This is a genomic window from Streptomyces clavuligerus (assembly GCF_005519465.1).
Taxonomy (GTDB): domain Bacteria; phylum Actinomycetota; class Actinomycetes; order Streptomycetales; family Streptomycetaceae; genus Streptomyces; species Streptomyces clavuligerus.
This window is the reverse complement of the sequence record NZ_CP027858.1, coordinates 6305958-6536643: the sequence shown is the minus strand read 5'-3', so window position 1 is coordinate 6536643 and position 230686 is coordinate 6305958. Positions and strand designations below refer to the sequence as shown.

The 230686-nt window shown below is 74.1% G+C and carries 179 protein-coding genes and 3 pseudogenes; 90 read left to right on the top strand and 92 right to left on the bottom strand.

All coding sequences use genetic code 11. The features are described 5' to 3' along the window. Positions 1-211: 211 nt before the first annotated feature. From CRV15_RS27440 to CRV15_RS27430, 3 genes are all read right to left on the bottom strand, one after another. Entirely contained in the window at positions 212-1039 is an 828-nt protein-coding gene (locus tag CRV15_RS27440; protein ID WP_009995122.1) for an amino acid ABC transporter ATP-binding protein, read from the bottom strand. A gap of 64 nt (positions 1040-1103) precedes the next feature. Further along, positions 1104-1943: an amino acid ABC transporter permease gene (locus CRV15_RS27435; protein WP_003959290.1), complete on the bottom strand. Its 840-nt coding sequence runs from the start codon at positions 1941-1943 to the stop codon at positions 1104-1106. Further along, positions 1940-2791 (bottom strand): ABC transporter substrate-binding protein, encoded by an 852-nt coding sequence (locus CRV15_RS27430; protein ID WP_009995124.1) that lies wholly within the window; start codon positions 2789-2791, stop codon positions 1940-1942. The genes CRV15_RS27435 and CRV15_RS27430 overlap by 4 nt, the downstream gene beginning before the upstream one ends. A gap of 305 nt (positions 2792-3096) precedes the next feature. On the opposite strand from CRV15_RS27430, the gene CRV15_RS27425 reads away from it, so the two are divergent. Beyond that, positions 3097-3519 carry a hypothetical protein gene (locus CRV15_RS27425; protein WP_009995125.1) on the top strand — a complete coding sequence of 141 codons (423 nt, stop codon included), beginning with the start codon at positions 3097-3099 and terminating at the stop codon, positions 3517-3519. Positions 3520-3742: 223 nt separating this feature from the next. Then, positions 3743-6034, top strand: a complete 2292-nt coding sequence (gene secD, locus CRV15_RS27420) for a protein translocase subunit SecD (protein ID WP_003959292.1) — start codon at positions 3743-3745, stop codon at positions 6032-6034. 54 nt (positions 6035-6088) lie between these two features. Here the strand turns inward: secD and CRV15_RS27415 are convergent, their stop codons facing one another. The 3 genes from CRV15_RS27415 to CRV15_RS27405 all read right to left on the bottom strand — a co-directional run bounded on the left by CRV15_RS27415 (position 6089) and on the right by CRV15_RS27405 (position 7945). Further along, on the bottom strand, positions 6089-6547 hold the full coding sequence (locus CRV15_RS27415; RefSeq protein WP_003959110.1) for a GNAT family N-acetyltransferase: 459 nt from the start codon (positions 6545-6547) through the stop codon (positions 6089-6091). A gap of 119 nt (positions 6548-6666) precedes the next feature. Further along, positions 6667-7092, bottom strand: coding sequence for a VOC family protein (locus tag CRV15_RS27410; RefSeq protein WP_003959111.1), 426 nt, complete (start codon positions 7090-7092; stop codon positions 6667-6669). Positions 7093-7219: 127 nt separating this feature from the next. Continuing rightward, the gene (locus CRV15_RS27405; protein WP_003959112.1) at positions 7220-7945 is read right to left on the bottom strand and encodes a siderophore-interacting protein; all 726 of its coding nucleotides are present in this window, start codon (positions 7943-7945) and stop codon (positions 7220-7222) included. Positions 7946-8144: 199 nt separating this feature from the next. On the opposite strand from CRV15_RS27405, the gene CRV15_RS27400 reads away from it, so the two are divergent. The 3 genes from CRV15_RS27400 (at position 8145) to CRV15_RS27390 (ending at position 13474) form a co-directional block, all read left to right on the top strand. Then, positions 8145-10235, top strand: a complete 2091-nt coding sequence (locus tag CRV15_RS27400; protein WP_003959294.1) for a penicillin acylase family protein — start codon at positions 8145-8147, stop codon at positions 10233-10235. Next, the gene (locus CRV15_RS27395) at positions 10225-10818 is read left to right on the top strand and encodes a GNAT family N-acetyltransferase (protein ID WP_003959295.1); all 594 of its coding nucleotides are present in this window, start codon (positions 10225-10227) and stop codon (positions 10816-10818) included. Before CRV15_RS27400 ends, CRV15_RS27395 begins: the two co-directional genes overlap by 11 nt. 1039 nt (positions 10819-11857) lie before the next feature. Further along, the gene (locus CRV15_RS27390; RefSeq protein ID WP_003959296.1) at positions 11858-13474 is read left to right on the top strand and encodes a PP2C family protein-serine/threonine phosphatase; all 1617 of its coding nucleotides are present in this window, start codon (positions 11858-11860) and stop codon (positions 13472-13474) included. A 52-nt stretch (positions 13475-13526) separates the two neighbouring features. On the opposite strand, the gene CRV15_RS27385 is transcribed toward CRV15_RS27390, so the two are convergent. After that, positions 13527-15020 carry a DNA-binding protein NsdB gene (locus tag CRV15_RS27385; protein WP_003959297.1) on the bottom strand — a complete coding sequence of 498 codons (1494 nt, stop codon included), beginning with the start codon at positions 15018-15020 and terminating at the stop codon, positions 13527-13529. A 232-nt stretch (positions 15021-15252) separates the two neighbouring features. Here CRV15_RS27385 and CRV15_RS27380 point away from each other — a divergent pair, with 232 nt between their 5' ends. The 3 genes from CRV15_RS27380 to CRV15_RS27370 all read left to right on the top strand — a co-directional run bounded on the left by CRV15_RS27380 (position 15253) and on the right by CRV15_RS27370 (position 21780). Then, the gene (locus CRV15_RS27380; protein ID WP_009995128.1) at positions 15253-16371 is read left to right on the top strand and encodes an aminoglycoside phosphotransferase family protein; all 1119 of its coding nucleotides are present in this window, start codon (positions 15253-15255) and stop codon (positions 16369-16371) included. A 1038-nt stretch (positions 16372-17409) separates the two neighbouring features. Further along, positions 17410-19452: an N-acetylmuramoyl-L-alanine amidase gene (locus tag CRV15_RS27375; RefSeq protein WP_009995129.1), complete on the top strand. Its 2043-nt coding sequence runs from the start codon at positions 17410-17412 to the stop codon at positions 19450-19452. Positions 19453-19605: 153 nt separating this feature from the next. Then, entirely contained in the window at positions 19606-21780 is a 2175-nt protein-coding gene (locus CRV15_RS27370) for a terpene synthase family protein (protein ID WP_003959302.1), read from the top strand. A gap of 75 nt (positions 21781-21855) precedes the next feature. On the opposite strand, the gene CRV15_RS27365 is transcribed toward CRV15_RS27370, so the two are convergent. From CRV15_RS27365 to CRV15_RS27345, 5 genes are all read right to left on the bottom strand, one after another. Continuing rightward, complete coding sequence (locus CRV15_RS27365; RefSeq protein WP_009995131.1) at positions 21856-22356, bottom strand: hypothetical protein; 501 nt, start codon at positions 22354-22356, stop codon at positions 21856-21858. Between the two features lie 173 nt (positions 22357-22529). Then, positions 22530-23696, bottom strand: a complete 1167-nt coding sequence (locus tag CRV15_RS27360) for a thiolase domain-containing protein (protein ID WP_009995133.1) — start codon at positions 23694-23696, stop codon at positions 22530-22532. Beyond that, a complete protein-coding gene (locus CRV15_RS27355; RefSeq protein ID WP_003959305.1) occupies positions 23686-24750 on the bottom strand; it encodes a thiolase domain-containing protein in 1065 nt (354 codons plus the stop codon). The genes CRV15_RS27360 and CRV15_RS27355 overlap by 11 nt, the downstream gene beginning before the upstream one ends. After that, the gene (locus tag CRV15_RS27350) at positions 24747-25766 is read right to left on the bottom strand and encodes a Zn-ribbon domain-containing OB-fold protein (protein ID WP_003959306.1); all 1020 of its coding nucleotides are present in this window, start codon (positions 25764-25766) and stop codon (positions 24747-24749) included. Before CRV15_RS27350 ends, CRV15_RS27355 begins: the two co-directional genes overlap by 4 nt. A gap of 15 nt (positions 25767-25781) precedes the next feature. Further along, complete coding sequence (locus CRV15_RS27345; protein ID WP_003959307.1) at positions 25782-26762, bottom strand: crotonase/enoyl-CoA hydratase family protein; 981 nt, start codon at positions 26760-26762, stop codon at positions 25782-25784. 183 nt (positions 26763-26945) lie between these two features. Here CRV15_RS27345 and CRV15_RS27340 point away from each other — a divergent pair, with 183 nt between their 5' ends. Beyond that, complete coding sequence (locus CRV15_RS27340) at positions 26946-28583, top strand: acyl-CoA synthetase (protein ID WP_009995138.1); 1638 nt, start codon at positions 26946-26948, stop codon at positions 28581-28583. A gap of 55 nt (positions 28584-28638) precedes the next feature. Here the strand turns inward: CRV15_RS27340 and CRV15_RS27335 are convergent, their stop codons facing one another. The 4 genes from CRV15_RS27335 to CRV15_RS27315 all read right to left on the bottom strand — a co-directional run bounded on the left by CRV15_RS27335 (position 28639) and on the right by CRV15_RS27315 (position 34197). Beyond that, positions 28639-29946 carry an alpha/beta fold hydrolase gene (locus CRV15_RS27335; protein WP_003959309.1) on the bottom strand — a complete coding sequence of 436 codons (1308 nt, stop codon included), beginning with the start codon at positions 29944-29946 and terminating at the stop codon, positions 28639-28641. A gap of 389 nt (positions 29947-30335) precedes the next feature. After that, positions 30336-31451, bottom strand: coding sequence for a calcium:cation antiporter (locus CRV15_RS27325; RefSeq protein ID WP_003959310.1), 1116 nt, complete (start codon positions 31449-31451; stop codon positions 30336-30338). Positions 31452-31539: 88 nt separating this feature from the next. Next, positions 31540-33090, bottom strand: coding sequence for an acyl-CoA synthetase (locus tag CRV15_RS27320; RefSeq protein WP_003959311.1), 1551 nt, complete (start codon positions 33088-33090; stop codon positions 31540-31542). 3 nt (positions 33091-33093) lie between these two features. Further along, the gene (locus CRV15_RS27315) at positions 33094-34197 is read right to left on the bottom strand and encodes an NAD(P)H-dependent flavin oxidoreductase (protein WP_003959312.1); all 1104 of its coding nucleotides are present in this window, start codon (positions 34195-34197) and stop codon (positions 33094-33096) included. A 178-nt stretch (positions 34198-34375) separates the two neighbouring features. Here CRV15_RS27315 and CRV15_RS27310 point away from each other — a divergent pair, with 178 nt between their 5' ends. Next, the gene (locus CRV15_RS27310) at positions 34376-36343 is read left to right on the top strand and encodes a serine hydrolase domain-containing protein (RefSeq protein WP_003959314.1); all 1968 of its coding nucleotides are present in this window, start codon (positions 34376-34378) and stop codon (positions 36341-36343) included. Between the two features lie 616 nt (positions 36344-36959). On the opposite strand, the gene CRV15_RS27305 is transcribed toward CRV15_RS27310, so the two are convergent. From CRV15_RS27305 to CRV15_RS27290, 4 genes are all read right to left on the bottom strand, one after another. Then, complete coding sequence (locus CRV15_RS27305; RefSeq protein WP_003959315.1) at positions 36960-37385, bottom strand: RidA family protein; 426 nt, start codon at positions 37383-37385, stop codon at positions 36960-36962. A gap of 52 nt (positions 37386-37437) precedes the next feature. After that, positions 37438-39711 carry a serine/threonine-protein kinase gene (locus tag CRV15_RS27300; RefSeq protein ID WP_003959316.1) on the bottom strand — a complete coding sequence of 758 codons (2274 nt, stop codon included), beginning with the start codon at positions 39709-39711 and terminating at the stop codon, positions 37438-37440. Next, a complete protein-coding gene (locus tag CRV15_RS27295; RefSeq protein WP_009995143.1) occupies positions 39681-40670 on the bottom strand; it encodes an oxygenase MpaB family protein in 990 nt (329 codons plus the stop codon). The genes CRV15_RS27300 and CRV15_RS27295 overlap by 31 nt, the downstream gene beginning before the upstream one ends. Positions 40671-40787: 117 nt before the next feature. Further along, a complete protein-coding gene (locus CRV15_RS27290) occupies positions 40788-42029 on the bottom strand; it encodes a permease (RefSeq protein WP_009995144.1) in 1242 nt (413 codons plus the stop codon). A gap of 315 nt (positions 42030-42344) precedes the next feature. On the opposite strand from CRV15_RS27290, the gene CRV15_RS27285 reads away from it, so the two are divergent. Further along, entirely contained in the window at positions 42345-44318 is a 1974-nt protein-coding gene (locus CRV15_RS27285; protein ID WP_003959319.1) for a type VII secretion protein EccE, read from the top strand. An 872-nt stretch (positions 44319-45190) separates the two neighbouring features. On the opposite strand, the gene CRV15_RS37490 is transcribed toward CRV15_RS27285, so the two are convergent. The 10 genes from CRV15_RS37490 to CRV15_RS27235 form a co-directional block, all read right to left on the bottom strand. Beyond that, on the bottom strand, positions 45191-45460 hold the full coding sequence (locus tag CRV15_RS37490) for a zf-HC2 domain-containing protein (RefSeq protein ID WP_044972136.1): 270 nt from the start codon (positions 45458-45460) through the stop codon (positions 45191-45193). A gap of 139 nt (positions 45461-45599) precedes the next feature. Beyond that, on the bottom strand, positions 45600-45770 hold the full coding sequence (locus CRV15_RS36060) for a hypothetical protein (protein WP_162925201.1): 171 nt from the start codon (positions 45768-45770) through the stop codon (positions 45600-45602). 144 nt (positions 45771-45914) lie between these two features. After that, on the bottom strand, positions 45915-48872 hold the full coding sequence (locus CRV15_RS37485; protein ID WP_129555070.1) for a helix-turn-helix transcriptional regulator: 2958 nt from the start codon (positions 48870-48872) through the stop codon (positions 45915-45917). Continuing rightward, positions 48766-51939, bottom strand: a complete 3174-nt coding sequence (locus CRV15_RS37480; protein ID WP_078564384.1) for an AAA family ATPase — start codon at positions 51937-51939, stop codon at positions 48766-48768. The genes CRV15_RS37485 and CRV15_RS37480 overlap by 107 nt, the downstream gene beginning before the upstream one ends. A 191-nt stretch (positions 51940-52130) precedes the next feature. Continuing rightward, positions 52131-52685, bottom strand: coding sequence for a sigma-70 family RNA polymerase sigma factor (locus tag CRV15_RS27260; RefSeq protein WP_003958500.1), 555 nt, complete (start codon positions 52683-52685; stop codon positions 52131-52133). A gap of 536 nt (positions 52686-53221) precedes the next feature. Then, positions 53222-54229 carry a LacI family DNA-binding transcriptional regulator gene (locus tag CRV15_RS27255; protein WP_003958501.1) on the bottom strand — a complete coding sequence of 336 codons (1008 nt, stop codon included), beginning with the start codon at positions 54227-54229 and terminating at the stop codon, positions 53222-53224. Positions 54230-54414: 185 nt separating this feature from the next. Continuing rightward, entirely contained in the window at positions 54415-55734 is a 1320-nt protein-coding gene (locus CRV15_RS27250; protein WP_003959323.1) for an MFS transporter, read from the bottom strand. A 55-nt stretch (positions 55735-55789) separates the two neighbouring features. Next, positions 55790-57097, bottom strand: coding sequence for an ATP-grasp domain-containing protein (locus CRV15_RS27245; protein ID WP_003959325.1), 1308 nt, complete (start codon positions 57095-57097; stop codon positions 55790-55792). Between the two features lie 46 nt (positions 57098-57143). Then, positions 57144-58058 (bottom strand): arginase family protein, encoded by a 915-nt coding sequence (locus tag CRV15_RS27240; protein WP_003959326.1) that lies wholly within the window; start codon positions 58056-58058, stop codon positions 57144-57146. Between the two features lie 32 nt (positions 58059-58090). Beyond that, entirely contained in the window at positions 58091-58675 is a 585-nt protein-coding gene (locus CRV15_RS27235) for a cysteine hydrolase family protein (protein WP_003958505.1), read from the bottom strand. Positions 58676-58942: 267 nt separating this feature from the next. Here CRV15_RS27235 and CRV15_RS27230 point away from each other — a divergent pair, with 267 nt between their 5' ends. The 4 genes from CRV15_RS27230 (at position 58943) to CRV15_RS27215 (ending at position 64564) form a co-directional block, all read left to right on the top strand. Beyond that, entirely contained in the window at positions 58943-59659 is a 717-nt protein-coding gene (locus tag CRV15_RS27230) for a DUF3865 domain-containing protein (RefSeq protein ID WP_003958506.1), read from the top strand. A 78-nt stretch (positions 59660-59737) separates the two neighbouring features. Next, a complete protein-coding gene (gene hypE, locus CRV15_RS27225; RefSeq protein WP_003959328.1) occupies positions 59738-60718 on the top strand; it encodes a hydrogenase expression/formation protein HypE in 981 nt (326 codons plus the stop codon). Continuing rightward, a complete protein-coding gene (gene hypF / locus CRV15_RS27220; RefSeq protein WP_003959329.1) occupies positions 60718-63027 on the top strand; it encodes a carbamoyltransferase HypF in 2310 nt (769 codons plus the stop codon). The genes hypE and hypF overlap by 1 nt, the downstream gene beginning before the upstream one ends. A gap of 64 nt (positions 63028-63091) precedes the next feature. Continuing rightward, positions 63092-64564 carry a hypothetical protein gene (locus tag CRV15_RS27215; RefSeq protein WP_003958509.1) on the top strand — a complete coding sequence of 491 codons (1473 nt, stop codon included), beginning with the start codon at positions 63092-63094 and terminating at the stop codon, positions 64562-64564. Between the two features lie 57 nt (positions 64565-64621). On the opposite strand, the gene CRV15_RS27210 is transcribed toward CRV15_RS27215, so the two are convergent. The 5 genes from CRV15_RS27210 to CRV15_RS27190 form a co-directional block, all read right to left on the bottom strand. Then, complete coding sequence (locus CRV15_RS27210; RefSeq protein WP_003958510.1) at positions 64622-65812, bottom strand: acyl-CoA dehydrogenase family protein; 1191 nt, start codon at positions 65810-65812, stop codon at positions 64622-64624. A 161-nt stretch (positions 65813-65973) separates the two neighbouring features. Next, positions 65974-67959 (bottom strand): SpoIIE family protein phosphatase, encoded by a 1986-nt coding sequence (locus CRV15_RS27205; RefSeq protein ID WP_086012158.1) that lies wholly within the window; start codon positions 67957-67959, stop codon positions 65974-65976. A gap of 1137 nt (positions 67960-69096) precedes the next feature. Then, entirely contained in the window at positions 69097-72726 is a 3630-nt protein-coding gene (locus CRV15_RS27200; protein ID WP_003959332.1) for a phosphodiester glycosidase family protein, read from the bottom strand. A gap of 653 nt (positions 72727-73379) precedes the next feature. Continuing rightward, positions 73380-74213, bottom strand: a complete 834-nt coding sequence (locus CRV15_RS27195; protein ID WP_003959333.1) for a SigB/SigF/SigG family RNA polymerase sigma factor — start codon at positions 74211-74213, stop codon at positions 73380-73382. A gap of 474 nt (positions 74214-74687) precedes the next feature. Beyond that, positions 74688-74939: a DUF6158 family protein gene (locus CRV15_RS27190; protein ID WP_003959335.1), complete on the bottom strand. Its 252-nt coding sequence runs from the start codon at positions 74937-74939 to the stop codon at positions 74688-74690. 296 nt (positions 74940-75235) lie between these two features. Between CRV15_RS27190 and CRV15_RS27185 the strand changes: the two genes are divergently transcribed. Then, positions 75236-76042 carry a VOC family protein gene (locus CRV15_RS27185; RefSeq protein ID WP_003959336.1) on the top strand — a complete coding sequence of 269 codons (807 nt, stop codon included), beginning with the start codon at positions 75236-75238 and terminating at the stop codon, positions 76040-76042. A gap of 64 nt (positions 76043-76106) precedes the next feature. Continuing rightward, the gene (locus CRV15_RS27180) at positions 76107-76646 is read left to right on the top strand and encodes a hypothetical protein (protein ID WP_003959337.1); all 540 of its coding nucleotides are present in this window, start codon (positions 76107-76109) and stop codon (positions 76644-76646) included. Between the two features lie 109 nt (positions 76647-76755). Here CRV15_RS27180 and CRV15_RS27175 read toward each other — a convergent pair whose 3' ends face one another. The 3 genes from CRV15_RS27175 to CRV15_RS27165 all read right to left on the bottom strand — a co-directional run bounded on the left by CRV15_RS27175 (position 76756) and on the right by CRV15_RS27165 (position 80761). Continuing rightward, positions 76756-77196 (bottom strand): ATP-binding protein, encoded by a 441-nt coding sequence (locus CRV15_RS27175; protein ID WP_003959338.1) that lies wholly within the window; start codon positions 77194-77196, stop codon positions 76756-76758. A gap of 267 nt (positions 77197-77463) precedes the next feature. Further along, a complete protein-coding gene (locus CRV15_RS27170) occupies positions 77464-79050 on the bottom strand; it encodes an MFS transporter (protein ID WP_003959339.1) in 1587 nt (528 codons plus the stop codon). Positions 79051-79504: 454 nt separating this feature from the next. Next, entirely contained in the window at positions 79505-80761 is a 1257-nt protein-coding gene (locus CRV15_RS27165) for an FUSC family protein (protein ID WP_009995161.1), read from the bottom strand. Positions 80762-81069: 308 nt separating this feature from the next. On the opposite strand from CRV15_RS27165, the gene CRV15_RS27160 reads away from it, so the two are divergent. The 3 genes from CRV15_RS27160 to CRV15_RS27150 all read left to right on the top strand — a co-directional run bounded on the left by CRV15_RS27160 (position 81070) and on the right by CRV15_RS27150 (position 86099). Next, complete coding sequence (locus CRV15_RS27160; RefSeq protein WP_003958667.1) at positions 81070-82140, top strand: PHP domain-containing protein; 1071 nt, start codon at positions 81070-81072, stop codon at positions 82138-82140. Between the two features lie 823 nt (positions 82141-82963). Then, on the top strand, positions 82964-83797 hold the full coding sequence (locus tag CRV15_RS27155; protein ID WP_009995164.1) for a helix-turn-helix transcriptional regulator: 834 nt from the start codon (positions 82964-82966) through the stop codon (positions 83795-83797). Between the two features lie 247 nt (positions 83798-84044). Next, positions 84045-86099, top strand: coding sequence for a phosphocholine-specific phospholipase C (locus tag CRV15_RS27150; RefSeq protein WP_003958669.1), 2055 nt, complete (start codon positions 84045-84047; stop codon positions 86097-86099). A gap of 88 nt (positions 86100-86187) precedes the next feature. Here the strand turns inward: CRV15_RS27150 and CRV15_RS27145 are convergent, their stop codons facing one another. Continuing rightward, positions 86188-88005 carry a sensor histidine kinase gene (locus tag CRV15_RS27145; RefSeq protein WP_003959343.1) on the bottom strand — a complete coding sequence of 606 codons (1818 nt, stop codon included), beginning with the start codon at positions 88003-88005 and terminating at the stop codon, positions 86188-86190. 198 nt (positions 88006-88203) lie between these two features. Here CRV15_RS27145 and CRV15_RS27140 point away from each other — a divergent pair, with 198 nt between their 5' ends. Together CRV15_RS27140 and CRV15_RS27135 are read left to right on the top strand one after the other, a co-directional pair. Further along, positions 88204-88650 (top strand): Crp/Fnr family transcriptional regulator, encoded by a 447-nt coding sequence (locus tag CRV15_RS27140; RefSeq protein WP_003959344.1) that lies wholly within the window; start codon positions 88204-88206, stop codon positions 88648-88650. Between the two features lie 203 nt (positions 88651-88853). After that, a complete protein-coding gene (locus CRV15_RS27135; RefSeq protein WP_003958673.1) occupies positions 88854-89531 on the top strand; it encodes a response regulator in 678 nt (225 codons plus the stop codon). Between the two features lie 136 nt (positions 89532-89667). Here CRV15_RS27135 and CRV15_RS27130 read toward each other — a convergent pair whose 3' ends face one another. Both CRV15_RS27130 and CRV15_RS27125 read right to left on the bottom strand, forming a co-directional pair. Beyond that, positions 89668-90870, bottom strand: coding sequence for a globin domain-containing protein (locus tag CRV15_RS27130; protein WP_003958674.1), 1203 nt, complete (start codon positions 90868-90870; stop codon positions 89668-89670). Positions 90871-91020: 150 nt separating this feature from the next. Then, positions 91021-91473, bottom strand: a complete 453-nt coding sequence (locus CRV15_RS27125) for an RrF2 family transcriptional regulator (RefSeq protein ID WP_003958675.1) — start codon at positions 91471-91473, stop codon at positions 91021-91023. 187 nt (positions 91474-91660) lie between these two features. On the opposite strand from CRV15_RS27125, the gene CRV15_RS27120 reads away from it, so the two are divergent. Then, the gene (locus CRV15_RS27120; RefSeq protein ID WP_003958676.1) at positions 91661-92785 is read left to right on the top strand and encodes a 2-oxoglutarate and iron-dependent oxygenase domain-containing protein; all 1125 of its coding nucleotides are present in this window, start codon (positions 91661-91663) and stop codon (positions 92783-92785) included. A 154-nt stretch (positions 92786-92939) separates the two neighbouring features. On the opposite strand, the gene CRV15_RS27115 is transcribed toward CRV15_RS27120, so the two are convergent. Beyond that, complete coding sequence (locus tag CRV15_RS27115; protein WP_003959346.1) at positions 92940-93728, bottom strand: DUF6328 family protein; 789 nt, start codon at positions 93726-93728, stop codon at positions 92940-92942. A gap of 283 nt (positions 93729-94011) precedes the next feature. Then, positions 94012-94962, bottom strand: coding sequence for a universal stress protein (locus CRV15_RS27110; RefSeq protein ID WP_009995170.1), 951 nt, complete (start codon positions 94960-94962; stop codon positions 94012-94014). Between the two features lie 416 nt (positions 94963-95378). Between CRV15_RS27110 and CRV15_RS27105 the strand changes: the two genes are divergently transcribed. Together CRV15_RS27105 and CRV15_RS27100 are read left to right on the top strand one after the other, a co-directional pair. Beyond that, positions 95379-95594, top strand: coding sequence for a hypothetical protein (locus CRV15_RS27105; protein ID WP_009995171.1), 216 nt, complete (start codon positions 95379-95381; stop codon positions 95592-95594). Between the two features lie 87 nt (positions 95595-95681). Beyond that, positions 95682-96893 carry a macrolide family glycosyltransferase gene (locus CRV15_RS27100; RefSeq protein ID WP_003959348.1) on the top strand — a complete coding sequence of 404 codons (1212 nt, stop codon included), beginning with the start codon at positions 95682-95684 and terminating at the stop codon, positions 96891-96893. Between the two features lie 79 nt (positions 96894-96972). Here the strand turns inward: CRV15_RS27100 and CRV15_RS27095 are convergent, their stop codons facing one another. After that, the gene (locus CRV15_RS27095; protein ID WP_003959349.1) at positions 96973-97479 is read right to left on the bottom strand and encodes an FBP domain-containing protein; all 507 of its coding nucleotides are present in this window, start codon (positions 97477-97479) and stop codon (positions 96973-96975) included. 116 nt (positions 97480-97595) lie between these two features. Next, entirely contained in the window at positions 97596-98327 is a 732-nt protein-coding gene (locus tag CRV15_RS27090) for a helix-turn-helix transcriptional regulator (protein ID WP_003959350.1), read from the bottom strand. Between the two features lie 549 nt (positions 98328-98876). Here CRV15_RS27090 and CRV15_RS27085 point away from each other — a divergent pair. Continuing rightward, entirely contained in the window at positions 98877-99452 is a 576-nt protein-coding gene (locus CRV15_RS27085; protein ID WP_003959351.1) for a MarR family winged helix-turn-helix transcriptional regulator, read from the top strand. A 135-nt stretch (positions 99453-99587) separates the two neighbouring features. Further along, positions 99588-99989 (top strand): hypothetical protein, encoded by a 402-nt coding sequence (locus tag CRV15_RS27080; RefSeq protein WP_003959352.1) that lies wholly within the window; start codon positions 99588-99590, stop codon positions 99987-99989. Between the two features lie 90 nt (positions 99990-100079). Here CRV15_RS27080 and CRV15_RS27075 read toward each other — a convergent pair whose 3' ends face one another. From CRV15_RS27075 to CRV15_RS27060, 4 genes are all read right to left on the bottom strand, one after another. After that, on the bottom strand, positions 100080-101132 hold the full coding sequence (locus tag CRV15_RS27075; protein WP_003959353.1) for a phosphoenolpyruvate carboxykinase (ATP): 1053 nt from the start codon (positions 101130-101132) through the stop codon (positions 100080-100082). Beyond that, on the bottom strand, positions 101129-102193 hold the full coding sequence (locus CRV15_RS27070) for a phosphotransferase family protein (protein ID WP_009995181.1): 1065 nt from the start codon (positions 102191-102193) through the stop codon (positions 101129-101131). The genes CRV15_RS27075 and CRV15_RS27070 overlap by 4 nt, the downstream gene beginning before the upstream one ends. Continuing rightward, on the bottom strand, positions 102190-103452 hold the full coding sequence (locus CRV15_RS27065; protein ID WP_003959355.1) for a radical SAM/SPASM domain-containing protein: 1263 nt from the start codon (positions 103450-103452) through the stop codon (positions 102190-102192). The genes CRV15_RS27070 and CRV15_RS27065 overlap by 4 nt, the downstream gene beginning before the upstream one ends. Before the next feature lie 116 nt (positions 103453-103568). Then, positions 103569-105173 carry a B12-binding domain-containing radical SAM protein gene (locus CRV15_RS27060; protein WP_230864085.1) on the bottom strand — a complete coding sequence of 535 codons (1605 nt, stop codon included), beginning with the start codon at positions 105171-105173 and terminating at the stop codon, positions 103569-103571. Positions 105174-105517: 344 nt separating this feature from the next. Between CRV15_RS27060 and CRV15_RS27055 the strand changes: the two genes are divergently transcribed. Beyond that, positions 105518-106240: a helix-turn-helix domain-containing protein gene (locus CRV15_RS27055; RefSeq protein WP_129555069.1), complete on the top strand. Its 723-nt coding sequence runs from the start codon at positions 105518-105520 to the stop codon at positions 106238-106240. Positions 106241-106474: 234 nt separating this feature from the next. Here the strand turns inward: CRV15_RS27055 and CRV15_RS27050 are convergent, their stop codons facing one another. After that, positions 106475-107545 carry a class I SAM-dependent methyltransferase gene (locus CRV15_RS27050; RefSeq protein ID WP_106431988.1) on the bottom strand — a complete coding sequence of 357 codons (1071 nt, stop codon included), beginning with the start codon at positions 107543-107545 and terminating at the stop codon, positions 106475-106477. Positions 107546-107876: 331 nt separating this feature from the next. After that, positions 107877-109148 (bottom strand): aspartate aminotransferase family protein, encoded by a 1272-nt coding sequence (locus CRV15_RS27045; protein WP_003959359.1) that lies wholly within the window; start codon positions 109146-109148, stop codon positions 107877-107879. 482 nt (positions 109149-109630) lie between these two features. Here CRV15_RS27045 and CRV15_RS27040 point away from each other — a divergent pair, with 482 nt between their 5' ends. From CRV15_RS27040 to CRV15_RS27005, 8 genes are all read left to right on the top strand, one after another. After that, complete coding sequence (locus CRV15_RS27040) at positions 109631-110674, top strand: nucleotidyltransferase family protein (RefSeq protein ID WP_003959360.1); 1044 nt, start codon at positions 109631-109633, stop codon at positions 110672-110674. Further along, positions 110671-111330: a hypothetical protein gene (locus CRV15_RS27035; RefSeq protein WP_003959361.1), complete on the top strand. Its 660-nt coding sequence runs from the start codon at positions 110671-110673 to the stop codon at positions 111328-111330. Before CRV15_RS27040 ends, CRV15_RS27035 begins: the two co-directional genes overlap by 4 nt. Continuing rightward, complete coding sequence (locus CRV15_RS27030) at positions 111320-112330, top strand: ABC transporter ATP-binding protein (protein ID WP_009995187.1); 1011 nt, start codon at positions 111320-111322, stop codon at positions 112328-112330. The genes CRV15_RS27035 and CRV15_RS27030 overlap by 11 nt, the downstream gene beginning before the upstream one ends. Further along, positions 112323-113105, top strand: a complete 783-nt coding sequence (locus tag CRV15_RS27025) for an ABC transporter permease (RefSeq protein ID WP_003959363.1) — start codon at positions 112323-112325, stop codon at positions 113103-113105. The genes CRV15_RS27030 and CRV15_RS27025 overlap by 8 nt, the downstream gene beginning before the upstream one ends. Positions 113106-113346: 241 nt before the next feature. Then, a complete protein-coding gene (locus tag CRV15_RS27020) occupies positions 113347-114000 on the top strand; it encodes an HAD family hydrolase (protein WP_009995188.1) in 654 nt (217 codons plus the stop codon). A gap of 184 nt (positions 114001-114184) precedes the next feature. Continuing rightward, positions 114185-115360, top strand: a complete 1176-nt coding sequence (locus CRV15_RS27015; protein WP_003959365.1) for an acyl-CoA dehydrogenase family protein — start codon at positions 114185-114187, stop codon at positions 115358-115360. 71 nt (positions 115361-115431) lie between these two features. Next, the gene (locus CRV15_RS27010; protein ID WP_009995190.1) at positions 115432-115878 is read left to right on the top strand and encodes a type II toxin-antitoxin system RatA family toxin; all 447 of its coding nucleotides are present in this window, start codon (positions 115432-115434) and stop codon (positions 115876-115878) included. After that, positions 115875-116927, top strand: coding sequence for an NAD-dependent epimerase/dehydratase family protein (locus tag CRV15_RS27005; protein ID WP_003959367.1), 1053 nt, complete (start codon positions 115875-115877; stop codon positions 116925-116927). Before CRV15_RS27010 ends, CRV15_RS27005 begins: the two co-directional genes overlap by 4 nt. 173 nt (positions 116928-117100) lie before the next feature. On the opposite strand, the gene CRV15_RS27000 is transcribed toward CRV15_RS27005, so the two are convergent. After that, positions 117101-118084 (bottom strand): DUF1702 family protein, encoded by a 984-nt coding sequence (locus tag CRV15_RS27000; protein ID WP_009995193.1) that lies wholly within the window; start codon positions 118082-118084, stop codon positions 117101-117103. 396 nt (positions 118085-118480) lie between these two features. On the opposite strand from CRV15_RS27000, the gene dhaK reads away from it, so the two are divergent. From dhaK to nagB, 7 genes are all read left to right on the top strand, one after another. Next, positions 118481-119473 (top strand): dihydroxyacetone kinase subunit DhaK, encoded by a 993-nt coding sequence (gene dhaK, locus CRV15_RS26995; RefSeq protein ID WP_029182814.1) that lies wholly within the window; start codon positions 118481-118483, stop codon positions 119471-119473. A 32-nt stretch (positions 119474-119505) separates the two neighbouring features. Beyond that, positions 119506-120129 (top strand): dihydroxyacetone kinase subunit DhaL, encoded by a 624-nt coding sequence (gene dhaL / locus CRV15_RS26990; protein ID WP_003959370.1) that lies wholly within the window; start codon positions 119506-119508, stop codon positions 120127-120129. Positions 120130-120170: 41 nt separating this feature from the next. Beyond that, positions 120171-120590, top strand: a complete 420-nt coding sequence (locus CRV15_RS26985; RefSeq protein ID WP_009995197.1) for a PTS-dependent dihydroxyacetone kinase phosphotransferase subunit DhaM — start codon at positions 120171-120173, stop codon at positions 120588-120590. A gap of 212 nt (positions 120591-120802) precedes the next feature. After that, positions 120803-121720 (top strand): hypothetical protein, encoded by a 918-nt coding sequence (locus CRV15_RS26980; RefSeq protein WP_003959372.1) that lies wholly within the window; start codon positions 120803-120805, stop codon positions 121718-121720. Between the two features lie 5 nt (positions 121721-121725). After that, complete coding sequence (locus CRV15_RS26975) at positions 121726-122367, top strand: class F sortase (RefSeq protein ID WP_003959373.1); 642 nt, start codon at positions 121726-121728, stop codon at positions 122365-122367. Between the two features lie 73 nt (positions 122368-122440). Next, complete coding sequence (locus CRV15_RS26970; protein ID WP_003959374.1) at positions 122441-122659, top strand: hypothetical protein; 219 nt, start codon at positions 122441-122443, stop codon at positions 122657-122659. 140 nt (positions 122660-122799) lie between these two features. Then, positions 122800-123582, top strand: a complete 783-nt coding sequence (gene nagB, locus CRV15_RS26965) for a glucosamine-6-phosphate deaminase (RefSeq protein ID WP_009995200.1) — start codon at positions 122800-122802, stop codon at positions 123580-123582. Between the two features lie 93 nt (positions 123583-123675). Here nagB and CRV15_RS26960 read toward each other — a convergent pair whose 3' ends face one another. From CRV15_RS26960 to CRV15_RS37475, 3 genes are all read right to left on the bottom strand, one after another. Next, positions 123676-125079: an NADP-dependent succinic semialdehyde dehydrogenase gene (locus CRV15_RS26960; protein ID WP_009995201.1), complete on the bottom strand. Its 1404-nt coding sequence runs from the start codon at positions 125077-125079 to the stop codon at positions 123676-123678. Between the two features lie 174 nt (positions 125080-125253). After that, entirely contained in the window at positions 125254-125640 is a 387-nt protein-coding gene (locus CRV15_RS26955) for a hypothetical protein (RefSeq protein ID WP_009995202.1), read from the bottom strand. 164 nt (positions 125641-125804) lie between these two features. Continuing rightward, the gene (locus CRV15_RS37475) at positions 125805-126056 is read right to left on the bottom strand and encodes a WhiB family transcriptional regulator (RefSeq protein WP_003959378.1); all 252 of its coding nucleotides are present in this window, start codon (positions 126054-126056) and stop codon (positions 125805-125807) included. 252 nt (positions 126057-126308) lie between these two features. On the opposite strand from CRV15_RS37475, the gene CRV15_RS26945 reads away from it, so the two are divergent. After that, a complete protein-coding gene (locus CRV15_RS26945) occupies positions 126309-126605 on the top strand; it encodes an MFS transporter (protein WP_009995206.1) in 297 nt (98 codons plus the stop codon). Positions 126606-127156: 551 nt separating this feature from the next. On the opposite strand, the gene CRV15_RS26940 is transcribed toward CRV15_RS26945, so the two are convergent. Further along, positions 127157-127948, bottom strand: a complete 792-nt coding sequence (locus CRV15_RS26940; protein ID WP_009995208.1) for a carbon-nitrogen hydrolase family protein — start codon at positions 127946-127948, stop codon at positions 127157-127159. 290 nt (positions 127949-128238) lie between these two features. Here CRV15_RS26940 and CRV15_RS26930 point away from each other — a divergent pair, with 290 nt between their 5' ends. From CRV15_RS26930 to CRV15_RS26900, 8 genes and pseudogenes are all read left to right on the top strand, one after another. After that, positions 128239-130110, top strand: coding sequence for a methylmalonyl-CoA mutase subunit beta (locus CRV15_RS26930; protein WP_003959381.1), 1872 nt, complete (start codon positions 128239-128241; stop codon positions 130108-130110). Continuing rightward, positions 130107-132506, top strand: a complete 2400-nt coding sequence (gene scpA, locus CRV15_RS26925) for a methylmalonyl-CoA mutase (protein ID WP_003959382.1) — start codon at positions 130107-130109, stop codon at positions 132504-132506. Before CRV15_RS26930 ends, scpA begins: the two co-directional genes overlap by 4 nt. Before the next feature lie 3 nt (positions 132507-132509). After that, positions 132510-133544: a methylmalonyl Co-A mutase-associated GTPase MeaB gene (gene meaB, locus CRV15_RS26920; protein ID WP_003959383.1), complete on the top strand. Its 1035-nt coding sequence runs from the start codon at positions 132510-132512 to the stop codon at positions 133542-133544. A 9-nt stretch (positions 133545-133553) separates the two neighbouring features. Further along, positions 133554-133880, top strand: coding sequence for a putative glycolipid-binding domain-containing protein (locus tag CRV15_RS36900; RefSeq protein ID WP_165364530.1), 327 nt, complete (start codon positions 133554-133556; stop codon positions 133878-133880). Further along, on the top strand, positions 133775-134077 hold the full coding sequence (locus tag CRV15_RS36895) for a putative glycolipid-binding domain-containing protein (RefSeq protein ID WP_230864203.1): 303 nt from the start codon (positions 133775-133777) through the stop codon (positions 134075-134077). The genes CRV15_RS36900 and CRV15_RS36895 overlap by 106 nt, the downstream gene beginning before the upstream one ends. Before the next feature lie 140 nt (positions 134078-134217). Next, positions 134218-135558: a 6-phospho-beta-glucosidase gene (locus CRV15_RS26910; RefSeq protein ID WP_009995212.1), complete on the top strand. Its 1341-nt coding sequence runs from the start codon at positions 134218-134220 to the stop codon at positions 135556-135558. Between the two features lie 108 nt (positions 135559-135666). After that, a complete protein-coding gene (locus CRV15_RS26905) occupies positions 135667-138723 on the top strand; it encodes an alpha-mannosidase (RefSeq protein WP_009995213.1) in 3057 nt (1018 codons plus the stop codon). 245 nt (positions 138724-138968) lie between these two features. Beyond that, a pseudogene (locus CRV15_RS26900) lies at positions 138969-139676 on the top strand (protein kinase domain-containing protein); the annotation flags it as partial. On the opposite strand, the gene CRV15_RS26895 reads toward CRV15_RS26900, so the two are convergent. Next, a complete protein-coding gene (locus tag CRV15_RS26895) occupies positions 139579-140883 on the bottom strand; it encodes a streptophobe family protein (protein WP_222644911.1) in 1305 nt (434 codons plus the stop codon). The pseudogene CRV15_RS26900 and the gene CRV15_RS26895 overlap by 98 nt on opposite strands. Before the next feature lie 201 nt (positions 140884-141084). Here CRV15_RS26895 and CRV15_RS26890 point away from each other — a divergent pair, with 201 nt between their 5' ends. Beyond that, positions 141085-142215 (top strand): DUF6777 domain-containing protein, encoded by a 1131-nt coding sequence (locus CRV15_RS26890; protein ID WP_009995218.1) that lies wholly within the window; start codon positions 141085-141087, stop codon positions 142213-142215. A gap of 59 nt (positions 142216-142274) precedes the next feature. On the opposite strand, the gene CRV15_RS26885 is transcribed toward CRV15_RS26890, so the two are convergent. The 3 genes from CRV15_RS26885 to CRV15_RS26875 form a co-directional block, all read right to left on the bottom strand. Then, positions 142275-143144, bottom strand: coding sequence for a GNAT family N-acetyltransferase (locus CRV15_RS26885; RefSeq protein ID WP_003959391.1), 870 nt, complete (start codon positions 143142-143144; stop codon positions 142275-142277). Between the two features lie 188 nt (positions 143145-143332). After that, the gene (locus CRV15_RS26880) at positions 143333-144787 is read right to left on the bottom strand and encodes an amino acid permease (protein ID WP_106432008.1); all 1455 of its coding nucleotides are present in this window, start codon (positions 144785-144787) and stop codon (positions 143333-143335) included. Between the two features lie 149 nt (positions 144788-144936). Next, positions 144937-145893 carry a hypothetical protein gene (locus CRV15_RS26875; RefSeq protein WP_009995224.1) on the bottom strand — a complete coding sequence of 319 codons (957 nt, stop codon included), beginning with the start codon at positions 145891-145893 and terminating at the stop codon, positions 144937-144939. Positions 145894-146208: 315 nt separating this feature from the next. On the opposite strand from CRV15_RS26875, the gene CRV15_RS26870 reads away from it, so the two are divergent. Beyond that, entirely contained in the window at positions 146209-146646 is a 438-nt protein-coding gene (locus CRV15_RS26870) for a DUF6299 family protein (RefSeq protein WP_129555068.1), read from the top strand. Between the two features lie 113 nt (positions 146647-146759). Here the strand turns inward: CRV15_RS26870 and CRV15_RS26865 are convergent, their stop codons facing one another. Together CRV15_RS26865 and CRV15_RS26860 are read right to left on the bottom strand one after the other, a co-directional pair. Then, positions 146760-149336 carry a SpoIIE family protein phosphatase gene (locus tag CRV15_RS26865; protein ID WP_003959395.1) on the bottom strand — a complete coding sequence of 859 codons (2577 nt, stop codon included), beginning with the start codon at positions 149334-149336 and terminating at the stop codon, positions 146760-146762. Between the two features lie 88 nt (positions 149337-149424). Beyond that, positions 149425-149892 (bottom strand): nuclear transport factor 2 family protein, encoded by a 468-nt coding sequence (locus tag CRV15_RS26860; protein ID WP_003959147.1) that lies wholly within the window; start codon positions 149890-149892, stop codon positions 149425-149427. A gap of 320 nt (positions 149893-150212) precedes the next feature. Between CRV15_RS26860 and CRV15_RS26855 the strand changes: the two genes are divergently transcribed. Next, on the top strand, positions 150213-151136 hold the full coding sequence (locus CRV15_RS26855) for a MurR/RpiR family transcriptional regulator (RefSeq protein WP_003959146.1): 924 nt from the start codon (positions 150213-150215) through the stop codon (positions 151134-151136). Between the two features lie 630 nt (positions 151137-151766). Then, positions 151767-153104, top strand: a complete 1338-nt coding sequence (locus CRV15_RS26850; protein WP_003959399.1) for a hypothetical protein — start codon at positions 151767-151769, stop codon at positions 153102-153104. 403 nt (positions 153105-153507) lie between these two features. On the opposite strand, the gene CRV15_RS26845 is transcribed toward CRV15_RS26850, so the two are convergent. From CRV15_RS26845 to CRV15_RS26825, 5 genes are all read right to left on the bottom strand, one after another. After that, positions 153508-155820, bottom strand: coding sequence for an ATP-binding protein (locus CRV15_RS26845; RefSeq protein ID WP_003959400.1), 2313 nt, complete (start codon positions 155818-155820; stop codon positions 153508-153510). Between the two features lie 233 nt (positions 155821-156053). Then, complete coding sequence (locus CRV15_RS26840) at positions 156054-156542, bottom strand: NUDIX hydrolase (protein ID WP_003959401.1); 489 nt, start codon at positions 156540-156542, stop codon at positions 156054-156056. Between the two features lie 136 nt (positions 156543-156678). Continuing rightward, entirely contained in the window at positions 156679-158289 is a 1611-nt protein-coding gene (lnt, locus tag CRV15_RS26835) for an apolipoprotein N-acyltransferase (protein WP_003959402.1), read from the bottom strand. A 155-nt stretch (positions 158290-158444) separates the two neighbouring features. Next, the gene (locus tag CRV15_RS26830; RefSeq protein ID WP_003959403.1) at positions 158445-159005 is read right to left on the bottom strand and encodes a hypothetical protein; all 561 of its coding nucleotides are present in this window, start codon (positions 159003-159005) and stop codon (positions 158445-158447) included. A gap of 205 nt (positions 159006-159210) precedes the next feature. Beyond that, on the bottom strand, positions 159211-160056 hold the full coding sequence (locus tag CRV15_RS26825) for a glutamate racemase (protein ID WP_009995237.1): 846 nt from the start codon (positions 160054-160056) through the stop codon (positions 159211-159213). Here CRV15_RS26825 and CRV15_RS36890 point away from each other — a divergent pair. The 4 genes and pseudogenes from CRV15_RS36890 to CRV15_RS26810 form a co-directional block, all read left to right on the top strand. Beyond that, positions 160055-160456 (top strand): annotated as a pseudogene (locus CRV15_RS36890) (glycosyltransferase); the annotation flags it as partial. The gene CRV15_RS26825 and the pseudogene CRV15_RS36890 overlap by 2 nt on opposite strands. 445 nt (positions 160457-160901) lie before the next feature. Continuing rightward, positions 160902-161770 (top strand): annotated as a pseudogene (locus tag CRV15_RS36885) (glycosyltransferase); the annotation flags it as partial. A gap of 215 nt (positions 161771-161985) precedes the next feature. Next, positions 161986-162441, top strand: coding sequence for a DUF6643 family protein (locus CRV15_RS26815; RefSeq protein WP_003959406.1), 456 nt, complete (start codon positions 161986-161988; stop codon positions 162439-162441). A gap of 487 nt (positions 162442-162928) precedes the next feature. Then, complete coding sequence (locus CRV15_RS26810; RefSeq protein ID WP_009995238.1) at positions 162929-165490, top strand: right-handed parallel beta-helix repeat-containing protein; 2562 nt, start codon at positions 162929-162931, stop codon at positions 165488-165490. Here the strand turns inward: CRV15_RS26810 and CRV15_RS26805 are convergent. Then, complete coding sequence (locus CRV15_RS26805) at positions 165385-167979, bottom strand: hypothetical protein (protein WP_003959408.1); 2595 nt, start codon at positions 167977-167979, stop codon at positions 165385-165387. The genes CRV15_RS26810 and CRV15_RS26805 overlap by 106 nt on opposite strands. Before the next feature lie 420 nt (positions 167980-168399). On the opposite strand from CRV15_RS26805, the gene CRV15_RS26800 reads away from it, so the two are divergent. Next, positions 168400-169227, top strand: a complete 828-nt coding sequence (locus CRV15_RS26800; RefSeq protein WP_003958469.1) for a DeoR/GlpR family DNA-binding transcription regulator — start codon at positions 168400-168402, stop codon at positions 169225-169227. Positions 169228-169231: 4 nt separating this feature from the next. After that, positions 169232-169750, top strand: a complete 519-nt coding sequence (locus tag CRV15_RS26795) for a hypothetical protein (RefSeq protein ID WP_003958468.1) — start codon at positions 169232-169234, stop codon at positions 169748-169750. Between the two features lie 46 nt (positions 169751-169796). Here CRV15_RS26795 and cds1 read toward each other — a convergent pair whose 3' ends face one another. Then, the gene (gene cds1 / locus CRV15_RS26790) at positions 169797-170981 is read right to left on the bottom strand and encodes an L-cysteine desulfhydrase Cds1 (RefSeq protein ID WP_003958467.1); all 1185 of its coding nucleotides are present in this window, start codon (positions 170979-170981) and stop codon (positions 169797-169799) included. Positions 170982-171321: 340 nt separating this feature from the next. Here cds1 and CRV15_RS26785 point away from each other — a divergent pair, with 340 nt between their 5' ends. Beyond that, entirely contained in the window at positions 171322-171645 is a 324-nt protein-coding gene (locus CRV15_RS26785; protein WP_003958466.1) for a hypothetical protein, read from the top strand. 301 nt (positions 171646-171946) lie between these two features. Next, positions 171947-172507, top strand: coding sequence for an ATP-binding protein (locus CRV15_RS26780; RefSeq protein ID WP_009995241.1), 561 nt, complete (start codon positions 171947-171949; stop codon positions 172505-172507). A 105-nt stretch (positions 172508-172612) separates the two neighbouring features. Here the strand turns inward: CRV15_RS26780 and CRV15_RS26775 are convergent, their stop codons facing one another. The 3 genes from CRV15_RS26775 to CRV15_RS26765 all read right to left on the bottom strand — a co-directional run bounded on the left by CRV15_RS26775 (position 172613) and on the right by CRV15_RS26765 (position 176412). Then, positions 172613-173467 (bottom strand): YhjD/YihY/BrkB family envelope integrity protein, encoded by an 855-nt coding sequence (locus CRV15_RS26775; RefSeq protein ID WP_003959413.1) that lies wholly within the window; start codon positions 173465-173467, stop codon positions 172613-172615. 926 nt (positions 173468-174393) lie between these two features. Continuing rightward, complete coding sequence (locus CRV15_RS26770) at positions 174394-175605, bottom strand: ROK family protein (RefSeq protein WP_003959414.1); 1212 nt, start codon at positions 175603-175605, stop codon at positions 174394-174396. A gap of 66 nt (positions 175606-175671) precedes the next feature. Beyond that, the gene (locus CRV15_RS26765) at positions 175672-176412 is read right to left on the bottom strand and encodes a TetR/AcrR family transcriptional regulator (protein ID WP_003958462.1); all 741 of its coding nucleotides are present in this window, start codon (positions 176410-176412) and stop codon (positions 175672-175674) included. A gap of 190 nt (positions 176413-176602) precedes the next feature. On the opposite strand from CRV15_RS26765, the gene CRV15_RS26760 reads away from it, so the two are divergent. Beyond that, entirely contained in the window at positions 176603-177058 is a 456-nt protein-coding gene (locus CRV15_RS26760) for a nitroreductase family deazaflavin-dependent oxidoreductase (protein ID WP_009995248.1), read from the top strand. A gap of 119 nt (positions 177059-177177) precedes the next feature. Here the strand turns inward: CRV15_RS26760 and CRV15_RS26755 are convergent, their stop codons facing one another. After that, positions 177178-178452 (bottom strand): geranylgeranyl reductase family protein, encoded by a 1275-nt coding sequence (locus CRV15_RS26755; RefSeq protein WP_003958460.1) that lies wholly within the window; start codon positions 178450-178452, stop codon positions 177178-177180. 109 nt (positions 178453-178561) lie between these two features. Here CRV15_RS26755 and CRV15_RS26750 point away from each other — a divergent pair, with 109 nt between their 5' ends. After that, entirely contained in the window at positions 178562-179932 is a 1371-nt protein-coding gene (locus CRV15_RS26750; protein WP_003958459.1) for a dipeptidase, read from the top strand. 121 nt (positions 179933-180053) lie between these two features. After that, positions 180054-180782, top strand: coding sequence for an MBL fold metallo-hydrolase (locus CRV15_RS26745; protein ID WP_003958458.1), 729 nt, complete (start codon positions 180054-180056; stop codon positions 180780-180782). 82 nt (positions 180783-180864) lie between these two features. On the opposite strand, the gene CRV15_RS26735 is transcribed toward CRV15_RS26745, so the two are convergent. The 4 genes from CRV15_RS26735 to CRV15_RS26720 all read right to left on the bottom strand — a co-directional run bounded on the left by CRV15_RS26735 (position 180865) and on the right by CRV15_RS26720 (position 185425). After that, the gene (locus CRV15_RS26735) at positions 180865-182076 is read right to left on the bottom strand and encodes an NUDIX hydrolase (RefSeq protein WP_003958457.1); all 1212 of its coding nucleotides are present in this window, start codon (positions 182074-182076) and stop codon (positions 180865-180867) included. A gap of 101 nt (positions 182077-182177) precedes the next feature. Beyond that, the gene (locus CRV15_RS26730) at positions 182178-183080 is read right to left on the bottom strand and encodes a carbohydrate ABC transporter permease (protein ID WP_003958456.1); all 903 of its coding nucleotides are present in this window, start codon (positions 183078-183080) and stop codon (positions 182178-182180) included. Next, the gene (locus tag CRV15_RS26725; RefSeq protein ID WP_003959417.1) at positions 183077-184075 is read right to left on the bottom strand and encodes a carbohydrate ABC transporter permease; all 999 of its coding nucleotides are present in this window, start codon (positions 184073-184075) and stop codon (positions 183077-183079) included. Before CRV15_RS26725 ends, CRV15_RS26730 begins: the two co-directional genes overlap by 4 nt. Before the next feature lie 54 nt (positions 184076-184129). Continuing rightward, positions 184130-185425 (bottom strand): ABC transporter substrate-binding protein, encoded by a 1296-nt coding sequence (locus tag CRV15_RS26720; RefSeq protein ID WP_003959418.1) that lies wholly within the window; start codon positions 185423-185425, stop codon positions 184130-184132. 268 nt (positions 185426-185693) lie between these two features. On the opposite strand from CRV15_RS26720, the gene CRV15_RS26715 reads away from it, so the two are divergent. Next, positions 185694-187775, top strand: a complete 2082-nt coding sequence (locus CRV15_RS26715; protein WP_003959419.1) for an NPCBM/NEW2 domain-containing protein — start codon at positions 185694-185696, stop codon at positions 187773-187775. A 197-nt stretch (positions 187776-187972) separates the two neighbouring features. Here the strand turns inward: CRV15_RS26715 and CRV15_RS26710 are convergent, their stop codons facing one another. Next, on the bottom strand, positions 187973-188941 hold the full coding sequence (locus CRV15_RS26710) for an ROK family protein (RefSeq protein WP_003959420.1): 969 nt from the start codon (positions 188939-188941) through the stop codon (positions 187973-187975). Between the two features lie 389 nt (positions 188942-189330). Here CRV15_RS26710 and CRV15_RS26705 point away from each other — a divergent pair, with 389 nt between their 5' ends. After that, positions 189331-190344 (top strand): LacI family DNA-binding transcriptional regulator, encoded by a 1014-nt coding sequence (locus CRV15_RS26705; protein WP_063646033.1) that lies wholly within the window; start codon positions 189331-189333, stop codon positions 190342-190344. A gap of 36 nt (positions 190345-190380) precedes the next feature. Here the strand turns inward: CRV15_RS26705 and CRV15_RS26700 are convergent, their stop codons facing one another. From CRV15_RS26700 to CRV15_RS26685, 3 genes are all read right to left on the bottom strand, one after another. Further along, positions 190381-191616 carry a DUF6986 family protein gene (locus CRV15_RS26700; RefSeq protein WP_044972305.1) on the bottom strand — a complete coding sequence of 412 codons (1236 nt, stop codon included), beginning with the start codon at positions 191614-191616 and terminating at the stop codon, positions 190381-190383. A 321-nt stretch (positions 191617-191937) separates the two neighbouring features. Then, on the bottom strand, positions 191938-192906 hold the full coding sequence (locus CRV15_RS26695) for an electron transfer flavoprotein subunit alpha/FixB family protein (RefSeq protein ID WP_003958548.1): 969 nt from the start codon (positions 192904-192906) through the stop codon (positions 191938-191940). Positions 192907-193146: 240 nt separating this feature from the next. Continuing rightward, positions 193147-193935, bottom strand: coding sequence for an electron transfer flavoprotein subunit beta/FixA family protein (locus tag CRV15_RS26685; RefSeq protein ID WP_003958546.1), 789 nt, complete (start codon positions 193933-193935; stop codon positions 193147-193149). Positions 193936-194362: 427 nt separating this feature from the next. On the opposite strand from CRV15_RS26685, the gene CRV15_RS26680 reads away from it, so the two are divergent. After that, a complete protein-coding gene (locus CRV15_RS26680) occupies positions 194363-195085 on the top strand; it encodes a lysophospholipid acyltransferase family protein (protein WP_003958545.1) in 723 nt (240 codons plus the stop codon). A 122-nt stretch (positions 195086-195207) separates the two neighbouring features. On the opposite strand, the gene CRV15_RS26675 is transcribed toward CRV15_RS26680, so the two are convergent. The 3 genes from CRV15_RS26675 to CRV15_RS26665 are packed head-to-tail and all read right to left on the bottom strand — an operon-like array spanning position 195208 to position 198484. After that, positions 195208-196299 (bottom strand): threonine aldolase family protein, encoded by a 1092-nt coding sequence (locus CRV15_RS26675; RefSeq protein WP_009995256.1) that lies wholly within the window; start codon positions 196297-196299, stop codon positions 195208-195210. Beyond that, positions 196278-197030 carry an SDR family NAD(P)-dependent oxidoreductase gene (locus CRV15_RS26670; protein WP_003959425.1) on the bottom strand — a complete coding sequence of 251 codons (753 nt, stop codon included), beginning with the start codon at positions 197028-197030 and terminating at the stop codon, positions 196278-196280. Before CRV15_RS26670 ends, CRV15_RS26675 begins: the two co-directional genes overlap by 22 nt. Before the next feature lie 26 nt (positions 197031-197056). Further along, positions 197057-198484: a DUF6421 family protein gene (locus CRV15_RS26665; protein WP_003958542.1), complete on the bottom strand. Its 1428-nt coding sequence runs from the start codon at positions 198482-198484 to the stop codon at positions 197057-197059. Between the two features lie 441 nt (positions 198485-198925). Here CRV15_RS26665 and CRV15_RS26660 point away from each other — a divergent pair, with 441 nt between their 5' ends. Further along, positions 198926-199609, top strand: a complete 684-nt coding sequence (locus CRV15_RS26660; protein WP_003958541.1) for a glycerophosphodiester phosphodiesterase — start codon at positions 198926-198928, stop codon at positions 199607-199609. Between the two features lie 66 nt (positions 199610-199675). Here the strand turns inward: CRV15_RS26660 and CRV15_RS26655 are convergent, their stop codons facing one another. After that, positions 199676-200263, bottom strand: a complete 588-nt coding sequence (locus CRV15_RS26655) for a GNAT family N-acetyltransferase (RefSeq protein ID WP_003958540.1) — start codon at positions 200261-200263, stop codon at positions 199676-199678. Positions 200264-200382: 119 nt separating this feature from the next. On the opposite strand from CRV15_RS26655, the gene CRV15_RS26650 reads away from it, so the two are divergent. The 5 genes from CRV15_RS26650 to CRV15_RS26630 all read left to right on the top strand — a co-directional run bounded on the left by CRV15_RS26650 (position 200383) and on the right by CRV15_RS26630 (position 204738). Continuing rightward, a complete protein-coding gene (locus CRV15_RS26650) occupies positions 200383-200772 on the top strand; it encodes a VOC family protein (RefSeq protein ID WP_003958539.1) in 390 nt (129 codons plus the stop codon). Between the two features lie 583 nt (positions 200773-201355). Then, positions 201356-201922, top strand: coding sequence for a DUF5134 domain-containing protein (locus CRV15_RS26645; protein ID WP_003958538.1), 567 nt, complete (start codon positions 201356-201358; stop codon positions 201920-201922). Between the two features lie 141 nt (positions 201923-202063). Beyond that, a complete protein-coding gene (locus CRV15_RS26640) occupies positions 202064-202999 on the top strand; it encodes a M56 family metallopeptidase (protein ID WP_003958537.1) in 936 nt (311 codons plus the stop codon). A 270-nt stretch (positions 203000-203269) separates the two neighbouring features. After that, complete coding sequence (locus tag CRV15_RS26635) at positions 203270-203986, top strand: phosphatase PAP2 family protein (protein ID WP_003958536.1); 717 nt, start codon at positions 203270-203272, stop codon at positions 203984-203986. A 38-nt stretch (positions 203987-204024) separates the two neighbouring features. Next, positions 204025-204738 (top strand): TetR/AcrR family transcriptional regulator, encoded by a 714-nt coding sequence (locus CRV15_RS26630; RefSeq protein ID WP_003958535.1) that lies wholly within the window; start codon positions 204025-204027, stop codon positions 204736-204738. 113 nt (positions 204739-204851) lie between these two features. Here CRV15_RS26630 and CRV15_RS26625 read toward each other — a convergent pair whose 3' ends face one another. Then, positions 204852-206369, bottom strand: coding sequence for an LVIVD repeat-containing protein (locus CRV15_RS26625; protein ID WP_009995263.1), 1518 nt, complete (start codon positions 206367-206369; stop codon positions 204852-204854). Between the two features lie 189 nt (positions 206370-206558). On the opposite strand from CRV15_RS26625, the gene CRV15_RS26620 reads away from it, so the two are divergent. After that, a complete protein-coding gene (locus CRV15_RS26620) occupies positions 206559-207266 on the top strand; it encodes a DUF305 domain-containing protein (RefSeq protein WP_003959430.1) in 708 nt (235 codons plus the stop codon). A gap of 231 nt (positions 207267-207497) precedes the next feature. Here CRV15_RS26620 and CRV15_RS26610 read toward each other — a convergent pair whose 3' ends face one another. Further along, positions 207498-208427, bottom strand: coding sequence for a DUF6214 family protein (locus CRV15_RS26610; protein WP_009995264.1), 930 nt, complete (start codon positions 208425-208427; stop codon positions 207498-207500). 191 nt (positions 208428-208618) lie between these two features. On the opposite strand from CRV15_RS26610, the gene CRV15_RS26605 reads away from it, so the two are divergent. From CRV15_RS26605 to CRV15_RS26590, 4 genes are all read left to right on the top strand, one after another. Then, positions 208619-209983, top strand: a complete 1365-nt coding sequence (locus CRV15_RS26605) for an FAD-dependent oxidoreductase (protein ID WP_009995265.1) — start codon at positions 208619-208621, stop codon at positions 209981-209983. 89 nt (positions 209984-210072) lie between these two features. Beyond that, positions 210073-210753, top strand: coding sequence for a uracil-DNA glycosylase (locus tag CRV15_RS26600; protein WP_003959433.1), 681 nt, complete (start codon positions 210073-210075; stop codon positions 210751-210753). After that, positions 210750-211847 (top strand): N-acetylglucosamine kinase, encoded by a 1098-nt coding sequence (locus CRV15_RS26595; RefSeq protein ID WP_003959434.1) that lies wholly within the window; start codon positions 210750-210752, stop codon positions 211845-211847. Before CRV15_RS26600 ends, CRV15_RS26595 begins: the two co-directional genes overlap by 4 nt. A 151-nt stretch (positions 211848-211998) precedes the next feature. Continuing rightward, positions 211999-212919 (top strand): sirohydrochlorin chelatase, encoded by a 921-nt coding sequence (locus tag CRV15_RS26590; protein ID WP_078564392.1) that lies wholly within the window; start codon positions 211999-212001, stop codon positions 212917-212919. A gap of 117 nt (positions 212920-213036) precedes the next feature. Here CRV15_RS26590 and CRV15_RS26585 read toward each other — a convergent pair whose 3' ends face one another. The 5 genes from CRV15_RS26585 to CRV15_RS26565 all read right to left on the bottom strand — a co-directional run bounded on the left by CRV15_RS26585 (position 213037) and on the right by CRV15_RS26565 (position 219640). Next, entirely contained in the window at positions 213037-214089 is a 1053-nt protein-coding gene (locus tag CRV15_RS26585) for a lactonase family protein (RefSeq protein WP_003959436.1), read from the bottom strand. Between the two features lie 111 nt (positions 214090-214200). Then, the gene (locus CRV15_RS26580; protein WP_009995271.1) at positions 214201-215718 is read right to left on the bottom strand and encodes an FUSC family protein; all 1518 of its coding nucleotides are present in this window, start codon (positions 215716-215718) and stop codon (positions 214201-214203) included. Positions 215719-216035: 317 nt separating this feature from the next. Further along, positions 216036-216764: a 3-keto-alpha-glucoside-1,2-lyase-like domain-containing protein gene (locus tag CRV15_RS26575; RefSeq protein ID WP_003959438.1), complete on the bottom strand. Its 729-nt coding sequence runs from the start codon at positions 216762-216764 to the stop codon at positions 216036-216038. Then, a complete protein-coding gene (gene wecB, locus CRV15_RS26570; protein WP_009995272.1) occupies positions 216761-218119 on the bottom strand; it encodes a non-hydrolyzing UDP-N-acetylglucosamine 2-epimerase in 1359 nt (452 codons plus the stop codon). The genes CRV15_RS26575 and wecB overlap by 4 nt, the downstream gene beginning before the upstream one ends. A 279-nt stretch (positions 218120-218398) precedes the next feature. After that, entirely contained in the window at positions 218399-219640 is a 1242-nt protein-coding gene (locus CRV15_RS26565; protein WP_003959440.1) for a glycosyltransferase family 2 protein, read from the bottom strand. Between the two features lie 631 nt (positions 219641-220271). Between CRV15_RS26565 and CRV15_RS26560 the strand changes: the two genes are divergently transcribed. The 9 genes from CRV15_RS26560 to CRV15_RS26520 all read left to right on the top strand — a co-directional run bounded on the left by CRV15_RS26560 (position 220272) and on the right by CRV15_RS26520 (position 230167). Continuing rightward, positions 220272-222152 (top strand): DUF2334 domain-containing protein, encoded by a 1881-nt coding sequence (locus CRV15_RS26560; protein ID WP_003959441.1) that lies wholly within the window; start codon positions 220272-220274, stop codon positions 222150-222152. Between the two features lie 217 nt (positions 222153-222369). Further along, positions 222370-223398: a glycoside hydrolase family 113 gene (locus CRV15_RS26555; RefSeq protein ID WP_003957677.1), complete on the top strand. Its 1029-nt coding sequence runs from the start codon at positions 222370-222372 to the stop codon at positions 223396-223398. 191 nt (positions 223399-223589) lie between these two features. Then, entirely contained in the window at positions 223590-224258 is a 669-nt protein-coding gene (locus CRV15_RS26550; RefSeq protein ID WP_003957676.1) for a helix-turn-helix transcriptional regulator, read from the top strand. Continuing rightward, entirely contained in the window at positions 224255-225388 is a 1134-nt protein-coding gene (locus CRV15_RS26545) for an aminotransferase class I/II-fold pyridoxal phosphate-dependent enzyme (protein ID WP_003957675.1), read from the top strand. The genes CRV15_RS26550 and CRV15_RS26545 overlap by 4 nt, the downstream gene beginning before the upstream one ends. 118 nt (positions 225389-225506) lie before the next feature. After that, the gene (locus tag CRV15_RS26540; RefSeq protein WP_003957674.1) at positions 225507-226502 is read left to right on the top strand and encodes an ArsR/SmtB family transcription factor; all 996 of its coding nucleotides are present in this window, start codon (positions 225507-225509) and stop codon (positions 226500-226502) included. A 442-nt stretch (positions 226503-226944) separates the two neighbouring features. Beyond that, on the top strand, positions 226945-227628 hold the full coding sequence (locus tag CRV15_RS26535) for an HAD family hydrolase (protein ID WP_003957673.1): 684 nt from the start codon (positions 226945-226947) through the stop codon (positions 227626-227628). Positions 227629-227755: 127 nt separating this feature from the next. Continuing rightward, on the top strand, positions 227756-228325 hold the full coding sequence (locus tag CRV15_RS26530) for a hypothetical protein (RefSeq protein ID WP_003957672.1): 570 nt from the start codon (positions 227756-227758) through the stop codon (positions 228323-228325). 92 nt (positions 228326-228417) lie between these two features. Next, a complete protein-coding gene (locus CRV15_RS26525) occupies positions 228418-229110 on the top strand; it encodes a DUF305 domain-containing protein (RefSeq protein ID WP_003959442.1) in 693 nt (230 codons plus the stop codon). 193 nt (positions 229111-229303) lie between these two features. After that, a complete protein-coding gene (locus CRV15_RS26520) occupies positions 229304-230167 on the top strand; it encodes a F510_1955 family glycosylhydrolase (protein WP_003957670.1) in 864 nt (287 codons plus the stop codon). Positions 230168-230686: the final 519 nt, after the last annotated feature.

Here is a 230686-nt window from a genome sequence, read left to right as displayed (position 1 = left end):
CGCGGCGCCCGGGTGGTGAGCGGTCCGAGCGCCGCCGTCCGGCCGAACGCGGGTGTCCGCCGCCGTGGTCTCCCGTTCCTGTCCGCCGGGGCCCTCCGACGGGCCCCGTCCGCCGGGTCCAGCGCGGCCGGGGTGTCCGGGGGTGCGGCCGGGCGCGGCCGGGGGACGTATCCGGCGTGCCGGCCCCGGGCGTACTCCGCGCAGGGGGTGTTCAGCCCGGGGAGGAGCCGGGGGTCCGTCCGGAACCGGAGCCTTCAGCGGCTTCGGCGGCGGTCGTCGCGGCGACCGGGTCCAGGACCCGCCGGAGGAAGGCGCGGGTGCGTTCGTGCCGGGGCTCCCCCACCACCCGTGCCGCCGGGCCCTGTTCCACGATCTCCCCGCCGTCCAGGAAGACGACCCGGTCGGCGGCCTCGCGCGCGAAGCCCATCTCATGGGTGACGACCATCATCGTCATCCCGTCACCGGCCAGTTCCCGCATGACCGCCAGCACCTCGCCGACGAGTTCGGGGTCGAGCGCCGAGGTCGGCTCGTCGAAGAGCATCACTTCCGGGTCCATCGCCAGCGCGCGGGCGATGGCCACGCGCTGCTGCTGACCGCCGGAGAGCCGGCCGGGGTAGGCGTGTGCCTTGTCGGCGAGGCCGACCCGCTCCAGCCGCTCCCGGGCCACGGCGGCGGCGTGCGCCCTGTCCCGGCCGAGCACCCGCCGCTGCGGCAGCGTGAGATTGGCGGTGACGTCGAGGTGGGGGAAGAGATGGAAGTGCTGGAAGACCATGCCGATCCGGCGGCGGGCCGCGTCGATGTCGACGTCGGGGTCCGTGATCTCGGTACCGCCGACGACGACCTCGCCCGTGTCGGGCTCCTCCAGCAGATTCACGCAGCGCAGCAGGGTGGACTTGCCGGAGCCGGAGGGGCCGATCACACAGACCACCTCCCCCTCCGCGACCTCCAGGTCGATGCCGCGCAGCACGGGCTCGTTCCCGAAGGACTTGTGCAGCCCTCTGATCCGGATCGCCGCTCCGCGTACCGTGCTCGACGCCATCGGGCGCCCTCCCCTCGTCCTCTGTGTCATCGGCGGGCCGGATGGGCCACGGCCGTGGCCCCGTTCAGCGGGCGCGGGCGGCGCGGCGCTCCAGTCGGCGCACCACCAGGCCCAGCGGCACCGTCACCAGCAGATAGCAGACCCCGGCGACCAGGATCGGCGTCGAGTTGGCGCTCTGGCTGGCGAGATCCCGGCCGAACTTGGTCAGTTCGCGCTCCTCCAGCGTGACGCCCAGGAAGAGCACCAGGGAGGAGTCCTTGAAGAGCAGCACCAGTTCATTGGTGAGCGGCGGTACGACGATCCGGAACGCCTGCGGGATGATCACGGACACCATGGCGCGCGCGTGGGAGAAGCCCAGTGAGCGGGCCGCCTCCAGCTGTCCCCGGGGCACGGCCTGGATGCCCGCCCTGATCGTCTCCGCGATATAGGCGGCGGCCACCAGACCGAGGCCGAGCGCGACCTTGCCGTAGGTGCCCCCGGGTATCTCGGTCCCCGGGAACGCCAGCGGGACCGCCACCCCGACGAAGATGAAGATCAGCAGGGCGGGCAGCCCCCGGAAGAACTCGATGTAGACGGTCGCCGCCCAGCGGTAGGGGGCCACGGACGAGAGCCGCATCAGGGCGACGACCAGCCCGAGGACCAGGCCGAGCGCGAACCCGGAGAGGGTGTAGAGGACCGTGTTCCGCAGGGCGACGGTGAGGATCTCCGGGAACAGCTCCCCGGCGAGGTCCCCCTGGGCGAACTGCTCGGCCAGCCGCTCCCAGTCGGCGAGCGCGCCCACCGTGAGCAGCACCCCGGCGAACAGGACGTACTGCGCCCCCCGGAGAATCCGCCGGCGCTGCCGCCGGGTCGGCCGCCGCGGCGGGCGGGCGGCCCGCGCGGCCCCGTCGGTCCGCTCCGTCATGAGGTGCCGCCGGTCCGCGCCCGCGGCAGCGGACCGATCCACTCCTCGTGCAGCCGCTCGTAGTCGCCGTCGGCCCGGGACTCCCTGATCACCTTGTCGATCGCGGCCCGGAGCGCGTCGTTCCCCTTCTTGACGGAGAATCCGTACTGCTCCCCGGTCTCGATGCTCTGCCCGAGGCGGAACGCGCGTGCGTTCGCGGGGTCCTTCAGCCAGCCCTGGACGACGGGGTAGTCGATGACGACCGCGTCGACCTGCCCCGTCCGCAGCCCGTTCAGGACCGCGTCGGAACTCTCGAAGGCGACCGGGTCGAAACCCTGCTCCTGGACATGGCTCTCCCCGGTGGTGCCGCTCTGCGCGCCCAGCTTCCGCTTCTCCGCCTCGACCTCGGCGAGGGAGCGTATTCCGCTGCCGGCGGTGGCGAGCAGCGCCTGGGTGGCGTCGAAGTAGGGCACGGAGAAGTCGACGTTCTTCTTCCGTTCCTCGGTGATCGTCATTCCGGCGGCGGCGAGGTCGCACTCGCCGGAGTTGAGGAACGCTCCCGTCTTGAAGTTCTCGAACGGGGTGTCGAGGATCTCCTGCCGGACGCCGAGGTCCTTGGCGACCCGGTCGATCAGGGCGACGTCGAAGCCCACGACCTCGCCGTCCCGCTCGAACTGGAACGGCGGGTACGGCAGATGCGTGCAGGTGGTGAGCTTGCCCTTGGCCACGAGCGGCACCCCGTCCGCCGTGGTGGCGCCCTGGTCGCCCGTGCCGCACGCCGTGGTGATCAGCACCCCCGTCACGGCCGCGGCGAGAGCCCCCGCCCGCGTACGAGGGCGGTATCCGGTGCCGCCGTTCCGTCTGGACACTGCTGGGGCCTTCCCGAACACGAGTACCTCCGTCGAAGGGGGGAGCGCGGGCAGGCGGTCACCGGTGCGAGACCGTCCGACCGAGATCGTAGGCATCGGCGCACCACCCCAACAGGCTGTTCACACGCCGTTCACAAGCGGGGTCCCGGGGCGGGGGCGGCGGGCCGTCGGCGGTCGCCTAGGCTGGCAGGGCCGGAACAGACCCGGCGGGCCGCGGACGGCGCGTCAGAACACGTGCCGACCGGCCACGACACCGGTGAACGGCACCGGACACGGCGACGGGGACGACAGGGGCAGGGGGGCGGATGCGACAGCGCGTACGTCCGCTGCTCACAACCGTGCTGCCGGCGCTGCTGCTGGGCGTCTGGACCGTCCTCGCCGCCGTCACGGCGCCGGGCCCCGGTCCGGCCGGAGGGGCCCGCGTGGCCGCGCCGGTCTCGGCCGCACCGGCCCTTCCCGCGCGCACGGACCCGGCGCAGCGCGGTGTCTCCGCACGGCCCGAGACCCGGCGGGCCGCGGTCGCCGCCGTGCCCGACGCGGCGGCGCAGCGGGACCCGGGCGGGCACCCGCCCCCGGCCCCCGCGGACGCGGCGGCACCGGCGGCGCTGTCCGCCCCGCCCGCGCCCGGCGGCCGGGTGGCGGCGGAGCCCGGACGGGAGCGCGCGCCGCCCCGTCCCCCGCACGGCCCGCGACAGACCCGGGCACCCCCCTTCTCCACGAGCGGCTGACGTCTCTTCCGCGTCCGCCGCCCGGTCCTGCGGCATGCCCGCGGCCGGGCGGGCGGGACGCGCTGTCGTCCTTTTCCCGGTGCGGGCCGTCCGTGAGGCGGTCCGCACGGCTGCCCTGGAGTGGTCCATGTCCTCACCGTCCTCACCAACTTCACCGCCTCCACCGTCCTCATCGTCTTCATGCGGCTCACGCACCTCACGTGGATCGCGTGGATCGCGTGCCATGCGCTGGCGGGCGCTGTTCGCGTTCGCCGTCGTCGCCCTCTCCGTCGCTGTCGCCGTGCTCGTACCGCCCCGGCTGGGGCTCGATCTGCGCGGCGGCACCCGTATCGTCCTGGAGACCCGGGACTCCCCCACCGTCCGGGCCGACGCCGACGCCACCGACCGGACCCTGGAGGTACTGCGGCAGCGCGTCGACGCGCTGGGGGTCGCCGAGCCCTCGCTCGCCCGTTCCGGGGAGCGCCGTATCGTCGTCGAGCTGCCCGGGGTGCGCGACCCCGCCGAGGCCGCGGAGGTGATCGGCCGGACCGCCCAGCTCTCGTTCCACCCGGTCGTGGAGGCGGCCCCGGGGCCCGCGTCGGGTCCGGGCGCGGACGGCTCCCGGGTCCTGCCCGACCCCGAGACCCCCACCGGGTTCCTCCGGCTCGGGCCCACCGCGCTGACCGGCGACGGGGTACGGGACGCCGAGGCCGTCCTCGACACCGCCTCGGGCCGGGGGTGGACCGTCGGCCTCTCCTTCCGGGGCGACGGGGCGGAGTGGGCGCGGCTCACCGGTGAGGCGGCCTGCGCCGCGCCCGGCTCCCCCGCCCGCCGGGTGGCGATCGTGCTCGACGACGCGATCGTCTCCGCCCCCGCGATGGAACGTTCCGTCCCCTGCGGTACGGGCATCCCCAGCGGCTCCGCGCAGATCACCGGCGGTTTCGGCGCGGACGGCGCCCGCGATCTCGCCGCGCTGGTCAAGGGCGGCGCGCTGCCGGTGCCGGTGACCGCCGTCGAACAGTCCGTCGTGGGGCCGACGCTGGGCGCCGAGGCGATCCGGGCCAGCGCCTGGGCCGCCGTGATCGGGCTGGTCTGCACCGGCGCGTTCATCATCGCCGTCTACCGGCTCGTCGGAGCCCTCGCCGCGCTGGCGCTCGTGCTGTACGGGGTGATCTCGTACGCCGCTGTCGTGGCCCTGGGGGCGACGCTGACCCTGCCGGGGCTCGCCGGGTTCGTGCTGGCGATCGGGATCGCCGTCGACGCGAACGTCCTCGCCTTCGAGCGCGCCCGCGAGGAGTACGCGCGCGCCCGGCGCGGACGGACTGCCTCCACCGATCTGCGGCGCCCCCTGCGGGTCGGTTTCGACCAGGCGTGGAGCGCGGTCACCGACTCACATGTGACCACGTTGCTCGCGGCGGGGCTGCTGTTCGTGTTCGCGACCGGGCCGGTCAAGGGCTTCGGCGTGACCCTCGCCATCGGGGTGCTGGCCTCGCTGGTCTCGGCGATGGTGATCACCCGGCTGTTCGCCGACTGGGCGGTGCGCCGGGGCCCGGTGCGGCGACGGCCCGCGTGGACGGGGCTGACCGTACGGGGCCGGGTGCGCACCCTGCTGGAGCGCAGGCCGCCGCGGCTGATGCGGTACCGCCGCCGCTGGCTCGGCGGCTGTCTGGGGCTGCTGCTGTGCGCGCTGGCCGGGATCGGCGTGCGCGGGCTGGAGTTCGGGGTGGAGTTCACCGGTGGGCGGCAGATCCAGTACACGGCGGGGCAGCCCGTGGACGCGGACCGGGCCCGGCAGGCGGTCGCCGACGCCGGGTTCCCCCGGGCCGTCGTCCAGAAGACCGGCGAACGGGGCATCACGGTCCGCACGGGCGAGCTGGACAACCGCGGGCAGGAGACGATCCGGGCGGCCCTCGGAACGGTCGCGGGCGAGGTCACGGTGGAGCGGGACGAGACGATCGGTCCGAGCCTCGGCTCCGAGCTGCGCCGCCACGCCCTGATCGCGCTGGGGGTCGCGGTCGCCGCGCAGCTCCTCTATCTGACGGCGCGGTTCCGGTGGACCTTCGCCGTGGCCGCCGTCGCCGCGATGGCGCAGGACGTGCTGCTGGTGGTGGGGCTCTTCGCCTGGCTCGGCAAGCCCGTCGACAGCGTCTTCCTGGCGGCGCTGCTGACGGTGGTCGGCTACTCGGTCAACGACACCGTCGTCGTCCTGGACCGGCTGCGGGAGCTGCGCCGGTCCGCGCCGCGCGGGACCTGGCCGGAGCTGGCGGACCGGGCCGTGGCGCAGACCCTGCCGCGTACGGTGAACACGGGCATGGGCGCGCTGTTCGTCCTGGTCTCCCTCGCCGTCCTGGGCGGTGACTCGCTGGCCGACTTCTCGGTGGCGCTGCTGGCGGGGGTGGTCCTGGGGACGGCGTCGACGGTCTTCACGGCGATGCCGCTGGTCGTCGAGGGTCAGCTCCGGTATCCGGACCGGCCCCGGCCACAGCGGGAACGGGAACGGGCCGGGCGCCGCGCCGGCACGGGAGCGGTGGTCTGATCCGGCGGGGCGCCGGGGTCCGCCCAGCAGGACCGGACCCCGGCGTTCCGCGGGTCAGCCCGGTGCGGGGACGGGGAAGACCAGCTCGGGCCGTTCCCAGGTGACCTTGGGGGGCTGGGCCGGGGAGACACCGACGCGCTCGGCGCCCACACTGCGGTAGAAGCCCTCGGACGGCGGGTGCGAGACCACGCGCACGGAGGTGAGGCCCGCCGCGCGCGCCTCACCGAGCATATGGACGATCAGCCGACGGCCGATGCCGAGCCCCTGGGCCCCGTCGGCGACGAACATCAGATCCAGCTCGGCGCCGCCGAGCAGCAGGGAGTAGAAGCCCAGCAGGGTGCCGCGCCCGTCCACGGCGAGGAAGACGGGGTGGGCCTCGATGTACGCGGGTTCCACCAGGTACCCGGCCACCATGGCGGCGTACTCCCCCTCGTAGGCGCGGGCGCCCCGGACCATGGCGGTGAGCCGGTCGCTGTCCGCCGCCGTCGCCCGGACCACGCGCAGGGCGTCCATGGGGAGCGCACTCACCCCATCTGTCATATGCGAACTCATGGAGGGAGTATTACATTCGCAGGTCAGATGGTCATGGGGTGATTCATTACCGTCTCAATACATGGATGTGCAGCCTTATTTCATGACACAACATGAAGAAACAGACAGAAGGGGTGGCCGGCGGGGTCGAGCAGGACCCGCAGATCGCCGGATCCCTCAGGACCGCCGGGCCCGGAGGACCCGGTGCACCCGGAGGGCTCGGCGGGCTCGGTCGCGCCGAGCCGGAGCGCGTGCCGGACCGCCGCGTCGAGATCGTCGACCTGGATGTCCAGATGCAGCATCTTCTGCTGCCGCCCCGGCCGTTCGGGCCAGCTCGGCGGCGCGTACTCCGCCTCGGTCTGGAACGACAGACCGAGGGAGCCGTCGGGCGAACGGAGCTGGACCCAGTCGGGCTCGCTCGCCCGGACCGTCCAGCCGAGGAGATCGGCCCAGAACGCGGCGAGACGGTGGGCGTCGGCACAGTCGATCACCAGACTGCGCAGGACGAAACGGGGGGCGGAGGACATCGGGGGCTCCCTTGACGGACGGCGGGACCGCAGGCCGCGCCGCCGGGTCCCGGCCACCGGGTCCCGGGGGCCCGGCACCCTCCGATACCTGCCCCGCCGGGCCGCCCGCACCCGTGTCACCGGCCGGTCAGGCGGCCCGCCAGTAACCGAGCGCGTCGACACGCTCCTTGGGGAGCCCCAGCTCCTTGCGGGCGTACCCGGCCAGGGCACGGGTCGTCGCCGTGTCGCAGGCGATCCAGAGATAGGGGTCCGCGCAGCCGTCCAGCAGGGCGGGGAGGGCGGAGACGACCTCGTCCACCAGTCGGCGGCCGCCGTCCTCGCGCGGGACGCGGCGCACGTCGTGGACGGTGTCGTCGAGCCGGATCGGCAGCCGTTCGTCCGAGCGGTGCGAGGTCTCGAACCAGAGGGTCGCGGGCACCCCCGGGAAGGCGTCCAGCAGGGAGTTGACCGCCGGGAGCGAGGCCGGGTCGCCGACGACGAGGAGCCGTCCGGGCGGTGGCGCGGGGGCGGTGAACCCGGTGCCCTGGAGGGTGGCCTCCACCGTGTCGCCGGGCCGCGCGGCGCGGGCCCAGTCGCTGGCGCACCCGTCGTGCAGGGCGAACTCCAGGCTGAAGGTCCCCGCGACGGGGTCCGGGTCGACGAGGGTGTAGGCGCGCTGATGGGGCCTGCCCCCGTTGTCGAACCAGATCCGGACCCACATGGTGGGGTGGACCCCGGTCCTCGCCAGCATCCCGCCGTCGGTCAGACGCACCCGCCGGAAGCGGTCCGTGACCTGCTCGGCCCCGGTCACCGTGAAGGTGAAGTCCTTGCCGCGCAGCAGTTTGAGTACCACGCCCTCCCAGCCATGCCCCATCGCGCCGCCACTCCCTTCCCTTGAGTCCCGCCGCGTCTTCCTTGAGTCCCGTTACATCCCGGGAGCCCCCGGTTTGTCGACCGAACACCCGTGCATTAAGTTAGGCCAGCCTAACCTAAATCGACGTTGGCGCGTTTCACATTGTTGACACGAGTCAACAAGGCGCGATCCAAGCAGCAGGGAACGGGAAGCAGTGAGCATGAAGGTGTACCGCGACGACTGGGGCATCCCGCATCTCCGGGCCGACGGCGCGGACGAACTCGCGTTCGCCCAGGGGTACGCCACCGCCGTCGACCGGGCCTGGCAGATCGAGGTCGACCGGCGCCGCGCCGAGGGCACGTCGGCCGCCTTCCTGGGCACCTCCGCCGTCGGCTGGGACCGCTTCGCCCGCCGGGCCCGCATCGACGACACGGCCCGGCGCTGCTTCGAGGGCCTGGAGCCCGCCACGGCGGCGTGGGTCACCCGTTACACGGACGGGGTCAACGCCGGACTGGCCCGGGGCGCCCGGCGCGCCCCGCAGTTCGCCGCGAGCGGGCTCGTCCCCGGCCGCTGGCGGCCCTGGCACCCGCTGGGCATCTGGCTCTCGGCCCATGTCCTGTTCGCGGGCTTCCCCGCCAAGTTCTGGCGCGAGGAGGTGGCACGGACGCTCGGCGAGGAGTCGATCGACCTCTTCGCCACCGACGCGCGCGGCTCGGGCAGCAACGGCTGGCTCGTGACCGGCGAGCGCACCGCGAGCGGCGCCGCCCTGATCGCCGGTGACCCGCACCGGATCATCGAGGATCTGGGCGTCTATCAGCAGATCCATCTGGCCTGCGACGAGTTCGACGTGGTGGGCCTGGCGGTGCCGGGCGTCCCCGGGATCGCCCATTTCGGGCACACCGGATCGGTGGCCTGGGCGATCACCAACGCCATGGCGGACTACCAGGACCTGTACCGGGAGCGGCTGCGCACCGGGGCGGACGGGGTGGAGGCGCTGGGCCCCGACGGCTGGCGGCCCGCGGCGGTCCACACCGGGACCATCGAGGTCGCGGGCGGCGAGCCGGTGCCGGTCGAGGTGATCGAGACCGAGCGCGGCCCCCTTGTCATGGGCGGCCCCGGCGACCCGGAGAGCTACAGCCTGCGCACCCCTTCCCGGGTCACCGGGGACATCGGCTTCGACGCCCTGCCCGCGCTGCTGCGGGCCAGGACCGTGGACGATGTCGACCGGGCGTTCGGCCGCTGGGCGGAGCCGGTCAACGTGGTCCAGGCGGCGGACACCTCGGGCGGGCTGCTGCACCGGGTCGCCGGGCGGGTCCCGGTGCGCCACCCCGGGAACCGGCGGCGGCCCGTCCCGGCCTGGGAGGCGGCCCATGTCTGGCAGGGCTGGGACCGGATGCCGCGCCGCGCCGTCGACCGGGCCGGGGCCGGGGCCGGGGCCGGGATCGCCGTCATGGCCAACGCGCGGGGCATCGCGACACCTCTCGGCGTCGAGTTCGCGCCGCCGCACCGGGCCGACCGCATCCGCTCCCTGCTCGGCGCGCGCACGGGCTGGACCGCCGGGGACATGGCCCCCATCCACATGGACACCCTGCTGGAGTCCGCCCGGCCGCTGCTCGCCCTGCTGGCCCCGCTGGACGGGTTGAGCGAGCGGGCGGCCCGGCTGCGGGACCGGCTCACCGGCTGGGACCGCCGGATGGACGCCGACAGCGCGGACGCCGCCCGCTACGCGGAGCTGCGCTCGGCCGTGGTGCGGCGGATCGCGGCGGACCCCGCGCTCGCGCCCCTGGCCGCCCGGGTCGCGGACTCGCCCCACCCGGACGAACTGCGGCCCTGGCTCGCCTTCGTCCCCCGGGTGGCCTTCGCCCTGGAGGGGTTGCTGACCTCCACCGCGCTGCCGGAGCTGGACCGCCCGGCGGCGGTCCGGGCCGCGCTCGAAGAGGTCGCGCTCGAAGAGGTCACGGCCGGGGACGGCCCGGGGGCCACCTGGGGCGAGCGGCACCGGCTCGCCCCCTGGCAGGCCCTGCCCGCCGAGCCGGACGGGGGCTGGCCCGGACTCTCCGGCGACCACGACTGCGTGCTCTCCACCATCAGCCTCCCAGGCGTGGTGGACCACAGCTGGCGCGGTCCCGCCGCCCGCTATGTCTGGGATCTGGCGGACCGTGACAACAGCCTCTGGGTGGTGCCGTTCGGCGCCTCCGGAGTGGACGGCGACCCGCACCGGCGCGATCAGCTCCCGCTGTGGCTGACGGGCGGGCTCGTCCCCGTCATCACCGACTGGAACCGACTCACCGAGGAGAACCGTGTCCATTGAATCCCCTGAATCCCCCGCGCACGCCCGCGCGGCCGTGTACGAGCGGACCGTCGACGGCTTCGGCGCCGTCCGGCTCGTCCGGCTGGTCCCGGACACCGACGCCGACCTGGTCCACGGCTGGGTCTCCGAAGAGCGCGCCCGCTACTGGGGCATGGTCGGCCACACCCGCGAACAGGTGCGGGACATCTACGCGTACGTCGACTCCCTCGCCACCCACCACGCCTTTCTCGCCCTGCGGGACGGGGAGCCGGTGGCCCTCTTCCAGACCTACGACCCGGCGGCCGACCCGGTCGGCGAGTGCTACGAGGTCCTGCCCGGCGACTTCGGGGTGCATCTGCTGGTCGGCGGTGCCACCGGGGGGCAGCAGCGGGGCTTCACGGGCGCGCTGCTCCGGGCGTTCACGGGCTTCGCCTTCAGCGACCCCGCGACGCTGCGCATCGTGGTGGAGCCGGACGTCCGCAACGAGAAGGCCCTCGCCCGGCTGGTCCGGGCGGGCTTCGAGCTGGGGCCGGAGATCGACAAGCCGGAGAAGCGGGCCCGGCTGGCCTTCCTGAGCCGGGAGGCGGCCGCCGGGCAGGGCTGAACGGCCCGTTCGGACGCCCGCCCGGCACCCGGCGGGCCCCGATCGGGACGCGGCCCGGCACCTCCGGACGGAACGCGGCGCCCGCCCGGGGCAGGGCGGTCGGCGCGGGCCGGGGGCCGGTGCCGACCGCCGGTGCCGGCGGCGACCGCGCCGGGTGGGGGGCCGTGGCCGGGAGACGCCGCCGCGGCCCCCCGGCTCCCGGCGCGCCGACCGCCGTCGACCGCCGTCGACTGGCTCAGACACCGGATTCTTCAGGCCCGGGGCATATGCCATGGGCGCGTCGCCCGAGCCCCCTCGCCGGGCCGGACGCCCGGGGCCGATTCCCCGGGGGCCACAGTGCCCCGAGAGACGGCCGTCACCCCGCGCCACCCGGCGTGTCGTACCGCAAAAGGCCGCACAGGGTGCGCCGGGCGTGCTTCTCCCACTCCGCCGCCGACCGCACCACCCCGGCGGATCGACTGCTTTCCCCGGGGGTCCCCCTCCGTCCGGGGGGTCGATTCCACGCCATTTGACCGCCCCTTAGGGGGGTGATCCCGCCAAGGCGTGTCCTGGCTGATTCTTTATGGTCCCTGAGAGGGCCGACACCCGGGCGCCGTTCGGGCGCGCGGTTTCCGCCACGGGGCCGACGCGCCGGGGCGACCGGGGCCCGCCGTCCGGGGGAATCCGCCGCACCCCTCACCCCAACTCCCCCGCGCCACCCTCAGAACTCCAGTTCACCGGGGTCGGCCGGGCCCGGAGCGCCACACCCCGGCCAAGGCCGGCCCCCGGGGGCCCGCAGGCCGCCCGCTCCACCCCGCCCGGGCGTGTCCGCAGTGTCCCGGACCGCCGCGCCGAGGCGTATCCTGTACCCAACAGCCCGTCACATGGCCTGAATTCAGCGCATCAGAATGCGCGCCGAAGACATATGACTCGGGCACCACCGTATCGAGTGTCGCCGAATCGCTTACAGCCCATCGCTCCCTGTGCAAGAGTCGTAACGGCCCCTTGCTCAGACCGTGTCTCAGACCTGGCCTCGGCCACGCCTGTATCGGAGTACGACATGCCGTCCCATGTGTTCGCGGACCCCTCCGCCTCACAGCCTCCCGAGCGCGGCACCGTCGACGCTCTCATCAGCCGGACCCGCCGCCTGCGCGGCGATGTGGACGCCGTACGCCGGGACACCGTGCTGGACGAGGACGATCCGCACGGCCGCTGGCAGCGGGCCCTGTGCGATCTGGCCGTCCACCAGCTCGACGACCTCGGCACCCATCTCGGCCAGCTCAAGGAAGGGCTGGCGGACCCGGCCGACGGCTCCGGGGAGACCGGCGCGTTCGGGAGCCGCGGGACCGGGAGCCACGACGGACTCCCCGATGGACTCCACGACGCGTTCCCCGGCGGGGGGCCCGCGGACGGCCCGGCGCACCCGGGACACCACCCGGCGGCCATGGCGCACCCGGGACATCCAGGACACCCGGAGCGCTCGGCGGGATCGGCGTACGAGGACCCGCTCGCCGGATACGAGGCGGACCGGGCCCAGCGCACCGGATCGCTGATCGGCCGGGTCGGCAGCGCCGAGTGGAATCTCCTCACCGACGAAGTGCGCTGGTCCGAGGAGCTGTTCCGGATTCTCGGGCGCTCCCCGCTGAGCGGGCCCATGACCCTGGACGAGCTGCCGTCGGTCGTCTTCGCCGAGGATCAGCCCCTGCTCACCGCCCTGGTGACCGGCTGTCTGGTCGACGGCAGGCCCATCGACGGCGAGTTCCGGATGGTCCGGGCCGACGGCCGGGTGCGCACCGTGCACATGACGGGTGAGCCGGTCCTCGACTCCGACGGGTCCACCGCCTCCATGTGGGCGGTGTTCCGCGATGTGAGCGAGTTGCGCCGCAGCGAGCGGGCGGTGCGCGAAAGCCGGGACTCGCTCCACCGCCGTCAATACGCCGAGCGCACCGAGCGGCGGCTGGCGGTGGAACTCCAGGAGGCCGTACTCCCGTTCGGCCAGGGCTCACTGCCCTTCCCCGACGACGGCAGCGGCGCCCTCGACATCGCCGCCCACTACTTCCCCTCCGGGAACAGCGCGCTCATCGGCGGCGACTGGTACGACGCGTTCCCCCTGCCGGACGGCGGTTCGCTGCTCGGTGTCGGCGATCTCACCGGACACGGGCCGGCCGCCACGTCCGCCATGGCGATGCTGCTGGGCGCGGTCCGGGGCATGAGTCTCGCGGGGGTGGCGCCCGGGCCGCTGCTGGGCCATCTCAACCATCTGCTGGACACCTCGGCCCAGCCCTCGCTGGGCAGTGTGGTGTGCTGCCGTTTCGACCCGGCGAGCCGCGTCCTGTCCTGGGCGCAGGCGGGTCACCCCGCCCCGCTGCTGTTCCGCAGGGGGACGGGGCGTCCGCTGACACCGCCCGAGGGGATGCTGCTCGGCGCGGCCCCGGGCACCCGGTACGAGCAGGCGGAACTGCGGCTGCTGCCGGGCGATCTGCTGGTGCTGCACACCGACGCCCTGATGCGCACCGGCGCCACGGTGGGCTCCGGTGCCGAGCGGCTGCTCGCCCTCGCGCCGCGGTTCGAGGAGGCGCGGGACGCGCAGGGCTGTCTGCGTGCGCTGGTGGAGGCGTTCGGCTGGGAGAACCGCGAGGACGACGCCTGTGTCCTGGTGGCACGCGTCACGTCCTAGCCGGATACGGGCCCGCGCGGACCGCGTCCCGGGATCTCCGTGCCGGGGTGGTTCAGACCTCCGCGTTCCTGGCCTTGAGGGAAGGGCTGTTGGGCAGGGCGAGCCGGATCTCCCGGCGCAGTTCCTCGATCCGGTGGTAGCCCGCGTACTGCCCGGTCAGCCGGTACATCTCACGGAGGCGGTCCCAGGTCCGGTGCGAGGAGGTCTCCCCCATGGAGACCAGGGCCAGCCGGGCGTAGCGGTCGGCCTGTTCGGGCTCGTCGGCGATGAAGCTGGCCGACGCCATGGAGATGTAGTCGAAGATCTGTGACCGCTGGTGTCCGCTGGCGCGCAGTTCCAGGGCCTTGCGGGCGTGTCCCTGGGCGATGGTCGCGGCGGTGGGGTCGTGGTCGGCGAGGGTGCGGTAGGCCAGGGCCTCCATGCCGTGCAGATCGGCCTCGTCGAACATCTGCATCCAACTGGGCGGGGGCACATCGCCCTTGTCGGAGACGAACAGCTCCTCCGCCTTGCCGAGGGTTCTGCGGACGGCCTGTCCCTGGCCCATGGACGCCTGGGCCCATGCCTCGATGGTGTAGAGCATGGCGCGGGTGCGGGGCAGGGTCTCGTCGCCGGAGCCCGACTGGGCGAGTTTCATCAGATCGAGTGCGTCGTCGGGGCGGCCCAGGTGCACCATCTGCCGGGCGGCCCGGGAGAGCGCCTCTCCGGCGCGCGGCCGGTCGCCGCCCTCGCGTGCGGCGTGGGCGGCGATGATGAAGTACTTCTGTGCCGTGGGCTCCAGGCCGATGTCGTGGGACATCCAGCCCGCGAGCACGGCGAGGTTGGCGGCGACGCCCCACAGGCGCCGCTGGAGGTGTTCGGGGTGGCGGTAGGAGAGCATGCCGCCCACCTCGTTGAGCTGGCCCACCACGGCCTTGCGCTGGAGGCCGCCGCCGCGGGCGGCGTCCCAGGCGCGGAAGACCTCGACGGAGCGTTCCAGCGCCTCGATCTCCTGGGAGCCGATGGGCGCCGCCTCATAGCGGTCGTATCCGGCCGGGTCGGCGTGGAGGGGATTCTCGGAGTAGGGGGCGTCCTGGGCGAGTGCCGGATCGGAGTTCAGCCAGTCGCGCATGGCACTGCTGAGCGACGATCCCGCGGCGAGCGCGGCGCCCGCGCCCACCAAGCCGCGTCGGTTGAGCATGAGGTCCATTCCCGTGAATTCGGTGAGGACCGCAGCCGTCCGGCCGGGTGACATCGGCAGGCCGTCAGGGTCGCCGGCGTCCTGCGCCGCCTTGCGTCTGCCCGCTCGCCCGTTCCGTACAAACCCGAGATCCTCGATGGTCACGACACGGCCGAGCCGCTCGGTGAACAGGGCGGCCAGCACCCGGGGCACCGGATCGCGCGGGGTCTCCCCCATGTCGATCCAGCGCCTGACCCGCGAGGTGTCCGTGGCGAGCTGGGGGTGGCCCATGGCCGCCGCCTGCCGGTTCACGAGTCTCGCGAGTTCGCCCTTGGACCAGCCGGCCAGGCCGAACAGGTCGCACAGGCGGGTGTTGGGTACTCCGCTCACGTCAAGCCCCCAGGTTCTCGGCTGAGTTGACAGTAACCCCCCGTCAGGGGGGTGGCGACTATTCGCCAGGGTTCGCCAGGGTTCGCCAGATGGTGTGCCACCCGTTCCGTGGTGTGAGTTAGGAACGCGTCATCCACGGCCCGGCGGCCACGCATTCCCCAGGGTGCGGACGGCCGTCCGGCCGGGGTGGCGCACGCACATCCGTCGGCGCACGAAGGGATCTGTCACCCCCATGTACACAGCATCGTCCTCCGTGTCCGCCCCGTACCGGCCGCGGCGCCCGGCCGCCGCGGCGGGTGCTGGACCGTACGCGGACCCGGTGGGCGCCGCCCGGTCGCGCAGGGCGGCCACGGTCGCCGGCGCGCCCGTCGGCGGAAGAATCGACCTGTCGGGCGCGCAGGGCACACAGCTGCGCATGGCGGTCGCCTCGGTGCACCGGATCTGCCCGGAGTTCCACCCGGTGCAGGTCCTGCGCCGGAGCGGGCGGTCCGTGCTGATCGTCGGGACGACGGGCCGGTCGACCGCGGTCGCCAAGTGCCTGCTGGACCGCTCGTCCGTCTGGGTGGAGCGATTCCGCCATGAAATAGCTGTCTACCGGACCTTCGTCCGGCAGCGGCCCCCGGTGCGCGCGCCCCGGCTGGTCGCCGCCGACCCCGAGAACTGCACCCTGGTGATCGAGCGGATGCCGGGCCGTCCGGCGGCGCTCTCGCGGCATCCGTCGGAGGCCCCGCCCCGGGCCGACTCCGCCGCCGTGCTCGCCGCGATCACCCGTCTCAACAGCTGGCGGCCACCGGCCGAGCTGTTCGACCGGCCGCTGGACTACGCCTCGCGGATCACGCGCTACCACGAGCTGGGGCTGTTCACCGACCGCGATCTCGGGGACCTCCAGAAGCTGCTGCACGGTCTGGCGCAGTCCGGCGGGCGGCAGGGCATCAGCCAGTTCTGCCATGGGGACGCCCTGCTCTCCAACGTCCTGCTGTCCCCGGCGGGTCCGGTGCTGGTCGACTGGGAGCACGCCGGGTGGTATCTGCCGGGGTACGACCTGGCCACGCTCTGGGCGGTGCTCGGCGACGCCCCGGCGGCGCGGCGGCGGGTGAGCCAGGCGGCCCAGCTCGCGGGGCCGGACGCCCGTGACGCCTTTCTGGTGAATCTGATGCTGGTGCTGACGCGTGAGATCCGCACCTATGAGACGGCCGTGCAGCGCACGATGCGGGAGGCGACTCCGGGTCCGGCCGTCATCTCGCCGAACGGGCTGTCCGCGGGTGAGGAGCAGCGGCTGCTGCTGCGGCGGCTGCACGACGACTGCGCCCTGGCGCGCAGGGCCGTACGGGCGGCGGTCGGCACCCGCTGAGGGCCGCTCCGGAGGGGAGCCGCGCCGCGTGTCCGGAGGTGCACCGGGCGCGCGGCGCGGCCGTGTCCGGGCAGCCGGTGGCCGACACGCCGCGGCCCCGGCCCGGCCGTCTCAGCGGGTCCGGGCCGCGGTGGAGCGGGCGATGGGCTCGCGGAGCGGGAAGCCGGGCGGCAGGACCACCGGGATGCCGCCGACCGGGTCCGGGCGGGCCGTCACGGCCGGGGAGCGGACGGTGCGGATCTCCTGCCGAGGGAGCCGGTGCTCCGGGTCGCCGTGCGGTGGACGCGTTCGATCGTGTTGTGGGCGGGTGCTGTCGCCTTCCGCGCCCCTGCCAGGCGTGCACCGGAGCGTCCTCGGAGACGCTGATCCACTGGGCGGGCGGGGTGGGTCCCGGCCGCTGGGAGACGGCGGCCCGGAGCATCAGCGGGGCGGAGAGGGAGAGCAGACCGATCCCGACGGTCAGCATGGTGTCCCGTTCGTCCTGGACGGTGACGAGGGCCCGGGTCGCCGGGCGGCGGTGGCGAGGCCGGAGCCGCCGGGGGACGCCGCCGGGGGCCGTCGCGCTGCCGGGCGCCGGACGTTGAGCGGGCCGGGCGCGGCCCCGGTCGAGTGCCGCGTTCTCGAACGGGGAGGTCACCTCACGGGGGAATCCGACCCTCCGCACGTCCGCCGTCACTCCTCGGCCACGCGGTCGAACCGCTTCCGGCCGGCCCGGCCGATCACACTGATCCGTTCCGGTGTTCGACAGGGTCATGTCGGTGAACTCCTGTTCCTGAAGGGGCATTTGGGACGCGACCGAAAGGGTGTGGACGGCCGTCCGGCACGGCGCGGGGTGATTGACGGATCGGGCCGGGGTGGATATGCGTGGTGTCTCGCTCCCGGTTCGCGCCCCGCGCGTCCGCCCCGCGCGTGCCCTGTCCCTCCCAGGAGGCCGCCTTGCCCGTGTCCGACGCCGTATCAGGTCCTGTACCCGACCCTGTATCCAGCCCCGGCCCCGTGCCGGGCCCCCTGTCCGCTTCCGGTCCCCGGTCCGGTCCGGTGGCCGGTTCCGCGCCGGGCCGCGGTCACAGACCGGCCCCGGTCGCGCGCCGCCTCCGCGGCGCGGGTGTGCAGGCGGCGTCCGTGGCGCTGCTGCTGCCGCTGCTGTCGGCGGGGCTCATGGGCCAGGGAGGGGCGGCTGCCGCTCCCCGGCCGTCGGCCCCGGCGGCGGCGCCCGGCTCGCTCATGGAGGCGTTCACCTCCGCCGCCGCCGCGTACCGGGTGCCCCGTGAGGTGCTGCTCGGTGTCGCGTATCTCCAGTCCCGCTGGGACGGGCACGGCGGCGCGCCGAGTGTCAGCGGCGGTTACGGCCCGATGCATCTGACCGATGCGCGGACCGCGCTCCGCGAGGCGGCGGGTCCGGCCGGCGCTCCTCACCGCCACCCCGGGGGCGAGGAGGACCGGCGCGGCGACGACCGCCGTCCGCCGGTGGTGTCCGCGACCGGGGCCGCCCTTCCCCCGGGGCTCGCGGCGGGCACCCCGCCCGAGCGGCTGCGCACCCTGGAACGGGCGGCGCGGCTCTCGGGCATCGACGCCGGACGGCTGCGTTCCGACCCGGTCGCCAATGTGCGCGGCGGCGCGGCGCTGCTGGCCGATGCGCAGCGGCGGCTGGACCGTCCGGCGGGCGGTTCGGCTGCCGACTGGTACGGCGCGGTGGCGCTGTTCTCGGGCGCCGACGACACGGCGACCGCGCGCGCCTACGCGGACGACGTCTTCTCGGTGATCCGCTCGGGCGCGGCCCGGACGACGGACAGCGGGGCGCGGGTCGTGCTCGCGGCCGATCCGTCGGCCGTCCCCGCTCCGGGCCGGCTCTCCGGGCTCGGGCTGCGGGAGGCGCGCGCGCAGGGGACGGAGTGTCCGCGGACGGTGTCCTGCGAGTGGCTCCCGGCGCCGTACCAGGAGCTGCCCGGCGGCGGGTACGGCAACCACGACCGGTCGGAGCGGCCCCGCTCGCAGAAGATCCGCTACATCGTGGTGCACGACACGGAGGCCACCTGGGACACCACCCTGCGGCTGGTGCAGAACCCGGCGTATGTGTCGTGGCAGTACAGTCTGCGCGCGTCCGACGGGCACATCGCGCAGCATGTCCCGTTGCGGGATGTCGCCTGGCACGCGGGCAACTGGTTCGTCAACGCCCACTCCATCGGGCTGGAGCACGAGGGTTTCCTGACGGCGCCGGACACCTGGTACACGGAGGCGATGTACCGGTCGTCGGCACGGCTGGTGCGGTATCTGGCGCGGAAGTACGACATTCCGCTGGACCGGCAGCACATCCTCGGGCACGACAATGTGCCGGGGACGACGGCGGCGACGATCCGGGGGATGCACACGGACCCGGGCCCGTACTGGGACTGGGACCACTACTTCACCCTGCTGGGCAAGCCCTTCCGGGCGACGGCGGGGCCGTGGGCGCGGGTGGTGACGGTCCGTCCGGAGTACGCGCGGCACCAGCCGGTGTTCACGGGCTGCGCCAGGCCGGGCGAGGTGTGCGCGCCGCACGGCTCGGGCGCGGTCCGGCTGCACACCGCTCCGTCCCCCGACGCGCCGCTGGTCCGTGACATCGGGCTGCGGCCGGGCGGCGAGGACTCGACCACGCAGGTCAACGACACGGGGGCGCGGGCGTCGACGGGTCAGCGGTTCGCGGTGGCCGAGCGTCAGGGGGCGTGGACGGCGATCTGGTACCTGGGGCAGAAGGCGTGGTTCCACAACCCGCCGGAGCAGCCGACCGCGGTGGGTTCACGGGGTGTGCTGATCGCTCCGCGGCCGGGTCCGGCCGAGGTGCCGGTGTACGGGCGGGCCTATCCGGAGCCGGCGGCCTACCCCGAGGGCGTCCCGGTGCAGCCGCTCGCGCCCTACCCCTACTCCCTCCCCGCCGGTCAGCGCTATGTGGCGGGGGATCTGGTGCGCGGTGAGTACTTCTACGCGAAGACGTTCGACCCGTCGGGGCACCGGGTGGTGCGGGGTGCGGAGCTGTACTACGAGATCCAGTTCGGTCACCGGGTCGCTTTTGTGAAGGCTTCGGATGTGCGGCCGGTGCACTGAGGCCGGCAGGGGGACGAAGGGGACCGCCGGTGCGAAAACCGGCGGCCCGTTCATCATTTCGTGTGACTATTTCGGTGATCGCGTGCGCCATCCGGGCGACGGGTAAGGCTGGGCGGTATCACGTCCGTTCTGCCCGGAGAGGCCCCGCCCGTCATGGCACAGCCCTTTGTCCTGCCCGACTTCTACGTGCCGTACCCGGCACGGCTCAATCCCCATGTCGAGACCGCCCGTGCCCACACCCGTGCGTGGGCGCGCGAGATGGGCATGCTGGAGGGCTCGGGCGTCTGGGAGACCCGCGACCTCGACGCGCACGACTACGCGCTGCTCTGCGCCTACACCCACCCGGAGTGCGACGCCGAGGCCCTGAATCTGGTGACCGACTGGTACACCTGGGTCTTCTTCTTCGACGACCACTTCCTGGAGCAGTTCAAACGCTCCCTGGACCGGGCGGGCGGCAAGGCGTATCTGGACCGGCTGCCCGCCTTCATGCCGCTGGACCCGGCCGAGGCCGCTCCCCCGGCGACCAACCCGGTGGAGGCGGGCCTCGCGGACCTCTGGACGCGCACCGTCCCCGCCATGTCACCGGCCTGGCGGGCCCGGTTCACCGAGTCCACCCGCAATCTGCTGAACGAGTCCCTCTGGGAGCTGTCCAACATCCACGAGGGCCGGGTGGCCAACCCCGTCGAGTACATCGAGATGCGCCGCAAGGTCGGCGGGGCGCCCTGGTCGGCGCAGCTCGTGGAGTACGCGGTGGGGGCCGAGGTGCCCGCCGCGGTGGCCGGCTCGCGTCCGCTGCGGGTCCTCACGGACACCTTCGCCGACGCGGTGCACCTGCGCAACGACCTCTTCTCGTACCAGCGGGAGGTCGAGGACGAGGGTGAGCTGAGCAATGGTGTCCTGGTCCTGGAGACCTTCCTCGGCTGCACCACGCAGGAGGCCGCCGAGACCGTCAACGACCTGCTGACCTCACGGCTCCAGCAGTTCGAGAACACCGCCCTCACCGAGGTGCCGCGGCTCTGCGCGGAGCTGGATCTGCCGCCCTCCGACTGCGCCGCGATCGCGCTCTACACGAAGGGGCTCCAGGACTGGCAGTCGGGCGGCCACGAGTGGCATCTGCGGTCCAGCCGGTACATGAACGAGGGACTGGTGGACGCGGGCAACCCCGGCGGGCCGATCGGGATCTCCGCGCTCGACATCCGGACCCTCTTCGGACGCCCGGCGGCTCAGCGGCTCCGCTCCCTCACCCATCTGCCCCACCAGCGGGTCGACTCCCGGGTGCCGGACTTCGAGCTGCCGTTCCCGCTGTCGCTGAGCCCGTACCGCCACGGCGCCCTGGAGCAGTCCATCGCCTGGGCGCGGCAGATGGGGCTGCTGGACGGCCTCTGGGACGAAACGATGCTGCGCGGTTTCGACTTCGCGCTCTGCGCGGCGGGCATCGACCCGGACGCCACCCCCGAGGAACTGGAGCTGAGCACCCAGTGGATGACCTGGGGGACCTACACCGACGACTGGTATCCGGCGGTCTTCGGGCGCTCGCGCGACCTCGCCGGGGCGAAGCTCTGCCATGAACGGCTGCTGGCCTGCGTGCCGCTCCACGACCCCGCCGCGGGCGCGCACGCCGCCGGGACCCCGATGGAGCGGGCGCTGGCCGATCTGTGGGCCCGGACCGCCGGGCCGATGGGCATGGCCCGGCGCAGACAGTTCGTCGCGGCACTCACGGAGATGCTGGAGAGCTGGCTCTGGGAGCTGCACAACCGGGTCCAGCACCGGGTCCCCGACCCGGTCGACTATCTGGAGATGCGCCGGGCCACCTTCGGCGCGGATCTGACGATGCTGTTCGGCCGATTGCGGCGCGACACCACAATCCCCGCCGAGGTGTTCGCCTCCGGCACCCTGCGGACCCTGGAGCGCTCGGCACAGGACTGGTGCACGCTGCTCAACGACATCCACTCGTACCGGAAGGAGATCGAGACCGAGGGCGAGCCGAACAACGCGGTCCTGGTGGTGCGGACCTTCTTCGGCTGCGACGACGCGTCCGCCGTCGACGTCGTCCACGATCTGATGCGGGGCAGACTGCGGCAGTTCCTCCATGTGAAGGAGGACGAGCTGCCGGTGCTGTACGAGGACCTCGCGCTGAGCGGCACGGAGCGGGCGGCGGTCGGGCGCTATGTCGGGGAGCTGGAGGACTTCCAGGCCGCGATGTTCAACTGGCACCGCACGGTCCGGCGGTACGGGGCGGAGGACCCGGCTCCGGGCTCTCCGCTGCTGGGCCCGCCGACGGGGCTCGGGACCTCGGCGGCCCGCCTGGCCTCGGCGCTCGCGCGCTGACACCCGGCCTGAGACGGGTGCGCCGGGCGGGACCGGGGTTCCGGTCCCGCCCGGCGCGGCGGTGGGCGGTGGGTGTCAGCCCTGCTGGAACAGCTCGGCGGGCAGCGGCTTGAGCAGCGCGTAGAGGTCGTCCGTGATGGGCCGGTCCCAGCTCGCGATGGTGACGAGCACATCGTCGCTGCGGTCGAACTGGACGCAGGAGATCCGGCTCTCGGAGAGCTTCAGCCGCCGCACGATCAGCAGATTGTCGCCCTGCATCACGGGCACGTCCTCGGTGCCGACCACCTCGACCTGCTCCTCGTTCTCCAGCGCCAGCAGCAGCTGGGCCACCTCGAAGGGGATCTGTCCCTCCTCGACCTCGCGCGCGGGCGAGCCCTGGGGCAGATTTCCGATGATCATCGCGGGGCCGCGGCCGCCGAAGAGGTCGTACCGCAGAAAGACGCCCTGACAGGTGCCGTCGGGCGCGGGCAGCAGCCCCGCGCCGAGATTGCCGGGCCAGTCCCCCGGGTCCATGGCCAGGACGTCGAAGTCCGGGCCCGCGGGTGTGGGAGCGCTGCGGCGGCGGAGGAAGGACATACCGCCATGGTACGTGGCCGGGGACGTCCGGCGGACCGGGGGCCGGGTCCCCGGGCGGGGGTGGTGCGGCTCCCCGCACCCCCGACCGGGGACCCGGTCACAACGGACACGGCGGGACATCTCGGGGCCCCGTACCGGGGAGTTCCGGACCCGTCCGGCGGGCGGTCGCGGGCTCAGCCGGGGGGCGGCTCGGACCCCACCAGCCACATGGCGAAGAACTGCGAGCCGCCCCCGTAGGCGTGTCCCAGGGCCCGGCGCGCCCCGGGCACCTGGTGCTCGCCCGCCGCGCCGCGCACCTGGAGCGCGGCCTCGGCGAAACGGATCATTCCGGATGCCCCGATCGGGTTGGCGGAGAGGACGCCTCCGGAGGGGTTGACGGGCAGCTCGCCGTCGAGGGCGGTGACACCGGACTCGGTGAGCCGCCAGCCCTCGCCCTCGGCGGCGAAGCCCAGGTTCTCCAGCCACATCGGCTCGTACCAGGAGAAGGGGACATAGATCTCGGCCACGTCGATCTCCCGGCGGGGGTCGGTGATCCCGGCCCGCCGGTAGACCTCGGCGGCGCAGTCCCGTCCGGCCCGGGGCGACACGGGGTCCTTGCCCGCGAAGAGGGTGGGCTCGCTGCGCATCGCGCCGCCGTGCAGCCACGCGGGCGGACGGGGCGCGCGGGCGGCGCCCGCCCGGCCGGTGAGGACCATGGCACAGGCCCCGTCGGACGAGGGGCAGGTCTCGGAGTAGCGGATGGGGTCCCACAGCATGGGGGACGCCTGGACCTTCTCCAGGGTGATGTCGTGCTCGTGCAGATGGGCGTACGGGTTCCGCAGGGCGTTGCGGCGGTCCTTGTAGGCGACGAGGGAGCCGATGGACGGCGGGGCGCCGCTGCGCCGGATGTAGGCGCGGACATGGGGCGCGAAGAAGCCGCCCGCGCCCGCGAGCAGCGGCTGCTGGAAGGGGACGGGCAGGGACAGGCCCCACATGGCGTTGGACTCGGACTGTTTCTCGAAGGCCAGGGCGAGGACGGTGGCGTGCACCCGGGCGGTGACGAGCTGGGCGGCGACCAGCGCGGTGGAGCCGCCGACGGAGCCCGCGGTGTGCACCCGGAGCAGGGGTTTGCCGACCGCGCCGAGGGCGTCGGCGAGATACAGCTCGGGCATCATGACGCCCTCGAAGAAGTCGGGGGCCTTGCCGATGACGACGGCGTCGATGTCGGCCCAGTCCAGCCCGGCGTCGTCGAGGGCGCGCCGGGCGGCCTCGCGGACGAGTCCGGCGATGGAGACGTCGCGGCGGGCGGCGGCGTGCCGGGTCTGGCCGATCCCGACGACGGCCACGGGCTCAGCGGTCACGGGGGTCTCCTTCCAGGACGGCCACGAGGTTCTGCTGGAGGCAGGGTCCGGAGGTGGCGTGGGCGAGGGCGCGGTCGCTGTCCCCCCGGTGGATGCGGGCCGCCGCCTCGCCGACGCGGATCAGCCCGGCGGCCATCAGCGGATGGGCGGCGAGCGCTCCGCCGGACGGGTTGACGCGGACCTCGGGGCCCAGGTCCAGGGCCCGGCGCAGCACGACCTCCTGGGAGCTGAAGGGCGCGTGCAGCTCCGCCGTGTCGACGGGCCGGGTGAAGGCGCCCGCGCGTTCGGCGGCCAGCCGGGTGGAGGGCGAGTCGGTGAGGTCGCGCACCCCGAGGCCATGGGGTTCGATCCGGTGGTCCATGCCCCGGAGCCAGGCGGGGCGCGCGCACAGCCGGCGGGCGCCCGGCCCGGCCGCGATGATCATCGCGGCGGCGCCGTCCCCGATCGGCGGGCAGTCCCCTCTGCGCAGCGGCCGGACGATGTGGTCGCCCTGCGGGACGTCCCCCGTGAGCTGGGCGTGGGGGTGGTGGGCGGCGTCGGCGCGGCTGCGGGCGCCGATCGCCGCGAGGGCGTCCTCGTCGGTGAGCCCGGCGTCGATGAGGGCCTGGGCCTGGAGTGCGGCCAGCGCGATCGGGTCCGGCCACAGCGGGGCGGTGTAGTAGGGGTCGAGCTGGCGGGTGAGGACGTCGCGCAGCGGGCCGGAGGACGACTTCCCCCAGGCGTAGACGAGCGCGGTGTCGGCCTCGCCGGTCAGCAGTTTCACCCATGCCTCGTACAGGGCCCAGGCGCCGTCCATCTCGACATGGGACTCGCAGATCGGCGGCCAGGCGCCCACGCCGTCCAGGGCCATGGTGAACGAGAAGGCGCGGCCCGCGAGATAGTCGGAGGAGCCGGAGCAGGTGAAGCCGATGTCCCCGGTGCGCAGCCCGGTCCGGTCCAGGACCTGGTGGATCACCGGCATGACCATCTCGACCTCGGAGAGGTCCTCGGTGCGGCGCCGGTGGTCGCTCTGGGCGAAGGCGACGACGGCCACCTCCCTAGGGGCGCCGCTCACAGCATCTCCTCGCCGGTGTCGGCGTCGGGTTCGCCGGTGGGCCGGTAGTGGTCGGGGTGGAGGTCTCCGGGCTTCCAGACGGGTTCGACCCGCAGCCCCACGCGGACCTGGTCGCAGGGGATGCCCGCGATCCGGCCGTGCAGGGGGAGGTCGGCCCCGTCCAGGGCGATGTGGGCGTAGACATAGGGCACGTCGATATCGAGGTTGCGGGCCTTGATGTTGACGACGCAGTAGGTGGTGACGGTGCCGCGCGGGCCGGTGGCCACCTCCTCGGTGGTGGCGACCCCGCAGGTGGGGCAGGCGCCCCGGGGCGGTACGTACACCTTGCGGCAGGAGGGGCAGCGCTCGCCGGTGATGCGCCGTTCGGCGAGGGCGTGGAGGTGGGCGCTCTGGGCGCGGCCGGGGGTGTAGGTGTAGTCGAGGCGGGCGGGGGTGACGATGCCGGTGACGGGGTCGGGGAAGGTGCCGTCGTGGGGTACGGGGACGGCCGCCGCCCCGTCCTCCGTCCCCGGCACGGGCTCCGGCGCCGCTTCCGCTTCCGTTTCCATTTCCGTTTCTGCTTCTGCTTCTGCTTCCGGTTCGGGTTCCGGTTCGAAGCAGGCGATGTCGGTGATGGCTCCGGTGCGTTCGGCGGCCCAGCGGACCCGGACCCGCAGCCCGGTGCGGACGGCTTCGGGGCCGGGCGCGTCGAGGACGTGCAGCAGCGCGGTGTCGGCGCCGTCGAGCCGGACCAGGACCCAGGCGAAGGGGGTGTCCAGCGGCTGGCCGGGGCGGGGGTCCGGGTTCCAGGCCCAGGTGGTGACGGTCCCCGCGGTGCCCACCCGGACGAGTGCGCCGATCTCCTCGGCGGTGTCCGGGTCGTACTCCACCGGGGGGACGAGCACCCGGCCGGAGCCGGTGCGGACCCCGAGGACGGTGCGTTCGCGCAGCCCGGTGAGGAAGGCGCGCTGGACGGGTCCGAGGGAGCGGGTGAAGGGGAACTCCACCACGACGGGGGCGCGCAGCGTCGATGACATCGTCGGCTCCTCGGGTCAGGCGCGCCGGTAGACCGGGTCGCGCTTCTCGGCGAAGGCGCGGGCGCCCTCCCGGGCGTCCTCGGTGGCGAAGACGGGCCGGCCGCGTTCCAGCTCGGCGGCGAGCCCCTCGGTCTCGGTCAGTTCGGCGGTCTCGTAGACGGATGCCTTGATCGCCTCGACGGCCAGCGGGCCGCAGGCGTTGATCTGCGCGGCGATGGCGAGGGCCCGGTCCAGTGCGGTGCCGTCGGGGACGACATGGCCGATCAGCCCGATGGCCAGCGCCTCCTCCGCGCTGTAGGGGCGGCCGGTGAGCAGCATCTCCAGGGCGTGGGTGCGCGGGATCTGGCGCTGGAGGCGCACGGTGGAGCCGCCGATGGGGAAGAGTCCGCGCCGGACTTCGTAGAGACCGAAGACGGCACTCGTGCCCGCGACCCGGATGTCGGTGCCCTGGAGGATCTCGGTGCCGCCCGCCACACAGGGGCCCTCGACGGCGGCGACGACCGGTTTCCGGGGCCGGTGGTGGCGGAGCAGTGCCTTCCAGTGCAGATCGGGGTCGGCGTCCATGCGGTCCCGGTAGCCCTGGCCGGTGAGGCCACCCGTCCCGCTCGCGGCGAGGGCCTTGAGGTCCATCCCGGCGCAGAAGGCGCCGCCCGCGCCGGTGAGCACGATCGAGCGGACGGCGTCGGTGGCGTCGGCCTCCTGCCAGGCGTCGTACAGGCCGACGAGCATGGGCAGCGAGAGCGCGTTGCGGGCCTCGGGCCGGTTGAGGGTGATCACCAGGGTGGCACCCGTACGGCGGACGGTCAGATGTTCGGTCCCGGCGGCCCGGGGGGCCGGGGTGGTGTCGGGGGGCTCCGGCGGTTCCCCGGGCCGCGGCGGTGGCGGTGCCGCCGACCGCGGTGACGGCGGTGCCGCCGAGTGCGGTGACGCTTGTGGCGACGGTGACGGGTGTGCCGGTTCCGGCGGCGGTGACGGCTGTCCTGCGGTCTGCGGCATGTGCGGACTCCCCTCCCGGATCGAGAACAGGTTGCAGGAGGGTCGGCCGAGGTTCAATAGTTTTCTGACGCACAGTCAGTTTTGTTCGCCGGGCCCCTTCCCCCGTACGGCCGTCGGCGCTCTAATGGCGGCCGGGCCCCGGCGCCCGCCGGGCGGACCGGACGAGGAGCAACGGGAGGGCCGGTGGAGTACAACCTTGCGGACCTGTTCGAGTCGGTCGTGGACGCGGCCCCGGAGCGGGAAGCCCTGGTCTGCCTCGACCTCCCCGGCACCGGGGCCGAGCGCCGGCTGACCTACGCGGAGCTGGACGCCGCCGCCAACCGGGTCGCCCACCATCTCACCGGGGCCGGGATCGGGCCGGGCGAACATGTGGGCCTCCACCTCTACAACGGCGTCGAGTACGTCCAGACCCTCTACGGCTGCCTCAAGGCGCGGATCGTCCCGGTCAATGTCAACTACCGCTATGTCGAGGACGAGCTGGCCCATCTCTACCGGGACACCGACCTCGTGGGGCTGGTCTTCGACGCCGAGTTCACCGACCGGGTCGCGGGGGCGCTGCCGCGGACGGAACGGCTGCGGCATCTGGTACGGGTGGGGCACCCGGGGGCGGGGGCATCGTCCGGCGGCCCCGCCGGGTCCGCGGTCCCCTTCGCGGAGGCGACGGCCGCGGCCCCGCCGGAGCGCGGCTTCGCCGTGCGCTCGGGCGACGACCTGTTCCTCATCTGCACCGGCGGCACCACCGGAATGCCCAAGGGGGTGATGTGGCGTCAGGAGGATCTGTTCTTCTCCGGACTGGGCGGCGGCGCGCCGACGGGCGAGCCCGTCCGTACCCCCGGTGAGCTGGCCGAACGGGTCGCGGCGGGCGGCGCGGGGCTCACGTTCTTCCCCACCCCGCCGCTGATGCACGGCACCGCGGCCATGACGGCGCTGATCGGACTCCACTACGGGCAGCGGATCGCGCTGCACCGCCGGTTCTCCCCCCAGGACGTGCTGCGGACCGTCGAGAAGGAGCGGGTCAGCGCGATGTCGCTGGTCGGGGACGCGATGCTGCGGCCCCTGGTGGACGCGCTGCGCGGGCCGATGCGGGGCACCGACCTCTCCTCGCTGTTCACCGTGTCGTCCTCGGGCGCGATCCTGTCGGAGACGGTGCGCGCGCAGTTCGCGGAGCTGGCACCCCGGGTCCGGCTGATCAACAACTTCGGTTCCTCGGAGTCCGGTTTCAATGGGACGGCCACCGGGGACGCGGGCCCGGAGCGGGGCTTCCGGGTCGAGGTCAACGCCCGGACGGCGGTGGTGGACCCGGTGACCCACGGCCCGGTCGCCCCCGGGGAGCCGGGCCGGATCGCCCAGCGGGGCCATGTCCCGCTCGGCTACTACAACGACCCGGAGAAGACGGCGGAGACGTTCTTCGAGCGGGACGGCGAGCGCTGGGTGCTGCTGGGCGACATGGGGACGGTGGGCGCGGACGGGGTCGTCACCGTCCTGGGGCGGGGCTCGCAGTGCATCAACACCGGGGGCGAGAAGGTGTACCCCGAGGAGGTCGAGCAGGCGCTCAAGGCCCATCCCGATGTGTACGACGCCCTGGTGGCGGGGGTGCCCGACGCGACCTGGGGGAACCATGTGGCGGCCGTGGTGCAGCCCCGGGCGGGGGCGGAGCCGCCGACGCTGGAGGAGATCCAGCGGCACTGCCGGGCCCGGCTCGCCGGGTACAAGATCCCCCGCCGGCTCGTGACCGTTCCGGAGATCCGGCGCTCGCCGAGCGGCAAGGCGGACTACCGCTGGGCGGTGACGGTGGCGACCGGGGCGGCGGACCGGGGCTGAACGGTCCGGACGCCCGGCCCCCGGCCGCACGACGGGGGCCGGGGCCGGACGGCGGTCAGATGCCGAACTCCCGCAGCGCGTCCAGGAACGCGTCCGGGTACTTCTCGTGGATGCGGTGTCCGGCGTCCACGGTCACCAGCCGCGCCCCCGGGATCAGCCCGGCCATCCGGGCCAGCCCGTCCTGGTCGATCGGGCTGCGCGGACCGCCGCCGATGACGAGGGTGCGGGCCTCGACCGCGGACAGCCGCTCGGTCCAGAGCGGGTCGGGGTCGTTCAGCTCGGCGTCGATCCGGGCGAACATCCGCCAGTCGTAGCCCGGTTCACCGTCCTCGTGCCAGGTGGGCAGGGGTTCGGCGGGCGGGAACGGCGGCGGCGGGTCCTCCATCACCAGCCGGTCCACCAGCTCGGGTTCCTCCTGGGCCAGCAGCAGCGCCGCGAAGCCCCCCATGGAGTGCCCGACGACGTCGACGCTGTCCAGGCCGAGGCCCCGGATGAACGCGCTCAGCTCGTTCCGTAACCGGGGGAAGCCGTAGGCGCCGGGCCAGTCGCTGAGGCCGTGGCCGCCGAAGTCGAACGCGTAGACCCGGCGGGTGGCGGCGAGCCGTTCGGCGACGGCGGTCCAGCCCGCGCCGCTGCCGCCCCGGCCGTGGACGAGGACGACCGGGGGCGCGCCGGGGTCCCCCCAGACGCGGTAGGCGAGCCGGACCCCGTCCGCGTCCAGCTCGCTGATGTCCGGGGCCAGGAAGGCCCGTACGGACCGCACGAAGCCGCCGGGGTCGTCCAGCCAGGGGTGGTGCACATCGGCGCGGCCGTCGTAGGGGAAGAGCGGGGCGAGGTCGGCGGCGCGGGCCGGGCGGGGGCGGCCGTCCCGGTTCGCGGTGAGGACCAGCACGGGGGCCTGGAGGACGGCCAGGGCGGCCCGGGAGGGCCCGGGGTCGAAGCCGTCCGCGTGCCGGACCGTCCCGTCCTGGTCCGGTCCGGTCTCACCGGGGCGGGTGCCGGGGGCGATCAGGGTCAGGGAGCGCACGCGCTGCGGGTGCCGGGCGGCGTAGAGGGTGGCCAGATTCCCGGAGGCGGAGTGGGCCAGCAGATGGACCCGGTCCAGTCCCAGATGCTCGCGCAGGGCCTCGATGTCGTCCGTCTGGCGGTCCCAGCGGCAGGTCTGCGGATCGACCGGTTCCGCGGAGCCCCCGGTGCCGCGCAGATCCAGCAGGACCAGCCGGTGGTGGGCGTCCAGGCCGCCGAGCGTGCCGTAGTAGGCGGCGGCGCGTACGGGGCCTCCGGACAGACAGATCAGCGGCTCCCCCGCCCCTTTCAGGTGGTAGGCGAGTTCCGTACCGTCGTATGCGGTGAACTTCGGCATGACCCGATCGTTGCCCGCCCGAGGTGGCCTCGGCAATGGTGCCGGTCCGTCCGGGCGCGTCGGAGGCGCCGCGCCCGGACCCGCGCGGGGCGGCCGAAGGCACCGCGCCCGGACGCCGGCGGCGGTCCGGCGCCCGGGTCCCGGACGTCCTGCGGGGCCGTCCCCGGAGGAGGGCGGGGGAGGGACGGGCCCGGGAGGACACCCGGTGGTGCGCCGTGATTTCACCCGTGCGGAGGAACGCGCCGGACCCGGGGCCGAAGCCGCGCCGGACCCGGCACCCGGCGGCTCCGCGGCGCGGGACGCCGGGGGTGCGGCGGCGCGGGGGGCGGGAAACGCGGCGGCTCAGGGGGCGCGGGACGCCGGGGGTGCGGCGGCGGGAGCGCGGCGGCTCAGGGGCTGAAGGACAGGAAGACGAAGGCCGCGAAGAGCGCCAGGTGCACCCCGCCCTGGAGCAGGGTCGCCCGGCCCGGGACGACAGTCAGGGCGCTGACCACGGCCGTGAGCGCCAGCAGCACCATATGGACGGCGTCCTCGCCCAGCACCAGCGGCCCCGACAGCCAGATCGAGGCCAGCGCGATCGACGGGATCGTCAGCCCGATGCTCGCGATGGCGGAGCCGTAGGCGAGGTTGAGACTGGTCTGGAGCCGGTTGCGGCGGGCGGCGCGGGCCGCCGCGAGGGTCTCGGGCAACAGGACCAGCAGGGCGATCGCCACACCGACGACGGCCTTGGGCAGCCCGGCGGAGTCCACGGCGCCCTCGATGGCGGGCGAGACGAGCTTGGCGTTCCCGACCACGGCGATGAGCGCCACGACGAGCAGCACCACGCTCGACAGGGTCTCCCGGCCGCCGGGCGGCGGAGCGTGGTCGTCGGGCCCGCACTCCCCGGCGCCGGTGCGCACGGGGAGGAAGTAGTCGCGGTGCCGCACCGTCTGCACGCCGACGAACAGCGCGTACAGACACAGGGACGAGACGGCGGCGAACGCGAGCTGCCCACCGGTGAACTCCAGCCCCGGGTGGCTGGTGGTGAAGGTGGGCAGCACCAGTGTCATGGTGGCGAGCGTGCACACAGTGGCGAGGGCGCCGCCGGAGCCCTCCGCGTTGAAGACGGCGACCCGGTTGCGGAGGGTGCCCACGAGGAGGGAGATGCCCACGATCCCATTGCAGGTGATCATGACGGCGGCGAAGACGGTGTCGCGGGCGTAGGTGGACGCCTTGTCGCCGCCCTCCGCCATCAGGGTGACGATCAGCCCGACCTCGATGACGGTGACGGCGACCGCGAGCACCAGGGAGCCGAAGGGCTCGCCGACCCGGTGGGCGATGACCTCGGCGTGGTGGACGGCGGCGAGCACGGCGCCGATCAGACAGAGGCCGATGAGCGCCAGCGCGAAGCCGGGCAGCTCCCGGCCCCAGCCCAGGGCGAGCGCGACGATCGCGACGAGCGGCACCCAGGAGGTCGTCCACCGCCGTGCCGTGCCGGGCGTCTGCCGTGCCGTGCCGGGCGTCATGCCCGCCACGCTGCCAGCCGGGGGCGCCGGGCGCGCGGGCTGTTGCGCCAACGGGGTCAGCGGGCGGCCCCGCGGGTGCGCGGGCGGTTCAGACGGCCCGGTCGCGGCCCGCCCAGTAGGGGTCCCGCAGGGTGCGCTTGTAGAGCTTGCCATTGGGGTCGCGGGGCAGGGCGGTGGTGAAGTCGACGGTCCGGGGGCGTTTGTAGGAGGCGAGCAGCCGGGCGCAGTGGGCGAGGATGTCGGCGGCGAGGGCCTCGTCCGGCCGCTGTCCCCCGGCGGGTTCGACGACCGCCTTGACCTCCTCGCCCCACTCCGGGTGCGGGATGCCGAAGACGGCGGCGTCCGCCACGGCGGGGTGGGCGAGCAGCGCGGACTCGATCTCGGCGGGGTAGATGTTGACCCCACCGGAGATGATCATGTCGATCTTGCGGTCGCGCAGGAACAGCCAGCCGTCCTCGTCGAGCACGCCGAGATCGCCGACGGTGAAGAACTCCCCGACGCGGGCGCGCTCCGTCTTGGCCTCGTCCTTGTGGTAGCGGAAACTCCCGGTGGACATCCGCAGATAGACGGTGCCCTCCTCGCCCGGGGGCAGCCGTTCGCCGTTGTCGTCGAGGACGGCGATCTCGCTGATGGGCCAGGCGCGGCCGACGGTGCCGGGCCGTTTCAGCCAGTCGTCGGCGGTGGCGAAGGTGCCGCCGCCCTCGCTCGCGGCGTAGTACTCCTCGATGCACGTCCCCCACCAGTCGATCATCGCCCGTTTCACCTGGGCGGGGCAGGGGGCGGCGCCGTGGATGGCGTGCCGCATCGAGCCGACGTCGTAGCGGGCGCGTACCGCGGCGGGCAGGGCGAGCAGCCGGTGGAAGTGGGTGGGGACCATATGGGTGTGGGTGCAGCGGTGTTCCTCGATCAGCCGGAGCATCTCCTCGGGGCTCCAGCGGTCCATGAGGACCAGGGGGTGGCCGATGTGGAGGGAGGCGGCGGCGAACTGGAGCACGGCCGTGTGGTAGAGCGGGGAGCAGACCAGATGGACGTTGTCGCCGAAGGGCCGGATGCCGAAGAAGCCGAGGAAGCCGCCGAGATGGGTTTCCTCGGGGAGTTTCCCGGGCAGGGGGCGGCGGATTCCGCGCGGGCGTCCGGTGGTGCCGGAGGTGTAGTTCATGACCCAGCCGAGGGTGCGGTCCGCGGGCGGGGTGCCGGGGTGTCCCGCGAGAAGTTCCCCGTAGGGGCGGAAGCCGGGGACGGTCCCGACCGCGTAGCGGTGGCTCGCGGGGAGCCCGGCCGCGTCGGCGGCGGTGACGGCCGCCCCGGCGAAGCGTTCATGGGCGACGAGGGCCCTGGCCCCGGAGTCGGCGACGATCCAGGCGATCTCGGAGCCGACCAGATGGTGGTTGACGGGGACGAGATAGAGACCGGCCTGGGCGGCGGCGAGGTGGGCGGTGAACAGTTCGACGCCGTTGGGGAGGACGACCGCGAAGGCGTCGCCCCGGTCGAGTCCGGCCGCGCGCAGCCCGTGGACCATCCGGTTCACGGCCGTGTGCAGCCGGCCGGCGGTCCAGCGCGTGCCGTCGGGCGCGGTGAGGACGACCCGTTCGGGGTCGGCCGCCGCCTGGGCCCAGAATCCGTTGGGCGGTTCGGGCATCGGTCAGCTCCTTCCGGCGATGCGGTGCAGCCGGGTGACGGCCCGTTCGAAACCCCGGGTCAGATCGTCGACGACGGCCCGGACGGAGCGCTCGGACGTCATGCTGCCGACGATCTGTCCGACGGGGGTGCCGAGCAGGGGGGTGGCCTCGTACCGCTGGATCCGGGAGACGGCGTCGGCGACCAGCAGCCCCTGGAGCGGCATGGGGAGGGCTCCGGGGCCCTCGGGGTCGTCCCAGGCGTCCGTCCAGGCGGTGCGGAGCTGGCGGGCGGGTTTGCCGGTGAGGGCGCGGGAGCGGACGGTGTCGCCGGAGCCCGCCGCGAGGAGTCTGGCGGTGAGGGCGCGGGAGGGGAGTTCGGCCTCGGTGGTGGTGAGCCACAGGGAGCCGAGCCAGACGCCCTGGGCGCCCAGGGCGAGCGCGGCGGCGATCTGCTCCCCGCTGCCGATGCCTCCGGCGGCGAGCACGGGCAGCGGGTCGACGGCGGCCACGACCTCGGGGGTGAGCACCATGGTGGCGATCTCGCCGGTGTGGCCGCCCGCCTCGTACCCCTGGGCGACGACGATGTCGATCCCGGCCTCGGCGTGGCGGCGGGCGTGGCGGGCGCTGCCCGCGAGGGCGGCGGTCCTGACACCGTGGCCGCGGGCGCGGGCGACGACGTCCGGGGGCGGGGGGCCCAGGGCGCTGGCGAGCAGCCGTACGGGGTAGTCGAACGCGACGTCGAGCTGGCGGCGGGCGACCTGTTCCATCCAGCCGGTGATCCGCCAGCCGCCGCGCTCGTCCCCGGGCAGCTCCGGTACGCCGTGCCGGTCCAGGATCTCCTGGACGTAACGGCGGTGCCCGTCGGGGATCATGGCCTCGGCCTCGGCCTCGGTGTCGCCCGCCGCCCGGTGCGCGGGCATGACGACGTCGAGGCCCCAGGGCCGGCCGCCGCAGTGCCGCTCCAGCCGGTCGAGGTCGCGCCTGAGGTCGTCAGGGTCGGAGTAGCGGACGGCGCCGAGGACACCGAGGCCGCCCGCACGGCTGAGGGCGGCGGCGACCGCGGGGAACGGCGTGAAGCCGAAGAGCGCGTGCTCGATCCCGAGGGCTGTGCTCAGCTCCGTCTTCATGAGCGGCAGGATGCCGCAGCGGCAGGGGCGAGGGAAGAGAAATTCTGATGAAGCGTCAGATTCTTTGCCGGGGTACGGGCGCCGGGGTGGTTGACAGCCCCCGGGCGGCGGCAGAAAGTTTCTCTGCCGATCGAAGTTGATCGAGATTCCAAAAAATACTTTCAGGAGTGGTTGGCGGATGACCGAGGGCGGCACGGAAGCGGGCACGGCGGGGACCGGAGGACCGAGAGGGCTCAGCGGGCTCAGCGGGCTCAGCAGACGGCGCCTGGGGGGCGGGGTCCTGGCCCTGGGCGGCGCGCTGGCCCTGACGCCCCTGCCCTTCGCTGAGGCGGCGGCGGGCGGCGGACCGGCCGGAGGCCCCGGCGGGACACGGACGGCGGGGCACGGCGCGGGCGGGGCCCCGGGGCAGCGCGCGGACACCGTGCGCGGCGGACGGCGGACGACCCTGCGCCCCGGCACCCCCGAGCGGGCCGGGCTGCTCCCCGGCCCGCTGGAACACCTGGTCACCGACGCCGAACGGTATCTCGGCCCCTCCCCCGCCCGGCCCTGGTACGCGGGGGCCGTCCTGCTCGCCGGGCGCGGCGGCACCGTGGCCCTGCACCGTCCCATCGGCTGGGCCCTGCGCTACTCCGGATACGACGAGCGGACCGACACCGGCGTCGAACTCCCCCCGGAGCAGCGCGTCCCGATGACCCGGGACACCGTCTTCGACCTCGCCTCCGTCTCCAAACTCTTCACCGCGATCCTCGCGACCCGCCAGGTCGAGCGCGGCGAACTGGAGCTGGAGGCGCCCGCCGCGCGCTATCTGCCCCCGTTCGGCGCGGCGGGCAAGGCGGAGATCACCGTACGCCAGTTGCTGACCCACACCTCGGGGCTGCGCTCCTGGCTCCCCTTCCACCGGGAACCGACCCCGGAGGGGCGGCTGCGGATGCTGTGGGAGGAGGTTCCGGCGAAGCCGCCGGGGAGCGCGTACCTCTACTCGGACGTCAATCTCATCGCGCTCCAGCTCATCCTGGAACGGCTCAGCGGTCGCCCGCTGGATGCGCTGCTCCACGAGGAGATCACCGCTCCGCTCGGGATGCACCGCACGCGTTTCAATCCCCCCGCCTCCTGGCGGCCCCTGATCGCCGCCACCGAGGACGCCCGGCCCCCGTGGTCCGGCCTGGACCGGGGGCTGATCCGGGGCGAGGTGCACGACGAGAACGCCTACGCGTTCGGCGGGGTGGCGGGCCACGCCGGGGTGTTCGCCCCCGCCTGGGATCTCGCGGTGCTCGCCCGCACCCTCCTCAACGGCGGGTCCTACGGGCGGGCCAGGATTCTGCGGCCCGCCTCCGTGGACCTCATGCTCAGCGACTTCAACACCGCGTTCCCCGGGGACGAGCACGGGCTGGGCTTCGAGCTGTACCAGCACTGGTTCATGGGGGCGATGGCCACCCCCCACACCGCGGGTCACACCGGTTTCACCGGCACCAGCATCGTCATCGACCGCACCACGGACTCGTTCCTCGTCGTCCTCGGCAACTCCGTGCACCCCGTCCGCCGCTGGCGCTCGGGCAGCGCGCCCCGGGCCACCGCCGCCGGACATCTGGCGCGCGCGGTGCCCGTGCGCCCGGCGAGCGGCCGTACGGCCTGGTTCTCCGGCCTCACCACCAGCGGGGCCGGTACCCTCACGCTGCCGCCGCTGGCCCTCGGCGGCGCGGGGCGCGCCCGGCTGTGCTGCGCCCTGTGGTGGGACACCGAACCGCCGTCGGACACCCTGACCCTGGAGGGGTCGGGCGACGGCGGCGCCACCTGGCGGCCGGTGCCCTTCGTGACCGTCCCCGCGGAGGGGGACGGGGGGGACGGGGCGCCGACCGCCCATCCCACCGGCACGGTGAGCGGCTGGTCCGGACGGATCTGGCACCGGCTGACGGCGGACCTCTCCGCCTGGCCGCCGCCGAACGCCACCGGCACCGGCACCGGCACCGGCACCGGCACCGGGGTGCGTCTGCGCTGGCGCTACTCGGCACCGGGCCCGATCGGCGGCCGGGGCGTCTACGTCGACGCGATCCGCGTCGAGTCCGCGGGGCGGACCCTCTTCGACGATTCCCGCCCCCGGGACGCGGCCCGCATCGGGACGGACGGCTGGACGGCGTCCGCGGACTGAGCGGGCCCGTGTCCGGGGGCGTGCCATCCGGCCGGGCCGGAACGGGGCCACTCACGGCCGGGACAGCACCGCAGGCACGGAGGGGCGGATTCCGGCGCGTGTCTCCCCCAGGCCCGGGGCACTTGCCCGGCTCCCGGTGGTCGGGGAGGACGCGCCCCAGGTCCGGGACCGGGACCGGGGCGGTCCGACGGATCGGGCCGGTCGGGGCGGTTCCGCCCGCCTGCGGGGGAGCGTCCCGCTGCGGGGTGTCTCCTCCCGTGCCCGCACAGCGCGACCGACGGCGACGCCGGGCCCGGCGCCCGGGCGTCAGCCAGGGGTGCGGTGTCCGGCACACGGCCCCGCACCGTCGGGCGGACCCCGAGGAGCGCCGTCGACATGGCGTCGTCCGCCCCGGGAGGCGCCCCCGTGCCCGGGCCGGTGCCCACCGGCTCCCCGCCGCTGCCGGGCGGGAGGGGGCGGCCGTCACCGGCAGAGGTGCGGGAGGACCCGCACGGCGGCCGGGCCGGAACGGCGCCACTCACGGCCGGGGCCGGGCGGGCGGCTCGTGCGCCCGGCCGGGGATCGCGGTACCGCGCCCGCACCCGTTCCCCGGCGGGGGCCGCCGCCTTCCGGGGCGTCAGGACGGGGGCTGCTTCCGGTCGGGTGGGACGATCGCGAAGGCCTCGATCTCCATCAGGAAGTCGGGGGACACCAGCGAGACGACCTGGAAGGCGGACGACGCCGGGAGCCGGGTGGGGTCCATCACCTCGTTCCGGGCGATCGCGGTCTCGGCCAGATGGGCGACATCGGCCATGTAGTACGTCAGTTTGACCACGTCGTCGAAGGTCGCGCCCGCCGCCGCGAGGCAGCGGCGCAGATTGGCGAAGACCTGGCGGGCCTGGGCCAGCGGGTCGCCGGGGCCGACGAGGGCGCCGTTCCCGTCGAGGGCGAGCTGGCCGGAGACCGCCACGAACCGGCCGGTGCCGGTGACCACATGGGTGTAGCCGGTCGCCGGGGCCACCCCCTCGGGGCTGTGGATGTGCCGTAGATGCTGGGTCGTCATCCGGCCATGATCACATGGCCGTTGGCCTCTGTCACCGGGCTGCCCGTCCTGGTCAGGGCCCCGGGGGCACGGGGTGCGCGGGCTCCCGGCCGGGGGCCCAGGACAGGTCCCGGCCGCCCTGGGTGCCACGCCGCCCGCGCAGGGCGGCGACCCGGCGGTACAGCTCCATGGCCTCCGTGTGCCGTCCGAGCTGTTCCAGACAGTGCGCCTCGTCGTTGCGGCCCGCGAGCGCCTCGGGGTGGTCGGCGCCGAACACCCGCTCCCGGCCCGCGGCCACCTCCCGGTAGACGGTCAGCGCCTCGTCCCAGCGGCCGAGCCAGCCCAGGCCCACCGCGACCTCCCGTCGGCTGACCAGGGTGTCGGGGTGGTCCTCGCCCAGCACCCGGGCGCGCACCGCGCTCACCTCGCGGGCCTGGGCCAGGGCCTCGTCCCAGCGGCCGAGCCTGCCCAGGTTGACCCCGATGCCGTGGCGGGCGCGCAGGGTCTCCGGGTCCTCGGGCCCCGCCACCCGGACCCGGTCCGCCGCCAGCTCCCGGTACAGCTCCAGCGCCTCCGCGCCCCGGCCGAGCCGTCCCAGGCTGATGCCGACCTCGTAGCGGGCCGCGAGCGTGTCGGGGTGGTCGGGGCCGAGGGCGCGCCCCCGGGCCCCGGCCACGTCCCGGTAGGTCTCCAGCGCCTCCGTCCAGCGGCCGAGCCGCCCCAGGGCGTAGGCCACCTCGTACCGGGTGACGAGGGTGTCCGGGTGCTCGGCGCCCAGCACCGCCGCGCGGGCCGAGGCCACGTCGCCCGCCATCCGGTGGGAGTCCTCAAGACGGCCCAGTCTGCTGAGGTTGAAGGCGAGGTTGTGGCGGCAGCGCAGGGTGTCGGGGTGCCCGGCGCCCATGGTCCGCTCCCGGGCGGCGAGCACGGCCGTGTAGACGTCGTTGGCCTCGAAGTGCCGTCCGAGCTGGCCGAGGACGTAGGCGGTCTCCTGCCGGGCGGCCAGCGTGTCGGGGTGGTCCGCGCCGAGGGTGCGCTCCCGGCCCTCGGCGACCCGGCGGAACTCCCGCAGCGCGTCCTCGGCCCGCCCGGTCCTGCTGAGGCTGAAACCGATCTCGTACCGGCTGGCGAGCGTGTCGGGGTGGTCGGGGCCGAGGGCGTGCCCCCGCTCGGCGGCGACCGCGCGGTGGACCTCGCCCGCCTCCTCCCAGCGGCCCAGCCTGCCGAGGCTCAGCCCCGCGTTGTGCCGCCCCGCGAGCTGGGAGAGCAGCTCCGCCGGCGGGGCGGGGCGCGCCGGGGCCGCCGCCGGGCGCGGCAGCGCGCCGCGCGGGTCGGCGGTGGTCGTCCACTCGGCGGTCAGCCCGGCGGTGTGGTCGGGCAGGGCAAGGCGCAGCCCGGCAGCGGGGGCCGGGCGGCCCGCGGTCATGCCCCGGGTCCACGGCGGCAGCGGCACGGCGGCGGGGGCCGCGCGCCCGCTCCCGGGGGCGCCCGCGGGCACGATGCGCCGCCGCAGCTCCCCGGCGTCGGCGGGGCGCTCCCCGGGGGACTTGGCGAGCAGGTCGAGCACGATCCGCTCGAAGGCGCCGGGGATGTCCCCCCGGTGGGCACGGAGCGGCTGCGGCACGGTGTCCCGGTGCCCGACGAGGACGGCCCAGGCGTCCTCGTGGTCGAAGGGCGGCGCGCCGGTGGCGATCTCGTAGAGCACGCACCCCAGCGAGTAGAGGTCGCTGCGGTGGTCGACCTCCCCGCCGCCGATCTGTTCGGGGGACATGTAGTGCGGGGTGCCCATGGCGACGCCCACGCCGGTGAGCCGGGAGGAGATGCCCATGCCCTGGCCGAGCCGGGCGATGCCGAAGTCGCAGATCTTCACCGTGCCGTCGTCGAGCCGCATGATGTTGGCGGGTTTCAGATCGCGGTGGACGATGCCCCGGCCATGGGTGTACGCGAGGGCGTCGGCGACCTGTCCGGCGATGTCGACGATCTCGGCGACGGGCAGCGGACGGCGGCCGTTGTCCTCCAGGAGCTGGCTGAGGTTGCGGCCCTCCAGCAGTTCCATGACGAGATAGAGCACGCCCTCGTACTCGCCGAAGTCGTGGACGACGGTCACGCCGCGGTGCTGGAGGGCCGCGGCGACACGGGCCTCACGGCGGAACCGTTCCCTCAGTACCGTGGTGAACCCGGCGTCGTGCTGGGACGGCCCCATCGGTTTGAGGCACTTGACCGCGACGCTCCGCCCCAGTGCCTCGTCCACGGCGCGCCAGACCTCGCCCATGCCGCCCCGGCCGATGACCTCGACCAGTCGGTACCGGCCCTGGATCAGCCCGGTCCGCGTCCCCGTGTCCCCCATCGCGCGCTGCCGCCCCCGTCGCCGTGCCCCGCTCTCTCCGGTGGGTCCAGTATGGCCCCGGGGTCGCGCAGTTTGTACGGGGTGGGGCGGGCGCCGGGGCCGAGACGGGCCATCGCGCCCACGATCTGGCCCGGCGGCACCCGCCAGCGCAGCCCCGCGGGCACCGCGCGCAGCACTCTGCCGGTGCCGACGAGTCCGCGGGTGACGCGTTCGGGCGCGGGCGCGGGCCGCCCGTACAGCTCATGGGCGTACGGGGGCAGGGAGGCGTAGGCGAGGGCGCTGATCCTGCGCCACAGCAGCGCGCGGGCGGGGACGAGCGGCGCGGGGACGGGGGGACGGCGCAGGAAGTCCTCGACGGCGCGGGCGTCGGGGCCCGCGGTCAGCAGCGGGCGGACCCGCTCGAAGTAGGCCGCCAGCCCGGCGGTGGTGGCGGGCACCCGCTCGGGGTCGAGCCCGACCAGCCGGGCGCGTTCGCGGTGTTCGCGGACGCAGCGGTCGGCCAGGGCGGCGCCGATCGGGAAGCCGGAGCGGCGCAGGACATGGAGGTAGGAGTCGACCTCGGCGCAGTGCACCCAGAGCAGCAGCTCGGGTTCGTCGACGCCGTAGCGTTCGCCGGTCGCCGGGTCGGTGGCCTTGAGCCGGGCGTGGATGCCCCGGACCTTGGCGGCGGCGCGTTCGGCGGCCTCGGTGGTGCCGTAGGTGACGATCCCGACGAACTGGGCCGTGCGCATGAGCCTGCCCCAGGCGTCATGGCGGAAGTCGGAGAACTCCAGGATGCCCCGGACGGCGCGCGGGTGCAGCGCCTGGAGGTAGAGGGCGCGGACCCCGGCGATCCACATCATCGGGTCGCCGTGCATCTGCCAGATGACGGAGTCGGGGCCGAAGAGGCCCGGGTCGGGCCGCTCCCCGGCCCCCGGTGAGCGCGGCGTCGGCGGTTTCCGGTCGTCTGCCGTGGGCATGGGCGGCTCCCCCCTCGGACGGCCCTGCCCGGCACGCTGCATCGGACAGGTGTTCCCCGGACGCTGCCCGGCGGCGCGGCCGTCGTCAACCCCTCGCCGTACGGAAGGTACGGGCGCTCAGGCGCCCGGGGAGGTCCCGGAAGATCCAGCGGGCCCCGACGGCCCCGGGGGCCGGGGGGACGCCGGAGGCTCCGGAGGTCCCGGAGGTCCCGGAGGTCCCGGAGGTCCCGGAGGTCCCCCCATCATCCGCAGCATCGCCGCCCCGCCGGTACGGAGGAAGCGCACCAGCAGCGCCGCCGCCAGGGCCAGGAAGACCAGGTTGAGGACGGTGGTGTCGTTCCAGGTGACGCCGGTCCGCGGCAGCACGGCCCCGGCCCGGTCCGGGATCAGGCCGAGCGCGCCGAGGAGCAGCTCGACCGTGTACCCGGCGACGACCGCCGCCGCGTAGAGCGTGGCCGCCAGGAAGAGCGCCATCCGCGCGCCGTAGTAGCGGCGGTAGATGTTCAGGACGGGCAGGATCAGCAGATCGGCGAAGAGGAAGGCGATCACCCCGCCGAAGCTGATGCCGCCCTGCCAGAGCACCACCGCGAGCGGCACGTTGCCGATCGAGCAGACGAACGAGGCGACGGCCACCACCGGGCCGATCAGCGGGCCCCACACCTTCTCGGCGAGCGGATGGCCGGTGAAGAAGAAGCCCTGCCAGAAGGAGTCCGGCACCCAGGCGGCGACGGCGCCGGCGATCAGCAGCCCCAGCACCAGGTCCCGCAGGACCGCCGCCCACTCCATCACGAAGACCCGGGAGACCGCGGTGTACCCCGCCGGGGAGAGCAGCCGCCGTGCGAAGGGGCCGGTGGACGGCAGGGACATGTCCATGGCCGCGTGGCCCTCCATGGACCCGGCGAGGCCCCGGTCCGCCTGCCGCCGCGCCGCGCGCAGCGAGCCGTCGTCGAGCAGCCGGCGGAACAGCACCGCGAGTACGGCGATCATGACCGGTCCGCCGATGAACTCGGCGAGCGTGAACTGCCAGCCCATCAGCAGCGCGAGGATCACTCCGAGTTCGACGACCAGGTTGGTGGAGGCGATCTGGAAGGCGATCGCCGCGGTGAAGTCCGCGCCCTTGCGGACGAGGGAACGGGCGAGCGCGACGGCGGCGTACGAGCAGGACGAGGAGGCGGCCCCGAGGGCGGCGGCCACGGCGAGCGTCCGCGGCCGGTCGTCGCCCAGCAGGGACACCACGGTGGATCTGCGCACCAGCGCCTGCACCACGGCGGAGAGGGCGAAGCCGAGGATCAGGGCCCAGGTGATCTCCCAGGCCATGGCCCCGGCGAGGGCCAGCGCATGGGCGAGGGCGGGGAACACGCCCGCATCCTCCCGGGGGGAGGCGACCGTCCGGGGGCCGACACGCCGCACGCGCCGGCCCGGCGCCGCCGCGCCCCGGACCGTCCCCGGTCGCCGTCCCGCACGGCGGCGACCGGGGACGGCGGGACAGGGCGCGGTGCCCGGCGGGACGCGGTGCGCCACCGGGCGTATGGGCCGGGCGGCCGAAAAATTGAGCGGAAGGCGGCTCCCGTCCGTGTTGTCCGTCAGACCCGGCACGCGCCCGGGGGCCGGTCCGGCAGGGGCCCGGCCCGGACGGCAGCGGCCCACGCCGCACCGAAGGGACACACGACCACCATGACCGTGACGGCGCCTCGACCGGCGAACGACTCCCCCGCGGCACCGCGGCCCGCCGGTGCGCTGCGGCATCTCATCGGCAGGCGGCACCGCCGCAGACCGGTGTCGGGTGTTCCGCTCACCCGCCTGCTCCTGTGGGAGGCGAGCGGGGCGCTGACCGCCGCGGCGGCGCTCGGCTCCGGCCCGGTACGGGGCGGCGCGCTGCTCGCCGCCCTCGTCCTCGGCGTGACGGTCACGGTACGGCCGCGGTGGCGGCGGCTGTGCGAGCTGCTGGGGGCTCCGCTGCGCCACCGCGGACGGCCGGGCGGCGCGCGGCCCGCCGGACCGCTCGCCCCGCTGCGGGAGCTGCTGCCGGAGCTGGAGGTGCACCGGGCCGAGGGGCGGGGCCGGGGGCGGCTGGGCGCCGTGCACGACGGCCGGGCCTGGGTCTGTCTGATCGCCGTGGAACGGGGTGCCGGGCGGCGGCTGCCGCTGCGCGGACTCGGCGGGCTCCTCCGGCTGGACGGTGTCGCCCTGGAGTCGGTGCAGCTCCTGGTCCACGGCGTCACCGCACCCGGTGGGGCGGACGCGGCGTCCGGGCTGTGCGCCACCGCGTACCGGCAGCTCAACACGGAACCCCTGCCGCTGCTCCGGCAGACCTGGGTCGCCCTGCGGCTGGGCGGGGCGCCGGGCCCCGGGGACCTCGCGTCCCGGGGCTGCGACGAGCCGGGGGCCCTGCGGGCGCTGCGCCGGGCCGCGTCGGCCGCCGTGACCGTCCTGGAGCGGGCCGGGTTCGGGGCGAGGGTCCTGGACGCGGCCGAGGCCACCGAGGCGCTGGCGGAGGCCGCCGGGCTGCCGCCGGTGCCGGAGGGGCCCGACCCGGAGGGCGGTCCGGCGGCCCCGTACCCGTGGACCGGTCACCCGGCCCCGTCCGCCGCGTGCTGCGACGGCGACCCGGGCGGGGAGCGGATCGCCGCGCGGGCCGCCGGGCCCGCGGGCGTCACCGAGTCCCGGTACGGGGTGCGGGCCGCGGGCGTGCGCCATGTCACGTACCGCCTCCAGGAACCCGGCGGGGCCGGACTCACCGCGCTGCTGGAGCTGCTGACGGAGCTTCCCGTCCGGGCGACCGCCCTGGCGGTGACCCTCACCGGGCCCGCGCTGTGGACGGCGGCGGTGCGGGTCACGACCGTCGCGGACGACCCCGGCACCCCGGGGACCGCCGACGCGCCGTTCCCCGCGGACCTCGTGTCCGGTGGCCGGACCTGGTGCCTGGAGCGCCTGGACGGCGGACACGCCGCCGGGCTGCTCGCCACCCTCCCCCTGGGGCTGTCCACCGGACGGCCGCTCCGGTGCGCGGTGCCCGCCGGACCGGCGGCCCGGGCCGCGGGGGTCGTCCTCGGCACCGATCGGGACGGGCGGCCGAGCCCCGTGGAGCTGCTGCGCCGCGAACCCCTGCGGCTGGGGGTGCTGGTGCCGCACGAACGGGCCGCGCTGCTGGTCTTCCGGCTGCTGACGGCGGGGGCCGAGGTGCATGTGCGCTCGCCCCATCCGCAGGTGTGGGCCCGGCTGCTGCGGACGTCCGGCGCCGATCCGGCCCGGCTGGTGGTGGGGCTGCCGGGCGGCGCGACTCCCCCGCCCGGCGGTCCGCTGCGGCCGGTGGTGGTCGTCGACGAGTTCACCGGGAGCTGCGGCGCGCCCCGGCCCGATCTCGGCGCCTGGCAGATCGGGATCAGCCTGCACCACCGCGCCCCCGGCGGCGCCCGCGCCCTCGGCCGGTACGACGCCGTCCTCGCCCCCCGGCTCGCCCCGCCGCTCGCGCGTCAGCTCGCCGAGGCGTACGGGCTGCCCGCCGACGCGCTGCGGACGCTGCCGCTGCTGCCGGGGGACGCCACCGCGCTGATCCGGGCGGGCAGCCTGCGGACCCTGTGGGTGCGGCCGGTCCCGGCGGAGAAACACCTCACGGTCCCGGCCCGCCCCGTCAGCCACGGTGCCTGACCCCCGCACGGAACACGGGGCGCCGCCGGGAGGGGGCGGCGCCCCGTACCGCGCACCGGGGAGTCCCGGCCGTGGCCGGAAAGGACCGCCGGGAACCGCCCGCCGCCGCACCGGCGACCCGCCGACGCACGGATGTGAGCCACGCACGCCGACGGCCGGAAAGCGCCCCCGCGCTCACGGGCCCTGAGCCCCGGGCACCGCGGAGGGGTCGGGGGCCGGGTCGTCGGCGCCCTGTCCGTCCGGGTGCCCCGGCACGGCCCTCCCCGGGCCCAGAAGCCCGGGAGACACCCCCGCCGGACCGCCTGCCGGGAGGACGGCGCCCTGCCGACGACATGTGCCGTCCGTGGTCCGAAGGGACCGCCGGGGGATCAGCGCCCGGCGCGGCACCAGGGGAGGCACCGGCTGCCGCGGCCCCGCCGGCGACCGGACCCGAGCGGGGCACGGGCTCCGGCGGACGAGGACGCCCCGGGCGCTCCCGGGCGGCAGACCCCTGTCCGAAGCCCTCGTGGCGGAACGGCGCCCCGCGCTCCCGTATCCGCAGGACGCACCGGCCGGATACGGAACCCGGCCCCTGGGCACGGCCGGGCGCCGGACCGGAAGAGCCGTCCGGGGCCGGGGCATGCGCTCCGGGTGCGCAGGGCGCGTCCCGGGCCCCGGGACGGTGGACGCCGACGAGCGGCCGGGGGTGTTGCTCCGATCCTGCCGGGCCCGGGTGCCCGGCACCGCGCTCCCCCCGGGCCCGGCGGCTCGGGAGACACCCCGGCACGGCGCGGGGCCCCACCGCGGGACGCCCTCCCCCGCGAGCGGGAACCGCCCCCGGCCGGACCCGCTGCCCGATCCGGCCCGATCCGGCCCGGTCCGGACGCCGCTCCCTAGGCGAACGGGCCGGGGCCCCGGTCCTCCGGGCCCGGTCCGTCGTCCCGGGCCGCGGGTGGCAGCGGTGGCGGAATCACCGGGCCCGCCCCGCCGAAGGCGGCGAGCAGCATCGGCAGTTCGGCCAGTTCGAGGTATTCGGCGCGGCAGTCGGCGCACCACTGGACATGGGCCGCCACCACCCGGTCCTCCTCCGGAGTGAGCGCGTCGAGCACATACGCCCCCAGCAACAGCTTCACATGGGCTTCCGCCCGGTGCGGCTCAGTCACGCAGGCCCCCGATTCGTGTGCTCCGGCGCACCGGAGCCATCCTCCGGCCCGCCCCCGGGGCCATTCTGCGGACAGGTGCCGCACAACAACAAGGGCCGAAAGGGCCGTCGGCGTGTCGCCGTCGGCACCGGTCTCCCGCTCACCCGTCGGCCCGGCCCCCCTCGTGCGCCGTCAGTCGACAGGAGGTACGGGCCGTACCTCTGGGGGCCCTGGGGCCGGTGGGCGTGGCGCCGCCGCCGATGGCGGTGTCCGGCGCGCCCGTCGGCGGGTGCGCGGGGCCGTACGGGCTCTGGGGATCGTGCGGTGCCATGCGGAATCCTCACAGGTCAGGAGATGGAACTCTCCCTCCGGAGCACGGCGTGACGGGGGCGCGGGTTCACGGCCGCGCGCCCCCCTCGCGACGTACGCGCCGACCGCTCCGGGCGGGGTCGTGCGGTCCGGCCGGGCCGGTCGGTCAGGGGTGCTGGGAGGAGCGTTCGGCGGCCTGGCGGGCCACCTCGGTACGGGAGCGGGCGCCGAGTTTGGTGAGGATGCTGGAGACATGGGTCTGGACGGTGCGCGGCGAGAGGAACAGCTCCGCCGCGATCTCGGGGTTGGAGCGGCCCTGGGCCACCCGGTGGGCCACTCTCAGCTCGGCGGGGGTGAGGGCGGCCCAGCCGGTGGACGGGCGTCCGTTCCGGGCGGCCCGGGGGCCCGTACGGACGCCCAGGGCCCGCAGCCGCCCGACGGCGCGCCGGGCGTCCCAGGCCGCGCCGAGCCGCGCGTACCGTTCCAGGGCCTGTTGCAGCAGTTCCCTGGCCGCCGCCGGTTCGCCGAGCGCGGCCCGGACGGCCGCGCCGTCCTCCAGGGCCTGGCCGAGGTCGAGCGGGCGGGCGACCCCGCGGTAGTAGGCGACGGCCTCGGCGAGCGGGCCGGGGTCGGCGTCCACGAGCCCCCGGCAGCGTGCGGCGGCGGCGGTCCGCGCCGGGTGGTGTTCGCGGTCGGCCTCCCCGGCGCTGATGACGGCGGCGGCGCGCGCGGTGGCCCCGTCCCCGGTGCGCAGGGCGAGCCGCACGATGTCGGGCATCCACTGGAAGCGCTGGTCCAGGTCGCGGGCGTAGCCGGGGTCGAGGGTGGGGAGCAGGACCGCCAGCGCCTCGTGCGGGCGGCCGGACCGCTCCGCCAGCAGCGCGCGGGCCATGAGGGGATAGCCCCCGCGGTTGCTGTGCGAGCCGCAGGGGGTGGTCCGCCCGGCGGCGGCCTCGCAGTGGGCCCGGGCGTCGGCGCCCCGGTCGCGGTGGCCGTGGACGAGGGCGGCGACGCTGTGGCGGAGGGAGGGGAGCCAGGGGTCGACGGGGTCGGGCTGCCGGTCCAGCCGGGCGAGGGCGTCGTCCCAGCGGCCGGTGGTGTAGTCGAGGAGCGCGGCGGTCACGGTGATGCCGCCGAGCTGATCGGCGGTGGCCCGGCCGGCCGTCTCGTCCCGGGCCCGGTCGAGCGCGGACCGCGCCTCCTCGGGCCGGTCGACCAGGCCGAGCATGACCGCCCGGTAGAGCAGCATGGTGACGCGGAGGTCGGTGAGGGTGCAGGTGAGCCAGCGGGCGCCGGTCCGGTCCACCCGTGCGGCGGCGCGCAGGGCGAGGGTGTTCTCGGCGAGGGCCGCCTCGGTGCGCCGGTCCCGCAGCAGGGCGCAGGACAGGGCGTGCCGCCCGTATGCCTCGCCGAAGGGGTGCCGTCCGGACCGGGCGTCGGCGATGACCTGCCGGGCGAGGACCGCGCACCGCTCGCTGTGACCGGCGCCGTGGTGGATCGTGGCGCGCAGCCCCTGGAAGAGCGGGGCCCAGGCGGCGTCGGCGGCTCCGGTGCGCTCGGCCCGGTCGAGGGCGGCGAGGGCGTCGGCCCAGCGGCCCTGGACGTACAGGCCGTGGGCGAGCGCGGCGGTGAGCTGGACGCGGGCCTCGGGTGCGGTGGTCTCGTCCAGGAGTCCGCGCAGGGTCGCGGTGCTCGCGGGGCCGCGCAGCAACAGGGCGGCGTGGGCGAGGTGTTCCTTGAGGGCGGCGTGCCGGGGGTCGTCGGCGGGGAGCCGGGCCAGACAGCGGCGCAGCAGGCCGACGGCGCTGCCGGGGGCCTGTTCGGCGAGGTGGGGCGCGGCGCCCGCGAGCCAGTCGAAGGCCCAGCCGTCCCGGTCGGCGGTGAGGGTTCCGGCGATCGGGAGCAGTTGTCCGGCGACGCGTTCGAGGTCCGCGCCCGCCGCGGCCAGGGCGTGGGCGGCGGCGCGGTGGTGTTCGGCGCGCTCGGGGGCGGGGACGGTGGCGCGCAGGGCCTCGGCGAGCGCGGGGAGGCGGAAGCGGAGGTGGTCGCCGGTGTCGACGAGGACTCCGGCGGCGAGGGCGTCGTCGAGGGGGTCCAGCAGGTCGAGCGGTGGCCGTCCGGTGACGGCGGCGAGTTCGGCGGCGGTGAAGGCGGGGCCGAGGAGGGCGGCGGTGCGCAGGGTGTCCCGGGTCGCGCCGTCGACGAGACCGTCGGCGACGGCGGCGAGGCCGGTGGCGGCAGCGGGACCGGAGCCGCCGCTGCCGGAGCTGCCGGAGCTGCCGGAGCTGCCGGAGCTGCCGGAGCTGCCGCCGGAGCCTGAGCCGGTGCCGGTGGGCGGGTCGGCCGGACGGGCCGCGGGGCCCGGGAGAGCCGGAGGAACCGGAGGGTTAGGAAGGGTCGGAGGGGCCAGGGGGGTCGGAGGGGCCGGGTTCCGTTCCGTGCGGTCGGGGGGGAGCAGCGTCCGTATCCAGTGGGGGTTGCCGCCCGCCCGGTCGATCCGTTCGCGGAGTTCGGGGCCGGGCGGGGCGCCGGTGAGGGCGCCGACGAGCGCGCGGGCCTCGTCGTCGGCGAGCGGGGCCAGGGTGAGCAGGGTGGTTCCCGCGTCGAGGAGGTCGCGCCGGAGGCCGGCGAATCCACCGGGGCCGCCGGGGCCGGGGAGGCGGCGTGCGGTGGCGACGAGCAGCAGGGGCAGCCGGGCGGTGCGCCGGGCGAGCCGCTGCCACAGCAGCAGGGTGGTGGGGTCGGCGCGGTGGAGGTCGTCGAGGAGAAGGGCCAGCGGTCCCTCGTCGGTGACCCGGCGGATCAGGTCGAGGACCCGTTCGGCGAGGGCGGGATCGGGTTCCCCGGCGGCGGTGGCGGGGATACGGGGCTGGGGGCCGCGGAGCAGTCCGGCCGCGAGGGCGCGCAGCACGGGGCGGACGGGTCCGGGCCGGGCGAGGGCTTCGAGGACGGGGCGCAGGGGGGTGTGCCCGTCCTCGGCCGTCGCGGCGAGGGTGGTGCGGCCGGTCCGCCGGGCCTCAAGCCGGGCCCGGTGGAGCAGCGCGGTCCTCCCGATGCCGGGTTCGCCCTCGATCAGCACGGAGTGCCCCCGGCCGCTCGCCAGTTCCGCGATGTACCGGCTCAACCGCTGTGTCTCGGGGGCTCTGCCGGTCCAGACGCCGTCGTCGCCGCGGGCCCTCCCCGTCGTCACGGCCTTCACGGTCGTCGGTCTCCTTTCCGGTGGCGGGCGCGGGGGCCGGGGCGGCCCCGCGGGGCGGGGCCGCCGGTCCGTTCAGCGGCCGTCGGCGGCCCGCTTCCCTGCCGATGTCGATACGGGTGCGGGCGCCGAGCTTGGTGAGGATGTGCGAGACATGGGTCTGGACGGTGCGCGGGGAGAGCAGCAGTTCGGCGGCGGCCTCGGGGTTGGAGCGGCCTTCGGCGACGAGGAGCGCGACCTTCAGTTCGGTGGGGGTGAGGGCGTCCCAGCCGGTGCGGGGGCGGCCCCGGGCGCCCCGGGGGCCGCGGCGGACCCCGAGGGCACGCAGCCGGGCGTCGGCGCGGGCGGTGTACCAGTGGGCGGCGAGAAGCTGGTAGAGGTCGACGGCGTGGTTGAGGCCGCGGCGGGCCCCGTCGGTGTCGCCCTGCGCGGCCAGCACGGCGGCGAGGTCCTCCTGGGTGCGGGCGAGACAGAGCCGCATGCCCTGGCGCTGGTAGTGGTCGGCGGCGGCGCGCAGCGCCCCGGGTTCGCCCTCGGCGAGGCCCCGGCAGCGCTGGGCGAGCGCGCGGGGGCCCCGTTCGCCCGGCGCGGTGTCCGCCAGGGCCCCGGCGAGGGTCACTGCGGTGGCCGCCAGCGTCCGGTCGCCGAGGGCGAGGGCGATCCTGACGGTGTCGGGGAGCCAGAAGGCCCGGTGGCTCCAGCGGCCGGGGGGCTCCTCGCACAGCGCGTCCCGGAGGGCGGCGAGCGCGCCGTGCGGGTCGCCGTCGCGTTCGGCGAGCAGGGCCTCGGCGAGCGGGAGATAGCCGGGGTCGGTCCCGGCGGGCGCGGCGGCGCGGGCGGCGGTGAGCGCGGCCCTGGCCGCGTCGCGGCGGTCCCGGCCGACGAGGATCACGGCGTCGAGCCCGTACGGCGGGGAGGGCTGCCAGGGGGCGGGCAGCGAGCGTCCGAGGTCGAGGTCGTCGAGGGCCTCGTCCCAGTGCCCGGCGCGGTAGTGGAAGCGCGCGGAGACGGTGTGCGCCCATGCCTTCCGGGCGGGCGAACCGGTGCTGTCGGCGAGCGCCCTGGCCTCCTCCAGCAGGGCGCGGGCCTCGCCGTCGCGGTCGTGCACCCCGAGGAGATGGGCGCCGAGGAGGGTCTGGACGAGCTGGATGTCGCGGGTCTCCGCGCGCCGCCGGGCGGCGGTGCGGGCGCGGACGGACTCCCGCAGCGCCGCCGGGTGGTCGCCCGCGTGGGTGAGCAACTGGGCGCGGACGGAACGGGCGTACGCCTCGGCGACGGGGGCCCGTACGGCGAGTGAGCGCTCCAGGGCCTGGTCGGCGAGGGTCCGGGCCTCGTCGAGACGGCGGCCCCCGCAGAGCAGGGCGGCGCGCAGGGCGAGGAAGCGGGCGGTCCGCGCGGGGCGGCCGGGGAGGGCGTGGACGGCGAGGGCCTCGTCCACGAGGGGGTGGGCCTGGGCGGGGCGGCCGTCCTGGAGCAGGGCGAGGGCGGTGAGGAAGCCGAGCCGGGAGCGGCGCGCGGGGTCGGCGGCGCGGTCGTACAGCTCCCGGGCCCGGGTCACGGCGTCGGGCAGGCCGAGCAGATACGCGGCGTGGGCGGCGGCGTCCTGGAGCCGGGCGTGGCCGGGGTCCTCGGGCGGCACCCGGTGGAGGTGGCGCGCGGCGAGGCCGACGACGGCCCGGGGGTGGTGGCGCAGGAGTTCGCCGAGATGGCGCAGCAGCCAGTCGGTGGCCCAGTCGTCGCCGGTCCGGTCGGCGGGCAGCAGATGGGCGGCGACGCGGTGCGCGGGGGCGCCGAGGGCGGCGAGGGAGCGGGCGGTCCGGCCGTGGAGGGCGGCGCGGACGGTGGCGGGGACCCCGGTCCACACGGCCTGGCGGGTGAGTTCGTCCCGGAAGCGCAGCCGGTGCTGCGGGGGTTCGGTCTCCTCGACGACTCCGGCGGCGAGGGCCTCGCCGAGGGCGGGGAGCGGTGCCTCGGGGGCGCGGTCGAGGGCGACGGCGAGTTCCGTGCGGGGGAAGGGGGCGTCGAGGAGGGCGGCGACGCGCACCAGGGTGCGGGCGTCCGGGGAGAGCGGGCCGAGCCGGTCGGTGAGGGCCGCGGCGAGCGCGGGCGGCAGCGGGTACGGGGGGCCGTGGGCGAGGTGCCCGTCGTCGGCCGCCCGGCCCGGGGCGGAACGGTCGGGGGCGGTACGGTCCGGGGCGCCGGGCCGTGGCTCCAGGGGGGTGGCGCCCAGCAGGCCGGGGGTGTCCGGGGCGCCCGCGGGGTCGAGTTCGGCGGTGTCGGCGGTGACTCGTACGGCCCCGGCCCCGGCGAGGGCGGCGAGGAGGGTGCCGAGGTGGCGCGCGTTGCCCCCGGTGTCGCCGAGGCGGCGCAGCAGCCGGGGTCCCGGCGGTGCGCCGAGGACGCGTTCGGCGTGGCGGGCGGTCTCGCAGAGGCCGAGCGGCGCCAGGGTGAGCCGGGCGGCACCGGCGTCGGCGGCGGCACGGGCCGCGGCGGGGGGCAGCGGGGCGCCGGGGGCGCCGCGGGTGGCGGCGACGAGCAGCAGGGGCCTGCGCGCTGCGGCCTCGGTGAGCCGCCGCCACACCAGTTGGCTGGCGTCGTCGGCCTGGTGGAGGTTGTCCAGGACCAGGACGACGGGGGCGGTACGGCAGACCTGGGCGATCAGCGCGAAGAAGCGGCGGACGGCACCGGCCGGGGGGCCGCCGCCCTGGGCGGCGCGGCGGATGTCCTCGGTGGGCAGGTCGGGTTCCAGACAGTCGAGGAGGGCGCCCAGCGGGGCGGGGCCGGTCTCCCGGGCCGCTCCGGCGAACACCCGGCAGCGCAGCCGGGTGGCCTCCTCCGCGACAAGGCCGAGCAGCGTGCTCTTGCCGGAGCCGGGCTCTCCGTCGACGAGCAGGCTCGCGCCGTGTCCCGCGGCGGCGTTCTTGAGCAGTTCGCGCACGCGCTGGAACTGGTCCTCCCGTCCGGCGCGGACGGGTTCCCCGTTGTGCTGTGCCACCGGAAGCGCTCCTCACCGCGGCGGTGTCGGACGGGGGCGGCCGTACGGCGGCGGAGCAGTGGTGTGCTGTGCCGCCGCGGCGCCGGTTCCCCTCACTGTGCAGTCGACAACGTGCCGGTGGGTGCCGGGGTTCAGCGGGTGGTCGCGGTGTGCGGCCGCGTCGCCCGGAAAACGCCGTTCCGTGGCCGGGCTCAGTCGAGTGTGCCGTACGCCCTGAGGACCCCGCGGAGCGAGCGCAGCGCGTAGTAGGTACGGGACTTCACCGTCCCGGGCGGGATACCGAGGGCGGCGGCGGCCTCGTTGACGGAGAGTCCGCGGAAGTAGACCTGCTGGAGCACGGCGCGGTGGTCGTCGGTGAGCCGGGCCAGCGCGGCGCGTATGTCGAGCGCCTGGATGGAGGGCTCGATCGGGTCGTCCGCGGGGATGAGGGTGTTCTCGGTGCCGTGCACCGCCTCCCGGGCGCGGGAGAGCCGGGCGCGGCGGGCGTCGATGGCGAGCCGGCGCGCCACGGTGAAGAGCCAGGGACGCATCGACTCGTGCCGGGTGTGCAGGGCCTCGGGGTGGCGCCAGGCCCGGATCATCGTCTCCTGCAACAGGTCCTCGGCGCGCTGGGTGTCGCCGTAGGTCAGTCCCAGCAGAAAGCCGAACACGGCCCGGCCGTGCTCGCGCTGGAGCTGGGCCAGCTCTTCCTCGGTGGCGCGGGCGGGGGCGTGGGGTGCGGCCTTGCCGGGGGCCGGTGCGGTCACGGCTGCGCTCCTCGTCTGGCGTTCGGACTGTACGGCCGGTCAGTTGCCGGTCGCTTTACTGGGTCCGGCAAGCCTGCGGCCGGGGCCGGGTACGGAATATCCGCCGGGTGGCGGAGTTGACGGGCCCCGTCGGTCAGCGGTCGAACGGTACTGAGCGACCGCTCAGCGCACGGATGAGTGGTCGAGCGGTCGGCGGTGAACCGTCCGGCCCCGCCGTACGTGTCACAACCGCAGCGAGCGCCGCGCGGAGCCGGGGCCCCTGGGGGAGCCCGGCCGTCGAAACCTGCCCGCGCGGGGTGAACGCACTGCTGGGACGGGGGGTGTACGGGGTGCTCCCGGCGGCGGTCCGCGCCGGTGCCCGACGGTTCGGCGAGCGGCCGAGCGGCACCGCGGCTGTCTGCCGGACGGCGCCTTCGGGCCGAGCGGGCCATGGTGCCGCGCTGGAGGGGCGCACGGCCGCGACCGCTGCGGCCCGGCGCCCCGCGCGGCTCCCCCCGGGCGCCGGACAGGCCCCGGAGGGGAGCGCGGGACAGCGCTCAGATGTCCTCGGACACCCGGCCGACGGAGGAGCGCACGATGAGTTCGGTCAGGAGCGAGACCGGCTCGTTCACCGTTCCGTTGCGCAGGTCGAGCAGGGCCCGCATCCCGCGGGAGCCCAGTTCCCCGAGGGGCAGCCGGACGGTGGTGAGGGGCGGCGAGGACAGGGCCGCCACGGGCAGATCGTTGAAGCCGACGACGGAGAGATCCTCGCCGATGCTCAGATCCAGCGCCCTGGCGGCGGCGTAGACCCCCATGGCCATGTTGTCGTCGTCGCAGATGACAGCCGTCGGGCGGGGGGAGGCTGACAGCACCTCGACCATCCGTTCCCGGACCTCGGCCGGGAGGAAGGAGCACACCAGATGATCCGCTCTCACCTGCGGATGGCTGAGGGTGCACTGGTCGAACACCTCCGCCCGCCGGGCGAGGGTCCAGGCGCGGCGCCGGGCCCGCAGATGCATGATGCGCCGGTGCCCCAGCTCGGTCAGATGGGCCAGCGCCTTCGCCATCCCGCCGCCGGTGTCCATGGTGACGGCCGGGGTGCCGGGGGTGGGGGCGTCGTCCAGGACGACCAGCGGGAGCCCGCCCCGCAGACCGGAGACGACCTCCGCCGACAGCGAGCAGGCGATGACTCCGTCGAGCGCCTGCCGGGGCGCGGGGAACGGGCCGAAGCCGTCCTCCGCGCTGAGGGGGAAGACCACGACACCCAGGCCGTTCTGCGCGCCGACACGGGCCGCGCCCGCGTGGACGGCGGCGAAGGCCGGGTTGACCAGGGTCGGGACGACCAGGAGCACCGTGCCCGTACTCCCGAGCCGCAGACTCCGGGCGGACTGGTTGATCCGGTACCCCAGATCGTGGGCGGTCGCCATCACACGCCGCGCGGTCTCCTCGCGAATCCTGCCCTGCCATTTGCCGTTGAGGACCAGCGAAACCGTTGATTGGGACACATCTGCCACGCGCGCTACATCATTGGACGTTATGGTGCGAAGCTGATCGTTTCCATTCATGTATCCGCCTGTCGCCCGAAATCCTTTGTGCTTTCCCTCTCCTTCGCCCGCGGCGCCATTCTGGTTCTCTGCATTTCACGGCCATCCATCTGTGTACCGTACCGGCCGGACGGAAATCGCCTCCCCCGTATCACCGGCCATTTCGCACGGGACCTGACGGAGCATCACAGGTGTCGCGGCCGGGGTCAGTCGCCCGGCCCGGACCCCGCCGGAACCGGGTCCTGGGACCCGACCGCCCGCGCCAGCAGCGGCACCACCAGGCCGGTGACGGCGAACACGGCACCGAGGGCGAGCCAGCCGGTGGCACCCGTGTCGACGACGGCGATGGTGAGCAGCGCCGGGCCCGCCACCGTCATGCCCGTGGCCCCCAGTTGATAGACGCTCAGGTAGTACGTGCGCTGCTCCTCGGGGGCGAGACCGTAGGAGATGCCCCAGCCACCGGCCGACTGCCACAGTTCACCCAGGGTGAGCGGTACGGCGGCGAGCAGGAGCAGCGCTCCGGCCGTCAGCGCGTCCGCCGGTCCGGTCACCGCCGTCAGGGCGCAGAAAAGGGCCAGCGCCAGTCCCGCGGCCCGCTGTTTGCGACCGGCGTGCGCCATGTCGTCGCCGCCCTTGCTGAGCCGCACCTGGAGCGAGACCGCGAGCACGGTGTTCACCACCAGGGCGGCGCCGACCAGGCCGCGCGGCGCCTCGGTGTGGGTGACGATCCAGAGCGGGAACGCCACCGACAGGATCGGGACATGCAGATAGAGAATTCCATTGGCCAGCGAGAGCAGCAGGAACCGCGCGTTCTTGAACGGCAGCAGCTTGGCGCCCCGGGGCCCGGACCGCCCGTCCCCGCCCGTCCCCCGGCGCGGGAGCCTGAGCCGGGTCAGCAGTGCGGCGGTCACCAGGAACGCCGCCGCGTTGGCCAGGACGAAGCCGACATAGGTACGGGAGTCGGCCATGGTGATGACCACCGTGGCAATCACGGCGGAAAGCGCGTAGGCGGAATTCCGCGCCACCGCGATGAGGGCCATGGCGCCGACGCGCGAGCCCTCCTCGGCCGTCGCTCCGGCCACCGACTGGATGATCGGCCCGACGGCCTGCTCCACCGCGCCGACGAAGCAGGCGACCACCAGGAACATCCGGAAGTCGTCCACGAAGGGGTAGACGAGGAAGGCCGCGGCGCGCCAGAGCTGGAGCGCGATCAGGACCGGGCCGTCGCCGAACCGGTCCGCCAGCCATCCGGTCGGGATGGCGCAGGCGACCCCGAAGAGCCCGGCGATCGAGAGCCCGAGGCCGACCTGCGCGGTGCTGAGCCCGATCACCTGGGTGTAGAAGAGCGTCGAACCGGCGAGGAAGAAGCCCCGGCCGAAGGCGTCCACGAACGCGATGAGGACGAAGACCCGGCCCGCCCGGGACTTCGGGAAACGTCTCAGTGCGCGCCGGAGCAGCGCCCACCCGGCCCTCGGCGGTGGGGTGGCGCTCTCCTCGCCCTGCGTCGTGCTGGGCCCTTGTCCCACGGGTGCGTCTTCTCCCTGCTCCGGCCGCGTCGGACGGCTCGCGCCGACGGGTGTGCTAACTGACGGTGATACGGACGGCTTCACGGACCGTCGCGTCGTACTGCTCCAGCCGCCGGGGGTCGGGGGCGTCGAACAGCGCGGTGACGGCCCGGCCGAAGGAGTCGGACAGCGGCCCCAGTCCGGCGCCGCGCGCCTTGAGCACGAGGACCTTCCTCAGGCCGGGCGGCGCCTCGGGACCGGCGGGCTCGACCGCGGGCCACAGGCCGTGGTCCACCACCCAGAAGGGGTCCACCCCGGCGTGGCCGTCGACGGCGACGCCGTCCAGCTTCCCCGGGGCGTGGTCGAAGTAGATCTGCCGGGCCCAGCGGCGGGGTTCCGGGTGCCGCACGGGCAGGCCGAGCGCCGCGTCCACCACGGATGCCTCGATCGAGGCGCCGGTGGCCAGTTCGTAGAGGTGGAGTATCCCGTCGCCCGGCGGGCGGGCCGCGATCTCCATCAGCGCGATCCGGCCGTCCGCGAGGACGCGGTACTCGCCGTGGGCCATGCCCGTGCCGAAGCCGAGCCGGGCCAGCACCGCCGCCTGGGCCTCCTTCAGCCGCCCGGCCTCGTCCTCGGTGAGGTTGCAGGCGGGCAGGGTGTGACCCATCTCGACGAAGAAGTCCCCCTCCTCCTCGTTGGTCGACTTCTGGGTGACCCCGGAGAAGACCGGGACACCGTCCGCGACGATGGTCTCCACGCTGAACTCGCGTCCGGACACCCGCTGTTCCAGGAGGACCGGCGATTCCGGCGCCACCTCGTCGAGGTGCGCCGCCAGGGCCTCCTGGTCCCTGATCACCCGGACCCCGATGCTGCAATAGAGGTCGAGCGGCTTGGAGATGAGGGGGTAGCGGTCGGCGAGGGCCGTCAGGACCGTCTCGCGGGAGCCGCTGGAGAGCACCGAGACGGGGCTCCACTCGGCCAGATAAAGCCGCTGGAGGTGCTTGTTCCGGCAGACGCGCGCGGCCCGGGGCCCGACACCGGGGAGCCCGAGGAGGTCGGCGGTCTGCCAGCCGGGCTCCACGAAGGTCTCGGACGAGGCGAAGACTCCTCTGATGTCGTACTCGGCGGCCCACGCGACGACCTGGCGGAGAATCCCGGCGAGGTCGCCGGCCGCGAGGAACTCCAGCCGCTCCACCGCCTCGAAGGGGTGCCCCGGCCTGCCGACATAGGAGACCGCGACCTCCTCCAGCGGCCACTGGGGCGGCCCGGTGACGACCAGGCTCCGCAGCCCGCGCGCGGCGATGGCCTCCAGATAGGCCCCGGCCTTCGGGAGGTCCGTGAAGAGGATGAAGGCGGGCGGCCCGGCCGCACCGGAGGGAGCCATGGTGATCTCCTTGAGAGGGTCGTGCGGCCCGTACGGCTGCCGCGGGTCAGTCGCGTGCGGCGGCGATACGGGCCAGGAAGGCGGTGGTGATCGCCATGACGGCGTGCCCGGTCATGCCGCCGACGTCATGGCTCGGTGCGAACTCCACGATGTCATAGGCGAGTACGGGCTCCGGAAGCCCCTCCAGCAGACCCAGCAGCTCGCCGCTGCCGATCCCGCCCGCCACCGGGGTGCCGGTGCCGGGGACGCAGGAGGCGTCCAGGACATCGATGTCGACCGTGACATAGAACGCGCCGACGCGCCCGGAGATCTCCGCGAGCTGCCGCAGATACCTCTGCCGGGCCCCGGCCGGGTCGTCCGTGAAGGCCGCCGCGGGCACCTCGTTGATGCCGTTCGCGCGGATGAAGTCGACCTCGCCCGCGTCATAGGCGCGGGTGCCGACGAGCAGCACGTTCTCCGGGGCGACGGCACCCTCCTCGACGATCCGCCGCAGCGGGGAGCCGTGGGAGATGGTGGAGCCCTGGTAGCCGTCGAGGACATCCGGGTGGGCGTCGAACCAGACCAGCCCCAGATCCCGGCCCCGGGCGGCGGAGCAGACGATCGGGTAGGTGAGCGAGTGGTCGCCGCCGAAGGTCAGCACGGGTGCGGTGACCTCGTCGAACACCGACCGGTAGACCTCCCGGACATGGTCGATCGTCCGGGGCAGGTCGAAGCGCCAGGTCTCCACGTCCCCCCGGTCGAGCAGGCGCAGCCGGGAGGCGTCCCGGCCGCGCCGGTCGGTCGTCTTCAGCCGGTTCGACAGCTCGCGCACCCGGCCGGGGCCCAGCGAGGCGCCGCCCGCGCCGCCCGCGCCGCCCTCGAAGGGCACCCCGATGACGACCACGTCCGGCTGTTCCGCCGCGCCGCGCGGAACGGCGAGGCCGTTCCAGGCCCGGGCGCCCGGCTCCGTCAGCTCCTGCACTGAGGTTCCTCTCCCCTGTGGTCCCGGCCCGGCTACGGCAGTGCCTGGACGGAGAAGTCGAACCCGGCCCCGTCCCGGACACGGGCGACCACATCGGCCATCGGGGTCACCACCGCGCAGTACGAGGCGAGCCACTCCAGCGCCCTGACCCGGTCCTCGTCCCGCGTCGAGACGACGCCGTCGGAGGGGACGACCACGTTGTAGCCGCGGAAGTGCGCGTCGGCGGCGGTGGTCTGGATGCAGACCTGGGCCTGCATCCCGGTGATGATCAGGGTGTCGATCGCGTGCTCCTCCAGGTACTCGTGGAGCTTTGTCTCGAAGAAGCCGCTGTCCTTCTTCTTCTCCATGACGACGTCCGAGGGGTGGACGAACTCCGGCAGCAGCTCCGCCCCGGGCGTGCCTCTCAGCACCGGGATGCGGCCGTCGTGGAGTTCGAGCTTCTTGTCGCCCTCGTCATAGATGAGCTGGAGGTGGATGACCGGGACCGCCAGTTCCCGCAGCTCCGAGAGGAAGCGCAGAAAGTCCGGAGTCATCCGTTCCACGTTGGCCTTGCGCTGTTCGTTCTTGTCGACCAGGTCGCGCTGGAGGTCGTTGGTCAGGACCGCGTATCGGGACATGTCACTTCCGTTGTGAAGTCCGGGGGGCGCCAGGGCGGGGCACCCGACGCCCAGGACATTAGTCATACGTATGAAGGACTGCAACGGGTCTCCCCCTGAAAGTCCTTGCAGACAAGGGACTTTGAGTGCTTGTCAGATTGTCATGCGTATAACTAGTCTCCTGGACGCCGGAGCCCGACCCGAGTCGGCTGGCCCATCCGGCGCTGAGAACGGGCCAGTTGACGCCCTGCTCCATCCTTCGTGCCAGCGAGAAAGCAGAGGTATGCCATGACCGAGCGTCTTTCGGTGCAGATCGACGAACGGAACGACGCGTTCACCAGCGCGGTGAAGAGCAAGCTCCTGAAGGAACTGCCCACCGCGAGCACGGAGTCGCTGGAGTGGCTGGTCATGGAGCACTACCAGTTCTCCTTCGCGAACTGCGGTCTGCTCCAGGCCGCCGTGGAGTGCACCAGGACGCTCGCGGAGCCCGGCGTCTCGGTGGAGCTCCAGCGGAACGTGGACGAGGAGGACGGCCACGCCCCGATGTACAAACAGGGCATGCTGAATGTCGGTACCGATATGGACCAGCGGGTGGAGTTCCCGGCCACCACCGCCTTCCTGGCGGAGGTCGAGGCGCTGTGTGCCCCGGACCCGTCGCGCGCGCTCGGCGCGCTGTACGCGACGGAGACGGCCGCCATCTTTGAACACGAGGTCCTCTTCGAGATCTGCCGCGAGATCTCCGACCGCCGGGGCTTCCCCTACGAGGGCAGCCTGATCAAGCGCTTCCACGACATCCACCTGGAGGACGGGGTGGAGCAGGGCCACAAGGACGGCCTGGCCGCGTTCGTGGACCTCGACCAGACCGGTGCCACGTTCACCGAGGGCGAGGCGATCGACCGGGAGGTGGTCCGCCAGGGCGGTCTGGACGCGATCCAGATCATGGAGGTCTGGTGGGACGCCCTGCTCGGCAAGGCCCTCGCCGAGCCCGCGGGCACCGCCGCCTGACCAGACCACAACGCCGCGAGCAGGAGAGGTTGGCACGTGACAGACAAGGTCGTCCTTGACCATGGAGCCGGTGGCGGGATGAGCCAGGAGCTCATCTCCGGGACCATCGCCGGGATACTCGGTGACACCTATATCGGTGAGATGGAGGACAGCGCGCTGCTGGAGCTTCCCGGCCCGCGCATCGCGATGACGACCGACTCGTTCGTGGTCGACCCGGTCTTCTTCGGCAACGGCGACATCGGCAAGATCGCCGTCGCCGGTACGGTCAACGACCTCGCGGTGAGCGGTGCCCGGCCGCTCTATCTCACCCTGGCCGTCGTGCTGGAGGAGGGTTTCGCGCTGGCGGACCTCCGCCGTGTCCTGCGCTCCGTCAGGGATGCCGCCATCGCCGCGGAGGTGAAGATCGTGGCCGGTGACACCAAGGTCGTCCGGCGCGGGGAGGCGGACGGGATCTTCCTCAACACCACGGGTGTGGGGGTGCTGGAGCGTCCGTTCACCCTCTCCAGCCGGGCGCTGAGGGCCGGTGACCGGGTCATCGTCACGGGCTTCCTCGGCGACCACAGCATCCATATCCTCTCGCTGCGCGAGGGGCTGGGGTTCGAGCAGCGCGTCCACAGCGACTGCGCGGTGCTCAGCCATGTCATCGCGGACGTCCTCGACATCTGCGGGGACGGGGTGCGCTGCATCCGGGACATCACCCGCGGCGGACTCGGCACGGTCGTCAACGAGTTCGCCCAGGCGTCGGCCGTCGCCATCGAGCTGGACGCATCGGTTCTGCCGATCCGGCCGGAGACGGCCATGGCGGCGGACATGCTCGGTGTGGACGTGATGTACCTGGCCAACGAGGGCAATCTCTGTCTGGTCGTCGCGGCCGAGGAGACGGAGGCCGCCCTCAAGGCCCTGCACGCCCATCCGGAGTGCGCGCGGGCCGCGGTGGTCGGGGAGGTTGTCGCCGGTGCGGACGCCGGTGGGGCCGGTACCGTCCGGATGACCGGCGCGGACGGCCGCGTCTCCACCGTCGAGCTGCTGTACGGGGCCCAGTTGCCGAGGCTCTGCTGATGACGTCCGACGCCGTCCGCAGAACCGTCGAGGTGACGGGCTTCGTGCAGGGCGTGGGCTTCCGGCCCCATGTGTACCGCCTGGCCACCCAGCATCTGCTGGGTGGCTGGGTGCGCAACGACGCCCGGGGCGTCACGATCTGCGTCGAGGGACCGCGGGAGGCGGCCGACCTGTTCGGCGAGGCGCTGCTGAAGCGGCTGCCCGGACTGGCCCGCGTCGACACCTGCGCCGTGGTCGCCGAGGAGCCGGTGCGCGACTGGACCTCCTCCTTCACCGTCCGGCACAGCACAGCGGAGAGCGGGGCCGGAGCCCTGGTCACTCCGGACAGCCATGTGTGCGCCGACTGCGCCAGGGAACTCTTCGACCCGGCCGACCGGCGCCACCGCTACCCCCTGCTCAACTGCACCGACTGCGGACCGCGGTACAGCATCATCCGCGGACTCCCCTACGACCGCCCGAAGACCACCATGGCGGACTTCGCCATGTGCCCGGAGTGCCGGGCCGAGTACGAGTCCCCCGCGGACCGGCGCTTCCACGCCCAGCCCACCGCCTGCTGGTCCTGCGGCCCGCAGGTCCGGCTGCTGCTGCCGGACGGCTCCGACGCCGGTACCGCCGACCCCGTGGCCACCGCCGCCGGCCTGCTGCGGGACGGGCACATCCTGGCGGTCAAGGCACTCGGCGGCTACCAGCTCATGGCCGATCCGCGCAGCCCCGCCGCGACAGCCGAGCTGCGGGCGCGCAAGGAGCGCAGCAGCAAGCCGTTCGCGCTGCTCGTACGGGACAGCGCGACCGCCGCGGAGTACACCGTGCTCGACGACCGGGAGCGGCGCCTCCTGGAGTCCCCCGGACGCCCGATCGTGCTGCTCCGGGCCCGGCCGGACAGCTCGCTCGCGCCCGGTGTCGCGCCGGGCTCCGCCACGCTGGGGCTCATGCTGCCGGCCACGCCCCTCCAGCATCTCCTCCTCGCCGCCGCCGGCCCGGTCCTGATCGCGACCAGCGCCAACGCGCCGGACGAGCCGATGGCCCGTACCGAGGAGGAGGCGCTGCGCGGACTGCGGGGCCTGGCCGACGCCTTCCTGGTGCACGACCGCGAGATCCATATGCGGGTGGACGACTCGATCGCCCGGGTCGTGCACAGCACGGTCGAACCGAAGGTCACCTTCGTCCGGCGGGCCCGCGGCTATGTCCCCGACCCGGTACCGGCCCCCTTCCCGGTGCCGCCCGTCCTGGCGCTCGGCGCGGAACTCAAGAACACCGTGTGTCTCGGCAGCGGCGACAACCTCTATGTCAGCCAGCACATCGGCGACCTCAAGTCCCTCGGCAACCAGCGGTTCTTCGCCGACACGATCGCGCATCTGCGCTCCGTCTTCGGTGTGACGCCGCGGTATGTCGCCCACGATCTGCATCCCGACTTCCACAGCACCCGCTACGCCGCCTCCTGCCAGGACGTGCGGCTGGTGGGAGTCCAGCACCACCATGCCCATATGGCCTCCTGCATGGCGGACAACGGACTGGACCGGCCCGTGATAGGAGTCGTCTTCGACGGCACCGGCTACGGCACCGACGGCACCATCTGGGGAGGCGAGTTCCTGATCGGCGACTACCGCGGCTTTGAGCGGAAGGCGCATCTGGCACGCTTCCGGCTGCCGGGCGGCGACAAGGCCGTACGGGAGCCCGACCGGGTCGCCATCGGCCTGCTGGCGCAGCACTTCGGCGCCGACGCCGCGACCCTGCCGCTCGACCTCCTGCGGCGGCGGGACCCGTTCGAGGTCGGCGTCCTGATGAAGATGGCCACGCGTGGGGTGAACGCGCCGGAGACCTCCAGCATGGGACGGCTGTTCGACGCCTGCTCCGCCCTGCTCGGCGTGTGCGGGCGGGTGGGGTACGAGGGACAGGCCGCCATCGAGCTGGAGCAGCTCATCGCCTGGGACCACACCCCGGTGGAGCCCTGGCCGGTGCGGCTGCGGGAGGAGGACGACCGGCTCGTCATCGACCACGGCCCCTGGCTGGAGGGGATGGTGTCGGACCTCTCCGGCCCCGGCGGCTCCGCGGCGCGGGTGAGCCGGACGTTCCACGAGAGTGTGGTGCGCGCGGTGGTGGAGGTCTGTCTGCGGCTGTCGCACTCCAGCGGGGTGACGGACACCGTCCTCAGCGGCGGTGTGTTCCTCAATCAGCATCTGCTGGTCAGGGTCGAGGAGGAGCTGACCCGGGCCGGACTCGGGGTGTACACCCACAGCCGTATCCCCACCAATGACGGCGGGCTCTCCGTGGGACAGGCCATGGTCGCCGCGGCCCGGGTCGGCGGATGACGACGGCCGGCCGATGACGGAGCCCGAGCGATGACGAGGGCCGAGCGATGACGGACCCCGAGCGATGACGAAGGCGGACATGGACGAAGAACGGATCAGGGCGAGCCTCGACGCCATCGTGGGGCAGATCCGGCGGTACGTGCCCAGCATGGCACCGTACTTCGAGATCGACAGGCCCCTGGGCGAGTACGCGGCGGGGCTCCAGCCGACCTGGGTGGACCCGGTCCACGCCGAGCGGCAGGAAGGCGTCGCGCGCGCCGTCCGGCGGGTGCTGCGGCAGGCGTTCGGGCCCGCCGCCGCGGGGCTCTCCGTGGACGCGCGTGATGTGCGCGCGATCAACATCGTGGACCACCATCAGCTCCTCAACCATCCGCTGCTGCTGGGGACCAACATCATCGCCAACGCGGACCGGCTGGTGGGGGGCGGCGACCGGCGGCCGATCGTGACGTTCTCGTGCAGCAATGTGCCACCGAGCAACCATTACATGCGCAACGGCTTCCAGTTCCGCGGGGAGACGATCCCCTACTTCCGGGCGAAGGAACACCGTGACGCGATGTACTACACGGGCGTCCGCTCCTTCGACTTCGTGGAACGGCTCCGCACGCTCCGGCGCTGGGACCGCTTCACCCCCGACGACCAGGACTTCCTGATCGAGTACCAGGGGTTCCTCAACGGTCTCGACCACCCGCACACCGACCGTCACCGCGACCAGCTCGCCGTCGCGCTGCGGCACACCTGGCCCCTGCTGTTCGCCCGGGAACTCCGCCGGGACATCCCGGAGTTGCTCTACGCCAACTCCGAGGACGTGGCCCGGGAGTGCCTTCTCGAACTGCTCACGGAGGAGAACTTCCTCTCCGCCGCGCTCTTCGACCCCGGGTTCCGGCAGCAGGTCCTGGACGCCTTCCGGGGCGTCGTGGTCGCCTGGGACGAGGCCGCCGACAAGGGCACCCACTTCTTCTGGCGCAAGTACCCCGGCCGGCCCCGGCTCCTCCGCCTCTATGCCGAGGGGTCGGAGCTGGTACCGGCGGACCCGCGCTTCCGGCACCTCACCGTGCCCCTGGAGCCCGCCGCCGTCCGGGACCACCTGGAACGCGAGGAGATCATCCCGTCGGTCGCGCTGTGTATGAGCGTCCTGCTGTACGCGGGGGTCAAGCCCCTGGTGGGGCCGGGTTCGCTCGTCTACACCACCCAGCTGAGGGACGGCTGGACCGCGCTTCTCGACCGGCATGGGCACCCCGCCGAGGCGGCCCGGGTCGCACAGGTCGACACGGCGGGCCTGATCGCGGGAACGCCGATGTTCTTCGGGCGTTCGGGGGACGCGGTACGGACGCTCTACGCGGCCGATGTCTTCAGCGGGGGCGGTATGTCCGAGAGCTATATGAAGACCGTGCTGAACGCTCCGCTCAAGGATCTGCTGTCGGTCGGTTCGAGTGGGGTCTACAGCCTGTTCTCGCACTCCTACATCCCGAAGGAGGAACGGCTCACGGAACGCATCGGCTTCGACGAGGCGGCGACCCTCATCCACGGCTGGGTGTGACCGCCCGCCCGACCGGCCGACCGTCCTGTCAGCGGTCAGCCGTCAGCCGTCAAGCCGTCAGCGACGGACGCGGGGCATGCCGAGGCCGATCCAGGCGATGATCTCCCGTTGGATCTCGTTGTTCCCGCCGCCGAAGGTGAAGATCACGGCTGAGCGGTAGCCGCGTTCCAGCTCTCCGTGGAGCACCGCTCCGGCGGAGCCCTCCTTGAGCGGGCCCGCCGCCGCGGTGATCTCCAGGAGCCAGGCGTACACATCGCGGCGGGCCTCGGAGCCGTACACCTTGACGGCGGAGGCGTCCTGCGGGGTGAGGGTGGAGTCCTGGACGGCGTGGACCATCTGCCAGTTCAGCAGCTTCATCGCGTCGAGGCGGGCATGGGCGCGGGCGAGCCTTCCGCGGACCCAGCCGAGGTCGATGACGCGGCGGCCGTCGGCGAGTTCCGTCCCGGCCGCCCAGCGCTGGACGTCCGCGAGGGCGCGGATCGCGACAGTGCCATGGGCGGCGAGGGTGACCCGTTCGTGGTTGAGCTGATTGGTGATCAGGCGCCAGCCCCTGTTCTCCTCGCCGACGCGGCGGGAGGCGGGGACCCTGATGCCGTCGTAGTAGCTCGCGGTGGTGTCGTGCGAGGCGATCGTCCTGATCAGGGTCGAGGAGTAGCCGGGGTCGGAGGTCGGCACCAGGAGCAGGGTGATCCCCTGGTGCGGCGGGGCCTTCGGGTCGGTGCGCACGGCGAGCCAGACCCAGTCGGCCGTGTCGCCGTTGGTGGTCCAGATCTTCTGTCCGTCGACGAGGTAGTGCCCGGTCTCCAGGTCTCCTTCGCGGACGGCCCGGGTGGTGAGCGCCGCCAGATCCGTGCCCGCGCCGGGCTCGCTGTAGCCGATCGCGAAGTCGATCTCCCCGGAGAGGATTCTCGGCAGGAAGTACGCCTTCTGTTCCTCGGTGCCGTAGCGCATCAGTGTGGGGCCGACGGTGTTGAGCGTCATCAGCGGCAGTGGCACACCCGCCTGGGCCGCCTCGTCGAAGAAGACGAACTGCTCCATCGGGCTCAGTCCGCGCCCCCCGTACTCCACGGGCCAGCCGACGCCGAGCCAGCCGTCGGCGCCGAGTGTGCGCAGCGTCGCCCGGTAGAAGCGCTTCTGTTCGGCGGGGTCGGCGTGGCGGGCGTAGGCGTTGTCCGGCACCAGGCCGGCGAAGTAGGCGCGCAGTTCCGCGCGCAGTCGCTGCTGTTCAGGCGTGTAGGCGAGATGCACGGCCCCTCCAGGGTCCTGCGGTCGGGCGCCCCGGCCGCGTCCCCGGCGGCGCGGCGCACACGGTAGAACGTGTTGCAAGAATCCGGAAGAGGCAGGGTCCGGGGGCGCCGGTCGGCCGATCCCGGGAGGCGCCGTCGGGCGGGGCGTGCGAGGGGGTGTGGTCAGCCGGTGGGGCGCAGCAGCAGGAGCGCGATGTCGTCGCCGCGCCGGTCGCGGGTGCCCGGTGGACCGATGAGGAGGTCGGCCAGCTCCTCCAGGGGGCCGTCGGGGTCGGCGGTGCCGAGCCTGCGGGCGAGTCCGGCGAGCGCGTCGTCGATGTCGATGCCGGGGTTCTCCACCAGGCCGTCGGTGTAGAGGGCGAGCACGGAGCCGGGGGCCAGCGGCAGCCAGGTGGTGGGGTAGACGGCGCCCGCGTCGACCCCCAGCAGCGGTCCGCCGGTCAGGTCCAGCGCCCGGACGGTGCCGTCGGGTTCGCGCAGCAGCGGCTGGGGGTGCCCGGCGCGGGCGATGTGCGCGGCGCGGCCCGCGAGGTCGAGGTGGAGGTGGACGCAGGAGGCGAGGAGGTCCGCCTTGAGATCGATCAGCAGCCGGTTGGTCGACTCCATCACCTGCCCCGGCGGCTGGCCCACCGCGACATAGGCGCGGACGGCCGTACGGACCTGGCCCATCAGGGCGGCGGCGGTGACGTTGTGGCCCTGGATGTCCCCGATGACGGCGGCGGCGCTGCGGCCCGCGGGGACGAGGTCGTAGAAGTCGCCGCCGATGTCCATGCCCTGGGTGCCCGCCAGATAGCGCGCGGCGGTCTGGAGGCCGTCGATCGCGGGAAGCGAGCTGGGCAGCAGCGCGGACTGGAGGCCGTGGGCGAGCCGGTGTTTGGTGTCGTACAGACGGGCCCGCTCCAGGGCCTGGGCGATGAGGCCGCCGAGGCTGGTGAGGACGGACCGTTCGTCGGTGGAGAACCGGTGCTCGCGGGCGAAGCCGAGGACACAGGTGCCGACGGGCCGCCCCGAGGCGATCAGCGGGAGATACGCCCAGGCGCGGAGGCCGTCGGGGGTGGTGTGGCGCTCGGGGTAGACCCGTTCCAGCTCCTCCTGGGACTCGAAGAACGAGGGCACCCCCGTGATCAGGGCCTGGGCGCCGGGGATCGGCGCGGTCAGCGGTACGCCGTCGAAGCGTTCCACCAGACCGCGGTCCACGTAGCCGCGCTGCCCCAGGACCCGGAGCCGTCCGTTCTCGGAGCCGAGGAGCACCAGGGCACTGCCGCCGAGGGAGGGCATGATCTCGTCGGCGACCAGGTCGACCACGTCGGACACGCCGACGGCCTCGGTGAGCGCGATGGCCAGATTGGCGATGTGGGCGATGGTGACGAGCCGGGCCGGGTGGCGTTCCGCGGGGTTCCCGGTGCCGGTGGCGGCGGCGGGTACGGCCGAGGCGGCGCGGGTGATGTGGGCGGTGACGCCGTCCCGGCCCGGGTGCAGCCGGAAGTCGAGCCAGTCGCGGGGCGGGCGGAGCGCGGTGAACGACGTGGTCCGCTGGCTCATCAGCGCGGCCCGGTAGCGGTCCTCGTACACGGGGTCGTTCAGCCACGGCACGGAGGTCCACAGCACCCGGCCGACGAGGTCCGCGGCGGGGATGCCGACGAGGTCGCCGGTGGCGGCGTTGGCGCAGACGACCCGGCTGTTCACATCGAGGGCGCAGACGCCCTCGGAGAACCGGTCGAGCGCGCGCTGGGCGAGGGACGCGCCGTCCGCGCCCTCCGGTCCCGCCGGGGGCGCGCCGAGGAAGTCGGGCTCGGCGACGACGACCCCGGTGGCGGCGGAGCGGCGCAGCCGGTGGGCGAGGCGTTCGCAGGCGGCGGTGAGGAGTTCGCGTTCGGTCGGGGACAGTTCGGGCGGGTGGGAGACGGGCCAGGTGAGATAGGCCGCGCCGTAGATCTTCCCGTCGGTGGCGACCGGGAGGGCGGCGAACCGGTACTGGTAGGGGAGGGCGACGGCGATCCGGGGGTAGCGGCGGGCCATCTCCTCCTCGTCGGCGACCCAGACGAGGCGCCGCTCGCGGACCGCGTCCGCGACGGGCAGCGGGGAGGCGAGCGAGATCCGTTCCCAGGGCGTGGAGAAGGCGCGGGGGAGCCCGGCCTTGACGACCATGTCGAGCACCGGAGCGGTGGCGCCTGCGGCGGGCTCGGGGGGATGTGTGGCTTCCCTGGGCGCCTGGCGTCCCGTGCCGCCGCCGGGGGGTTCCTCCGGACGGGTGCCCTCCGCAGACCCCTGGTGCCCGGTGCCGTGCCCGGGGGGCTCCTCCTCACCGGGACGCGTACCACTGGAGGTGGACTCCCCCGGACGGGTGCCCTCCGCGGGCCCTCGGCGCCCCGCGCGGGTGACGGAGCCCTCCCCCTGGACGCCGGGAGACGTTCCCCCGCCCGTGTTCCCCACAGGGCCCGCGGGTCCCGTGACCTCCCCGCAGCCGGAACGCGCAGCACCGCCGGGGCCCTTCGCACCGGAACCCCTGCCGTCGGCAAAGGGCTGCTCCGCGCGGCTGCCCTCCGCGGGCCCGCCGTGCCCCGCGCCGCCCCCGGACGACTCCTCCCCGACCCCGCTGCCCGGAGCCCCGGGCACCGCCCGGCCAGCGGTACCCGCGCGAACGGCGGAACCCTCCCCGGAAACCCCCGCACCACCACCGGAAGGCCGCTCCCCGGCGGGTTCCTCCGGGCGGGCGGCGTCCGCAAGTCCGTGGCATCCCGCGCCAGGCCCCGGGGGCTCCTCCTCACCGGAACGCACACCACCGGCGGCGGACTCCCCCGGACGGGTGCCCTCCGCAGACCGCAGCCACCCCGTACCGCCGCCGGAGGGCTCCTCCCCGACGGCATCCCCCGCCCGGCCGGCGGTACCCGCGCGGGCGGCGGGGTCCTGCCCCGAGACGCCGGGAGACGCTCCCCCGCCCGTGTTCCCCACAGGGCCCGCGGGTCCTGTGACCTCCCCGCGACCGGAACGGGCAGCACCGTCGGGGCCCTTCGCACCACAAGCCCTGCCGTCAGCGGGGGGCTCCCCCGCGGGTCCGCCGTGTCCCGGGGGCTCCCCCGGGACACAGGCCGGGACGGTCGGGGTCGGGGTCGCGGTCGGGTGGCCCCGGTCCGTGGTCAGGAGGTAGAGGGCTCCGGAGTGGGCGTGGGAGTCCTTCATCATGTCCGCCAGCGCGAGCGCGAGCAGCGGTCTCAGCGCCTCGGCCTGCTCCCCCGTCCTCCCCCCGCCGGAGGCTTGCGGCCCGCCCATCCCGTAACCACCTCCTCACCAGGGGCTCACCCCCAGGCTGCCGGGTGACGCGCCTTCTCGCACGGCGAGGGCGCCGCGGGCGGCGGGCCGTACGGCGTCCGCCCGGGGCTCGGGTGCCGGTGCCGGGACGAGGACCCGGGTGGAGCGGGCGAGGCCGCCGACCGTGACGGTGAGGGTCACGGTCCCCGGGCGCAGCGCGGTGAGGCGGCCGGTAACCGGGTCGAAGGAGGCGGTGTGGCGGGGGCGGGCGGCGGTGGGCGGCCCGATGTGGAGGCCCCGGGAACCCGTCCAGTCCGCGCTCACCGGGAACGCCACCGGAACCTCCCGTACCCCTTGGAGCACGGTGGCGCGGACGTCCTCGGACCGGCCGGGCGGCAGCGACTCCGGCGCGCGCAGGGTGAGGCCGTCGGTGTGGGCGCGGGTCTGGACGGAGATCCAGTCCGGGCCGCCGCGCCAGGGGCGGTGCCGGGCGGCGGCCCGTTCGGCGGGGCCGACCTCGTCCACGCCCACCAGGGACCAGCCGGTGAAGCCGCCCTCGTGCGCGGGGGCGGACGGGTTCTTCCCGGAGTTGCCGTTGATCAGATAGGGCACGCCGTCCACGCGTTCGGCGTGGAAGACCCCCACATGCGCGCCGATGAACGCCGCTCCCTTGCCGGTGGTCCGACGGAATTCGGTCAGCCACCGTTCGAGCAGCGCCGCCTCCTTGCGGTCGCCGAGCATGCTGCCCTGCTGCGGGGTCGGGTCGCGCGGCGGGACGTGCTGCACCACCAGCACCGAGCCGATCGCCGGGTCGGCCGCCGCCGCGTCCAGCCGCTCCCGTACCGCCGCGATCTGGGCGAGGCCGCCGCCCCGCAGGGTCAGCCGGGAGGTGTCCAGGGTGAGCACCCGGGTGCCCCGGTGGTCGAAGGCGCGGTGCGCGGGCCCGAACTCGCTGACGAAGTCGTCGATCCGCCCGCCCATGACCTCGTGGTTGCCGGGGATGTAGATCCAGGGCACCTCCGTCCCCAGTTCCTCGGTGAGCACCCGCCGGGCGAAGGCCAGGTCGGCGGGGCTGCCCTCGTCCACGAGGTCCCCGTTCACCAGCAGCAGCTCCGGGCGGGCGGCCCTGATCTCGCGCAGGGTGCGCCGTGCCTGGCGGACGATCGCGCTGTCGGGGTCGCGGGCGACGAACTGCGCGTCGGACAGCACCGCGAACCGCCAGTCCCGGTCGGCGACGGCCGCCCCCGTGGCGATGAGCCGGTCGGGGACGCGGGGCGGCGCGGGCAGTTCCACGGCGGGCGGTACCTGCGCCACCAGGGTGTCGACGGTGATACGGCCGGTGTACTGGCGGGCCGCCGCGGTCTCGGCGAGATAGAACCGGTGCACGGCGAGCGGTACGGGTGCCCCCTGCGGCACCGTGAAGGTGATCTGCCGCCACCCCGTCCAGGTGAGGTAGGGGCCGCGCAGCAGCAGGTCGGAGCCTGCCGCGTCCGTGAGGTGGAGTGTCGGCCAGGCGCCCCGTCCGTCCCCGTCGACCCAGAGCGTGAACGAGCGGGGCGCGCCCGGCACGGCGATCGGCCAGGGCGGGGCGGCGTAGGCGGCGCGGGTGGCGGTGGAGCGGGTGAAGTCGTACGTCAGCTCCAGGCCGGTGCCGGGGTGTCCGGCGGGGGTGGCGGCGACCGCGCCGTCCGCGCGCGCCTGGGAGAAGGTCCAGGTTCCGGCGTCGTCGAAGTCGGTGACGGGCCGGTGGGCGAGGCCGGTGGCGACGGCGAGCACGGTGGTCGCCCCCCGGACCCGCGCCGTGATCCGCCCGGCGCCGCCCGGGGTCCGCGCGGTGACGGTGAAGGAGCCCTTCCCGTCGTCGCGGACGTCGAGGAGTTCCGGGTCGTAGTCCAGCCGGACATCGGCGGGTTCGACCGGGGCGCTGGTGCCGTGGGCGTCGAAGCCGACGATGCCGAACCCGGCCGTGGAGCCCGCGCCCGCGAGGCCGATGTGCCGGGTGGTGGGGGCGATGCGGGCGAGGTCGTCGAGGACGGCCAGTTCGATCCGGCCCCGGGCGCGGGCCCGTTCGGCGGTGACGACGGCCGTGCCGCCGCGCCGCGCCCGGAAGACGCCGTCGGCGTCCACGCGCCCCGCCGACGGCCGCAGGGAGCGCCAGCGCGGGGCTCCGGCGGCCGGGCCCCAGGTCTCGTCGTACCCGGCGGCGGCGAGCCGCCGGGTGAGACCGGGGAAGACCCGTTCGGGCCGGCCGCCCCGGACCGGGTCGGCGGTGGGGGCGCCGGACGCGGGGGTGCGGGTGGTCACCCAGTACCCGGCCAGGCGTCCGCTGCCGTCGGGCGCGGTGAGCGCGAGCCCGTTGGGGACGGTGCGTTCGCTGCCGTCGGACGGGCTGTTCTCGACCTGGAGGGCGTCGCTGCCGGGGGTGCGGGCGACCAGGGTGGCGGAGCCGCCGCCGTCCAGGTTGAGGGCGTTGTGGGAGCCCGCGCGCCGCATCATCGCCCCCAGCTCGGTGAGGGTGACACCGCCGCTGTCGGCCTGGCGGCCGTCGACGGTGAGGATCTGCAGGGCGCGGCCGTCGCGGGAGAAGCCGACGGCGGTGCGCGGCGCGGCGGTGTTGTTGCTCTGGCCCTCGTGGTTCTGCGGTACACCGTCGACGACGAGGAGTTCGCGCCCGCCGACGGCCGTACGGGGCACCGGTCCGCCGTCGGTGCGCGGGCGGTACTCCATGGCCACCCGGTCCCCGGGGCGCAGCGCGGCGAGCCGGGCGGCTCCGGCCTCCCGCCCCACCAGCACGGTGGTGCCGTCGGGGACGGGGCCGCCGCCGGGGCGGTCCGCGACGGAGACCACGGCCCCGTCGCGGACGACCGCCTCGGCCACCGGGCGGGCGCTGTCCACGGTCAGGGCGCGGTCGGCGGTGCCCCAGGCGGGGGTGTAGGCGCCGATGCCTCCGGCGGGCACGTTGGCGGCGTTGTAGGCGGTGAGCGGGTACGGCCCGGAGGGCAGCGTCAGGGTGCCGTCGAAGTAGAGACGCAGGATGCGGCCCGCGCCCTCGGGGCCGATGCCGATGGCCCGGTGGGCGCCCGCGGCGGGCGAGTGGGTGACCTCGCCGTCCTTGATGCCGGGGCCCTGGGGCGCGCCGGTCTGGTTGATGTCGAAGAAGTCGCCGTTGAGGGCGGCGACGGTACGGCGGCCGGGTCCGGGGTCGTGCCGGGCGGCGAGCGCGGAGACGGTGTCGCGGGCGGCGACCTTGCCGGGGAAGAGATAGTCGGCCGCCGCGCCGCTGCCGTCGAGGTCGACGGAGAGGCTCGCGACACGCAGCCACTTGTCCGATTCCAGACGGTCGAACGAGGTGAGACGCACCCCGGGGGCGACGGGGCGGGAGCTGCGCGCGGTCTCGATGCCGTCGCCGTCCACGACCCCCCGGGCGCCGTCCGCCGCCGCGGGCCCGCTGCCGGGGGTGTGCTGCCGGGGTGCGCCGGGCGGCGGGGGCGCGACGGGCCGCAGCACCTCGGCGGGGTGCGCGGGGCGGGGGTCGGTCTCCTGCCCGGAGCCCGTGGCGGCGGCCGGGGGGACGAGTCCGACGAGAAGGGCGGAGAGGGCGGCGGTCAACAGGGCGGCACGGGGTCCCCAGGGGGCCCGCCATGGCGTGGGGCGGTCTCTGCGCACGGATTCTCCCGATCCTGGATGGTCGAGGGCATGACAGAACCAGAGGGCGGTGGCCCCCTCCGCCCCAGCATCCCGGCCCCGGCGCGCCCCGCACCAGAGGGCGGCCCGGACACGCGGGTACCGGCTGCGGCGGCGTTGAGCGGAGAGGGGAGGGGGCGTCCGGTGCGGGGTCCATGCCCCTGTCCTCAGGGGTACCGCGCCCGGCGCTTCCGGGGGCGGGGAGCACCGTCCGACAGCGCGGGCCGAGCGACGGGAACGAGCCATGGAGCGAGTCGGCAGAGGGACGGAGCCGTCGCGCCGGACGGGAGAACCGTCGACCGGACCGCCGGGCGGCGGCAGACGGAGCCCGGGCCGGCTCTCCACTGGGAGCCCACGGCGGCGGCTGGTCCGCCGTCTGGCCGAAACCCGGCGGACCGCGCACTTCCCGACGGCCGCCGCCGGGGACGGCGTCGATCGGTGCCCCCGGAGCCGTCGCGCCCGAAGACCGGCCCCGTGCCGGACACCGGCGCACAGCACACAGCACACCGCACACAGCACACAGCACACAGCACGACGGAACGACCGCACGACCGCACGACGGAACGACGGAACGACGGAACGACGGAACGGCGGCGGCCGCTTGTCGGCTCACCGGCGGCGGGGAGCGTGAGGGCTCAGACGGCGTCCCGCATGATCTCCTGGCGGAGCCGGTCGCAGGAGTGGCTGATCAGCCGGGAGACATGCATCTGCGAGATGCCCAGGTCCTCGGCTATCCGGCTCTGCGTCATCCCGCGGAAGAACCGCATGTACAGAATCCTGCGCTCCCGTTCGGGGAGTTCACGCAGCCGGGGCCGGACGGCCTCCCGGTCGATGACGACGTCCAGCGCGGGATCGGGCCCGCCCAGCGCGTCCGCCATGGTGCACCCGTCGCCGTCGCCGGGTGCCTCGGCGTCCAGGGAGAGGGTGCGGTACGAGCCGATCGCGGCCAGGCCCTCCCGGGTCTGGGCGGGGGTCAGCCCGGCCCGTTCGGCGATCTCCGCCTCGGTGGGTGCCCGGCCCGTCACCGTCTGCGCCAGTTCCTGTTGGGCGGCGCGCACCCGGTTGCGCTGGTCCTGCACGCGCCGGGGTACATGCAGGGTCCACATGTGGTCGCGGAAGTGGCGTTTGACCTCGCCGGTGATGGTGGGCACGGCGAAGCTGGCGAAGGCGCAGCCACGCGCCGGGTCATAGCGGTCGACCGCCTTGACCAGCCCGAGCGCGGCCACCTGCCGCAGATCCTCCAGACTCTCGCCCCGGTCCCGGAAACGGCGGGCCAGCCGCTCGGACATGGGCAGCCAGGCGTTCACCAGCTCTTGGCGCAGCGCCTCGCGCTCGGGTCCGTCGGGGAGCCGGGCCAGCCGGGCGAAGGCGGCGGCGGTGTCGGGTGCGTCGTCGTGGGGATGCCGCGCGCCGCGCGCCGGGCTCCGGACGCGGTCGGCGGTGTGTGCGGTGCTTGTCGGTGTGCGCATCTGCGCGCCACCCCTCTGCGGTGTGGACGGCTGGACAGCGCCTGCGGGCCGGTGGTCCCCCGCTCCGGTCCCCGTGTGCTCGTCTCGTCTGCCCCGGGTGCTCACCCTGTGCTCAGGGGCCTCGTTCTGTGCCTGTGCTCATGGGCCTCGTTCGCCCCACTGTGCTCCGCGTGCCGCACGGGGCCGGGGGACCCGTTCGAGGCAGCGGGGACGGAGTTCCTTCCGGGGCCGTCGCCACCGGCCGCGCTCGGGCTCGTGGCCCCGCGCCTGCCCCCGTGCCGCGAGGGCAAACCCCGCCCGGGGCCGGACGCCCCTCTCTCCATTCTGCTGGCTCCGGCACGCCCTCGCGCGGGCACCGCTCGGTACGGGCACCGCGGGGACCGGCCGACACCGGGCCGACACCGGGCCGGGACCGGCCGGCACCGGCATCAGCGGGCACCCGCCGCGGAGGTCCGGCCGCCGGGCCGGACGGGATTACTCCTGAGGGGCCCGCGCGCGGGCGCCCTCCCGGGTCCGCCCCGCCGACACGGGGCGTTCCGGATGGCGGCGCAAATACTCCTCCTCCAGCTCGGCCATCCGGGTGGTGTGCGCGGCGAGGGCGGCGGGGGAGCCGTGCAGCAGGGTGTCGTGCCGACTGCGGTGGATGTTCTCCAGCTCCTTGATCAGGTCGTGTTCGCCGAGGCGGGCGGCCTCGACGCCCCTGTGCTGGTTCTCGGGCTCCGTCATGGCGGCCGATCTCCTTCCGTCCCGTGCGCTCCCGTCCCGTGCCCTCCCCCGGCGGGTACCCACGCCGTCCGCACCATCCGGCCCTCCCCCACGGCCGTGTGCAACTCGGCCCCCGGCCCGGCGCCCCGCCCGCGGGCGCCCGGCGCGCCGGGCGTGAGTCGCGTGGAGCCCGGACCGAGGGCAGGATGCAGGACAAGGGCAGCAGCGCGGGCGCGCGTCCGGCTGCCCCCACGGCCGCGCGCACGCCGCGGGCACGGCACAGATGCACCCCCGGGTGCGGACATGGGTGCGATGCGATGAACGAGACGACCGGTCCGGCCGCGGTGCCGGGCATGACGCCGAGCGCGGAGGTGGCCGGGGCACCGTGCTGGGTCAGCCTCATGGCCCGGGACCTCACCGCGTCGCAGGACTTCTACGGCTCGGTGCTGGGGTGGGACTTCCGTCCGGGCGAGCTGGGCGAGGGATTCAGCGTGGCCCTGCTGGACGGGGCACCGGTGGCGGGCATCGGGGCACTGGCCCGCACCCTTCAGGTGGCCGTGGCCTGGACCCCGTACTTCGCCATCGCCGACGCGGACGTGGCGGCCGGCCGTATCCGCGAGCGCAGCGGCACCGTCGCGGTGGGCCCGCTCGCCTTCACCCTGGGGCGGGGCGCGCTCGCCGCCGACCGGGACGGCGCGGTCTTCGGCATCTGGGAGGGCGCGCTGATCCCCGACTGGCAGTCCGGCCACCGCGACGCGCCCGCGTGGCTGCTGCTGCGCACCCGCAACGCCTTCGACGCGGCGATCTTCTACGGCGAGGTGCTGGACTGGGCGACCGAGCGCCCCGGCGCCTGCGATGTGAGTTACGAGAACGACGAGGTCGTCCTGATCAGCCAGGGCCATGTGCTCGCCCGGCTCAGCTCCGGCGCGCGCGGCGCGGCGCCCGACCCGGTGCACCGGCCCCGCTGGGACGTGCACTTCCCCGTGGCCGACGTGGACCGCACCGTCCGCGCGGCCGAGGACCACGGCGGCACCCTGCTGGGGCGGCACACGACGGCCGACGGCCGGGACGAAGCGTCCGTCAGCGACCCCGACGGCGCGCTCTTCACTCTGATCAGCCGCTGAACGCCCCCTGTGCTCCTGTGAATCGCCCCTCCGTTCCCGATCTTCCCGGTTACCCTTTGTTGTCATGGACTGGTCGGAAGTGGCAACCGTCGGACTCCTCTACGCGCTCGTCCTGACCACGCTCTTCGTCGCCGTGGTCATCGGCGGACTGCTCGTCGCGCGGGACTCGCTGATCCATGACTATCCCGCCGCGATCCGCGATCGGCACGGACCGCAGAGCGAACGCGGCAAACGCACGGCCGGGGTGATGGGCCTGCTCAACGCGGTGTCGCTGATCGGCGTCCCGACCGCGGGGGTACTCGAACTGCATGCCCGGGACGCCGGGACGCTGGGCTTCTGGCCGCCGTTCGCGCTCGGGGCGACCGGCTTCCTGGTGCTGGCCCTCACCGATCTGGTGATTCTCGACTGGTGGTTGTTCTGCACGGTGCAGCCGCGCTTCATGGTGCCGCCGGGAACCGAGGGGATGCCGGAGTACCGCGACTACGCCTTCCACTGGCGGGTGCTCGCCCCGCGGCCCGTCCCCTGGCCGCTGCTGATGATCCCCGGGTACGGAGCGGTGGTGGGCGCGGTCTCCGTCGCCGCGGAGTCCTTCGCCACCTGGTGACCCGCTCCGGCGGACCCCGGGCCGCGCGGAGACCCGCACCACCGCGCGGAGACCCGGGCCGCGCGGAGACCCGGACCGCCGGACTCCGGACTGCCGCCGGGCGCGCGCGTCAGGCTCCCGGCCGGCCCGGGGCGGGGCGGCCCGGCGGCGGGGCCACCTCCGCCCACACCACCTTGCCCGCGCCCCGGGGTTCCGAGCCCCAGCGCAGCGACAGCCGGTCCAGCACCACCAGACCGTGGCCGCCGGGGAGCGAGACCTCCCGGGGCCGGGGCGCCGGGGGCGCGGGGTCGGCGTCGGCGACCTCGATCCGCAGCAGCCCGGGGCGGTGGCGCAGGGCCAGTTCGGTGGGGCCGCCCGCGTGCAGACAGGCGTTGGTGACCAGTTCCGAGACGATCAGCAGCACATCGTCGGTGCTCTCCCGGCCGCCCTGCGCCCAGCCCCAGTCGGCGAGGGCCCGGGCGGTGAAGTCACGGCAGCGGGCGACCACGCCACGGCCGCCGGACAGCCCCAGCCGTCGTGTCTGGCCCTGCCGTCGGAGTCCTGCGCCCATCCGCTCCTCCGCTGTACCGGTGGCTGTCGGCGCCCTCGCGCCGCGCCCCGTATCCCGTGTCCTGTGTCCTGTGTCCCGCGCCCCGTCTCCCGTGTCCCGCGCGGCGCCGGACCCGGAGCCGTCCGGGGCACCCGCTCCGGCACCCCGGGCGCCGGATGTCCCGACAGTGCCCGCCCGGACCGCGGCGAAACGCTCCGGGGGCCACCTTTTTCGTACACATGTACGGATCGCCTGCGGATCGCACCCGCCCGGTGCGGCGACGGAGTGTCAGCCCCCGGGGATACCGGACCTCTCACCAGGATCGCCGTACTCCCCCTCACCGGCCTCCCCGGGCGCCCCGGAGCCGTCTCGTCCGCCGGACCGGCCCGGCCCGGCGGGGGCGCCCGGGTCCAGCGCCGAGAGCGGGGCCGCGATGTCCTCCAGGGAGCGCCGTTCGGCGGGGACCGCGAAGACCGCGGCGACCAGCCCCGCGAGCACCATCAGCGCCGCGCCGACACAGAACGCGAGGACGGCGTCGTCCACCCGTCCGCTCGATGTGAGGTCGGCGAAGACCAGCGGCCCGGAGATGCCGCCCGCCGCCGTGCCGAGGGCGTAGAAGAAGGCGATGGACATCGCCCGGGTCTCCATCGGGAAGATCTCGCTCACGGTCAGATACGCGGAGCTGACCCCGGCGGACGCGAAGAAGAGCACCACCGCCCAGCACATGGTCATCGTGGTGGCGTCGAGCAGCCCCGCGCCGAAGACCCACGCCGTGAGGAAGAGCAGCACCCCGGAGAGGACATAGGTCCCGGCGATCATCGGGCGCCTGCCCCAGGTGTCGAACAGCGGACCGAGCAGCAGCGGACCGAGGAAGTTGCCGAACGCGACGACCGCGAACCAGTAGCCGGTGGCGCCGCTGTCGACCCCGAAGAACTCCACCAGGATGGAACCGAAGCCGAAGGTGATGGCGTTGTAGAGGAAGGCGCCGCCGATGAAGAGCGCGAAGCCGAGCACCGCCCGCCGGGGGTAGACGGTGAAGAGCGTCCGGGCGATCTCCAGGAAGCCGACGCCGGGCCGCTGACGGACCGTGATCTCCTTCGCCACCGGGGACAGGGCCCGTCCCGTCTGCCGCTCCACCCGCCGTTCGATCGCGTCCACCAGCCGCTCCGCCTCCCGTTCCCGGCCGTGGATCAGCAGCCAGCGCGGGCTCTCCGGCAGCCTGCGGCGCACCAGCAGAACGGCCAGGCCCAGCACCACACCGACGGCGAAGGTCAGCCGCCAGCCCAGATCACGGGGGAGCAGACGGGTGTCCAGCGCCACCACCGAGAGCAGCGCGCCGCCCATCGCCCCGATCCAGTAGCTGCCGTTGACGACCAGGTCGACCCGGCCCCGGTAGCGGCTGGGGATCAGCTCGTCGATGGCGGAGTTGACGGCCGCGTACTCGCCGCCGATCCCGAATCCGGCCAGGAAGCGGAAGAGGAAGAACCACCAGACGGAGACGGACGCGGCGCTGAGCGCGGTGGACATGACATAGACCGCCAGGGTGACGAGGAAGAGCCCGGTGCGGCCGTGGCGGTCGGTGAGTCTGCCGAAGAAGAGCGCCCCCAGACAGGCCCCGGCCACATAGAGGGCGGCGGCGGTCCCGGTGACCTGGGCGACCGTGATCGGCAGTCCGCTGCCCTCCTCGGCCAGACGGCTCGCGACACTGCCGACGACGGTGACCTCCAGACCGTCGAGTATCCAGACGGCCCCCAGCCCGACGACGACGGTCCAGTGCCAGCGTGACCAGGGGAGACGGTCGAGCCGGGCGGGGATCGTGGTGGTGACGGTGGAGAAGGCGACAGGATCGGGACGAGAGCTGCTCCTACGGGTCATGCAAGCCTCCTGACGGAACGGCTGACGGGCTGACGGGCTGACGGGCTGACGGGCTGACGGGCTGACGGCGGATCGTCGGTTCGGTGCCGGGCCGGGGCGACTGGACGCGGCACGGCACCGAGCACGGCACGGCGCGGCGCGGACGGCCGCTCACGGGCGGCGGCGCCACGGCGGCCGGTTTCCCGGCCGCCGGACAGCCGGTGGCCGGGAACGACGACCGGAAGCCGGTGGAACCAAGGGGCCGTGCGCCGGTGGAACGGTCGGGGTGGCGGCGGAACGGGCACGGCGGCGGGCCCGCGCCCGGCCCGGCGGGCACAGCGGCGGACCGTCACGATCCAACCGGACGGAACGGCGTGTTCCTGGTATCCGCCCCCTCAGCGCGCCACGGCGCGCCCGGAGCGGTGCCGTCAGACTGACCCACTCCGGCGTGCGCTGTCGCGGGCGCGCGGTGGCATCAGCGGTCCCGCGCCCGCGCCCGCCGTCCGTGCGGCACGCGCCGCCTGCTCCGCGCCCACTGGCGCAGACCGTCCAGATGCGGATGCTTCTCCCGCTGCTCGCGGACGCCCCGGTCCAGCTCCTCCAGCAGCCGTCGGCTGCGGTGCTCCGGGTCCAGCTCCGCCAGGACGCGATCGGCCTCCGCCAGCAGCGCGCCCTCCAACTGCCAGTGGCGCGGATCGCGGTGCACCCGGGCGAGCAGCAGCCCGGCCGCCCGCTCCCGGGCCGCCGCGGCGGCGGCGAGCCCCTCGGCCAGCCGCTGTTCCGCCTCCCGCGCGCTCTCGCTGACCTCGCTGGTGACCAGGACGGCGAAGCTCACCAGCGCGTCCGAGGTCCGGGCGAACAGCTCGTCGAGGGCGCGGGAGACCTCGTCCGGGAAGAGCCGCCCGCCCTCGCGGGCCGTGGCGAGATCGGTCAGGGTACGGGCCATCACCCGCAGCACCACCGCGCAGATCTCCAGGGTGTCCAGGCCGGTCCGCAGCACCACCCGGTTGAGCAGCGCCTCCCGTACCCGCGGATTGAGCCGGAGGCTGTCCTCGGCCTGTTGCAGGGAGGCGTCCACCTGGGCGATGTCGTTGTCGAGGCGGCGGGCCTCGTGCAGCCGTACGGCGGACCTGGTCACGGAGGCGGGGGCGCTCAGACCCTCGCCCATGTCCAGCAGCAGCCGGCGCATCCGCCGGGACAGCTCGTCGATGGATTCCTCCGCGTCGCCCACCCACACCGGCGGCAGCAGCACATTGAAGAGCAGCCCCACCGCCGCGCCGATCAGGGTCTCCAGGACCCGGTCCCAGGCGGTGTCCGCCACCCGGGTGACACCGAGGACGAGCATGGCGCTGATCGCGACCTCGGGGACGAACTCACCCACCCGCACCAGATAGCCCACGGTCAGCGAGGCCAGGATGATCAGCCCGAGGCTCCACCAGGACAGGCCCACCCAGAGGCTGAACGCGCTGGCGATGAGCACGCCCGCGACCACCGCGTTCACCCGTCGCACGCTGGTGGTGAGGGTGGAGTAGAGCGTCACCTGGACGACGAGCAGGGCGGTCAGGGGCGCGGTGAGCGGGGCGGGTTCCTCGCTCAGCCAGAGGGCGGCGGCATAGGCGAGGGTCGCGGCGGCGGTCGCGCGCAGTGTCTGGACGACGGCGGGCTCGCGGGCGTACCGCCTGATCAACCAGGCCGTCGAGCGTACGGCCTGCCGCCGTCGCGCATCGGGCACTGCCGCCCCCGTCCGTTTCCGGGCGACCCAGGGCCGGAGCGGCGGCGGGGACCACCGCGTTCCGGCCCTCCAGCGGCTTGAGTCTAAGCCCGCTCCCCCGGGGCCGCTTCCCGCGTCCGGCGGCGGGCACCCGCCGGGGTGTGCGCAGGGCGCGTGTCCGGTGCGCCTCCGATGTGCCTCCGGACCCCGACCCGGTGGCTCCGGGTGCCGCCCCCGGCGTGCCGTCCCCGGCCGGGCGGGCGACAGTGGGAGCGGCGGCCGCCGGACCCGGCACGGGCCGTCCCGGGTCGCCGGGAAGGGAGCACGGGATGGAGCCGGTGGCGGCACTGGACCGGATCGCCTTCCTGCTGGAGCGCTCCCTCGCGGAGCCCTACCGGGTACGGGCCTTCCGCACCGCGTCCGCCGCGCTCGCCGCGCTGTCCGCCGACGAGTTGGACGAGCGTGCCGCCTCCGGTGCGCTGGAGCGGATCAAGGGGGTCGGCCCGAAGACCGCGGCGGTGGTGCGGGAAGCGCTCGCCGGGCAGGTGCCGGAGTATCTGCGCCGGCTGGAGCAGGAGGCGGCGGAGTCCGGTCCGCACCCCGGGGCCGGGCAGGCGCTGCGGGCGCTGCTGCGCGGCGACTGCCATCTCCACTCGGACTGGTCGGACGGGGGCAGCCCGATCGAGGAGATGGGCCGGACGGCGATCGCCCTGGGGCACGAGTGGGCGGTGCTCACGGACCACTCGCCGCGGCTGACGGTGGCCCGGGGGCTGACGGCGAAACGGCTGCGGGAGCAGCTCGACGCGGTCGCGCGGCTCAACCGGGGGTGGGCGCCGTTCCGGCTGCTGACCGGCATCGAGTGCGACATCCTGCCGGACGGTTCGCTCGACCAGGAGCCGGAGTTGCTGGACCGGCTGGACGTGGTGGTCGCGTCGGTCCACTCCGAACTGCGGATGGAGGCGGCGGCGATGACCCGCCGGATGGTGGCGGCGGTCGCCAATCCGCTGGTCGACATCCTCGGCCACTGCACCGGTCGGCTGCTGATCGGGCGGCGGACGTCCGGCCGGGGGCGGTCCCGGACCGCCGGGCCGCGCCCGGAGTCGCGGTTCGACGCGGAGCGCGTCTTCGCGGCGTGTGCCGCGCACGGCACGGCGGTGGAGATCAACAGCAGGCCCGAGCGCCTGGACCCGCCGATGCGGCTGCTGCGGGCCGCTGTCGACGCGGGTGTCCACATCGCCGTCGACACCGACGCGCACGCGCCCGGGCAGCTCGACTGGCAGCTCCTCGGCTGCGACCGCGCGGAACGCGCCGGGGTGCCGCCGGAACGGGTCGTCAACACCTGGAGCGCGGACGACCTGCTCGCCTGGACCCGCGCCCCGGGCCCGGGCACCGCCCCCTGACGCCCCGGACACCGACCGCCACCGGGACCCGGCCCGCGCGCCCCGGACGACGGCGGCACCGCTCCGCCCGCACCGGCGCGACCGCCCCCGGCGGCATCGACATCCGGCCACCGCCCGAGGCGACACCCCTCATCGCCCCCTCCCCCGGCACGGGCACGGGCACACCGCACCGCACCGTGACACCCGAACGGCACCGGAGCCGCCGGAACGCCCCTCGGCAGGCCGGACTCCCCACACCGGTCCCACGACCCGCCAGGGCCCCGGCCCACCCGCCCCGGCACCCCGCGACGACGGCACCGGAGCCGCCGGAGCGCCCCTCGGCAGGCCGGGCCCCCTGCACCGGCCCCATGACCCGTCGGCCACCGGCCACCCCCGCACCCCGGACGACAACGGCACCACAACCACCGGAACAAACCCGTCCGCAGGCAGGAACGCCCCTGCACCGGCCCCGGGCGCGGCCCCGGAGGAACGTCCCGGCGGCGCTGGCGCCCGTTCACCATCCGCCGGGGACCCGGCCGCCCCGGGCCACCGCGCCGCCCGGACGACGGGAAACGCGCCCGCAGGACCCGGTACGGGCCCGCCCGCGCCCGCGGCCCCGATGGCCCTGCTGCGGGATCATCCGTCCCCCGTGTCACCCGATCGGGCCCAAACCGACGGTGGCGGCCGGGCGGTGGGGTGGCCGATTCACCCGGGGATCGTGGTGCGTACGGAGTCCGAGGACCGGTCGCCCCCGGCTGGAGGGCCGGGCGCAGACCTTGCCCTTGGCATGGGCCAGCGGCAAGACGGCTCCGTTCCGGCCCTTCTGGGGCTACGCTGCCGACTCATGTCGCAGAACGGCCGTCCGTACCCGCGCGACCGCGGCCCGGGGGCGGCGATCATCGTCGGCGCGTTCACCCTGCCCGAGGGCGTCTGGCAGCCCACGCGCCGCCATCCGCGCCACCTCCTGGCCCGGGTGCCCGGTGGGCTGCTCGCCGTCAGGACGGGAGCGGGGGCGTGGCTGCTGCCCCCGTCGACCGCGCTGTGGATTCCCGCCGGGGTCCCGCACGCGACCGCCGTCCTGACGACACCGGCAGCACCATCAGCACCGGCAGCACCGCCCGCGCCCACGGCGGTGGCGGCGGCCCGGATATCCGGGCCCGTCGTCGACCTCGCCGCCGACCCGCTGACGACCACCGGTCCGGGCACCTGGCGCGACCCCACGGCGGTACGGGTGGAGCCCCTGCTCAGCGCGCTGATCGACCATCTGGGGCGGCCCGGCCTCACCCCGGACGCGCGCCGCCGGGCCGAGGAGGTGGTCCTGGACGTCCTGGTTCCGCTGCCGGTCATCTCCGTCGCGGCGGCAGAGCCGCAGGACCCCCGGGCACGGGCGGTGGCCCGGGCCCTCGCGGGCGACCCCCGGGACAACCGGGGGCTGCCCGCCTGGGGCAGCCAGGTCGGCGCGAGCGCCCGTACCCTCGCCCGGCTGTTCATCGCCGAGACCGGGCTGACTTTCGGCCAATGGCGGGAGCGGCTGCGGATGCAGGCGGCGATGCCCCTGCTGGCGAGCGAGCTGCCGATCGAGGCCGTGGCCCGCCGGGTGGGCTACGGCTCGGCCAGCTCCTTCGTGGCCGCGTTCCACCGGATCGTCGGTCTGACACCGCGCCAGTACTTCCCCTGACCCGGCCCCGTACCGCGCGGCCCCCGCCGGACCGCCGGAGCACACCGGGGCGCCCCGGGCGGACGGACGGGCCGGGCTCCGCCGCACGTCCGCGCGCGCCGGTCCCGGCGCGGCTGTTCGCCGTGCGTACCGCGCCACTTCACGGCCCGGTCCCCCCGCCGCCCCTTCCACCGCGTTCGCTCCTCTCGGACACTCCATCGGCACGCTGTCCGCCCCATCCCCCTTCACCCTCCGAGGTCCGAACCCCATGGCTGATGTCAACCGCCGCCGGTTCCTCCAGATCGCGGGTGCGACCGCGGGCCACGCGGCGCTCTCCAGCAGCGTCGAACGCGCCGCGGCCCTCCCGGCGAACCGCCGGCACGGCACCATCGAGGACGTCGAGCACATCGTCGTCCTGATGCAGGAGAACCGCTCCTTCGACCATTATTTCGGGGCACTCCGGGGCGTACGGGGCTTCGGTGATCCCCGGCCGTACATCCTGGACTCCGGCATGTCCGTCTGGCACCAGTCGGACGGCGCGCGGGAGGTGCTGCCGTACCGTCCGGACCTCGACGACCTCGGGATGCAGTTCCTCGCCGGTCTCCGCCATTACTGGTCCGACGGCCACGCGGCCTGGAACAACGGGAAGTACGACCGCTGGCTCCCGGCGAAGTCGGCGGGGACGATGGCCCATCTGACCCGCGACGACATCCCGTTCCACTACGCCCTCGCGGACGCGTTCACCGTGTGCGACGCGTACCACTGCTCGTTCATCGGCGCGACCGACCCCAACCGCTACTACATGTGGACGGGGCACACCGGCAACGACGGCGCGGGCGGCGGCCCGGTGCTCGGCAACGAGGAGGTCGGGTACGACTGGACGACATACCCCGAGCGGCTGGAGCGGGCCGGGATCTCCTGGAAGATCTACCAGGACATCGGGGACGGTCTGGACGCGGCCGGGCGCTGGGGCTGGATCCGGGACGCCTACCGGGGCAACTACGGCGACAACTCGCTGCTGTACTTCAACCGCTACCGCGACGCCCGCCCCGGCGACCCCCTCCACGACAAGGCCCGCACCGGCACGGACGCGCGCCGCGGCGAGGGCTACTTCGACCGGCTCCGGGCCGATGTCGTGGGCGGCACCCTGCCGCAGATCTCCTGGATCACGGCGCCGGAGGCGTTCTCCGAGCATCCGAACTGGCCCACGAACTACGGCGCCTGGTACATCGCGCGGGTGCTGGACGCGCTCACCGCCGACCCCGCGGTCTGGGCCAGAACGGCGCTGTTCCTCACCTACGACGAGAACGACGGGTACTTCGACCACGTACCGCCGCCCTTCCCCCCGGCCTCCGCCGCGCAGGGGCGCTCGGGTGTGGACAGCTCGCTCGACCACTTCCCGGGCAACGGCGCGTACGGCGCGGGCCCCTACGGGCTGGGGCCGCGCGTGCCCACGCTGGTGGTCTCGCCGTGGAGCACCGGCGGATATGTCTGCTCGGAGACCTTCGACCACACCTCGCTGATCCGTTTCATGGAGGCGCGGTTCGGGGTGGCCGAGCCACAGATCTCACCCTGGCGGCGGGCCGTCTGCGGCGATCTGACCTCGGCGTTCGACTTCTCCCTGCGCAAGCCGCGGCCGGTGGGACTGCCCGCGACCGACGCCTATGAGCCGCCGGACGGCGAGCGGCACCCCGATGTCGTTCCGGTGCCGCCCGCGGACCCCCGGATGCCGGTGCAGGAACGGGGTTCCCGCCCGGCCCGTCCGCTGCCGTACGCGCCGCTGGTGGACGGGGCCTCCGTACCGGAGACGGGCCGCTTCACGCTGACCTTCAGCGGCGGACCGCGGGCCGGGGCCTGCTTCCTGGTGACCTCCGCGAACCGCGGCGACGGCCCATGGACCTATACGACCCCCGCCGGGGGCCGGCTGTCCGACACCTGGAACTCGGTCCACTCACAGGGCGTCTACGACCTCACCGTGTACGGGCCCAACGGCTTCCTGCGCACCTTCCGGGGGCAGAACACCGCACCCGGCCCCGAGGTGACCGCCCGTCACGCGGCGAAGCGGGGGGTCGAGCTGACCATGACCAACCCCACCGACACCACCTGTCGGCTGACGCTCACCAACGCGTACGGCGGCGGCAGGCGCACGTTCACGGTACGGCCGGGCGGGCAGCTCCGGCACACGGTGGAGCTGCGGGGGCGCAGGCGCTGGTACGACCTGACGGTGGTCTCCAGCGACGACAGCCGTTTTCTGCGGCGCTTCGCCGGTCATCTGGAGAACGGCACGCCGGGGGTGAGCGACCCCGCGACCGTCACCGGCTGACCCCGGTGGCCGGTCCGGCCCCGCCCGGCCGCACAAGGGGATGAGAAGGGGGCGGGAAGGGACGGGAAGGGACAGGAGGGGACGGGCGTCAGCGGGCGGGCTCCAGCGGGATCTGCCAGGTCAGCCGGGTGCCACCGGAGGGGCCACGGCCGGTGGCGAGGGTTCCGCCCAGCCGTTCGGCGCGTTCGGCGAGGTTCCGCAACCCGCTGCGGCGGCCTCCCGGAGCACCGTCCATGCCCACCCCGTCGTCGGTGACCTCCACGGTCAGGGTGCCCGGGCGCACCAGGAGGGCGGCCTCCGCCCGGGAGGCGCGGGCATGGCGGGCGACGTTGGTCAGCGCCTCGCCGAGGACGGCGATCACCTCGTCGGCCGCGGTGCCCGGGACATCGGTGTCGATCAGCCCCTCCATCCGCAGTCCGGGCGCGAAGCCGAGCGCGCGGGCGGCGTCCTCCAGCGCGCGCACGGCGCGTATCCGCAGTCCTGGGGCCGCCTTCGGGGTCTCCCGTTCCCGCAGCCCGAAGATGGTGGAACGGATGATCTTGATGGTGTCGTCGAGGTCGTCGATCGCGCGCACCAGGCGCTCGGTCGCCTCCGGGTGGTCCACGAAGCGGCGGGTGCTCTGGAGTGTCATCCCGGTGGCGAACAGCCGTTGGATGGCGAGGTCGTGCAGATCGCGGGCGATCCGGTCGCGGTCGGCCAGCAGCGCCATCTGCTCGGCGTCCCTGCGGCGGTCCTCCAGTTCCAGGGCGAGGGCCGCCTGGCCGGTGAAGCCGGGGAGCGGGGCGGTCTCGGCGTCCGTGAAGGGGGGTCGGCCCGCCCGGCGCGCGAGCACCAGCACCCCCCGCACCTTCCCCTTCTGGCCCACGGGGACCGCGACGGCGGGGCCGAAGCCCGCCTCGTCACCGGGCCGTCCGTCGGCGGCCAGATCCGTCACGGTGACCGGAGCGCCCCGTTCCAGGGCCGCCGCGGCGAGGCTCGCGCCCCCGGGCCGCGCCGGGCGGGAGCCGTTGTCGGCTCCCGTGCCGCCGGACCCGGACCCGGACCGGGTCGCGGCCTGGGCCTCGCCGCCGGGCCCGGCCCCGTCACCGTGACTGTCGCTGTCGCTGTCGCCGAGTGCCAGGGCTTCCCGGAGGGAGCCGTCCCGTTCCACCCGATGGACCACGCCCCGTTCGCTGGAGGTGATCCGGCGGGCCCGGTCGGTCATCATCTCCAGGATCTGGATCTCCGAGGCACCCGCGAGCAGCGCGCTGGTGAAGTCCGCGCTCGCGGTGAGCCAGCGCTCCCGCAGCCGTACGGTCTCAAAGAGCCTGGCGTTCTCGATGGCGATCCCGGCGGCCACCGCGAGAGTCGCGAGGACGGCCTCGTCCTCGGCGTCGAACTCGCCCCCGCCGCGCTTCTCGGTCAGATACAGATTGCCGAAGACCTCGTCGCGCACCCGGACCGGCACCCCGAGGAAGGAGTGCATCGGCGGGTGGTGCGCGGGGAAGCCGGACGAGGAGGGGTGGCGGGAGAGGTCGGGGAGCCGCAGCGCCTGGGGGTGGCGGATCAACTCGCCGAGCAGCCCGTGGCCCGAGGGGGGGTCGCCGATCCGCCGCCGGGTGGCGTCGTCGATCCCCACCGGCAGGAACTGGGCGAGCCGCTGCTCGTCGCCGATGACGCCGAGCGCGCCGTACTCGGCGTCGACGAGGGCGACGGCGGCCTCCACGATGCCGCGCAGCACCTGCGGGAGATCGAGTTCCCGGCCGATCGAGAGCACCGCCTCCAGCAGCCCGTTGAGCCGGTCCCGGCTGCCGCGCACCTCGTCGATGCGGGACTGGAGTTCGTCGATCAGCTCGTCGAGCCGCAACCGCGGAGCGCGACCCGCGCCCGGGGTCTGCGCGCCGCTGCCGTCCCCGTCCCCACCCATGAGCCCTCCGTGCCCTTCCGCCCGACCCGCCCCTGTCCAGGACCCGGTTCACCGTACCGCTTCCCGGAACACGGCACTCCGGCAGGGCCGTTCGGCGCGCGGTACGCCCCCGCCCGGCCCCTGGGGAAGGGACCGCGGAAGCGCCGATCCTCTTGCACACGGCCTGACACACGACCTGACCAGGGGACGGTGAGCGGTATGAGGACGCTGAACGCTCTGTCGGCGGAGCACCGGGGGCGGCTGCTGCACAGCGCGCGGGAGGTCTCCTTCGAGCAGGGGGCCAGGCTCTTCGAGGAGGGGGAGATCCCGGCGGCGTTCTGGATCATCAGAACCGGTCTGGTGACCCTCGACATCCGGATACCCGGGCGCCGCCCGCGGGTGATCGAGTCCCTCGCCCACGGGGAACTGGTGGGCTGGTCCTGGATGTTCCCGCCGTCCCCCTGCCGGACAGGGGCAGAGGCAATGACTCCGGTACGGGCGCTGGAGTTCGACGCGGCCGAGGCGCGGCGGCTGTGCGAGGCGGACCCGTGGTTCGGTCACGCGGTGAGCGGATGGGTGGGCTCCGTCCTGGCCCACCGTCTCCAGGCGTCCAGGGCCCGGCTGCTGGATCTGTACGCCTCCCCGGGCGTGACCGCGCCGCGGTAGCACGTCCGTCCATCGCGTCCGTCCCGGCGTGGGGGCCGGGACGGCGAAAGGCCCCGGGACGAGTGGACCCGGGGCACGGGGGAACCCGGGCGTGGGGGCCCGGGCGGCGCACCCGGGCGGCAGGGGACGTTCGGCCCCTGTCGCCCGGGGCGGGCGGGCGGCACCCTCGATGAGGAACCACCGAGAACCAGGGAGCCACCGACGTGACCTCGACCCCCGTCTTCAGCCCGCAGCGCCCGATCCGGGTCTTCCTGCTCGACGACCACGAGGTCGTCCGGCGGGGGGTGCGCGATCTGCTCGACTCCGAGCCGGACATCGACGTGGTCGGGGAGGCCGGCTCCGGTGAACAGGCGCTGGTACGGGGTCCCGCGCTCCGCCCCGATGTGGCCGTGCTGGACATCCGGCTGCCCGACGGGGACGGCATCACCGTCTGCCGTGAACTGCGCTCGCGGATGCCGGGGCTGGCCTGTCTGATGCTCACGTCGTTCGACGACGACGACGCCCTGCTGGACGCCATCATGGCGGGCGCCTCGGGGTACGTCCTCAAGCAGATCAAGGGGTCGGACCTGGTGGCGGCCGTGCGGACGGTGGCGTCCGGCCAGTCGATGCTGGACCCCGCCACGACCGCGCGGCTGATGAACAGTCTGCGGGCCCCGCGGACTCCGGACCCGGAGGCCGACCGGCTGGGCGGGCTGACGGAGCGGGAGCGGGAGATCCTGGAGCTGATAGGCGAGGGGCTGACGAACCGCCAGATCGGCGCGCGGCTCTACCTCGCGGAGAAGACGGTCAAGAACCACATCTCACGGCTGCTGGCGAAGCTGGGTGTGGAGCGCCGCATCCAGGCCGCGGTGCTCGCCACCCAGTTCCGGCTGCCGGGGTGACGGGCCCGGTCGCGGGGGCCGTCCGGCGGGGCCTCCCGACACCCTGCCGGGCGGCCCCGGCCGCCGGGGCGCTACCGCACCGGCGGGCGGAGAATCGTTTCACCGACAGCACCGACGATATCGACGGCTCCGGGGCTCAGTCCTGGCCGAGCCAGAGATCCGGGCCGAAGACCTCGTAGTGGATATCGGCGGCGGGCACACCCCGTTCGAGCAACTGGGTGCGCATCGCGCGCAGGAAGGGCAGCGGACCGCAGAGGTACGCGGTGGTGCCGGGCTCCAGCGGGAGTCCGGCGAGGTCCGCGTGCCCGGTGCGCACGGTGGGTCCGGTGGGCCGGTCGGCGCCGGGCCGCTCGTACCAGACATGCGCGGTCGCGGCGGGCAGCGCGGCGACCTGCCGTTCGAGGGCGTCCCGGAACGCGTGGCTGTCCGGGGAGCGGTCGGCGTGGACGACGGTGACCGGGCGCGGTGAGCCCTCGGCGGCCAGCCGGCCGAGCATGGCGGCCATGGGTGTGCAGCCGATCCCGGCCGAGGCCAGCAGCAGCGGACCGTCACCGTCCGCGAGGACGACATCCCCGAAGGGCGCGCCGACGCGCAGCACATCGCCCTCCCGCACCCGGTCGTGGAGATGGTGGGAGACCTCCCCGCCGGGGGCGCCGCCCGGGGTGCCCGGGGTCCGCTTCACACTGAACTGGAGCGCGTCGGCGGGCTCCCCGGAGAGGGTGTACTGGCGTATCTGGCGTGCCCCGTCGGGGAGTTCGACCTGGACGGAGACGTACTGGCCGGGCCGGAAGGGCGGCGGGGGCGTGCCGTCGGCGGGGCGGACGAGGAAGGTGGTGACCTCGTCGGTCTCCGCGCGGCGGGCGACGACGACATGGTCGCGCAGGGTGGTCCCGGTCCCGGCCTGGGCGCAGAGCCGTTCCTCCAGGGCGATCAGGGCGTTCGCCATCAGCCAGTAGACCTCGTCCCAGGCGGCGGCGACCTCCTCGGTGACGGCCTCGCCGAGGACGTCGGCGATGGCCGCGAAGAGGTGGGTGTGCACGACCGTGTACTGCTCACGGGTGACGCCGAGGGAGGCGTGCTTGTGCGCGATCCTGCTCAGCAGGGTGTCCGGCCGGGTGCCGGGGTGGTCGACGAGGGCTCCGGCGAACGCGGCGATGGAGCCCGCCAGGGCCCGCTGCTGCTCCCCGGTGGCCTGGTTGCCCCGGTTGAACAGGTCCCGCAGCAGCTCCGGATGGGCGGTGAAGAGCCGGTCGTAGAAGTTCGTGGTGATCGTTCCGATGGCGGCGCCCACGGCGGGCAGCGTGGCGCGGATCGTTCCGGCGGATTTCTCGGACAGCATCGTCGGACTCCCAGGTCGGGTGCGGAAGCGAGGTACGGGTGACAGTGGCGGTGGCGGGTGGCGGGGGCGGATGACGGCGTGGACGGCGGGACGGCGGGACGGGGTGACACGGGAGGGCGGGACGGGACGGCGCGGGGCGGCCGTGCGGTATCAGGAGCCCGGGCCCGGTGGCCCCAGCGGCAGACCGAGCAGCACCGGACCGGTCGGCGATGCCACCAGGTCGTCGACGGTGTACGGGTCGAGCGCCGTGTAGAACGCCTCCTGCGCGGTGCGCAGCACGGAGCGGAGCCGGCAAGCGGAGCGCAGCGGGCAGGGCGGGGCGTCCTCGCAGCCGACGACGTCGCCGGTGCCCTCCAGTTCGCGGACGAGCCGTCCGATCGACCCGGTGCGCCCGGCGGTCGTGAGCGCCAGTCCGCCCCCGCGTCCGCGCCGCGCTTCCACGACGCCGAGGTGCTGGAGCCGGGTGACGACCTTCGCCGCGTGGCTGTGGGGGACGCCGACCGCGGCGGCCACCTCGCGGGTGGTCGGGGCGGGTTCGTCGTCGTGCACCGCGAGTCGCATCGCGATCCGCAGCGCCAGGTCGGTGCCTTTGGTCAGTCGCACAACGCCACCTTAGGTTAATGCGAATCTTAGATACCACTTAAAAGTCGCGAGGCCGGACCGGCCGGGACCTTCGGCCCCACCCATTGACCCGAACGGCACCCGCGTCCGTGGAAACGGATACCCGGGCGTCACACCCGGCCCCCATCCCATGACTGAGCGGCACTTTCACCGCTGAGGAGAGAGTCGAATGTCCGTTTTACCCGTCTTTGAGCTTCCGGACGCCATCACCGGGGCGTCCGCCGATCGGGCGCTGGGCACGGCGCTGATCGACGCATGGCTCACCCATGGGGTCTTCCGCCTGGCCATCTCACCGGCCCAGCGGGTCCTCGTGGCAGCGGCCCTGCGGGAGAGCAGGCGGTTCTTCCATCACCCCCTCGCCTACAAGAAACGGCATGTCAATGACCTCACCTACAGCGGCTACATCGCGCCGGACGAGGAACCGGCACCATCGGCCCGAGGTCTGCCGGAGACCTTCGCCGTCGGCAAGGACGTACCCGCCGACGACCAGCGCGCCCTGTCCCGCTGGCCCTGCCACGGCCCGGTGCCGTGGCCGGGGGCCTCCTACCGGAGGTCCATGCGCGCCCTGCTGACGGACGTGGAGTCCCAGGGCGAACGGCTGCTGGCACTGATCGCGCTCGGGCTCGGACTTGAGGACCCCTCAGCCCTCAACGCCCTCACCCACGACGGCTGGCACCACATGCGGGTACTGCGCTTCCCTCCTGTCCACAGCGTGGCGGGTTACGGCCCCGGACCCGGCGTCGGCTCCGACTCCGGTACCGGCTTCGGCTACGGCCGCCGCTCCGCGGCGGACCCGGGCATCGGCTCCCCTCTCGACCACGGCCTGCTGACCATCACGGCCCAGGACGACGCCGGTGGTATCTGGGTACGGCCTCCGGCGGCCGGAAAACCCCCGCACACCACGGGCCCCCACGAACCCGGAAGTTCTGCCGAGTGGACTCTGACACCTCCTGTTCCCAGTGCGCTCACCGTGCTCCCCGGTCCTGTCCTCCACCTTCTGACCAGCGGTCATCTGCCGTCGACTCCCCATCGGGTCCAGCTCGCCGACCACGATCGCCATGTCATCTCCTACATCCACGAGCCCAATTTCCAGGCCCTCGTCCAGCCGCTGCGGCACACCCGCGGCGACCGTGACCCGCTCGCGACCGACGAGGATCGACGGGTCCATTACGGCACTCATGTCACCAGCATGCTCATGCGCTGTTATCCGGAGCGCCTCACCACCAGGAGGCTGCGGGAGGACGGTGGACTCGCCAGGCTCGCCAGGCTCCGCGCCGGAGCCGGTCTCGACTGACGCCCCCACCGCTGCCCGGACCCGGCCGCCGGTCCGGCGGCGGTGCCCTGCGTCGCGGTGACTCCACTTCCGGCCACTGAGGCCCCGTCGACTCCCGGGACCCTCCCCGCCGTTGGCCGACACACGCTCCGGAAGCCGCCCGGCCGCCGACGGATCACGAGTGGTGGCGCCGGTCGCGCAGCCGGTCGCGCAGCGGCATGCAGAACCAGAATCCGAAGAGCCAGCAGAGGATTCCGGCGGACAGGAGGGCGGCGAGCATCGTGTGCATCACCACGCTGAGCACCAGCAGTACCGCGCAGCTCAGCGCGAGCATCAGCAGCACCAGGCCCCACAGCGCCAGTTGCCCCGACACCTTGACCAGACGGTGCTTGCGCCGCGGGTCGGAGATCAGCCGGTGGAAAGGGGCGGGTGCGGTGAGGAGCCCGAAGGACCCCAGCGCCAGCACCAGGGAGGCCACATAGATGACCCGGTCGGAGAGGTCGAACCCGGCGAAGCGCGGGGTGACCGACACCGCCATGAGGAAGCCCAGAAGGAACTGGAGGGCGGTCTGGGCGACCCGGACCTCCTGAAGGATCTCGGCGTACGCCTGGGTGCTGGTCTCCTGCTCCGCCGGAGCCTGGACGGACGTCGGTGCCGCCTCCCGCAGTCCGGGCACCGCGACGGCTCCGGCGCCCCCGGGACGGCCCGGCACCCGCACCAGACCTCGCACTCTGAGCCGCTCGTCCCCGAGGGTTTCGACCTGCTGATGGGGGATCAGCACGGAACGGCCTGCCTGCCGCCGCGCCCCGGCGGTGTCCCAGCGCGCCACGAGCTGGGGCTTCCCTCCCTTGACCGGCACTTTCTCCCACTGGGCGACCAGCGGCTTGCGGTAGATGAACGAACCGTTCGGGAGGGCGTCCCGGATCGCTTCACGCGAGACAAAGACCCCGTCACTGTCGGACATATGCCGACCTCCGATGCTGAGGAGGGCTGAGGCTTTCTGTGCGCCTCACTATGTCTAGTAGTACGGCTATCTCTTCACCAAAGGTTCATCTTGATTCCACTTTGACTTAAACTTAATCTCGCTTTATGGAATATTCAACTACGCACAGCGACTGTGCAGTTCAGTGACGAGAACGGCTGGGCCATGGGTGCGGTTCAATCCGGCCAGCACTCTTGGGATACTCGTATGACTCCCGCGGGGCGATGTGACACAGGGCACCCGCCCCGCCGCGTTCCCGCCGGGTTCAGGGGTGCGGAACGACCGCCACCGGAACGGTGGAGTGGTGCAGGACGGCGTGGGTGACGGAGCCGATCCGTCCGCCGAAGCGCGTGGCCCGCCGGATGCGGCGGCCGACGACGAGGAGCGCCGCGTCCGTCTCCCGGGCCGCCGAGACCAGGAGGTCCGCGGCCTTGCCGGGCAGCGCGTCGGCGATCACCTCGACCGGGGGGTACTTCTGCCGCCAGGGGCGCAACGCCTCCTGGAGGACGGCGGATTCGGCGCGGCCCAGTTCCTCGTTCAGCTCCGGGTCCGGGGGCAGCCCATAGGCGAAGTACGGTGGCAGGCTCCAGCCGTGGACCACCCGCAGGGCCGTCCCACGGCGGGCGGCGGCCTCGAAGGCGAACATGATCGGCCCGTCGTCCGGGGCGTTGGCGTCGAGACCCAGCACCACGGCCCCGCCAGGGCCCGCGACGGCACCGCCACGGCCCTCGGCCGCCTCGCCCCGCCCCGCGGTGGCTCCGTCCCGCTCCGCGGGCCCGGTGCGCCCGGTGTGCCCATCGGCCGCCGCCCGCACCAGGACCACGGGGCGCCCGGCGCGGGCGACCACCTGCTGGCCCACCGAGCCGAGCAGGAAACCGCCGATACCGCTGAGCCCCCGGGAGCCGAGCACCAGCAACTCGGCCTCCGCCGCCGCCTCGGGCAGCAACTCGCCCGGACGGCCGGTCAACTGCTCCCAGACGACATCGAGGCCGGGGTGGCGGGCGCGCAGCTCGGCGGCGGTGTCCTGCGGCAGTTGCTCCGACTCCTCCCGCCGGGTCTCGGCGCCCATGAAGGGCACCTGGAGCAGCGGCACCGACTCCCAGACACTGACCAGCCTCAGCGGCAGCCCGCGCAGCCGGGCCTCCTCGGCCGCCCACGCCGCTGCGGCCAGACTCTCCGGAGAGCCGTCGAGCCCGACGGCGACGCTGCGGGACATGGCGCGCACCTCCTGGAACCGTGGGGAGCCGGTACGGTCCCCCGTCCAGCATGGGGCGCCCTCCTCCCCCGTGCGCGGGGCCACCGGGCCCGCTGCGCCGTTCGGGTGGGACACCGCCCTCCTCCCGCCGACCGCCGGACGGCCCCGGCCGACGTGGACCGTCCGGGGTGGACCGTCCGGGGCAAGTGCGCGGAACCGGTCGGCGGGGTCCACTTCCCGGGGCTCTCCTCCTGAGCCGCCGGACCGGCTCGCGGCACGCCCCCGGCGCGGGGCCCGGCGGCCGGTCCGGTGAAGGCCGCTGATCCGATCGGGTGCGGGCCGGGCGCGGCAGGTCCGCGCCCCCACCTGTCGGACATACGGTCCGATCGTCGGATCACCCGCCCCCGGACGGCCCATCCCTCTCCCCAAGGAACGACATGCGCATCCGTACCGCCCTCGCCGCGCTCGCCCTGGCCGCCGCCGGGCTGCTGCTCGGCGCCGCACCCGCCGCGTCCGCCGCGTCCACGATCGAGTTCGGCGATCTCATCATCACCACCGAGCAGAGCCCCGACGTGGTCGCGGGGTGCAACGCCGGAGGGATCTCCCTGTCGCCGTCCGCGCAGTGCGGCGTCTTCCACATCAACGCCCTCTGACACCAAGGGAATTGACTTCGGCCCGCCCCGGCGGAGCGCGGGCGGAAACGGGGTGACCGATGTCCCCGGCGGGGATACGGTCGTTCCATGTCCCTGCGTCTGCTCTTCGTCGTCCTGATCGGGCAAGGGCACATCAATCCCATGCTGCCGCTGGCCGAGGAGGCCGTCCGACGCGGCCACCGGGTGGAGTTCGCCACCTGCGCGGACCACGCCGCGGAGGTGGCCGCCACCGGCGCCCGGTGGGTGGAGCTGCCCGGTCCGCCGCCGTTCGAGGCCGCGCCGGTGAGCGGCCCGATCGGCGGACCGGCCGCCATGGGCGTCTGGGCGCGGCACTACACCGCCGCCATGGCCGCCGCCCAGGAGGCACTGCACCGGCACTGTGCCGCCGACCCGCCGGACGTGATCGTCTACGACTCCACCAACTGGCCCGGCCGGCTGACCGCCCGGTCGCTGGGGCTCCCCTCGGTGCGCTGTGTCCCGTATCTCGCGTCGAGCCGGACCTACTCGCTGAACGTACGCACGACGGACGGCCTCCGGCCGGGGCATCCCGCGCTGGAGCCGCTCGCGGCCGACTGCGCGGAGTTCACCGGGCGGACCGGGTTCCCGCTCACCCTGGCCGATGTGCTGGACGAGAACGCCGACGACCTGAACCTGATCTTCGTGCCCCGGGCCTTCCAGCCCGCCGTGGAGAGCTTCGGGCCGGAATCCCGGTTCATCGGGCCCACCCTGGGCGACAGAGAACGGGCGGAGTCGGGGACCTGGTCACCGCGGCATCCAGGGCTTCCGCTGGTGTATGTGTCCCTGGGCTCCGCGCTCACCGGAAGCTCCGGTTTCTACCGCGTCTGCGCGGATGCCTTCGCGGACGGCCGCTGGGAGGTCGCCATGACGGTCGGCGGAACGGACCCCGCCGGGCTGGGTCCGCTGCCGCCGACCGTCACCGTGCGGCAGCGCTTCCCCCAGCTCGCCGTGCTCGGCCGGGCGACCGCGTTCATCACCCACGCGGGGATGAACTCGGTGGCGGAGGCGCTGTACCAGGGGGTCGGCACGGTCGCCCTGCCGTTCACCGGTGAGCAGGCGGTCAACGCGGACCGGCTCCGGGAGCTGGGCCTCGGCGAACGGCTGTCCTGGGACGGGCTCAGCGCCGACGTCCTGCGGTCGGCGGTCGAACGGGTGGCAGCGGACCCGGCCATGCGGGCACGGCGGGCGGAGCTGCGCGCGTCGGTGCGCGACAGCGGGGGTGCCGTGCTCGGGATGGATCTCGTCGAGGCACATCTGCGCGGCGCTCCCGCCGTCGGCTGACCCTCCCCCGCTCCCGCCCGGGACTCCGGTTCTCCCGTGGCTCTCCCGGGCGGGTGGCGCGGCCGGACCGGGGCGGCGGTCAGACGGTGCCCGCGATCCTCGCCAGGAAGGCGCCCAGGTTCCCCATCGCCCGGGCGCCGCGCTCCTCCACCGTGAGCGACTCCTCCTGCCGGACGGTGCGCAGCGCGGGCTGCCGCTTGCCGCGCAGATAGAGCGAGCAGGCCAGGTCGGAGCAGATATAGAGGCCGGCGGAGTCCCCCTCACGGCCCCGGGGGCCCGCCAGCGGTGCCACGAGCAGGGTGACGCCCGACGCGGCGTGGCCGGTCAGACAGACGGAGCAGAGGCTGGAGCGCACGGCACCGACCCTGGTGACGGCCGGGGCCCGCAGCACGATCCCGGTGGGTCCGTCCGCCCCGGGCGCCACGAGCACCGCCCGCAGCGGGGCCCCGGGGTCGATCCAGCCGAGGAAGTCCAGGTCGTCCCAGTCCAGCTCGGCGAATCCGGCGGGCAGCCGCACGCGGTTCGCCTCTCCCTTGGAACAGTTGATCAGAGAGCGGCGTATCTGTTTCTCGGTAAGGGGTTCCACGTCGGGTGACCGTACACAGGACCCACCGAGTAAGTCATCCGGTTTTATCCGGGATATCCCGGACCGCTTCGGGCGACTTGGGCGAGGTCCGGCCGTCCGCCCGCACACGGCCGTCGTCAACGGCCCGGTCTGCCGCCGATGGCGCCGTCGTGCGGCCTTCCCCCCTGAGCCTGGCGGCGGTGGCCTGTCTCATGCACGCATTCGGGGACGACGCGCGGCGGCCAGGTGCCGACGGTGAGCAGACCGAGGAACTGGGCCCGGGCCACCAGGGCGGCCCGGTTGGGGGCGTCGAGGGCCCGCATCATGCCGGTGACGTGGTAGACGACGCCCTGACGGCTGAGACAGAGCCGGGAGGCGAGCTGATCGGTGGAGGCTCCGGCGGCGATGCCTTCGAGGATGCGGGCGCCCGTCGGGGAGAGATGGTGGGCCCGGCGGCGGGCGGTGCCGGGGCGCAGGACCCGGTCGGGGGTGAAGGTGACGACATAGCCGACCGGGCCGGACGGCGGGTGCACGGCGGTGCCGGTGAGCTGTCCGGGGAGGAGTTCGTCGGGGGTGCGCAGGGCGAGGACGGGCTCGGTGAAGCGGGCGCTGTGCCCTTGGGCGAGGCGGGCGAAGTGGTGGCCGAGGAGGGCGGGCGCGCCGGGGTGGAGCAGTTCGTAGAGGCTGTGGCCGCAGGTGTCCGCCGAACCGCGGTTGAACCAGGTGTAGAAATCGGCGTCGGCGGCGGTGACGGTCAGGGCGGCGTCCAGGCTCGCGGTACAGGCGCACGGCCGGTCCCCGGAGCGCCGGGGGCGCACGGGGTTCCTGCCGGCGCAGGGTGAGGAGTCGGCACGGTGGTCGACGGTCATGGGACTGCCTTCTCTCTGTCGCAGACGCGTCACTGGTGGGGTGGAGACCACGGCGCGGGTGCGCGTTCCCGCGGGGGGTGGTTTTCGGACAGGGCCACCATCCGCTGAGTGACATGTCCGCTGCACTGCCCAGGACGTCGCCCGGAGGCGGCGCGGGGCACGGACACAGGGGTGACGCTGCGGGCAGGAGAGGCGGCGCGACCGCCGCCCCCGGTGGGGACGACGGCGGGATGGGCCGCCGTCCGGCGGAACCCGGCCCCTTGCCCCGCGCGCACCCGCTGTACACCTGTACACCGACAGGGGACGCGACCCGCACGGGGCGGGCGGTCTATGCCGCGGCGGCCCGCGCCGGGGCACGCTCGGACGCCGGTACGGCCGGTCCGTACGCACAGGTGACCGACATCGGCTCGCAGGTGACTGACATCGCGACTCCCCCGCTCAAGGGAACCCTCCGGGCTCCATCGAACCAGAAGACTATTACCCGATTACCTGGTGCACAAGTAAAACGCAGGCGTTGAGGTTGCCTGATCGGAAAGGTAGCCTCGTCGGATGGGTGCGCAAGCGGAGGGCAGGGAAATGACCCCGGAGGACACACGGGAGCCGGGTGGGGAGTCCGCCTCGCTGGACGACCAACTGTGCTTCGCCCTGTACGCGGCCTCGCGCGCGGTGACGCAACGCTATCGCCCGCTGCTGGAGGAGCTGGGGCTGACCTACCCTCAGTACCTGGTCATGATGGTCCTGTGGGAGCACGGCACCGTACCGATCAAGGACATCGGCACCACGCTCCAACTCGACTACGGCACGCTCACCCCGCTGATCAAGCGTCTGGGAGCCGCCCAACTGGTGCGCAGGGAACGGTGTGCCGACGACGAGCGGACCGTGCATGTCAGCCTCACCGAGCAGGGGACGGAGCTGCGCCGGCGGGCGCTGGCGGTGCCGGGCGCCATGTCCCACGCGATGGCGCTTCCGTCCCAGGATCTGGACGAGGCCAAGAGAATCCTGCGGCAGTTGACCTCCAATGTCTCCCACCGGGCGGCGGCCGGGACCCCCGGGGCCATCGAGTGCCCCGGGAGCACCGGGAAGCCCTGCACGCCCGGCACACCCGGCACCGTCGACGGCTGCTGACCCGCCGCGCGCTCCGGCCCGCGGTACCGGGGACAGCCGTGGCTCCGTGCACCGGGCCCGTGCGGGGAGACGGGCCGGCCCCGGTCGGCCGGGTGCGACCGGAGCGGGACCGTCCGGCGTGGCACGATCCCTTCCATGACCTCTTCTTCCGGGACCTCTTCTTCCGGCAGCGCACCGCGAGGACAGCGGTACTTCACCCATCTCGACGACCTGTGCGACTCCGCGCGTCTTGTCGTGGACCGTCCCCGGGACAGCCGCCATCCCCGGGTGCCGCAGGCGGTCTATCCGGTGGACTACGGCTATCTGGACGGCACGACGAGCGGCGACGGGGAGGGCGTGGACGTGTTCCGGGGCAGCGCCCGGGGCGCGGGCGTGGTCGGTGTATTCCTCACCGCGGACCTGGTGAAGCGGGATGTCGAAGTGAAGGTCCTCCTCGATTGCACCGAGGACGAGATCGACCGCATCCGATGGCTGCTGGACGAGGTCCTGGGCATCGGCGGTCTGCTGGTGCGACGGGACGACATGCCGCCGGTCTGATCCCCGGCGGCACGGCCGTGTCCGTTCCGCGGCAGCCCGGTGGGCCGGGTCCGCCGCCGTACGCGGAGACGGGCCCGGCCCACCCGTTCCTCAGCGCACGCGCCCCGCGAGGCCCACCCGTTCCCGTGCGAAGCCCAGGAAGGCGTCCACCCAGCCGGCCGAGGGATGGCTGAACCGGTGGAAGCTCAACGAGCCCACCAGAGAGGCCAGATCACGGTCGGAGAGGGCCGGGGCAGGGGTGCCGAGCGCCGCCACCAGCTCCGGGCGGTGGCGGTCGGCCGCGGTCTCCAGACAGCGGCGGAGCAGGGCGGCCGCCTGCGCTCCGGACAGCTCCTCGTGCCAGGCCGGCCCCCCGGGCCGGTGCACCAGCTCGACGACCACATGGGCCGGGCCGGTGGCCCGGACCGCGCCCCCGAGCGCGATCACACTCTCCGGGAACAGGAACATCTTGTCGGGCCGGTTGGCCGGATATGAGCGGGCGGCGAACCGCAGCGCGGCCGGGTACAGCGACGGACGGTGCTCTTCCAGCGAGTCGGTGCGCACCCCCATGGAGCGGGGCCCGCCCACCATCCGCCAGCGGTCCCCGCTCGCGTGGAGCAGCACGTCGTCGTTGGAGACGAGGGCGGCCCCGGAGGAGCGCACCAGCGACAGGGCGGCGGTGGTCTTGCCCGCCCGTTTGCCGCCGACCAGCACCAGCCCCACCCCGGCCAGCTCGACCCCCGCCCCGTGCAGCGGCACCGCCCCGGCCGTGACGGCGAGTGCCCGTGCCACGGCCCGGGTGCACCGCAGGGCGAGCAGGGGCAGCCACCGCGGCAGCGGGGCGGTGACGGTGAGGACGCGGTCGTCCGGGTGGAACGCGATGTCGTGATCGGGTTCGCCGCCCCCGTCCTGCCTGCCGTCGGCGGGTCCGTACCCGTTCTGTCCGCCGCCCTTCCGTCCGCCGCCGGTGGGCCCACTGTCCGGAATCCGGCTCTCCGACACGAGGTTCAGCGTCCAGATCCGGCCAAGCGGTTCGTTCACCGGCTGATAGAAGGGGGCGGTGATCCGTCGCAGTATCTCGGCCACGCGGGGCTCCGCGTACACGGCGAAGGTGATGTCGGCGGAGGGAACGGCGAGCAGCAGGGGCGGTGTGGGCGTCGTCATGTCAGTCCCTCTAGGATCTTGCGCCCCTCCGACTCGAACTGTGTGTCCTGTGTGCGGCGCGCGGCGGTGAGTGTGGTGATGGCGCAGGCGAGCCGCGCGTAGTCGAGCAGGGATCGGTCCAGGGGGCCGGGGTCCTCCGCACGGGCCGCCCGGTAGGCGGCGGTGAAGAGGACCTGGCCCCCGGGGATGGCGGCCAGGTCACCGCCCCAGATGCGTTGCAGGTCGTACTCGGGCGGCCCGTGTTCCGCGCGTTCGAAGTCGAAGACCACCGGGCGCCCGGTCCGGTCCCGGGCGGTGTTGCGCAGGGAGAAGTCGCCGTGCAGCAGGACCGGCGGCGGGCCGTCGCCCGCCTTCTCCGCGGCCCGGACCAGGGCGGTGGCCTTCGGTCCTGTGAGCCGGTCGCGTACCTCGGCGAAGAGGTCGGGGGCCTGTCGGGCCAGCCCGTCGAGGAGCCGGGCGAACGCCGCCCCGCCCACCTCGGTGGTGGGCAGGGCGGCCGTCCTCCGTCCCGCGCCGTACGGGGCGGCCCCGGGGCCGTCATCGGCTTCGGGCCCCGCCTCCTGCCCCGGTCCTGGCCATGGTCCCCGCTCCCGTTCCGGTCCCCCTCCCCGTTCCGGTTCCGGTTCCGGTTCCGGTTCCGGTTCCGGCAGTACGGTGTCGTGGACGGCCGCCAGCAGCCGCCCCGCCGCCACCGCGGATTCGGGGAGCCCCACGGGGAGCCGGGTGAGCGGCTGCCAGCGGAAGACGGCGTACTCCCCCAGGCCCGCCGCCCGTCCGCCGCCCAGGAGACGGGTGGTGACCTCGGGCGGGACCGCGCGGGCGACCAGCCGTTCGGCGGCCCCCCGCGCGGCGACGGCGTACAGCTTGACGAAGACCTTCTCGTCGCGCAGTTCACCGCGGAACCAGGCGTTGCGGGAGCGCTCCTTCCGGGACGCCGCCGAAACCTGGCGCAGTCCTCCGGTGCCGGAGGCGGCGGCCAGCCGGTCGGCGACATGTCCGGGCAGGACACCGACCAGCCCCCCGTCGAGCAGGCCGTCACCCATCGGCACCGCGGCCGTCACTTGGGTTTCCCGATCCAGGTGCACAGGTAGTCCATGTGGACGAGGCGCCGGTCGGTGGGGACGGTGGGGCGCTGCGGGAACTCGAACTTGGGCGCGACATCGCGCGGGCAGTAGGGGTCGCGGACGAAGAGCGAGCGCTCCCCCGTCTCGTGCGCGTGGTGCAGATACGAGCGGCCCGCGCAGCCGCCCCGGCACTGCTGGAGCATGCCGCAGCCCTCGCAGCCCGCCAGCAGGTCGGGGTTGGCGTTGCGCCGCCGGAAGGAGCGGAACTGCGGGGACCGGATGATGTCGTACAGATCGTCCTCACGCAGATCGCCGACCTTGTAGTCGTGCAGATAGACGCAGGGCGAGACCGGTATCCGGCCGTCGGGGGTGATCGAGTGGATACGGAACGAGGTGCGTCCGCAGGGGCAGCCCTTGGCCTTCTGGTAGTCGGTGACGGCGGCGATCGGCGGCTCGCCCAGGTCCACCGGGGAGCAGTGCTCCATGAGGAAGGCGAAGCCCTCGTAGTACTGCTCGGCGGGGAGCAGGGAGTCCATGTGGGCCGGTTCAACGGGCTTGATGGGGTTGATCCTGATGTGGGCGTCGTACTCGACGGCCAGCTCAAGCAGCCGCTCCAGATGGCGGATGGTGAAGTTCCAGTTCATCCCGCACATGATGATCGTGTGGTCGAGGCCGTACTCCTTGGCCAGTTCCAGGGTGCGGATGGCCTGTTTGTAGATCTTCGCCCCGCGGTTGGCGTTGTGTTCGTCCTCGAACGGGGAGTCGAAGCTCACGTCCAGGTCGTTCAGGCGGCGCCACTGCGCGTTGTGGTCGCGCTCCAGGTGCAGCCCGGTGATGCCCGATGTGGTGAGGCCGACGATGATTCCCGCGTCGACCAGGCCGTCGATGATCCGCGGTAGGAGGGTGTCACGGGGGTTGGGGCCATTGGTGAACAGGGGTTCATTGCCGCCGAGGTTGACCGTCTCGACACCGTTGAGGGCGAGCTGGCCGACGATCCGGTCGATCATCTCCGGCGTGAAGTCCATGCCCTTCTCCCGTGCGGACATGGAGTAGCAGTGGGTGCACCGGTAGGGGCAGTCGTTGCCCAGGGTCCAGCCGATGTTCTTGATGTCGATCTCGCACTCGTCGGCGTCCTCGTGCTCGATCGGCCCGACCGGGCCTTCGAAGTGCTCCTTGGGGTTGATCACCGAGAGGGGCAGGGACTTCCGGGTCCAGGGGTAGTCGGCGGCCGGCTGATTGCTGCGGTCGGCGGTCATGGCGTCCCTTCAGCGGGGTCAGTGAGCGAAACAGGATCGGCGGAACAGGATCTGCTCGGACAGGGATCGGCTCGGATGAGCATCGGCTCGGATCGAGGGTCAGCGGTGTGAGGGCATCAGCAGAGAAACGGGTTCGCGTCCGCGTCGTAGACCAGTCCGACCTCGCGATAGCCCAGGTCCACCCGGGCGTCGAGATCGCGGTACCAGTCGGCGGTACCGGCGAGTTCGGCCCGTATCAGCTCCTGCACGGCTCCGTCGAGGGCCGCCGTGGAGCAGGGTCCGGCGGCCAGGTCCAGCAGTGAGCGGAAGAAGTCGAGGTCGGTCCCGCGCAGCTCCTTGGCGAAGCCGTGCATCAGGGCCAGCTCGCCCGCGTCCAGGGCCTTGGGCGCCGACAGCGGGTCGATGGCCTTGTCGTAGATGGCCGAGTGCGCCTTGTGCCACTGCTTCAGTCCCCGGTAGAGCGGGCGGACCCGCTCCTCCAGGACGTCGTAGCGGGTGTTCCCGAGGTGGTCCCGGTCGATCTGGAGGACGCCCTGCCGCTCCAGCCGGCGGGTGAAGTTGGTGCCGGCCGCCGCGTACATCTCGGTGAAGATCCCCTTCGAGACGGTCCAGGAGTACGCGCGCATTCCCGTGTAGTTCTCCTCCAGCTCCTCCAGCGAGGTCTTGTCGTCGAAGAGGATGTGCCCGGCCTGCACATAGATGCCGTGGGTGCGGAAGATGTCCAGGGCACGTCTGTTCTGTGCGACGTCCGCGCGCTTGGCCATGCGGCGCAGCGCCGACTGGGCGAAGTTCTCGATGCCGCAGGAGAAGGAGAAGAACCCGGCCCGTGCCAGTTCGCCGACCACCTCTTCGGTCACCCGGTCGGCGCGTATGGAGCCGCGCATCCGCGGTTTGATGCCCCGGTGGGCGATCTCGTCGGCCAGCTCGGTGCACCAGCGGGCGTCCCTCGGTGGTTCGATCAGCGAGTCGTCGATCACTTTGACGTGGGTGGCGCCCCGTCCCCACAGGGCCTCCAGTTCGTCGACCACGTCGGTGACGGAGCGCTGGCGCCAGGTCGCGCCGCCGCCCACCCGTTCGAAGGCGACGATCGAGCAGAAGGTGCAGGACGCCTGACAGCCGCGGGCGGTCTGGACATGGACCATGCTGCGGCGGGCGAGGGTGAGGTGCAGGGTGTCGCGGGAGGGGTGGGGAAGCTGGTCGAGGGCGAGCTTGGGCGCGGGGACCGGGCTGTGCCGGACGGTGCCGTCGGGGCGGCGGTGGCTGATGCCCGGGATCTCGTCGAGCGCGGGTGTCCCGTCCCGCAGATGGTCGGCCAGCATGCGCAGCGGCACCTCGCCCTCGCCCCGGACCACGGCGGAGAAGCCCGCCTCCAGGAAGTCGTTGGTGTGGAAGGTGGGGCCGTAGCCGCCCGCCACGGTCAGGATCTCCAGGCCCGCCTCGCTCAGCCGCCCCATCGTCTCGATGGCGCGCTCCATGTTGCTCCGGTAGCAGGCGAATCCCACCATCCCGGGCCGGATGTCCATGATGCGGCGGGCCAGGGTCGGTACGTCGATCCCTTCGAGCCAGCCGTCGATGACGACGACCTCATGGCCCGCCTGTCGCAGGAATGCCGCCAGATAGCCGAGTCCGAGATTCTCCTCCGCGGTGCGATGGGTGACCGGTGGAGGTGTCGCCAGGACCACCGTGGTCCCGTTTCTCCGCGGTGACTTCGTATCGATCACAATCGTGACCGTACTAGGCCCCCGAGAGGACGTCCATGTTCCCTAGAAGAAGTTATAGATACCGGCCCGTAACTCTGAGGGGAATCACGGGCCGCCGTCTACTGTTTCAAGCCGATGCCGGTTCTCTGCGGCCGTCCGGACAGAGATCGAAAAGCATCGTAATTCGAACACTTATTCCTACGAAAGCGGTTGATCCCTGCGGGCCCTGACCTTTCGCCAGGTGGGAACCGCCGGGCGGCGCCCTCGCACCGAACCGGTCACAGCCAGCGTTGACGCAGGTCATACAGGTGGTCGAGCAAGGTGCGTGAGTGTCCCTCACTCGCTGGGGAATCGGAGGAAAAACCTTGTCCGCCCAGAAACCCTCTCGTTCCATGCTGGCCCGCGGACTGTGCATCCTGCGTTGTTTCGGCCCGGGAGAATCAGAACTGCCCCTCTCCGAAATAGCGCGGAGAGCCGAGCTGCCCAAGGCGACCGCCCACCGGCTCGTCGCGGAACTCGTCACCGAAGGTCTGCTGGAACGGGGCGAGAAAGGAATCAGACTGGGCGTCGCCCTCTTTGTGCTGGGCGCCCGGGTGCCCGGACAGATCAAATTCCGCGATCTGGCATTCCCTTATGCGGAGAAACTGCACCACCTCACCCGGGGCAGCGCCTTCGTGTTCATCTCCGGCTCCCTCGGCCCCGACGCGGCGCTGGTGGACGCGGTGCGGCGCGCCCACGGCACCGGCGGCGGGCTCCGCGCCGAGGAGCGCCGGGCCTCGGCGCAGGCGGCCACGCGGGTCTTCCGCGCGTTCGGCGGGGCCGGGACCCCGCCCCACCCGGACGCCGAAGGGAACGGCGGGGAGACGGACCGGGTGCGGCAGCGGGGGATCGCGGCCGTCCGGGGCCCGGGGACCGTCGGGGTCGCCGCGCCCGTCCTCGCCGCGTCGGGCACGGCCGCCGGGGCCCTCGCGGTCGCCGCCCCGGAGGGCCGGATGCAGGTGGTCACGGCCGCCTCGTATCTGCGGGCCGCGTGCGCGGCGGTCTCCCGGGCACTGCGGAACGCCCATGGGCCCGTGCCGCGCCCATGACCCCGCGCCCATGGCCCCGCGCCGGTGGCCCGTGGTCCCCGGTGCGGTGGTCCTCGGTGCGGTGGGCCCGTGGTCCCCGGTGCGGTGGTCCTCGGTGCGGTGGGCCCGTGGTCCCCGGTGCGGTGGGCGGTGGTCCCCGGGGCAGTGGGGCGGTGGCCCGTGGTCCCCGCGGCTCTGGTCCCCGGGGCGGTGGGCCCCGGCGCGGTGGGCCCGGTGCGGTGCGGCACCGGTGGCTCAACGGCGCCGCGCCGTGATCAGGGCGGGCAGCAGCCGCCCCGCCAGATACTCCTGGCGGGCCGCCGTGAGCGTGTCGCGGATACGGTCCGCCGACGCGGTCCCGTAGATCGCGGCGACGCTGCCGCGGAAGATCCGCACCACCTTGAGCCGTTCGGCGAGCAGCGCCGGGGCCCATGCGGTCAGATCCCGCCGCACCACATCGGTGAGACCGGCCCGGTCGAGCTGGCGGAGCCGGTCGGCGAGGCGGGTGACGAAGAAGACCCCCTCCGGATGGGTCGCCCGGAACGCGGGGGACGGGGCCCCGGCGCCGGGGCTGAGGCTCACCTCCTCGGTGAGGACGAGCAGCCCGCCGGGCCGCAGCAGCCGCGCGGCCTCGCGCAGGACCGCGCCCGGTTCGGGGAAGTGCGGCATCGACCCCGTCACCGTCACCACGTCGAGCGAGGTGTCCGGGAGGGGGACGGCGGTGGCGTCGGCGCAGATCTCGGTCACGTTCCCGCGGCCCTGTGAACCGCTGATACGCCGGCTCACCGCGCAGTGCTCGGCGACGAGGTCGACGCCGTGGGCGCGGCGCACGGCGACCCCCCGGGCGGTGAGCCGGTCCACCGTATGGCGCAGGGAGCCGCCGAATCCGCTGCCCAGCTCGCACAGGTCGACCGTCGCGGCGGCAGCGCCGCCGGCCCCGCCCTCCGGGGCGCCGTCCGGGTCCGGGCGTGGCCCGCGCAGGGCGGCGGCGACGGTGTCGGCGACGAGATCGCAGCCCTGGGGCCCGAAGTGGCCCATCTGGTCCAGGCCGAGCAGTCCCTCGGGGCTGTCCTGCCCGGTGAAGCCGACGATGGCCCGTCGGGTGTTCTCCCAGTCGTGCAGCGCGGGGAACAGGTCCCGGTGGTAGCGGTACTGGGCGGTGTGCTGGTCGGGCGGGTCCTGCGGGCCCGGCCGGGCGGTGGCTCCGGCGGTCACCGGGGGCGCCCGCTCGGGAGGGCGGCGGGGACCACGACGGTTCGGAGGTTCGGCACAGCGGTGCTCCTCGGCGGGGCGGTCGGCGCTGATCGGGACAGCGCCCTGGGACATGACGGCATCGGGGCGCCGGGGAACGGCCGGCGCGGATCGGGGGCGGGGCACGACCGTGCGCGCGTCCCGGTACGGGCATACAGGCAGTACGAGCGGTACGGGCGGTCGGTGCACTCCCGGTACGGACGGCGGGTGTTCCTCGGTGCATTCACGCTCCTCGGTGCGGTGGCGATCCGGTATTGCCTCCCTATTGCCTCCCTGCATGGACTCGGTGCACTCCGGCTCATGCTCGGATATTGCTCGGTGCATGGGGCGGTGCGCTCCGCGTGCGGCAGCCCGGTGCGCGGAGGCGCGATGGCTCCCGGCCGCCGGACCGCAGCGGGAGAACGGCTCAGGGCAGCGTCATCGCCGGGTGGCGGAACGCGTCGGGCACCGCCGCGCACACGGTGTCGAGGATGTCGAGCGCCTCCGCCACGTCCGCGTCATCGGCGACCAGCGGCGGCAGCAGCCGCAGCACCTCCGGCCGCCCCAGGCAGGGGGAGACCAGCAGACCGTGCCGTCCCAGCCCGGTGAGGACGTCCCCGGCGACAGCGGGGCCGGTGAACTCGACACCCCACAGGAGCCCCCGGCCGCGTACCTCCGTGATCAGGGCGGGGTGCCGCCGGGCGAGACGCGCCAGACCGGCGCCGAGCGCGGACGCCAGCCGCTCGCCACGCGGGGCGAGTTCCTCCACCGCCGCGAGCGCCGCGAGTGCCGCCGCCGCACCCAGTGGGTATCCGGAGAAGGTCGAGGAGTGCACGAACGGGTCGGCGGACAGCGGCGCGTAGAACTCCGGGGTGGCGACCAGCGCGGAGAGCGGCTGCACTCCCCCGCCGAGGGCCTTGCCGAGGAGTACGGCGTCGGGCCGCAGGTCCAGGTCGGTGCTGAGCAGCCGGGGCCCGCAGCGGCGCAGTCCGGTCTGGATCTCGTCCGCGACCAGGAAGGCCCCGTGCTCGTGGGCGGTGCGCGCGAGCGTCCGCAGAAAGCCGGGGTCCAGCGGCCGTACTCCGCCCTCGCCCTGGACGGGTTCAACGATGACGGCCGCGAACACGCAGGCCGCGAAGGCCCCGGCGATCGCGGCGGGGTCGGCCGGGATATGCACGACACCGCCGAGCAGCGGTTCGAGCGAGCGGCGGTAGCGGGGGTTCCAGGTCGTGGCGAGCGCGCCGAGGGACTTGCCGTGGTAGGCGCCCTCGACGGCGAGGACAAGGGTGCGCCCGGTGGCGAGGCGGGCGAGTTTGAGCGCGGCCTCGACGGCGTCGCCGCCGTTCAGCCCCAGCCACACCTTCGTCAGCCGCCCGGGGTCGGCCCACTCCGTCAACGCCTCGGCGAGCCGGGCGGTGGTGGGGTTGGCGAGGACGCGGGTGGACACCGGCATCGTGTCGAGCCCGGCGCGCACCGCGTCGAGGACGGCGGGGTGGCGCTGTCCGAGCAGGGTGACGGCGTAGCTGCCGAAGTCGAGGGCGCTGCGGCCGTCGGAGAGCCGGACCCGGGCTCCCCGGCCGTCCGCCTCCACGGCACCGGAGCCGTTCATTCCGTAGACGAGCGCCAGCCGGGGCGAGAAGTGCCGGCGCAGGGCGGTGAGCGCGTCGCGGGCTGTCCCGCGTGCGGCGTCGGGCGACATCCGGAACGTCCTCTCCTGGTACGGCGGGTCGGCCCGTCCGGCCGGTGGTCATACCGAGCGACCGGGTAAAGCTGGACAAAGCCGGACGGGTCTGGGTGCGGAACGGGGCGGTCGCCCCCCGCCCCTCCCGGGCGGACCGGGCCGGGGCCGGACGGCGGGCCGGACCGGACCGCGGATCGGCCCGGCCCGGCCGTGACCCGGGCCGGTCGGGGCAAGGCCCGAGCCTCGGTTGTAACCCCCCGCGCGGAGCGCTGAGAAGCCGTGTTCCGGCTGCCGGAACAGCCATTGAGCCGGGCGCCCCGCGCTTGGGACGCTGCGCGCGGCGCCGGAGTCTCCGGCCCCGGGCCCACCCGGGCCGCCGCGGCTCCCGGAACCCCCACTCCGCCCGCGTCCACCCGTCAGTCCATCAGTCCGTCCACCCGTCCACCCGTCCACCCGTCAGTCCGTCAGTCCGTCAGTCCGCCGAAAGGTGCAGCGACCGTATGAAGACCACGTCCACCGGCGCCGTCGGGTTCCCGGACCCGGCCACGCTGAGCACGCGTCTCGATCTCTTCCTGGAGCAACGGGGAATGAACAGGGACGCGGTCCTCAAGGAGGCCGACCAGGGGGTGGGGACACCGCTGCTCGCCGTCGCCGCCGGCTCGGTGCTCACCGGCTTCGGCAACCCCCGCAGCGATCTCGACCTGCTGGTCCTCGTCGAGAGCGAGCGGCTCACCCGCTTCCCCATCCAGTCTCACGAGCACGGCACACTGATCGATGTCAGCATCCGCCGGGCGGAGTCCGTGCGGCGGAGCGCCGCCGAGCTGGCCGAGGAACCCTGGCCCCGGTTCGCCGGTGTCACGGAGGCCGCCTGGAACCACCGGCGCCGCGCCCTCAACACCACCAGCAGACTGGCGCTCGGACTGCCCCTGGTCGTCTCGCCGCCCTGGGACGACTGGTACGAGGGGCTGCGCGGGCCCTGGCTGGCCTCGGCCGTGGAGCAGTGGTGGACGGTCGAGGCGCACCGGCTCGCGCAGGCCGCCCGCTGGCTGCTCGACGTCCGCCCCCCGGCGGCGGCGGTCCGCGCCCGGGAGGCCGTGGCCGCCGCGCTCAACGCCCGGGCCACCGCCGAGGGCGAGCTGTACTTCCTGGCCAAGTGGGTGGGCGAGAAGCTCAAGGTGCTCGGGGACACGCGGGGCACGGCCCTGCTGCGGGACACGCTCTCCTCACCGTCCCCCTCCCCGGAGCAGCTCCGGCACTGGCTCGCCTCCGTCGATCTGCTGCTGGGCGACGCGGCCCCGCTCCACTCGGTCCTGCGCTGGTCCACCGGCATCGGGACGACCGCGCTGGACGATCGCACGGTCGTGGACCGGTGGCGGTTGCGCGCCCTGGAGATCCCGCCGCGAGACCTGCCGCCCGGCGACGGCGACGCGGTCGTCTGGTCGGGCCCGCTGGGCGCCCTGCCGCCCGCTGAGCTGATGTCCCTGTTCGCCCACGACATGCTGTGGCTCGGCGTCGCCGACCCGGCACCGGAGGCCGCCGTATGAGCCGCACCGTCCCGCCCCCGACCCCGACCGGACCGACGGTCTCCGCTTCGCCCGCCACCGGCCCGACGGTCTCCGTGTCGGCCCCCACCGGACCGACCGTCCCCGTGTCGGCCCCCACCGGACCGGCACCCTCCGGAACGGTGGGGGCGCCCCCGGCCGATCTGCGGCGGCTGCTCGCCTTCCGCGCGCACGGCGCGGCCCGGCTGCTGCTGATCTGCCGCTCCCGGCTGGAGGACGTCGAGGGCGCCGTCGCGGCCCGGCAGACCGAGGTCGCCGTCCTGATGGCCTACGAACTGGTGCAGCTCTCGCTGTCCGTCCGGGGGCTGCGCACCGAGGGCGAACCGGTGTACGCGCTGGGCGAGGCCGCCTTCGACCCCTTCGCCGGGGTCCCCGCCGAGGAGGCCGAGGCCGGGATGCGGCTCGCGGCCGACGGTCTGGACGCGGTCGGCGAGCGCGGCACGGCATGGCTGGACCGGCTCCGGGAGCATCTGCTCGACACCGAGGCGCTGCTGGGCTACGGCGAGCCCCTGCCCGACGTCCGCTCCGGCAGCGGACTGATGAAGGGCTTCAGACTGGTCCGTACCTGGCAGCCGGTCCTGGAGCGCGTCGGCCTGCCCGATGTGCTGCCGGACGCGTGGACCCGCCGTGCCGACTGACCCGGCCCCCGGGCCCTCCCCCGGCGGGCCGGCCCTGGCCCTGCACGCCGTCGGCAAGCGGTACGGCACCACGACCGCGCTGGACGGGGTCGACCTCACCGTCGCCGCCGGGGAGATCGTGGGCCTGCTCGGCGCCAACGGCGCGGGCAAGACCACTCTGATGTCCCTGGTGGCGGGCCTGCTACGGGCGGACAGCGGCCGGATCGAGATCTGCGGCCGACCCCTCACGGGCGATCGGAGCCACGACCGCCGCGCCCGTCTCGACCTCGGTCTGGCCCCCCAGGAGCTGGGGGTCTACCCACCGCTGACCGTCCGTCAGAATCTGCGGTTCTTCGCCGAACTGGCCGGGTTGCGCGCCCGCGAGGCGCGACGGCGGATCGAGGAGACCGCGGCCCCGCTCGGGCTGACCGCCCTGCTCGACCGCCGGGTCTCCCGGCTCTCCGGCGGCGAGCAGCGGCGGGTGCACACCGCGCTGGCCCTGCTGCACCGCCCGCCCCTCGTCCTGCTGGACGAGCCCACCGCGGGCGTGGACGTGGAGACCCGGACCCGGCTCATCGCCCATGTCCGGGAGCTGGCTGCCACCGGTACGGCGGTCTGCTACTCGACGCACTACCTCCCCGAGGTCGAGGCGCTGGACGCGAGCGTGGCCGTGCTCCACCAGGGCCGGATGGTCGCCCGCGGCACCCTCGCGGAGGTGGTGCGCGGCCATGGGGAGAGCGCCGTGGAGCTGACCTTCCCGGGCCCGCCGCCGCCACTGCGCCTGCCCTGGCCGGTGACCGTCGGCGCGGAGGTGCTGCGGGTCCAGGTCGAGGAGCCGCAGTCGGCGGTGCCCGAGGTGCTGGCGGCGCTCGGCGACACGGCCGGTTCACTGGTCGGTCTGCGGGTGGTGCGGCCCGGTCTGGAGAGTGCCTTCCTCCGGCTGACCAGGGAGCGGGCCGTGGACGGCGAAGGCCCGGTGCGGCCCGCCCGCCGGGCCGTGGGGGCGGCGCTCCATGGGTGACGGTTCGCTGCGGCGGATCGCGGCGCTGGCGCGGCAGGACGCGAGGCTGCTGGCCCGCGACCCGGCGCCGCTGATCGTCCGTACCCTGATGCCGCTGCTGGTCATGGGTTTCACCCAGCCGCTGTTCCGCGCGGCGCTGCGGGCCGGGGACGTGCCCGACGCCAACGGCGCCGAGCAGGGCGTGCCCGGCATGGCGGTCGTGTTTCTCTTCCTCCTGGTGAACGTCGTGGGCTTCGCGATGTTCCGGGAGCACGGCTGGCACACCTGGGACCGGCTGCGGGCCGGTCCCGCGCGGTCGTTCGAGCTGGTGGCCGGCCATGTGCTGGTGGCCCTGGCCGCCGCGCTGGCGCAGCTCGCGGTGGTCCTGGGGGTGGGTGGGGCGCTGTCGGGGCTGCGGGTGCGCGGCTCCTGGCCCGCGCTGGCCGTGGTGGGGGTGCCGCTGGCGCTGTGCGTGGTGATGGCGGGCATGGCGCTGGTGGCGCTGTGCCGCTCCATCTCCCAGCTCACCGTCGCCGCCAATCTGCTCGCCCTGCTCCTCGCCGGGCTCGGCGGGGCGCTGACCCCGCTGTCCGTACTGCCGGACTGGGCCCGTCCGCTCGCGCCCGGGGTGCCCAGCTACTGGGCGATGCGCGGCTTCTCCACCGTCGTCCTCGACGGCGGCGGTGTGGTGGACGTCCTGCTCCCGGCCGCCGTGCTGTGCGGCTTCGCGGCCGGTCTCACGGTCGTGACGCTGGTCTTCTTCCGCTCGGCCCACCCCAAGCTCACCTGGTCGTGAGGGTCCGAGGCCGCGCAGGGCCGTCGGACCGCGCCACTCAGGCCGCACCGGGCCCGCGCCGGGCCGTTCGGGCCACGCTGTGCCGTTCGGGCCGCACCGACGGCACCGGGCCCGCGCCGGGCCGCGCCGTCGGGCCCACCGGGTGTCACACCGTTCCACCACCGCCATCAGGACACCCACCGCCATCAGGCAGCCCACCGCCGCCAGGCCCCTCGCCACCGCCATCAGAGAGGACACTCCCATGCCCGCGCTCGTGGTCTTCGACTGCTACAAGACACTCATCACCGCCCCGCCCGTGCCGGGACCCGAGGAGTTCACCACCCACCTCTCCGCGGCCCTGGCCGTGGACGCGCACCTGGCGCGGAAGGTCGTCGACAGCGTCTACGGCGCCGTGTTCACCGCGATGACGGATCCGGCCGCGCTCCAGCCCGCGACCCTGGCCCTGCTGGACGAGGCCCTGCGGGAGCAGGGCGAGCCGCGTCCCCGCGCAGCGCTGGAGGAGGCCCTGTGGCAGGCGTTCGGCTGCGCGGACCCGGCCGGGTTCGCCCTGTGCGGGCCCGTCGCCGACGCCATGCGCCGGGTGGCCGCCGCGGGCCACACCGTCCGGCTGCTGTCGAACTGCTATCTGCCGGGCTCCCTGATGCGCCGGCTGCTGCGCCGCACCGGGGTGCCCGATGTGTACGAACGGGCGCTGTTCAGCGGGGACGGGGGCCCGAAGAAGCCGGACCCGAGGGCGTTCCGGCTGATCGGCGAGGGCGCGTTCGACCGGCGGGCGATGGTCGGCGACGACGAGGAGATCGACATCGCCCCGGCCGCCGCGCTCGGCTGGGACACCGTCCGCGTGGACACGGACGCCCTGGACCCGGTCGGGCTGCCGGCCCTGGCGCGCCGGTGAGGAGGAGCCCGTCCGGCGGTCCGCACCAGGACGGTTCCGGCGTTCCGCAGAGCGAAACAGCCACTGCTTTCCGCCGTTCCGGCGACCTAGTCTGCTGCTACCGGGGCACGCGTCCGCACCACGTATCCCCGACCGCCGGAGAGCGGGGGCTGCGGCGGAGCTGCCGGGCCCGGAAGGGGGAGGCATGAGCACCACCACCGAGGACACACAGGAATCCGGACACCCCGCGGACAGCGCGGCCCCGCGCCTGCCCCTGCTCGACAGCGGCTGGAACACGTCCTGGACGGTGCCTCCCGCCCGCGCGGGCGCCACCGGACCCGAGCGCATCCGCGACCTCGCCGACAGCGGTTACGCGGCGTTGGCCGTGCCCAGGGAGCTGGGCGGCGCGGGCGAGGGCCTGGTGGGTGTGGCCGCCGCCCAGCGCGCGCTCGGCCGGGTCGACCCCTCGGCGGCGATCGCGCTGAACATGCACGCGTTCACCGTGGGCCTGCTGGCCGACTACTGGCGGCGGCACCGCGACACGAGCTGGATGCTGCTGGAGGGGATCGCGGGCTCCGGCGCGCTGGTCGCGTCCGCGTTCGCCGAACCGGGCGGCAGCCCCAACTTCACGGCCAGCCGCTCCGAGGCCGTCCCCACCACCACGGGCTACCGGGTGACGGGGGTGAAGTTCCCCTGCTCGCTCGCCACCACGGCGACCCTGGTCTGTCTGACCGCCCGGGTCACCGGGACCGAGGAGACGATCCTCGCCCTGGTCCCCCGCTCCTCACCCGGCATGGAGGTCCGGGGCGAGTGGGCCTCCCTCGGCATGACGGACTCCGACACCGCCCGGCTGGTCCTGGACGACGTGGCGGTGGACGACCGGCTCGTCTTCCACCGCGGCCCCGCCGATGTCGTCGACGAGAACGTCATCGCGGGCATGTCCTGGTTCGCGGTGCTGCTGACGGCCACCTACCACGGAGTCCTGAGCGGACTGCTGGACACGGCGTACGAGCAGACGGCCCGGACGGGCGCGTTCGGCCCCAGGACGGCCCTGCTCGGGCGGGCCACCCGGGAGCTGCTGACGCTCGGGGGCGCCTGCCGCCAGCTCGGCACGGACATCGAGTCGGGGACGCTCGGCGGCCCGGCGGCGCTCGCCGCGGCCATGGGGCTGCGTGCCTCGCTCAGCGACACCCGCGACCGGGTGCTGAGCGCCGTCACCCCGGTCATGGGCAGCCGACTGTACGGGCGCGGCCGGCGTGCCGCCGCCCTGCTGCTGGACTCGCTCGCCGTCCATCACCATCCACCGTCCCTGCTGACCTGCGACGAGGCGGTCGGCGCCCACTGCGCGGGGCGCGGGATCAGCTTCGATCCGCCCGGCTGAGCCACCCGTCCCAGCCCGTGCCGTCCAAGCTCGTGCCGTTCCAGCCCATGCCGTCCGAGGAGAGAACAGCCATGCCCCATGTCGAAGTCCATCTGCCGATCAGCGCCCCGGCCGCCGTCGCCTGGGAGGCCGTCAGCCGACTGGAGGACTACGCCACCTATATGCGGAACGTCGAGTCGGTGGCCGTCCTCGGGGAGACGGAGGACGGCACCCGCACCAGCGCCTGGTCCGTGCTGCTCAAGGGATCGGTCCTGGAGTGGGTGGAGGAGGACGAACTCGACCACGAGCGCCGTGTCATGACGTTCACCCAGGTCTCCGGCGACCTCGACGAGTTCACCGGATACTGGCGGGTCGACGCCGAAGGGGACCGGGCCTCCGTGGTCGTCATGTCGGTCGACTTCGAGATCGGCATCCCGCTCCTGGCCGACATGCTCAACCCGGTCGCCGCCCGGGCGCTCCAGGAGAACTGCGAACACATGCTGCGCGCCATCGAACAGCGGGTCACGGTGGGCTCGTGACGGCGTCCCTCCGCATCCTGGTGACCGGTGCCACCGGCGCCGTGGGCAGCGTCGTCCTGCGCGCGCTGACCGCGGCGGGCCACCGGGTGCACGGTGTGAGCCGCCGCGGCGGAGCGGGCCCGCGGCAGCATGTGTGGTGGGCCGGGCGGGAGGAGCCGCCGCCCGCCCTGCGCATCCGGTGGGACGCGGTGGTCCACTGCGCCGCCGACACCCGCTGGAACCTGCCCGACGAGGAGGCCGAGGAGGCCACCGTCCAGCCGCTGCGCGCGGTACTCTCCCTGGCCTCCGCGCACACCCATGTCCTGCATCTGTCCTCGTCCTACGCCACGGGGCTGACGGGCGGTGTCTCCTCGCCGTCCCGGGACGACTACCGCAACTCCTACGAGTGGGCCAAGGCCGCCTCCGAACGCCTGGTGCGCACCGCTCGGGAGGGTGCGGACATCGTGCGCTTCCCCCTGGTCGCCGGTGCCAGGGCCGACGGCGCGCTCGACCGCTACAGCGGCTTCTTCTGGCTGCCCGCGGCGCTGTGCAGCGGCGCGATACCCGCCCTGGTGGCGGCGGAGAAGGGGCTGGTCGACATGGTCAGCACCGACGACGTGGCCGCGCATGTCACCCGGCTCGTCGCCGATGGCCGGCCCGCCCGGCACCGGCTGACGATCCTGGGACGCGGAGAGCGGGCCCCTCGGGTCCGGGAGATCTTCGACAGCATGCGGGACACCCTCAACTCCTGGCGCTCCGCACACGGTGTCCCGCCCCTGGACCGGCTGCCCTCCGTCACCCCCGAGCAGTGGAACCGCTTCCACCGCCCCTTCGCCGAGCAGTATCTGGACCGCGCTCAACTCCTGCGGATCGCCGCCTTCCAGGTGTACCAGGGCTATTTGTCGGTGACGGAGCCCTTCGACGTCACCCATCAGGTCCCGGACATGGAGCAGACGATCGTCCGCTCGGTGCGGCGCTGGGCCGACACCCATCGCAGAGCCGCCGCCCGGATTCCGCAGCCGTGGTACGACCGCCGCACCGCGTCGGCGGGGAGCAGCCGCGGCTCCTGACCCCTGGACGCGGATGTCTGGCGTTACCGCATCTCCGCGAAGGAAGCACCCTGAGCACAGCCCGGCGGGCCGGCAGAAGGAACGCCCGGGCGGGCCCCGCTCGCGCGGGGCCCGCTTCGGTGCACGGGTGCGGGGCATCGGCGCGGGCGGTCCCGCGTCTCCTTCGGATGTGCTCAGGAATTATCGAGAAGAATTCCGGAACGGATATTCTGGCGCCATAGTTCATAGGCGGGCAGCGAGCCGGATTCCCGGCCCGCCACGGAACTGTCGTCCGCGAGCCGTACCGCCGCCTCGACCGTGAGACCGGTCAGCGCGGCGGTCGCGGCATGGGTGTGCTCGGGCACCGTCCCGGCGTAGTCGCGCGCCTTGGCGGCGAACACCGCGCCCTGGGCGAGGTGTTCCCCGTACCCCGCCGCCGCGTCGCGCAGGGTCCGGAGCTGCTCCGGGGCGCAGCAGCCGGCGAAGGTCGCGGCGAGCCCGACACCGCTCCACAGATCCGCCCGGCGATGCGTGGAGAAACGTTCCACCGCAGGGGCGACCCGGGAGACATCGGCCCCGTGGATGAACCACAGGGCCCGCCCGATGCCCTGGTCCACGGCGCGCGGGAAGTAGTCGGGCGCCCCCTCCCAGGGGTACGGATCGGGTACCCGCTGCTCGTTCACCCAGCGCCGGGTGTGGAAGTAGGCGAGATCGAATCCGTATCCGTCCACGGCCAGCCAGCTCATGACGGGGTAGTAGTCGGAGCCCGTGAGATCGGGCAGGACCTTCTTCCACAGGACCCGCGGCAGCCGGGCCATCGCGAAGCCGATACCGATGTAGTTGAGGAAGACATGCTGCCGGGCGGGGCCGCGCAGCAGCTCGGCCGCCCGACGGCCGCGCCCGGGGCCCATGGCGTCACGGATCGTCAGGGCCATGGTGGCGCCCTCGTAGACAAAGCCGCGCAGCTCCGGCTCGACCAGCAGGGTGCGGCGCTCGGTCTCCCAGGTGCCGCGTGTGTCGATCGCCCACTCGAAGCCGCAGACCACGGCCTGCGGGATCGCTTCCAGCCGACGGGTCAGCTCCGTCGGCGGGACGCCGAACCCCCGTGCGGAGAAACCGACCTCCGCCAAGGGCGGTGCCATCAGAAGCCTGCGCAGCGATCCGAGCGCGGTCGGCATGGTCTCCCCCTGTCCTCGACATGGCGCCGCCTGGTCCGGTAGCGGCCATTCCATGGTCGGACCGCGTGGCCGAACGGGCATCCTCCCCCGTGCGCTTCTCGGGACGGAGGGCCCGGCCGGTCCGTACCCGGGCCGGGACCGGCGGTCGCGCATCCGGGCGCGGCGCGGACGGACCGGCCCGGACGGACCGGCGCGGATGCGCCCCGGCGCACCCGCCGAAGCGAACGGACGGCCGAGGATCGCGACAACACCCCGGCGCGGAGCGGCTTCCGCCCGATACTGGTCGTCCGGGTGTCCCGCCGGGACATCCGCGTCCGGCCGCAGCGGCCCGACGCTCCGGCCCCGCGCCACGCGGTGCGGGGGGGGGCAGCCTGCCGAGCCACCGAGGAGAGTCAGTTGAGGATGCTCATCAACGTCCCGGAGACCGTGGTCCCCGACGCGCTGCGGGGCATGGCCGCGGCCCACCCCGAGCTGACCGTGGACGTGGAGAACCGGGTGATCCTGCGGAGGGACGCCCCGGTGGCCGGGAAGGTGGGGCTGGTCTCCGGGGGCGGCTCGGGGCACGAGCCCCTGCACGGCGGGTTCGTGGGGCCCGGGATGCTCTCCGCCGCCTGTCCCGGGGAGGTGTTCACGAGTCCGGTGCCGACGCAGATGGTGCGGGCGGCGGCGGCCGTGGACAGCGGGCAGGGGGTGCTGTTCGTCGTCAAGAACTACACGGGCGACGTCCTCAACTTCGACATGGCCGCCGAACTCGCCGAGGAGGAGGGCGTACGGCTGGCCAAGGTGCTCGTCGACGACGATGTCGCGGTCGCCGACAGCACGTTCACCGCCGGGCGGCGGGGCACGGGCGCCACGCTCTTCGTGGAGAAGATCGCGGGGGCCGCCGCCGAGGAGGGCGCGCCGCTGGAGCAGGTGGCGGCCGTGGCACGGCGGGTGAACGAGCGCTCCCGCAGCTTCGGGGTGGCGCTCGGCGCGGTCACCACCCCGGCCCTGGGGAAGCCCACCTTCGACCTGCCGCCCGGTGAGCTGGAGTTGGGCATCGGCATCCACGGGGAACCCGGCCGGGAGCGGCGGGCGATGATGACCTCGCGGGAGATCGCGGACTACTCCGTGGACACCGTCCTGGAGGACCGGCGGCCGACCGGACCGGTGCTGCTGCTCGTCAACGGCATGGGCGCGACCCCGCTGCTCGAACTGTACGGCTTCGCCGCGGAGGTGCACCGGCGGCTGGCCGAACGCGGGGTGGCCGTCGCCCGTACCCTCGTCGGGAACTATGTGACCTCGCTCGACATGGCGGGCTGCTCCGTGACGCTCTGCCAGGCCGATGAGGAGCTGCTGCGGCTGTGGGACGCCCCCGTGCGGACCGCCGCGCTCCGCTGGGGCCGCTGAACCGCCGGGACCATCGACCGCAGGGAGTTCATGTGCTCGACACCGATTTCTTCCGCCGCTGGCTGACCCTCTGTGCCGGGTCCGTGGAACGGGAGGCACCACGGCTGACGGAGCTGGACGCGGCGATCGGCGACGCCGACCACGGCGCCAATCTCCGGCGCGGGTTCGCGGCGGTGACGGCGGCGCTGGACCGGGACGCGCCCGGCAGCCCGGGCGCGGTGCTGCTGCTCGCCGGGCGGCAGCTCATCGCGACCGTCGGCGGGGCCTCCGGGCCGCTGTACGGGACGCTGCTGCGGAGCGCCGGGAAGGCGCTCGGCGACGCGCCGGAGGTGACCCCGGCGGAGCTGGCCGCGGCGCTGCGGGAGGGGGTGACGGCGGTGGCGGGGCTCGGCGGGGCGCGCCCCGGGGACAAGACCATGCTGGACGCGCTGGAACCGGCGGTCGTGGCCCTGGCCGGGGCACCCGAGGCGTTCGGCCGTGCTGCCGCCGCCGCGGCGGAGGGCGCCCTCGCGACGGTGCCGATGCGGGCCCGCAAGGGCAGGGCGAGCTATCTCGGCGAGCGGAGCATGGGGCATCAGGACCCCGGGGCCACCTCGTCCGCCCTGCTCGTCGCCGCGCTCGCCGAGGCGGAGCGGACGGAGGGGGAAGCGCCATGAGAGAGGTGCCAGGGGTGACGGAGGCGACAGGGGTGGCAGGAATGACAGGGAACGCAGAATTCCGGCCGGTCGGCATCGTACTGGTCTCCCACAGCGGTGACGTCGCCCGCGCCGTCGCCGCGATGGCCCAGGGGCTCGCGGGCGGCGGCGCGCTCGCCCCGATCGCCGCGGCGGGCGGTACCCCGGACGGCGGCCTGGGCACCAGCGCGGAGCTGATCGCCCGCGCGGCGGCGGACGTCGACCGGGGCGCGGGGGTCGCCGTCCTGGTCGACCTGGGCAGCGCGGTCCTCACGGTCAAGGCCCTGCTCGCCGAGGGCTACGACCTCCCCTCCGGCACCCGCCTGGTGGACGCGCCCCTGGTGGAGGGCGCGGTCGGGGCCCTGGTCGCCGCGTCGGCGGGCGCGGACCTCGACGCCGTGGCCCGGGCCGCGGCGGAGGCGTACGAGTACCGGAAGACCTGACGGCCCGGCCCGGGCGGACGCCTGCGGGGGTACCGGGCCCTGGCGGCGCGAGGGGCACCCGGTCCGGCGGAGCGCATCGCCCGGCGGAGGGGCGTGGTGCGTTCGGCGGAGGGGCGTGGTGCGTTCGGCCCCCTTGGAGTGGCAGGGGTCCGCGAGCACTTCTAGCGTCGATTCCGCTGCGGGGCTTTGCCTACCACAGGGGAGTTGTCGCCATGCGTGCCGCCATATGTGCCGCGTCCCTCGCCGGGACCGCCGTGTTCGCGCTGAGCACCCCGGCGGCGGGCGCCGCCGGGGACGTCCGGGTCCCGGGCGCGGGGAGTGCCGTCACGTCCTTCGGGTTCGCCGTCACCCCGCGGTCCGCCGCGCCGGGCGGCACCGTCACCCTGACGGCCACCGAGTGCGGCGCGCCCGCCGTGACCGTGTCGTCGGCGGCGTTCGGGACGGTGACCCTCGATCTGGGGCTGCCCGCGACGGCCACGGTGCTGCCGAGCGCCAGGCCCGGCGCGCGGTACGGCGTCACGTTCGACTGCGCCGGTGAGAAGGGCACCGCCACGCTGGACGTCCGGCGGGCCGGGTCCGTTCCGGCCGTCGGGGAACGGTCGGCGGCCGACAGGACGGAGGACACCCCGGTGCCGGGCGCCGAGGACCCGGGAACGGGGCCGGGGACACTGCCGCAGGAGCCGCCGGACGAGCCGGGCGGGCCGCCTCAGGAGCAGCCGGAGCGGCAGGGGGCTGACGGCACCGAGGATCTGGACGGGCTCGGAGGACCGGACGGGCCGGACGGACTCGAAGGACTGGACGGACTGGACGGACTCGAAGAGCTCGGCGGACTCGAAGGGCTCGGTGGGCTGGAGGGCATCGGCGGACCCGCCGAGGTCCCGGAACCCGGTGGCGGAGGCCATGAAGAGCCCGGTGGCGGCCAGGAGGAGCCCGGCGGCAGTCGCGTCGGCCCCGGCGCGCGGGAGCCCGGCGCGCCCCTGAAGCCCGGCGGCGGGGTGCGGGCGGGTGACGGCGGAAGCGCCGGCGGCCCCGGCCCGGTGCGGACCGCGATCGGTTCCGCCCTGGTCGTGGGCGTCGTCGGCGGCGGCACCCTGCTGCTGTACCGCCGCCGTACCGCGAACGGCCGCTGAGGGGCATGGCCCGCCCCGTCCCCGGGCGCGGCACGGCGTTCACCCTGCTGTCCCTGCTCCTGCTCGGCGTGTTCCTGCTGCGGCCGGGCCCCGCCGGGCCACCGGCCCCGCGCCCCGAGCTCGCCCGGCCGGAACGGTCCGCCGCCGCGCTGCCTCCCGCCGCGGGACCGCTCCCCCGCTCCGTGCCCCGGCGGCTGGCGATCCCCTCGCTCGGCCTCGACACCGCGCTCGTCCCCGTCGGTCTGGACCGGAACCGCCAGATCCAGCCACCGCCGCCGGACGACAGCGGCCCTGCGGGCTGGTACGCGGGGGCGGCGGCGCCCGGGGAGCGCGGTACAGCCGTCGTCGTGGGCCATGTCGACTCCCCCACGGGCCCGGCCGTCTTCCATCTGCTGGGCTCACTGGCGCGGAACAGCCGGATCGAGATCGCCCGGGAGGACGGCGCCACGGCGGTCTTCGCCGTCGACCGCGTCGAGACCCACCCGCGGCACGGCTTTCCCGCCGAACGGGTCTACCGCGACGGGCCGCGGCCCGAGCTTCGGCTGATCACCTGCGGGGGCCGCTACACGGAGCGCGGCGGCTACGACAGCAACATCGTCGTCCGGGCCCGGCTGCTCCCGCCAGACCTGGCCGGGAACAGACGGTGATGGAGCCCTTCCGCGGGCCCGGAGCACCGTGGTCGGCACACCGCTGTCAGTGCCCACCGGCACACTGAAGGGCATGTCCGCACCTCGACGTCTGTGCCCGGTCTGCCGCCGTGAGATCGCCGTTGTCGCCGGCCGGTACGCCCGCCATGATCCGGCTCCCCGCCGCGCCGGGGCGGCCGAGCTGGTCTCCTGTCCCGGTTCACGGCGGCAGGCACCGCACGACCCCGCCCTCCGGCCGACGCTGGACGGGTCGGCGCCGACGGGGCCGCCGGGACAGCTCCCCCTGTTCTGACCGTTCCGGCCGGTCTGATCGTTCCAGCCGCCCGGGCCGTGTCCCTCCATGGGGCGGGTACGCGACAGATCGCCTGCTCACCCGGTAGATTGGTCTACACCATTGCGCTGCCCGAGACGCACCCAGAGACAGGGATCTTCGTGGAAGTTGTCATCGTTCCGGACGCCGCCGCCGGCGGCGAGCTGATCGCCGAGGCCATGGCCGACCTGCTGCGCCGCAAGCCCGATGCCCTGCTGGGGGTGGCCACGGGGTCCACCCCGCTGCCGATCTACGAAGCCCTCGCCGCCAAGGTGCGCGCCGCCGAGGTGGACGCCTCCCGGGCCCGGATATGCCAGCTCGACGAGTATGTCGGGCTGCCCTTCGGACACCCCGAGTCGTACCGTTCCGTGGTGCTGCGCGAGGTCGTCGAGCCGCTGGGGCTGCCGGAGTCCTCGTTCCTGGGCCCCGACGGCACCACCGACGACGTGGCCGCCGCCTGCGCGGCGTACGACAGCGCGCTCGCCGGGGCGGGCGGCGTCGACCTCCAGCTCCTGGGCATCGGCACCGACGGCCACATCGGCTTCAACGAGCCCTGCTCCTCGCTCGCCTCGCGCACCCGCATCAAGACGCTGACCGAGCAGACCCGCCAGGACAACGCCCGGTTCTTCGACAGCCCGGACGAGGTCCCGCACCATGTGATCACCCAGGGCATCGGCACCATCCTGGAGGCCCGCCACCTGGTGCTGCTGGCCACCGGCGCGGCCAAGGCCGAGGCCGTGGCGCTCGCCGTGGAGGGACCGCTCTCGGCGCTGGTGCCCGCCTCCGCGCTCCAGCTCCACGCGCACGCCACGGTCGTGGTCGACGAGGCCGCCGCCTCCCGGCTGAAGCTCGCCGACTACTTCCGCGCGACCTGGGCCGCCAAGCCCGACTGGCAGGGCATCTGAGCCTCAAGCCGGTAGCCGGTAGCCGGTAGCCGAAGGGCACCGGGCGGAGCGGCGGCCCCGTTCCCGCCCGGTGCCCCCGCTCCGCCCGTCCCGTCACTCCGCCCGGTCCCTGCCGTACCAGAGCGTGGTGACATTGCAGAACTCACGGATGCCCTGGCCCGCCAGCTCCCTGCCGTAGCCGGAGCGCTTGACCCCGCCGAAGGGGAAGGCGGGGTGCGAGGCGGTCATCCCGTTGAAGTAGACCCCGCCCGCCTCGATGTCCCGGGCGAACCGTTCCGTCTCGCCCGGGTCCCGGGTCCAGACGTTGGAGCTGAGCCCGAAGGGTGTGTCGTTCGCGAGGGCGACCGCCTCGTCCGCGCTGTGCACCCGGTGGACGGTGGCGACGGGCCCGAAGGTCTCCTCCCGGCGGATGCGCATCCCCGGGTCGACCCCGGTGACGACGGTGGGCTCGTAGAACCAGCCCCGGTCCCGGCCCGGTGGGCGCCGTCCCCCGGTGAGCACCCTGGCGCCCCGTTCGACGGCGTCGTCCACCAGCGCCTCCAGCTCGGTCCTGCCCTGTTCCAGGGCGAGCGGCCCGACATCGGTGGACTCCTCCAGCGGATCTCCGACGGTCAGCGCGCGCATGCCGGCCGTGAAACGCTCGCAGAAGGCGTCGTGGACATCGCTGTGGACGAGGAACCGCTTGGCGGCGATGCAGGACTGGCCGTTGTTCTGCGTCCGGGCGGTGACGGCGGTGTCGGCGGCCCGTGCCACGTCGGCGGACGGCATCACGATGTACGGGTCGCTGCCGCCCAGCTCCAGCACGGTCTTCTTGACCTCGTCGCCCGCGATGGCCGCGACCGAGCGTCCGGCGGGCTCGCTGCCGGTGAGGGTCGCGGCGGCCACCCGGGGGTCCCGCAGCACCCCCTCGACCGCGCGGGAGCCGATCAGCAGGGTCTGGAAGCACCCCTCGGGCCAGCCCGCCCGCCGGAACAGGTCCTCCAGGTACAGGGCCGTCTGCGGAACGTTGGACGCGTGCTTGAGCAGTCCGGTGTTGCCCGCCATCAGGGCGGGCGCGGCGAAGCGGACGACCTGCCAGAGGGGGAAGTTCCAGGGCATGACGGCGAGGACGACACCGAGGGGGCGGTGGCGCACCACGACCCGCGCCGCCCCCGAGTCCTCGGTGTCGGCGGGGGACGGGTACCCGTCGGCGAGGAGGTCCGGCGCGTGCTCCGCGTACCAGCGCATCGCCTTCGCGCACTTGGCGGCCTCGGCACGGGCGGCGGCCACCGGCTTGCCCATCTCCAGGGTCATGGTGCGGGCGATGTCCTCGCGGTCGTGGTCGAGGAGTTCGGCGGTGCGCGTGAGCAGCCGGGAGCGCGTGGCGAAGCCGGTGGTGCGGTGCTCCTCGAAGGCGGACCGGGCCCGTGCGATCCGCTCTTCGAGCGCCCGCGCGCCCAGCGGCTCGAAGGTCCGCAGGGTCTCCCCGGTGGCCGGGTTCACCGTGGCGATGGGCATGACGGTCCTCATCTCGCAGTCGGCGGAAACAGGGTCGGTGGCAACGCGCGGTCGGCGGCAACGCGGTCGGCGGGTACGCGGCCGATGGAGGCGCGGCCGCCGGGTGGGTACACGGCCGCCGGGAGCACGGGCGGCGGGAGCACGGGCGGCGGGCACCCGGCCGCCGGCCGCGGCTCAGCCCACCGGCGCCGATCTGCCGCTCTCCAGCCGGAGCTGTACGTCCTTCTCCTGGTCGCCCGCGGCCATTCCCTCGTCGTGGACGACGAAGGCCGCCGCCAGGGCCTCCCGCAGCCGGTCCACCGCCCAGTACCCGCCCTGGATCTCGGCCTCGACGGGCGCGGTGAGCCGCACCGGACCGGAGGTCGGGCAGTCCCCGGTGACGTCGAAGGTCGCGGTCCAGACCGTCGTCCGTCCCTCGGACGCATAGGCGGGGGCGTCGTCGTCGGCGCGGTCGGACCGGTACGTCCGGCTCAGCACATGGAAGACGGCGTCGGCGTCCTCCCGGGCACAGCCGGCGATGGTCACCACGACCGGCGAGGCGGGCTGCTGACTGCTGTTCACCGTGCGTACCTCGCTCTCCGTGCGGCGGGGGCGGCGGGGGCCGGGCGGCGGTACCCGGAGCGTGCCGCCCCTCCCAGGCTCACCCCGGGCCGGGCGGGGTGCACGTCGGCGGCGGGCCGTACGGCCCAACGGGCGCGCACGGCGCCGCCGAGTGCGGGCGGCGCTCAGCGGGCGCGTGGCCGGGGAACACGGGCGGGGCGGCGGGCCGCGTTGCGCCGGGGGGCGAAGACCCCGCCCCACACTCCGGTGCGCTGTCCGGTGCGCTTCGCCCAGTCGAGGCAGTCCTGCACCACCGGGCAGCGTTCGCACACCTTCCGCGCGCGGGCCACCTGTTCGGCGCCGGGGCCGCTGCCGCTGACCGGGAAGAACAGCTCCGGATCTTCGTCCGCACAGGCCGCGGCGCGTTGCCAGGCCATGGCGTCCCGGCCGGCCGCGGTGTCGGGGCCCGCGGTGCGGGGTCGTTCCTGGGGTCGGCGCACGGTTGCTCCTGATCGTCGAGTGGTCGTCGGGTCCGATGGGCGGCGGGTACCCACCACCCTCGGAATGAACGGATCGACACGGAGAACGGCTCAGCGGTGTGTTGTTCCGGCCATCGGTGGCGTCCGCCGCCGACGCGCGTCCCCCGCCCCGTTCCGCCGCGTCCGCCCCGGGAGGCCCTGGGGCGGCCGATGGTGGCGGCGGGGCTGTGCGCCACCCCGCTGGGCCTGACGATGCCGCCCACCGCCCCGGCGTACGCGCGGATCCCACGGCGGTACGGACCCCGGGCGGCGCTGCCGCCCGGCAGGGCGGTGCCGGCCGTGGGCCACGGCGCGGGCACCGTGCCGATGCGCGCGGTCCGCCCCACGGTGAGGGTCCCGGTGGTCATCGGCCCGGGCGTCGGATTCGCGTACTCCGCGCTGCCCGCGCCGGTCACCTCGGCGGTCGACCCACCGGGACCGGCGCCGCCCATGGGCCGAACGCGCTGACGCGCCCGGTCGGCACCCCGGTGTCGAGCGCCGTCGGCGCATGGTGCCGGGCCGGGACCGCCGGGACCCCGGACGGAGTGGCGGTGCCGGGCCTGGAGGGGCCGCGGATCTCCTTCGCGCCGACCGCAGCGGCGGTGGCCGCGGCCATGGTGTGCACGCTCTTCCTCCCCGCGCGCCATCGGGCCCGGCCCCCGGCGCCCGCCCCGGCCGGGGACCCGGGACCGGTCCGTCCGGCGGCGCGCGCCACGGGCGGCGGCCGGGCGGCACCGGGGCCGCGCCGGGCCGCCCGGGCAGGCACAGCGGCTCCGGCAGTCCGCCCCGCCGCCGGGCCGCGCGATGCCGCACCCGGCGTCCACCGGGCCCGCCCGGGTCGCTGTGCCGTGCTGCGGCTGCCGCCGGGGCCGCCACCGGGCCGGGCCGCACGGAACAGGCCGCACGGAACGGGCCGGGCCGCACGGAACAGGGCCGCCGGGCAGGCCCCGCTCCGGTACGTCCGGCGCCCTCCACCGGGCCGCCGCAGGGCCGCGCCGGGCCGCCGGGCCGGGCGCGCGTCAGAGGCGCCGGTTGGCCAGAACGGGGATCTGACGGCGTACGGACTCCACCTCGGCCGGGTCCACCTCGGCGATCAGCAGCCCGGGCGCCTCGTCCAGCCGGGCGCGTACGGTGCCGTCGGGGGCGACCAGGGCGCTGTGGCCGATTCCGGTGGGTGCCTTGGGCGGTACGGGCAGACCGGAGGCCGCCGGATCGGCCTGGCCGACGGCCGCGACCCAGAGGGTGGCGTCCAGCGCCCGGGCCCGCACCAGCAGCTCCCACTGCTCGCGCTTGCCGGGGCCCGCGCCCCAGGACGCGGGCAGCACCGTGAGGGCGCAACCGGCGTCCGCGTGTGCCCGGAACAGCTCGGGGAAGCGGACGTCGTAGCAGGTCGCGAGGCCGACCCGGACGCCGTCCACGAGAACGGTGACCACCTTCGACCCGGCGGCCACGGTCGCGGACTCCGTGAAGCCGAAGGCGTCGAACAGATGGATCTTGTCGTAGGCGGCCTCGACCCCGGGTCCGGTGGCGAGCAGCGTGTTGGTGACCTTCCCGTCGGCCGCCGGGGTGAACATCCCGGCCACCACGGTCACCGACGCCTCGGCGGCGATCCGGCGCACCTCCTCGGCCCAGGGCCCGTCGAGCGGTTCGGCCAGCGGCGCCAGCCGGGTGCCGAAGGAGGCCATGGTGGCCTCGGGGAAGACGACGAGACGGGCCCCGGCGTCCGCCGCGCGGCGGGTCCGCTCCCGGACGGCGGCGAGGTTCCGCGCGGGGTCGGGTCCGGTGGTGAGCTGGCTCAGAGCGATACGCATGGGTGTCCTCGGGGTGTGGGATCGGCGTGCCCGGCGCCTCCATGGTCGCGCCCGGCGGCGGCGGACGGACCGCCGGGGCCCGTGGGCCTCCCCCGGCGCGCCCCGGGCGGACCGCGCGGCCCCGCTCCGGCGCGTCCGGCGCCCCCCACCGGGCCGCCGCGGCGCCGCGCCGGGCCCATGACGTCCCGGGTTAGTCCAATCCTGAATGTGGATCAAGTCCCCCCATGGGTCGGTTAGCTCACAGCCTGCGCCTCTCCCGGCGCTTTACGTGGATGTCCTAGCATCCGGGCATGACGGTCCTCCCCGACGACGGGTTCCCCCTGGCCGCCGACTTCCCCGACACCTCCCACGACGAGTGGCGGCGGCTGGTCGCCGGAGTGCTGCGCAGAGCGGGCCGGGAGTTGGACGGCGCGGAGGCCGAGCAGGCGCTGTCCACGGCGCTGGAGGACGGGATCACCACCCTGCCCCTGTACACGGCGGAGCCCGCCGGGGGCGCCCCGCGCACCGGCTACCCGGGGTCCGCCCCGTTCACCCGGGGCGGCCGGGCCGAGGGCTCGGTCGTCCAGGGCTGGGACGTGCGCCAGCGCCACGACCGCCCCGATCCGCTGCGGACCCGGGACGCGGCCCTCGCCGACCTGGAGAACGGCGTCACGTCCCTCTGGCTGACCGCCGGTTCCGCCGGGCTGCCGGTGGCCTCGCTCGCCACCGCCGTCGACGGTGTCCTCCTCGACCTCGCCCCCGTGGTCCTGGACGCCGGGGAGGAGTTCGAGGAGGCGGGCCGGGAGTGGCTGCGCATCCTCGACGAACAGGGCGTCGAGGGCGCGCGCGGCAATCTGGGCGCCGATCCGCTGGGGCACGCGGCGAGGGCCGCCGTGTCCCCCGCCGTCCCCGACCGGATCGCCGCCGCCGTCGAGCTGGCCCGGATCTGCGACCGGCGCGCGGACGGGCTGCGCGCGGTCACCGTCGACGCGCTGCCCTACCACGAGGCGGGCGGCAGCGCGGCGCAGGAGCTGGGGTGCGCGCTCGCGACCGGGGTCCTCTGGCTGCGCGAGCTGACGGCGGCCGGGCTGAGCGCCCCGGCGGCCCTCGGGCAACTGGAGTTCCGGTACGCGGCCACCGCCGACCAGTTCCTGACGATCGCCAAGCTGCGGGCGGCCCGGCGGCTGTGGGCCCGGGTCGCCGGGGTCTGCGGCGCGCCCGCCGCCGGGGCGCAGCTCCAGCACGCGGTCACCTCGCCGGTGATGATGACCCGGCGCGACCCCTGGGTGAACATGCTCCGCACCACCGTGGCCTCGCTCGCCGCCGGGGTCGGCGGCGCGGACGCGGTCACGGTGCTGCCGTTCGACCACGCGATCGGGCTGCCGGACGACTTCGCCCGCAGGGTCGCGCGGAACACCTCCACGATCCTGATCGAGGAGGCCCATGTCGCCCGGGTCATGGACCCCGCGGGCGGCTCCTGGTACGTGGAACGGCTCACCGAGGAGCTGGCGCACGCCGCCTGGGAGTGGTTCCAGGAGATCGAGCGCGTGGGCGGCCAGGTCTCGGCGCTCCGCTCGGGCCTGGTCGCGGAGACGGTCGGCGCCACCTGGGAGGCGCGTTCCCAGCGGCTCGCCCGGCGCCGTGAACCGGTCACCGGGGTCAGTGAGTTCCCGCTGCTCGCGGAGGCGCCGCTGGAGCGCGACCCGGCTCCCGAGGGGCCCCGGGGCGGGCTGCCCCGGGTCCGCCGGGACGAGGCGTTCGAGGCGCTGCGGGCCCGTTCCGACGCGCATCTGGCGGCCACGGGCTCCCGGCCCCGGATCTTCCTGGCGGCGCTGGGACCGGCCTCGGCCCACACCGCGCGGGTGACGTTCGCGTCGAACCTCTTCCAGGCGGGCGGGATCGAGCCGGTCCACGACCCGGTGTCGGTGGACGCCGCGTCGGCCGCCGCCGCGTTCGCCGCGAGCGGGGCGGAGCTGGCCTGCGTCTGCTCGTCGGACGCGCTCTACGCCGAGCAGGCCGCCGCGGTCGCCGAGGCCCTGAAGGCGGCGGGCGCGCGCCGCGTCCATCTGGCGGGCCGGCGCCCCGAGGACCCGCCGGCCGCCGTCGACGCGTATGTGTTCGCGGGCGGGGACGCCGTCGCCGTCCTCGGCTCCGCGCTGGATCTGATCGGAGTGGCGCGATGAGCAGTGTTCCGGACTTCTCCGAGATCCCGCTGGACCCGGGCACGGGCGGGGCGCGCGGCGGGAACGGGGCGGACGTCCCCGGCGCGGAGGAGCAGTGGCGTACGGCGGTGAAGGAGGCCACCGGACTCGCGCCCGACGCCCTGCGGTGGGAGACCCCCGAGGGCATCGGGGTGAAGCCGCTCTACACCGGCCGCGACCTCGCCGGGCTCGACTTCCTGGACACCTTCCCGGGCACCGCCCCCTTTCTGCGCGGCCCGTATCCGACGATGTATGTGAACCAGCCGTGGACGGTCCGCCAGTACGCCGGGTTCTCCACCGCCGAGGAGTCCAACGCGTTCTACCGGCGGAATCTGGCCGCGGGCCAGAAGGGCCTGTCGGTGGCGTTCGACCTGCCGACCCACCGCGGCTACGACAGCGACCACCCCCGGGTGACGGGCGACGTCGGCATGGCCGGGGTCGCCATCGACTCGATCCTCGACATGCGGCAGCTCTTCGACGGGATTCCGCTGGACCGGATGACGGTGTCGATGACGATGAACGGCGCGGTGCTGCCGGTGCTCGCGCTGTACATCGTGGCCGCGGAGGAGCAGGGCGTACCGCCGGAGAAGCTCGCGGGGACCATCCAGAACGACATCCTCAAGGAGTTCATGGTCCGCAACACGTATATCTATCCGCCCGCGCCGTCGATGCGGATCATCTCGGACATCTTCGCCTTCACCTCGCGGCGGATGCCCCGCTACAACTCCATCTCGATCTCCGGCTACCACATACAGGAGGCCGGGGCGACGGCCGATCTGGAGCTGGCGTACACCCTCGCCGACGGTCTGGAGTATCTGCGCGCGGGCATCGGCGCGGGCCTGGACGTCGACGCGTTCGCCCCCCGGCTCTCGTTCTTCTGGGCGATCGGGATGAACTTCTTCATGGAGGTCGCCAAGTTGCGGGCGGCCCGGCTGCTGTGGGCGAAGCTGGTGCGGACCTTCGGCCCCGAGAACCCCAAGTCGCTGTCGCTGCGGACGCACAGCCAGACCTCGGGCTGGTCGCTGACCGCGCAGGACGTCTTCAACAACGTCACCCGCACCTGTGTGGAGGCGATGGCGGCGACCCAGGGCCACACCCAGTCCCTGCACACCAACGCCCTGGACGAGGCGCTGGCGCTGCCCACGGACTTCTCGGCGCGGATCGCGCGCAATACGCAGCTCCTGCTCCAGCAGGAGTCGGGCACCTGCCGGGTGATCGACCCCTGGGGCGGCAGCGCGTACGTGGAGCGGCTGACGCACGATCTGGCGCGGCGGGCCTGGCGGCACATCGAGGAGGTCGAGGCCGCCGGGGGCATGGCGAAGGCGATCGACGCGGGCATCCCCAAGCTGCGGGTCGAGGAGGCGGCGGCGCGCACCCAGGCACGCATCGACTCCGGGCGGCAGCCCGTCGTCGGGGTGAACAAGTACCGGGTGGAGTCCGACGAGCAGATCGAGGTCCTGAAGGTCGACAACTCCTCCGTCCGCGAACGGCAGATCGCCAAGTTGCGCCGGCTGCGCGCGGAGCGGGACGAGACGGCGTGTCGGGCGGCGCTGGAGGCGCTGACCTCGGCCGCCGGGCGGGGCGCGGGGCCGGACCTCGACGGCAATCTGCTGGCGCTGGCGGTGGACGCGGCCCGCGCGAAGGCCACCGTCGGCGAGATCTCGGCCGCGCTGGAGCGGGTGTACGGGCGGCACGCGGGGCAGATCCGTACGATCTCGGGTGTGTACCGGAACGAGGCGGGCGCGTCGCCCGCGGTGGAGCGGACCCGGGCCCTGGTCGCGGAGTTCGAGGAGGCGGAGGGCCGCCGTCCGAGAATCCTCGTCGCCAAGATGGGGCAGGACGGGCACGACCGGGGCCAGAAGGTGATCGCCACCGCCTTCGCGGATCTGGGGTTCGACGTCGATGTGGGCCCGCTGTTCCAGACGCCGGGCGAGGTGGCCCGGCAGGCCGTGGAGGCCGATGTGCACGTGGTCGGGGTCTCCTCGCTGGCGGCGGGGCATCTGACGCTGGTGCCCGCGCTCCGGGAGGAACTGGCCGCCGAGGGGCGCGAGGACATCATGATCGTGGTGGGCGGTGTGATCCCGCCGCAGGACGTCCCCGCGCTGCGGGAGGCGGGGGCCGCCGCGGTGTTCCCGCCGGGCACGGTGATCCCGGACGCCGCGTACGAGCTGGTGCGGACCCTGGCCGCCACGCTCGGCCACGAGCCGGGCGGCACGGTCGCCGACGGCCCCGGTGCCGCGTCCCGTCCCGGCTCCGGCACCGATCCCGACACCGGTCCCGGTGCCCCGCCCGGCTCCGGCTCCGGCTCCGGCTCCGGCTCCGGCTCCGGCGATGGTCTCGGCCAGGACACCGGCCACGACACCGGCCACGAGCGGTAGTCCATGCCGCGCACCATCGACATCGACGGCTATGTCCGCGGCGTACGGGCGGGCTCCCGGGCCCAGGTGGCGCGGGCGATCACCCTGGTGGAGTCGGTCCGGCCGGACCACCGGGCGCTGGCGCAGCGGATGCTGACCCGGCTGCTGCCCGCCTCCGGCGGCGCGGTCCGGGTGGGGATCAGCGGGGTCCCCGGGGTGGGGAAGTCCACCTTCATCGACGCGCTGGGCACCTCGCTGACCGCGCGCGGCCACCGGGTGGCGGTGCTCGCGGTGGACCCGTCCTCCAGCCGCACCGGCGGCTCCATCCTCGGCGACAAGACCCGGATGGAGCGGCTGGCGACCGATCCGGCGGCCTTCGTCCGGCCCTCCCCCACCTCCGGCACCCTGGGCGGGGTGGCCCGCGCCACCCGGGAGAGCATCGTCGTGATGGAGGCCGCCGGGTACGACGTGGTGCTGGTGGAGACGGTCGGTGTCGGCCAGTCGGAGACCGCCGTGGCCCAGATGGTCGACACCTTTCTGCTGCTGACGCTGGCGCGGACCGGGGACCAGCTCCAGGGGATCAAGAAGGGCGTCCTGGAACTGGCCGATGTGATCGCCGTCAACAAGGCCGACGGCCCGCAGGAGCGGGAGTCCCGGGCGGCGGCCCGCGAGCTGGCGGGGGCGCTGCGGCTGATGCACCCGGCGGACGCGGCGTGGACTCCCCCGGTGCTGTCGTGCAGCGCCCGTGAGTCCACCGGACTGGACGCGGTCTGGGAACGGGTGGAGCGCCACCGGGCGCTGCTGGACTCCACGGGGCGGCTGGCGGCCAAGCGCCGGGAGCAGCAGATCGACTGGACCTGGTCGATGGTCCACGACGAGTTGCGGGATCTGCTGCGGTCCCATCCGGGGGTGCGCGCGCTCGCCCCCGTCCTGGAGCGGCGGGTCCGGGACGGGGAGCTGACGGCGACGCTGGCGGCGGAGCGCATCCTCGCGGCCTTCCGCGGCGCCCCGGACCCGGACACGGCCCCGTCCGGAGGGGACGGGAACGGGACGGGCTAGCGTGCCCCCATGGATACCGCACCGCAGTCCACCTGTCTGACCTGGCAGATCCTCGACAGCCAGGGTCTGGAGACGGCCTGGGTCACCTCCGGCCCCGGGTGGCTGGCGGCCCGGGGCCGGGCCGTCGGGACCGTCCCGGAGCCGTACTGGACCACGTACGCGCTGCGCACCGGGCCCGAACCGGGACCGGGACCGGGCGGTGGAGTGTCGACGGGGTCGCGCGGCCGGATCTGGACGGTGCTCTCGACTGCGATCTGGGGCTGTGCCCGCTCACCAACAGCATGCCCGTGCTGCGGCACCGGCTGCACCGGGAGCCCGGTGAGCGGGAGTTCCTGATGGCGTGGGTCCAGGTGCCCGAGCTGACCGTGCGCCCGTCCCCGCAGCGGTACACCCGGCTGGGGCCCGCCGCGGACGGCGGTGCGCTGATCCGTTACACGTCCGGGGAGTTTCAGCGGGACATCACGGTCGACAGGGACGGATTCGTGGTCGACTATCCCGGTCTGGCCCGGCGGATCGGTCCGGCGCACGGCTGAGTCCGGGCGCCGTTTCCGGCCGGTGCCCGGGGTGCCCCACCCGTCCGGTGCGCTTCACGGCCCGTCCCCTGGGTACTGCTGGGACGTACGAGGACACACCGCACGGTGGCACGGTGCGACGGCGGGAGAGAGCGGGAGAGATGAGGCTCACCATCCTGGGCGGCGGCGGTTTCCGGCTGCCGCTGGTGTACGGGGCGCTGCTCGGCGACCGCGGGCCGGGCCGGGTCACCCGGGTGGTGCTGCACGACGTGGACCGGGGCCGGCTCTCCGCGATCGTCCGGGTCCTCGCCGACCAGGCGGCCGGTGTCCCGGACGCGCCCGAGGTCACGGCGACGACGGATCTCGACGAGGCGCTGCGCGGCGCCGACTTCGTCTTCTCGGCGATCCGGGTGGGCGGTCTCGCGGGCCGGGCGGCGGACGAGCGGGTGGCGCTGGCGGAAGGCGTCCTGGGGCAGGAGACGGTCGGCGCGGGCGGTATCGCCTACGGTCTGCGGACCGTGCCGGTCGCGGAGGAGATCGCCCGCCGGGTGGCCCGGCTGGCGCCCCGCGCCTGGGTCATCAACTTCACCAACCCGGCGGGCCTGGTCACCGAGGCGATGTCCCGGGAGCTGGGCGACCGGGTGATCGGGATCTGCGACTCGCCGGTGGGCCTGGGGCGGCGGGCGGCCCGCGCCCTCGGTGTGGACCCGGACACGGCCTGGTTCGACTACGCGGGCCTCAACCACCTCGGCTGGCTGCGGGGCGTACGGGTGGCGGGCCGGGACGAGCTGCCCCGGCTGCTCGCCGACACCGGGCGGCTGGACTCCTTCGAGGAGGGGCGGCTCTTCGGCCCGGAGTGGATTCGCGCGCTGGGCGCGATCCCCAACGAGTATCTGCACTACTACTACTTCAACCGGGAGACGGTCCGCGCCTACCGGACGGCGGAGCGGACCCGGGGGGCGTTCCTCCAGGAGCAGCAGGCCGCCTTCTACGCGGCGCTGGAGCGGCCGGACGCCCCGGCGCTCCAGACCTGGGACCGGACCCGCGCGGAGCGCGAGGCCACCTATATGGCGCACAACCGGGAGGCGGCGGGGGCGGGCGAGCGCGACGAACGGGACCTGGAGTCGGGCGGCTACGAGAAGGTGGCCCTCGCCCTGATGCGGGCGATCGCGCACGACCGGCGCACGACGCTCGTCCTCGACGTCCGCAACCGGGGCGCGCTGCCGGCGCTGGACGGGGACGCGGTGGTCGAGGTCCCCTGTCTGGTCGACGCCAACGGGGCGCACCCGGTCGCCGTGTCCCCGCTGCCGGACCACGCCACCGGTCTGGTGTGCGCGGTCAAGGCGGTGGAGCGGGAGGTGCTGGAGGCGGCGCGCGGCCGGTCGCGGGCGCGGGCGGTCACGGCCTTCGCCCTGCACCCCCTGGTGGACTCGGTGACCGTGGCCCGCAGGCTGGTCGACGCGTACACCGCCGTCCACCCCGGCCTGGGATATCTGCGCTGATCCGCACAGGGTCCACGACCGGCCCGGACGGTTTTGAGCAGGCCCCCGCGGACCTCCGTGGATTCCCGCGGGGGCCTCGGGGCCGCGGACGACACACGGAGGTGTCGATTGCACGACGAACGCCGCCGGATCGAGGACCGGGTGGATCGGGTCCTCCTCCAGCGCATCCAGCCCGCCGTCCACGCCGATTCCGTCCCGCTGGAGCTGACCTTCTGGCAGGCGCCGGGCGAGCCGGTGCCGTTCGCCCGGGCGGCGGCCCAGCCGTTCGCGCCGTTCACGACGGGCACCGCGTGGGGCCCGCCGTGGGGCACCACCTGGTTCCGGGCCCGGGGCACCGTGCCCGAGGGGTGGGCGGGCCGCCGGGTGGAGGCCGTCTTCGACCTGGGGTTCACCCGCGCGGGGCCCGGCTTCCAGGCGGAGGCCCTGGTGCACACCCCCGAGGGCGCCCCGCTGAAGGCCGTCAACCCGCTCAACCGGCACATCCCGGTGGCCCGCCCGGCGGCCGGGGGCGAACGGGTCGATCTGCTGCTGGAGGCCGCCTCCAACCCGGACATCCTCGGCCAGGGCTTCGTCCCGACCCCGCTGGGGGACCCCGGGACGGCGGGGAACGAGCCGCTCCATGTCTTCCGGAGCGCCGATCTCGCGGTCCTGGACGAGGAGGTGTGGCATCTGTCCCTCGATCTCGCGGTGCTGCGCGAACTGATGGCGGAGCTGGGCGGGCACGAGCCGCGCCACCATGAGCTGCTGCTCGCCGTGGACCGGGCGCTCGACGCCGTGGACCTGGACGACATCCCCGGTTCGGCGGCGGCGGCGCGGGCGGTGCTGCGCCCGGCGCTGGAGCGGCCCGCGCACACGGGCGCCCACACCCTGTCGGGGGTGGGCCACGCCCATATCGACAGCGCCTGGCTGTGGCCGGTCCGGGAGACCAAGCGGAAGGCGGCGCGGACCTTCGCCAATGTGACGGCGCTGGGCGAGGAGTACGGGGAGCTGGTCTTCGCCTGCTCGCAGGCCCAGCAGTACGCCTGGGTGCGGGAGGAGTACCCGGGGGTGTGGGAGCGCGTCCGGGAGGCCGTGGCGGCGGGCCGGTTCGCCCCGGTGGGCGGGATGTGGGTCGAGTCGGACGGGAACCTGCCCGGCGGGGAGGCGCTGGCCCGGCAGTTCGTCCACGGCAAGCGCTTCTTCCTGGAGCACTTCGGCATCGAGACCACGGGGGTGTGGCTGCCGGACTCCTTCGGCTACACCGCCGCCTTCCCGCAGCTCGCGAAGCTGGCCGGGAACGAGTGGTTCCTGACGCAGAAGATGTCCTGGAACCAGACCAACCGGCTGCCCCACCACACCTTCTGGTGGGAGGGCGTCGACGGCTCGCGGATCTTCACCCACTTCCCTCCCGTGGACACCTACAACGCCGAGTTCACCGGCCGCGAGGTGGCCCACGCCGTCCGCAACCACCGGGACAAGGGCGGCAGCAACCGCTCCCTGGTCCCGTTCGGGCACGGCGACGGCGGCGGCGGGCCGACCCGGGAGATGATGGAGCGGGCCCGGCGGCTGGCCGACCTGGACGGCTCCGCGCGGGTGCGGATCGAGCACCCGGACGCCTTCTTCGCCGCCGCGCGGGCCGAGTACCCCGACGCCCCGGTCTGGTCGGGCGAGATGTATCTGGAGCTGCACCGCGCCACCTACACCAGTCAGGCCCGGACCAAACAGGGCAACCGGCGCAGCGAGCATCTGCTGCGCGAGACGGAGCTGTGGGCGACGGCAGCCGCGCTGCGCTCCGGCTCGTACGCCTATCCGTACGAGGAGCTGGACCGGCTGTGGAAGACGGTGCTGCTGCACCAGTTCCACGACATCCTGCCGGGGTCGTCGATCGCCTGGGTGCACCGGGAGGCGGAGGCCGAGTACGCGCGGGTCGCGGCGGAGCTGGAGGAGCTGACGGGGCGGGCGCTGACGGCGCTGGGGCCGGGCGGGCCCCGGGTCTTCAACACCTCGCCGTACGACCGCGCCGAGGTGGTGCGCACCCCGGACGGGCCGGTGTACACGGAGGTCCCGGCGGGCGGCAGCGCCCCGCTGGGGGCGGCCCCGGCCGGTCCCCGTCCGGTGACGGCCGGTGACGGGGTCCTCGACAACGGTCTGGTGCGGGTGGAGTTCGCCCCGGACGGCACGCTCGCGTCGGTCCGCGATCTGACGGCCGGGCGGGAGGTGCTGGCCGGGCCCGGGAATCTGCTGCGGCTCCACAGCGATCTGCCCAACCGCTGGGACGCCTGGGACGTCGACCGGCACTATCAGAACCGCTGGACCGATCTGACGGCGGCGGACGCGGTCACCGTCACCGAGCGGGGGCCGCTGATCGGCGCGGTGCGCGTCGAGCGCTCGTTCGGCCGGGGCTCCCGGATCGTCCAGACCGTGACGGTCCGCGCGGGCAGCAGGCGGATCGACGTGGAGACCGAGATCGACTGGCACGAGTCGGAGAAGCTCCTCAAGGCGGCCTTCCCGGTCGATCTGCGGACCGGGCACTCCACGGCGGAGATCCAGTTCGGGCATGTGGAACGGCCCCTGCACACCAACACGAGCTGGGAGGCGGCCCGCTTCGAGGTCTTCCAGCACCGCTGGGTGCACATCGGCGAGCCGGGGCGGCCGGGGTACGGGGTCGCGGTGATCAACGACGCGACCTACGGGCACGACGTCACCCGCACCACCCGGGAGGACGGCGGGACGACGACGACCGTACGGCTGAGTCTGGTGCGCGCGCCCCGGGTGCCGGACCCGGGGGCCGACCAGGGGCGCCACCGCTTCGTCTACGCCCTGCTGCCGGGGGCGACCGTGGCCGACGCGGTGGCCGAGGGGTACGCGCTCAATCTGCCGCTGCGGGTGGCGCCCGCCGGGGACCCGGGGGAACCGGTGGTGAGCAGCGGCCACCCCGCGGTGACCGTGGAGGCGGTGAAGCTCGCCGACGACGGCTCCGGCGATGTCGTCGTCCGGCTCTACGAGAGTCTGGGCGGCCGGGCCGGGACCGTGCTGAGGACCGGTTTCCCCGTGGCCTCCGCCGTGGTCACGGATCTGCTGGAGCGCCCGCTCGGCGAGGAGCCGCCCGCCCTCGCGGAGGGCGGCGGGGTGCGGGTCGCGCTGCGGCCGTTCCAGATCCTGACCCTGCGGCTGTCCCGGGCCTGAGCCGCGCCGCCGGTACGGCCCGGGGCCACACCCCGGGCCGTACCGGCGCCGTACTCCGGTTGCGAACGGTGGCCCGCGGCGTTCCACGCCTTCGAGAGCGAGCGGGACCGGGCGGGGCGGTACGCCGTCTCCCGCTTCCACGAGCGGTACGGGGCCGGGCTGCCGCTGCGGCTCCCGGCGGTGTCCGCCGGGGTGCCGGACGGCGTCCCGGCCGCCCCGCCGCCGGAGGCGCGGAGCCGGCGCGCCCGGCCCTGGACGCCACCCACCGCCACGTCCCGGTGCACCGGGACGTCCGACCCGGCAGCGTCCTGATCGCCGAGGGCACCGACAGCGACCACCCCGAGCCTGTGTGTCCGACCGACTCCGGACGGACGCAGAAGTCGCCGTCGCCGACCGGGTTCACCACGGTGGGACCGTTCGTGGGCACGCTGGACCATGTGGCGCCGGAACAGATATCCGGAGAGCCGGTGGACGGCCGGCGCGACGTCCACGGGTTCGTGTGCGTCGTCTTCGAGACCCTGGCGGGCACACCCCCCTTTGAACGGGAGGACGACATGGCCCTGCTGTGGGCCCATCAGTCCGACGCCCCACCCGCGCCGCCCGTGCTGAGCGCGCTCCGGCCCGATCTGCCGTCCGCGGTGGACGCCGTCCTGACGAGGGCGCTCGCCAAGAGCCCGGACGGACGGTACGACTCCTGCGGACTCTTCGTGACGGCGCTGCGCGGGGCGGCGGCGGGCACGGTCGCGGACGGCCCGCCGCTCCCCGTGGCGGACCCGGGTACACCCCCGGAGCGGAGGTCGGAACGGGACCGTCCGGGACCGTCTCCCGCTCCGCCGGGATGGGCCCGGCCCGTCGTCATCGGCCCCTGGGCCCACCGGGCCCTCCCGGGCGCCCGCGGCCGTTGCCGCGCCCGCCTGCGGCCCGGCCGAGCGCCCCGCCGAGCACCCCGGTGACCAGCCCCCAGAGCGCGGCGAGCCCCAGCGCCGACCAGATCCGGGGCCGCAGGGAGACCTCGCCGAGAAGACCTCCGCCGAGATCGCCGAAGCCGGGCACGAAGAGGGCGGCCCGCACATCCACCGCGACGGTCAGACAGATCATCAGCACCGTCAGCACCAGGGCGACCGCCATGCGCAGCGCGTGCCGCCGGAGCGGGACCCCGGTGGACGAGCGCGCGGCCATGACCACGGCGGCGGCCAGGGTCACGACGGCCGCCCCCACCAGGAGCCACCAGACCCACCCGTCGTGCGCGGAGAGGGTGGAGAGGTTGACGACGCCCCCGTCGGGGGCGCGCAGCACGGAGTCGAGCGCCCGGGGCACGGGCAGCCCGAAGGGCCCCTGGACCCGGCCGTCCCAGGTGGCGCCGAGGCCGAGGGTGAAGGCGAGCCAGACGAGGTTGGGCAGACCGAGCAGCAGCACGGCGAAGGTCTCGGCGGGACGGCCCCGGGTGGCCGCGACGACGAGACCGGCGAGCAGCCCGGCCACGACGCAGACCATGAGCAGCAGGAGCATGGCGTACGCGGCGGGCCGGACCGGCTCCTGGAAGCGCAGCAGCCGCGCGGGGAGCGGGGCGCCCCGCGCGACGGCGAGGGCCAGCAGCGCCACGCCCGCCGACCAGAGCAGTCCGAAGACGAGCGTGAGCGGGACATCCGCGCGGAATCCGGCGCGGGGGACGGTGCCGAACAGCGCGCCGATCTCGGAGACGGCACCGCCGGGCGAGATCTCGAAGCTGGCGCGGGCGGCGGTCGCGAGGAGGACCAGGGCGAGTGCCCACAGCAGGGCCAGCCGGGCGGCCCAGCCGCTGAGTTCGCGGGCTCCGGTGACGGCGCGGTGGCGCAGGGGGCGCAGAAAGCCGCGGGCGAGGACGAGCGCCCCGGCGAGCGTCACGGACAGCGGCAGGACGGCGATCTCGGCCCGGGTCCCGGCGATCGGTCCGGCGTCGCCCACGGCATCGACGGTGCCGCCGACCGCGAGCACGACGACGGCGGCGACCACCCGGAGGAAGGCGCCGCCGGGGAGCTGGGCCGCCCCGGCGGCCCAGCTCCCGAGGGCGGCGGTGACGACGAGGGCCGCGAGAGCGGCGGCCACGGCCGCGAGGGCCCGGCCCCAGCCGTGCGGGGCCCGCTCGGCGGTGTCACGGCCCCGGGCCCGCTGCTGGCTCACGCCGCCACGCTAGGCAGCCCCCGGGGCGCGCGCCCGCCGGAGGGTCCGTCCGCGCGGCTCCGCCCGGCGGCCGTCGCCCTTCTGGACGCGTCCGTTTGCGGGGCACGGCGGTCCGGGGCGCACAATGATCGGACATATGCCCGGAACGCGGCGCGACAGGGCCTTTCCGCCCATGGTGCCGCCCCACGGGAGGAAGAGCCCATGAGCGCCGAGCCTCCGCCGTCCGAACACCCCACGGGGCCGCCGTCCGGCCCGCTGTCGGACGGCACCCGCGACGGTTCCATACCGCCCCCGCCCCCGCCGTCCGGCGGCGGACCCGGGGGCGGAGCCGCGGCCCCGGAGCCGGAACCGGGCGGCGGTGTTCCCTGGTGGCGGTCCGCGCCCCGGGTCGCCGCGCTCGCCGCGGCCGTCGTCGTGGCGGTCGTGCTCGTCGTCGTCCTCACCCGGCCGGGCGGCTCCGGCACCCGGCAGGAACTCCTCCTGGAGGCGGCCGGCTCCCCCGGCCCCCGCCCGTTCACCGCGACGACCGCGCGGCCGGGGGGCGGGCAGCCCACCGGGGCGCCGAGCACCGCTCCCCAGGACACCGGCACGACCCAGGGGGTGTCGGGGGCGACCCAGGGTCTGTACGGCGGCACCGTGCAGGTGTCGAGCTGCGATGTGGAACGGCAGATCAGCTATCTGGCGGCGGACCCGCCGAAGAACCGGGCCTTCGCGTCGGCCGCGGGGATCGGCCCCGGCGCGGTCCCCGACCGCCTCCGCTCGCTGACCCCCGTGCAACTGCGCCTGGACACCCGGGTGACCAACCACGGCTACGAGAACGGCGGGGCCACCGCGTATCAGGCGGTGCTCCAGGCCGGTACGGCGGTGCTGGTGGACGACCGCGGGGTGCCCCGGGTGCGCTGTGCCTGCGGCAATCCGCTCACCCCGCCGGAGGCCCAGAAGGGCGGCACGAAGGTCACGGGCGACTCCTGGCCCGCGTACAACCCCGCCCGGGTGGTGTTCGTCGAGCCCGCGCCCGTGACGCAGTTCGTCCTCTTCGACGCGGAGAACGACCGCTGGTTCGCCCGGCCCGCGGGGGACGACGGGACGACGGACCGGCCCGTGCCGCCGCCGTCGCGGCAGGCCGTGGTGGCCTGTCCGGCGCCGTATCCGGCGGGCAGCGTCTGTCCGAGCGGTGTGCCGACGCCGTCCGTGGCCCCGCCGCCGAAGTCCGCGTCACCGGAGTCACCCGGGACGCCCGCGGGCACACCGCCCCCGGCGAGCCCGCCGGGGACGGCACCGGCCTACGCGCCCGGGGACGGGACGACCGGGCCGCCCGCCCCGGCGGGCTGACGGGCCGACGGACCCGGAGCGGTCGCGGCAGCGGGCCACGGGACGGCCGCCGGGGCGGATCAGCCCAGTTCGAGCGAGGTGGCGCCGAAGATCCGGTCCGTCCGCACCTCGGGAGCGGGGCCCGTGTACATCCGGACGGTCGGGAACTGTGCTTCGAGACCCCGGTCGGCGGCGAGCGCGGCGGCGGGCGCCAGCGGTTCGGGCATGTCGACGGCGACCACGTCCTCGGGGCCGAGATGCGCGGTGAGGCTGTCGAACAGCGCCTCGGCGTCGTCCCGGCTGTCGGCGAAGAGCGGACCGATCCGGTTCCCGTCACGGCTGGGCCGGATCACCCCGTAGCCGGTGACCCGGCCCTCCCGCAGCCGCGCGTACGCGGTGTGGCCGGGCGCGGTCAGCCAGCGGGCGAGGAAGGCGGGCCGCTCGGCCGGGTGGCACCCGCTGTCGTACGCGGTGATCGCGGGCAGCCGCTCCGGGGTGACGGGCACGGTGCCCGCGGCGACCTCCCCGGTGCGCCGGGGGCGGCCCGCCCAGCGGACGTTCCCGTACGCGGGGCTGAAGCCGGAGCGCTCGTAGTTGGCCTGCTGCGCGGGGACCGCGTCCAGGCCGACGAGCCGATCGCCCGCGTGCGGGAAGGCGGCCCGCCAGGTGGCGAGGCCCAGGCCCCGGCCGCGCGCCTCGGGAACGACCAGGTAGAAGCCGAGGAAGGCGTACCGCTCGTCGTAGTTGACGACGGAGACCGCCGACACGGGCTCGCCGTCGATCCGGCCGATGAAGAAACCGGCGGGGTCGGTGGGGTGGAAGCAGGCGATGTCCCCGTCACCGGGGTTCCAGCCCTCCGCCGCGGCCCACTCGGCCATGAGGTGCCAGTCCTCCAGCGGGGCGGGGGCGACGGTGAGTCCGGTCGCGTCCTGGGTGAGGGGGTTGCTCATCGTACGGGTGTCCTTTCGGTGTGGTGCCGTGCCGCGCGCTGCGTCGTGCCCGGTCCGGTTGTGGTGGTGATCGGTCGGCCGTGTTCCGCCGGCCGTGTTCCGTCGGCTGTAATCGGTCGGCTGTGTTCCGTCGGCCGTGATCGGTCGGCCGTGTTCCGCCGGTCGTGCTCCGGTCGCCTCGTTCCTCCTCAGATCAGGTCCATGGCGGCGACCTCGTCGGGGCTGCCGTAGCTGACGGGCCCCTGGAAGCGTCTGCGCGCGGTGGCGAACCACCAGGCGGTGGCGACGGCGAGGACCGCCGCGAGCGCGATGGGCGCGTAGTTGAAGGTGGTGGGGGTGATCGGGGAAGCGTGCGGAAGCATGAAGAGCACACTGCTGGCCGCGATCCAGACCACGGCCGTCAGCGCGATCGGGACCCCCCAGCGGCCGAGGTGCCAGGGCCCCGGCCGGAACTCCTTGCCGAGGCGGAGCCGCAGCAGGATGGGCGCCCCGTAGGCGAGGTACAGACCCACGACGTTGACGCTGACGATGGCCGTGAAGGCGGTGTGCGACCACCAGGCGGGGGTGATCAGCAGCAGCGAGCAGGCGGCGGCCAGCCACACCGCCTTGACGGGGGTGCGGGTCCGGGGGGACACCGAGTGCCACAGCCGTGATCCGGGCATCGCCCCGTCGCGCGCGAAGGCGAAGATCTGACGGGTGTTGCTGGTCATGTTGGCCAGTCCGCAGAAGAGCATCGCGCCGATCACGACCAGCAGCAGGAGCTTGGCCGCGCCCGTGCCCAGCGCGTCGACGAGAATCCGCACCGGCGGCGCGGAGGCACCGGCCACGGCGGAGTAATCCCGTATCGCGTACACCAGGGCGAGCATCAGCGCGAGTCCGGTGACCGCGGAGGCGGCGATGGCCCGGGTGATGCCCTTGGGCGTGTTGACCGTGGCCCGCACGGTCTCCTCCGACATGTGGAAGCTGCCGTCGAAACCGGTGAACGTCCAGCTCGTCACCAGAAGTCCGAGCATCGCCGCGTACAGCGGGCAGTCGAAGCCGGTGCCGTTGTGGAAATGCGTGGCGAAGGAGGCGGGTTGGTGACGGGTGGGCACCAGGGCGAGGGCGGCGACGATGACCGACATTCCGATGAGCAGCCACCAGACGGAGATCCGGTTGAGGGTGGCGACGAGCTGGACGGTGTAGGTGTTGGCGAGCGCCTGCACCAGCAGGATCGCCGTGGTGATCAGCACGGTCCGCTGCCCGGTGGGCGTGTAGCCGGGCCACTGCATCGCGACGAACGCCTGGATGAAGGTGGCGGCGGCGTAGCCCGTCGCCGCGGTGCCGCCGATCTGGCCCACGAAGTTGAGCCACCCCGTGTACCAGGACCAGGCCCCGCGATGGCGCCGGGCGAGTTTCCCGGCGGAGAAATAGAGCGCCCCGCTGGTCGGATAGGCGGAGGCGATCTCCCCCATGGCCGCGCCGACGAACAGCACCATGAGGGAGACACCGATCCAGCCGAAGACCAGAATCGCGGGGCCGCCCGCCACCATGCCGAAACCGAAGGCGGAGAAAATACCCGAGATAATGTTGATGATGGTGAAGGAGATGGCGAAATTGTCGAATCCGCGGAACCGCCGGGTGAGTTTTCTCGGATATCCCATCGCATGCAGGGTCGCGTCGTCGTCGAACGTCACCTCGGCACCCGCGCGATGACGCCTTCTCGGCCTCGGGATTCCCGGCCTCCGGACAGTTGTGCGCTCGGACACAACCGTCTCCTTTCCCTATGTCTGGCCGACGGGGGCGGCTCATGTCAGTGGCTGGCTGGTACGGGGAGTCCGCAGGACCGCCGGGCCCGGGTCAGTTGCTCGCCGGGGGGGCCGAAGACGCTCCAGGGCATCCGGGCGGCATAGGGGCCCATCGCCTTCAGCACCTCCCCGGCCTGGCGCGGCCGGCCGGCCAGATGGAGGGCGTGGGCGAGATAGGAGAGATCGAGCACCGGGGTGAAGCGGTACCCGGCGACCGAGGGGAACCAGTCGCTGTAGCTCCCGTCGGCGACGGTGACCCACTGCGGCCGGTGCCAGGCACGGTAGCCGAGGAGGGAGCGCGGGTCGTGCTCCTCGGCGAGGGCGACGAAGGGCAGCAGCCGCAGCGGCGACGAGGCCGGGGCGCGGTGGCTGAGAAAGGTGACGACGTCCCAGCGGGCGCTCGCGGTGCCGCCGTTGCGGCCGAAGAAGAAGGCGAGGAAGCGGTGGTGGGCCTCGCGGTTCCAGGGGTCGAGGCCCAGGGTGCGGGTGAGCAGCCGCCAGGGCCCCGGGGGCGCGGTCAGCAGGCCCCGGGGCGCCGGGTCGAGGGGGCGCCGGATCGGGGCGAGGGCGAGCCTCGCCACCCAGGGGGTGGGGTCGTCGGGCAGCATCCGGGCGGCGCGGTCGCAGGCGGTCTCGGCGATGTCGGCGAGCAGGCCCGTGCGCGGGTCCCCGGCGTCGGCGGCGCGCAGCGCGCGGACCATCGCGACCCTGGCCCATAAGAGGGTGGACTCGGGGCCGGGGTCCTCCCCCAGCCAGCGCTCGGCGAGATCGGAGTCGGCGGCCTCGGAGGCGAGCACCAGGGAGCGGTGGGCGCGGAGGTCGTAGTCCCCGCGGGACTCCTGGAGCACGTCCCCGGCGCTGAGCACGCGCCCCGCCTTGACGTCGATGCACGCGCGGGCGAGCCGGTGGTCGTCGGCCGCCGGGTGCCAGACGTACTGTCCGTCGAATGAACCAGCAGGCACGATCCCTCCCCGATCCCCCGTACGGCACAACGCCGTCCAGAGGTTTTCACGCCAGGCCGCATCAGGCCGGACGATCCTCATGAGTCGTGGATCACCGGCAGCGGGACCACACACTACTCACGATCAAGTGAGAGAGAAAACACTCGTCCGAGTAACCCTCGGGACGCTTAATCGACGGGCCGCCGGGGAAGACGCCGTGGCATGGCATATGCCGATATCATCTGCCGCCCGAGGATTCCCCCGTGAAATTAGGAAGCACGTCACCCGTTCGCATGGGCATGCGAAACCCCGGGGCCCATGGCTCGTTGGGCGGGCATGACCAACGCACGACGCGCAACGCTCATCGCCTCGGTGTGCCTCACCGCCGCTGTCGCGGCCTGTGTGTTCCCCGGGTCCGCGAACGCGCAATACGCTCCCGACACCGTGACCATCGCCCCGGCGGCCGAGATCGCCCCGGACGGCACCCTCACCCTGAGCGGCACCTACCGGTGCTCGTCACTGCGCTCGGGCCCGGTGCTCATCGGCGCCAAGGCCCTCCAGGGCGACGCCCGCGCCGAGATCGACGGCGCGCGGGCCGTCTGCGACGACCGGACGCACACCTGGCGCGAGCAGGCCCTGCCGGACGGGACCTTCCGGCCGGGCGCGGCCCGGGGCGAGGCCGCCCTGGTGCACCTCGACAACTCGCAGGGGTTCGTCCCGTTCCCCGTGGTCCTCAACGCGGACAAGGCCCCGCTGACGCTGCGCCGGGGCTGAGCCGGGTACCGGCCCGTACGGCCCCGGACCCGCCGGGCGCGGGCAGCGGGGCCGTACGGGCCGGTCGCGGGCTTCGGCCCCGCTCCGCGCGGTACGGGCCGGGCGCGCGGCGGTCAGTCCCAGCGGGAGGCCAGCAGCAGCGCGATGTCGTCGGCGCGGTCCGCCGCCGCGCGCGCCTCGCGGATCAGCCGGTCGGCGGTCTCCGCCAGCGGCGAGGCCCCGCACGCGGCGAGCGTGGCGCGCACCCGTTCCACACCGTGGTCGATGTCGATCCCCGGCCGCTCCACCAGGCCGTCGGTGTAGAGGGCGAGCACCGCGCCGGACTCCAGGCGCAGTTCGGTGACGGGGTAGTCGGCCCCGGCGTCCACCCCGAGGACGATCCCGCCCTCCAGGTCCAGCACCCGCGCCCCGCCGCCCGGGGCGTGCAGCAGCGGCTGCGGATGTCCCGCCCGTACCGCCTGGGTCAGGCCCGTCGCCGGGTCGACGACGACATAGCAGCAGCTCGCGAACTGTCCCGGGTCGAGGTCGATCAGCAGCCGGTTGGTGCCGCTCATCACCTCCTGGGGGTCGTGGCCGCTGAGCGCGAAGGCCCGTACCGCGCTGCGGAGCTGGCCCATCGTGGCGGCGGCGGAGACCCCGTGGCCCTGGACGTCCCCGATCACGAGGGCGATGCTGTCGCCGGTCTCCACCACGTCGTACCAGTCGCCGCCGACCTCCATCCCCTGGGTGCCGGGGAGATAGCGCCCCACGGTGGCGGCCTTCGTGAGCACGGGCAGCCGGTGCGGCAGCAGGGCGTCCTGGAGTCCGCGGGCGAGGGCCGCCTCGCTGTCGTAGCGCTGGGCCCGCTCCAGCGCCTGGGCGATCAGTCCGGCGAGCGCGGTGAGCACGGTGCGTTCCTCGGGGCTGAACGAGCGCGGCTGGTCGAAGCCGAGGATGCAGGAGCCGACGGGGCGGCCGGAGGCGAGCAGCGGCAGAAAGGCCCGGGCGCCCACGGCGGCGTCGAGCGGGATGCCCGGGTAGGCGGCGGCCAGCCGGTCCATCGACTCGAAGAAGAGCGGTCTGCCGAGGGTCAGCGTCTCGACCCCGGGCAGCCGGGCGTCGAGCGCCACCCCGTCGAAGCGGTCCAGGAAGCCCTGGGGGAAGCCGGTCTCCGAGGCCAGGAAGAGATGCCGCTCGTGCAGCAGATAGATGGCGAGCTGGCCGCCGCCGAAGGCCGGGAGCAGCTCCTCGGTGACCACGCGGGAGACCTGACGGGCGGTGACCGCCTCGGTCAGGGCGATGGCGAGGGCGACCGGCCGGTAGAAGGCGGCGGCCTGGCCGTCCGGCGCGCCGGTGCCCCCGATGGGGGTCCCGGCGGGCCCCCCGGGCGGCGGGGCGCCGGTGGCGGACATCTCCCCGGGCAGCCCGGGGGGCTCCTGAGCGGGCTCGTCCGAGCGCAGCAGACTGACCGTCACCCCGTCGTGGCCGGGGTAGAGGGTGAAGGAGAGGAAGTCGTCCGGGCCGCGGCGGGCGACGAAGGTGACCGCCGCGTGCGAGATCAGGGCGGCCCGGAAGTGCTCCTCGTACACGGGCCGGCCGAGCCAGGGGAAGACGTCCCACAGCACCCGGCCCGCGAGTTCGGGGCGGCCCCGGCCGAGCAGGGTCTCCGCGCCCTGGTTGAGATGGACGATCCGGCCGAGCCGGTCGAGGGAGAGCACACCGCGCGGCACCCGGTCGGTCAGCTCGGCGATGATCGGGGCGACGCCGAGATCGAGGACGAAGCCCTCCAGCCGGCCGCCGGGCTCCTCGTTCCCGGAGAGTTCGACCAGATAGGGCCTGCCGTCGGGGCCGGGCAGCCGGATGCGGCGGGAGATGCCGCGGCCGGAGTCGGCGGTCCGCCGGGCGAGCGCCCACAGCCCGAGGACGTCCTCGCGGGCCAGCCCCTCGGTGAGGGCGTCGATGGTGCCGGGGAACTCCCCGGCCCCGACACCGAGGATCGCCCGCATGCCCGCGTCGACGGCGACGGTCCCGGAGCCGAGGTTCCAGGTGAAGCGGCCCGTGCGCACGGGGGGTGTCAGGGCCGCCGGGAGCTGGACGGCCAGCGGCTCGCCGCCCCACTCCACCCGGATCCCGCGGCGGCTGAGCGCGCCGAGGGCGATGCCGAGGCGCCGGGCGACGGAGTGGATGCGGTGCCGGTCGCCGTCGTCCACCGGGCGGCCCGGGGTGGCCCGGCGCAGCACGGCGAGGACGCCGAACCGCTCGCCGCCGCCCGCGACGGGGACGTAGAGCGAGCCGAAGGGGAACGGGAGGCCCGCCATGAGCTGGGGAAAGCGGCGGATGGAGTCCTCGGCGTCCGCCAGATGGACGGCGCGGCCCAGCCGATACGCCTCCGCGACCGGGAAGGGCCGGTTCACATGCATGCGCCACCAGGGGCGGAAGAGCCGGCCGGGCAGCCCGGCGAGGACGGCGAGCCGCAGCAGCCCCTCGGTGGGGGTGCGCAGATACACCCCGCCCGCGTAGCCGCCGACGGCCTCGATCGCGGCGACGGCCGCCTGGGAGAGGACCAGGTCCAGCTCGTGCGGCGCCCGCCCGTCGCCCGTCGCCGCCCCGGGTGGGCCCCCGAGGCCGGGCTGCCGTTCCGGCGCGGGGGGTCCGGTCACGCCGTGCCTGGTCACACAGTCAGCATGCTCCCGCGCCGCGTCACCGCGCATCTCTGCGTCGAGGGGCCGGGGCCGTCACCGCGTGCCCTGTCCCGGGACCGTCACCACGCGCCCGGCCCCGGGACCGGGCCGCTCCGGCTCAGAGGCCGAGGTCGCTCAGGCCCGGGTGGTCGTCGGGGCGGCGGCCGAGCGGCCAGTGGCAGCGGCGTTCCGACTCCTGGATGGGGGTGTCGTTGATGCAGGCGAGGCGGACCCGCATCAGACCGGAGTCGTCGAACTCCCAGTTCTCGTTGCCGTACGAGCGGAACCAGGTGCCGGAGTCGTCGTGCCACTCATAGGCGAAGCGCACCGCGATCCGGCGCTCGTCGTGTGCCCACACCTCCTTGATCAGCCGATAGTCCAGTTCCCGCGCCCACTTGCGGGTGAGGAAGGCGACGATCTCGTCCCGGCCGGTGATCCATTCGGCCCGATTGCGCCACCGGGAGTCCTCGGTGTACGCGAGGGCGACCCTGTCGGGTGTACGGCTGTTCCAGGCGTCCTCGGCGAGACGGGCCTTCTCGGCCGCCGTCTCGCGGGTGAAGGGAGGGACGGGGGGCTTGCCGGGCATGGCATCTCCTGAGGCGTGGGACGGCGGGCGGCTCCCGCCGCCGCGCTGGACGGCGGGCACCGGACCCATAGCGGAGAACGTTTATTCTCTCCGTGCTCCGCAGCGTAGAGAGAACGATGGTTCTCGCGCAAGCCGTATCGCCCGCCGGACCGCCGCGCCCCTCGGCGGTACCGCCCGCCGCCCGCGCCGTCCGGGACGGACCCCGCACCCGGCCCGTCCGCCATCCGAGACGGACGGGCGGGCGGGGGCCGACTCCCCGCCGGGCAGCGGCGGCTGGGCTATGTTGAGCGGGAGTGGCGGGACGAGAAGGAGTGACACCGGTGTCATCCGACCAGCGGGCACGGGCCCTGGCAGCCGCGATCACACCGGGCGGACCCGCCCCCGGCACCGAACCGGCCCCCACCGACCGGCTGCTCGCCCTCTTCGGCGGCCACCGGCTCTCACCGGGGCAGCGGCGGATCGCCCGCTACATCACCGACCATCTCACCGAGGCCGCCTTCCTCTCCATCACGGACCTCGCCGAACGCGTCGGGGTCAGCCAGCCCTCGGTGACCCGCTTCGCCGCGTCCGTCGGCTTCAGCGGCTATCCGGCGCTGCGGGAGGCGCTCCAGCCGATCGCGCTCTCGGCGGCGGCGCCCGCGCCGGACGCGGAGGACGGGGCGCGCCGCAACGAGCTCCAGGCCGCCGTCGACGCCGAGATCGAGAATCTGGAGGCCCTGCGGCGCACCCTCGCCGACACCGACCAGGTGCTCTGCGTCGGGCGGGAGCTGGCCCGCTCCACCCCGCTGACCGTGCTCGGCCTGCGGATCTCCGCCCCTCTCGCCGAGTACTTCGCGTACGCGGCCCGGCGCATCCACCCCGATGTCCGCACGGTGACCCGGGGCGGCAGCGTCGCCTATGACGCGCTTCTCCAGTCCCGGGAGGCCGGCGGGAGCTGGGTGCTGGCGTTCGCGATGCCCCGGCACGCCCGGGAGACCCTGGCCGCGATCCGCGCCGCCCGTTCCACCGGGCTGAAGGTCGCCCTGCTGACCGATGCCGCGCTCGGGCCGCCGGCGGACGAGGCCGACGCGACACTGACGGCGGCCACGGGGTCGCGGCTGGTCTTCGACTCGTACGCCGCCCCCGGGGTGCTCTCGGCGGCGCTGCTCCAGGCGATGGCCGACGCCGACCCCCAGCGGACCCAGGCCCGCCTCGAAGGGTACGAACACGCCGCCGAGCAGCACGGGTTCTTTCTCGACGACTGACGGAACCGCCTCACAGGGCCCCGGGGAACGGGCCGTTGGTCACGCACCGTGTTCGTATGAAATTTTTCATACCCTTGCTTACTCGACGGTATATATGTTTACTGCTCGATATCACCCGGCATCCGGGGACGGCACCACCCCGGCCGCCCCGCACCCGTAGCGCTCTCTCCTCCTTCCTCCTCTGTGGTGTGCCGGTTCTCCCTCCGGCGGTCTCCCTGCCGCGCCTTCGGGCGCGGGGACCCAGCCACCAAGGACCCCTGAACCGGAGTCCGGGGACGACGCCTCTCCTCCTCGCGTCCGATCCGCGGCGCTCCGTACGGGCGGCTCCGAATCCCCTGCGGACCGTCCACCCCGGCGGTCCCGGCCTACCCCTGGGCCGGGGCCGCCGAAAACCTTTCCGCCGGGGGCTCTTCCGTCCGCCGTGCGCGCCCGCGCCCCGCCCGCTTCCCCCGGCCGCGCGCCCCCCTCCCGTACCAGCCCGCCGACGGCCCTGTGGGCCGGTCACACCAACAGGTGTGCCCCCGCAAGTTTTCCGCAAGGACCGGGCAAGCCTTCCGCTCGGCGACCTCGGGCAATCAGGAGGCAGAGGGCCGGTCCGGCCCTTCCCGCAGCAGACCAACGGGGGGCGCCATGCAGGCGTTGAACACGATCGCACCGTCACCGTCCTTACCGTCGCCACCACCGGCGCCACCCGGGCGGGCGGCGGCCACCTCCCGACCGGCGGCCGTACCGGGGGCGTTGACGGCCCCGACGGCGGCCCCCGTGCCGTGGCAGCCGGGGCCGGGCGGCCAGTGGGTGACCCTGGCCGCCCGCAGGAAGATCCTCGCCGTGGTCCACACCGTTCCCTACGCGAAACGCCTCCTCGACGTTCTCGCCCTGCTGAAGGAGGACTTCCGGCTCCAGACCGTCTTCACCGCCCCGCCCCACGCCTTCGGCGACGGCGTACCGTCCTTCCTCGCCCGGCTCGGAAGCCCCGTGCTCCCCTGGGACGAGGCCCTGCGCACCGACTTCGACCTCGCCCTCGCCGCCGGGCCCCGGGGTGTCGAACGGCTGCGCGCACCGCTGATCACCCTGCCGCACGGCGCGAACTATGTGAAGCGCGTCATCACGGCGGCAGGCTCCCAGGTCGCCGGGTTGCGCCCGGCGGATCTCACCCCGGGCGGCAGGCTGCCCGCCGCGGTGGTCGTCCCGCACCACGCCGACCTGACCGAACTGGCCCGCAGTTGCCCGGACGTGCTGCCGCTGACGCATGTCGTCGGCGACCCGGTGCACGACCGCATCACGGCGAGTCTGCCGCTGCGCTCCGCGTACCGCGCGGCCCTCGGGGTCACCGACGCGCAGAAGCTGGTGGTCGCGATCTCCACCTGGGGCCCCTCCTCGTCCTTCGGCCGGTTCGAGACCCTGCTGCCGCGTCTGATCACCGAGCTGCCGCCCGAGGAGTACCGCACGGCCGTCCTCGTCCACCCCAACATCTGGTCCGGGCACAGCCCCTGGCAGGTCAGGACCTGGCTGGGGCGCTGGATCGAACGCGGTGTCGCGCTGCTGCCGCCCGCCGCCGACTGGCGCAGCGTGCTGATAGCGGCCGACCGCCTCATCGGCGACCACGGCTCGGTCACCCTGTACGGCACGCTCACCGGCGCCCCGATGCTGCTGGCCGCCTCGCCCGAGCACGAGATCAACCCGGCCTCGCCCGCCGCCGCGCTCGCGGTCACCGCGCCCGCGCTCTCCCCGGTGGAACCCCTCGCCGGGCAACTGGAGTACGCGGCGGCCGAGTACCGGCCCGAGGAGTACGCGGCGATCAGCTCCCGCATCACCTCGGAACCCGGGCGGTTCAACCGGAACATGCGCTTTCTGATGTACCGGCTGCTGCGGCTGGGACAGCCGGCCCACCCCCCGGCGACGGTCCCGCTGCCCGCGCCGCACCCGATGGACTCCTGGGCGGCCACCGGCTGGGAGGCGCCCGTATGACCGGTGCGCCGCGGCTCGTCACGGTGGAGCTGATCCCCACCCGGCCCACGGCACGGTGCGGCGGTCCACGGCACCGGCCGGTCCCGGCCGCGCTGCGCGCCCGCGGCGGACGGCTCTCCCGCCCCTATGTCCTGCCGGTACCGGCCGGGGGCGCACGGCCGGTACCGTTCGGCCCGCTGGACGAGCATCTGGCCGTGGACGTCGACCGCTGCCGGGAACCCTGGGCGCTGGCGTGCGCCGACGTCCTGTACGCCGGGTGCCCCCGGCCGGCGGGCGCCGCGCTCGGGCTCCTCATCGCCCTGCGCGCGGCGCATCCGGGCTGTCCGCTGGCCGCCGTTCCCCTCGTGGGCGGGGTCTGGGCGGCAGCGGCGGGGTCCGAGGGGCGGGTGCTGACCCTCCCGTGTCAGGAGGACCCCCGGGACTCGCTGCTGCCGTCCTGTCTGCACGCCTGGCTGGTGGCGGGCGGCTCCCCCGGCGCGTTCGCGCCGCCGAGGGCCGCCTCCAGCCGCTCGGCGTCGTCCGGGCTGGTCGTCCGGTAGACGGCGACCGCCCGCTCGTACCACTCCCGGGCGGCGGGCCCGTCCCCGCCGTCCCGGGCGCTGTCCGCGAGCATTTCGAGGGTACGGGCCTGCCAGTGGCGGGCGCCCGAGCCGGTGAAACGGTCGAGGGCCTCCCGCAGTTCGGCCATGCCCTCCGCGTACGCGCCCGAACACACCCGGGCGCGGCCGAGGAGCGCGAGGGCGCGGGTCGCGTCATGCGGGTCGTCCACCTCCAGCAGGGTGGCGCGGGCCCGCCGGAAGTGGCCCATCGCGGCGGCCGGGTCGCCCTCGGCGAGGGACACCTCGCCGAGGGTCGTCCGGGCGAGCGCCGTGCCCCGGCGGTAACCGCAGCCGTCCCACACCACGATGGCCCGCTCCAGCAGCGCCGCCGCCCGGTCCGGCCGGCCCGCCCGCCGGTGGCAGAAGCCGAGCCCCAGCAGCGCCTGCCCCTCGTCCCGGACATCACCCGCCGCGCGGGCCGCCCGCAGGGACTCCTCGTACCACTCGGTGGCCGTGTCGATCCGGCCCGACGCGCCGAGGCCGATGGCCCCGGAGTTGAGCATCTGCCGCTCGGCGGCGCCGTGGCCGTCCCGGCGGGCCGCGTCCCGGCCGATCTCGTGCGCCGGTATCCACAGGTCGTAGTGGCTCAGCCGGAGGAAGAGCGGCCAACAGGCGTCCACGAGCTGCCAGGCCGTGGCGTACCAGCCCCGCTCGTGGGCGGCGCGGACGGCGGCCATCAGTCCGTCCCGGTGGGAGTCGAGCCAGCCGAGGGCCCCGGTGTCGTCGTCGAACGGCAGCGGCAGCCCCGGCGAGGGGAGCTTCGGGGTCCGGGGCAGGACCGCCTGGGCGGGGGTGAGCCCGCGCTGCGCGGCGGAGGCCGTCTCCAGATACCACTCGCACACCCGTCTCAGGGTCTCCTCGCGCGCGATCGGGCCGTCCTCCCGCAGGGCGCGGCCCTGGGCGTGCACCCGGACGAGGTCGTGGAAGCGGCAGCGGTCCGGGCCGGTCTCCTCCATCAGATGCGCCTCGATCAGCTCGTCGAGACGGCGCTGCGCCCAGGCGAGGCCCTCCCCGCAGGAGGCGGCGGCGGTGCGGGCGTCGAAAGTGCGCAGCGGCAGCGCGCCGAGGGCCCGGTAGAGCAGGGCGGCGGGCTCGCTCAGGACGTCGTACGAGGCGTCGAGGGCCTTGCGCACAGTCGCCTCGCCCTCCACCTCCAGCGCGGTGAGCCGTTCGGAGTCCGGGGTGAGGGCCCGGGCCAGGGCCTCGACCGGCTGGCGGGGCCGGGAGGCCAGCCGGGCCGACGCGAGACAGACCGCCAGCGGCAGCCCGGCGCAGAGGGTGACGACCTCCCGCACGGCCGGGAACTCGCTCTCCACCCGTTCGTTGCCGATGGTGCGGCGGAGGAGTTCGATGCCGTCGTCGGTGCCCAGCGCGTCGAGGCGGTGGAACTCCGCCCCCTCCAGCCGGAGTCCGGAGAGCATCCGGCGGCTGGTGACGGTGACCAGACAGCCGGGGCCACCGGGCAGCAGCGGCCGGATCTGCGCGGCGGTGAAGGCGTTGTCGAGCATGACCACCATCCGGCGGTCGGCGGTGCTGGACCGCCACAGCGCCATCTGCTCGGTCGGGTCGTCGGGCACGGAGACGGCGCCGAGGGCCCGCAGAAAGCGGCCGAGGACCTCGCTCTGGGTGGCCGGGGTGTCGGGGTGGTGCGCGGGCGGCGGGTCCGCGGGCGCGTGGCCCCGCAGATCGGCGTAGAGCTGCCCGTCGGGAAAGTCCTCGTCGAGGGTGCGCAGCCAGCGGGAGACCAGCGTGGTCTTGCCCACCCCGGCGGGGCCGCTGACGACGATCAGCGGGCGCTCCCCGGCGCGCAGGGCGGTGAGGGCGTCGATGTCCGGCTCACGGTCGATGAAGTGGGCGGGGACGGGCGGAAGCTGGCGCGGGACCGGCCGCGCGGGGGCCTGCGGGGGCGGGTGGTGGAGGTGTATGCCGCCGTGCACCTCGCCCGCCTGGACGGTGTGGCCGAGGAACCGGGCCGATCCGCCGATGGTGTTGGGGCGAGCGGGTGCGCCGGGGTCCGCGCCGGGCCCTTCAGGGGGGCCGACCGGGGGGCCGCCGCCGGGAGTGGTGCCGTCCGTGGTGGTGCCGGTCCCCTCGTCGCGGGCATCCCACGCTGTCATCCACGAGCCCCCTCAGTCGCCTGTACGGGTCCGCTAGTTCCTACCCGGAGCGTGGTCAATCACGCGACCACGGCTGACCGAGTCGATCAATTCTTGAACGATATCCAGCCAGTACGGTGCCGAACGCGGGGTCCGCTTGCCGGGGCCGCCGGGCTCCGGTAAGGGGCGGGCGGCCCCGGTGGGGGCGGCTGCCCGACAGGGGCCGTCCAACGGGGGCGGCGGACCGACGGGGGCTAGCCGACAGGGGCGGCGGCCGGGCTGAACCAGGCCGGGCCCTCGGTCAGCGCCTGCGCGATCCGGAACCGGGCGAACTCCCTCAGCTCGGGCAGGGCGTCCAGCGCGAACCACCCCACCTCCAGCGACTCGTCGTCATTGACCCGGGCCAGGCCGCCGGTGGCGCGGCAGCGGAAGCAGATGTCCATGTACTGGCAACGGTCGCCGTTGGGGTAGGTGACCGGCCGGGGCAGCCCCTGGACCAGGACGACCCGCTCCGCCGTACAGCGCACCGCGGTCTCCTCGTACACCTCGCGCACCGCCGTCCCGGCCGGTTCCTCACCGGGCTCCGCGATCCCCCCGATGATCGACCAGAGGCCGTTGTCCGCCCGCCGGACGAGCAGCACCCGCCCCTCGTCGTCGAAGACGACCGCGCTGACACCCGGCAGCAACAGCAACCGGTGCCCCGCGGCGGCACGGATCTCACGGATGAAGTCGGGAGTGGCCATGCCGCGAGCCTAACCCGGGCAAGATCCTCTCTTCCGGTGACTCGGTCTTCCGTTTGCTCGGTCCGCCTCGGGGCGAGGCGGGCCGTTCGGCCCGGGAGCCAGGTGCGGACGTGCTCCCGGGCGGAGGCGGGGCGGGTCAGTCGGCGGCGGTGGTGGGACCGGCCGCGCGGCGGGCGCGGAGGGTGGTGGTGGCGGAGGTGCCCAGGGCGCCCGCGGCGAGCAGCAGCAGCGCGATCTCGGGCCAGACGCCGAGCCGTGTCGCCGGGGTCAGCGAGGAGCGCAGCGGCACCTCCTCGACCAGGACGTCCGGGGTGAACATCCCCGACTTGCTGATCACCTTCCCGTCGGGGGTGATCACCGCGCTGACGCCGCTGGTGACCGGCACGACCACGGTGCGGCTGTGCTCGACCGCCCGCACCCTGGACATCGCGAGCTGCTGATAGGTCATCTCGCTCCGCCCGAAGGTGGCGTTGTTGCTGGGGACGGAGATGAGCTGGGCGCCCTCGGTGACGGTGTCGCGGGCCATGTCGTCGAAGGCGGCCTCGTAGCAGGTGACGAGGCCGACCTTGGTGCCCGCCAGGTCGAAGACGCCGATCTTGTCGCCGGGGCCGAAGTCGCGCCGCACCCGGTCCACGTCGGAGCTGAAGAGGCGGACGACGGACCGCATCGGGATGTACTCGCCGAAGGGCTGCACATGGCGCTTGTCGTAGGTGTCGACGGGGCCGTGTTCGGGGTCCCACGCGATGAGGGTGTTGCGGAGCTTGCCGGTGTCGGGGCTGAGCACCGCGCCCACGACGGTGGGCACCCCGATCGCCCGTACGGCCTCGTCGATCACGGCGCGGGCGTCGGGATTGCGGTAGGGGTCGAGGTCGGAGGAGTTCTCCGGCCAGAGGACGAAGTCGGGCCGCGGGGAGCGGCCCGCCGCCACATCGGCGGCCAGCTCCTGGGTGCGCCGCGCGTGGTTGTCGAGGACCGCGCGGCGCTGGGCGTTGAAGTCGAGCCCGAGGCGGGGCACGTTGCCCTGTACGGCGGCGACGGTCGCGGTGCCGTCCTCGGCGGACGCGTCGACCAGCGGCAGTGCCGCGAACGCCGCTGTGACCGGCAGGAACAGACTGAGCAGGGCGACGGCCAGCGGCCCCCGGGGCAGCTCGCCGGTGCGCCGGAAGGCCAGGGCGCGCCGCACCAGCTCGTACAGCCCGAAGCCGCACAGGACGACGGCGAAGCCGAGCACGGGGGTGCCGCCGACGGCGGCGAGCGGGAGGAAGACCCCGTCGGCCTGGCCGAAGGCGATCTTCCCCCAGGGGAAGCCCCCGAACGGGACCCGGGCGCGCGCGGCCTCGCCGAGGATCCAGACCGCCGCCGCCCACAGCGGCCAGGCCGGGAGCCGGCCGACGACGGCGATGCCCACGGCGGTGGCGGCGATGAACAGCGCCTCCACGGCGGCGAGCGCGATCCACGGGACCGGCCCGACCTCCTCGCCGGTCCATATCAGCAGCGGCAGCAGAAAACCGAGACCGCTCAGCCAGCCGAGGCCGAACGCGGTACGGAGGCGCCGTCCGCGCAGGGTCCAGGCCAGCAGGGCGAAGGCGGGCACCGCCAGCCACCACAGCGGCCGGGGCGGAAAGCTGAGGAAGAGCAGCACCCCGGAGGCCACGGCGGCCAGGGGCCGCGTCAGCCGCCGCAGCGGCGGGACGCGCCGGGCGGTGGCGGGCTCGGGGGTGTCGACGGCGGCGATGGTGGTGCTCACCTGCCGGAGTCTACGGCGAGGGGGTATGCGCGCGTCGTCCCGGGCGCGTCCCTGTGGACAACTCCGCAGGGACGCGTCCCTGGGGACAACTCGGTCACCCGCCCGGGGCCCGGCCGGGCCGCCCGGGACGGGTGCGCGGGAGGGGAACGGGGGGATCAGATCTCCGCCGGGGTGCCCGTGGGCGGACGGAGGCGGTCCCGGATGGCGCGGACGGCGGCCTCGGCGTCATCCACGGTCACCGTGAAGGTCCGGCCGTCACCCAGGGTGACGACGATGCCCTCGCCCCGGCGCACGATCACGGCGGTGCCCTTCTCCGGCCGCCACCGGTAGCCCCAGCCGCCCCACTGGCGCGGGGTGACACTGGGGGCGAATTCGGCGGCCACCACCTGGGCGAGGGGAATCCGGCGGCGGGGCAGCCCCAGATGGCCGCAGCGGACCTCGACCGCGTCGCTGTCGACCCGTACCGCCACATGGACGAAGGCGAGCGTCCCGTAGAGCATCAGCAGTCCCACGGCGACACAGCCGATGACGGCCATCAGCAGCGGTGCGATACCGGACGACCAGGAGGACCGGACGGCCAGCTCGATACCGAGGACGACGAAGGCGGCTCCCGCCAGGGCGAGCAGCCACTGCATCCGATTGGTCGCGCGGCCGGTCCACACGGCGGGCGTCGGCTCCGCCGGGGAGGCCGCGGGATCGCGGGGGTGGTCCCTCATGTTCGCAGCGTACCCAGGGACCGGCGGGTCGGCATCGGCTCCATGAGACGCATCACCCATCGGACATGTCACACGATGCCCGACATGGATCGCCGACGGGAAGAACGCCTCCGCCACCTGCCGGAACGGGCGGCGGGGACGGTGTTCGCGCGCGTACGGAATCGTTCGCGCGTACGGGATCGTGTCGGCGCGGTCCTCGGCGGGGTCAGCCCCCGAAGTCGGCCCCGGTGGCCAGCGGCTGGAGCCCGCGGCCCTCGGCGTAGCGCAGCGCCCTGTCGGGCAGGGCGGACGCCCGCCCACTGAGCAGCACGGTCAGCGTCCCGGACGCGGTGGCCCCCGGCGCGGGCGCGGCCCCGATCCGGCGCAGCGCCTGGGCGGCGACGGCTCCGGCGGACCCGTGGAGGGCCACGGGGGTCCCGATGGCGTCCCGGATGCGCTCGGCCACGAGTTCGTAGTGGGTGCAGCCGAGGACCACGGCCCGGGTGTCCCGGGGGGTGCGGGCCGCCGCGGCGGCCACCGCCCGGTCGATGGCCTCGTCGTCGGCGTGGTCCACCGCGTCGGCGAGACCCGGGCAGGGCACCTCGGCGACATCGACGGCCCCGGCGAACCGGCCGATCAGGTCGCGCTGGTAGGGGCTGCCGGTGGTGGCCGGGGTGGCCCAGATGGCGATGGGACCTCCGGCCACGGCGGCGGGCTTGATCGCCGGTACGGTGCCGATGACCGGGATCGCGGGTTCCAGCGCCGCCCGGAGCGCGGGCAGGGCGTGCACGGTGGCGGTGTTGCAGGCGACGATCAGGGCGTCCGGGGCGTGCTCGGCGGCGGCGCGGGCCACGGCGAGCGCCCGCTCGGTCACCCCCTCCGGGGTGCGCGGACCCCAGGGCATCCCGTCGGGGTCCTGGGAGAGCACGAGATCCGCGTCGGGCCGCAGTCCGCGTACCGCGGCGGCAGCCGCGAGCAGGCCGATTCCGGAGTCCATAAGCGCGATCTTCACCCGGTCACCATAGTCGACAGGCCCCGGTGAGGCGGTCCGGTGGGGCAGACTGCGGCGCATGAGCGCCCTCGCCTGGACCGCCCTCGGTTCCCTGGCCGTCTGGGGGTGGCTGCTGCTGTGCCGGGGCTTCTTCTGGCGCACGGACCAGCGGCTGCCGCGCCCCCCGGGGCCGGGCGGCGAACCGGACGAGTGGCCGGATGTCGCCGTCCTCGTCCCCGCCCGGGACGAGGCGGCGGTGCTGCCGCTCTCCCTGCCGTCGCTGCTGGCCCAGGAGTATCCCGGCCGGGCCGGGGTCGTGCTGGTGGACGACGGCAGCACGGACGGCACAGGCGCGCTGGCGCGCTCCCTGTCCGAGCGGTACGGGGGGCTGCCGCTGCGGGTCGTCTCCCCCGGTGAGCCGCCACCGGGCTGGACGGGCAAGCTGTGGGCCGTCCGCCACGGCATCGACCGGGCCCGCGCCCCGCACGGGGAATCGGCCACCCGCCCCGAGACCCCGGGAACCCCGCACGGGGAGTCCGCCGCCGGGGCCGCCGGACCCCGAAGGCCCGTCACCGGCGCCGCCGACGCCCGGAACACCCCCGGGCACCAGCGCGGGCAAGAGGGCCCCGACGGCCCGGCGGGGTCCGGGCGGCCCGGGGGCCTGCCGACCGGCGGCACCCACCGCGCCCCGTCCCGGGAATCCGCTGCCCGGGGTACCCCGTCCCGGGAAGCCGCCGGGGCGGGCGACCCCCGCACGTCCGTCATCGGGACCGTCGCCGCCCGGGACACCCCTCCGGCCCCCGGGCACCACCGCGAGCGGGAGGCCCCGGACGGTCCGGGACGGTCCGGAGGCCGACCGCCCACCGGCACCCACCGAACCCCGCGCCGGGAATCGGCCACCCGCCCCGAGAGCCCGGGGGCCCCGGCCGGGGAGTCCGCCGCCCGGTCGCCGGGGCGCCCCGGCGGACCCGCGGCGGACGGTCCGTCACGGGGGGCCGCGGCGCCCGAGTATCTGCTCCTCACCGACGCCGACATCGCGCACGCCCCGGACAGCCTCCGCGCCCTGGTGTCCGCCGCCCGCGCGCACCGGCTGGACCTGGTGTCGCAGATGGCGCGGCTACGGGTCACCACCGGGTGGGAACGGCTCGTGGTCCCCGCGTTCGTGTACTTCTTCTGCCAGCTCTACCCGTTCCGCCGGGTCAACCGCCCGGGGTCCCGCACGGCCGCCGCGGCGGGCGGCTGTGTGCTGCTGCGGACGTCCGCGGCCGACCGGGCGGGAGTGCCCGACTCCATCCGGGGTGCCGTGATCGACGATGTGGCGCTGGCGCGGGCGGTGCGCCGGTCCGGTGGCCGGATCTGGCTGGGGCTCGCGGAGCGGGTCACCAGCGTGCGGCCCTACCCCGGACTCCCGGAGCTGTGGCGGATGGTGTCGCGCAGCGCGTACACCCAGCTCCGGCACAGCCCGGTACTGCTCGCCGGTACGGTCGCGGGGCTCATCCTGGTCTATCTGGTACCGCCCTGGGCGGTGTGCGCGGGGCTCGTGGCCGGGGACACCACGGCGCTCCGGGCGGGGGCGTGCGCGTGGGCGCTGATGGCCATGAGCTGTCTGCCGATGCTGCGGTACTACCGTCAGCCGCCGCTGCTCGCGCTCGCGCTCCCGTTCACCGCGCTGCTCTATCTGCTGATGACCGTGGACTCGGCGCTCCGGCACCACCGGGGGCTCGGCGCGTCCTGGAAGGGGCGCGCCTACACGCGTACCGGCGGTGGCGGACGGACGGGCGGATCCGGCCGGTGAGCCGTCCCGGCGACCCTGGGGCGCCGGAGGCGTTTTCCACCCCCTGAACCCATCGGTAACCCGCCGTCAACCTGCTCTTTACAGGATTCTTGCCCTGTTGCGCGACCGATTTTCCCGCATTCGCTCGCATTACTGCTCCATGTGGCCAGGCATCCACCGAAACAACCCAGATACCGGCCTCCCCAACCGGCACTCGTGGGCTTACCTTAGGTCCCATGACCTCCCCCCGCTCCACCTACGGCGGCGGTTACTACTCCGCACCGTCCTTCGCCGACACCCCTATCTACGACTCCCTTGTCGCAGAGCGAGGTACGCCCCAGATCGCCCCGATCCGGGTCCCCGCCCCGTACGACAGCGGTTCCAGTCATCTGCCGGCGCTTCCGTCGGCCCTGCCCGCGCTCCCGGCCGCCCCCGCGCACCAGCAGCCGCCGGCGTACGGCTATCAGCAGCAGGCGCCTCAGCCGCCGATGCCGCTCCAGCAGGCCGTGGCGCCGTACATACCGCAGCCGCAGCCGCCCGCCCCGCGGGCGTATCCGGCGCCTCCCGGGCAGTTCTCGCAGCAGCGCCCGGTGCCCACCGGCTATGAGGCGATGCGCCCGGCCGCGGCCCGGCCCGCGCCCGCGCCGTACCAGGACCCGTACAACCGCCCCCACCCGGGCCAGGGTTACTGATACAGCGCTCCCCTCCGCTCCCTTCCGCGCCTCCCCGCCTCCGTCGGGAGCCCTCCTCCGACCCCCCTCCGTATGTGTGTCCCCTTCCCCCGGCAGCGGGGTTTCCGCCCGACGAGGTCTGCGGGAACTCCGCGCCGTACCCCCTGCGTTGAGGCAGTGCGGGACCCCTACGGCCCGTACGGCACCCTGACGGCCGGTGCCCGCGCCCTCCTTCCGGAGCGGCCCGCCCGGCTGCGTCGCCGTCGCTCCGTACGGGGGTCGCTCCACCGGCCGACGGCCGCCTCCGCTCCCCGTCAACCACCGCCCCTCGCGCGCGCTACGGTGGGTGCGGTCCCTTCCCTGGGGCCGGGACCCTCCGCGCGGGCGGACGCGGTGTCCTGCGACGGCACGGGTCGGACGCCGTGCGCGCGGGGACGGGTCCCGAGGGGGCGTCCCCCTTCCCCGAGACGCGTGGCAACGAATCCCGAGGTGGGGGCAGAGCAGCACGATGGCACAGGGCACGGTCCAGGTGACCCACATCGGCACATCCCGGTGGCGGCGCCGCACGGGCGAGTACTCCTCCCTCACCGCCGCCCTGGAGGCGGCGGCGGACGGTGATGTCGTCACGGTGGCCCCGGGGACGTACCGCGAGAATCTGACGATCGACCGGTCGGTCGTCCTGCGCGGCCCCGACGCGTCGCTCGGCTCGGCGCGGATCGCGCCCGCCGACGGAGTACCGCTGACGGTGCGCGCGTCGGCGACGGTCCAGGGCCTCCAGGTGGAGGGCCAGGACACGACGGTGCCCGCGCTGCTGATCGAGGAGGGCACACCGGAGCTGACCGATCTGCGGATCTCCACCCGTTCCGCCGCCGGTCTCGAAGTGCGCGGCGCCGCGCGGCCCACCGTGCGCCGGTGCAGCGTCGACAATCCCGCGGGCACCGGCATCGCCGTGCTGGACGGCGCGGGCGGTGTGTTCGAGGAGTGCGAGGTGGTGTCGGCGGGACAGGCGGGGGTGTCGGTGCGCGGCGGCGGCCATCCCCGGCTCGACCGCTGCCGGGTGCACCACGCCTCGGGCGCCGGTCTCGCCATCACCGGCGACGGCAGCGCCCTGGAGGCCGTCGGCTGCGAGGTGTACGAGGTGAGGGGCGCGGGGGTGCAGATAGCGGCACGCGCGTCGGCGCACCTCACCGACTCCGTCGTCCACCGCACCTCCGCCGACGGCATCACCCTGGACACCGACGCCGTCCTCACCCTCTCCGACTGCGACATCCACGACGTGCCGGAGAACGCGATCGATCTGCGCTCCCGCTCGGTACTGACGCTCACCCGCTCCACCGTGAGCCGCTTCGGACGCAACGGCCTGTCGGTGTGGGACCCGGGCACCCGGGTGGACGCGCACCAGTGCGGCATACACGAGAGCACCGGCGACTACCCGGCGGTGTGGATCAGCGACGGGGCGACCGCCGTCCTGGAGGGGTGCCGGGTACGCGATGTCCCGGACGCGCTGTTCGTGCTCGACCGGGGGTCCCGGGTCGATGTCCTGGACAGCGATCTCTTCCAGATCCGCAATACCGCGGTGTCGGTGAGCGACGGCGCCACGGCGCAGCTCGACGACTGCCGGATCAGGGAGACGTCCACGGGGGCGTGGTTCCGTGACCACGGCAGCGGCGGCACCCTGAGCGACTGCTCGATCGACGGGGCCCAGACGGGCGTCATCGTCACCAAGGGGGCGGACCCGGTGGTCGAGCGCTGCACGGTCACCTCGCCCGCCGAGGCGGGCTTCTATGTGTCGGCCGGGGGCCGGGGCACCTTCCGGGGCTGCCGGGTCGTCGACAGCGAGGGCTACGGCTTCCATGTGATGGACGGCTGCCGCACGGCGCTGAGCCGCTGCCGCACCGAGCGCTGCGCGCGGGGCGGCTACGAGTTCGCCGAGCCCGCCCTGGTGGCCGTGGAGCACTCGACCGGGGACACGAGCACGGCCCCGGCGCCCGCCGACCGGGTGCCGCTGCCGCTCGACCCGCTGCCGCCGGGACGGACCGCGCCCCTGACGGGGGGTCTGCCCGGGGTGCCCGCCGCTCCGCCCGCCGTGCCCCCGGTCTCCCCCGGGCCGCCTCCGTTCCCGCCGTCGGCCCCCGCGGCCACGACGACGACGGCGTGGCCCGAGCCGGTGCCCGCCGCGGCGCACCGTGACACGGACGCGGTCCTCGGCGAGCTGGACGGCCTCGTCGGCCTGGAGAGCGTCAAACGGGAGGTGCGCTCGCTCATCGACATGATCGAGGTGGGCAGGCGCCGCCGGGAGGCCGGGCTGAAGGCCGCGTCGGTCCGCCGCCATCTCGTCTTCACCGGCTCCCCCGGCACCGGCAAGACGACGGTGGCACGGCTGTACGGGGAGATCCTGGCCGCGCTCGGGGTGCTGGAGCGCGGCCATCTGGTGGAGGTCTCCCGGGTGGACCTGGTGGGCGAGCACATCGGCTCCACCGCGATCCGCACCCAGGAGGCGTTCGACCGGGCGCGCGGCGGGGTGCTCTTCATCGACGAGGCGTACGCCCTCTCCCCCGAGGACTCCGGGCGGGACTTCGGCAAGGAGGCCATCGACACGCTGGTGAAGCTGATGGAGGACCACCGTGACGCGGTGGTCGTGATCGTGGCCGGGTACACCGCCGAGATGGAGCGCTTCCTGTCGGTGAACCCGGGGGTCGCCTCCCGGTTCTCCCGGACGATCACCTTCGGGGACTATCGGCCCGGGGAGCTGATCCGGATCGTGGAGCAGCAGGCGGAGGAGCACGAGTACCGGCTGGCGGACGGCACCGGCGAGGCGCTGCTGAAGTACTTCGCCGTGCTGCCCAAGGGCCCCGCCTTCGGCAATGGGCGCACGGCGCGCCAGACCTTCGAGTCGATGGTGGAGCGGCACGCGGGCCGCGTCGCCGCGCTGAGCGACGCGGACACCGACGATCTGTCGCTGCTCTATCCGGAGGATCTGCCCGAGCTGCCCGAACCGCCCGGCGGATCGCAGGCGTTCGCTCCGCCGTCACCGCCGCCGGGACCGGAGGGCTCCCCGGGGCCGCTCTGACCGTTCGGGGAGCCGCCCCGGTGCGGCGGTGGCGCGCTCTGCTGCCGGGGGACGGCGGGGCGCAGCCGGTCCAGCAGCTTCCGCCGCTCCCGGGCGAAGGCGGGGTCGGCCTGGTAGTCGCCGTGCCCCCGGATCGGCTCGGGCAGCGGGTGCGCCGGGGAACGCCCGTACACCACGGGGTCCTTGAGGGCGTCCCGGTCGACGGGCGGCTCGCCCGCGTGGGCGGGGATCAGTACCGGGCCGCCGATGGGGTCGGTGTGCCGCCACAGATTGCGCCAGCAGTCGAGTTCGCCGCTGAGCTGCTCCAGGGCGGGCGGCCCGAAGTAGGCGGGGAACCAGCGGCCGTAGAGCCGTTCCAGCGGGGAGCCGTAGGTGAGGAGCGCCACCCTGCCGCGGGTGGCGGCGGAGAGCTGCCACACGGCGGAGGCCGCGAGCACACTGCCCTGGGAGTGGCCGGAGATGACGAGCCGTCCGCCGGTGCGGGCGGTCCAGGTGGCCATCCGCCAGGTGAGGTCGGGCACGGCCCGCTCGGCGTAGCAGGGCGGGGCGAAGGGGTGGGCGGCCCGGGGCCAGTAGGTGCCGACGTCCCAGAGGATGCCGATGGTGCGCCGCGCCGAGGGGTCCTGGTAGGCCCGGCGGCCGAGGGCGACGAAGAGCAGGAAGACGACCCCGACCAGCCAGGAGCCGAGGAACTGCGCGCCTTCGGCGATGTCCTCGTCGAGTCCGCCGGCGCCGAACGCCTCGGCGGGGACCTTGCCGGTCGCCCAGGCCCCGGCGACGGCGGCGGCGCCGAGCAGCAGGGTGACGACGGCGATCAGGCCCACCAGCCACGGGGCGTCGTCGGTGAGCGCGGCGAGCGCCCGGGTGTTCGCGATCCTGCGGGTGCGGGCGCGGTCGGGGCGCCAGACGCCGGTGTCGGACCGGGGCGCCTCGGCGGCCTCGTACTCCTGCTCGATCCGGGGGGCGAGCCGCCGGGCCGCGAGCCCGGTCCGCACCGCGAGCACCGCGAGCGGGACGAGCAGCACCAGGAGGACGACCGGGATGGCGGACGCCTGCCAGCTCAGCAGGACGGGGGTGCCGGGGACATGGCCGCCGCCCCGGCCTGGCGAGCCGGGGCCGTCGAGCCAGTCGGCGACCCGCTGGGCGGTCCCGGCGGCCATCACCCCGCCGATGGCGCAGGCGAGGACGGCGACGGCGGGGCCGCCGAGGCCGTGCAGGACGGAGCGGGTGGGGCGGGCGCGCCGCTGGAGGCGATGGGCGGTGGCAGCGAGCGCGACGGCCAGCAGCCCCTGGGCGACGGCGATGACCTGGAAGGTGGTCTCGTCGGGCAGGGTGCCCGACGAGTTCCAGCCCGGCCGGGACCAGCCCGCGTACAGCAGGGAGAGGGCGAGCAGGGCGAGCGCGCAGCCGGGCAGTCCGCTGACGACGACCCGGTCGATCGTGGCGTCGAACCTGCGCTCCTTGCGGCCCCGCCGGACGACGACCCAGACGACGGAGACGGCCGCGGCGATCACGGCCAGGCGCAGCGCCCAGCCGCAGAGTGCCAGCAGGGTGTGGCCGGTCCGCTGGTCGTACTGGACCGTGGCGCCGCCGACGGCGGCGGTGACGGTGAGGAAACCGGCGGCGGTGTGGGCGGCGCGCAGCCGGGCGACATGCCGTCGGCCGTACCAGAAGCCGGGCCGGCCGAGCGCGGGCCGCAGCGGGGGCCGCCGTCCGGGACCGCCGTCCGCGGCGTCCGCGGTCGCCGGTGTGTCCGTGCCGTCGGCCGTGGCGTCGGCGACGTCCTCGCCGGTGGTGGTCGCGGCGGCGGACTCCGGCAGGTCGTCGCCGGTGGGGGGCCGCTGGGACTCGTACGCGGCCCAGGTGCGGTTGGAGAGGAACCAGAGCAGGGCCACCAGGCCGATCGGCAGCAGCGAGGCGAGGGCGAGCCTGCGGCCCGGCTGGGACCACCAGCCGCCCCCGGCCCCGGCGAAGGAGGCGAGCCAGTCGCGCTCCTGGGCGCAGGCGGGTGTGCCCGCGCACTGCCAGGCGAGCAGATCGAGGGCGACCTCGCAGGCGGCGGCGGTCATCAGCACCGTGAGGCTCAGCGCGATCAGCCGCACGAGCACCCCGTACAGCCGGGTGGTCCGCATGCGTCCCCGGGTGGGCGGGCGCATCCAGTGCGCGAGATTGACGATCATGAACGGGAGGAGCAGCAGCCACAGGGCGCGGGCACTGTTGCCGGAGGTGAGGTTGGACCAGCAGTACGCCTCGGGGACGGGGTCGTGTCCGTTGTCGGGGTCGCGGTCCGCGTACTCGTCGTCGGTGCGCCGGTGGACGGCGGCCTTCTCGTCGCCGCTGATCCTGACCGTGCGCGGATCACCCAGCATCTCCTGCGGAGTGGTTCCGCCGACGCCGTGGACGAGCAGTTCGAGGGCGGGCCCGCCCCGCGGCTGCGGCACCGGCGGGGACACCGTACGCGGGGACGGGGGTTCGGTCGCGGGCGGCATGGGTGTGGTCTCTCTCGCTTTCTCGGTGACACCGGTGGACGCGCGGCGGGCGGACGGGCACCCGGCGCGGATGAACCCGGCCCGCCGGTCCGCTCGTTCGGACCGGGGCGGTTGCGCCGACCCGGTGAACGCTCACGGTGTCATGCGGGCCGGACGGACGGGACGGGCGGGTCGGACCGGGCGGGCGCAGACAGGTGCGGACAGGGGCACAGGAGGGAACGGGACAGAGGGAACAGCGGCGGACGTGGTGGTACGGACGACCCAGGGTCGCCGATATCGCCCGCTGAGGGGAGGTTCTTGCCGAACCTTCACGCATCACGGTGGTGCGGGGGCGTGGCAGGATGTGACGCCTGCGCCCCGCGCGGCGCACAACGGTGGCACACCGTGGAGGACGGCGATGCGGAAGGACCGGCTCTGGCAGTGACCGACCATCAGAACCTGCTCGCGGAGCAGCGGCGCGCGCTCATCCTCGACGAGGTGCGCAGACGGGGCGGGGTCCGCGTCAACGAGCTGACGCGCAAGCTCCATGTGTCCGACATGACGGTCCGCAGGGACCTGGACGCGCTGGCCCGTCAGGGTGTCGTCGAGAAGGTCCACGGCGGCGCGGTGCCGGTGGCCGAGGCGAGCACCCATGAGCCGGGGTTCGAGGCCAAGTCGGCGCTGGAGCTGAGCGCCAAGGAGGACATCGCCCGGGCGGCGGCCCGGCTGGTGGCGCCCGGCAGCGCGGTGGCCCTGTCGGGCGGTACGACGACCTACGCGCTCGCCCACCATCTGCTCGATGTGCCGGATCTGACCGTGGTGACCAATTCGGTGCGGGTCGCGGACGTGTTCCACGCGGCGCAGCGCCCGGGGGTCGTGGGTGTGCCCCGGCCGGGGGCGGCGACGGTGGTGCTGACCGGCGGGGTGCGGACCCCGTCGGACTCGCTGGTGGGTCCGGTCGCCGACCAGGCGATCCGTACGCTCCACTTCGATGTGCTCTTCCTGGGGGTGCACGGGATCTCGGTGGAGGCGGGTCTCTCCACGCCGAATCTGGCGGAGGCGGAGACCAACCGGCGTTTCGTCCGGGCGGCCCGGCGGGTCGTCGTGGTGGCCGACCACACCAAGTGGGGCACGGTGGGGCTGAGTTCCTTCGCCCGGCTGGACGAGGTGGACACGCTGGTGACGGACGCGGAGCTGTCCCCGGCGGCGCGCGGGGAGATCACCGAGCATCTGCCGGGGCTGGTGGTGGCCGAGGGGCACGGCGGGTGAGCCGATGACCGTCTTCCGGGTGAGGCGGGTGGTGCCGCTGACGGCGGAGGAGACCTGGCGCCGGGCCACCGACTGGCGGGGCCATGCCGCCCGGATGCCGCTGACGGCGCTCACCGCGATGGCTGAGGGGCCGGTTCGGGAAGGGACGCTCTTCACCGTCCGCTCGGCGCTGGGCCCGTTCGGTGTGGACGACCCGATGGAGGTGGTCCGCTGGGAGCCGCCCCGGGGCGGGAGCACGGGCCGCTGCCGGTTGGAGAAGCGGGGCCGGACCGTCGTCGGCTGGGCGGAGATCGAGGTGCGCTCGGCCCCGGGGCCCGGCGCGGGCCCCGGCGCCGAGGTGGTCTGGACGGAGGAGCTGCGCTTCCTGCCGCTGCCCCGGCTCCTGGACGGGGTGACCGCCCGGGTGGGCCGGTGGATCTTCGGCCGGGCCCTGGACGGTCTGCTCCGCGAGAACGGCCCGCTCCGCCAGAACGGCCCGCTTCGGCGGGACGGGCTCCGCCGCCGGGGCGGGCGGGACGGGTGAGGCAGGCGGGAACCCGCGGGTCCATGGAACGGAGGGACGGCGCGGGTCAGACGGGGCCGTGGCCGGGCCAGGCCCCCGTGGCGAGAAAGGCGTCCAGCTCCCGTGTGTACGGCCCGATGTCCAGGCCCTGGTCCGCCAGCCAGCCGTCCGAGTAGTACTTGTCGAGATAGCGGTCGCCCGGGTCGCAGAAGAGCGTGACCACACTCCCCCGCTCGCCCGCCGCCACCATCTCCGCGACGATCTTCAGCGCGCTCCACAGCCCCGTGCCGGTGGAGCCGCCCGCCTTCCGGCCGATCGCGGTGTCCAGCGCGCGGACGGCGGCGATGCTGGCCGCGTCCGGGACCTTCATCATCCGGTCGATCGCCCCGGGGAGGAAGCTGGGCTCCATCCGCGGCCGGCCGATGCCCTCGATACGGGAGCCCCGCTCGCTGGTGACCTGCGGATCGCCGGTGGTCCAGCCGTCGAAGAAACAGGAGTTCTCCGGGTCGGGCACACAGATCAGGGTGTCGTACTGCATGTAGTGGACATAGCGGGCGATGGTCGCCGAGGTGCCGCCGGTGCCCGCGGTCGCCACGATCCAGGCGGGCTCGGGGTACCGCTCCAGCCTGAGCTGCTGGTAGATGGACTCGGCGATGTTGTTGTTGCCGCGCCAGTCGGTGGCGCGCTCCGCGTAGGTGAACTGGTCCATGTAGTGGCCGCCGGTACGGGCGGCGAGCGCCGCGGACTCGTCGTACATCGTGCGGGGGTCGTCCACGAAGTGGCACCGGCCACCGTGGAATTCGATCAGCCGGATCTTCTCGGGGCTGGTGGTCCGGGGCATCACCGCGACGAACGGGACGCCGATCAGCTTGGCGAAGTACGCCTCCGAGACGGCGGTCGAGCCGCTGGACGCCTCGATGACGGGCTTGCCGGGGCGAATCCAGCCGTTGCACAGGCCGTAGAGGAAGAGCGAACGGGCCAGCCGGTGCTTGAGGCTGCCGGTGGGGTGGGTGGACTCGTCCTTGAGATAGAGGTCGATCCCCCACTCCTCGGGCAGCGGGAACTTCAGCAGATGGGTGTCGGCCGAGCGGTTGGCGTCGGCCTGGACCTTGCGGACCGCCTCCTTCAGCCACAGCCGGTACCCGGGGTCGCTGCGGTCGGCGTCCACCGTGGGCCGGGCCCCGTCCGCCGTCCGGCGCGCGTGCCCGGCGCCCGTCCCCGATCCGGCCCCGAGGGCCCCGTCCGCGTCCATCCGTCTCTCCGTCCGTCCGTGTGTGCCGTTCATGCCCTGCTTCGTCCCACCCCCGGCGCGCTCGCCGAGCGCGGGCCGTCCACTGTGCCGTCCGTTGTGTCGTCCGCCATGCCGCCGTCGCGCCGACCCCCCGCGCCGACCGTTGTCCGCAGGGCCACAGTAAGCCCGCCACCTGCGCAAACGATGACTTGGGGAATCCATAGGAGGGACTTGTGGTTCCTTGGTGGCCGCTGTCCGGCCCCTGGTGCGCACCGCCGGAGTTGGGCAGACTGCCAGCAGACGACGCATGACGACGTCATGTTTGCCTCATGACGGAGCACGAAGGGGCGGAGAGAGCGCCATGGCGATGACCGAGCCCGAGTTCCGGGCCACCGGAGTACGGATCGAGCGGTGGCCACGCTCGCTCACCAAGGCCGGACAGGTGCTGATCAAGGACGGCAAGCTGGAGTTGCTGACCAGCTACGGCCGGGTGATCGACAGCGCGCCGGTCCGGGCGGTACGGGCGGGGAAGGCGTGGTTCACCGACGAGTCCAGCGCCGCGCTGACGGTGAACGGCAAGCGCTACCGGGTGACCCTGGGGCAGCGCAACCACCGTGCGGACCCGGAGGTTCTGACGGGCCGTTTCCTCAAGGCGGTACGGGGCGCCGGAGTGGCCGAGGACTGAGCACGGTTCCGTCCGGACCGGGAGCTGGGCCGGACGGGGGCGGACGGGCGGGGCACGCCGCGGCACGGTCCGGCGGGCCCGTCGGGTTGCGGACCGGCCCTCCCTGCGTCACGCTGATCCCATATCACTCAGGGTGCACCAGCGGTCACGCAGAGATGGGGCCGCCCGGCCTGTCCCCCCGGGGACATCATCGGGCATCACATCGGGCGCTCCGCCGGACAAGGCTCAGCAGCCGTCACCGCTGGAGCCGTTCTCCGTCTTCCTCCGGCTTCTTCCGGACCTCTTTCGGGGAGTCGCAGCCGTGATCAGCCAGTCAGGCAAGCACTGCACGGTGGAGCTTCAGGCCCTGCCGTCGCGGATCGGACAGATCCGCCGAATCGTCTCGGCCCAACTGCGCCACTGGCGCCTCGATCCGCTGGTCGACCCGGCGGCCCTCGGCCTCACGGAGCTGCTGACCAACGTTCACCGGCACGCCGAGCCGGACAAGATGTGCGTCGTGGACATCGCGTTCCGCTCCGACCGGCTCACGGTCTCGGTGCACGACCACGATCCACGGCTGCCCGACACCCCGGCGGCCGGGCGGGACGACGATCCGCTCGCCACCTCGGGCCGGGGGCTTTCGCTCATAGCGGCGGTCAGCGAGACCTGGGGCGTGGAGCCCACCGGCGACACGGGCAAGACCGTCTGGTTCACCCTCGCCACACCGCCCGGGACACCGGAGCCGGAGTCGGAGCCCTGGACGGCGGAGCCATGGGCAGTGGAGCCCTGGGCAGTGGAGCCCTGGGCAGTGGAGCCGGGGACACCGGGGCGGGCAGCGGCAGCGGGCACCGGGCCGGAGAGCCGGCCGGTGCTGAGCCACTGAGCTGCTGGGCCGCTGAACCCGGTGGTGCCCGCGGGGCGTGGCGGTACTCATGAGTGGCCCTGCCCAGGAGTGGCGGTACCCATGAGGTGTGCGTCCCGGTACGGCTCAGTCGTGCGGCGGATAGGCGCGTTCCAGCCGTCGGTGCAGCCGCGCCTCGTGGACCAACCGGCCCACCAGTCCACCCCCGTACACCACCACTCCCACGCCCACCAGCCAGGACTGGAGCACCAGCACGGTCCCGAACGGGCCGTAGGTGACCGCGTTCGAGGCGATCAGCGGGGAGAACACGAACTGGGAGAAGATCCGCAGCCCCAGCATGCACAGGGCCGTGACCACCGCGCCGGGGAACAGGGCGCGCCAGCGGACCCGGCCGCCCAGGAGCAGCCGCTGCGCGACCCAGAAGAAGAGACACGTCCCGATCAGATCGGCGACCGCCGCGCCGAGCCCGGCGGCGACCGCCCCCGACGGGCTGGGGGTGTTCACGAAGAGCAGCAGGGCGAAGACGAGGAGCGCGAGGAAGACCACATGGCGCCACATGGTGTGCCAGCGCGCGGTGGGCAGGTCCCAGACCTTCTCGTAGCCCGTCTGCACGGCGGAGCCGAAGGTCAGACCGAAGGCGGCGAGCGCGGCGAGGCCGAAGGCGGTGGTGCGCTGGAGGGCCGTACCGGGGGTGCCGAAGAGCTGTTCGACCTCGTCCTGGGAGGCGGCGGAGACGCCCAGTGCCTGGGCGAGCCAGCGGGCGAACCCCTGTCCGCTGGCCGGGTCGGCCGCGGCGACGACGACCAGCAGCGGCACCAGGGTGAGAAAGCCGAGCGCGGCGAAGCCCATGGCACGGTGCAGCAGCTCCATCTCGCGGGCCCGGTTCCAGGCCAGTCCGACGGGCGAGGAGAGGACCCGGTCGTGCAGCGCGCGGAGCCGGTGTGCGGAACGGTCCGTACCGGGGGGCGGAGCGGCGGTCATGGAGCGTCGCTACCCGCTCACCGCCCGGGAGACGTCCGACGGTGCTCCGGACGGGTGGCCGACGCCGCGGCTTCCCGCGTGCGCGGCTGTCCCACCGGGTGGGTGCCCGGCCCGTACACGTGCCCCCGGCTGGGCGCCTGACACCTGAGGGCCCCGCCCAGGCGCGCGCCTGGCCCGTGCGGACCCTGCCGGATGCGGGCTCGCCGCACACACGTGCCTCGTGCGTGCCCCGCCGGGCACCCGCCCTCCCGGTGGACGCCCGGCCCGCGCAGCCGGGTGGACACCTGCCCCATACGCAGCCCCGGGCAGGCACCTGGCCCGTGCCCTCCCCGCCGGGTGCACGCCTGCCCGGTGCATGCCCTGCCGGGTACGTGCACCGCCGGGTACACGCCCGCCGGGTGCGGGCCCCGCCAGGTACACGCGTACCGCGCACATGCCCGCCGGGAACAGATGGGCGCCCGGCCCGTACACGCGCCCCCAGGCAGGCGTCTGGCCCATGAGGGCCCTTACCCCAGGCGCCCGCCTGCACGGCGCGGGCCCAGCCGGGTGCGGGCCCCGCCGGGCACACCCCCTCCTCGGTGGGCGCCTGCCCGGTGCGGACCCCGCCGGGTACGCGCCCGCCGCACACATGCCTCGTACGGGCTCCGCCGGGTGCACGCCCTCCCGGTGGACGCCCGGCCCGTACCGGCGCAGCCCGGTGGACGCCTGCCCCATACGCAGCCCCGGGCAGGCACCTGGCCCGTGCCCTTCCCACCGGGTGCACAACTGCCCGGTACACGCCCCGTCGGGTGCGGGCCCCACCCGGGTACGGGGCGCCGTCGGGTACACACGTGTACCGCGTGGCGCCCCGCCGGGCACCCGCCCTCCCGGTCCCGACCGGCTTCGGGTCCGGCGGTGGGGCGCGCGGGGCGGGGGTCTCGCGGGGGTCAGCCGAGTGCGGTCAGCGGGTCGTCGAGGACCGGCTGCCAGGCCAGCTCCGCCGCCCCGACCAGGCTGTTGTGGTCGAGGGCGCTGGGCAGGACGGGGACCTCGCCGCCCCGGCCCCAGAGGCTGCGGTCCGCGACCACCGCGCGCAACCGCTCCGGCTCCGCGGCGAGGAGTTCGCGGTGGAGCCCGCCGAGGACGATCCGGTCCGGGTTGAGGATGTTGACCAGACCGGCCAGGCCCAGACCGAGCCGGTCCACCAGCTCCTCGGCCGCCGCGCGCACCCCCGGCTCCCCGTACTCGGAGCGGAGCAGCTCACGGGACTGCTGGAGCAGCGACCCCTCCGGGCCCGGGCGGCGGCCCGCCGCGGTGAGGAAGGCCAGCGGGTCGGCCTCGACGTCCAGACAGCCGCGGCTGCCGCAGTGGCAGGGCCGCCCCTCCGGGTTGACGGTGAGATGGCCGACTTCGAGGGCGAGCCCCGAACTGCCCGTGTGCAGCCGCCCGTCGAGCACCAGCGCACCGCCGACCCCCCGGTGACCGGTGGCGACGCAGAGCAGATGCCGGGCGCCGCGGCCCGCGCCGTGCCGGTGCTCGGCGAGGGCGGCGAGGTTGACGTCGTTGCCGGTGAAGGCGGGGCCGTCGATCCCGGCGGCGCGCACCCGTTCGGCGAAGACGGCCCGTACGGGGGAGCCCGCGGGCCAGGCGAGGTGCAGGGGGCCCCGCGCGGTGCCCTCGGGTTCGGCCACGGCGGAGGGGACGGCGAGGCCGGCGCCGACACAGCGGCGCCCGCTCTCGGCGAGCAGGGCCGCCCCGGCGTCGACCACCGCGCCCACCATCTGCACGGGGTCGGCGGTGGGGGTGAGACGGCCCGGGACGGTGGCGACCGTCCGGCCGCCCAGGCCGACCAGGGCGGCGCGGAAGCCGTCGGCGTGGATCTGGGCGGCGAGGACGACGGGGCCCGACTCGTCCAGGGAGAGCCGGTGGGAGGGGCGCCCCTGGGAACCGGCGGCGGCCGGGCGGGAGTCGACCCGGATCAGCCCGAGCGCCTCCAGTTCGGCGGCGACGGCTCCCGCCGTGGCACGGGTGACGCCGAGTTCGGCGGTGAGGACGGCCCGGGTGGGCGCGCGGCCCGTGTGCACCAGCTCCAGCGCGGGGCCGAGCGCGCCGCGGCCCCTCTCCAGCCGTCCTCTGGTGCCTGTCCCGTTGCCGCTCATGAGGGCGAGTCTCCCATGCCGCCGGGACGCCCCCTCCGGCACCTCCGTCCCCCTGCGGGAGGGCCGTTACGGACTGTCATGCACCCTTTGTACGGTCGGCAGGCTGTGCAGACCGGCGTCCCGGCCCAGCCGGGCGACCGCCTGCCCGAAGAAGGCGTCCCGGTCCTCGACCACGCCGTGGAACTGGCCGAACAGCTCGAAGGAGATCAGCCCGAAGAGCTGCGACCACGCCGCCACCAGCGCCACGACCACGGCGGCGGGCAGATCGGGAGCGAGCTGCGCCGCCAGCCGCCGGGCCTCGGGGACCAGCTCCGTGTCGAGCGGGGGCACAGCGAGCACTCCGGCGCGGCGCGCGTCCCGGGCGACGGCGATCAGCGCGCCGCCGACACGGGCGGCCGGGCCGACCGTGTCCTGGGGGGCGGTGTAGCCGGGGACCGGGGAGCCGTAGATCAGCGCGTACTCGTGGGGGTGGTCCAGCGCCCAGGAGCGCACCGCCCGGCAGACCGCGGTCCAGCGGACGAGGGGCACGTCGAGGACGTCGGTCCCGGCGCGCGGCGGCTGCCGCAGGGCGAACTCCGCGGCGGCCCCGATCTGGTCGTAGGCGTCGATGATCAGGGCCGTGAGCAGGTCGTCCCGGCTGGGGAAGTAGCGGTAGAGCGCCGAGGAGACCATGCCCAGCTCCCGGGCGACCGCGCGCAGCGAGAGCTTGGCCGCGCCCTCCTCGGCGAGCTGCCGCCGCGCCTCGTCCTTGATGGCGGCGGTGACTTCGAGACGGGCGCGGGCGCGGGCCCCTTTGATCGTGGTCATGAAGGGATTCTCCCATGGTTCGGAGCACTGACCAAGAATGAGATCGACGATTCGGAATGGGATCGCTGAACACTTTCAAGAGCAGTGCTCTTGATTTGGCGCACCGATCCATGCAGACTGATCTCAAGCGAGAGCACCGCTCTCCCAATCCATGATCCGCCCGCCCGACACCCCTCCGCAGGAGCCCGTCATGCCCCAGCAGCAGCTGCACTACATCAAGCCCAACCGGGTCGACTCCCTGATGAACGGAGCCATCGGCTGGCTCGCGCGCAAGGGCGTCAGCGTCATGGGCACCGCCGAGCTGTCGGTGCGGGGGCGCGCCAGCGGGGAGTGGCGCAGCATCCCCGTGAACCCGCTGCCGTACGAGGGCGGCCCGTATCTGATCTCGGCCCGGGGCCACTCGCACTGGGTGCGCAATCTGCGCGCGGCCGGTGGCGGCCGGCTCCGGGTCGGCCGCCGGACGCAGTACTTCACCGCCGTGGAGCTGCCGGACGCGGAGAAGCCCGCGCTGCTGCGTGAGTATCTGGAGCGCTGGGGCTGGGAGGTCGGACGCTTCTTCGGCGAGGTGAACGCCGGGTCGACGGACGAGGAGCTGCTGGCCGCGGCGCACCGGCACCCGGTGTTCCGGATCACGGTCGGCGAGTGAGCGGGTGGCAGGGACCTGTCGGCACGACGGGGACAGCACGGGGACAGCGAGGACGGCGGTGGCGTCCGCGCCGCCACCGCGACACGGACGCCACCGCCGGGATGTCCCGGGCCGCCGGGTCAGCCCTTGGCGCGCCGGTCCAGGGTCTCCAGGGCCCGGCGGGCGACCGCGCTGGTACGGACGATGCCCGCGAGGGTGGTGGAGCCCCGGGTGATGTCGGTGAAGGCCCGCCAGGCGGGCCGGAAGCCGGTGAGCGCCGCGTGGACGACGCCGGGGCGGCGCTCGAAGACGGTGAGCAGCCGCCGCCCGACGCCCATCTCCACGCCCAGCCCCGATTTGATGGCGAAGGCGTAGTTCAGCGCCTGGCGGCGGGCGTCCACCGCGTCATGGGCCTCCGAGATCCTGACCGCCCACTCCCCCGCGAGCCGACCCGAGCGCAGGGCGAAGGAGATGCCCTCACGGGTCCAGGGCTCCAGCAGTCCGGCGGCGTCGCCGCAGACGAGGACGCGGCCCCGGGAGAGCGGCGAGTCGTCGCTGCGGCAGCGCGTGAGATGGCCGGAGGAGATCGCCGGTTCGAAGCCCGCGAGGCCGAGCCGGGCGATGAAGTCCTCCAGATAGCGCTTGGTGGCGGCGCCCTCGCCGCGGGCGGAGATCACCCCGACCGTGAGCGTCCTGCCCTTGGGGAAGACCCAGCCGTAGCTGCCCGGCATCGGGCCCCAGTCGATGAGGACCCGCCCCGCCCAGTCCTCGGCCACCGGCTCCGGAACGGGGATCTCCGCCTCCAGACCGAGATCGACCTGGTCCAGCTTGACCCCGACATGGGCACCTATGCGGCTGGCGCTGCCGTCCGCGCCGACGACGGCGCGCGCGAGGACCGTCTCGCCGTCCGAGGTCACGACGGCGACGGTGCGGCGGTCCGGCACGGCGGGCCCGTGCTGCTCGACCCGGGAGACGGTGACGCCGGTGCGCAGCACAGCGCCCGCCTTCTGGGCGTGCTCGACCAGCTGGGCGTCGAACTCCGGCCGGTTGACCAGCCCGAACAGCATCTTCCTGGAACGGCGGGTGCGGCTCAGCCGTCCGTTGAGGGTAAAGGTCACCGCGTGGACGCGGTCCCGCAGCGGGAGGTCGAACCCCGGCGGGAGACTGTCCCGGGTGGGGCCGATGATGCCTCCGCCGCAGGTCTTGTAGCGCGGCAGTTCGGCCTTCTCCAGCAGCAGCACCTGACGGCCCGCCACCGCTGCCGCGTAGGCGGCCGAAGCGCCTGCCGGCCCGGCGCCGACGACCACGACGTCCCACACCGTCCCGTCGTGCCCCTGTGCCTCTGTCTCTGCCCCGGTGCCACCGTTGTCGCTGCTCACGATGTGCTTCTGCTCCCGATCCGACGCCTTGGCCATGCTCTTCACGGCATCCTACGGCGCCCTCTTCTCGCATCGCTGTGGGAGGATCGAGCACGCATTTGCCGTACCTGTCCCACACAACGCCAGAGCAACCGGGAGCGTGCCCATGAGTGCCGATGCGATCGACGCGACGATCGCCGAGTCCGTCGCGAGCCTGCTGCCGAGGGCCCGGACGGAGCTGGCCGAGCTGGTGGCGTTCCGGTCGGTCGCGGATGCCGCGCAGTTCCCGAAGAGCGAGTGCGACGCCGCGGCGGCCTGGTGCGCGGACACCCTGCGCGCCGAGGGCTTCGAGGACGTCCAGGTCTTCGACACCCCGGACGGCACGGCGTCGGTGTACGGGTATCTGCCGGGCCCGGCGGGGTCGCGGACCGTGGTGCTGTACGCGCATTACGACGTCCAGCCGCCGCTGGACGAGGACGCCTGGCTGACGCCCCCGTTCGAGCTGACGGAGCGGGAGGACGGCCGCTGGTACGCGCGCGGGGCTGCCGACTGCAAGGGCGGCTTCATCATGCATCTGCTGGCGCTGCGGGCCCTGCGGGCGAACGGCGGGGTGCCGGTCGGGATCAAGATGATCCTGGAGGGTTCGGAGGAGCAGGGCACCGGCGGTCTGGAGCGGTACGCCGAGGCGCACCCGGAGCTGCTGACGGCGGACGCGATCGTGATCGGGGACAGCGGGAACTTCCGTGAGGGCCTGCCGACGGTCACGGCGACGCTGCGCGGGATGACGATGCTCCGCATCGGGATCGAGACGCTGGAGTCGAATCTGCACTCGGGGCAGTTCGGCGGCGCCGCCCCGGACGCGCTGGCGGCGCTCATCCGGGTGCTGGACTCGCTGCGGGCCGAGGACGGTTCGACGACCGTGGACGGTCTGGAGGCGGAGCAGACCTGGGAGGGGCTGGGGTATCCGGAGGCCGACTTCCGGTCGGACGCGAAGGTGCTGGACGGGGTCGGGCTGATCGGTTCGGGGGCGGTCGCGGACCGTATCTGGGCCCGGCCCGCGGTGACGGTGGTCGGGATCGACTGTCCTCCGGTGCTGGGGGCGACGCCGTCGGTGCAGGCCGCGGCGCGGGCGCTGATCAGCCTGCGGGTGCCGCCGGGGCAGGACGCCAGGAAGGCGACCGAGCTGCTGACGGCGCATCTGCGGGCGCACACCCCCTGGGGGGCCCGGGTCACGGTGGAACAGGTCGGCGAGGGCCAGCCGTTCCGCGCGGAGCTGGGCAGCCCGGCGTACGCGGCGATGGCGGACGCGATGCGGGTGGCGTATCCGGGGCAGGAGATGCAGGCCGCGGGGATGGGCGGGTCGATTCCGCTCTGCAACACGCTGGCGACGCTCTACCCGGAGGCGGAGATCCTGCTGATCGGGCTGAGCGAGCCGAAGGCCCGGATTCACGCGGCGAACGAGTCGGTGTCGCCCGAGGAGCTGGAGCGGCTGTCCGTCACGGAGGCGCTGTTCCTGCGGAACTACGCGGCGGGCTGAGACGGCGGCCGGGCCCGGTGCCGTCTCGGTACGGGCCCTGTCCTTCCGCCCTGGGCGGAAGCGCTTCGCCCAGGGTGAAGCGCTCTCGCCGCTGCCGGGACCGCCGCCTACGGTCGGGCCCATGGAGATCATCGAGGTGCTGCCGAGGCTGAGTCTGCTGCGTTTCCCCGTGGGGCAGGCGTATCTCTGGCGTGATGACGACGTGTTGACGCTGATCGACGCGGGAACGGTCGGCGCGGGGGCGCTCATCGCGGACGCGGTGACCTCGCTGGGGTTCGCACCCCGGGACGTCCGGCGGATCGTGCTGACGCACTTCCACGAGGACCACGCGGGCGGGGCCGGGGAGTTCGCGGCGCTGAGCGGGGCGGCCGTGCTGGCGCACCACGCGGACGCACCCTTCGTCCGGGGTGACGCGGTGGGGCCGCCGCCCCTCTTCGAGGAGTGGGAGCGGCCGGTCCACGCCGCGGTGGCCGAGCTGCTGCCGGATCCGTCGGTGCCGTGGGTACGGCCCGCGGCGGTGGTGGAGGTCACCGGCGGGGACGTCCTCGGCTTCGGGGGCGGGGCCCGGGTGGTGTCCGTGCCGGGTCACACGGACGGAAGCATCGCTCTCCATCTGCCGGAGCACGGTGTGCTGTTCACCGGGGACGCCGTCGCCGCGGCTCCGGACGACGGACGGGTGATCAGGGGGGTGTTCAACCTGGACGGGGAGCGCGCTGCGGACTCGTTCGGGGAGCTGGCGTCCCTGGAGACGGACCTGGCGTGCTTCGGCCACGGCGGTCCGGTACGGCAGGACGCCGGGGCGGTGCTGCGGGCGGCGTACGAGCGCGACCGGAACTCCGACCGGTTCTAGACCGACCGCTTCCAGGCCGACTGGTTCCGGACCGACCGGTTCCGGACGGACCGGCTCGGGGCCGTCGTCGTCCGGTCCGGGGTCAGAGCGGTACACCGGCCTCCAGGTAGTGGGCGCTGCCGCGTTCCCGGGCGCGCAACGCCCAGCGGAGCCGTTCGTAGCGCTGGGGCGGCAGCATCTCCCGTGCCTCCTGTTCGCAGGCGAAGCGCCAGCCGCGCAGTTCGGCACCGGGCAGCAGGACCCGCCGGGCCCGGTCGCCGTCGAGGCGTCCGCCGTCGAAGAGCAGCCGCAGACCGCCGTACCCGGGGGGCCGGGGCGGTTCCCAGTCGACGACGAGCAGCCGGGGCACCCGGTCGAGCGCGATGCCGAGTTCCTCCGCGACCTCCCGCATCCCGGCGCGGGCGGGCGCCTCGCCGGGTTCGACGACGCCGCCGGGGAACTCCCAGCCGGGTTTGTAGGTGGGGTCGACGAGGAGGACGCGGTCCGCGTCGTCGAAGAGGAGCACCCCGGCGGCGACGGTCTCCCCGGTGGGTTCCGGTGTCTGGACGATCTCGCAGACCCCGGCTTCGCCGGTGCGGACGGCGTCGGCGATGCGCTGGGCGGTCTGCCGGGGGTCGAGCCGGGTGGTGTCGAGGACGAGGGCGTCTTCGCTGATCCAGTCGAGGGCGGCGCGATAGGCGCCGATGGGGTCGTCCTCCTCTGTCCCGTGGTTCTCGCGGCTCCCGTGGTACTCCGCGTTCCCGTGGTAATCCTGGCTCCTGTGATTCTCCCCGTTCCCGTGGCTCTCGTCGGTTCCTTGTGGCTCGTCCGTCCCTTGAGGCGCGTCGATCCCTGGAGACTCGTCCGTTCCCCGGAGCCCGCCGGAGCCGGTGCCCAGGGGTCCGGAGACGGCGCTCGCGGCGGCGGCCAGGGCGGTGCGGGCGGCCATCCGTCGGCGCAGGATCGTTTCATCCGGTCGCAGCAGCACCTGCCGTACCGGAATCCTGCGGGCGGCGAGCCCGCCGAAGATCTCGTCCCGGTACTCCTGGCGCAGCAGACTCATCGGCACCACCAGCACGCCGCCCGTCTCGGCGAGCAGGGCGGCGGCCGTGTCCACGACCAGCCGTCGCCAGATGGGCAGTTCCTGGTATCCGCAGCCGTCCGCGCGGGCGAGGTGCTCGGGCGGCAGCAGGGCGCGCAGAGCGGCGCCGGTGAGCGCGGGGTCGTACAGGGTGCTGTCGGGAATCAGGCCGATCAGTTCCCGCGCGGCGGTGGTCTTGCCCGCTCCGGACGCGCCGTTGATCCAGACGATCACGGTTCCCCCTCTTCCTCGGCCGAGTGTGGACTGCCCAAAACACCCTGCCACGGAAACCCTCGTGCGACGCGGGAGCCGTGGTGGCCGGAGAGGAGGAGCGGCTATCCCTTGCCCGCGCCGAGGGTGAGCCCGGCGATGAAGTGCCGTTGCAGCAGCAGGAAGACGACGATCGTCGGCAGGGCGACGATGACCGACCCGGCGGCGAGCAGGTTGTAGTCGGTGAAGAATTGGCCCCTGAGGTTGTTGAGGGCCGAGGTGATGGGGAGTTTGTCGCCGTCGGAGATGAAGACCAGCGCCCACAGGAAGTCGTTGTACATCCAGGTGAACTGGAGGGTGCCGAGCGCGGCGAGCGCGGGGCGGCACAGCGGCAGGGTGACGCGCCAGTAGCGGGTCCAGACCCCGGCGCCGTCCACGACGGCGGCCTCCATGATCTCCGGGGGCAGGGTGCGCATGTAGTTGGCGAGGACGAAGACGCAGAAACCGATCTGGAAGCCGACCTGGACACAGAGCACCGCCCAGTACGAGTCGAACATCGTCATCGAGTCGGACATCCAGTAGGGCAGCGGGATGCGGTTGAACAGCACATAGAGCGGGGTGACGATCACCTGCTGGGGCAGCAGGTTCCCCGCCGTGAAGAGCATCAGCAGCGCCAGGGAGCCGCGCAGGCGGAGCCGGGCGGTGCAGAAGGCGACGAACGAGGCGAAGAAGAGGGTGATCAGCACCCCGGGCACGGCGATGAGCAGGGTGTTCACCAAGTACTTCGTCATGCCCGAGTCGGTGAACGCCTGTTGGTAGTAGTCGAGGGAGAGCTTCCTCGGCAGGGAGAAGTAGCCGTGCTCGGAGGTCTCGTCGTAGGGGCGGAGCGAGGCGTAGACGGCGAGCAGCAGCGGGGCGAGGAAGGCGAGCGAGACCCCCGTCAGAAAGGCGTGGAGGCCGATCCGTCCGGGGCGTATCCGGGGGCGGCGCCGGTCGCGGGCGCCGGGTGCGGGCGCGGTGGCGGTCATCGGTTCTTCTCCCCCCGGATCTCCTGGACCAGGAAGGTGATGACGAAGCCCAGGGAGAACAGCAGCAGCACGACGGCGATGGCGGAGCCGAAGCCGATCCGGGCGGCCTCGCCGATGATGTTGTCGGTGACGAGGACGGAGAGCAGTTCCAGCCCGTTCCGGCCCTTGTTGACGGCGTAGACGATGTCGAAGGCGCGCAGGGCCTCGATGACGGTGATGACGCCGACGATGACGTTGACCGGCCGCAGGGTCGGCAGGACCACCCGGAAGAACGTCTGTGCCTCGCTCGCGCCGTCGATGGCGGCGGCTTCCTTGAGGCTGGGGTCGACGGCCTTCAGCCCGGCGAGGTAGAGGATCATCACATAGCCGGTGTGCCGCCAGGCGGCCGTCAGCAGGATCATCCAGAGGTTGAGATCGGGGTCGCCGAGCCAGTCGGTGGGGGTCTCGGTGTCGCCCAGGACGGCGTTGAGGGCGCCCTGGTCGCGGGAGAAGATCAACTGCGCGATGAAGCCGACGACGGCGAGCGAGAGCACCACCGGCATGTAGAGGGTGGACTGGTAGAAGCGGCTGAAGCGCACGCCCCGGTCGATCAGGACCGCGAGCAGCAGTCCGAACGGGGTGGCGAGCAGGCCGAGGAAGGCCAGCCAGAGCAGGTTGTGGCGGGCGGCGGGCCAGAAGGCCGGGTAGTTGGTGAAGAGGTTCTCGTAGTTCTCGGTGCCGACCCAGGTGATCTCGCCGATGCCGTCCCAGCTGGTGAAGGAGAGGGCGACGGAGGCGAGTGTCGGCCCCCAGACGACGGCGATGTCGAGCAGGACGGGGATGCCCAGCAGCACCGTGACGACAGCCAGATCGCGGCGGTTGAAGCGGCGCAGCCGCCGTGTGCCCCGGCGCGGTGGGCCCGCCCCGGACGGGCCGGTCCGTGCCGGGGCCGGGCCCGTGTGCGGCTCCGGCTGGTGGTCCGGGGGCCCGCCCCCGGGTTTCTGCGACAGCGGCACGGGCGGTGACTCCAAAGTCGGTCGCGTACGGGAGCGGGGCGGGACGTCGGGAGCTCAGGAGTCGGCGGTGAAGATGGTCTTCTTCTGCCTCTCGATGCCGTTCACCAATCCGTCCACGTCCTTCGGGTTGTTGATGAAGTCCTGAATGGCCGGAACCATAACGGTGGAGGAGAAGTCGGGCCGGGTGTCCCGGTCGAGGAACTGGGAGATCTGCCGGGCTCCGGAGACCAGTTCCACGGCCTTCTTCTGGAGCGGGGTGTACCGGGAGATGTCGGCCTGGTCGCTGACCGCGATGTTGTTGGGGTCACTGGCCAGATAGATGTCCTCGGCCTCACCGGTGGCCAGCCATCTCAGCAGGTCCTTGGCGCTCTCCATGGTCTTGTCGTTCTTGAGGCTCTTGGACTTCCCGGCCAGCAGGAAGCCGTCGACGGGGGCCTCGACCGCGTCCTGGCCGTGCTCGGGGGCGATCTCGGGAAAGGCGAAGAAGTCGAGGTCGTCGTGGTCCTCCCGGGGGAACTGGGCGCCGGGGTGCGGCAGTCCGAAGACGGCCATACCGGTCTCCCGCTTCTGGAGGCTGGTGGCGGCTTCCTGCCAGGTGCGGCCGTTGGCGCCGGGCTGGCAGTACGGCAGCAGGCTCCGCCAGGTGTCGAAGACGTTCTTGACCCGGTTGTCCGTCCACGCCTCCTCGCCCGCCATGAGGCGCTGATGGAACGCATAGCCGTTGCTGCGCATATTGATGTAGTCGAACGTGCCCATGGCGGGCCAGCCGTCCTTGTCGCAGAAGGCGATGGGGACGATGTCGTCCTTCTTCATCTGCTTCGCGAGGGCGATGTACTGGTCGAGTGTGCGGGGCGCGGTGTAGCCATGCTTCCGGAAGAGGCTCTTCCGGTGGAAGACGGCCCAGGGGTAGTAGTAGTACGGGGTGAGGTACTGTTTGCCGTCCGCGCCGGTGGACTGGGTCTTCAGCGCCTCGGAGAAGCCCTTGTAGTCACGCCACAGATCGCTGATGTCGTGCAACAGCCCTTTCTGGGCGAAGAACTGCATGCGGTAGCCCGCGAACCACATGAAGACATCGTCGGGGGTGCCCTGGAGATACCGGTTGATGTTCTCCTGGAAAGTGTTGTGGTCAACCGTGTTGACCTTGACCTTCCGCCCTTCCTCGGACTGTTTCCCATAGGCGGCGAAGGCGTCGGCGAACGCCTTCTTCGGCACCGGGTCGGAGGAGTTGGAGCCCAGGGTGACCGTCTTGCCGTCGCCCCCCGGACCACCACCGCAGGCGGTGAGCAGCGAGGGCAGGGCGACCGCCCCCGTGCCGGCCACCGCGCCGCGTAACAGGCCCCGTCGTGACATCCGATGACCTGTCACGCTTCCGGGTATTGCTGAGCCGTTGAACGATGACCGTGCCATGGTCCCTCCTCCGGGGTGCAACCCAACACAACTCAACGCAAGGATTGGATCTCACTCCGCCAGATCGGCCCCGTCAAGGGTCTCGGCAGGACATCGGCCAACCGTTACCGCATCTCTTCCAACAGACTCCAACAGGCTCTACCGTAAACGCTCGCCCCTGACACGTACACGCCTTCCCGTTCCATCCCTGCGAGTATGGAAGAAGGTTACGATGCGTCACCCTTCCCTCCCCCGGGCGCGCCGGAGAGTCATCGGAGCGCTGACGGCCGCCGTGCTCGGCGCCGGTGGACTCAGCGTCCCGGCGGCCACGGCGCTCCCCCAGGCCCCCGGGACCCCCGGCGCGGCGCCCCGGGCGGCCGTGCCGGAGCGGGCACCGGCGCTCCCCCCGGCCCCGGCGGCGGGCGCCGAGGCCCCGGCCGCGACCCCGCCGATGGGCTTCAACAACTGGAACTCCACCCACTGCCGGGCCGATTTCCATGAGGCCATGGTCAAGGGCATCGCCGATATCTTTGTGGCACGGGGACTCAAGGAAGCGGGATACACCTATGTGAACCTGGACGACTGCTGGGCGCTGCCGGAGCGGAACGCCGAGGGCAAACTCGTGCCGGACCCGGTGCGCTTCCCGAACGGCATCAAAGCGGTCGCCGACTATGTGCACGCCAAGGGGCTGAAATTCGGCATCTACACCAGTGCGGGGACCAAGACGTGCAACCGCGCCGGATTCCCCGGGGCCCTCGGTCACGAGTACAGCGACGCCCAGCAGTTCGCGGACTGGGGCGTGGACTATCTCAAGTACGACAACTGCAATAACCAGGGCGTGGACGCCAAACTCCGCTACACCACGATGCGCGACGCGCTCCGCGCGACCGGCCGCCCCATCGTCTACAGCATCTGCGAATGGGGTCAGAACAAGCCATGGGAGTGGGCGAAGGACGTCGGCCAGCTCTGGCGCACCACCGGTGACATCAGCGACAACTGGGGCTCCATGTTGTCGATCATGAAGAGGAATCTGCCGCTCGCCCCCTACGCGGGCCCCGGCCACTGGAACGACCCCGACATGCTGGAGGTCGGCAACGGCGGGATGACGGACACGGAGTACCGCTCCCACTTCTCCATGTGGTCGATCATGGCGGCACCGCTGCTGATCGGGGCCGATCTGCGCAAGGTTCCCGAGTCCACCTTCGAGATCCTGGGCAACCGCGAGGTGATCGCGGTCAACCAGGACCGGCTGGGCAAGCAGGGCACGGTCGTCTCCTCCGAGGGCGGACGCTGGGTGGTCGCCAAGGAGCTGGCGGACGGCAGCCGCGCCGTCGCGCTCTTCAACGAGAGTGCCCGGCCGCAGCGGATCGCCACCACCGCGCAGGCCGTGGGGCTGGCGCAGGCCACCGCGTACAAGGTCCGCGACCTGTGGCGGCACGGCAGCGCCCACACCGCGGGAACGCTGTCGGCGACGGTGCCCGCGCACGGCACGGTGCTGCTGAGGGTCGCCCCGGAGCGGGCCTGGGCCGTGCTGCCGCCGAGCATGGAACTGAGCGCCGAGGACAACGTCATGGCGGAGGCCACCAGCACCGGGCGGCTGACCACCGCCGTCACCGACCTGGGCCGCACCCCGGCGCTGAAGGTCGCGGCGGCGCTGACCGGCCCCCAGGGCTGGACCGTGCGGCCGACCTCCCCCACGGCACGGCGGGTGCTGAACGGTGGCCAGAAGCTCACCACGGGCTGGGAGTTCACCGTTCCGGCGGGCACCGCGCCCGGCTCCTACGGACTGACCCTGACGGTCACCCACCGTTCGATCACCGGCACCCGGCTCACCCACTCCGCGCCGGCGGCCGTGAGCGTGGTCGTCCCGCCGCCCGCCGGACGGTCCTACCTCAGCGACATCGGCTGGCTGAGCGCGGTCAACGGCTTCGGCCCGGTGGAGAAGGACCGCAGCAACGGCGAGAGCAAGGCCGGTGACGGCCGGCCCCTGACCATCGGCGGACAGGTCTTCGCCAAGGGGCTCGGGGCGCACGCGTCGAGCACGGTCGAGTACTACACGGGCGGCCGGTGCACCACCGTCAGCGCGCAGGTCGGGGTGGACGACGAGAAGGGGACCCGCGGCACGGTCGCCTTCGAGATCTGGGCCGACGGGGTCAAGGCCGCGTCCACCGGGGTGCTGACCAACGCCATGAACGCCCAGCCGCTCACGGCGGACGTCCGCGGCGCCAAGGCCGTACGGCTGGTGGTCACGGACGGCGGCGACGGCATCGACTCCGACCACGCCGACTGGGCGGATCTCGCCATCGGCTGCTGACCTCCGGCCGCACGCACCGCCCCGGACGCCGTCCCACGGGCCGTGGCCGAGGCCGCGCCGGGGAGTCGTCGGGTGTCGTCCGCCGCGCCCGCGCGGGGAGCGCCCCGGACGGCTCCCCGGCCGTCGCGCCCGCGCCCCCGGGTCGCCCCGGCCCCGGGCCACCGCGCCGCGCGGAATACGGCAGCGGCCCGGGGTGCTCAGGACGGCCGTCCGCCGACGACCGCCTCCGCCGTGCCCCTCCCGCCGAGCCGGGCGGCGGCGGCAGCGCCCACCAGCCCCGCGTCGGTGCCCGTCAGCGCGGGCACCACGGTCGTGTCCCGGACGAAGGAGAGCGTGGCGTACTCCCGCAGATGGCGCCGCAGCGGGGCGAACAGCACCTCGCCCGCCCGGGACACTCCCCCGCCGACCACCGCGGTCTCGATCTCCACCAGGGCGGCGGTCGCGGCGATCCCGGCAGCCAGCGCCTGGGCCGCCCGTTCGAACGAGGCCACCGCGACCGGGTCGCCCCGGTGGGCCGCCGCGGCCACGGCGGCGGCCGAGGTGTCGCCGTCCGGGCCCGGCCGCCAGCCGTTCGCCAGCGCCCGGCGGGCGATGCTGGGGCCGCTGGCCGTGCGCTCCACACAGCCGCGCCCCCCGCACGGACAGGGCTCGCCGTCGAGGTCGACGCTGATGTGGCCGATATGGCCCGCGTTCCCGGTGGGCCCGGCATGCACCCGGCCGTCCAGGACGAGTCCGCCGCCGACCCCCGTGGACACCACCAGACAGAGCGCGTTCCGGCAGCCGCGGGCCGCGCCCTGCCAGTGCTCGGCGGCGGCCATCGCGACCCCGTCGCCCACCAGTGTGACGGGCAGCCCGCCAACGCTCCGCGCGACCCGGGGGACGAGGGGGAAATCGCGCCACCCCGGCACGTTGACCGGGCTGACCGTGCCCGCCGACGCGTCCACCGGACCCGCGCTGCCGATGCCGACAGCGGTGACACGCGTCCACGGGAGGGACCCGGTCAGCTCGCCCAGCACCGCGTCCACGGCGGCCATCACCGTCTCGGCGTCCTCCTGGGCGGGGGTGGACCGCCGCGCACGCAGCAGGAGCCGTCCCCCGCCGTCCACCAGTGCACCCGCGATCTTGGTTCCGCCGATGTCCAGGGCGGCGACGAGGTCGTTGCGCATCGGTCTGGCATCCCCCGGTGAACTGGTCCTACCTACCTGACGGGAGAACAGTCTCCCCAGCCCTGACAACGTTGTCCAGGGCCTATGCTCATCGCTACTCCGCGCCGCTCGGCGCAGACACACCGGACCGGCGGCACCCGGATCAGCCGCACCCGGACGGGCGTCGCCCGGCCCCGGTGGCACCCGGGCCGGGACACGCGGACCGGCAGCACCTGGGACGGGCGGCACCGGACCGGCGACACCTGAGGGCAGGCGGGCGCCGGACCGGTGCACCGCCCCACCCACCCGACGAGACAGGACGACGCACTGTGGCCGACACCGTTCACCCCTCCCTCGCGTCCGGCCGGGGCTCCGGAGCACCGGAGCGCCCCTGGGGCAACCGGCCCACGATGAAGGACGTCGCCGCGCGGGCCGGGGTCGGCCTGAAGACCGTCTCCCGGGTGGTCAACGGCGAGCCCGGGGTCACCGCCGACACCGAACGCCGGGTCCAGGAGGCCATCGAGGCCCTGGGCTTCCGCCGCAACGACAGCGCGCGGGTGCTGCGCAAGGGCCGTACCGCGTCCGTCGGGCTGGTGCTCGAAGACCTCGCCGACCCGTTCTACGGCCCGCTGAGCCGCGCGGTGGAGGAGGTCGCCCGCGCGCACGGCGCCCTGCTCATCAACGGCTCCAGCGCCGAGGACCCGGAGCGGGAGCAGGAGTTGGCGCTCGCGCTGTGCGCCCGCCGCGTGGACGGGCTGATCGTGATCCCCGCCGGTCACGACCACCGCTATCTGGAGCCCGAGATACGCGCGGGGGTGGCGACCGTGTTCGTGGACCGGCCCGCCGGGCTGATCGACGCGGACACCGTCCTCTCCGACAGCTTCGGCGGGGCGCGGGCGGGCACGGCTCATCTGATCGCCCATGGCCACCGCCGGATCGGGTTCGTCGGCGACCGGCCCCGTATCCACACCGCCGCCGAGCGGCTGCGCGGCTACCGGGCGGCCATGGCCGACGCGGGGCTCCCCGTCGGCCCGTCCTGGGTCTCCCTGGGCCCGACCGCCCCGGAGCGGGTCCGGGACGCGGTCCGGGCCATGCTGACCGGCCCGGAGCCGGTGACGGCGGTCCTCGCGGGCAACAACCGTGTCACCGTGACGGCCGTACGGGTCCTCGCCGGGCCCCGGGCCGCGGCCGGGACGGGGCGTGAACACCCCGTCGCCCTGGTCGGCTTCGACGATCTGGACCTCGCCGACCTGCTGGGGATCACCGTCGTCGCCCAGGACGCGCGGGCCCTCGGGCGCACGGCGGCGGAGCAGTTGTTCCGGAGGCTCGACGGCGCGGGCGGCGAGCCGGTACGGGTGACACTGGCGACGGAACTCATCCCCCGGGGGTCGGGCGAGATCCCGCCACCGGCGGGCACCGCCTGAGCACACGGGCACAGCTCGACGCCCACCGCACGCGGCTCAGCGGGCCGGTGTGCCGCCGCGGGGTGCGGCGAAGGCACGCAGGCGGTCCGGGGCGAGACCGCACGCCACCGTGGTCTCGGCGGTGTCGAGGGCGCCGCACTCGATACCGCGCAGCAGGTGGGAGGCGAGCGCCCGGGCCGTGGCGGGCTCGTCCAGGACGGCCCCGCCCGCGCGCTCCGCGTAGCCGCCGAGCCGCCCGGCCGCCTCCGCGAACCCCGCCCGGTAGAAGGCGTAGACAGCGGCGTAACGGGTCGGGAGCTGCCCGGGGTGCATGTCCCACCCCTGGTAGTAGGCGCGGGCGAGAGCGCGGCGGACAAGTCCGTAGTGCAGCCGCCAGGCCGCGTGGACCTGCTCGGTGGTGCCGACGGGCAGGACGTTGGACGAGCCGTCGCAGACCCGGACGCCGGTGCCCGCGGCGGCCACCTGCATCACCGCCTTGGCGTGGTCGGCGGCGGGATGGTCGCTCGCCTGGTGGGCGGCGCTCACCCCGAGCGCCGCGCTGTAGTCGAAGGTGCCGTAGTGGAGCCCGGTGGCCCGGCCGTCCGCCGCGTCGATCATCCGGGCGACCGTGGCGGTGCCGTCGGCGGCGAGGATCGCCTGGCTGGTTTCGATCTGTATCTCGAAGCCGATCCGGCCCGGTTGGAGGCCGTGGGTCCGCTCGAAGGCTTCGAGCAGCCGGACGAACGCGGTGACCTGCTCGGCGTAGGAGACCTTCGGGAGGGTGAGGACGAGCCCCGGGGGCAGCGCCCCTCCGTGCTCCAACAACCCGGTGAGGAAGATGTCGAGGGTGCGGATGCCCCGGTCACGCACCGGGGCCTCCAGACAGGCCGCCCGGATGCCCGTGTACGGGGCGGCGGTGCCGTCCCGGTGCGCCCCGGCGAGCAGCCGGGCGGCCCGCGCCGCGTCGGCGTCCTCGGTGGCGCCGCCGCCGGTGTACCCGTCCTCGAAGTCGATCCGCAGATCCTCCACGGGTTCCCGGTCCAGCTTGGCCCGTACACGGGTGTACACCTGCTCGGCGAGACCGCCGGGGATGCCGAGCACGGCCGCGAAGGAGGCGGCGTCGGGGGCGTGTTCGTCGAGCGCGGCGAGTGCCCTGTCCCCCCAGGAGCGGAGGGTTCCGGCGGTGAGGGCGTCACCGGGGACGTAGACGGTGTGGACCGGGCGGCGGGTGCCGGGGTCACCCGGGTAGCGGCGGACGAGATCGGCGTCCACCGGGGCCAGCAGGGCGCCGATCTCGTCATGGACCGAGGGAGGGAGGCTGAGCGAGACCCCGGTACCGGCGTCAGCGGCCGTACCGGGGGCGGCGGCCCGTTCCCGCCCCCGTTCCCCTTTCTGCCTCTGCCTCTGGTCCTGCTCCTGCTCCTGCTCCTGCTCCGCCGGACGGGTCTTCCTCTGATGATCCGTCACCGCACCGACCTCCCGGTTTTCGCTGATCGGAATCTCAAATCCGGATGGCGAAGTTAACGGCGGCTCGGTCAGCGCGTCAACGGCGCCGAAGAGTCCGGGGCACCGGGAGGCGGTGCGGTGCGGCGACCCTGTCGCGGCTGGACGAGGTCAGTTCTTGCGGTGGTTGATGTCGTCGGTGAGTTGGGGCAGGACGGTGTGGAGGTCGCCGATGACGCCGTAGTCGACGAGGTCGAAGATCGGGGCTTCGGGGTCCTTGTTGATTGCGACGATGGTCTTCGAGGTCTGCATGCCCGCCCGGTGCTGGATCGCGCCGGAGATCCCGGACGCGATGTACAGCTGCGGTGACACGCTCTTGCCGGTCTGCCCGACCTGGTGGGAGTGCGGGTACCAGCCCGCATCGACCGCCGCCCGCGAGGCCCCCACCGCGGCGCCCAGCGCGTCCGCGAGTGCCTCGACGACCGCGAAGTTCTCCGCGCCGCCCACACCCCGCCCGCCGGAGACCACGACCGCCGCCTCCGTCAGCTCCGGACGCCCGCTCGCCTCCCGCCCCGCACACTCCACCACCCGCGCACACACCGCGGCCGGGGAGAACACCACATCCAGATTCTCCACCGCACCCGCCGCGGGAGCCGCCTCCACCGGCGCCGCGTTCGGCTTCACCACGATCACCGGCACCCCCCGCGTCACCCGCGACCGCGTCGTGAACGACGCCGCGAACACCGACTGCACCGCCACCGGCCCGCCGTCCGCGCCCACCTCCACATCCACCGCGTCCGTCACGATCCCCGAACCCGTCCGCACCGCCAGCCGCGCCGCGATCTCCCGGCCCTCACCCCCCGAGGACACCAGCACCGCCACCGGCACCCCCACCGCACCCACCGCCGCCGCCAGCGCGTCCACCTTCGGCACCACCAGGAACTCCCCGTACTCGGGCGCCTCCGACACCAGCACCCGCACCGCACCGTGCTCCCCCAGCACACCCGCCGCCCCCGCGGCACCCTCACCCGCCACCACCGCCACCGGATCACCCAGCCGCCGCGCCACCGTCAGCAGCTCCAGCGACGGCTTCGCCACCACACCACCGGCATGATCCACCCACACAACAACCTCAGCCACGACACACACTCCCAACCACGAAGAACCCGCAACACCGGACAACAACCACAGAAAAAGACCACACCGAAAACACCACCACCCACACCACCACCCACACCACCCACACCAGCACCAGCACCAGCACCGAAGACGGCACCGACGACACCACCACCGACGGGGGCGGGGACACCGGCACCGACAGGGACACCGGCAGCGGCGGAGGGGACGGAGGGCACGGAGGGGGAAGAGATAAGGGGGGTGTCAGATGAACTTGCGTCCGGCCAGGAACGCGGCCACCTTCAGCCCGCCGTCGCCCTCGTCGGTGACGATCTCGCCCTTCGTCCGCGCCGGGCGTTCCACCGCCTCCACCACCTCGGTGAACGCGCCCGCGAGCCCCACCCCGTCCGCGTCCAGGCCCAGATCGTCCAGATCCCACTCCACGACCGGCTTCTTCTTCGCCGCCATGATCCCCTTGAACGAGGGATACCGCGCCTCACCCGACTGGTCCGTCACCGACACCACCGCCGGCAGCGGCGCCTCCACCCGCTCACTGGCCCGGTCACCGTCCCGGCGCCCCGACACCGCACCACCCCCGGCGGACACCTCCGACAACAGCGTCACCTGCGGCACCCCCAGCCGCTCCGCCAGCACCGCCGGCAGCACCCCCATCGCCCCGTCCGTCGACGCCATCCCGCACAGCACCAGATCAAAACCCGCCTTCTCCACCGCAGCGGCCAGCACCAGCGACGTCCCCATCACATCCGACCCGTGCACACCCCCGTCCTCCACATGCACACCCCGGTCCGCCCCCATCCGCAGACCCTTCGACACCGCCTCCCGCGCATCCTCCGGACCCACCGTCAACACCGTGACATCCACCTCACCGTCCGAACCCTCCGCGATCCGCAGCGCCTGCTCCACCGCGTACTCGTCCAGCTCCGACAACAGACCGTCCACACCCTCCCGGTCCACCGTCCCATCCCCGGCAAACCGCCGCTCACCCGCCGCATCCGGCACATACTTCACACAGACAACAATCCTCAAGCTCACGGGGGCTCTCCTCCTCGCGGTGACCACTTCGATGTCTCCCGCCCCGGGCCCGGTCCTGTCCGGAGGCGGACAGCGGGCGGCACGGGGCCGGAAGGCGGGGTTCTCCGATCGGAACGACCGGGCTCCGAGCCGGATATTACTCGCCAGTACGTTTCCAACCTACCCCGTGAGCAAGCGCTTGGAACTGTGACCTTGCCGACGCCGGAGAACCACCGCCCACATGGCTCCACGAGCGGTCCGAGCACGCCTCGACCCCGAATCGGCGCCAGAAATGTACGACGTGACAAGAATCTCCCCCACCGGGGCCACCAGGACTGGTCAGAGCGGCGCACATGGGGCACGATCTGCGCAGTGCCGAAAACCTACGGCTGCGTAACTTCTACCGGGCGAACCCTCCCCGGGCACGACAGAAGGGTCCTCCCCTCCGATGGCAGACTTCGTCTACCGGCCGGTCGTCGGTCTTGCTCTCACCCTGTTCAAGGTGTGGGATCTGAAGATCGACACCAAGGGCTCGGAGAACATCCCGCGTACGGGCGGAGCCGTGCTCGTCAGCAACCACATCAGCTATCTGGACTTCATCTTCACCGGCCTGGCCGCTCTGCCGCAGAAGCGTCTGGTGCGCTTCATGGCCAAGGAGTCCGTCTTCCGGCACAAGATCTCCGGACCGCTGATGCGCGGGATGAAGCACATCCCGGTGGACCGCAAGCAGGGTGAGGCGGCGTACAAGCACGCGCTGGAGTCGCTGCGCGCGGGGGAGATCGTCGGCGTCTTCCCGGAGGCGACGATCTCGGAGTCGTTCACCCTGAAGTCGTTCAAGTCGGGTGCCGCCCGGCTGGCGCAGGAGGCCGGGGTGCCACTGATCCCGGTGGCCGTGTGGGGGACCCAGCGGCTGTGGACCAAGGGCCGTCCGCGCAATTTCAGCCGCAGCCACACCCCGGTGACCATCCGGGTGGGCGCGCCGGTGGAAGCGCCGAAGGACCAGTACGCGGGCGCCATCACCCGGCGGCTGCGCGAGCAGGTGCAGGGGCTCCTCGAAGACGCGCAGCGGGACTATCCGCAGCGGCCCGTGGGCGCCGGGGACTCCTGGTGGCTCCCCGCGCATCTGGGCGGTACGGCGCCCACCCCCGAGGAGCTGCGCGAACCCCGCTGACCACGGAACCAGCAGCGAACAGCGAGCGGCGGCCGACCGGGAGATCCGGTCGGCCGCCGCTCGTCCGTGTCCCTGCCCGAAGAGCAGGGCCCGGTGTCGCTGTGCCGCGGAGGGGCGCGGTGTCAGCCGCGCGCCATCTCCTCCTTCAGTGCCTGGATGAACGAGTCGACGTCGTCCTCCGTCGTGTCGAAGGAGCACATCCAGCGGACCTCACCGGCCGCCTCGTCCCAGAAGTAGAAGCGGAAGCGCTTCTGGAGCCGCACGCCGACATCGTGCGGCAGCCGTGCGAAAACGGCGTTGGCCTGGACCGGGTGCAGGATCTCGACACCGTCGACCTGGCGCACGCCCGTGGCGAGCCGCTGGGCCATGGCGTTGGCGTGCCGGGCGTTGCGCAGCCACAGGTCCTGCGCGAGCAGCGCCTCCAACTGCACCGATATGAAGCGCATCTTCGAGGCGAGCTGCATGGACAGCTTGCGCAGATGCTTCATATGGCTGACCGCGTCCGGGTTGAGGACGACGACCGCCTCGCCGAAGAGCATGCCGTTCTTGGTGCCGCCGAAGGTGATCACGTCGACCCCGACCGCGTTGGTGAAGGTGCGCATGGGGGTGTCGAGCGAGGCCGCCGCGTTGGCTATGCGGGCCCCGTCGAGATGGACCTTCATCCCCCGGGCGTGGGCGTGTTCCACGATGGCGCGGATCTCGGCCGGGGTGTAGACGGTGCCCAGCTCGGTGTTCTGGGTGATCGAGACGACCTGCGGCATCGCCCGGTGCTCGTCCTCCCAGCCCCATGCCTGCCGGTCGATCAGCTCGGGGGTGAGCTTGCCGTCGGGCGTGGGCACGGTGAGCAGCTTCAGCCCGCCCATCCGCTCGGGCGCGCCGCCCTCGTCCACGTTGATGTGGGCGGTCTCGGCGCAGACCACGGCTCCCCAGCGGTCGGTGAGCGCCTGGAGGGCGGTCACGTTGGCGCCGGTGCCGTTGAAGACGGGGAAGGCTTCGGCGGTGGGGCCGAAGTGGCTGTGGATCACCCGCTGGAGGTGGTCGGTGTACACGTCCTCGCCATAGGCGACCTGGTGGCCGTCGTTGGCGAGGGCGATGGCCGCGAGGACCTCCGGGTGTACGCCCGCGTAGTTGTCGCTGGCGAAACCGCGTACGGCGGGGTCGTGGCGGCGGCGGGCCGCCGTCGCGGCGTGCTTCACGGGTGGGGCGTCAGCCACAGGCGCTGTCCATTCACTTCCTCGGCGGGCCGGTCCCAGGCACCGGCGACGGCGTCGGCCAGGTCGGTGACATCGGTGAAGCCCGCGAACTTCGCGTTCGGGCGCTCGGCGCGCATGGCGTCGTGCACCAGAGCCTTGACCACGAGGATCGCAGCCCCGGCTCCCGGTCCGGTCTCGCCGCCCGCTTTGCGGAAGGAGTCGGCGAGGGCGAGCGTCCATGCCTCGGCCGCGGCCTTGGCGGCGGCGTAGGCGGCGTTGCCCGCGGTCGGCGAGCTGGCACCGGCGGCGCTGACCAGCAGATAGCGGCCCCGGTCGCTGCGGAGCAGCCCGTCGTGGAAGGCGAGTGAGGTGTGCTGCACGGTGCGGATCAGCAGCCGTTCCAGAACCTCCCAGTCGCCCAGTTCGGTGGTGGCGAACGAGGAGCTGCCGCGCCAGCCGCCGACGAGGTGGACCAGTCCGTCGACCCGGCCGAAGTCGCGCTCGGTCTTCTCCGCCCAGGCCCGGGTGGCGTCGAGGTCGAGCAGATCGACGGTGTCCCCGGTGACGGTGGCCCCGCCGTGCGCGTAGCGGGCGGCGTCGACCGCGGACGCCAGGCGCTCCGCGTCCGCGTCGGCCCCGACGACGGTGGCCCCGGCGTCCGCCAGGCGCAGCAGAGCCGCCTGTCCCGCCGGTCCCGCGGCGCCGGCGACCGCGATGACGGCGCCCTCCAGCGGGCCGCCCGAGTTCTTCATGGTCCCAGCCTCCTTGGTGCTTGTGTTCACGCGGCGACCCCCGCGGCGGTGCCCGTGGACACCGGACCCGCGGACACCGGACCCGCGGCGGTGATCCCCTTCGTGGAGGCGATCACGTTCTTGAGCTTCTTGGCAAGAGCCTCATAGAACATGCTGAGCGGAAACTCGTCGGGAAGCACGTCGTCCACCAGCTTGCGCGGCGGCTGGCTCAGGTCCAGGGCGTCCGGGCCCTTGGCCCAGCGGGAGCCGGGGTGCGGGGCGAGGTAGGTGGAGACCAGCTCGTACGCGGCGAACCAGTGGACCAGCTTGGGCCGGTCGATGCCGTCGCGGTAGAGCTTCTCGATCTCGGCGCAGAGCTGGTTGGTGATCTGCGGGGCCCGCTCCCAGTCGATCTTGAGGGTGTTGTCGGTCCACCGGAGCACATCGTGCCGGTGGAGGTAGGCGAACAGAAGCTGCCCACCGAGACCGTCATAGTTGCGATTCCGGTCGCCGGTGACCGGGAATCGGAACATCCGGTCGAAGAGAACCGCGTACTGGACATCGCGGCCGTGGGGGTTGCCCCCGGCCTCCAGCCGCACGGCCTCCTTGAAGGCGGTGAGATCGCAGCGCAGCTCCTCCAGGCCGTACATCCAGAACGGCTGGCGCTGCTTGATCATGAACGGGTCGAAGGGCAGGTCGCCGTGGCTGTGGGTGCGGTCGTGGACCATGTCCCAGAGGACGAACGCCTCCTGGCAGCGCTGCTGGTCCTCGATCATCTCCCGGATGTCCTCGGGGAGGTCCAGACCCAGTACGCCGACGGCGGCGGTGGTCACGGCGCGGAAGCGGGCCGCCTCGCGGTCGCAGAAGATGCCGCCCCAGGTGAAGCGCTCGGGGGCCTGCCGGACGGCTATGGTCTCCGGGAAGAGGACGGCGGAGTTGGTGTCGTACCCGGCCGTGAAGTCCTCGAAGGTGATGCCGCAGAAGAGCGGGTTGTCGTAGTGCTCGCGCTCCAGTTCGGCCAGCCACTCGGGCCAGACCATGCGCAGGACGACGGCCTCCAGATTGCGGTCCGGGTTGCCGTTCTGCGTGTACATGGGGAAGACGACGAGGTGCTGAAGGCCGTCGCGGCGGTCGGCCGCGGGCTGGAAGGCGAGCAGCGAGTCCAGGAAGTCGGGGACGTCGAACGCGGCGTCGGCCCATCCGCGCAGGTCGGCGACGAGGGCCCGGTGGTAGGCGGCGTCGTGCGGGAGCAGCGGGGACAGCTCGGTCACCGCGTCGGCCACGCGGGAGACGGCGTCCTCGGCCAGGGCGCGGGTCGGGGCTCCCTCGGCGTCGAAGTCGATGGAGCCGTCCTTGGACTGCCAGGGGCGGATCTCCTCGACGGCATTCTTGAGCCGTGTCCAGGCGGGGTGGTCGATCACCCGTTCATCGGCCTTTACCGCGGACGCGGCGTCCTGCACAAGAATTTCCGTCATGTCACGTCCTCCACGGGTGAACCTTCCGTCAAAACACCGTATCCATGGGTTGTTCTTCAGGACAAGTGCGTTCAAAGAAATTATCCTGCCCTCTCGCATGATCACCGGAAGGTTTCCGGCACAGGCGGGGGCACGAGTCACCTTCTCCCGTTACCTCCCGGTGACCCTCAGTGTCCGCCCGGCGGCACGGAGTGGATCGCCGCAGACGGGACGGGGGCGCGGAACGGGGCCGGGGGTCGCCACCGGCGCACCGGCGGACGGACACGCCCCCATGGGCCCCGCGCACGTGCTTGCCGGACCGGGAGGGGCCACTAGGCTGCGTCCTTGCCGTGCAAAACGATCGAACCGATCAGACCGGACAGGCCCGGATCAATGGGACCGGCCGGGCCGGACGACCGGCCCCGGCGCAGGGCAACCGCCGTCGACGGAAGCGAGAGAATCTTGACTTTCCTCATCATCGGTCACCGCGGGGTCATGGGTGTCGAGCCGGAGAACACCCTGCGCTCCTTCGTCCGGGCCGAACGCTGCGGCATGGACGCCATCGAACTCGACCTCCATCTGAGCAAGGACGGCGCACTCGTCGTCATGCATGACGCCGCGGTGGACCGGACGACCGACGGCACCGGCCCCATCGCGGAGAAGACCCTCGCGGAGCTGCGCGGGCTGGACGCGGGCGACGGCGAACGGGTGCCGGTCTTCGAGGAGGTGCTGGACGCGGTGGGCGCACCGCTCCAGGCGGAGATCAAGGACGTGGCCGCCGCGCGGGCGCTCGCCCGGGTGATGCTCCACCGGGACCTGGTGGACCGGGTCACCGTGTCCTCGTTCCACGACGAGGCGATCGCGGAGATCTCCGCCCTGGTGCCGGGGGTGCGGACGGTGCTCATCGCCGGCCGCTGGGGCGCGGACATCGTGGACCGCGCCCGGACCGTGGGGGCCGACACCCTGGCGCTGAACATCCGCCGCCTCACGCTGGAGACCGCCGAGCAGGCCCGGGCCCAGGGGGTCGGGATCATCGGCTGGGTGGTGAACACGCAGGAACACCTCCGGCTGGCGCGCGCCCTCGAACTCGACGGCGCCACGACGGACTTCCCGGAGATCAAACGCACCGGCCGGTTCACCGCGTGACACGGGCGCGCCCCGGCGGCCCCACGCGGGCGCGCCCACCGGCCGGGCCCTCGGCGGGGCCGCCGGTCAGCCCGCCGACAGTTGCTCGGCCGGGTTCGCCGCCAGATCCTTGACCAGCAGTTCGAAGACGAGGTCGGCCCGCACGGGCGTACCGACGGCGAGCTCGCCGTACGGGAAGGGGCTCAGCTCGCCCGTACGGCGGTAACCCCGGCGGACATACCAGGCGATCAGCTCCGCCCGCAGGGAGATCACCGTCATCCGCATCTCCCGCGCGCTCCAGTGGTCACGGGCCACGCGCTCCGCCTCGGCCAGGATGCGGCGGCCGACACCGGTGGCCTGGGCCGAGGGGTCCACGGCGAACATCCCGAAGTGGGCCGACCCGCCCCGGTCTTCGAGACGGCAGCAGCCGACCGGCGCACCGTCACGCTCCGCGACCAGCAGCCGTCCCCCGGGTGCGGCGATCAGCTCCCGCAGCGCGGGCACCGTGGTCCGCGGCCCCTTGATCAACTCCGACTCGGAGGTCCAGGAACGGTCGGCGCCCACCCGGTAGGCACGGTGGATCACCTCCGCCAGCGCGGGCACGTCCTCCCCCTGGGCGTCCCGGAAAACGAGCGCGCCGGTGTCCGGGGCGGGTGCGGTGTCGGTTCTGTTCATCGGTGGGTCACTCCCTTTCATGATCGTCGCCCCGAGCGTACGGGGTGCGACGCGGCGCTCTCCCGCCGGATCCCGCGCGCACCGGTGCGGAGCCCCCGTCCAGGCTCTAAGGTGCGCGCATGGTGCATGTGTTGAGCAGCCGGATCATGGTGCGGCCGGTCGACCCGGACCGGTCGCGGGAGTTCTACGGACAGACGCTCGGTCTCCCGGTCTACCGGGAGTTCGGCACCGGCCCCGAGCGGGGCACGGTCTACTTCCTCGGCGGCGGCCATCTGGAGCTGTCCCGCCGGGTGCCGGAACGGACCGACGAGGGCGCCATCGAACTGTGGCTCCAGGTCGAGGACGTCGCCGCCGCCCACGAGCAGTTGTCCACGGCGGGTGCGACGATCCTGCGCCCACCGGTACGGGAACCGTGGGGTCTGATCGAAATGTGGATCACCGACCCGGACGGCCACCGCATCGTCCTCGTGGAGGTCCCCGCCGACCACCCCCTGCGCTACCGGCCGTGACCGACACGCCTCCGCCCGGCTCCCGGGCCGGACGATCCCCCCGGCCCCCTGCGGCGAGTGGGCCGAAGGGGCGCGACAGCCTCCGTCCCGTGGTGTGAGTGGGTGATGGCCTTGCCACCGGGGCAAGTAAGCCGAAGGGGTGCCGCCGGGCCCCGGGGGCGAGTGGACGATGCCCTTCGCCCCGGGGGCGAGTGATCCGAGGGGGTGCCGCGAGTGCTCCGTGCAGGGGGACGATCCCCTCCTCGCCCTGCGGCGAGTGAGCCGAAAGGGCGCACCCGTACACCGCCCCTGCGCGGGCGATGGCCTGGCCCGGCTGCCCGCACCCCGGGGCGAGTGAGCCGAAGGGGCGCGTGGCTGCCGAAAGCGGAGAGCGCGCCCCCGCCCCTTGGGCCGGGCGTTTGCCTCGACCCTGCGGCGAGTGAGCCGAAGGGGTGCCGCGGGTGCCGAAAGCGGAGAGCGCGCGCAGGCCGTGAGGAACGAGCGGCCGAGCACGGTCGACCGTCGGCGCACGCTCTGGCACCCGGAGGCGAACCGAGCCACAAAAAGGCAGAGAACCGAGCCACAAAAAAGAAGGAGACGTGCCGTGCACGGACCTGTGGTGGCGGGGTGGCTGATCGCCGCGCTCTCGGCGGCGACCGGTGGTTACTGCCTGGCCCGGGTGCGGCGGTGTCCGGGCCCCGGGCGCCGGGCGGGTGTCGAGGACGGGCTGATGGGGCTGGGGATGGCGGCGATGGCGCTGCCCGCCGTCATGGACGCCGCAGGGCCGGTGTACGCGGTGGTGTTCGGCGGGGCGGCGGTGCACGCGCTGTGGTCCGCGCGGCACGGCCCGGCGGGTCATCTGCACCATCTCGTCGGCTCGCTGGCGATGGTCTACATGGCTGTGGCGATGACGCCCGCGTCCGCCTCCGGTCACGCCGTGCACACCGGACCCCCCTCGGCGGCCGGAATCCCGCTGGTGACGGGTGCGCTGCTCGTCTATTACGCGGTGTACGCGCTGCGCGCGGGCGCCCGTCTGGTGCCCTCGGTACCGGTGGTGCCGGCGGCGGGCTCCGGGGCGTGGGGGGACGGCACGGAGCCCGGGGCGGAGCTGACGTCCGCGTGCCGTCTGACCATGGCGCTCGGCATGCTGGCGATGCTGCTGGCGCTCTGACGGCCGGACCGGCTCCGGCGTACGGGGCCGCCCCGCGCGGACACCCGCGGTGAACCACCCGCCCGGCGGGGAAACGTGTCGTACGTCACTTGGCCTGCCCGTGCGTATCCGAGGGCACCGCGACGCTCATAGGGTGATCACATGTTGGTCTCCCTCGTGCTGCTGTCGCTCGGAGCCCTGGCCGCCGTGCTGGCCCCCCGTCTCGTCGCGCGCGCGAACTGGCGGGAACGCGAGCCGATCGTGGCGCTCTGGGTGTGGCAGTGCGTGGTCGCCGCCGTGCTGCTCTGCTTCGCGCTGTCGATGGTCTTCAGCGCGGCAGCCGCCTGGCAGTTCGTCCGGGGGCAGGTCTTCGCCCCGGCGCCGCACGGGGTGATGGAGGCGTACGCGCTCGGCACCGAGGGTCCGTGGGCGGCCCTGCTCGCGGCCGTGCTCGCCTGCGGCGGGCTGTGGACGGCCGCGATGCTGACCCGTGAGATCAGGGACGCGCGGGCCCGCCGCCGCAGACACCGTGCCGAGCTGCTGGTGCGCGCGCCGCTGCTGCCCGGCGAGACCCCGGGCAGCGAGCCCCTGGTGGTGCTGGAGGGGGAGCGGCCCGACGCCTGGTGGCTCCCGGGCGGCACGCCGCAGCTCGTGATCACCACGGCCGCGCTCCGGCGGCTGAAGGGCCGCCAGCTGGACGCGGTGCTCGCGCACGAGCAGGGGCACGCCCGCGCCCGGCACGACTGGCTGCTGCACTGCTCCTCCGCGCTGGCCTCGGGCTTTCCGCAGATCCCGGTGTTCGCCGCGTTCCGTGACGAGATGCACCGGCTGGTGGAGCTGGCGGCCGACGACTCCGCGTCCAAGCGGTTCGGGCGGCTCACCACCGCGCTCGCGCTGGTGGAGCTGAACGAGGACCGGGGCGTGTTCGGGCCCTGCCCCACGCACCGGGGCCAGCTTCCGCAGCGGGTCGACCGGCTGCTGTCGGCGACGCCGCGGCTCACTCCGGGCCACCGGCTGCGGCTGACCGCCGCGGCCGCGCTGGTGCCGGTCGTCCCGGTGCTGGTGGCGTTCGTCCCCGCGCTGCGCGCCCTGACCTGACCCGCCCGACCTGATCCGTCCGGCCCGCTGCCCCGACCGGGCGGATCGGCGTCCGCGCACGGCCCGGGAGGGCCGGGGCCGCGGCCTGCGCTCCGGGCGGCGGCGCACCTCGGCGGGGATCGCCGCGTTTCCCCGGCCGGACCGGGGCGTGCCGCAACCGCCGGACCCCCGCAGAGAGGAATGATCGCTGTCATGCGCTCCCCCCGACCCGCGCACCCCGCAGGATCGACGCCGCCCGACCGCCCGCAGTGGCCTGCCCGGGTCTGCGCCGTGTCGGCGGTGCTCTCGGCCGTCCTGCTGGCGCTGGTCGCCACAGCCTGGCCGCCGCTGCTGTCGTTCGACGAGTCCGTGGCCCGGGAGCTGCACCGATGGGCGGTGCGGCAGCCGACGGCGGTACACGTCAACCGGGTGCTGACCGACTGGGTGTGGGACCCGTGGACCATGCGGGCGCTGATCACGGCGGTCTGCGTCTGGCTCGCGCTGCGGCGGGAGTGGCTGCTCGCGCTGTGCGTCGCCCTGTCGACGCTCCTCGGCACCCTGTTCCAGCAGGGCGTCAAGGCGGCGGTCGACCGGCAGCGCCCGCGCTGGCCGGACCCGGTCGACTCCGCCCACTACGCGGCCTTCCCCTCGGGTCACGCCATGACCGCCACCGTCGTCTGCGGACTGCTGCTGTGGGTGGCCGCGCTGCACCGGGTGAGCGCGCGGTGGATGCGGGCGGCGGCGGTGCTCGCGGCGGTCTCGGTGATCGGTGTCGGGCTGACCCGGCTCTACCTCGGGGTGCACTGGCCCACGGACGTCCTGGCGGGCTGGCTGATGGGGATCTGCTGGGTGCTGCTCACGGTGCTGGTGTACGAGCGGGTCGCACGGCGCCGTCCGGGACGGGGCGCCGGGGCCGTGGTTGCCCGGACCGGGCGATCCCCCGCGTCGCCCGGTCCGGGCAGCACAGCCGCCGACGAGCCGGAGGGGCCTGCGGGCGGAACGCGCTGAGTATATTGGCTCGGAGCCAGTCAACGCAGGAGTCCAGCATGTCCCCGCGGAGCCCGTCGGTCAATGAAGAGATGCGCAGGCGTTCCCGTGACCGGCTGCTCCAGGCGGCCGTCGACCTGATCGGCGAGCGGGGGTACGAGGCGACCACCCTGGCCGCCATCGCCGACCGGGCGGGCTCGGCGCGCGGGCTGGTCTCGTACTACTTCCCGGGCAAGCGCCAGTTGTTGCAGTCGGCGGTGCACCGGCTGATGCACCGCACGCTGGAGGCGGCGCTCTCGCGTGAGCCGCGCACCGACGACGGGCGGGAGCTGCTGGCCCGGGCGATCGACGCGGTGCTGGGGCTGGCCGTCGAGCAGCCGGTGCTGATGCGGACCCATATGTCGGGGGTGCTCCAGGCCGAGGGGTTCATCCAGTGCCCCGAACAGCAGCGGCTGGCCGCGCTGTTGCGCGACGCGGTGGAGCGTTCGGGTTCACGACAGGTCGACACGGACTATCCGATGCTGCGCGCGCTGCTGATGGGCGCGGTTTTCGCGATCGTGCTGCCGGGTGCGCCGATGTCGCCCGCCCGGCTGCGGGGGGAGCTGTTCCAGCGTTTCGGGCTCGGCTGGGAGCTGGGCGTTCCACCGGTGGACGGGCTTCCACCGGTGGACGGGCTTCCACCGGTGGACGGGCAACCGGGGAACGAGCCGCGGACGGACGAGCGGCCGGGCGGTGCGGCGGGGCCCGGTGCCCAGGAGGGCGACGCCCGCTGACAAAACGGCCCCCGGCCGCCGGACGCGAGGTCCGCCGGACGGGGGCGGGCGACCGCCGGTGATCCGCCGCGGCGGGTCACCGGCGGATCACCGGAGCGACAACGCCTGACGGATCAGTCGTCGTCCTCGTCGTGGTCGTCGTCCTGGTCGAAGTAGTCCGGCTGGGTCTGCACGTTCAGCTCGTGCAGCCGGACCTTCTTCGCCGGGTCGGTACGCCTGTCGTTGATCTTCAGGACGTCGATGCCCTTGGCGATGTCACTGGAGTAGACATGGCCGTTGTAGTAGTACGCCGACCAGGGGCCCGCGGAGGTGACCCGTTCGAGGGTGACCGGGCCGCGCTCGAAGTAGCCGATCTCCTTCGGCTTCGACGAGTCGGTGAAGTCCCAGACCGAGATGCCGCCCTGGTACCACGCCTGGACCATCAGGTCACGGCCCTTGACCGGGATCAGCGAGCCGTTGTGCGCCACGCACACCTCGGTGGCGGCCTGGTGCCGGTCGATCTTGAAGTAGCTCCGGAAGACCAGCTTGCGCTGGTCGCCCTTGCCGACGATGTCGTAGATGCCGTTCGCGCCCCGCTCGGGGCCGACCTCGACATTGCAGGTGGCCGCGCCGCCGCCGCCCAGCTCGTCGGTGAAGACGACCTTGTTGGCCCGCTGGTTGAAGGTGGCCGAGTGCCAGAACGCGAAGTTCTCGTTGTCCTGGACCCGGTCGATGACCTTCGGGCGCTCCGGGTTCTTGATGTCGAAGAGGATGCCGTCACCCATGCAGGCTCCGGCGGCCAGGTCCTTCGAGGGCAGCACGGTGATGTCGTGGCAGCCGGAGGTCGGGGAGACCCCCGGGTTGGTCGGCGCGCCGGGGTTGCCGCCGTCCGGGAAGAGGACGGGGAAGCCCACGAGGCTCGCCTGCTCCGGGGCCTTCCGCGGCACCTTCACGATCGAGATGCCGTCGTGCGGCGGCTTGCAGTCGGGGAACGTGGCCTGCGGCGAGTACGACGAGACGTAGACGTACACGTTCCGGCCGTCCGGCACGATCGTGTTGGTGTGCGAACCGCACGCGGTCTCGACAGCGGCGACGTACTTCGGGTTGCGCTTGTCGCTGATGTCGAAGACCTTGATGCCCTCCCACGACTCCTTGACCGTCGCGGACTGCGACGTGCTGGTGCAGGAGTTGTCGCTGCGCGAGGAGTCGGTGGACAGGATCAGCAGGTTGCCGGAGACCGAGACATCGTTCTGGCCACCCGGGCACAGCACCTCCGACACCGTCTTCGGCGCCTTGGGGTTGCTGATGTCGAAGATGGTGAAGCCGTCGTAGTTGCCGGCGTAGGCGTACTTCCCCTGGAAGGAGATGTCCGTGTTGGTGTTCTTCAGCGCCCCCTTGGGGACGTTCACGAGGTGTTCGATGTTGGGGCTTTTGACGATCTCGTCGACCCCGGGTATCCGACCCTGGTCGATGGCGGAACGGGCCTTGGACACCTCGCCGGAGGTGACCTTGTCCCCGCCCAACGGCTTGTCCCCGGGGTCGGGGGTGGCCATGGCCGGGGCGGCCGTCAGCAGCGTCGCGAGCAGTCCGGCGGCGGCGGTCGCGCCGCCCAGGCGTCTGGCTCGGGTACCGGTGTTGTGCAACAGACTCACTACGTCCTCCCTGTGGTTCCGTTCGTTGTCAAACGGATGCACGGACCACGGCAGTATCTTGCCTAGCATGCACATCTCAACAGATGGCAACAGACATGTAATAAGAGTTTTTGATCGCGATCGATCAAATCCGTGCTAGGAAAGATCACAAACACTCGTCAAACACCCCAAGACACACAGGAGATCACCGTGTTCCATCGCCGCTCGGCCAGAGGTACGCGCGGACCGGTCATCGCGGTGGTCGCCGCCGCGGCCGTACTCGCGCTGGGCGCCTGCGAGTCGGACTCCGGCTCCTCCGGCAAGGCGTCGTCGGCCAAGCCGTCCGGCGGCTCCACCGGCTCGGTGGTGGCTCCCGGCAAGCCGGGCGAACCGGCGAGGACGCTCTCGGCGGACGAGGCACGGAAGGCGCTCCCGGACGACTCCCCCAACGACGCCGACATCTCCTACGCGCACCGGATGATCGAGCACCACCAGCAGGCCCTGACCATGACCGACCTGGTGCCGGGGCGGGCCGGTACCGACCGCGTCAAGCGCTTGGCGGAACGCATATCCGCCGCGCAGAAGCCCGAGATAGGCGCGATGGAGGGCTGGCTCAGCAGCCACGGCCAGAAGCCCGCCAAGGGCGGCGACGGGCACGGCGGCCATGACGGCCACGGCGGCGGGGCGATGCCGGGCATGGCGACCGACGCCCAGCTCACGCAGTTGCGGGAGGCCCGGGGGGCGTCCTTCGACAAGCTCTTCCTGAAGCTGATGATCACCCATCACCAGGGGGCGATCACCATGGCCACGGAGGCGCTGACGGACGGCAACAACGTCCGTGTGGAGGAGATGGCGAACGACGTGGTCGCCAGTCAGACGGTAGAGATCAACCGGATGCGGAGCTTCGGCAAGATCTAGGCCCTGTGCCCGGACCGGGCCGGACACACGGGCCCGGCGGGATACGGACGAGAGGGCCTAGGTCGTGTCGTCAAAATCCCGTCTGCGTCGCGACGCCTTGCACGCACATCTGCCGCGTTGTCGTCAGTCGCCGATGCTCCGCATGGACTCCCTCCTCCGCCTTGCATCTGCACGCACCATGCGCCGCACCGCCCGTCCTCCGGACGGACGAAGCTATTTCGACGACACTCCCTAGGAGCCGGTGGCCTCCCGGGGGCGGGGGCCCGGGCGGCGGTGGCGGCGCGGGGTGAGGAGGCCGTCCTCGCGGGCTCCGGCGATGAGCCGCAGCGATCTGCGGCGGTTGCGGCCGGTGGCGCTCATCACCGCGAGCACCGGATCGGTCCCGTTGCGCTGAGCGGCGCGGTAGGCGTCGGCGGCGATCCGCCGTCCCGCCCGGCCCCGCGGCACCCCGGTCCGGGCCCGGCGCCCGCCCCGGACGGCGCGGGCCCCGTCACCCTGGCGCGGCGGCCCGTCGAAAGGTCTCGCGGGCCCCGCGCCCCCGGCGGCGTCAGGGGCTTCGACACCGCCGGGGCCTTCGGGGCCGACGGGCCGCACCACGGGGTGCCCGGAATCCCCCGGAGCGTTCACCACGGGCTCCGCGTCCCCGTCCGCCGGGGCGGCGGGGACGTCCGGGGCGGCGGGGACGCACCCGGCGCCCGCCCGCGCGGACGGCGCCGGGTGCTCCACGGCGGGGACGATGTCCTCGTGTGCCTGCCGGGGGGACGCGGGGCCGGTGGGGCGTACCGTGCGCCGGGGACGGCGGGCAGCCGCCCGGCAGGCGTCCTCCAGCGGCCTGCCGATCCGCTGGGCCAGAACGGTGACCCCCAGCAGCGGCAGCGGCGGATCGGCCCGCAGTTCCTCGATCGTGAGCCGGCCGCCCGCCACCACCGCGAGGACGTCGAGCCGGGTGCCGTCCGCGAAGGTCAGCCGGACGTCGAACCACCGGGAGAGCGGGGCCGCGCCCCCGGTGGACGGGGCCGTCTCCGGTGCCCCGCCGCACTCCCGGGCCGGGTCGGCCGAGACGGTGCCGTGCCCCTGGATCTCCCAGATGGCGGGATAGGGCAGCGCGCTGCCGGGATCATACTGATCATTGGCATTAAGAAACGTCGTTTCTTGCACCATTCATATGTAACCGGTCCATCCGAACGGTGGTGCCGCGGCACGCACTCCCTCCGTGCACGGCACCCTCCCGGCTCAGCACCGCGCACCGGCCGGGGCGGCCGTGGGATGCCGGAACCGTCCCCGCGGGACGTCACCGGACGTCACGCGTGCTCGCGGGCCGTCGCGGGGAGCCCGCGGGAAGGAGAGCCGCCGTGCTGCGCGTCGCCGTCGTCGGATCGGGCCCCAGCGGGGTCTACACCGCGCAGGGCCTCGTCCGGCAGAGCCGGGTGCCGGACGTCCGGGTGCATGTGCTGGACCGGCTGCCCTGTCCGTACGGGCTGGTGCGCTACGGCGTCGCCCCGGACCACGAGAAGATCAAGTCCCTCCAGGAGCATCTGCGCACGGTGCTGGAGGACGAGCGGATCGAGTTCCTGGGCCATGTCGAGGTCGGCGCCCACGGCCTGTGCCCCCGCAGACTGCTCGGCCTCTATCACGCGGTGGTCTACTGCGTGGGGGCCGCCCGGGACCGCCGCCTCGGCATCCCCGGCGAGGATCTGCCCGGCAGCCGCTCGGCCACGGACTTCGTCTCCTGGTACAGCGCCCACCCGGACGCCCCCGGGGACGGCTTCGGGTTCCCGGTCCGTTCGGCGGTGGTGATCGGCGCGGGCAATGTGGCCGTGGACGTCACCCGGGTCCTCGCCCGCGAGCCCGGGGCGCTGCGCGCCACCGACATGCCCGAGGGGGTGCTCGCCGCGCTCGCGCGCAGCGGGGTGCGCGAGGTGCACATGGTCGGCCGGCGCGGCCCGTCCCAGGCCCGGTTCACCACCAAGGAGCTGCGGGAGCTGGGCGCGCTTCCGGCCGCGGCGGTCCGGGTCCACCCGGCCGACCTCGCGCTCGACCCGGCGTACACGGATGCCTCCGTGGCCGCGGCGCTGCCCGCGGCCGTCCGCCGCAATCTCGACGTCGTCCGGGACTGGGCGGCCCGCGGGGCGAGGGGCGCGGACGAGGGCCGGGACCCGTGCCGTGTCCGGGTGCGGTTCTTCCTCCGTCCGGTGGAACTGCTGGAGCGGGACGGCGCGGTGGGCGCGGTGCGTTTTGAACGGACCGGGCCCGACGGGGCGGGCGGGGTGCGGGGCACCGGGGCGTACGAGGAGATCGAGGCGCAGTTGGTGCTGCGGGCCGTCGGCTACCAGGGGGTGCCGCTGCCGGGGCTCCCGTTCGACACCCGGCGGGGCACCGTGCCGCACGCCGCGGGGCGGGTGGTGCGCGACGGCGCCCCGTCCCCGGGCGAGTACGTGGCCGGATGGATCAAGAGGGGTCCGACGGGGGTCATCGGGAGCAACCGGCCGTGCGCCAAGGAGACGGTCGCCTCGCTCCTCGACGACGCCGGGGCGCTCGCCCGGCGGAGCGTCGCGGACGATCCGCTGGCGGAGCTGCGGGCTGCGGGCCACCGCCCGGTGCGCTGGGCGGGGTGGGAGGCGATCGTGGCCGCCGAGGCGACGCTGGGGCACCGGCTGGGGCGGGGGACGGTCAAGATCCCCGACTGGCCGGGGTTGCTGGCGGCGGCGGGGCCGTGACGCCGGGACCCGGGACCGCCACCCCGGAGGAACGGATGGTACGGGCGGTGCCCACCGGGAGTGCCGTTGCACCAGTAGAGTGACGCCCCGTGACAGCACGACGACCTTTGAAGGACATCATCGAGCCGGGCTGGGCCGAGGCCCTGGAGCCGGTGGCCGGGCGGATCGCCGAGATGGGCGACTTCCTGCGCGCGGAGATCGCCGCGGGACGTACCTATCTCCCGGCCGGGGCTCATGTACTGCGCGCCTTCCAGCAGCCGTTCGAGGAGGTGCGCGTCCTGATCGTGGGTCAGGACCCCTATCCCACCCCGGGGCACGCGGTGGGGCTGAGCTTCTCGGTGGCGCCGGACGTCCGGCCGGTACCGGGCAGCCTGGACAACATCTTCCGCGAGATGCACGCGGATCTGGGACACCCCCGGCCGTCCAACGGCGATCTCACCCCGTGGACCCGTCAGGGGGTGCTGCTGCTCAACAGGGCGCTGACCACCGCGCCCCGCAAGCCCGCCGCCCACCGGGGCAAGGGCTGGGAGGAGGTCACCGAGCAGGCCATCCGGGCGCTGGTGGCCCGGGGCAAGCCGCTGGTGTCGGTGCTGTGGGGGCGGGACGCGCGCAATCTGCGGCCCCTGCTCGGGGAGCTGCCCGCGATCGAGTCCGCGCACCCCTCGCCGATGTCGGCGGACCGGGGCTTCTTCGGCTCGCGTCCCTTCAGCCGGGCCAATGAGCTCCTGGAGCGCCAGGGGGCGGGTCCGGTCGACTGGCGGCTGCCGTGACCGGTGCCCGGGTCCTCGGGGTGGACTCCGGGGGCTCGGGGCTGCGGGTGGCGCTGGCCGACGCCGGTGCCGCCCGCCGGGCGGGTGCGCCACCGGCTCCGGGGACGCTGCGTTCCTCGGAGCCGGTGCGGACCGGGCCCGGCGGTATCGACGCGGATCATCTGCTGGAGCAGGTGGTGCCGATGGCGCGGGCCCTGCTGGACGCGGACCCGGGGGGCGGTCCGCCCGTGGCCGTGGCGGTCGGCGCGGCCGGGATGGCGAGCCTCGGGGAGCGGCTGCGCGCCGAGGTGCCCGGGGCGCTGGCGAGGCTGCTGGGGGTGGGCCGGGTGGCGCTGGCCTCCGACGCGGTGACCGCGTACGCGGGCGCGCTGGGCCAGCGTCCGGGCGCCGTGGTGGCGGGGGGCACCGGCATGGTCGCGCTGGGCACGGATCTGACCCGCTGGCGGCGGGCCGACGGCTGGGGTCATCTGCTGGGCGACTGCGGGGGCGGCGCCTGGATCGGCCGGGCCGGTCTTGAGGCGGCGCTCCGGGCCCACGACGGACGGGAGGGCGGCTCGCCCGCGCTGCTGGCGGCGGCGGAGTCGGCCTTCGGCCCGGCCCGGGAGCTGCCGGACCGGGTGTATCCGCGGCCGGACCGTCCGGCGGTGCTGGCGTCCTTCGCGCCGGAGGTCGGCCGGTGCGCGGCGGACGGGGACGCGGTGGCGGCACGGATCCTGGCGCTGGCGGCCCGTCATGTCGCGGAGGCCGCCGGGGCGGTGTGCCCGGAAGTCCCCAGGGGCGCGCCGATGTCCGCGACAGGTCGGCGGGTTGTCGCGGGCGGGCCGCTCGCGGGGGGCGCCCCGGGGGCCGTCGCGGTGGCGGCCGTCGGACCGCCGGAGGTCGCGCTGACGGGTGGTCTGTTCCGGATGGGCGCACCTCTTCTCGTACCGCTGCGGGAGGAGTTGTCCCGGCGTCTGCCGTATGCGCGTCTCGTACCGGCGGCGGGGGACCCGCTGGACGGAGCACTGGTACTGGCCTCGGCACTCGCGTCCGGATCTCTGCTGCTTCCGCGGCATCCGACACTGCTTCATGTCCCGATGGAATCGGGAGCATAGGAGCCAGCGAGGGCACATCCCCCACAAGGGTGAATATCACCTACTGGACGCAGATCTCCTTGACCTTCTATCGGATGAAATGCGGACAGATGGCACGCGACCACCCCCTCCCCGAACAGTCCCGACCGCAAAGCCAGTAGCATGCGGCGCCATGAGCTCCCCCAATGGCCCCGCACCCGGCCTGCCTGTACGAATGCCGCGTCCCCGACAGTCAGGACGGCACCGCCGCCCGGAACCCGTGGCCGCTCCCGAGGGTGCGCCCGCGCTGGTGCTCGCCGTCCCGGGTGCCCCCTCCCCCGCGTCGCGCGCGCTCGCCGAGGAGACCGTCAGCATCGCCCGTTCCGAGCTTCCGGGGCTTGAGGTCGCCGTCGGCCACCTCGACGGCGACGAGTCCGAGTACGCGTCCGTCGCGGGCGTCCTCGCCCGGACGGCCGCCCGGCGCACCGAGCGGTACGAGATCGCGCTGGCGGCGGGCCGTGAGGTGGCGGCGCCCGAGGGCCCGGCCGCCGTGGTGGTCCCGCTGCTCGCGGGCCCGGACAAGGCGCTGATGGAGCGGATCGCCGCGGCCGTCGCGGACAGCGGCACCCAGGCCGAGCTGACCGATGTCCTCGGCCCGCACCCGCTGCTCGCGGAGGCGGTGCACGTGCGGCTCTCCGAGGCCGGTCTCGCCCGTGCCGACCGGGCCCGGCTGTTCACCGTGGCCACCGCCGCCGACGGCATCATCCTGGCGACCGTGGGCGGCGAGGAGGCCGTGCAGGCCGCGGGCATCACCGGCATGCTGCTGGCCGCGCGGCTCGCGGTGCCCGTGATGGCCGCCGCGCTCGACCAGGAGGGCTCCGTCGCCTCGGTCGCGGACCAGCTCCGCTCCTCCGGTTCGGCGCAGCTCGCCCTCGCCCCGTACCTGATCGGCCCCGAGCTGCCCGAGGGGCTGCTGGAGGCGGGGATGAAGGACGCGGGCTGCTCCACCGCGGAGGCGCTGGGCGCGTACCCGGCCATCGGCAAGCTGGTGCTGTCGCAGTACACGACGCTGCTGGGGATCACGCCCCGGCAGCAGGGTCTGCCCACGCACTGACCCCGTCGGCCGGGGCCCGATCCACCGGGCCCGGCCGCCGCTTCGCGCGCCCCGGCCCCGGCCGGACCCCGGTCCCGGCCGTTCTCCCGGAGGGCCGGGCACCGGGACGCCGGAGCGTCAGGTGAAGATCACGCAGGAGGCCGCGGGGGCGTCCAGGGAGCCCGCCCACCGCGGCACCCCCGTCTCGGGGTCGAGCGTGAACCAGCCGACCTCCCCGGAGCGCTCGTTGGCCGCGTAGAGCCGCCGCCCCGCCGGGTCCCGTGCGAGGTCCCGGGGCCAGCGCCCACCGCACGGCACGGTCGTGACCGGGTCCGCCCGTTCACCGCTCGGGTCCAGGTCCAGCACCGCGACGCTGTCGTGCCCGCGGAGCGCGACCCAGAGCCGCCGCCCGTCGGGGGCGACGACGACCTCGGACGGGTAGACGCGCCCCGCGGCGCCGTCCTCCGGCAGCAGGGGGACCTCGCCGACCGGCTCCAGGACCCCCGCGGCGGCGTCCCAGCGGCAGACGGTGAGCGTCGGCTCCAGCTCGTTCAGGACATAGGCGTGCCGGCCCGCCGGGTGGAAGGCCAGATGGCGCGGCCCCGTTCCGGGCCGGAGCGCGGTCCTGCCGTGCGGGGTCAGGGTGCCCGTCGCCCGGTCGAGCGTGTACACGAGGACCGCGTCGATGCCGAGGTCCACGGCGAGCACCCAGCGCCCGCTGGGGTCGGGCAGCACCTGGTGGGCGTGCGGACCGCGCTGGCGGTCCGGGTCGGGTCCCGAGCCCTCGTGCCGGACGACGCAGCGGACCGGGCCGATCGTCCCGTCCTCGGCCAGCGGGAGCACGCTGACGCTGCCGGAGCCGTAGTTCGCGGTCAGCAGATGGCCGTCGTGGACGGCGAGATGGGTGGGGCCCGAGCCGTCCACCGGGACCGGCCCGCCGAGCGGGGCGAGGCCCCCGTCCCTCAGGGCGAAGGCGCCCACCGCGCCCTCGTCGCCCTCGGACACCGCGTAGAGGACCGGCCCCGCCGCGCTCTGCCCCAGCGCCAGATAGGAGGGGTCGGCGAGCGCGTCGCTCACCCCGGTCGCGGTCAGCGCGCCCGTCTCCGCGTCGACGTCGGCGGCGATGATCCCCCGGCCGCCCGCCGAGGTGAACGAGCCGATGAAGGCCCGTCCGGTGGTCGTGTCGCCCACAGTGTTCCCTCGTTCCCTGACTGATCGTTCGCTGTCCGGCCGACCGTAGCAGCGGTCTAGACCAGCCCGCAGCCCCCTGGGGAGGGGAGGGAGCCCGTGGGGGGCGGCGGCTCAGAGGGACGCGAGCGGCGCGCGCGGGGAGCTGAGCAGCGGCGCGGCGAGATCGGCGAGCGCCCGTTCCAGCGCGTGCAGATGTCCGAGCGCCGCCTCGGTGCCGGTGGGCTGTGCCACGGCCGGTTCCTCGGCGGTCCGCCGCGGGGGCCGCCCGGCGGCCTGCGGGACGAGGGCGTGCACGGCGGCCTCCACCCGGCGGCAGGCGGCGGCCACCTGCCGGGCGTCGTGCGAGGCGGCCGGGTCGGCGGCGACCGAGGCCAGTCCGCGGACTTCCCGGACGCAGACATCGAGCAGCGCGAGCACCCGCAGGGCGCGGGCCTTGCGGGCGCGCAGCGGACTGAGCGGGTGCACGAGCGGCGCGAGCGAGAGCCGTACCCGGCCCAGCAGGGCCTCCAGCTCGGCGATGCCCGGGGCCGGGTCGGCGGTGGCGGAGCCGGTGAGCCGGGCGGCGGCCTCGGCGGTGCAGTGGTGCACACAGGCCACGGCCTGCCGTATCCAGGCGTCGGTGGTGGAGTGGGTGGTGATCGGCAGGATGAGGGCCACCGCGAAGGCGGCGCAGAGCGCGCCGAGCCCGGTCTCGGCCACCCGCAGGGCGAGCAGCGGGCCGTCGAGTGCGCCCAGGATTCCGTACAACAGGCTGACCAGGACGGTCACGAAGAACATCATCCAGGTGTAGGAGACGGCCGCGGTGTAGAAGACGCCGAAGACGCAGACGGCGCTCAGCACGGCGGTGGCCGGGAGGGAGCCGTGGGCGGGGACGGCGGCGAGCAGTCCGGCGGAGACGCCGATCACGGTGCCCAGCACCCGGCGCGCTCCGCGGACCAGGGTCTCGCCGCGGGAGGTCGTGTTGACGAACGACCACCAGGCGGCGCCGACCGCCCAGTACCAGCGGTCCTGGGAGAGGAGCTGGCCGAGGCCGAGCGCGAGCGCGCCCGCGACCGCCACCTGCACGGACTGCCGGGTGGCGATCCCGACCAGGCCGGGGACGGCGGGCGGGGCGGGCAGGGCGGCGGGCGGCAGCCGGCGCTCGTAGCACCAGAGGCCGAAGCGGACCGCCGAGGCGGCGGCCAGCCCGATGGCCATGGCGCCGTAGAGCCCGGGCAGGTCCCCGGGAACGGCGGCCAGGAACTGGGCCACGAAGTAGGTCATGAAGGCGAAGACCCCGAGGGTGTGGCCCCGGGCGCCCCAGCGGCGGGCGTAGACGGCGGCGACGGCGACCGTGAGGAAGGCCAGGTCACGTGCGAGCGGCTGGCCCTGGAGCAGGGTGGCGAGCGCCAGTACCGGGACACCGGCTGCGGGCAGCAGCGCCGTGGTCAGCGCCTGTGCCCGGACGGTGGCGTCGGTGACGGTGAAGAGGGCGAGCAGGGCGACGAGGCCGCCGGTGATCACATCGGGCAGGGGCAGGCCCGCGAGGGCGCATCCCAGCACGGCGAGGGCGATGCCGAGGACGGCCCGGGCGGCGGCGCGCAGCCGCAGTCGCCCCGGGTCAGGAGCCACGAACCACCGTCTGAGCACGCATGCCGTCCTTTCTGGGCCTTCCGGGGGTCTCCCGGCCGCCGTGACCCGCGCGCGACGGCGTTCGCGGGGTGTGCGGGCCGTCCGTGCGGACATGGAAAAAGCGCCGCGAGATCCGCAGCGCCTTTGACCCGTCCATGAAAACATTGGGAGGCCCGTGGACTCAACCGTCTCCTGTGCGACTCTGCCCACACCAGTGCTCTCGGCCCACTCCGGCACGCTGGGGGACTCTGTACAACGCCTGCCTCAGGGGTCCCACTGATCGTCCCGGCACCCACCGGTCACAGGGGCCTCACGGGGCTCTGTGGGCCTGCGGCTCAGCGCCGGGCGGGGAGCTGCCGGTTCTCCTCCGGGCCGGTGCCGGGCTCCCCGGCGGAGACGGTGATGTCCCGGAACTCGGCGAGCGCGTCCTCGGTGTACGCGCCCACACTGCCCTCCGTGTAGGGCCTCTCACGGTCGGTGAACGACACCACCCGGTCGCCGTTCACCGTCACCGTGATCCGGGCCCCGCTCTGCCGGACACGCACCTGCGACCACTCCCCGACGGCGAACCGGGGCAGGCCGGTGGCGAGGAAGCGCTGGCCGCCCCGGTACTCCGGGTCCCTCTTGCCCAGCTCCCAGCCGTTGGGTTTGAGGGCCAGATAGTAGAAGTGCTCGGGGTCGGTGTACGCCCAGACCAGCCAGGCCACCTCCCAGGGGTTGGGGTCGGGGGCGCGGAGCTGTTCGGCGGTGCGCATCCGGGCGCTGTAGTCGAGGCGCCCGTGGCGGGCGGTGGAGACCACGAGCCCGGCATGGGTGCGGGAGCGGTCGACGGCCCGGTAGGGGGTGAGCGTCAGCTCGTCCGCGCCGCCGGTGTTGGTGCCGTAGCCGTGGAAGACCGAGCGCCAGGGGCCGTAGACCCGGCCGTCCTTCCAGGGCTCGACGAGGAGCGTGCGCCGCTCGTCCTCCCACAGGCCGGACATCACCAGTCCGGCGGTCATCACCAGGACGACGGCGAGCAGCGCCCCGCCGACCCGCCGTCCGCCGCGCCACAGTGCGGAGGTCATGGTCGTGGATCGTAGGGGCCGGACCGCTCGTCGCGCACGGGCGCGGGGGTGGCTGCGGAGTCGTCCAGGGGGCGCCCGTCGCCGGGGGCAGCGCCCGGGCCGGGGACGAACGCGCCGTGACCGGCGGGGTCGGCCGCGCCGCGACCAGCGGGGCCGGAGAGGTCGGCGGAGACTCCGGAGCCGTGGATTCCGGCCGGGGTGCCGGGGCCGGAGAGGTCGGCGGCGAGCCGGGCCACGATGCGTCCGGCCGCGTGGCCGTCGCCGAAGGGGTTGGCCACGCGGGCCATGCGCCGGTAGGCGTCCTGGTCGTCGAGGAGCCGCACGGCCTCGGCGAGGATCGTCCCGGGGTCGGTGCCCACCAGCCGGGCGGCCCCCGCCTCCACCGCCTCGGGCCGTTCGGTGGTGGTCCGCAGGACGAGGACGGGCTTGCCGAGGCTCGGCGCCTCCTCCTGGACCCCGCCGGAGTCGGTCAGGACGAGGTCGCAGCCCGCGAGGGTGGCGGCGAAGTCGAGATAGCCGAGCGGGTCGACGACGGTCGCCCCGGGGCAGTCGGCCAGCTCCGGCAGCAGGGCGTCGCGGACCGCCGGGCTGCGGTGCAGCGGAAGGACGATCTCCACATCACCCCGGTCGGCCAGTCTGCGCAGGGCCGCGCCCATGGAACGCATCCGCTCCCCCTGGTTCTCGCGGCGGTGCAGCGTCACGAGGACCCGTCGGCGGTCGGTGCGGAACGCGTCCTTCCCCGTCCCTTCGGCGAGGACCCACAGCAGATTGTCGACCACGGTGTTGCCGGTGATCAGCACCTGTTCCCCGGCCACGCCCTCGGCCCGCAGATGGGCGGCGGCGCGGGGGGTCGGGGCGAAGTGCCAGCGGGCCACGGGGCCGATCAGCCGGCGGTTCAGCTCCTCGGGGAAGGGGTTGTCCGGCACCCCGGTGCGCAGCCCGGCCTCGACATGGGCGACGGGGACCCGTTCGTAGAAGGCGGCGAGCGCGCCGCAGAGCGCGGTGGTGGTGTCACCCTGGACGACCACCAGATCGGGCCGCTCGGCCCGGATCACCGACCCGAGGCCGTCCACGAGACGCGCGGTCAGCTCCGACAGCAGTTGCCGTTCACGCATGACCGCGAGGTCCGTCCGCACCCCGACGCCGAGCATGCCCAGCATCTGCTGGAGCATCTCCCGGTGCTGACCTGTGGTCACCACCAGCGGCTGGAACCGCGCGGACGCGGCCATCTCCCGGACCACCGGGGCCAGTTTGATGGCCTCCGGCCGGGTGCCGAGCACCAGCAGGGCGCGGATCGCACCGCCGTGCGGGACGGACGTCGTCGTGGACGGCTGGGGTCTGTCGCTTAAGGACACGGGTCTCCTCGGTACGGGCTGGGGCACGGCCCGTGCGAGGACGCGGGCGGTGCGACGGCGCGGTGGTGCACCACGGCGGTGCGGGAACGACGGTGCGGGAAGAGCGGTGCGGGAACGGTGGTGCGCGAGCGGTGACGCCTGAACGGTGGTGCACGAACGGTGGTCCGCGAGCGGCGGTGTCCGGTCGGTGGTGCTCAGCGTGGCGCAGAACGGTGCGGTCGAACGGGTACGACACGGCGGTCGCGCCGGGGGCACCGGCGCGGCGGCCCGGTGTACGGCTCAGCTGCGGGCCGTCTTCAGCCAGGTGGTCTTGCCGGTGACGGTCCGCCACACCCCCATCCACCCGGCGGCGAACCAGATGTAGCCGTAGAAGACGAAGGCGTGGCCGAGCAGTGCGGCCTGGAGGGGGCGGAGGGTGCGTTCCCGCTGGCGGTAGACGAAGCCGTAGATCCACGCCACGGTGAAGGAGAGCACATACGGCCCGGCGAACCACATCACGTCGACCATCGGCTCACCCCGGGCGACCGAACCGGCGACGGTGCCGAGGACGGCGACCAGGAAGGAGAGCGGCAGCAGCGAGGTCAGCAGGATGAGCACCGGGCTGGAGAGGTGGTAGATCAGGTCCATCGCCGCCCGCCCGGGGACATCGCGCAGGATCAGCGGCGCCAGATCGGCCGACTGGAGATGGCCCTGGAACCAGCGGGAGCGCTGGCGCACCAGCCGCCGTACATCGAGGACGGCCTGCTGGGAGACGGCCGCCGTGGGGCAGTACTGGTTGGTCCAGCCCTTGGCGATCAGCCGTACCCCGAGGTCGAGATCCTCGGTGAGGCTGTCGCTCCAGGGGTTCTCGCCGAGCGAGTCCAGGGCGGACAGCCGCATGAACTGGCCGTTGCCGCCCATGCCGACGCTCCCGATGAACCGGCGGGCGCTCTGGAAGACATCGCCGTAGACGACGAATTCCATGTCCTGGAGCCGGGCGAGCAGCCCTTTCTCACGGTTGTACATCCGGACGCCGATCTGGGTGGCGCCGGTGGACGGGTCGTTGAAGAACGGGTCGACCGCCTCGATGACATGGCGGTCCAGGCGGCCGTCGGCGTCGACGACACAGATGATCACATCCTGCGGATCACGGCCGCCGAGCAGCCCGGACGCGCGCAGCAGCCGTACGCCGTCGTTAAGGGCGGCGCCCTTGCCGCGGCGGGCGTCGGGCAGATGCCGCTGATGGAGCCAGACCCGGTCCGGGTCGGCGGCGCGGGCGATCTCGGCGGTCCGGTCGTCGGACGCGTCGTCGATGACCAGCGCGACACAGTTCTCGGCGGGGAGTTCGGTGATCCGCGCCAGGCTGTCGCCGAGCACCATCTCCTCATTGAGGCAGGCGAGGAGGAAGACGTAGAAGCGCTGCTCCCCGCTGGGGGGAGCGAGGGGCACCTTCCGGCGGGAGAGCAGGAAGAGCCCGAAGTTATAGGTTCCGGCCAGAACAATCAGAAGGATGCTGGCCCATATGAGGGGGTCGGCGTTCACGAGTGACCCACCCTGCCCCTGGCGGCTCGTCCGGCTGGGCCGGAATCCGATGGTGCGGGGGCGACGCGTAACCGGAAACGCGCCACGAAGAGGCCCAGGATCACCAGGCAGTACAGAAGAAATCCAGCCCCCGCGGTCGCCTGTAAGGCCCTGGCCACCGGGAGGCCCGGTATATCGGCCGGAGCGGCGACCACCAGACCGGCCAAGGGCAGCACTGACCCCAAAGCAGACCTACCGTACATGGTCCCCCCATTTTCCCTGGGCGCAGAAGTGGCGGGCACGTCCCCACACGGGCCAGCCTCTGCGCGCCTACGGAAAGTACCAGACACATGGGGGCGAGGTGTTCTGATGGTGAAAATTTCAAGGATCAAGCTTTACGTCAAAGTCGTCCGTCCGGCGGAGCGGGACCGGAGGCCCCATTGACACCGGGGCGGAGCGGTCAGAAGAATCCCGGGCTGTTGAGCCCAGGAATCCGATTGTGGAGTTCTGTGGAGGCTCGGACATGACTCTTCCATGACTTGTTCCGTCGTGATTCAGCCATGATCCGCAGCCTTCTCAGCGTCTTGTTTTCTCTGTACTCACACGCACTTACACCCTGCGGGACCACAAAACCGAGGAAGGCCAGAAAGTCATGAGTCAACCCCGAAGAAGAACACGGCCGGCCTGGTCGGCATTCATCGCCCTGGGCGTCGCGGCCCTGTTAGGCGGCGGTCTGCTGACGCCGGGCACAGCGGCGGCGCGGGATGGCCTCGGCGGTGTCGGCGGGTCGGCGAACCTGGCGCACACGTCAGGGATTCAGGGGCAGAACACCAAGGCCATCGCCAGTGCCGCGCTGAAGGCGGACGCCGAGCGCCGAGCGCAGAAGGCCACCCAGCGGGGCGTGCGGAGCCCGGGTGTCCAGCAGACCGTGAAGAAGCTCGAAAAGCTGCGCTCCGAGGCGGCTCCGAGGCCCCGGGCGAAGGCGCAGGCGGCGCCTCCGGGACAGGCCAAGGCCCTGGTCCTGTACGACAACGCGGGCCCGTTCGGACACCTCGGTGAGCTGTACGCCATGGGCATGGCGAACCTCGGTGGCCGGTTCGGGACCGTCACGTCCAAGCCGGTGCAGGAGTACACCTCCGGCATGATCGAGACCTTCGACACGACGGTCTACATCGGCTCCACGTACTACAACGCCAGCCTTCCGGACGCCGTGCCCCAGGACTTCTACCTGGATGTGCTGCTCTCCGACCGCCCGGTGATCTGGATGGGCCAGAACATCTGGAACATGGCGCACTCCATCAGCCTCCAGGAGTTCGAGTTCAAGTACGGCTGGGACCCGACCAACTCGTACTACGACAACGGTGCCGGCATCGGCCGGGTCAGCAAGGTCGAGTACAAGGGCCAGACCCTGACCCGCAGGATTCCGGACGGCCAGGACCCCGGCATCCTCCGGCCGCTGATCAAGCAGGGCCCCGGCTACCCGGACCCGACGGTCGTCGCCACGGCCGTCGACACCGACGGCGGTGTGGAGAAGCGCTTCCCGTGGGCACTGCGCTCCGGCAACCTGACCTACATCGGTGAGCTGCCCTTCACCTTCGTCTCCGAGGCCGACCGCGTCGTCGCCATCCACGACCTGCTCTTCGACGCGCTGGCGCCGCAGACCGCCGAGCAGCACCGGGCCCTGATCCGGATCGAGGACATCAACCCGCTCTCCGACACCACCCGGCTGCGGGCGATCGCCGACTATCTGAAGTCGCAGAACATCGCCTACGGCATCAACGTCATCCCGGTCTACAGCGACCCCAAGGGCTCCGAGAACAACGGGATACCGCGCACGGTCCGGCTCCAGCAGCGCCCGGCGCTCGTCAACACCATCAAGTACATGCTGGCCAACGGCGCCGTACTGATGAACCACGGCTACACCCACCAGTACGGCAATGTCGACAACCCGTACAACGGAGTGACCGGCGCCGACTTCGAGTTCTTCCGGGCCCATGTGAATCCGGCCAACAACCACGTCGTCTACGACGGTCCGGTCGCCGAGGACTCCACCGCCTGGGCGCAGGGCCGGGTGGACGCCGGGCTGAACGAGTTCACCCGTGCCGGTCTGCCGCGGGCCAAGCTCTGGACGACCCCGCACTACGCGGGCTCCGCCACCGACTACCGGGTCTTCTCGCAGAACTACGCCGCCCGTCTGGAGCGTTCGCTGTACTTCGCCGGGACGCTGACCGGCCAGCCGGTGGACTCCACCCGCTACCTGGGCCAGTTCTTCCCGTACCCGGTGACCGACGTCTACGGCACCAAGGTGCTCCCGGAGAACATCGGCAGCTACGAGCCGGTGGCGTCCAACCAGAACCCGCCGCGCCTGGAGGCCGACCTCATCGCCAACGCGAAGGCCAACCTGGCGGTGCGGGACGGTTTCGCCAGCTTCTACTACCACCCGTTCCACACCGTGGCCCCGCTGAAGACGATCGTCGAGGGCATCCAGGCCCTGGGGTACACCTTCGTGAGCCCGGAGAGCCTGCTCTCCTGATCCCGGACCACCGGTCCGCCGTCCTCTGACGCCGGATCACCGGTCCGTCCGAACATACGCACCACCCGGGGCCGTTCCCGGTCCGCCGTGCGGCGGACCGGGGGCGGCCCCGGCCGTTCCCCTTCGCGCACCGGGGCACCGGGGCCGCTGGTTCACTGGTTCCACCGGGGCACCGGGCTCGCCGCGGCACCGGGTCCACCAGGGAGGTTCTGGCACGATGAGAGCGCTGAGGCGGGCGACCGCCGCCGTGACCGCGGCCGTCGCCGTGTTGACGGGATGTTCCACGGGGGACGGGGGCGGCCCTGCCGCCGAGCAGCCGCCCGCGCGGATACGGGGGATCACCCTGCCCGGCTGGGACACGGGCGACTACGAACGGCGGGAGGCCGGCCGCTATCTGCGGCAGATCGCCGCCACCGGCGCCCGCTGGGTGGTGTTCACACCCACCTGGTACCAGGACGGCACCCGGCGCGCGACCCCGCGGGCCGGCCAGGAGACGGTGAGCGACCGCGGGGTGCGCCGGGTCGTGGGGCTCGCGCGCTCCGCCGGTCTCAAGGTGATGCTCAAGCCGCATGTGGACCTGGACGACGGCGGGGACCGGGCCCGGATCCGGCCGGCCGACCGGGACGCCTGGTTCACGGCGTACCGGGGGTTCATCACCCACTACGCCCGGATCGCCGCCGAGCTGGGGGTGGAACAGTTCGCGGTCGGCACCGAGCTGGCCGGGACCTCCGCCGACCGGGCCAACTGGCGCAGGGTCATCCGCGTGGTGCGCGAGGTCTACCCGGGGCCGCTGACCTATGCCGCCAACTACGACGAGTACGACCGGATAGGTTTCTGGTCCTCGCTCGATCTGATCGGGATCGACGCCTACTGGCCACTGGCGGACGCCGCCACCGCCGATCCGGCGCGGCTGGCGCGGGGCTGGGAACCCGTCGTCGGCGAACTCGCCGCGTTCGCGGCCCGGCAGCACCGCAGAATCCTCTTCACCGAGGCGGGCTACACCAGTCAGCACGGCGCCGTGACGGCCCCGTACTCCTGGACCGTCAGCGGGCGCCCCGGGTACGCGGAGCAGGCCGCCGCCTATGAGGCGCTGCTGACGGCCTTCGACGGGCGGCCCTGGTGGGCCGGGGTGTGCTGGTGGATGTGGGACGACTGGCCGGACAGCGCCGAGACGCCGCAGCGGCTGGCGTACTCGCCCCGGGGCAAGCCCGCCGAGGAGGTGCTGCGGCGCCGGTGGAAGGAGTGAGGGCCGGGCGGCCGGGGACGCGGGGCTCAGGGCGGCCGAAGAGTGGTGCCCGGGCAGAGCCCGTGGCGGGAGGCGGTGGCGGGAGGCGGTGGCTCTGTGGCGTGGCCGGAACACAACGGGGAGGCGGACGCCGGGAGGGGTGGCGATATTTAATCTGGACTTTGCGTCCGGATTGGACTTAGATTCCAGATGTGAGGAACGAGAGCGAGCACGACACGGCCTCCGGCGGCTCCCCCGACCCGAGGCTCACCCTGTGGGAGCCGGTGTGCCGGGCCATCGCCCTGCTGCTGGGGCCCTACGCCGAGGTGGTGCTGCACGACCCGGACACCGACCGGGTCATGGGCATCTGGAACGCGATGGGGCCGCGCGGGGCGGGGGACCCCTCCCTCCTGGGCGAGCTGGACGCGCTCGACCCGGCGGACCGCGATGTGTACGGGCCGTACGAGAAGCTGCTCGCCGACGGGCGCCGGCTCTCCTCGGTCAGCGCGGTGCTGCGCGCCCCGGACGGACACCCGTCGGCGGTGCTCTGCGTCAATCTGGACCGGACCCCGCTGGAGCAGGCGGCGGCGCTGCTGTCCTCGTTCGGCGCGCCCGTCGTCCGGCGGCCGGAGCCCCTCTTCGAGCAGGACTGGTCCGAGCGCATCCAGCACATCGTCGGCGGCTATGTCCGGGACCACGGGCGGCCCGTCGAGCGGCTGGGCCGCGCCGAGCGCCTGACCGTCGTCGGACTCCTCGACGAGGCCGGGGTGTTCGAGGTGCGCCGCGCGGCACCGGTCGTCGCGGGCGCCCTGAAAGCCTCACGTTCCACCGTGTACGCCCTGCTCTCCGAGCACAGAGCACGAAGGACCACCACCCCATGACCCGGCTGCCCGACTTCCGGCTGGAAACCCATCTCTCCCGCTGGGAGTTCACCGCACGGCACCATCTGACCGCCTCCGACATGCAGACGATGACCCTCTCCGAGCTGCTGACGCTCGCGGACGACGAGGACCGGGAGGCGTTCGGGGCGCTGTCCCTCGGCTATACGGACACCTTCGGCGACCCGGCGCTGCGCGAGGCCGTCGCCGGAATGTACGAGAACGCGGAGGCGGACGACGTCGTCTGCTTCGCCGGGGCCGAGGAGGGTCTGTACCTGGCGATGAACGTGCTGCTGGGGGCGGACGACCACGCGGTGGTGGTCACCCCCAACTACCAGTCGGCCGAGACCGTGCCGCTCGCGCTCTGCGAGGTCACCGGCGTGGCACTGGACGAGCGGCACGACTGGGCGCTGGACCTGGACCGGGTGGCGGCGGCGCTGCGTCCGAACACCCGGGTCGTCTCGGTGAACTTCCCCCACAACCCCACCGGCAAGGTGATCCCGGCCGCCGACTTCGCCGCGCTGACCCGGATGTGCGACGAGCGCGGCATCCGTCTCTTCAGCGACGAGGTCTACCGGGGCCTGGAGCGGGACCCCGCGAGGGCCCTGCCGCAGGCCGCCGACCTCTCCGAGCGGGCGCTGTCGCTCAACGTCACCTCCAAGTCCCTGGGGATGCCGGGGCTGCGGGTCGGCTGGATCGTCTGCCGGGACCGGGAGCTGCGCTCCCGGCTGGAGCGGGCCAAGCACTACACCAGCATCTGCAACGCCGCCCCGAGCGAGGTCCTGGCCCGGATAGCGATCAAGGCCAGGAGGAGCATCCTGGAGCGCAACCGCGCCCTGATCGCCGAGCAGCTTCCGCTGTTCGACGCGTTCTTCGCGGACTTCCCCGAGCTGTTCGAGTGGCGGGCGCCGGACGGCGGCTGCGTCGCCTTCCCCCGCTACCGCGGAGCGGACGGGGTGGAGGAGTTCTGCGCCCGGCTGGTGGCGGAGGCGGGAGTGCTGCTGCTGCCCGCGAGCGTCTACCGCTCGGAGCTGACCGCGACCCCGGACGACCGGTTCCGGATAGGTTTCGGCCGCCGGGGCGCCGAGGAGGCGCTGCGGGAGTTCGGCGACTGGCTGCGGCGGCGCGGCTGACGCGAACGGGGCGTCCGCAGTACCGGCGGGCGGCTCCGGTCACGGCCCCGCTCGCCGGGCGGGGCACCGATCCCCCATCCTCGTACTGCCCAGCCGCGCGAGGAGAGGCCCGACAACGATGTTACGCATCCACTTCACCGGCGACGATCTCCGCAGAGTCACCGTGGCGGACGGCTTCGACCCCCTGTGGGAGGTACTGCTCAGCCTGCATCTGGCGCAGGAGCCCGACCACGGCCATCTCGCGTTCAGCGAGTGGCGCCGGACCGTCCGCCCGCTGGTGCGGGAGCCGTCCCCGCTGCGGCTGCTGACCCAACTGGCCAGACCCTGGGGCTACTCCCCCGACTTCCTCACCCCCGGGCGCGGGGAGGACGGGTTCGGCGCGCAGCTCGACCGGGTGCTGTCCACGCCCCGCGCCCGGCTGAAGGCGGAGCTGTCCCAGCTCGCGGCGGAGAGCCCGCCCACGCCGTGGACCCGTGCGCTCGGCAGCGGCGATCCGGGGGCGCTGCGGCGGCTCGGCGACGCGATGACCGCGTACCACCGGCGGGCGCTGGCCCCGTACCAGGGAGCCATGCTGGCCCATGCCGAGGCCGACCGCGCCCAGCAGGCGCGGGCGCTGCTCAGTGGTGGTCTCGACCGGCTCCTGTCCCAGTTGCACCCCCGGGTCGTCTGGGAGGCGCCGGTGCTCCAGATACCGGTCTACGCGGATCAGGACGTGTATCTCGGCGGGCGCGGTCTGGTGCTGGTGCCCTCGTACTTCTGCCGTATCCAGCCGATCACCCTGATGGACGGGGAGCAGCCGCCCGTTCTGGTCTATCCGATCTCTCCGCCGCTGGGCCGGCTGATCCGCGATCCGATGCGTGCCGACGCGGACGGCACTGCGCCGGTGGTGGCGCTGCTCGGGCGGACCCGGGCCGCGCTGCTCGAAGCGGCGGCGCACACCGGGACCACCACCGAGCTGGGGCGGCGGGTCGGCGTCGCACCGCCGGTCGTCAGCCGCCACACCGCCGTGCTGCGGAAGGCGGGGCTGCTGGAGACCCGCCGGGAGGGCGGTGCGGTACGGCATCGGATCACCCGGCTGGGCATCGCCCTGCTCAACGGCGAAATGCCCGAGTGATATGGATGTGCCATCACGGTCCCTCCCCCACCCCCCTCCCGCCGCCGCCCCGCTGGTTCACCCACGAACACGGAGAACGGCGGGAACGGGCCCGGATGCTCCGGCCGCCGTACGGTGACCACCCCCGTAGGCCACCGTCCGGCACGGAGCACCCGGGCCCCGGATGCCCGGCGTCACACACCCGTCCCCCCAAGGCCGGTGCGGTCCGCCGAGGCGTTCTCACGCGTTCGTGGTGGTTCCACTCTCCCTGGTCGGGCATGTCCGTTCCAAGCGTTTGCCCTCCAGCGCAATCCTCCACGCGAGACGGTCCCCATGCTCCGGCAAAGAGCCCCGCGCACCGTGGCGGCCAGCCCTTCGGAGGCGATCCGCGCCGATCGGAGGCGACCGGAGGCGTTCGGGAGGCCGTACAGACGGTCCCGGAGGGACTTGGCATGCTGAGATCATGAGCATTCCGCGTACCACTTCGGTCATTTTCGATCTCGACGGCACTCTGGTGGACAGCGAGCCGAACTACTGGGAAGCGGGCCGCCGACTGCTCGCGGAGTACGGCGTGACGGACTACGACTGGGAGCGGCACAGCCGGTTCATCGGTATCGGCACCCGGGAGACGCTGGAGATCCTGCGCGGGGAGTACGGCATCGAGGCATCTGTCGAGACCCTGCTCGCCGGGAAGAACCGGCACTATCTGGCGCTGGCGCGGACCGCGACCGAGGTGTTCCCGCAGATGCGGGCCTTTGTCGAGCTGCTGCACGCGGCGGGTGTCCCCCTGGCCGTGGCCTCCGGTTCCTCCCGGGCGGCCATCGAAGCGGTGCTCGCCGCCACCGGCCTCGACACCCTGATCACGACGACCGTGTCCGCCGAGGAGGTCCCCCGGGGCAAGCCGGAGCCCGACGTCTTCCTGGCGGCGGCCCGGCTGCTGGGGAGCGCGCCCGCCGACTGTGTGGTCGTCGAGGACGCGGCCCCGGGCGCGGCGGCGGCGCACGCGGCCGGGATGCGCTGCATCGCCGTTCCGTATGAGGAGGCGACGGCGGCGGACCCGGCGTTCGCCCGGGCGGATCTGCTCTACGCCGGGGGTCAGAGCGCGTTCACGGCGGAGGGCGCCTACGCCTGGCTGCGCTCGCGCTGAACCCCGGGGCGGGGCACCCCGCCCATCGGCCGATCGGGGCGCGCGGGGTGGGCGCCGCGCCCCGGTCGGGGCCGGTCGCGGCGGAGCCGGGGAGCCTTGGGTAGGGTCGGGGGCGGAGGTCAGACATATGCGAGCGCGCCGGTGGACACGGGCGGCGGGTGCCTGGGGGCATCTGCTGCTGGTCGCCGTGCTCGCGCTGGGTGTCTTTGCCATGCATACGACCGGGCACCCCGAGGGCGGCTCCGGAATGTCCCATGCCGGGGCCGCGCCGGAGACGATGGCCGGGCCGACGGCCGGGTCAGGGCCCAAGAACCCGTTCGGACCCGAGCACACGGCCGGTTGGGAGAACACCGCCGCCGTGGCCTCCGTGGCCGTACCGGCCGACGCGTCCGGGACGGCCGCCGAGGGGCCGCACGGCCCCGGCGGCGGCGCCTCGGCCCTCGGTCCGGCGGTTCCGGGAACCGACGCCGATCCGGGCCCGGGCTCCGCGTCACACGATTCGGGCATGGCGATGGACATGTCCACGCTCTGTGTCGCGATCCTCGGTGCCTGGGTGGTCCTCGCCCTGGTCCGGGCCGCGCTGGGCCGCCGGGCAACCTGGCTGACCGCGCTGCGGGGCGCCCTCATCGCCGCGGTGCGCCCGCAGCCCCCGCCTCCCGGACCCCTTCTCGCCGAGCTGTCGATCCTGCGGATATAGGCCGACCACCGCCGCGGGCACTGTGTGCTGCCCGTGGAGCGGTCCGCCTTCCTTCCCTCTTCCCGCAGGACACAGCAGTGCGAGGTTTTCTCATGACCGCATCCCCCCGTCCCTCCCGCGGAGCGGTGCTCCGCCGTCGCGGCGCTCTCCTCGCCGCCGTCGTGGCCGCCGGGCTGACACTCGCCGCCTGCGGCGGTGACGACGACATGGCCGGTATGGACCACGGCGGTACGCAGTCGAGCGCGGCGGGCCCGGCGAGCCCGGACGCCGCCGCGGGCTCGGGCTCGGGTGCCAACCCGGCGCCGGGCGCGTTCAACGACACCGACGTGATGTTCGCGCAGATGATGATCCCCCACCACGAGCAGGCGCTGGAGATGTCCGCGCTGGCCGACGGGCGGGCCGAGGACACGGAGATCACGGCGCTCGCCCGGGAGATCTCCGGGGCGCAGGACCCCGAGATCCAGAAGATGACGTCCTGGCTCAGGGCCTGGGGCAAGCCCGGCACGGCCCCGATGGACCATGGCTCCGGCCATGGCTCCGAGAGCGGCGGCATGGCCAGGATGATGTCCGCGAAGGACCTGGCCGGGCTGAAGGCCGCCCAGGGCAGGGCCTTCGACCGGGCCTTCGCCCAGCTCATGATCGACCACCACAAGGGCGCGGTCGAGATGGCCGAGGACGAGCGGAAGAACGGCCGCAACGCCACCGCCCGGCAGCTCGCCGAGGACGTGATCACCACACAGTCGGCGGAGATCGCCCGGCTGGAGAAGATCCTCGCCCGGCTCTGAGCCGCGCCCGCGCCACCCCAGGGCCGGGCGGACCCGAGGCGTCGCCCTCCTGAGCCCCCGGGCTTCCGGGCTTCCCTGGGTGACCGGGTTGAACCGGTTTCCCGGAGAAGGGCCGCCCGGCCCTGTCACACCCCATCCACATCACGGGCCGCACCCGCGACCCGTACACCCACCCGATCAGGACCCTCATCCCATGACGAAGCGCCGTACCCTCATAACCGCCGGTGTCTCCGCCGTCGCACTGGCCCTCACCCTCACCGCCTGCGCCGACGACGGGGGCGACCCCGGCTCGTCCACCGCGATCAGCCATATCCACGGAGTGGAGATCGGCCCCGCCGACGGCAAGCTCTACGTCGCGACACACAACGGGATCTACACCCCGGACAAGGACGGAAAGCCCAGCCTCGTCGGCGACCGCAAGGACGACTTCATGGGCTTCACCACCGCCGGGAAGAGCCGGTTCCTCGCCAGCGGGCACCCGGCACCGGGCCGGGACGCCCCCTCGAACCTGGGGCTCATCGAAAGCACCGACACCGGCCGCACCTGGAAGGACCGCTCACTCAGCGGCGAGGTCGACTTCCACTCCCTCGTCCACGCCCACGACACGATCTACGGCTACGACAGCACCAACGGACTCCTCCGGGTCAGCAAGGACGGGGAAAACTGGGACAACCGCAGCAAGCTGGCGGCGCTGGACCTCGCCGTCAGCCCCGGCGACCCGGAGACCGTGCTCGCCACGACCGAGTCCGGAGTCTCCCGCAGCACCGACGGCGGCCGGACCTTCGCCCCCGGCGCGGGCCCGGTACTGGCCTTCATCTCCTGGACGGCCGAGGACGCGCTCTACGGAGTCGACCCGAAAGGCACGGTCAGCGTCAGCGCCGACGGCGGAAAGAGCTGGAAGAAGACCGGAACACTGCCCGGCGGCGGACCGCAGGCCCTGACAGCCGTCGACGGAAAGCGGCTGGTGGCGGCGAGCCAGGACGGCGTCTACGAGTCGACGGACGGCGGCACGGACTTCACCCGACGGCTCGACGTCACCCCGGACGACGCGCACTGATTTTTTTGGTGGCGCCTCTTTTTTTGTGGCTCGGTTCGCCTCCGGGACGCTGAAGCGTCTGCCGACGGACGCCCCTTTTTGTGGCTCGGTTCGCCTCCGGAGCGCTGAAGCGTCCGCCGACGGTCGACCGTGCTCGCCCGCTCGTTCCTCACGGGCTCCGCGCGCTCTCCACATTCGGCAGCCACGCGCCCCTTCGGCTCACTCGCCGCAGGGGCAAGGCAAACGGCCGGTGCAGGGACAGGGGCGAGGGCGCGCTCTCCGCTTTCGGCAAACGCGCGCTCGCCCACGGGGCCAGGGCAGACGTCCACGCACGGACGGGGCGCGGGGCCGTCGTCCGGCCCGGGAGACGGGCGGGCGGAGGCACGCTCTCCGCTTCGGCACCCGCGGCACCCCTTCGGCTCACTCGCCGCAGGGCCAAGGCAAACACCTGGCCCAAGAGGCGGGGGCCCGCGCTCCACTCCCGGCAGCCACGCACCCCCATGGCCCACTCGCCCCGGGCCGAGGCAAACGCCCGGCCCA

Coding starts and splice junctions, on each gene's coding strand:
- CRV15_RS27440 (WP_009995122.1), bottom strand. CDS start 1,039: ATGGCGTCGAGCACGGTACGCGGAGCGGCGATCCGGATCAGAGGGCTG.
- CRV15_RS27435 (WP_003959290.1), bottom strand. CDS start 1,943: ATGACGGAGCGGACCGACGGGGCCGCGCGGGCCGCCCGCCCGCCGCGG.
- CRV15_RS27425 (WP_009995125.1), top strand. CDS start 3,097: ATGCGACAGCGCGTACGTCCGCTGCTCACAACCGTGCTGCCGGCGCTG.
- secD (WP_003959292.1), top strand. CDS start 3,743: ATGCGCTGGCGGGCGCTGTTCGCGTTCGCCGTCGTCGCCCTCTCCGTC.
- CRV15_RS27415 (WP_003959110.1), bottom strand. CDS start 6,547: ATGGACGCCCTGCGCGTGGTCCGGGCGACGGCGGCGGACAGCGACCGG.
- CRV15_RS27410 (WP_003959111.1), bottom strand. CDS start 7,092: ATGTCCTCCGCCCCCCGTTTCGTCCTGCGCAGTCTGGTGATCGACTGT.
- CRV15_RS27405 (WP_003959112.1), bottom strand. CDS start 7,945: ATGGGGCATGGCTGGGAGGGCGTGGTACTCAAACTGCTGCGCGGCAAG.
- CRV15_RS27400 (WP_003959294.1), top strand. CDS start 8,145: ATGAAGGTGTACCGCGACGACTGGGGCATCCCGCATCTCCGGGCCGAC.
- CRV15_RS27390 (WP_003959296.1), top strand. CDS start 11,858: ATGCCGTCCCATGTGTTCGCGGACCCCTCCGCCTCACAGCCTCCCGAG.
- CRV15_RS27380 (WP_009995128.1), top strand. CDS start 15,253: ATGTACACAGCATCGTCCTCCGTGTCCGCCCCGTACCGGCCGCGGCGC.
- CRV15_RS27370 (WP_003959302.1), top strand. CDS start 19,606: ATGGCACAGCCCTTTGTCCTGCCCGACTTCTACGTGCCGTACCCGGCA.
- CRV15_RS27365 (WP_009995131.1), bottom strand. CDS start 22,356: ATGTCCTTCCTCCGCCGCCGCAGCGCTCCCACACCCGCGGGCCCGGAC.
- CRV15_RS27350 (WP_003959306.1), bottom strand. CDS start 25,766: ATGTCATCGACGCTGCGCGCCCCCGTCGTGGTGGAGTTCCCCTTCACC.
- CRV15_RS27345 (WP_003959307.1), bottom strand. CDS start 26,762: ATGCCGCAGACCGCAGGACAGCCGTCACCGCCGCCGGAACCGGCACAC.
- CRV15_RS27335 (WP_003959309.1), bottom strand. CDS start 29,946: ATGCCGAAGTTCACCGCATACGACGGTACGGAACTCGCCTACCACCTG.
- CRV15_RS27325 (WP_003959310.1), bottom strand. CDS start 31,451: ATGACGCCCGGCACGGCACGGCAGACGCCCGGCACGGCACGGCGGTGG.
- CRV15_RS27320 (WP_003959311.1), bottom strand. CDS start 33,090: ATGCCCGAACCGCCCAACGGATTCTGGGCCCAGGCGGCGGCCGACCCC.
- CRV15_RS27315 (WP_003959312.1), bottom strand. CDS start 34,197: ATGAAGACGGAGCTGAGCACAGCCCTCGGGATCGAGCACGCGCTCTTC.
- CRV15_RS27310 (WP_003959314.1), top strand. CDS start 34,376: ATGACCGAGGGCGGCACGGAAGCGGGCACGGCGGGGACCGGAGGACCG.
- CRV15_RS27305 (WP_003959315.1), bottom strand. CDS start 37,385: ATGACGACCCAGCATCTACGGCACATCCACAGCCCCGAGGGGGTGGCC.
- CRV15_RS27300 (WP_003959316.1), bottom strand. CDS start 39,711: ATGGGGGACACGGGGACGCGGACCGGGCTGATCCAGGGCCGGTACCGA.
- CRV15_RS27295 (WP_009995143.1), bottom strand. CDS start 40,670: ATGCCCACGGCAGACGACCGGAAACCGCCGACGCCGCGCTCACCGGGG.
- CRV15_RS27285 (WP_003959319.1), top strand. CDS start 42,345: ATGACCGTGACGGCGCCTCGACCGGCGAACGACTCCCCCGCGGCACCG.
- CRV15_RS36060 (WP_162925201.1), bottom strand. CDS start 45,770: ATGGCACCGCACGATCCCCAGAGCCCGTACGGCCCCGCGCACCCGCCG.
- CRV15_RS27255 (WP_003958501.1), bottom strand. CDS start 54,229: ATGAATGGAAACGATCAGCTTCGCACCATAACGTCCAATGATGTAGCG.
- CRV15_RS27245 (WP_003959325.1), bottom strand. CDS start 57,097: ATGGCTCCCTCCGGTGCGGCCGGGCCGCCCGCCTTCATCCTCTTCACG.
- CRV15_RS27235 (WP_003958505.1), bottom strand. CDS start 58,675: ATGTCCCGATACGCGGTCCTGACCAACGACCTCCAGCGCGACCTGGTC.
- CRV15_RS27230 (WP_003958506.1), top strand. CDS start 58,943: ATGACCGAGCGTCTTTCGGTGCAGATCGACGAACGGAACGACGCGTTC.
- hypE (WP_003959328.1), top strand. CDS start 59,738: ATGAGCCAGGAGCTCATCTCCGGGACCATCGCCGGGATACTCGGTGAC.
- hypF (WP_003959329.1), top strand. CDS start 60,718: ATGACGTCCGACGCCGTCCGCAGAACCGTCGAGGTGACGGGCTTCGTG.
- CRV15_RS27215 (WP_003958509.1), top strand. CDS start 63,092: ATGACGAAGGCGGACATGGACGAAGAACGGATCAGGGCGAGCCTCGAC.
- CRV15_RS27205 (WP_086012158.1), bottom strand. CDS start 67,959: ATGGTCGTCAAGGCCGGGCTCCCCCGCGCCTTCTCCACGCCCTGGGAA.
- CRV15_RS27195 (WP_003959333.1), bottom strand. CDS start 74,213: ATGCGCACACCGACAAGCACCGCACACACCGCCGACCGCGTCCGGAGC.
- CRV15_RS27190 (WP_003959335.1), bottom strand. CDS start 74,939: ATGACGGAGCCCGAGAACCAGCACAGGGGCGTCGAGGCCGCCCGCCTC.
- CRV15_RS27185 (WP_003959336.1), top strand. CDS start 75,236: ATGAACGAGACGACCGGTCCGGCCGCGGTGCCGGGCATGACGCCGAGC.
- CRV15_RS27180 (WP_003959337.1), top strand. CDS start 76,107: ATGGACTGGTCGGAAGTGGCAACCGTCGGACTCCTCTACGCGCTCGTC.
- CRV15_RS27175 (WP_003959338.1), bottom strand. CDS start 77,196: ATGGGCGCAGGACTCCGACGGCAGGGCCAGACACGACGGCTGGGGCTG.
- CRV15_RS27170 (WP_003959339.1), bottom strand. CDS start 79,050: ATGACCCGTAGGAGCAGCTCTCGTCCCGATCCTGTCGCCTTCTCCACC.
- CRV15_RS27160 (WP_003958667.1), top strand. CDS start 81,070: ATGGAGCCGGTGGCGGCACTGGACCGGATCGCCTTCCTGCTGGAGCGC.
- CRV15_RS27155 (WP_009995164.1), top strand. CDS start 82,964: ATGTCGCAGAACGGCCGTCCGTACCCGCGCGACCGCGGCCCGGGGGCG.
- CRV15_RS27150 (WP_003958669.1), top strand. CDS start 84,045: ATGGCTGATGTCAACCGCCGCCGGTTCCTCCAGATCGCGGGTGCGACC.
- CRV15_RS27145 (WP_003959343.1), bottom strand. CDS start 88,005: ATGGGTGGGGACGGGGACGGCAGCGGCGCGCAGACCCCGGGCGCGGGT.
- CRV15_RS27140 (WP_003959344.1), top strand. CDS start 88,204: ATGAGGACGCTGAACGCTCTGTCGGCGGAGCACCGGGGGCGGCTGCTG.
- CRV15_RS27130 (WP_003958674.1), bottom strand. CDS start 90,870: ATGCTGTCCGAGAAATCCGCCGGAACGATCCGCGCCACGCTGCCCGCC.
- CRV15_RS27120 (WP_003958676.1), top strand. CDS start 91,661: ATGTCCGTTTTACCCGTCTTTGAGCTTCCGGACGCCATCACCGGGGCG.
- CRV15_RS27115 (WP_003959346.1), bottom strand. CDS start 93,728: ATGTCCGACAGTGACGGGGTCTTTGTCTCGCGTGAAGCGATCCGGGAC.
- CRV15_RS27110 (WP_009995170.1), bottom strand. CDS start 94,962: ATGTCCCGCAGCGTCGCCGTCGGGCTCGACGGCTCTCCGGAGAGTCTG.
- CRV15_RS27105 (WP_009995171.1), top strand. CDS start 95,379: ATGCGCATCCGTACCGCCCTCGCCGCGCTCGCCCTGGCCGCCGCCGGG.
- CRV15_RS27100 (WP_003959348.1), top strand. CDS start 95,682: ATGTCCCTGCGTCTGCTCTTCGTCGTCCTGATCGGGCAAGGGCACATC.
- CRV15_RS27090 (WP_003959350.1), bottom strand. CDS start 98,327: ATGACCGTCGACCACCGTGCCGACTCCTCACCCTGCGCCGGCAGGAAC.
- CRV15_RS27085 (WP_003959351.1), top strand. CDS start 98,877: ATGGGTGCGCAAGCGGAGGGCAGGGAAATGACCCCGGAGGACACACGG.
- CRV15_RS27080 (WP_003959352.1), top strand. CDS start 99,588: ATGACCTCTTCTTCCGGGACCTCTTCTTCCGGCAGCGCACCGCGAGGA.
- CRV15_RS27075 (WP_003959353.1), bottom strand. CDS start 101,132: ATGACGACGCCCACACCGCCCCTGCTGCTCGCCGTTCCCTCCGCCGAC.
- CRV15_RS27065 (WP_003959355.1), bottom strand. CDS start 103,452: ATGACCGCCGACCGCAGCAATCAGCCGGCCGCCGACTACCCCTGGACC.
- CRV15_RS27050 (WP_106431988.1), bottom strand. CDS start 107,545: ATGTCCCAGGGCGCTGTCCCGATCAGCGCCGACCGCCCCGCCGAGGAG.
- CRV15_RS27045 (WP_003959359.1), bottom strand. CDS start 109,148: ATGTCGCCCGACGCCGCACGCGGGACAGCCCGCGACGCGCTCACCGCC.
- CRV15_RS27040 (WP_003959360.1), top strand. CDS start 109,631: ATGAAGACCACGTCCACCGGCGCCGTCGGGTTCCCGGACCCGGCCACG.
- CRV15_RS27035 (WP_003959361.1), top strand. CDS start 110,671: ATGAGCCGCACCGTCCCGCCCCCGACCCCGACCGGACCGACGGTCTCC.
- CRV15_RS27025 (WP_003959363.1), top strand. CDS start 112,323: ATGGGTGACGGTTCGCTGCGGCGGATCGCGGCGCTGGCGCGGCAGGAC.
- CRV15_RS27020 (WP_009995188.1), top strand. CDS start 113,347: ATGCCCGCGCTCGTGGTCTTCGACTGCTACAAGACACTCATCACCGCC.
- CRV15_RS27015 (WP_003959365.1), top strand. CDS start 114,185: ATGAGCACCACCACCGAGGACACACAGGAATCCGGACACCCCGCGGAC.
- CRV15_RS27010 (WP_009995190.1), top strand. CDS start 115,432: ATGCCCCATGTCGAAGTCCATCTGCCGATCAGCGCCCCGGCCGCCGTC.
- CRV15_RS27000 (WP_009995193.1), bottom strand. CDS start 118,084: ATGCCGACCGCGCTCGGATCGCTGCGCAGGCTTCTGATGGCACCGCCC.
- CRV15_RS26985 (WP_009995197.1), top strand. CDS start 120,171: ATGACAGGGAACGCAGAATTCCGGCCGGTCGGCATCGTACTGGTCTCC.
- CRV15_RS26980 (WP_003959372.1), top strand. CDS start 120,803: ATGCGTGCCGCCATATGTGCCGCGTCCCTCGCCGGGACCGCCGTGTTC.
- CRV15_RS26975 (WP_003959373.1), top strand. CDS start 121,726: ATGGCCCGCCCCGTCCCCGGGCGCGGCACGGCGTTCACCCTGCTGTCC.
- CRV15_RS26970 (WP_003959374.1), top strand. CDS start 122,441: ATGTCCGCACCTCGACGTCTGTGCCCGGTCTGCCGCCGTGAGATCGCC.
- CRV15_RS26960 (WP_009995201.1), bottom strand. CDS start 125,079: ATGCCCATCGCCACGGTGAACCCGGCCACCGGGGAGACCCTGCGGACC.
- CRV15_RS37475 (WP_003959378.1), bottom strand. CDS start 126,056: ATGGCCTGGCAACGCGCCGCGGCCTGTGCGGACGAAGATCCGGAGCTG.
- CRV15_RS26945 (WP_009995206.1), top strand. CDS start 126,309: ATGGTGGCGGCGGGGCTGTGCGCCACCCCGCTGGGCCTGACGATGCCG.
- CRV15_RS26940 (WP_009995208.1), bottom strand. CDS start 127,948: ATGCGTATCGCTCTGAGCCAGCTCACCACCGGACCCGACCCCGCGCGG.
- CRV15_RS26930 (WP_003959381.1), top strand. CDS start 128,239: ATGACGGTCCTCCCCGACGACGGGTTCCCCCTGGCCGCCGACTTCCCC.
- scpA (WP_003959382.1), top strand. CDS start 130,107: ATGAGCAGTGTTCCGGACTTCTCCGAGATCCCGCTGGACCCGGGCACG.
- meaB (WP_003959383.1), top strand. CDS start 132,510: ATGCCGCGCACCATCGACATCGACGGCTATGTCCGCGGCGTACGGGCG.
- CRV15_RS36900 (WP_165364530.1), top strand. CDS start 133,554: ATGGATACCGCACCGCAGTCCACCTGTCTGACCTGGCAGATCCTCGAC.
- CRV15_RS26910 (WP_009995212.1), top strand. CDS start 134,218: ATGAGGCTCACCATCCTGGGCGGCGGCGGTTTCCGGCTGCCGCTGGTG.
- CRV15_RS26890 (WP_009995218.1), top strand. CDS start 141,085: ATGAGCGCCGAGCCTCCGCCGTCCGAACACCCCACGGGGCCGCCGTCC.
- CRV15_RS26885 (WP_003959391.1), bottom strand. CDS start 143,144: ATGAGCAACCCCCTCACCCAGGACGCGACCGGACTCACCGTCGCCCCC.
- CRV15_RS26880 (WP_106432008.1), bottom strand. CDS start 144,787: ATGGGATATCCGAGAAAACTCACCCGGCGGTTCCGCGGATTCGACAAT.
- CRV15_RS26870 (WP_129555068.1), top strand. CDS start 146,209: ATGACCAACGCACGACGCGCAACGCTCATCGCCTCGGTGTGCCTCACC.
- CRV15_RS26865 (WP_003959395.1), bottom strand. CDS start 149,336: ATGCGCGGTGACGCGGCGCGGGAGCATGCTGACTGTGTGACCAGGCAC.
- CRV15_RS26860 (WP_003959147.1), bottom strand. CDS start 149,892: ATGCCCGGCAAGCCCCCCGTCCCTCCCTTCACCCGCGAGACGGCGGCC.
- CRV15_RS26850 (WP_003959399.1), top strand. CDS start 151,767: ATGCAGGCGTTGAACACGATCGCACCGTCACCGTCCTTACCGTCGCCA.
- CRV15_RS26845 (WP_003959400.1), bottom strand. CDS start 155,820: ATGACAGCGTGGGATGCCCGCGACGAGGGGACCGGCACCACCACGGAC.
- CRV15_RS26840 (WP_003959401.1), bottom strand. CDS start 156,542: ATGGCCACTCCCGACTTCATCCGTGAGATCCGTGCCGCCGCGGGGCAC.
- CRV15_RS26830 (WP_003959403.1), bottom strand. CDS start 159,005: ATGAGGGACCACCCCCGCGATCCCGCGGCCTCCCCGGCGGAGCCGACG.
- CRV15_RS26825 (WP_009995237.1), bottom strand. CDS start 160,056: ATGCGCCGCAGTCTGCCCCACCGGACCGCCTCACCGGGGCCTGTCGAC.
- CRV15_RS26815 (WP_003959406.1), top strand. CDS start 161,986: ATGACCTCCCCCCGCTCCACCTACGGCGGCGGTTACTACTCCGCACCG.
- CRV15_RS26810 (WP_009995238.1), top strand. CDS start 162,929: ATGGCACAGGGCACGGTCCAGGTGACCCACATCGGCACATCCCGGTGG.
- CRV15_RS26805 (WP_003959408.1), bottom strand. CDS start 167,979: ATGCCGCCCGCGACCGAACCCCCGTCCCCGCGTACGGTGTCCCCGCCG.
- CRV15_RS26795 (WP_003958468.1), top strand. CDS start 169,232: ATGACCGTCTTCCGGGTGAGGCGGGTGGTGCCGCTGACGGCGGAGGAG.
- cds1 (WP_003958467.1), bottom strand. CDS start 170,981: ATGGACGCGGACGGGGCCCTCGGGGCCGGATCGGGGACGGGCGCCGGG.
- CRV15_RS26785 (WP_003958466.1), top strand. CDS start 171,322: ATGGCGATGACCGAGCCCGAGTTCCGGGCCACCGGAGTACGGATCGAG.
- CRV15_RS26775 (WP_003959413.1), bottom strand. CDS start 173,467: ATGACCGCCGCTCCGCCCCCCGGTACGGACCGTTCCGCACACCGGCTC.
- CRV15_RS26770 (WP_003959414.1), bottom strand. CDS start 175,605: ATGAGCGGCAACGGGACAGGCACCAGAGGACGGCTGGAGAGGGGCCGC.
- CRV15_RS26765 (WP_003958462.1), bottom strand. CDS start 176,412: ATGACCACGATCAAAGGGGCCCGCGCCCGCGCCCGTCTCGAAGTCACC.
- CRV15_RS26760 (WP_009995248.1), top strand. CDS start 176,603: ATGCCCCAGCAGCAGCTGCACTACATCAAGCCCAACCGGGTCGACTCC.
- CRV15_RS26755 (WP_003958460.1), bottom strand. CDS start 178,452: ATGGCCAAGGCGTCGGATCGGGAGCAGAAGCACATCGTGAGCAGCGAC.
- CRV15_RS26750 (WP_003958459.1), top strand. CDS start 178,562: ATGAGTGCCGATGCGATCGACGCGACGATCGCCGAGTCCGTCGCGAGC.
- CRV15_RS26745 (WP_003958458.1), top strand. CDS start 180,054: ATGGAGATCATCGAGGTGCTGCCGAGGCTGAGTCTGCTGCGTTTCCCC.
- CRV15_RS26730 (WP_003958456.1), bottom strand. CDS start 183,080: ATGACCGCCACCGCGCCCGCACCCGGCGCCCGCGACCGGCGCCGCCCC.
- CRV15_RS26720 (WP_003959418.1), bottom strand. CDS start 185,425: ATGTCACGACGGGGCCTGTTACGCGGCGCGGTGGCCGGCACGGGGGCG.
- CRV15_RS26715 (WP_003959419.1), top strand. CDS start 185,694: ATGCGTCACCCTTCCCTCCCCCGGGCGCGCCGGAGAGTCATCGGAGCG.
- CRV15_RS26710 (WP_003959420.1), bottom strand. CDS start 188,941: ATGCGCAACGACCTCGTCGCCGCCCTGGACATCGGCGGAACCAAGATC.
- CRV15_RS26705 (WP_063646033.1), top strand. CDS start 189,331: ATGAAGGACGTCGCCGCGCGGGCCGGGGTCGGCCTGAAGACCGTCTCC.
- CRV15_RS26680 (WP_003958545.1), top strand. CDS start 194,363: ATGGCAGACTTCGTCTACCGGCCGGTCGTCGGTCTTGCTCTCACCCTG.
- CRV15_RS26670 (WP_003959425.1), bottom strand. CDS start 197,030: ATGAAGAACTCGGGCGGCCCGCTGGAGGGCGCCGTCATCGCGGTCGCC.
- CRV15_RS26665 (WP_003958542.1), bottom strand. CDS start 198,484: ATGACGGAAATTCTTGTGCAGGACGCCGCGTCCGCGGTAAAGGCCGAT.
- CRV15_RS26655 (WP_003958540.1), bottom strand. CDS start 200,263: ATGAACAGAACCGACACCGCACCCGCCCCGGACACCGGCGCGCTCGTT.
- CRV15_RS26650 (WP_003958539.1), top strand. CDS start 200,383: ATGGTGCATGTGTTGAGCAGCCGGATCATGGTGCGGCCGGTCGACCCG.
- CRV15_RS26640 (WP_003958537.1), top strand. CDS start 202,064: ATGTTGGTCTCCCTCGTGCTGCTGTCGCTCGGAGCCCTGGCCGCCGTG.
- CRV15_RS26630 (WP_003958535.1), top strand. CDS start 204,025: ATGTCCCCGCGGAGCCCGTCGGTCAATGAAGAGATGCGCAGGCGTTCC.
- CRV15_RS26610 (WP_009995264.1), bottom strand. CDS start 208,427: ATGGTGCAAGAAACGACGTTTCTTAATGCCAATGATCAGTATGATCCC.
- CRV15_RS26590 (WP_078564392.1), top strand. CDS start 211,999: ATGAGCTCCCCCAATGGCCCCGCACCCGGCCTGCCTGTACGAATGCCG.
- CRV15_RS26575 (WP_003959438.1), bottom strand. CDS start 216,764: ATGACCTCCGCACTGTGGCGCGGCGGACGGCGGGTCGGCGGGGCGCTG.
- CRV15_RS26560 (WP_003959441.1), top strand. CDS start 220,272: ATGAGTCAACCCCGAAGAAGAACACGGCCGGCCTGGTCGGCATTCATC.
- CRV15_RS26555 (WP_003957677.1), top strand. CDS start 222,370: ATGAGAGCGCTGAGGCGGGCGACCGCCGCCGTGACCGCGGCCGTCGCC.
- CRV15_RS26545 (WP_003957675.1), top strand. CDS start 224,255: ATGACCCGGCTGCCCGACTTCCGGCTGGAAACCCATCTCTCCCGCTGG.
- CRV15_RS26540 (WP_003957674.1), top strand. CDS start 225,507: ATGTTACGCATCCACTTCACCGGCGACGATCTCCGCAGAGTCACCGTG.
- CRV15_RS26535 (WP_003957673.1), top strand. CDS start 226,945: ATGAGCATTCCGCGTACCACTTCGGTCATTTTCGATCTCGACGGCACT.
- CRV15_RS26530 (WP_003957672.1), top strand. CDS start 227,756: ATGCGAGCGCGCCGGTGGACACGGGCGGCGGGTGCCTGGGGGCATCTG.
- CRV15_RS26525 (WP_003959442.1), top strand. CDS start 228,418: ATGACCGCATCCCCCCGTCCCTCCCGCGGAGCGGTGCTCCGCCGTCGC.
- CRV15_RS26520 (WP_003957670.1), top strand. CDS start 229,304: ATGACGAAGCGCCGTACCCTCATAACCGCCGGTGTCTCCGCCGTCGCA.